Source organism: Bacillus sp. FSL H8-0545 (assembly GCF_038006105.1).
Classification (GTDB): Bacteria; Bacillota; Bacilli; order Bacillales; family Bacillaceae_G; genus Bacillus_A; species Bacillus_A cereus_U.
Map to the genome: position 1 here is coordinate 1,452,229 of NZ_JBBOUO010000001.1, position 230,686 is coordinate 1,682,914.

A 230,686-nucleotide genomic window follows, 5' to 3' on the forward strand; every position below is an offset into this window, starting at 1 on the left:
GTTACGAAACGTACAAATATAACACGCTATTAGACATGTATGAGCCGGGAATCACAGTAGAAGTGTTAGATCATGTATTTGGTCAACTACGTGAACGTATCGTTCCGCTTGTGAAAGAAATTTCTGAGTCTAAAAAAGAATTAAAAACAAATGCTTTATCCGAACATTTTTCAAAAGAAAAACAAAAGAATTTTACTTTAGAGTTATTAAAACAATTGAACTATAACTTTGAAGCGGGTCGTCTTGATGAAACGGTACATCCTTTTGAAATTACATTAAATAGAGGGGATGTTCGTATTACGACTCGTTACGATGAGAAAGACTTCCGTATGGCTGTTTTCGGCACGATTCATGAATGTGGTCATGCTGTATATGAGCAAAATGTTGCAGAGGAACTAGAAGGAACACCGCTTTGCAGTGGAACATCAATGGGAATTCACGAGTCACAATCGTTATTCTTTGAAAACTTCATTGGCCGTAATAAGTCGTTCTGGAAGAAAAACTATGATTTGTTAAAGCGATATAGTGACGGTCAATTTGACGGCGTATCAGTAGACGAGTTTTATGATGCAATTAATGAGTCAAAACCATCCTTTATCCGTATAGAAGCAGATGAACTTACATATCCGCTTCATGTTATGGTTCGCTATGAGCTGGAGAAAGAATTATTTGATGGCACACTGCAAGTAAAAGACTTACCAGCGGCATGGAATGATAAGATGGAAACTTATTTAGGTATTCGTCCAGAGAATGACGCACAAGGTGTATTACAAGACGTTCACTGGGCTGGCGGTTCGTTTGGATATTTCCCATCTTATGCGCTTGGTTATATGTATGCAGCGCAATTTAAACAAAGGATGCTAAAGGATATTCCAAACTTTGATGCATTATTAGAAGAAGGAAACGTGACGCCAATTCGTGAATGGTTAACAGAGAATATTCACCAATACGGCAAAACGAAAAAACCACTTGAAATTTTAAAAGATGTGACAGGTGAAGGTTTAAATGCAAACTACTTAGCTGATTATTTAGAAGCTAAATATAAAGAGATTTATGAGTTATAAAACAGGAGCTGCTTAATTGCAGCTCTTTTTTATGAGGGAGTGAGAGAAATGGGCTATATGTTTACAGTAATGTCGCAAGCGGAAGCAGAAGAAATTGCATACAACTGGCATTATGAAGGCGAGTATTCTTTTTATGATATAGGGGCAGATCAAGAAGATTTAGTGGAGTTTTTAAATGCTCATATGAGAGGGAGTACTACATTTGTCGTGAAAGAAAACGATAGTATAATTGGCTTCTTTAGTTTTTGTAAAATAAATAATCAAACGGTTGATATAGGCCTTGGAATGAGACCTGATATAACAGGCAATGGATTAGGTTTACAGTTCGTAAAAGCTGGATTAGATTTTAGTAAAGAAAAATATAACTGTGACTATATAACATTATCGGTAGCGGCATTTAATGAAAGGGCAATCAAAGTATATAAAAAAGCAGGGTTCGAAGCAGTTGGGACGTTTATTCAAAAAACGAATGGCAGTTGTTTTGAGTTTTTGAAAATGAACTATATATGTAAAAATGATTAAGAAACAGAAGGGGGCTTCTGTTTTTTTATTTTGATGCAGAAATAAATGATGTTTGTTTTTGTACTTGTTGTAATTAGAAGTTTTGAAATTTTGGAAGAGGATGTGTATGATTGAAGTTTAGTAGCAAATAGCAAGTTTAGTAAGGAGAGGTAAGGTAGTATGATTACAATTAAAACGAAAAATGAAATAGAGTTGATGCATGAATCGGGGAAGTTACTAGCTTCTTGTCATAGAGAAATCGCAAAAATGATGAAACCAGGTATCACTACACAAGAAATTGATACGTTTGTTGAAGCATATTTAGAAGAGCATGGTGCCAGATCCGAACAGAAAGGGTATAACGATTATCCATACGCAATATGTGCATCTGTAAACAATGAAATGTGTCATGGGTTTCCAACAGATGTTCCTTTAAGTGAAGGAGATATTGTGACGATTGACATGGTAGTAAACTTAAATGGTGCGCTTTCGGATTCTGCATGGACGTATATAGTTGGAGATATTTCTGATGAAGCAAAAAGGTTATTGTTAGTAGCAGAGAGTGCTTTATATAAAGGGATTGAGCAAGCGATAAGTGGTAACCATGTTGGAGATATTGGATACGCAATTGAAAGTTATGTAGCTTCTGAAGGGTTTTCTGTTGCAAGAGACTTTACGGGACACGGAATTGGTAAAGAAATTCATGAGGAACCAGCAATTTTTCATTTTGGTAAGCCAAGGCAAGGACCAGAATTACAAGAAGGAATGGTAATTACAATTGAACCTATTGTAAATGCCGGTATGCGATATTCTAAAGTAGATTTAAACGGATGGACTGCACGGACGATGGATGGGAAATTATCTGCACAATATGAGCATACAATTGCGATTACGAAGGATGGTCCTATCATATTAACGACGTTGTAATATGAAATGTGAAAGTTGGGAAAACTCGAACAAAAACGGTGTTTTCATAAAATTTGTACGTGTTTTTTTCGATAAATGCTTTTCAAAGTGAAAAAAGTGCGTTATAATCCTTCTATAAATAAATAAGTTAGCTACACTCATATAATCGCGGGGATATGGCCTGCAAGTTTCTACCGAAGTACCGTAAATACTTTGACTATGAGTGAGGACGAATATATTTGCTTGTTTAGCATTCTTTTTTGCGAAACTCCAAAAGCACGTCTCTCACTTGTAACGAGTGGTGGCGGCTTTTGGAGTTTTTTATTTGCATAAGAGGAGGAACTAACATGAAAGTATTACACGAAAAGATTTTGAACGAAGGAAAGGTTTTATCTGGTGATGTATTAAAGGTAGATGCATTTTTAAATCATCAAATTGATCCAGTACTTATGCAAGAAATCGGAAAAGAATTTGCTAAGCGTTTTAAAGAAGAGAACATTACAAAAATCGTGACGATTGAATCTTCAGGCATTGCACCAGCGGTTATGGCTGCTTTAGAGCTTGGTGTAAAAGTAGTTTTTGCAAGAAAGCGTAAATCGTTAACGTTACAAGATAATATGTATGTTGCGGAAGTATACTCATTTACAAAACAAGAAACGAACGAGATTTCATTATCTCGAAATCATATTGATGAAAATGATCATGTACTAATTATTGATGACTTCTTAGCAAATGGTCAGGCTGCTTTAGGTTTAATGAATTTAGTAGAGCAAGCCGGGGCTAGTATTGCGGGAATTGGCATTGTTATTGAAAAAGCATTTCAAGATGGAGGAAAGAAGCTGCGTGAACAGGGTGTTCGTGTTGAATCACTAGCAGAAATTGCATCACTTGATAACGGCACAGTTACATTTGTACAGCAAGAAACTTCGGAGGTGAACTAACGATGAAGCAGCACCCATTTAAAATTGCATCGCTTGGCATTCAGCACATGCTTGCCATGTACGCTGGCGCAATTATTGTTCCGCTTATTGTTGGCGGGGGACTTGGTTTAAACCAACAAGAATTAACGTATTTAGTATCGATCGACTTATTGATGTGCGGCGTAGCAACGATTTTACAAGCATTATCAAATCGCTTTTTCGGTATTGGGCTTCCGGTTGTACTTGGTTGTACATTCACAGCGGTTGGACCGATGATTGCAATTGGTAAACAATACGGCGTGTCCTCTATATATGGAGCAATTATTGCTGCGGGATTATTTGTTGTTATTTTCGCGAAATTATTTGGGAAACTTGTAAAACTGTTTCCTCCTGTTGTAACAGGATCTGTCGTTACAGTCATTGGGGTTACACTTGTTCCAGCAGCTATTAATGATATGGCTGGAGGAGTTGGAAGCAAAGATTTCGGAAGTCTAGAAAATTTAGCTTTAGCATTTGGTGTTTTATTATTTATCATTATTATGTATCGTTTCTTTGACGGATTTATCCGTTCAATCTCTATATTACTTGGTCTTTTGTTCGGTACAATCGTTGCAGCATTTATGGGGAAAGTAAGCTTGCAAGCGGTTGGAGAGGCAGATTGGTTCCACGGTATTCAGCCGTTTTACTTCGGTACCCCAACATTTGAATTAACGCCAATTATTACGATGATTCTCGTTGCTTGCGTAGGGATTGTGGAAGCAACAGGTGTATATTTTGCATTATCTGATATTTGCAATAAAAAGATCGGTGAAAAAGAATTAACAAAAGGTTATCGCGCAGAAGGATTAGCAATGGTTCTAGGTGGTATTTTTAACGCATTTCCATACACAACATATTCTCAAAACGTAGGCCTTGTTCAATTAACTGGAGTAAGAAATCGCGTTATTATCTATACTTGTGGTGGTATGTTAATTGCTCTTGGGTTTATTCCTAAAATCGCAGCCATTACAACAATTATTCCGAAATCAGTACTTGGCGGTGCGATGTTAGCAATGTTCGGCATGGTAATGGCGTATGGCATTAAAATGTTAAGCAGTGTTGATTTTGGAAAACAAGAGAATTTATTAATCGTTGCATGTTCTGTCGGAATCGGACTTGGTGTTACAGTCGTTCCAACTTTATTCTCACAGCTTCCTGAAAATATTCGTATTTTAACTGATAATGGAATTGTACTTGGAAGTGCATCAGCAGTACTTTTAAATATTGTATTTAATATGGTGCCGCAGCGTAAAGTGAAAGTAAAAGAAGAGCCAGTTCCGATGCAAAGTGCAGTAAGAGAAGCATAGAAAAGCAAGGTCTCATTATGAGACCTTGCTTTTCTTTTTAAGTGGCATCATCTTACCGTATGTACCAAGCCGCCAAATATATTCAAGTGGCCCGTATTGATAACGAGAAAGCCACCAGCGGCTAATGAAGATTTGTAGCGTGTAGAAACCGATGCAAAATAGTGGCCCGACCCATAATGGAGCGGGATAATAATTTTTGAAAAATAGGCCGAATACAAGTAACGTAACAATTGTATGCGTGATGTAATTTGTTAACGCCATTCGTCCGACATATTGGAATGGGCGTAATAATTTTTGCCATCTTTCTTTTTGTAATAAACGCATCAGTGTGAAAATGTAGAAGATGAATAATGTTTTTCCACTAAACATTGTAAAGGCGCTCATATAAATCGGATCATAAGGTTGTTTTGACAAGAAATAACGAACCATAAAGAACCACATTGGTAATGTTAAAACGAACATAATAATTTGCCATTTTTTTAGTTTTGGATCTAATTCTTTTGAGCGGCGGAAAATATCTTTTTTGCCAGCATATAAACCAAGCAAAAATAATCCAACTGTTTCTGGAAGCATGAATGCACTTAGCCCAATTGCTTCAGAATAAAACGCATGGAAACGATTTTGTATTTGTAACATCCAGTCTTCTAATGGCATGATTGGTAAGGAGAGTCCTAGCTCATCTCTTGGCATTAAGGCAATTCCAATGCTAGTAATTAGCATTAAAAATTGAAAAATGCTTAGTAAAACTAATGCCCAAATCAAAATAGTACGAGGTTCTCTCTTATAAAATAACAATAAGAAAAATCCAGCGATTGCATAACTATGTAAGATGTCCCCGTCCCATAAAAGAACGTAATGCAAGAACCCAAATAATAATAAAATGAGCAAGCGGCGAACAAATAAAGTTTTCGGACGATCTGTTTTCGCCTCAGCACGATTCATAAAGATATAAAAACCTAATCCGAATAAAAATGAAAAAATAGTATAAAACTTCGTTTGAATAAACATGTCATAAAATAAGCGAATATAGCTGTCTAATCCATCATAAACGCCGGAAATGTCTCGAGAATCAACACCAGCGATAACTGGCCAGTTAACAAGAAAAATACCGAGTACAGCTATTCCTCTAATAATATCAATTGAGTGTATCCTCTCGCCTTGGGAAAGATTTTGTGTCATTATTTTCCTCCTTGATAAGTAATTCCCTTTTATTATACAAAATGTAAGAGGAAGGTGATAGGGGAGATTTCCAATTTTTAAAACTGTTAAGATGTGTATTATGAGATATAATAAGAGTGCACAGCAAGTTTTAAACTTCTTTAAAACAGGCAGTAAAGCTCCTTTTCCCGAAGGAGCTTTCTTTTTTAGAAAATTGTTGATAATGATTCTCTTTAATGGTAAAATGTATTTAAAATTGATAATCATTATCAAAAAAGGTTGGTGTGTTAATATGGTGTATGCACTTGTTGCAGGAACGATTGCTATATATGTTGGTGTTACAAAGTATGTATTAAATGGAGTAGGAACAACAAAATGAATAATATTACATAAAATCCCTTTCATTTGTAAAAAGAATGAAAGGGATTTTTTATTTTTGATGTGAATATGCTGAAAATTTAGTATGATAATAAAGTGAAACTTTAATCAGCGGGGAGGTCTATCCCTCATTGATTATTATACCGCACGAAACGGGCTTTTACTGCCCACAAATAGCGGGATAAAGTATATACATCTTGGATAAAGGGGAACAAGGGGATGACAAACATAGTACAGACAAACGGTATGAAAAAACTTGTTTGTTTTTATGAAGAGTGGCAAAAAAACGGCGATGTAGAGAATAGTTTGAAGTTGTTTGAATTGATTCAAAAATATAAACAAGAGCAGCTTATGCTAGCTTTTTGTGGTCATTTTTCTGCGGGGAAATCGACAATGATGAATCACCTATATAAAGCGCAATTATTACCGACAAGTCCGATTCCAACGAGTGCTAACGTCGTTAAAATTGAAAGAGGATCTGATCGCGTTGTTGTAACGATTAAGTCTGGAGAACAGTATGAATATGACGGCGCATATTCAGCAGAAGAATTAAAACAAATATGTAAAGACGGTGATGAAGTAATTGGTGTTCATATTTATCGAAATGATGCGCCAATTCCTGATGGGGTTATGTTAGTTGATACGCCCGGAATTGATTCTACAGATGATGCCCACCAATTAGCGACAGAATCAACACTGCATCTAGCAGATGTTATTTTCTATATGATGGATTATAACCATGTCCAATCAGAGGTTAACTTACAATTTGTTAAAGAATTGAAACAACGTAATAAAACGGTTTATCTCGTTGTAAACCAAATAGATAAACATAAAGCAAATGAGTTATCGTTTGAAGAGTATAGAGATAGTGTAAAACAGTCTTTTTCTAACTGGGATATTGAAGTAGATGGTATTTTTTATACATCATTGCGAATGATGAATCATCCATACAATGAAATTCAAAGTTTAGAAGCATTAATTTTTTCTATCATGAAAGAAAAAGAGCAGTATGTAAGAAAGGGAATGGAGCGAGAAACAGAATATTTACTGCAAGAACATTGTTCGTTTATTCTTTCTGAAAATGAAAAACATCTCATGAAATATGAAGAAGAATTAGCATCACCACTGTCACTTTCAGAGATAGTTGAAAAAAAGGAAGAGTTAACTGAAAATAAAAATCGCGCGGCTAGTAAAGAATCTGATGTGAGAAATGAATTTATAAAAGGTTTACAAGCCATATTAGATAACGCGTATTTAATGCCATTTGAAATGAGAGAATTGGCAAATGAATATTTAGAAACGAAATTAACCAAGTTTAAAGTTGGTTTGCTATTTGCGAAAGGAAAGACGGAGCAAGAAAAACAGAGACGTGTAGATGCTTTTTATTCTGCTCTTCAAAAGACTGTTGAAACGCAACTTGATTTTCATGTGAAAGAATTTATTGTAGCCTTCTTAAAAGAAGAAGGGTTATTTACAGAAGAAATAGGGAAAGACATATATGCGTTAGAGATTGCTTTCGGACCGGAAGTGTTGGCTGAAACAATTAAACAAGGGGCTGGATTTACCGGTGATTACTTACTTCTTTATACTGCTGACGTTGCAAATGAGTTAAAGAAAAGATACTTTATGAAATCTCAGCAAATTTTCGGGAAAAGTACGGGTATATTGCAGAAGAAAGTGAAGATAGAGATTGCTCGTATTGAAGAAGAAATTGAAAAACACACGATGTTACAAACAGCAAAAGAAACGAAATTACAATACATTAAGAAGTATGAGGAATATGAGATCTATTTAGGAGATATTTGGAATGAACATGTTTCTATACCAGATGAATTACAAATAGACGAAATATTACAAAGTAAAAAACAAATTGTTAGTGAGAAGTTTACACTACAAGAGCAAGAAATTGTAAATGACAACGTAGCGGTTAGTGAAGAAGAGATTAAAGGAACGAAAGCTTTAAATATTCAGCGTATATTAGAAAAAGTGAAGAAAGCTGAAACGATATTAGATCCATTGCCTACAATGAAACATTTACAGCAAGAAGTAGTTGGAAAAAGACAGCGTGTAGAAACGAAGCAATTTACAGTAGCGTTATTTGGAGCTTTTAGTGCTGGGAAATCATCATTTGCTAACGCATTGCTTGGTGAAAAGGTACTTCCTGTATCGCCAAACCCAACGACAGCAACAATAAATCAAATTTTGCCAGTTACAGAAGATAAACAACATGGAACGGTAATTGTCCAGTTTAAATCAGAGCAAGCGCTGTTAGAAGATATGAAAGCTGTTTATAAAATGTTTCACTATGAAATTGCTACATTGGAAGAAGCGTTAACGCAAATTGATAAAATTATGAAATATCCTTCACCAAGCGGGAAGCAAAAAACAACATTTAGCTTTTTACGAGCGGTACAAAAAGGATATGAGGCAGTTGCTAATCATTTAGGGGAACAAGTACAAGTTACGTTAGAGGAGTTCTCTGATTATGTAGCTAATGAAGAAAAATCATGCTTTGTTGAGCATATGGAGCTTTATTATGATTGTGCTTTAACAAGGCAAGGAGTAGCGCTTGTAGATACACCAGGGGCGGATTCTATTAACGCTCGCCATACGGATGTTGCATTTCAATATATTAAAAACGCAGACGCTATTTTATTCGTAACATACTATAATCATGTTTTCTCTCGCGCAGATCGTGAGTTTTTAATTCAGCTCGGTCGTGTAAAGGATACATTTGCACTTGATAAAATGTTCTTCTTAATAAATGCTGCCGATTTAGCACAATCCGAAGAAGAACTTGAAATGGTAAAAGGTTATATTGCGGAGCAGCTCTTACAATACGGTATTAGAAATCCACGTTTATTTGCAATTTCAAGTTTATGTGCACTTGAAGAAAAGCAAGGGAAAAGTATTGATAAAGAAAAGTATGGTATTTTACAAAACTCTGGGATTGCTAAGTTTGAAGAATCATTTACGTCCTTTATGATGAGGGATTTAATGCTTGTATCTGTGCACGCTTTATATAGTGCATTGCAAGGAGCGAATCAGCTTCTTGTAAATATGATAAATGGCGCGAAGCAGGGAAATGATGAGAAAGAGAAGCAAACAAAAAAATATGAAGCAGAGCGTGATCAGCTACTTCATATTATTTCATCATATAGTGTACTTGCTGAAGAGCAAGCAATGCAAAATGAAGTGAAAGAATTGCTTTATTATGTACACCAACGTCTATTTTTACGCTATAACGATGTGTTTACTGAATTTATTAATCCGGCGTCGTTACGAACAGACGGGAATGTGAAAATGCAGTTGCAACAATGTGTAATGGAATTAGTTTCATTTATTCAACATGATTTATTACAAGAAATGCGTGCGACATCATTACGTCTTGAAAAATGGATAGATGAAGCGATGAAGCGTGCAAAGGATGAAATTGTTGTGAATTGCAAAGTGGAAAATGAATCGATTTCTATGGGTGGAACAGTGGATTATGAATATAAAGTTATTACACATAAAGAGCCGTTTCCTTCAATAGAAATAAAAGATTTTAAAAAGGCACTGGCACATTTTAAAAATGAGAAAAGCTTTTTTGAAAAAAATGATAAAGCTTTTATGCAAGAAGACGCTAAAGGAGTGTTAGAACCTTTCGTATCAAACTATGTAGCTGATGAAGAAGATTTATTCGTTCATCATTATAAGCAAGAGTGGGATGCAAAATGGAACCTATTCCAAAAAGTGATGCAGCAAGATGTTGAGAATTATTATGAAAGTATATTATTCGCTTTAGCTGAAACAATTGATGTATCACTATATGAACAAAGTAAAGAAGAGCTACAAAAGCAGTTAGTAGAAATTGAAAAAGAAATTTATATTAAATAGCCGTTATGAAAAAAAGATTCGTTCAATTTTCTTTTGTAGTACAGTATCTAAAGATTTTACAAACCCTGCAAACTCATCAGTAGAAATCATATGGGTAAGAACTAAGCGTCTGCCGTCTGGTGTTTCACCGCATAAGACGAATGAAGAAAACTCATACGTTTTGTTTTCTACTACTAATTTTGGATAGGAATATGTGTCGCTCTTCTTTTTCTTTCCATCAATAGAGATGACGTTGCATTTTTTCTCATTGTTGTCCATGGTGAATCCCTCCTTTCTATTATCTATGGTAGACAAGGGGGGTTTAGAACAATAGGGAAGGGGGAATTTTTATGTCTGTTGTAATAGAGCGTATTTCGAAAGAAGCTATACCGAAATCTTTATTGCTCCTTGCTGATCCAAGTGAACGCCAAATTGATGCATATGTACAGAGAGGGTTTACGTATATAGCTAAACAAGAAGAAAGCATTATCGGTGTATATGTGCTTTTGGAAACAAGACCAAAGACAATGGAAATTATGAATATTGCGGTTGTAGAACATATGCAAGGAAAAGGTATTGGTAAGGGGTTATTGTTGCATGCAATAGAAAAAGCTAAAGAATATAATATGTACAAACTTGAAGTTGGTACAGGTAATTCTAGCATTTCACAACTTGCGTTATATCAAAAATGTGGATTTCGTATTTTTTCTATTGATTTTGATTACTTTTCAAAGCATTATGAAGAAGAGATTATTGAAAATGGAATTGTATGTCGTGATATGATTCGGCTTGCAATGAAATTAAACAAATAAGTATAAATTATTAGGGGGAAGAGAAGATGGAAGTACATAAAGCAATTACAGCACATTCTCGTAAACAAAATGAGATTGTAAAAATATTTTTACAATTAGATGCGCAACGCGAAGCAGCAATTGAGGCTGCGATCGCACTTGCATCAAATGGAAAACATTTCTCAGTTGATGCAATTAATATGGTAACAAAGCAAATTAATGACCTTGCAAAACGCGGCGTTGCGCCGCAGCGTAAACTTGTTACAACAGATATGGTTATGGAGTATGTAGGTCGCGTGAACGAGAAAGAAGGGCGTTAAGGATGATTGTTACAGTCGAATGGTTGCGTGAGCATTTAGAAGATGAACATGTCCGTATAGTCGATTGTCGTTTTGATTTAGCGAATCCAAATTGGGGTAAAGAGAAGTATGAGGAAGAACATATTCCCCATGCGTTATATTTTGATTTAAATTTAGATTTATCAAGTTCTGTAATAGAGCATGGTGGTCGCCATCCATTACCAAATATAGAGCAGTTTGCAGACAAGCTTTCACAGGCTGGGATTGATGAACATACGACAGTAATTGCGTATGATAGTCAAGCTGGTGCAATGGCTTCTCGTTTATGGTGGTTATTAAACTATGTAGGACATGAGAAAGTGTATATATTAGACGGTGGATTTCCAGCTTGGAAAGAGAATGGATTACACACAACGCCGAATATCCCAGTTATTGCACGAAAACCTTTTATACCGGAAATACAAGAAAATATGCTTGTAACGATGGAAACGGTCAGAGAGAATATTCATGCAGGTATAGATATTACGTTAATTGATTCTAGAGAGCCGAAACGTTATGCAGGTGCGGAAGAGCTCGTTGATCCGAAGGCAGGGCATATTCCGACGGCAGTAAACTATTTTTGGAAAGATGGAATTTTAGAATCGGGACACTTTAAAAACGAAGAGGAACAGCAAGGGCGTTTCCAAAATCTTGATAAAGAGAAGGAAACAATCGTATATTGTGGTTCTGGTGTTACAGCGTGTCCGAACATAGTTGCATTAAAATTAGCTGGTTTTCAAAATGTTAAATTGTATACAGGTAGCTGGAGTGATTGGATTTCTTATCCAGAAAATCAAATTGCAAAAGAAGAAGATTAATCACTTGCATGCAAAAATAATTTGTATTAAAATAAGGTCACAAGCAAGAGATTGCTTCAAAAATATTATATTTTACACATTGGAAACAATGTGATAATATAACGACAAGTAAATAATACATCCTGCGGTGTGCGTAACTTATTTATGTCTAAAACCGATGTTAGTTTTACGGAAGCTCAATATTTAGTGACCATCATCAAGCCTTCCTTGTGGAGGAAGATGTACGGTAACTGTGAGGGCATCCACCTGCGAGTAGCGGGTTTTTGGACATTTACGAGGAACGGCACTTGCGGGGGTCTTATTTCAACTAACATTATATAAAATTCCTACGGTGTACGTAGCTTGTGTATGTCTTAAACCAATAAGTATAATATGGAAGTTCAATATTTAAATGTAGATAGCAGGCCATCTTTTTAAGAAGGAAGTTACAAACATTTGTGAGAACATCCACCTGTGAGAGCAGGTTTATGGACATCTATAGATAACGGCATATGTGGGACTATATAAAAAACCTTACGTTTTATACGTAAGGTTTTTTTGTTGAATAAATATGCTCATGTTATCTCGATTTACCTGTAAAGTTTCCATAATAAATATAGCACTTGCGGTCTTCATCAATTTCTCTTGAATCTAGGGTGAATTCCAAATGTATTCCATCCCGTTGAATATATATAATATCTGAATGGAGAGAGGGTAAGATGTCCTCGTAATTCCACACATCTTTACTTTCTATCATAATTGAGCTTGCTTCCTTTAGTTCTCGAATTTCAAAACCTATGTGCGAGTATGTAGGATCTGAAGGGTCGTTGAAAAAAACTTCTTTTTGTATATATAACACTGCTGTCCCGTCTGGATCTACTGAAGTTGCAGTAACGACATATGTATTTCCATCTTTTATAAAATATTCACAAGTCATGCGCGCGACAATTTCAGAATTAGAAATATTTGCGTAGTTCCATAAAGCCGGATACCCGTTAGTTTCATCATAGAGCCGATATTCCAATCGCATTTTATCCCTCTTCTTCCTTTTTCTTCTACTTTATCATGACATCTTATATAATAGAAATATAATTTAAAAAGGGGAGTGCAAAGGTGACAAAAACGAAATGGCTAGTAGGTGGTGTTCTGACATCTTTAATGACGGGCACTTTATTTGGCTGTGCGCAAGATATTCCCCCCGAACCGAATGATAATAGTTGTTCTGATTGGGATTGGGATGATGAGCTTGGTGTTTGGCAGTGTGATGATAGTAGTTCAGGTTATCGTGGACATTACTTTTATGGTGGTAAATACTATCAAAATAAATCCACCTTCAAAAATTCATCAGCGTTTAAAACTTATCAATCTTCGGCCGAATTTAAAGGTGGAATTGGAAGCGGTTCAAAAGGTGGATTTGGAGGTTAAAATATGTCGCAATACATAAAGAAACGAAAAGGATTTTATTCGAATTATCCGCATTTCTGGTCGGATTTATATGAATGTGAGTATAGTTTGTTTCATGTTTTTCCAATAACAGAGCAAACGATGAAACAATTACAATTAGCAACTGAACGAATGGGGAAAATATTTTTTAAGACTGCTAGACTTCTTCGGGATTTATCTAATGAACAGCTTCTTGAACTTGGTTTTCCAGATGCAAGCTTGCCTTTTATTAGACTGAAAGGAATGTATCCTGAATCTGTTATTTCACGATTTGATTTTGCTTTAACAGATGATAATCGTATTAAAATGCTTGAGTTTAATAGTGACACTCCAACTTTTATTGTGGAATGCTTTCAAATGAATGGAAAAGTTTGTGAAAAATTAGGCTATGATGATCCAAATGCAAATCAAGAGCGCTTACTTTCTTCCGGTATTACAAAAGCCGTAATGGAGTTTACAAAAGGAATGGAAGATCCAAATGTTGTTTTCACAGCTCATCATGAACATATAGAAGATTGGAATACGACTATGTATTTGAGTGGGCTATGTCATGTTGAAAATAAAGTGATGCCAATGACAGAACTTAGAATTACAGATGATGCTTTAGTAGATAGAGATGGTGTACCAATTGATGTTTTGTATCGCCAAACATATCCAATTGAAGACTTAATTGAAGATCAAGATCCCGAAACGGGGGATTTGGTGGGAGTAGAACTTTTGCAACTTGTAAAAGAAGGAAAGCTTTTTATTATAAATCCTTTGTCGGCCTTTTTAATTCAGCCGAAATCAATTCAATGTCTTATTTGGGGATTAGCAGAAGAAGGTGCTTTTTACACAAGTGAGGAACAAAAGTGGATTAAAGAATATATGCTTCCTACATATTTTGAGCCAGATTTATTTTTGGGGAAAAGTCCTTTCGTTCAAAAACCTTCGTTCGGTAGGGAAGGTGACACGATTACGATTCGTGATAAGGATACAAATATTATGATTCGAAATGCACATGAAACGTATAAATCGTCACTTCCTATATTTCAGAAATATACAGAGCTTCCAGTTGTATTTTTGGAAACTGAAAAAGGAATTGAGAAGCTGTCGTACGTGTTTGGGGCTTTTTTAATTGCTGGAAAAGCGAGCAGCATCGGTATACGTGCCGGAGAAAAAATTACGGGAAATGAATCGTATTATTTACCGGTAGGTATTAAGAAGGAGGAAAATAAATGATTAATTTTTTACTATATTTAGCAGTATCACTTGCACTTTTATGTATCGGTCTTTTTCTTATGGAAGTGACAACGAAAGTTAAGGAATTTAAGTTAATGGCTCAAGGGAATAAAGCGGTAAGCTATGTACTTGGAGGAAGATTACTTGGTCTTGCTATCGTTTTATATTCAACGGCTGCTAATTCTATTTCAATTCTTGATATGGTTTCATGGGGAGCTGTTGGGATATTAGCTCAAATTATTGTCTTTTATTTAGCAGAATGGCTTACACCACGTTTTAATATTAATAAAAGCCTTGAAGAAGATAATCAAGCAGTTGGTCTTTTCCTTATGTTTTTATCACTTTCCATCGGAATTGTAATTGCTGGTTGTGTAACATATTAAAACCCTTACATTTTAACGTAAGGGTTTTATTTTTCATGTGCTAATTTTTTGCAATATGTGCTTAATTAATTTATCCCGCTATTTGAGGGCAGTAAAACTTCCACCTCAAAATTCAGCTGGAGCAAAGAAGTTAGTTGGGAGATTAACTGCCCGTAAAAGCCCGATTGGTGAAGGCTAATAATCAGTGGGGGATGAACAAAACCCCCACTGATTAAAGTTTCACTTTATGTAGCCGAACGCTGAGAAGGATGCGTATTAGTGTACTAAACTCGAGGTAGTTGTTGTAATAAGGAAAAGTTTCCATACAAAGTGTTGACATCTATTTTAAATAGGAGTAACATTTTCTATATAATTAAAATAAGTCTCTGTTAGGTGAGGCTCCTGTATAGAGAAATGCTACTGCCCAAAAATGTCGAGAGACGCCAATGGGTCAACAGGAATGATCGAATTAAGGTTTTTCTTAACGTAGCTGGTAATGAACCTATGCTATACAGTGCTAAAACTCGGCGAGGGAGAGGTCCGTAGATTTCTAATTATATTATATTGGGAATCGCTTATTTGTGTATGCAATGACCTTTGCTCTCTTATGAGTAAGGGTCTTTTTTGTTACCAAGCTATGAGTAATTTCATAGTATAGATTATAACTAAAAAATTAAAGAGGAGGTGAGGAGCATGTCAAATTCTGACTCGGTTCCGTTACCCATATACTTCAAATCAAAAATATATGATGTAGGCAGGAAACGACTTGTTCCTCCCTTTATATTTATCATAATGTAGCGTTTATTCGAGTATTTAAGCGCTAGACACTTTCACGGTGAAGTGGATAAATTGAGAAACAAAGCGTTTCTTCCTATGTTGTAAAGGAGGAGACGATAATATGTTATATGTAAATAAAAGTGTGGGTAACACTCCGTATAAATTAAGTAAAAAAGCAATGAAAGAACAAACAATGCTTCAAAAAAATAAAGATTTATTAATTGAAATCGCAACAAGAGATGTAAAATCTGTATTTGCGTATTTTAAAACAACAAGAGACGGACTATCTATGAAAGAGGCACAAAAACGTATTCAAGTATACGGCCGAAATGAATTAACTTCAAAAAGGGCGCGTATTGCGGAAGTAATGATGAAGCTAAGTGGAATGATTCCAGGTCTTTCAAAACAAAATGTGCATGATGAATTAAAATGTGAAACAGTTACTGTTTCTAGAGTAGAAGCCTCTAGCGTAACAGGGCTAAACAATGAATTAAAAATGATGAAATTGCCAGTACAAGAGCTTGTACCTGGAGATATGATTTTTCTTGCAGAGGGCGATACAGTGCCAGCAGATGTACGTATTATTTATGCAAATGATTTATTAGTAAATGAATCTATGCTGACAGGAAACGATGCTAGTATTGAGAAATTTGAAAGTTGCTATCATCTTGAACGTAAACGATTTATTCCATTAAAACGGATGAAAGAATATAATCCACTTGAACTTGAAAATGTATGTTTCAAAGGTACGTATATTGTTGGCGGAAATGCAAAGGCTGTAGTTGTTTCGACAGGTAAAAATACGTATTCAGGAATACTTCATACTTGTTGCGGTAGAACGTCTTAATGTGTTAATGATGCTAAATATACAAAAACAATGTATAATAGACAAAGTTGAACAAAAACGTAGAATGGTAATCTATATATAACCTTACGTGATAACGTGAGGTTATTATTTTTTGTTAGTAGGAGAGGAATTATGAAAAAAGTATTATTAGTTGATGGTATGGCACTATTATTTCGTGCTTTTTACGCAACAAGTGTATATGGACAATTTATGAAACGACAAGATGGTACCCCAACGAATGGGATTCATGGTTATATGAAGCATTTATTAACAGCAACACAAGCAATCGAACCAACGCACATTGTAACGTGCTGGGATATGGGAAGTACGACATTTAGAACGGAATCTTTCTCGAATTATAAAGCAAACCGTGCAGCACCGCCGGAAGAATTAATTCCGCAATTTGATTTAGTACAAGAAATGACCGCGAAATTATCTATGCCTGTAATCGGTATGAAAGGTTATGAAGCGGATGATTGCATCGGTACGCTTGCAAAACAATATTGCAATGAAGCGGAAGTTTATATTTTGACAGGTGATACAGATTTACTTCAACTTGTTGATACGAATGTTACAGTTATGCTTCTTCGTAAAGGAATTGGAAATTACGAGTATTACACACCGGAAAAAATCATGGAAGAGAAAGGTGTAGAACCTTGGCAAATCGTGCATGCGAAAGCTTTCATGGGAGATACAAGTGATAATTATCCAGGTGTAAAAGGTATTGGTGAAAAAACAGCGTATAAGCTTATTCAAGAATACGGCACAGTATCGGTAGTACTAGAAAATATAGCATCATTAACGAAAGGGCAGCGCACAAAAATTGAAAGTGATTTAGAGAATTTAAATATCTCTTTACAATTAGCGCAAATTCATTGTGAAGTTCCAATTTCATGTTCGTTAGAAGAAGGGTTACACACAATGAATGAAGAAAAACTACGATTCGTTTGCGGCGAAATGAATTGGGGAAGACCTGAAATATTGATTAATATGCTTTAAAGGGTATGGAAAGGTAGATCAAACATAATTTTGATCTATCTTTCTTTTTTTGTTCACAAAGTTGTCAGAATATAAACTCAGTTTTCATATGAAGTTCAAATGGATTTCACAACAATCAATTATTATAAGTCTACACAGATAATTACTTATCTTTTAAATAAACCATCCTTTGATAAGTTATTTGTAATCGTTAAGGAGGAAACTGACAATGCGAAAAAAAGTGAGAAAATCTTTTAAACAATTATTAATAGAAAATAAACAATCACTATTAAGTAATAAAGAAAATATGAAAGAAATTGAAGAACGGATTGAGAAACGGCATGTGTCGTATAGTGGTGCTAATAATTAAATAAAGTAAAAAAATTTAACTTTATTTAAATTAAAAATTTTCAAATCGCAATATATTTGAAAACAGAATATGTAGATGATATTAATACACCTTGTTGGATTAATGCAAATGTATTTCAATCTATTTTTATTGATGGTTGCCAGTATGGAATAGAAGTCGATGGAAATAGCGATTTACCAAATGAAAGTTCAGGAAATACATTTCATGATATTCAAGTGCAATGTAGACAACAAACGAAAAAAGCGTAGCCTATGGCATGAAAAAGAGATTGTAGTTTGGTTTAAATCAAACTACAATCTCTTTTATTTATTTGAATTAATTCCACCAAATCCAAGGCCCGAAATATTTTCGTATGTTCCGAGGAGTAATTCGTATAAAGCGTTCACCGTCAAAGAAGCAACTTAAGTTTGGTAAAACACGCTCTATATTTGGTGGGAGGAAAGAGACGATGTTTTCGTTACTTACAATTGTTATTGTTATAGGTGGTTCGGCAGGAGATGTTTGAAGTTGTAAGGAAATATTAGCGGTGTTTATAAATTTATTGTTTACTGGCTGATCCATTACTTGTACTGTGAATGACACAATAATTACTTCATTTGGTTCAAAGTTAGTTGCAACTAGGAATCCGAAATTTGGATCAGCTAAAGGAAGTGATATGCCGTCAACTATAACGGATCTGCCAATAAATCGTAAACCTGCAGGAATGGTGTCTTGTAAAGAAATGTTTGTAATTGAAAATTCCGAGGTATTCGTAATATGCACCGTATAATCAAAATATTGGTTTAAATAAGCTGAGCTAACGGAAGCGTTTTTAAGCACAGTTGCAGTTATAAATTGAACTGGTATGCGAACAATGTTCGAATTAACGATGAAAGTAATAATCGGATCCTGTGGCGTCAGTTGGAAAGCAGCTGTAACTGTTGCAGAATTGATAATTGTACTGTTTGAAGGGATAGAAGTTACGAGAACTTTAAATGTTATAGTTGCTACTCCATCTGCAGGTAAAGCTCCGATATTAATACCAGTGTCTGGACGGATATTTGGGATTTGGGTACCGTTAATGGTTACACTATTTTCTATAAATGTTGTACCAGCTGGAATCATATCTAAAACGGAAGTATTTACTGTAGGAATTGGGGAATGATTAAATATCTCTAATGTGAATGTAATAATATCTCCTATAACGACAATAGATTTGTCAGCGTTTTTCTCAATGCGCACCATTGGATCGATGAGTGCTGTTGTAACGGTATTTGTTTGCTTTGTAATTGTAATAGGTGGTTCATTCGGATCAATGGTAACAGTATAGGAAACAGAAGCATCGTTATTGATTGCAGATTGAAGAGTCGAAGAAGATATTGTTATTTGGAACGTAATGATAACAGATTCATTAGGAGCAAGATTTCCTAATGTAATACCATTTTCGGGATTTGCATTAGGCTGATTGATTCCGTTAATTGTAACACTGTTAGTAACGAAGGTTGTATCTACTGGTACGGTGTCTATGGCAAGAAGATCTTCAATCGTCACATTACCGCTATTAGAAATTGTAATTGTATACGTTAAAGTTTGACTAGGTAATGCATTCGTGGCATTAACAGATTTTATGGCAACAACATTATCATTTTGGACAGTTGTTGTGACAGTATTTGTTGTAGTCGTATTTGTAACAGGTAAGTTATTTGGGTTGACTATATATTTAAAAGTAGTAATTGCTTGGTTGTTGAGTTCATTTGGTGTTGGAATAGAAGTCACAGTTACTTGGAATGAAGCGATAGCACTTTCGCCTACAATTATAGTACCAATTGGTATGCCACTTATTGGATTAACTCCCGGAAGAGTTTCTCCGTTTACAATGACGCTATTTTCTATAAACGTAGTACCTTGAGGAATAATATCTTGAATGATTACATCATTTGCTGAAACATTACCAGTTTGATTTAGTGTAATCGTATACGTTAACGTATCACCGACCGTTGCAAATGCAAGGTCAACAGCTTTGTTACTAGTCAAATTTGCGTGATTAATTTCTGTTACGGCAGCTGCTGAAATAATAGTTTCGGTAATAGGCGGTCGATTCGGTAACGTGTATTCATATTCAATTGTACTCGTGTTAGAGATTGGATTTATTTGCGGAATCGAAGTAACCCGTACTTGGAATAGAATAGTTGCTGTCGTATTAGGCGGAATGTTATCAATTTGTATACCGCTAAGTGGGTTGTCATTTGGACGAGCGTTGCCATTCACAATAACACTATTCTCTATAAAGCTCGTATTTGCTGGAATGATATCTGTAACAATAATGTTTTCCACTTGTATATTTCCGTTATTTATGATGGAAATTGTATAAGGGATGATAGTTTGTAGGTCAGCGTATTGGATTGGCGTTGTTTTTGTCGCAATTACATTAACAGAAATAACTTCAGTGAAGGTAATATTACTAGTTGATATTTTTTCTTCACCATTTATTGTATAACGAGAAGTTGATTGATTTTGAATGTGACCGCTAGCTGGAAGAGCTACCACGGTAACAGAAAATGTGACTGGGATAGAAATGTCAGGAGCAATCGTTCCTACAAGTATACCGGCACTTGGATTGGCGTTAAGCTGAGGAATATTATTTACTAAAACGCTACCGTCTATAAAGGTTGTTCCATCAGGAATATTGTCTGTAAATACAACAGCAGTAGCATCCGTATTCCCTGTATTTGTTAAAGTTGTTGTATAAGTTAAAATGTCACCAATTGTTACAGAAGTCAAATCAACAGTTTTAAGTGAAACGATATCAGCATCATTAATTTGAACGAAAGTAGTATTGGAAGTAGTAGATTTTTGAATTGGTGCAAAGTCAGGGTTGAAAATAAAGTCGTAGACGATGTTTGCAGTATTAGGTGTTGGATTTACAGCTGGCAAATTCGTAACGGAAACTTGGAATGTTATTGTTGTCGATTGACTTGACGCGATATTAGGAATGGAAAAGCCGATATTCGGATTTGCTGCAGGAAGTACCGTATTGTTAACTATTACGCTTCCTGGAATAAATACTGTTCCATCCGCTATAGTATCTGTAAAAAAGATGGAGTTAGTTGTAGTGGATCCGTTATTTTGAATGAATACTGTATATTCAATGGTTTCATCAATATTAGCTAATACTTTATTAGCGGATTTTGTAGCGATAAGAATAGCATCAATAAATTGTATATTTGTACTATTGGAAGAGGTCGTTTCTGAAATAGGTGGTAAGCTTGGGTCTGGTTTATATTCATAGTGAATGACGGCGATATTATTAATGTTATTTTGAGAAGGTATAGAGACTACATTTACTTGGAACGTAACAATAATCGTATTATTTGGAAGAATTATATCAAGGGCGATTCCGGTAATTGGATTTTCGTCAGGTCTTGGTATGCCATCCACAAGGATGCTATTTGGAACGAATGTGGTCCCAGCTGCAATTGCGTCAATTAGGAGAGTATTTGTAATAGGTACTGTACCAGAGTTTGTAACTGCGACTGTATATGTGATGATTTGACCGATGCGTGTAATGGATCTATTGGCGGATTTAATTGCACTAACATTTGCCGTCCGCACTTCAGTGTTTACTGCATTTGATAACGATCTACGCTGAATAATTGGAGAACTAGGGTCAATTTGGTATTCATACGAAGTGTCTGAAATATTAATGACTGTATTGCCCGAAGGTATACTTGTAAGTTGTACTTGGAATGAAATAGTGACTGTTTCATTTGGTTGTATCGTGCCGAGAGTTACTCCGTTTTCAGGATTCGCGCCAGGCTGAATCACATTATTTATTGATAAGCTATCTTCAATGAATATAGTACCTTCTGGAATGTTATCAATGAACACAGTATTATTAGCTGGAACGGTTCCTATATTTTGTAGTTATTTGTATAGGTAATATTTTGCCCGATTGATATGAAAGTTACATCAGCACTTTTAACAGAAATAATATTTGCGTTTTGAAGCGATGTTGTAACAACGTTAGAATTTGCAGAGCGATTCACTGGTGGGGCTGTAGGGATACTTACATATTGGTAATTTGCAGATGATTGATTTACAATTTCGGTTTCAGTAGGTGGATTATTTGTTTGCACTTGAAATAGTATCGTTTTGGAACTGTTTGATGGAATCGTTTCAATCGGTATTCCGTTTTCTGGATTTACACCTGGCTGAAGGACACCGTTAATTGTGACACTATCGGGAACGAATGTAGTCCCAGCTGGAATAGAATCTGTGAAAATAATATTTATTGCGTCAACATTGCCGATATTTTTCACTTCAGAAATATAAAGTATAGTTCCACCAATATCTACAGTTATTGGATTGGATGTTTTTGTAATTGTCAATTGTGCTTGCACGAAATTTGTAATGACGATATTACTTGTAGATGTTTCAATAATAGGCGGTTGCCCTGGGTCTGGTTGAATTGTATATGTTGTATTGGATTGATTTGTAATCGATTCTTGCGAGAATGGATCGTTAATAAGAATTTGGAACGAAATAAGGTGAGTAGCGTTTGCTGCTAGGTTAGGCAAAGTAACACCTACATTTGGATTGGCACCAGGTATAGCTGTGCCGTTAAGTGTAAAACTATTTTCTACGAATGTAGTACCATCTGGAGTAGAATCTAAAAATGAGAGATTAGTTGCTGAGATATTTCCGTTATTTTCTAATGTGATCGTGTAGGTCAAAATATCGCCCGTTGTTGCTTGTTGTACATTGACTGCTTTTAAAGAAAGGATAGTCGCATCTGAAATTTGTGTGAAAGCTGGATTAGACATAATTGTTCGAGAGATGATTGGAGTAGTTGGATCGGCGATAAAAGTATAGTCAATACGGGCTGTATTAGAAATTGGATTCACACTTGGAATGAATTGAACGATAACTTGGAATGTGACGGTGACGATTTCTGATGGCGCAATGGCGTTTAATGGTATTCCTACGTTTGGATCGGCGCCTGGAACGGAAACGGTATTAATGGTCACGCTATTAGGAATAAGTGCAGTTCCTTCTGGGACCAAATCTGTTAAAATAACTGTATTTGTAGTTGTATTTCCGTTATTTCGAACGACTACTGTGTAAGTGATTGTACCGTTTGTAGATTGTACGAGAGAATCTGTATTTTTAGTTGCGGATAACGATGCATCAACGACAGCTGTATTCACCGTATTAGATGAGGATGTTGCTGTAACTGGAGGTTGACTCGGATCTACAATATACGTGTAACTTGTAATGGCTTGATTTATAATCGCCCCTTGCGGTGGAATAGAACTAGTAAGAAATTGGAACGTAATAGTAGCAGAATCACCTGGTGCGATAATACCAACTGGAATACCGAGAGTTGGACTTGCATCTGGAAGCGGAATTCCATTTAACGTAACACTATTTGGAACGAATACTGCACCTACAGGAACTCCGTTAATGAGTAATACAGAATTTGCAGGGAAGTTTCCGGTATTCGTTAATGTTGCTGTATACGTAATTACATCTCCGATAGATACAATTGTTCGATTTGCTTCTAAAACAGTTGTAACAGTAGCGTTATTAATTTGTGTTGAAGCGCTATTAGAACTTATTGTGCCTGTAACAGGAGGAGCAGTCGGATCAACAATGAATGCGTATTGAATAGATGCAACGTTTGTAATTGGGTTTGAAGGTGGAGTAGATGTAACTATGACTTGGAAAGTAACAGTTAATGAACTGTCTGCGTTAACGGTTCCAATATTAACTCCGTTATTTGGATTTGCCCCTGGAATGGTACTTCCATTTACAGAAAAACTATTTTCAACAAAAGTCGTTCCAGCTGGAATAATGTCTGAGAAATTTAAATTCGTAGCGTTTGTATTTCCGTTATTTTGAATAAGCACAGTATAAGTGATTGTATCTCCGATGTTTGCAAAGGCTGTATTAGCAGTTTTTACAGCTGAAAGTATTGCTGAATTAATAGAAGTAACGAAGACGTTCGTTTCCACATTACCAGGTTGAGCCTGTAATGAATTGCCTACGTTATATTGGAAGTTAACAAATCCTAAGTTTTGGAGTTCAGGTGTGAAAGTTGTTGGATTGCTTACAATTTGAACTTGGAATACGATTGTTACGATTTGATTTGGAGTTATTGTATTTATGCCAACACCGTCAATAATAGAAGCGGATGGTAATGGAGTACCATCAACAATAACTGATCCTGCAACAAATTGTGTCCATGTCGGTAAAGGGTCTGAGAAAATAACGTTGTTAGCAGGAATATTTCCTGTGTTGGTTATAGTAGTTGTATACGTAATCGTATCACCAATAGTGGCAAAAGTTTTATCTCCTATTTTAATAGTAGTTAAAATAGCACTTTCAATTTTTGTTGTAACGTTGTTAGAAGTAATGTTTTTTGAAACTGGAGGATTTGCTGGATTAACGATATGTTGAAAGCTAACGCTAGCCTGATTGGTAATTGGATTTATAGGCGGAATTTCATTTGCATTAATATGAAATGCTACGATGACAGATTGGTTTGGCGCGATATCACCAATTGGAACGCCTGTAATTATGTTTGCATTTGGGATGCTAGTTCCGTTAAGTGTAAAACTATTCGGTTCAAAGGAAGTTCCGTCTGGAATAAGGTCGGTAAAAATAACATTAGTTGCACTAACATTTCCGCTATTTGTAATTGTAACGGTGTAGACAATATCCTGCCCGATATCTACCGTAGATACATTTGTGCTTTTTTGTGCTGTAAGAATAGCGGTATTAATTTGTGTTGTCGTTGTATTAGATTGATTGGAAGTTATAGTAGGTGGCTGGTTAGGATCAACGACATAATGATATGTGCTAGAAGCAGAATTGGTAATTGGATTAAGTGTTGGAAGTGTAGTAACAGTTGCTTGGAATGTGACAATTGCCGCATTACCACCATTAATTGAACCAATATTTACACCGGTAGATAAATCGGCATTTTGGATGGTTTGCCCGTTAACTGTGAAACTATTCGGAACGAAAGTTAAATTGCTATCAAGAATATCAATAATGGTTACATCAGTTGCAGTTGTATTCCCTGTATTAGGAAGGTTAAGTGTAAATGTTATTGTATCACCAACATCCGCAAAAGTAAGGTTTGCTGTTTTTGTGCTAATAATATTTGCGTTGTTTATTTGAAGAAGTGTAGTGTTGGAGCTAGCTGTATTCGATACCGGCGGGTTACCTGGATCAACAGTAAACTCATACGTCGTTGATGCTGTATTCGGTGCTGGATTTATAGGTGAAATACTGTTAACTATAACTTGAAAGACGATACTATATATTTCAGTTGGTGGAAGTGTTGCAAGTACTACCCCTGTATTTGGATTCGCATCAGGTTGTAAAATGCCATCGACAGTTAATGTGCTCGGGATAAATGTAAGCCCAGATGGTAATACATCTGTGAATACAATGTTAGTAGCATCGGTATTACCCAAATTCGCAATAGAAGTAGTGTAAAAAGCAGTTTGCCCGATATCTGCATAGGATACACTTTCATTTTTCGTCATAGATAATATTGCTTCTTTAATTTGAGTTGAAACAGGATTACTAATTGAAGTTTCCGCATCAGGTGGTGAGACTAATTGGTACGATGTCGATGAGAAGTTTACAATTGGGTTTTCAGTTGGTAATGAGGTTATGGTCACTTGAAATGAAACAGTTACTGTAGTCCCAGCTGTGATAAGTCCGATATCTACACCATTCGCAGGATTTGCTCCCATTTGAGGAACACCGTTAATAGAAAATGTGTTTGCAATAAATGTAGTTCCGCTCGGCATTGTATCTGTGAAAATAACATTTTGTGCGGATGAGTTTCCATTGTTTGTTAAAGCAACAGTATAGGTGAGTGTGTCTCCGATGCGGCTAAATGATTTATCGACTTGTTTTAATGAAAGAATGGTAGCTGTATTAATTGTAGTGAACACTGTGTTTGAAATAACAGTCCTTGAAACAATAGGGGCATTTGGGTCAGCGATAAATGTGTAAGAAGCACTAGCGGAATTGGCAATAGGATTTTGAACAGGTGTAGAAGTAGCGGTCACTTGAAATGCTATAGATATTGAGTTGTTAGGAGTAATTGCTCCAATCGTTATACCTGTATTAGGATTAAGACCAATTTGCGTGATGCCATCTATTGTAACGCTATCAGTAATAAACGTTGTACCATCTGGTATAAGATCAGTGAAAGTAATGTTAGTTGCATTTGTATTACCACTATTCGTTAAAACGGTCGTATAGGTAATGGTATCACCAAGTGTTACAAGTGTTTGATCGACTGATTTTACCATCGTTATCATAGCGTCAAGTACAGGGTTTGTAACGATATTAGTTGAAGTAGAAGTTGTAACAGGAGTTCCGTTTGGATCAACAGTATAAGAATATAAAATTGTGTCATTACCCATAATCGAATTTGAAGGAGGAACAGAAATAACATTTACTTGAAAAGTAACAGTTACTGTTTCGCCAGGTGCGATATTTGGTATATTTACTCCAAGTGCTGGTTGTGCGCCAGGTTGCTGGATACCATTTATTGTGACCGAATTGGGTATAAATGTAGTGCTAGCCGGAATAGCGCTTGTAAATGTTACATTTGTAGCTGGTGTATTTCCTGTATTCGTAATAGTAGTTGTATACGTAACTGTATCACCAACAGAAATAATAGATTTATCAACACTTTTTGTTGTAGTTAATATTGCGCTATTTATTGTCGTAGTAACGGTATTAGATGAAGCGGTTTGTGTTATAGCCGGTTGACTTGGATCGACAATATGCTGAAATTGTACAGAACTAAAATTAGAAATTGGATTTATACTTGGAATGTTTGTAGCAAGTACGTTTATCGTAATAGTAGCCGTACTACCGGGATTTATATTTCCAATCTGAATCCCGTTCGCTGGATTGCCTATTTGCTGTGTACCAGAATCATTTGTAAGAGTTCCGGATATAAATGTCGTTCCGTCAGGTAAAGTATCCGTGAAAATTATATTTTGTGAAGTGACATTTCCTGGATTACTTAATGTAATTGTATAGGAAAGTGTATCGCCGATCGTTGCAAAAGTTTTATCTACAGATTTAACCAGTGCAATTTCCCCAGAATTTATTTGTGTCGAAACAGAATTGGATGTTGTACTTCGTGAAACAAGTGGTAAATTAGGTCCGGTCATAAATTGATAATTAATAGAAGCACCGTTTACAACCGGTGAGTTTGGCCCACCGGGTCCGATTGTAAAAATTGGATTTGGAATACTAACTACTTGCACGCGGAATGTGACGTTTATAAAGTCCTCTGCGATAATATCCCCAATTGGTATCCCGTTCGCTGGATTTACCCCAGGTAATAAAACTCCTCCTACTCGAACACTATCTTCTATAAATACTGTATTATTTGGAATCGGATCTGTAAAAATGATATTAGTAGCAGTCGTGTTCCCTATATTGTCTAATAAAACTGTATACGTTAAAAATGAATTTCCAGGTGCTATGTCAGAAAATAGGCGATCCACACTTTTTGTTGCTTGAATAATTGCTTCGTTAATTTGAACTAAGACCGGATTACTAGTAGCCGTTTCTGTAACAGGCGGCTCGGTAGGGTCAACGATGATAGAGTATGTTGTGCTAGATTGGTTCATCGTAGGGTTTGAAGCTGGTATTGAACCGACAATAGCTTGGAAGGTAATGGTTATCGATCCTCCAACTGGAATTAGGTCTAAAGGAACCCCACTATCTGGCCTAAATCCAAGTTGTGGGATGGTATTAATTTGTACGCTATCAGGAACGAAGGAAAGTTCAGTAGGTAATATATCTATAAAAATAGGTGTATTTGCAGTTGTATTTCCGCTATTGGTAAGGGTGGTTGTATACGTAATTGTATCTCCAACAGCAGAAAATGCACTGCTCGCAGTTTTTGTTGCGATAACGGAAGCAGTATTTACTTGTGTAAAAGTTTTATTGGATTGAACTGTTCGTGAAACAGGTGGTTCATTTATATCTACAATAAAACTATATTGAAGCGATGATTTGTTAGGAATTGGATTAGGGTTTGGAATCGTTGTAATGTTTACTTGAAAACTGAGTGTAACCGATGCATTTGAATTCATGTTACCAATATTGATACCGTTTTGTGGATTTGCATTCGGGACGGTTACACCATTTATCTTAAAGCTATTTGGGACAAAGGCAGTACCATTTGGAATCGAATCTGTAAAAACAATGTTGTTAGCAGTTGTATTTCCAGTGTTTGTAACAGATGAGGTGAATGTAATCGTATCACCAATCGTAGCAAAAGTCGTACTAGCATTTTTATTAATAACTAAAGTAGCGTCAATAATCGGTGTAACTGTCGTATTGGTTACGGTGCTATCAAGAGCAGGTGACTGACTTGGATTAACTGTATACTCATAATTTACAAGGGCGTTATTCGTTAAAGTACCACTAGGGGGAATTGTGAGTATTTTTACTTGGAAAGTAATGAATATAGTATCTGCTGGTGAAATATCGTTTAACGGAATTCCTAGTGAAGGATCTAACCCAGGTTGTGAAACGTTATTTATCGTAACAGAATCCGGGATGAAGGATGCCCCTGGTCCAAGTCCATCTGTTAAAACGGTAGCGCTAGCAGGGATATTTCCTGTGTTTGTAACGGCAATAGTATAGGTAACGATATCTCCAATTGCAGCCGTCGGTATATTCACTGACTTAGTAGCGACAATAGTAGCATTGTTAATTTGCGTTGTTATTAAGTTACTTAACGCATTGGTGGATGCTGGAGGTAAGCTAGGATTCACGACATACTGGTACGTTGTATTACTTTGGTTCGGAATTGGATTTGGATTAGGGATGGAATTCACTTTTATTTGAAACGAAATTATAGTATTTGCATTCGGATTTATTGGATCAATTGCAATTCCGTTAGCAGGATTTGTATTCGGGAGTATATTCCCGTTTACTGTGACACTATTAGGAATAAACGATGTCCCGTTTGGAATTACATCTGTAAATATCACGTTTGATGCAAGTATGTTCCCATTATTCGTTAAGGTAGTCGTGTACGTAATAATATCATTTACGTTAGCAAACTGTTTATCTGCAGATTTTGTAGCGGCAACCGTAGCATTATTAATTGTTGTCTGTACAGTGTTAGAAGAAGTCATTTGCATTACGGCTGGTTTTGATGGATCGTACGTGTATTGGAATGTAGTACCTGATTGATTAGTAATGGGATTAATGGATGGAATAGCTGGTACATTCACTTGAAAGGAAACAGTACGTGAGGAGTTTGCTCCAATTGTACCGAGGGAGATGCCGTTTGCTGGATTAACATTAGCTACAGGCACATTATCAATTGCTACACTATCTGGAATGAAAAGTGTACCACTTGGAATAACATCCGTAAAAATAACATTAGTAGCCGGAATATTTCCGTTATTTGTTAGTACAGTTGCATACGTAATGCTATCACCGACATCAGCAAAGTTTGTACTTGTTAATTTATTCGCTACGATAGTAGCAGTATTAATTTGTGTAGTTACTATATTGCTAGTAGCGTTTCTAACAAGAGCAGGTAAACTTGGATCAGCGATAAAGCTATATTGAAGTGAAGCGCTATTTTGAATTGGATTTGGTGAAGGTATCCCATTTGCACTAATTTGGAAGACAATTGTTGTAATTCCGCCTGCTGGAATTGTACCAACTTGAAGACCGGCACTTGGATCTGCTCCTAGCTGTAAAGCACCACCTATAAAAATACTATTTGGTACGAGAGTAGTTCCAGGAGGCAGTATGTCGGTAACAACAACAGTATTTGCTGTAGTATTGCCAAGATTAGCTAAGGAAATTGTATATGTGATTGGTTGCCCGACATCGGCGATAGTTAAATCTACCTCTTTGACAATAACTACATTTGCTAAGTTAATTTGTGTACTTACAGTGTTACTTAAAGATGTTTCTATAGTTGGTGGATCGCCCGGATTTAGAATAAAGCTATACTGTGTACTAGATGAATTTATTGTTGGGTTTTGTGTTGGTAAAGAGGTGACAGTTACTTGATAAGAGACGGTAAGTGAGCCGTTAGCAGGAATGGAAGGCAACGGAACACCGATATTTGGATCTGCGTTATTTTGGAGTACACCATTAATAAGGAAAGTGTTTGGGATAAAGATAGTGCCATCGGGATTTGTATCTACGAAAGTTGGACTATCAGCAGAAACACTTCCTGCATTCGTTAAAATAACGGTATAAGTTAATATATCCCCAACGGTAGCGAACGCTCGATCCACTGTTTTTGCCGAAATGACATTTGCATCATTTACTTGAGTAAATGTAGTGGTTGAAGTTGTGTTTACACTTACAGGGGAAGCGCTTGGATCAACGATAAAGTTATAGGAAATGGAAGCGCTATTTGAAATAGGGTTAGGATTTGGAATACTAGTTATTAATACTTGGAATGAAGCTGTAATGGTAGTGCCAGCGTTGATACTGCCAATATTGATGCTTGCTGGTGTAACGCCCGGCTGAGTAACACCGTTAATCGTAACACTGTTTGGCACAAAGGAAGTACCGTTCGCAATGGAATCCGATAGTAATACATTGTTCGCTGCAACGTTTCCGTCGTTTGTAAGAGCAAATGTGTAAGTTAATACATCTCCAACTTCCGCAAACGTTTTATCTACAGATTTAATAGCATGAAGATTTGCTAGTCTAATTGTTGATGTAGCAGAATTAGAATTTGTTGTTTTTGAAGTTGGTGGCAGGCTTGGATTTACAGTGTAAATATAAGAGGCGAAAGCGTTATTAATGATAGGGTTTTGTGCAGTAATGTTAATGACTGTTACTTGGAAGGATAAGGTGAAAGTAGCTCCGCCAGGAATTGTGCCGATAGGTAAGGCAACGAGAGAATCTACATTTTGCAAAACGCCATTAAGAGTTACAGAACCTAGAGTCAATATCGTTCCGTTTGGAAGTGGATCTGTTAGTTGAACGTTATTAGCCGCCGTATTTCCGCTGTTTGTAATAAGGATTGTATAACTTATAGTTTCGCCAATTGTGGCAAATTGTTTGTTTGTAGATTTTATTAATGTTAAATTCGCATTGTTAATTTGAGTGGAAACGAGATTGGAAGAAATGTTTTTTGTAACGGGTGATTGGCTAGGGTTGACAGTGTATTGATAAGAAGCGCTTGATCCGTTAGATACGACATTTGACGCGGGTATTGTGTTAACTACTACTTGAAATGAAACGTTTTTCGTCGTGCCAGTTGGGATGGATCCTATGTTAACGCCATTAGCAGGATTTGCTCCAATTTGTGTCGTGCCATCTATTGTTAAACTGTTTAAGACAAAAGTAGTGCCAGTGGGAATGATATCCGTAAAAATAACATTGTTAGCAGTCGTATTACCTGTACCTACAAAGGAAACTGTATAGGTCAGTGTATCGCCAATATCAGCAAAGTTTTTATCCACTGCTTTCGCCATAGTTACAGTAGCATTATTGACTTGAGTAGATACGGTATTGGTCGTATCAGATCCATTTACTACTGGTTGGTTTGGGATAGGAACGTATTGGTAAGTTGTCGTACCACTATTTAATATTGGGTTTGTTTGAGGAATAGTCGGGACAGTTACTTGAAATGCAATAGTAGCGGTAGAATTTGCAGCGATGGTTCCAACTGATATGCCGTTTGCGGGATGCACTCCAGCTTGAGTAACGCCGTTAACAGTGACACTCCCTGGAATAAAAGTAGTCCCGCTTGGAATCGGATCCGTATATACAACGCTAGTTGCCGCAATATTCCCTATATTAACTAGGGCAATACTGTAAGTTAACGTTTCCCCAATATCGGTAAAAAGTTTGTTAACTGATTTTGTCCCATTAATATCTGCGAGATTAATTTGTGTTCCTGCAGAGTTGCTTGTTGCAAGACCGTTAAAAGTCGTTCCTCCGGCAATTGGTGTATATTGAAATGTAATATTAGCAGTGTTAGAGATAGGGTTTTGACTTGGAAGAGAAACGACAGTCGCTTGGAAAGTTACTGTACGAGAAGCGCTATTATTAATTGTTCCAAGAGATATACCAGCAGCCGGATTTGCGTTTGTTTGTGGTACGTTATCTATCGTTACGCTGCCAGGTATAAAGGAAGTGCCGTTAGGGAGAATGTCTGTAAAAGTAACGTTATTTGCAGGAAGAAGCCCGGTGTTAGGGATAGTAACTGTATAAGTGAGAATATCTCCAATTGTAGCGACACTTTTATTCACGCTTTTAGTTGCTTGTATGTTAGGTGAATTTATATTAATTTGTAAACCGACTGTATTTAACATATATGCATCGCCGTTAGTAGTTAAACGGATCGCGGCGGAAACTTGGGAATTTGTTAAATAAGGAGAGATATCAATAGAAGTAATGTCCCAGCCTTGCCTACCAGCGGAGATGTTTGTGCTTGTAGAAGCACTTTGGTTTCGTGTTCCAAATGTCCCAGTTGTATCTAAATTTCCGGCAGCGTTATTAATTTGAGAACCAAAGAAATTATTTATAGCATTGTTTGGTCCAGATAAAGCATTTAATGAACTGAAATTTGGTCCAAATAAAGCTTGATCCCCAGTTAAATCAGCATCTCCTTCAGTAGAACTTAAAAACAATCTCCCGCTTACAGGTCCTCCTGCAGGTGTTAAAAATCCTGAGACAGATACATCTGCACTACCAGTTTCTACAGATACACGGTTACCAGCTACGTAAATGGTTAAATTTCTTGCTGGTAAGGAACCGTTTTGATAAGCGACAATAAGCGTCCATCCAGCAGAATTAATAGCGCCATTAGAAGCATCTAAAGGATCAACCAGTCCAGGAACAGATCCGGTTGTATAAGAACCAGATCCAGCAGCTTGAACGAGTGACGTTACATCTGCTGAGCGTGTATAAAAGCCGAATGTGACAGATCCAGAAACAAAAGTTTGATTGGAAGCTGTAACAGCTGAAGGAGTAATCGAGTATGTTGAAACAGGCGTTGTGAAAGAAACGGGGTTTCCTAATACACTCGTAATGTTTTGATCACGAGATAAATAGTTTCCACCCCAAACGAGTTCTGCGTAAAGAATAGTACTACCAGCAGGGATGTTTAAAATAGCGGTAGAACTATTTTGTGTATAGTTTAATGTTGTACCAGCAGGAAAAGTAGTTACTTGTATAGCAGTATTCGTAGTTACGAATGCACCAATTGCCCCGATTGTACCAGCACGGTTTTGATTACTAATTTTACTTAAGCCGAGTGTGTTTCCTGTAATAGCGAGTGCTCCGTTAGTGGTGGTAGAAAATCGATTCGTAATGGGCATGTTGTCACCTCATTTACAATATAGTTTTGGTCAAAATAGGATATGTGTATGACAGATAAAGTGAAACATGTACAAGTTGATTCGGGAAGAATGATTCAAACGTCTAAATAATGAGGTGGAGAATGATTGAATTGGCGTTTAGAGTGGAGCGTCTTAGGGAAGAAAAAATAGGGGATATTGTAGCATTATCTTCTTATATTGGGTGGGATTATAACAGAGAAGAAATTGAGACGATTTTGAATACGGGTATAGTATATGGTGTGGTAAATGCGAAGGAAGAGCTTATTGCTAGCGCGGCAATTATATTATACGGGGAGGCATTAGCTTCTATCGGAATGGTAATTGTACATCCAGATTATAAAGGAAGAGGGATTGGAAAGATAATAACGGATTCATGCGTTAAAAGCGTATCAACTCAAATCCCAATTATGCTTATTGCTACGGATGAGGGGAAGCCTTTATATAAAAAACTAGGATTTAGAGCTGTTAGTTATGTTTCTAAATACATATGTAACTCGTACAATGCGAATTATCATTGTGTAGGAAATGAAGAGCATATTGTGAATTATGAAGAATGTGATTTAGAAGAAATAATATAAATAGACGAAGATGCATTTGGAACAAATAGAGAAGAGTTTTTAAAGTATCGAATTATACAAAGTGAACAATGTATCGTTATAAAGGATACAAAACAAAATGTATTAGGATATGGTATAAGTATACAAACGCCAGAAAATAAAATAATAGGACCAGTTGTTGGTAAAAATGATGCGATGGCAATGAGAATGGTACATTATTTAGCAAAAGGGCATAATGGTAAATTAAGAATGGATGTACCAGAGGGAAAGAAAGATTTCGTGAAAGAATTAGAGATTAATGGTTTTCAAAAGGTGAATAAACCACCAATTATGATAAAAAATAGTGATCAATTATTAAAAAGGAATAGTGAACTATATAGCATTGCAGCTCAAATTTTTGGATAAAAAAAGAATCCTTTTTAATAAAGGATTCTTTTTTGTGGTTAAACCTAATCACGATATTGGTCATGAGTTGGTTGAAAGAGATCTTCCTCGATATCTCTCACCATAGAAAAATGATCAACGTTATAATGACCATGTAAAGTTTTATTATGATGATTAATGATTTGCTCTGCAGACAATACGTTAGAATCAGTTGTTGAATGGCCATTTGTAATTAATGTAACATCAAAACCTTGTACAGTAGCTGTTCTAACAGCGGTGTCGATGCAATGTTCTGTTTTACATCCACCTATAACAAGATGTTTAACCTTCTCTTCTTTTAAAAGTTCGTGTAAAGAAGTGCCATAGAATGAATTTGTTGCGGCTTTATTAATAAGGATTGCAGATTGAGGGATGTTAATTTGCTTATGTACTTCAAATCCTTCTCCTTTACCAGAAGCAACATCAGTATCCCTTATGAAAATAATAAGAGCATTTGAATCTATTGCTTGCTGTACAGCGATATTTAGTGTAGCTAATAGCTCGGCTTTACTGAAAACTTCATTTTCTTGTTCATTTCCATCAATTAGTTCTTGTTGAGCATCAATAATTAATAGAGCTTGTTTCATTGTTTCTCCCCTTTAATACAGAATAATTTTCACTTTATATATTCCGTAATAGTGTATGAGAATCCTCTATCATTAGTGAAGTAGACGAGCGATTTACAAAGTTGTCAAAGAAATTTCATTCTCATAGAGTATAAAAACATGTATGATAGGAAGTGGAGAATTTTTGAGTAGGTGGGAATATCATGCAAACAGTAGAAGATTATCTTTCATTCTTACATACGAAAGGATTTAAATTATCAGAGGAAGCACACGGGTTTATTATGTTTGGACAAGGATATACTGGTGCATCTGATGGAATTGTGAACGTAGCAATAGAAGCGACGATTAAACATCAGTTACAGTTTGATGGCAGTTATTTTGTTGCGTTATTAGAACGATTGAAAGAAGAAGAAATTACAGATAAAAAAAGCGCTAAGGCTTTTATGCGGAAGTTACAAGCGTAACTTCACGCAGCCCGCGCTTCTTTTTTTGTTTTTGAAGGTAATTCAACAAAAATCATACCTAGGAAAATACATAGACACCCAATAACAGCAGAAATAGAAAGCTGTTCATTTGCTACTAGAACGCCTGTTAATGCTGCAAAAACAGGCTCCATTGCGAAAATAATGGCTACTCTCGTTGGAGAAGTGTGTTTTTGTGCAGATGTTTGAATGAAAAAGGCAATTGATGTCGCAAACAGAGAAGTTAGAAATAGAGCGAATAAAAAGGAATGATTTGTCCATAGTGATACTGAAAGTGATTTTTCCCAATCTTCAAACAAAAAAGCGCAAATAGAAGAAAATATACCGACAGCTAATACTTGAGAAGTGCTTAGTAATAAAGGTGATATTTTCTTAGAAAAGAAACCGTTAACAAGAATATGGGCAGCGAAAGCGACAGCACAACCGAGAACGAGTATATCTCCAATGTTTAATTGAAAAGAATCACCAGCCGTTAATAAATATAAACCTGTTGTTGCTACAGTAATACCAAGTGCAATGAAAATTGTAGCTCGCTGTTTTAAAAAAATAAAAGACAAGATTGGAACCATAATGATACTAAGCCCTGTTAAGAAACCAGCTTTTGAAGAGGTTGTATAAAGTAAGCCGAATGTTTGTAGTAAATAGCCAACACATAAAAAGAATCCAACAATCAATCCAGCGAGACTACTCTGTTTTATATCTTGTGTTGAAGTTTTTTGTGAGAAAATAATTTGAACGAATAATAAAATAATTCCAGCGAATAAAAAGCGAATAGCATTAAAAGTAAATGGTCCAACAAAAGACATAGCATTTTGAACGACAACAAACGTAGCTCCCCAAATAAAAGAGACGAATAATAATGCGAGAGGAGCAATCCACCCTTTTTTCACACTCATACCCCCGTTAATTTTGTGAAATAGCTTTTCTAGCTAATTCATCAGCGACTTTATTTTGACTACTTGGAATCCACTTAATAAAAAAGAGATCGAAATTTTTTATGTACTGCAGTGCTTCTTCTAGAAGCGGTGCAAACATTTTATTTTTTGCGTATTCTTTTTCAACAGCCCGTTCAACAAGTTGGGAATCTGTACGAAAAGATACAATGCTATAATTATGCGCTGCGCAATACTTTAATGCTGCAAGTAAAGCGTGGTATTCTGCTTCATGGTTGGACATTGTTCCAAGTGGTAATGACAATTGTACAGGTGGCTGTACCCCTTTAATAAAAACCCCGGCGCCAGAAGGTCCAGGATTTCCTTTTGATGCACCATCGATATATACTTCAATCAAAATGAGAACCTCCAGTTATAAGGTTATCCCCTACTTGAAAATTTTTTTAGAAGTAGGGGATAGAGTACTTATCCCGCTATTTGCCGGGCAGTAAGACTCCCACCTCAAAATTCGGCTAGAGCAAAGAAGTTAGGTGGGAGTCTTACTGCCCGTAAACGCCCGATTGGTGTGGGCTAATAATCAGTGGGGGATGAACACCCCCCACTGATTAAAGTTTCACTTTATCCAATTGTAATGCTATAACGACATGTAAATGTTTCATTCGCTTGTAACGATTGAATTCCTTTTTTTTCTTTAAAATCTTTTGCTTGCTTTACTTCATCAGCAATTCCGTACCAAGGTTCAATACATAAGAAAGGTGCGTTATCTCCTGGTGTCCATACGCCGACAAATGGGAACCCATCAAATGCTACTTTTACAAATTTATTATGTTTATGTGAGCGAATAGAAATTTCATTCGTATTCATATGTTCAAAAATAAGCGCGTCATTTTTGAACAAATCATATGTAAGTGGCAATTCTTTCGTATTTTCAGCGATTAGTTGCTTTTCATTTGAAAGAAAAGGACCTTCTAATATGCTAGTTTCTAAACGTTCAGATCCGTTAAATGATAGATGATAATCTGTAAATGATTCACCTTCTAATAAAGGACAGTTGAATCCAGGATGTGCTCCGATTGAAAAGAGCATCTCTTTTGAAGAGGGATTGTTTACTTCATATGTAACATGTATATTTTGTTCGTCTACTTCATAAGAAACGAGTAATTCAAATTCATATGGATATTTTTGTAACGTCTCTTCATTACTAGTAACGACATAAGTGATTTTTGTTTCACTTTGTTCTTTAACAGAGAACGAAAGATCACGGGCAAAACCATGCTGTGTTAATGAATAAGGTTTATCTTCTACGTAGTATGTATTCTCTACTAATCGACCGACGATTGGAAACAAGATTGGTGCACGACGTCCCCAATAAGTAGAATCACCTTGCCATAAATATTCTGTTTTGTCTTCTTTTAAGCGAACGCTTTGTAATTCTGCACCTTTGTCAGAGATGGAAACGATCACTTTTTCATTTTGAATTGTTGCTGTCATGAAGTGAAACCTCCTAAATCTTTCATATGTTTTATCCCGTATTAACTGTCCGTAAAAACCCGATTGGTACGGGCTAATAATCAGTGGGGGATGGACAAAACCCCCGCTGATTAAAGTTTTACTTTATTATACGTTGTCTAAAAGAAAAAAGGTAGTAAATGATAGGAATCTATTGACGAAAGAGTACCTATTGCGTAAAATATAATCTTGTTGCTTAAAAAAGAATAACGTGGTTCGAAACCATCCCACGTAAAAAAACTAAGGAGATTTTGTTATGAATATAAGAACATTAGTCGGTAATGGTATTTTAGCGGCATTATATATTGCTGTTTCTATGCTTATTCAGCCATTTGGCTTTACGAGTGTACAGTTTCGTATTTCAGAGATGTTTAATCATCTCGTTGTATTCAATAAGAAAGCAATTTACGGGATTGTATTAGGTGTATTTTTAACGAATCTCTTTTTCTCACCTATGATCGCTTATGATTTAGTATTTGGAGTAGGGCAATCAATTCTTGCATTACTTGCAACTATTATTTCTATGCGCTTCATTAAAGGTGTTTGGGCTCGTATGATTTTTAATACAGTTATTTTTACAGTCACAATGTTTATGATTGCAATTGAACTTCATCTTGCATTTGATCTGCCATTTTTATTGACATGGCTAACTTGTGCAGTTGGTGAATTTGTTGTAATGGCGATCGGTATGCCTGTAATGTACTGGATTAATAAGCGAGTGCAATTTGAAAGATTTATGCAATAGATGAAAGAGCTGTCCTTACTTAGGATGGCTCTTTTTGTATGTGATTAAATTGTATATAATACTGTGACTCTTGATAAAATATAATAAAATAAAGTGAGGCTTTAATTAGTCGGATAAATATAAGAAGTCTTATAAAAGGGGAATCTAGTATGAAATATAAAATACATTGGTTGTATAAAACGAAGCGTGGTTTACAAACTGAATTAACAACAGATTATATGAACATAGAAGAAGTGCTTCAATTTGCGGAGGATTTTGAGAAAACAGGTAGGGTGAAAGAACTTTTATTTTACGATGAAATGGACGCGGAATGGTCATTAAAAGAAATGAAAAAACTGAGTAAGCAAGTGGAGGAAGATCCGCAAGAAATTCAAGTTTATTTTGATGGTGGTTATGATGTACAGACGAAAGAAGCTGGGGTGGGTATATGTGTATACTATAAAAAAGGAAATACAAATTACCGAATTCGTCGCAATGCATACATAGAAGGCATATATGATAATAACGAAGCGGAGTATGCAGCATTATTATACGGGGTGAATACACTCGAAGAATTAGGAATTAAATATGAAGCGGTTACACTTCGTGGAGATTCTCAAGTTGTACTGCAGCAATTAGCTGGTGAATGGCCTTGCTATGATGAACATTTAAATCATTACTTAGACCAAATTGAACAAAAAGCGAAGCAAATGAAATTAAAGCTTGTTTGTGAACCGATATCTAGAAAACAAAATAAAGAGGCACATCAATTAGCAGCGCAAGCATTAGAAGGGACGGCAATTGACAGTCATAAAGAAATAACCGAATAGAGAGGTGCAAAGGTGAATAAAAAGCAACTCATTACAGAGGTAAATGACTTATTAGAGACGTATTGCGAAGGATGTTTCTTACAGGATCATAATCGGAAAAATCATAGTAAATACTATGCCCATTCTTTTTGTATAAGGCAATGTACGGTTGGAGAGAAGTTGAAAAAGTATGGGGAGCAATTGTCATAAAAAAACATCCAGAGAATTTTCTCTGGATGTTTTTTTAGTGCTTCGCTTCGTGTAATTGATGCTCGCATTTGCTTAATTTTTTTTCTTCATTCATTAGAAATGGCTCATCTAAATCCGTCGCAACGGATTTCATGATTTCAAGCTGAGAACGAGCCGATTCTACTGCAGTAGTGGCATGCTCTAATGTGTCTGGATCCATTGAAATTGTTGCAGAACCTACCATTTTTTGTGCAGTTTCTACACGGAATTTTACTTCTTCAAAATCATTTACATGTGACCCCATTGTTATTGCCTCCTTTGGATTTTGCGCATTTCACATAGTTTTTGCTCTGTAAAACGGAAATATACAAAGGAATAACAAAGGAGGTTACCAAGTAAGGTAACCTCCTGTCATATGTGGGATTAAAGTTTTGCTACGTTAGCAGCTTGAGGTCCACGGTTTCCTTCAGTAATGTCGAAAGATACTTCTTGACCTTCCTCTAAAGCTTTGTAGCCGTCGCTTTGAATAGCAGAGAAATGTACGAATACATCTTCAGAGCCTTCCATTTCGATAAATCCAAAACCTTTTTCATTGTTAAACCATTTTACTTTTCCTTGCATGTCACAATTCCTCCTAAAAACGATTCCTTTTTTCATTTAGTGAAATTCATTTTAAAAAATAATATAAATAAAAAATGCTATTTTCTCGAATATTCTGCTAAATGATTAATTTAAATATACACGAATTGGTAGAATTTAGTCAAGTAAGCGCTTTGAAATTTTTGTATTTTTAAATAATTTTTTCTCGAATTTTTAAAAAGGTATAGGACAAGCCGAGTATGTAATATTCTTAAGTGAATGCTGTACATAATGAGGTGAAAGAATGGATGAGTCTTATTTATTAGATAATGAAGGAATGAAAAATAGAGGCGACATACCGAATTGGGTTGCAAAAGAATTTCAAAATTTTTCGAGTGTCGTGTTAGAACCAACTTTTCCGTGTTATTTCGGTTTAACAGCTTTGAAAAAGAATGAACTTCGTTATTCATTTCTCTCTCATAATGATTGGGGGCATTTACCCAATACAATGTTATCTTTTTTAGAGTTAATGAGAGAGCGGCCGATTGTAAGAAGGGGCTTTTTTCTTTTTGTGGAACCGGAATGTGAAGAAAAATCAATCGAATATTATCGAGATTATTTTTGGAAAGTACTACAATATTTACATGAACAAGATAATCAATTATGGCCAAAGCAAATCCCGAAAAATCCAGAGCATTATTTATGGGAATTTTCATTTGGTGGTGAACCAATATTTGCATTTGGGAATGCGCCAGCTTATAAACAGCGAAAGACTAGGCATTTAGGAAATTCTCTCGTTATTGGATTCCAGCCACGAACTATTTTCGATGGCTTAGAAGGAGATCGTCCTAAAGGGTCGTATTCAAGACAAATGGTCCGTGAACGAGTTGAAAAGTGGGATCAGTTGCCGAAACACCCTAACATTAGTCACTACGGCGATCCTAATCATCGTGAATGGAAACAATATTTCATAGGGGATGATATTGAGCCGATTAAAGGTAAATGTCCTTTTCATCATAGAGTAGAGAAATAAGAGCCATCAACAGGATGGCTCTTTTGTATATTTTGGATAAAAAAGGGTACTGTATTAGTGAATAATTTTTATGAAAGCTAGTCTATTTTCTATATTTACATCATTACTTAATAGTAAAAGAAGTAGAAAGGATAGAGCGATGTTTGGAGCAATTATACAACAAATAGTATTAGGTATTTCATTAGCTGCGCCTGTAGGTCCGATTAATATTGAAATGTTAAAAAGGGGAATTGAACGTGGATTTTGGCATGCATGGATTGTTGGAATTGGAGGAATGACTGCTGATATTTTGTTTATGCTTCTTATTTATTTCGGTTTATCTTCTGTGTTTATGTATACATATGTACAAGCTTTTATGTATTGCACTGGGTTTTTCTTGTTGTTTTATTTAGGGTTTCAAAGTGTGAAACAAGGAATTTCTCACTCTAATATGGAATATAAACAAGAAGAGATAGGTGGACTTAAACAATCTTTTATGGCAGGATTTTTTATCGCGATATCCAATCCATTAAATCTCGTTTTTTGGTTTGGCATATACGGAAGTACACTTAGCTCTTTGCTTACAAAAGTAACGAAACAAGAAGCTTTTTTGTACAGTCTTTGTATTATTGTTGGTATTATTTTGTGGAACTTAAATATTGCTTTTTCTGTACATTTCGGAAGAACTTTATTAAAGCAAAAAGCACTTGGCTATATTACAGCCGGAGCAGGTATTATTTTAGTAGGATATTCTATCCATTTTGCATACAAAGCTTTACAGTTGTTCATATAAGATTGAAGGGGAGATTTTTATGTATCGAACCACTATTGACGGAAAAGAAATTATCATCACTTTAGCACCAAAAATCCGAAAAGAAATTACTGATAGGAATCCACTATATGAAGCGGTATTTAAAAATGCAGCAAGGTTGCTGCAAACGAAACAACCAACGTTTGCGGTAAACCATGAAGTATTTGGGCTTATTATTGGAGAAGTACAAAGGGGTGAAGTAACAGTGTTTGCAGTAGAACACATTATCCCAAAGCAAAATATATTTGGTCCGAACACTTTTTTCTCGACAATAGAACAGCAGGCAAATTTGTAAAGTGAATAGAATAAGAATAAAATAGAAAAGAAATAGTCGTAACGATATGTTGCGGCTGTTTTTGTGGAGAAGGGGGAAGAAAGATGAAGAGAGTGGTAAAGGAGTTCTTTTTGCAACATGATATTGTTATTATGTATAGTGTTCTATTAATTTTTATCCTTATTTTAAAAATGCAATTTTTTACATGGATCGGTATGTTAGCGTGTCTGTTTGGGATTGTTTTTTATACGCTTAACGAATATATGACACATCGTTTTTTATTCCATTTAAAGCCGCCTAAAAACGCACTTTTATTAAAAATGTTAAGAAGATTACATTATGATCATCACGTCTATCCAGATGATTTAAAACTTTTATTTTTGCCTGTATGGTTTAGTATACCTAGCTTTACTATCTATTTACTTATATCATATGGTATTACAAAAAGTGTTACTGTTACACTTTCATTTGGAGTCGGAATGATTATCATGCTCCTCGTTTATGAATGGAAACATTATATTGCACATAAGCCGATTCGTCCCTTCACTAAGTTTGGAAGATGGCTAAAAAAACAGCATATATTACACCATTATAAAAATGAAAAGTTTTGGTTTGGTGTTTCAAATCCAGTATTCGATTTTATATTTGGAACGCTTAAAGATGGAAAAGACGTTGAATTAAGCGAAACAGCTCGTAATTTAGAAAAGGAGACAAAGACAGAAGTAGTGCGATAAGCACTACTTTTTTTATCCCGCTATTTGCGAGCAGTAAGACTCCCACCTCAAAATTCGGCGAATACGAAGAAGTTAGGTGGGAGTCGTGTTGCCCGTAACCCCCCCACGCTGATTAAAGTTTCACTTTATTCTGTTTTAACGGGAATAAAAGTTTAATCGAATCAATCAAATTTTATGTTGAAAAAGTATATTGAAAATTTAGGAGAAAATGACGAAAAATGTCTATCGAAAAATCTTTGCAGGAATGTACGGATTGTCTAAAATGAAAATAAGTTTCTGAATATTTATAAAATTTAGTCTTTTGGTATGCAAGGAGAAATTGTATTTTAAGTTAAGAGAGGGGACCAGAGAATGAAACGAGATGATACGTCAGCACGTAAGTTACAAAATGAGGTGAATTATACAGAAGTTGTTCAGTCGGAAGAGTTTCAATTGTTATTAAATACGAAAAAGAAGTTTATTATTCCGATGAGTATTTTCTTTTTAAGTTTTTTTATTACATTACCTATTTTAACATCGTATTCAAAGGTGCTTAATACACCGGTATTTGGTGATGTTACATGGGCGTGGGTATTTGCTTTTGCGCAATTTATAATGACATGGGCATTATGTATGATTTATAGCAAAAAAGCAGAATCCTTTGATGAAATCTCGCGAAAAATTCTGCAAGATATGCAACAAGGGAGGGGCTGACTTTGAATACAACCGCCTTTGCGCTATTTTTAATTATCGTCCTTGGTACACTTGTTATAACTTATTTCGCATCGAAAAAAACGAAAAATGCGAGTGAATTTTATACGGCTGGAGGGGGATTAACTGGTTGGCAAAATGGCCTGGCGATTGCCGGGGATTACATGTCTGCTGCGTCATTTCTTGGCATCGCCGGAGCGATAGCTTTAACAGGATTTGATGGGTTCTTTTATAGTATAGGTTTCTTAGTTGCTTACTTAGTTGTATTATACCTAGTTGCAGAACCGCTTAGAAATTTAGGGAAGTATACGTTAGCGGATATGATTGCGGCGCGTTTTGATGCGAAAAAGGTTCGTGGTATTGCAGCACTTAATACGATGACGATTTCGATTTTTTATATGATTGCACAATTAGTTGGTGCGGGTGCACTTATTAAATTATTATTAGGAATTGAATATACGACATCTGTTTTAATCGTTGGTACACTAATGACAGTTTACGTTATTTTTGGAGGTATGACTGCTACAAGTTGGGTACAAATTGTAAAGGCTGTACTACTTATGGCAGGTACATTTATTATTTCTGTTATCGTTTTCTCCAAATTTAATTTCAGTGTGACAGAAATGTTCGCTCAAATGAAAACAGCTACTCCATTGAAGGAATCGTTTTTAAATCCAGGAGTAAAGTATAAAGATGGTCTGGATACACTTTCTTTAAATTTAGGACTAGTTCTTGGTACGGCAGGATTACCGCATATTCTTGTCCGCTTTTTCACAGTACGTGATGCAAAAACTGCACGTCAATCAGTTGTGTACGCTACGTGGTTAATTGGTGCATTTTATATTATGACGATTTTCTTAGGATTTGGTGCGGCGGCGTTTGTAGGGAATGAGGCAATTATTCAAGCAAATCCAGCCGGTAATATGGCAGCACCTTTATTAGCTAAAGCATTAGGTGGAGATTTCTTATTCGCATTCGTATCGGCGATTGCTTTTGCAACAATTTTAGCTGTAGTAGCAGGTCTTGTATTAACAGCGGCTTCCGCATTTGCTCATGATTTTTATAACGAGATTATTCGCAAAGGAAAATCAACGGAAAAAGAGCAAGTTTCAATGGCTCGTTATGCGTCTATTGGAGTAGCGATAGTATCTATTATACTTGCTTTATTTGCGCAAACATTAAACGTAGCATTTTTAGTATCACTAGCATTTGCAGTTGCAGCGAGTGCAAATTTACCAGTTATATTATTTACAATATATTGGAAGCGTTTTAATACAACGGGTGCAATTTGTGGTATGATTGTTGGTCTTGTATCAGCAATTGTTCTTGTTGGGTTAAGTCCAAACGTTTGGAATCCTGTGGTAGGGAAAGCTATATTTGTTGGAGAGGCGATATTCCCATATACGACACCTGGAATTGTTTCTATTCCGCTTGGATTCCTTGCAGCATATTTAGGAACTGTTTTCTCTAGTAAGAAAGAAGATGCAGCAAAGTTTGATGAAATTCTTGTGAAATCTAATACTGGTCATGGTATTAGTGATGCTTCTTCACATTAAAAAAAGAGGAGCTTTTCGAAATATAAGAAAAGCTTCTATTTCTTTTGGCATTTTCTTATAAAGTGAAACTTTAATCAGTGTGGGGGATTGTTCATCCCCCCACACTGATTATTAGCCTTCACCAATCGGGCGTTTATGGGCAGTTAATCTCCCACCTAACTTCTTTGCTCCAGCTGAATTTTTGGGTGGGAGTTTTACTGCCCGTTACTGCGGGATAAATATTACTTTATTTTTGGTAGGATTTGTCTTGTGTTTGTGGAATGAAAATAGGCAGGGAGAAATTTAACTCATCATGGCACCAGCACAGCTTTGTGAAAAATAAGTTGTTATGGAAGGTGGAAGAAATGATGAAGACAAAACAAACCGATGAATTATTAGCAAAAGATGAGCAATATGTTTGGCACGGAATGCGTCCTTTTAGCCCAAGTAGTACAATGGTAGGGGCAAAAGCAGAAGGGTGCTGGGTTGAAGATATACAAGGAAAAAGATACTTAGACGGTATGAGTGGTCTTTGGTGTGTGAATAGTGGATACGGAAGAAAAGAGCTCGCAGAGGCAGCTTATAAGCAATTGCAAACATTATCATACTTTCCGATGTCACAATCACATGAGCCAGCAATTAAGCTCGCTGAAAAGTTAAACGAGTGGCTTGGTGGAGAGTATGTTATATTCTTCTCTAATAGTGGATCAGAAGCGAATGAAACAGCTTTTAAAATAGCAAGACAATATTATGCTCAAAAGGGTGAACCGCATCGTTATAAATTTATGTCACGTTATCGTGGTTATCACGGAAACACAATGGCAACGATGGCAGCGACTGGACAAGCACAGCGTAGATACCAATATGAGCCATTTGCGTCAGGGTTTTTACATGTAACGCCTCCAGATTGTTACCGCATGCCAGAAATGGAATCGCAAAATATTTATGATGTAGAATGCGTAAAAGAAGTAGATCGTGTTATGACATGGGAATTAAGCGAAACAATAGCGGGATTTATTATGGAGCCAATTATTACAGGCGGAGGTATTTTAATGCCGCCACAAGACTATATGAAAGCTGTTCATGAAACGTGTCAAAAACACGGTTCGTTACTTATTAGCGATGAAGTTATTTGTGGTTTCGGGCGTACAGGAAAAGCATTTGGATTTATGAATTATGACGTTAAGCCTGATATCGTTACGATGGCAAAAGGTATTACGAGCGCATACTTACCATTATCAGCAACAGCTGTGAAAAAAGAAATTTATGAGGCATTTAAAGGAACAGGAGAATATGAATTCTTCCGTCATATTAATACATTTGGTGGAAATCCAGCGGCTTGTGCATTAGCGCTTAAAAACTTAGAGATTATGGAAAATGAAAATTTAATTGAGCGCTCTGCCCAAATGGGTTCACTTTTATTAAATCAATTAAAAGAAGAAATTGGGGAACATCCGCTTGTTGGTAATATTAGAGGGAAAGGGTTATTAGTTGGAATCGAACTAGTAAATGATAAAGCGACGAAAGAACCAATTGATAACGACAAAATTGCAAGTGTTGTAAATGCTTGTAAAGAAAAAGGACTTATTATTGGGCGTAACGGTATGACAACAGCGGGGTATAATAACGTTTTAACATTAGCACCGCCACTTGTTATTTCAAGTGAAGAAATTGCTTTTGTTGTTGGAACGTTGAAGACAGCGATGGAACGTATTTAATAAATAGAACGAGAGGAGCGAGCTGTAATATAAGGCTCGCTTTTGTTTACTAGGAGGAGCTTTTAATGGAGAAATATGATCCTAACAAACATTATCACATCGGATATTATGAAGACGGATATGATTTAGAAGTGACAGCGTACAAAAGAATAAATGAGCCAGTTTGGGATGCTTATATTCCAAAATATGAGGCAGACGATTTTTATAAAAAGGTGGAGGAAATGAAACTTGGGGAATATATAGATGACTATGGCATAAAAGTATATTCATTTCGTGATGATATCGATGATGAAGAAGCACGAACTATTTTTGAAAAATGGTTAAAGACGAATGAGAGTGTTTAAAGGTGAAACGAAAAAGGAGATTGCTATCTTATAAGATAGCAATCTCCTTTTATTATAGTAAACTTATTTACTTGCTTTCATTGCTTTATCTTTTGCACCAAAAGTGTATTTTAACATTGGTGGTGTAATCATCGTAGTTAAAATAACGACGATAACGATTGCTGTAAAGTAATCTTGTGCTAATAGGCCAGAAGAAAGTCCTGTTCCTGCGATGATAAGTGCAACTTCACCACGAGAAACCATACCAGCACCGATAATTGCAGAAGACTTTGCATCAAATCCAGTCATTCGTGCACCGAATCCACAACCGATTAGTTTTGTGAATACAGCGATTACTGTTAATGCTAAAATGAACCAAATTTGATCACCAATACCGTCAAATGTAATATTCATACCGATGCTAACGAAGAATACTGGTACGAACATAGCATAAGCGATTGGTTCTACTTTCTTTTCTACTTCATGTTTGTAGTTCGTTTGAGAAATAGCGATACCAGCTGCGAAAGCACCGATAATACCAGCAATTCCTAATAGTTCGCCGAAATATGCGAATGAGAAACAGATGATAAGTGCTGCGCTAACGATAGACTCAGATACGCGTAGTGGTGATAACCAACGCATAATCGCTGGAACACCTTTCCATCCGATTAAAATAATAGAAGCAAAGAATACTACTTTCTTCAAGATAACCATTGTTAAATTCACATCATCTGTACCTAAGAAGCTCATTGCGAATGCTAATAAAATAACAACAAGAATGTCATCAAATACAGCTGCTCCAAGCATTGTTGTACTTTCACGTGTTTTCATCTTACCTAAATCGCGAAGTGTTTGAACGGAAATACTAACACTTGTCGCACATAGAAGTAATCCTAAAAAGACAGCGTTCCCTTGTTCCATGCCCATAACAAGACCGGCAACGTAACCACCTACAAATGGAAGAACGATACCTCCAATTGCGACTGCTAAAGAAGAATTACGGTTTTCATTTAATTCTTTTAAGTCTGTTTCAAGTCCAGCCATAAACATTAAAAGAATAACCCCGACATTACTTAATTGCGTTAGAAGTTCTGAATTCTCAATCCAACCTAATAAAGCTGGACCGATAACGATACCGACAATTAATTTACCTAGTACAGAAGGTTGACCTAATCTAACACTAAGGTCACCAGCGAGCTTTGTACTTAATAAAATAAGTGCAATTTGAAAGAAAAATTCGAATTCCATCTGATCCTCTCCTCATCATTTTTAGTTTTATCATACGATTTCTCGGAATTTGCCTAATGAAAATATGTAAAAACCCATTAAACAAAGGGTCTTATTACGAGTTCTTTTGAACTTGTAATTTGAACCTGTAATTAATATATAATAAAATTTACTAAAAATCAATGAAAAAATAGCAGATTTTCATGATAGGATTCGATTTAGGTATGGAGGGAATCACTATATAATAAGAAGAAATAAGGCTACATTTTTAATGAATTGGAGAAGGGCATATGTTATTAAATAAACGGTTTACAATTGGGGAAATGGCAAAAATGCATAATATAGCGGAATCTACATTACGCTACTATGATGAAAAAGGAATTTTTCATCCGTCTATTGTGGACCCACAAACGAATTATCGCTATTACACAATTGATCAGTTTTCACTATTAGACACGATTAAATTTTTACGCCAATTGAATATCCCATTAAAGGAAATAAAGAAATATATTGATGAACGAAATCCGTCTTATGCGCTGAATTTACTTGAAAAACAACAAGAAATGATGCTGAAAAAGCAAAGAGAAATCGAGTATGCTTTGGCAAAAATGGAACATAAAATCCATTTAATGAAGAAAGCGACGGAATCAGAAGCGAATCAAATTATTTATAAAACGATATCGAAGCGAAAAATAACAGCAATTGCAGTTGCACCTAATACAACAGATGATATGTTTGAATATTATATCCATTCGCTACAAAAAAATATGAAGCAAATTGATAATAGTTTATTTTCAGGAGATATCGGTGTAACAGTTTCAAAAAAAGCATTACTTCAAAATGAGTTTCAAGCATATAACAGTGTGTTTATTTTATTGGATTACATGCCTTTTCAAGTGCATACTTCAGATGAAATAAAAGAAGGAATATTTGCTTGTTCTTATCATCATGGACCGTATGAAGAAACAGACGCAACGTATACGAAATTATTAAAGCACATTGATAACGAAGGATATGAAGTATGGGGAGATGCGCTTGAGCTTGCATTAATTGATTGGTCTGTAACAGAAAATCCGAGGGAGCAAGTAACGGAAATTCAAATACCTGTTGTTAAAAAATAGGCTTATATATTTTTCGATTCTCTATTGACCTTCAAGTAACTTGAAGGTTTAAACTGTGAACAGAGCATTGAAAAAGGAGCATTTATATGATGGAAACAACAGAAAAATTAAGAGAAAAACCTATTAAAAGTTTATTTATCACTTATTTAATACCAGCTGTTCTTGGGATGGTATTAATGTCGGTTAATATTGTGATTGATGCGGTCATGATTAGTAGAGGAGTTGGAGCGAACGGTTTGGCTGGAGTAAACGTAGCTATTCCAGCGTTTTCAATTTTCTTTTCTATTTCATTATGGATTGGAATGGGCGGAGCAACGTTATATTCCATTGCACTAGGGGAAAATAAACTGGAAAGAGCAAGGTCTATTTTTACTCAATCTATGACAGTGGCAGTTATTATCGTAGGTGTTTTAGCGGCTATTTGCTTATGGAGAATAGAAGATATAGCATATCTATTCGGTGCAAATGAAGTGATTTTGCCATATGCGTTAGACTATTTACAAGTGTTATTAACATTTGGAATGATATACGTTTTAGAAAATATTTTAAGCACATTTATACGTAACGATGGAAATCCTAATTTAGCAATGGCAGGCCTTGTCGTAACGGCTGTATTGAACATAGTGTTTGACTATATCTTTATTTTCATCTTTGGATGGGGCGTAACAGGTGCTGCCTCAGCAACTATTCTTTCGGCGGCAATTGGTTTCCTTGTGTTATTAACTCACTTCTTTAGAAAAAGTAGTGTATTAAAATGGACGAAATTCCATTTTGAATGGGATACGGTTAAACAAATTATGGTGATTGGTTTCCCAAGTTTTACAACTGAGATTACAGTAGCGATTGTAACGGTTGGTTTTAATATCGCTTTTGTTCAATATGCAGGAGAAGTAGGTGTCGCTTCTTATGCGATGGTCAATAGTATTCATGCAATGACATTACTATTATTCTTCGGTGTTGGTGCCGCATTACAACCTATTGCTAGTTTCCATTATGGTGCAAATTTACCAGAAAGACTGCGTGAAGGATTACGGTTAGCTGTAAAAACTGCAGTTGTACTCGGAGGCGTAGCAATTGTTGTCGGTTTATTCTTCGGGAAATATATAATTGGTTTGTTTGATGTTCAATCCCCAGAACTATTGGAGTTAACGTTAACAGGTATTAGTTTATTCTTTATCCAATATGTATTTTTAGGCTATAACATTGTGTATGGAGAGTATTTCCAATCAGTGCGACAAACGACAAAATCAGTTCTTATTATTTTGAGCCGTGGTTTACTATTTATTATTCCATTGTTATGGATTATGCCAAAAGTATTTGGTATAACCGGAATTTGGCTCGTTATGCCAGTAGCGGAAGTATTGACAGCAATTATCGTATTTACGATGAATCGTATGAACCATCCTGTTCCGTTAAACATGGCGAGAGAGAAAGAAGCAATATAGTGAAGAAAATCCCCTTGAACAAGTAAGGGGATTTTTTCATTCTTTTAAACTAATCGCAAAAGATCCATCTGTCTCCTGCACAGAAGCGAAAGCAACGTTTTTAATATTTGTAACGCCTTTCTCTTTTAACTCTGCATGTAACCACTTTTCGTTTTTATGGATTAACTTTAAGTTATCGTATTGAATTTGTGAATCAACGATAAGAGCAATTGGTAACCCTGCATACTTAACATCTATATTCATATCTTTTGGAGTCAATGGTACAAGTTCTCGCTTTGGTAAAATGCTAATGGCTCCATTCGCTTCTAAAATAGCGTATTCAATTTCATGAACACTTGGATATCCGGCGACGCGAAGATTAGAAAGCAATTCAGGGATCGGATATCTACTTTTTTGTAAGTTCTCAAAAATAATATCACCATGTTTAATTAAAATAATGGGGTGTCCGAGAATGAAACGATTTAGTTTATTTAATAAGCTTAGTTTTGTAAGAAGTAGATGTAAGCATGTAATCACGACCATACCGAGAAATGCTTGTAAAGCACCAGCGACTGGTATGGCTTGAAAAGCTAAATAAGATAAAAAAATAATAGCCCCAAAATCATGAGGGGTTAGTTGTGCTAATGCAGATTTACCAAGTAGCTTAAGTGATAGTAAAAATAAGATAAAAAAGAACGATACATTAAATAAAAAGAGAAGCAAGAGGGACACTCCTTCGTGTGAAGTTGTACTTACTATTCCCGAAAGTAATATAAATATTACCTTTTATAGGATGAATTAGGGTGAATTGGAATTTGGCTGTATACAAACAAATAAATGGATATTATGATGAAGGAAGTAAAGGGAATAGGAGTATATGGATATGAGAAAGAAGAAAATAATTAAGTACATTTTAGTTGTTATAATGATCTTCGCCGTGTATGCGGGGTTTTTACAATATAACATCTATAAGCATGGGCATATGAATGCAATTGACGATGCGGATTATATAATTGTACTAGGATCGAAAGTAAATGGAACAAAACCTTCTTATTCATTGCAATATCGTATTGATAAAGCAGCTGAGTATTTAAAATCACATGATAAAACAATTGCTATCGTATCTGGAGGCCAAGGAAAAGGTGAAGATATTACAGAAGCATTAGCGATGAAACAAGGATTAATGAAACAAAATATTGCAGAAGACCGCATTATAATGGAAGAACGTTCGACGAGCACAGATGAAAATATTAAATTTTCAAAACCTCTTATCCCTGAAAATATGAAAAAAGGGATGATTGTAACGAACGATTTTCATATGTTCCGAGCAAAAAAGATTGCAGAAAAACAAGGGTTGACATTAGAAGGTCTTCCGGCGAAAACACCGAAGCCAATTATTATTCAATCGAATGTACGAGAATATTTAGCGATTACGCAATATTGGTTTATGAATCGAATATAGTGAAAGTGATCCCGCCTGAAATTCCAGGCGGGATTTATTTTGAGGGAAATCTTACAAAGATGTCATGTTCATGAAAGGTAAAGCGATAGTTTCTAAAGTGGTTTCCTGACATAATGAAGGTAACAAAAAACTTTAGAGGTGAATCGGATGAAAGGAAATAATATTTTATCTTCGCTATGTTACTTTAGTATCTTTTTTGCACCGTTTTTACTGCCAATTATCGTGTACTTCGTTGCGGAAGATGAAGTAAAACATCATGCGAAAAAAGCATTTTGGTCACATGTTTTGCCATACGCAATTTTATTTGGAGGATTAGCATTATCAGGGGTATACGGTTTAAGTTTCAATCAGTCTGAGAGCGTTGGAATTGGAATGGTTATAACGTATGCAGTGTTTATTCTTGTAGGGATTTACTACTTCATTTGGAATATCGTAAAAGGTATTAAAGTATTGAAAGCAGCTTAACAAAATTGAATTACAGGAATTAACATTGCATTATTCTGTTGCTATTTGTCTACAGTCGATATAATTTCATATACCATATTAATATGTATTAAAAAAAGGGCAATTCGCAAAGAATTGCTCTTTTTGTGCTTATAAGTTGTGAATAATGAAAAAGATATGTTAATTTTTCATTATGAAGAGAAAGAAGGAGTGATTTTCATGAATGAGATGATACATAAAATGGAGCAACACGTTTCAGTTCGTAAATATAAAGAAGAACCAATTTCAAAAGAGATAGTAGAAAGAATGGTGCAAGCTGCTCAGCATGCGGCTTCCTCACATTTTGTACAGGCGTATTCTCTTATATATGTAACAGATCAAGAACTAAAGGCTAAACTAGCTGAATTATCCGGGAATCGTCATGTGAAAGACTGCGCAGCATTCTTTGTATGCTGTGCGGATTTAAAACGTCTAGAAACTGCATGTGAGAAACATGGAACAGAAATTAAACATGAGGGAGTAGAGGACTTTATTGTAGCAACAGTAGATGCCTCATTATTTGCACAAAACTTAGCACTTGCAGCTGAATCATTAGGATACGGCATTTGTTATATTGGCGGAATTCGTAATAACCCGAAAGAAGTGAGTGAATTGCTTCATTTACCGGATAAAGTATATCCGGTATTCGGAATGACAGTTGGCGTACCAGATGAAGATCATGGAGTTAAGCCACGTTTACCGGTAGCGGCCATTCTTCATGAAAATGGATACGATGAAAAGAAATATGATGAATTATTAAACGAATATGATGAAACGATGAGTGCGTATTACAAAGAAAGATCGTCAAATCAAAAAAACGTAACATGGACAGAATCAATGAGCACATTTATGTCAAAAGAGAAGAGAATGCATATGAAAGAGTTTTTGAGTGAGAAAGGATTAAATAAAAAATGAGTAAAAGACAAACCTGAGATGCGGGTTTGTCTTTTTTTGAGGAGAAATGTATTTTGTTTGCTATCATATATATAGAAATAAAAATTAATAAATTTTTACAAAAGTGATAGAAAATGAGAATGAAATGCCAATAGTAAGTAAAAGCAGCTGCTAAAGGGGAACTGAGGAAGGAAGATGTTTATGATTTTCGATTCTGAAGAGGATTTAATTATAGCTATGAAAAAACGTGATCAAGATGCTTTGAAAGAAGTCATTGATCAATATGGAAAATTAATTTTATATATTATTCATAAATCATTAAGTACCCCTATTGAGAAACAATATGTGGATGATTGTTATAACGATGTATTTACTGTCATTTGGTTTAATATCGACCAATTTGATATAGAAAAGGGAAACTTAAAATCTTGGATGATTGGTATTACTAAATTAAAGGCATTGGAATATAAAAAGAAAGTATATAGAGAGAACAAAATGGATAAAGACGTAGAAATAGATAAAGGTATCCATGATAGTTATGAAATAGAACAAGAAGAAGAGATTATGGAAATAGTGCAAGATTTAAATAAAAAGGATCGTTATATCTTTTTAAAGAGGTATATTGATGGATATTCCATTGACGATATTGCAAAAGAATTAAAAGTAACAGCGGATTATATATACAACCGAATTTCTCGGGGGAAGAAAAAACTTCAAAAACTGTGGAAGGGGAGTGTGTAATATGGATAAAAGACTATTATCGATGTTAAATGAGCTCCAATATTCAGAAGAAGAAATTACACGTTTAGAGAAAGAAGCGAATGATTCTATAAATATAGATAAGTATTATGTGAGAAATGGAGAGTTATTAAAAAAATTAACTTTACAAATGTTAGAAGAGTCAATTCGCAATGAATTACAAGCTGGTGAAGAAATTGAGAAGGAACTGTTAGTAGACGAAGGATATATGGCAAATAATAAAGTAATACCAAATATATATTACGTAGGAGCTACTTTTTATTATTATATCGTTTTAACAAATAAAAGAGTGATCATGAAAGGATTAGATTGTTATTTTAAAAAAACAAATGAACAAAGCATGCCAATAGAAGATATACAATCTATTTCGCAACATAAAAAAATGAAAAATGTCTTTGAGATTAAATATAATAACAGCTATATACAATTTGGAAGTATTGAGTATGCACAAGAAATTGCAATGATTATTATGGAGTTAAAAAAACGCGGAGTAAAAGTAGAAAAGTATACAGATTTTGAAAAAGGATTTTTCTTATTCTTTAATATATTCGTGATAGTAAGTTCAGGTCTTTTCTTTATAAAATATTTAATGTAAAAAGCGGCCTAATAGCCGCTTTTTATGGTTTAGTTAGTATTCTATTGATGAACTTGTAGCTTTAAAATATTCTTCTCATGAAAGAATCATCAGTGGGATTACTAATTGTAAACTGACAATAAAGTTATTTAATTTAAAAACTTAAAACACGTATAACCCCGTTCTGATTTTAAGACGGGGTTAAAAAAAATTTGTTTAATTTTTGATGTAAAATACTCCACTGCACTTAAAAATACACCAATAAATTCGTTTAGATCTATGTGTTATTGCACACTCTAAAGCACCTTCTAATTTGAAAAACTTATTTATAACAAATTCAAACTTTCAATAAGGAGATAAATACCTGTGCAACTCAAAAGGATATATGTAAATATTTTAAAAATCCGTTGATTAAGCCATTTAAAAATAATTTGGCCTATAAACAAACCTAGAAATATGATTGGAATTGCATAAAAACTTGATTCCCAAATTGTTCTGTTCGTTCCAGTAAAGAGTATTTGAGTTATGAGACTAATGAAATATATAAACAGATAAAAAGCCAAAGTAGTTGCTCTTAACTTCCCTTTTTCAGTATCAGTTCCTGTAAAGTATAGTAACAAGGGAGGTCCTGGCATGCCGATACTTGTCGTTAAAAGGCCTGATAAGCCACCAACTACGAAATCCCTAGATTGTGTTGATTTAATCTTAAAGTTACATATCAGCATCAATGTTAAGATTAAGAGCAGGATGCTAACTGCTAATTTAAAAACATTTATGTTGATGGAAATGAAAATTAAAATACCAAAAGGTACACCAACTATACTTCCAAAAGTTAATCTTTTCAGTAGAATAAAGTCAATGTCCATTCTTATTTTCCAAATGAGTGATATTGAAATAATTAATGATAAAATAATGTTTATTTGTATAGCTTCTTGTGGTAAGAATAACATTAGTAAGAAAGGTGTTGCCATTATGGAAAAGCCAAAACCTGTACTTGTTTGTAAAACAGAAGCTACTAATATAATACATATGAAAATTAATGTAGTCCCCAACATAGCCCCCCTATTTAATCAAATTTAATAAATATTTTTCCACTATGAAAATCGAATTTAACTGATTCGAGCCTATAGATTAAGTGTAATACTTCACAATTTCACTTTTATTTTAACATAAATATTTAGTTTCTTCTCAAATAGTATTACTTACATTTTTAAACAATTTTATTGTTACTCAGCACTAATGAATGGTATCAACTAAAAATTAGCGATGCTTGTACTTGTTTTTTCCATTCGCTTAAATACATTTTTTCTGCCTTGAGTAGTTCAACAGGTAATTTTGCAATAAATTCTAAACTGTTTCCATCAGGATCATTAAAATATATAGAGGCGTGTGCTAGCTCGGGAAAAACGATTGGCTCAATTGGCTCCATTCCAAAGTCTTTTCGCACTGGAATTCCTTTCTGTTTGAGCCAGTGTATCGCGTTTTCTAAATCGTGTAATCTTACTTGGAAAGCGATATGTCGTAAGGATGGATGATAATTAACTTTGTATTCTTTTCCTTCCCAAAGACCAATCCAACTTTCATTTTCTACAATCCAAAAGAAGGCGATATCTTTGTCTCTTTTATATAATTTGAGCCCCAGTGATTCATAAAAAGGTATCGAAATTTCTAAATTACAGACAGGTAAATGTGCTTCATAAAGACCTTTAATCATTATAATCCTCCTTAGTAAAAATGTTTCTTATTTTATATTAAACGATGCTTTGTTTATTGAAATCACTTAAAAGAAGGATATTAATTCATACGAAAGTATGAAAAAACAGCTCAAATATGAGCTGTTTTCGTATAGTTTTTAGTTAACATATTTTATTCATTTAGGGTTTAGCGAAAAGGATACGTATTATATTTAAAACCCTCCGCCGCCACCCCAACAGCTACATCCGATAATGATTAGAAGGATGAATAGCACGATGAGTAAAGCAAATCCACCGCCGAAACCAGCGCAACTACCACCAAAGCTCATGTTTTTTCCTCCTTTTTAGGAAATTAATCTATATAACTAATGGATTACTTTATAAGATATGTTTTTATTTGGAAAAGGAGCAAGTCTTACTTCTAATTAGACAAGAGCCTTTGATCTGATTTAAATATGATATTCACTTTGTTTCATAGCGCTTTTTTGAAAATGGTAAAACAATATGGAAGTGTATACTAGGTGAATGGATTGTAAATGGAAGGGGTATGTAACTTACAATTACATTAAAATTTCTTTTCATAAATATAAAATTTGTAAAAAAAACCATTTTTTTATTTTTTTATGAGTGAAAATGCACTATAATTTTACAAGTAATATTATGGGAAAAGGGAGTTTTAGTATAGAGATGGAGATGGGACAATTACACAATAAAATAGAACACAAAAAGAAAGAGTTAATTCAACTTGTTGTCCAACATGGATTAGATCATAATAAAGTTTTGTTATTTAGTCGAGATTTGGATATACTAATTAATAAGTTTATGAATATAAAAGACAAAGTATATAAGTGATTAATCTTTATTTTTTTATATTAGGATTATTTATTTGTAAAGGGGAGAACATTTATGGAACACTTACAAGAAGAGTTGTATAAACAAATAAAAGAAGAAAAAGGTGCAGTTACTACATTTTTAAAGAGCGGAGTAAGAATAGTAGGGGAAGTAGTTGGAGTAGATAGATTTACAGTCTTAATGTTAGTAGATGGAAAACAACAACTTATTTATAAGCAAGCAATATCAACAATTATGAAATAAGACACTCAAAATGAGTGTCTTATTTCATAATTAAATGGTTACTGTTTGCATGCTTCAACATCAATGCCAGCAGCGATTAATTTTTTTTCTCCGTCTTGTTCAATGATTTTTTGTAATTTAGACAAGAAAGAGTCAAAATCTGTATGTTTACCAACTTGGAAAGTCATTTTATGCTCAATTGGTAGCCAAGTATCAATATCAGCTTCGTTATGCTGAATTTTCACTTCAAGTTTATCAAGCGCGTTAGCAACTTTTGCTTCATACGTTTCTTTCGCTTCGAACTCCATCCATAAATCGTATAATTCTTCACCAAGAGAACCTTCTAGTGTATGTTTAATATTTAAAATAGCCTTTTGCTCATTTTTTTGTTTTTGTAATTGTAATTCATGGCTATTCATTGTATCAAAGGCAGGAATATCACCAGCTTCTGCTTCAACAAGATCGTGAATTATGACCATTTTAAGTAATTTTTCTATGTGTACTTTTTGATCCAAATAAGGCTCAACTAAGATAGCCATTAAGGACATACGCCACGTATGTTCAGCAACACTTTCTTGACGTCCGTTAGAAAGCCAACTATGTCGCATTTCATATTTTAGTTTTTCTGCTAATGCAATGACTTGCAAAATTTTATGTTCCATCGTGATCCTCCTCATATTTCCATACTATAATTCTAATATGGAAATGAAATGTGTCAATTTTATGAGTATATTGCGATAAATAGATGATAAGCGTATAATGAATGTTATATGTGAAAACGTATTATTAAAATAAAAAAATGTTTTATAAAAATGAAAAGGAAGGGCAGGAATATGGGAGATGAAAATCAAGTATTAGCTAGACCACAAAGAAAAAAAAGGAAGTTTGACATTTCTAGCCCAATTGGCATTATAGTAGGTTTTGCGATTGTAATAGCGGCAATCATGCTTGGCGGCGGTGGAATAAAAGGTTTTAAAAACTTCTTAGATGTTTCATCTATTTTAATCGTTATAGGAGGAACAACAGCGACAATCGTTGTGGCATATAGATTTGGAGAAATAAAAAAATATACGAAAAGTATTTTTACTGTTTTACATAGAAGAGAAGAAGATTTAGAACAGTTAACGGATTTGTTCGTTGATTTTTCGAAAAAGTCTAAAAAACACGGCTTACTTTCTTTAGAATTTGATGGAGAGCAAGTAGACAATCCTTTTATTCAAAAGGGAATTCGTTTAATGTTAAGCGGCTATGATGAAGTGGAATTAAAAGAAGTGTTAATGAAAGATGTTGAAACTGAAGTGTATGAGTTAAGAAAAGGAGCGACATTATTAGATAAAATTGGTGATTTCGCTCCAGCATGGGGCATGATAGGAACATTAATTGGTCTTATTATTATGTTGCAAAACTTACAAGATACCTCACAAATTGGTACAGGGATGGCAGTTGCGATGTTGACGACATTATATGGATCTTTGATTGCAAATATGATTGCAATACCGTTATCTGAAAAGGTGTATCGCGGTATTGAAGATTTGTATACAGAGAAGAAGTTTGTAATAGAAGCAATTTCAGAGCTGTACCGAGGACAAATTCCTTCCAAATTAAAGTTAAAACTTGATACATACGTATATGAAACGAAGATAAAAAAAGAAAAACGAGCAGCCTAGTAGTTTGAGGAGTGGTATGATGAGCAAGCGACCGCAAAGAGGATCGCCTCGTTGGATGACGACTTTTACTGATTTAACGATGTTATTGCTAACTTTCTTTGTATTACTAGTTGCGACTTCAAAGCAAGATACAGTAAAATTATCAAAGATGCTTGAAAAGTTCAGTGACGCGGAGCAAGTAAATGCAAAAGTAATGGAAAATACAATACCAGATATTTCACATGAAAAAAATGATGAAAAAGCAGTTTCAAAAAAGCGCATGGATGAATTGTATAAAAAGTTAAAAGCATATGTGGATAATAATGGTGTTAGTCAAGTGAATGTATATCGAGAAGATACAGGTGTTAGCATCGTTATAGTAGACAATTTAATATTCGATACAGGTGATGCGAATGTTAAGCCGGAAGCGAAAGAAATAATTAGTCAATTAGTAGGGTTCTTCCAATCAGTACCAAATCCAATTGTTGTAGAAGGACATACAGATAGCAGACCAATTCATAATGAGAAATTTCCTTCAAATTGGGAATTATCTTCAGCGCGTGCAGCTAATATGATTCATCATTTAATTGAAGTGTATAATGTGGATGATAAAAGGTTAGCAGCGGTAGGATATGCAGACACAAAACCAGTAGCACCAAATGATTCACCATAAAATTGGGAGAAGAACCGTCGCGTTGTAATATATATTAAGGAATAATATATTTCTATTTTAGTAATAAAATAATAAAAATACAGAAATTCTTTTAAAAAAATATTAAATTTTATCGTTTTATTTTGTATAATGAGTGAGAATGATAAGGTGAAATATTAAGATATTTTTATACATAGTAAGGAGAGAACCGAAAAGAATGGCACATAAAATTTTAGTTGTAGATGATGCGATGTTCATGCGAACAATGATTAAAAACTTGTTAAAAAGTAATTCTGAATTTGAAGTTATCGGTGAAGCAGAGAATGGGGTAGAAGCGATTCAAAAGTATAAAGAGCTTCAACCTGATATTGTAACACTAGATATTACGATGCCTGAAATGGACGGACTTGAAGCATTAAAAGAAATTATGAAAATTGATTCGAGTGCAAAGGTTGTCATTTGTTCCGCAATGGGACAACAAGGTATGGTGTTAGATGCAATTAAAGGCGGGGCAAAAGACTTTATTGTAAAGCCATTCCAAGCGGATCGTGTTATTGAAGCTTTAACAAAAGTAGCAAACAGCTAATATAAGGGGTGCCACAAGGAATCAAAACAATGATAGTAGATAGATATGTGGCCCCCTTTTTTCTTGTTTTAAAACACTAAATTGTTATACATAATCTGGATTGTGTTAGTAATATTTCGTGATAGCGCAAAATTTTTCGGTGAAATTACATTAGAAATACCATATAATATAATTAAACACATTTTATTGGTATAGCATCGTGTTAGATTTTTTTATTATTTTCTTAAAAAATCTTTTCTATTATTTACATACTTTTTTGTATGTTAATTATTTGACAGATAATTTCGAAATGTTATAATATGGATATGTGGAAATTTCTATTTTCTTAAAAGACATGGGAGTCAGATGAGAATTGTGAAAGGATGAGGGGGAGTGACACATATTATGTATCACCACACAGCAATCAATGTATTAAGTCTTTTACAAAACATGTCAAATAATAAAACGAACGATATGAAATTAGAGGCGGAATTTAAAAAAATAGAGAAACAATTCCGAATAAAGTATGAAGAGCTTATCGATTTATATAATAGAATGGTATTATTTCAAATAGATATAGAAAAAAATGGCGGTATGCGAGTATATGAAAAATCAGAGATTACATGGTTGAAGTCTGAACTAGAACTATTGTATGAAGTATATCAATTTTGTCAGCGTCAAGGCTTAAACATCGCAAACATTTCAAAATATGCTAGTAAAAATGAACTGAATTTATTTCTGAAAACAGAAAGTCAATTACAGAACACGTATTATAAATTAAAAAAACAAGAAATCCCGTTTGAAAATATCGAAAAACAAAAACCGGGGCGAAAACGTAAATATGCACCTGTAAAAGAGACAATTGCTGAGATAAAACAAGAAAGCAAGCAGGAAGTAAATGAAGACGTTCGAAATGAAGAAGATGAAAAAAGCCTCGTAACAGTTATATCTGGCATCGTGGATAACTTTGAAACAATTAGTCAATGTAGTGAAAAGAAAGAACACGAATTGCATCAGTTCATGGCGGGGATTTATAAGCTTTCTAGCATGGCTGCAGGGCGCTCGAAAGAAGAGAAGAACGCTCGGGGTCTTGAAGGTGAAGTGCATTCATTACGTGCTGAAAATGAAAGGTTAAAACGAGAGAAGGAAGACCTTGTACATGATATTAAAGAAATAACGCATCATTTAATTCATTTCATTACGAGCTCTGATATCGATCAAATTCGTACGTTGCCTTTCTTCGTAAAAGAGTGTAAACAAGATTTACATAAGCTGGGATTATATAACGCTCAAGACGGAAAAATGAAAATTCTGGTTGATAGTAGTGGTCAGGTTATGACTGTATCATAATAAAAATGGGTACAAAATAAAAGGGAAATACATATACACTATGTATTTCCCTTTTATTTTGTATGAAAATGTTCAAAAAAAGAAATATGTATTTTGTAAAAACATTGGTAGTGAAACTGAAATTAATAATGTGTGATTAACGATAAATCAAATGTCGACGTGGCTTGGAAAAAGAGGCCATGTCATTCGTTTACGGTTTTGATACGGATGAAAAGCACAATCTAAACCTGTTTTTTTTGTAGAAATTCTAAAAAATAGAGGACAGAAAATTGACTGTCTAAATGTTTTAGTCGTAAGTTTTAGCATTTAATTTGGCTTAATAGGAAATTCTATTGATAGCAAAGTCTTTACCTCATTTTTGTTTTAGAAAGGAGAGAAGTGGATGGATTCAATATGGCTAGAGTATGCTTGGGCATTATTAATTTTAATTGGATTAGAAGGATTGTTATCGGCGGACAATGCCCTTGTATTAGCAGTTATAGCCAAACATTTACCCGAAGAACAGAAGAAAAAAGCTATAAATTACGGAATCATTATGGCCTTTGTTTTTCGATTTGCAGCCCTGTTTGCGATTTCATTTATTGCAAATGTTTGGCAAATACAAGCAATAGGAGCAGCCTATCTTCTTTATTTAGGACTGAAACATGTCATTCAGGCGCAATTCGGAAAAGACAATCAAAATATTCATGAGGACGATGAAAAGGAAGCGGCAGGTAAAAGCTACTGGTTCACAGTAGGGAAAATTGCATTAGCTGACCTTGCTTTCGCGATTGATTCAATATTAGCGGCAGTTGCTCTTGCCCTGGGGCTTCCGGATTCACCGCTTGACGATTTTGGAGGTATGGATGGAGGACAGTTCATTGTTGTACTTCTTGGCGGAATTGCCGGACTTATTTTAATTAAATTTGCGGCAACTTGGTTTGTGGGGCTTCTTGAGAAACGGCCAGCATTGGAAACAACGGCATATGCGATTGTTGCTTGGGTTGGTGTCAAATTAGCTGTAATTACACTGGCTCATGAGGATATTGGTATTTTAGACCATGATTTTCCGCACAGTACAACTTGGACGTTGATCTTCTATGGAGTATTAGTTGCGATCGCACTAATTGGTTGGTTTGCACCGGGAAATAAGTCAGCCGAAAATAATCCCGAAAGGTAATAAAAGGGTCAGAGCATTATGTGCTTTGTCCTTTTTAATGATAATTATATTGTGTATTTTTCGATTTAACGCTATAATTACAGTGTTAAAGATGGAATCGTGATATGACCTGTTATGAATCTATCATTTTATTTATGAATAAATGGATTGGTATTTTAGCAAGATGTGCTAATAAACTACTCCACCATGATGATAACGTGCCAAAAATGTGGTGCGTATATTTTCGTGGTGGAGTTTTTTTTATTCTCAAAAAGGGGGAGTAACCATGAACGACAGCATGGTTCATATTACAATTGACGGCAAAGAGTATAATGCTGAGCCTGGTTCAACTATACTGGGCATTATTAATGAGAACGAAATTGAACATCCACAAATTTGTTACGTGCCGGAAGTGGATCCTATTCAAACGTGTGATACTTGTATTGTAGAAGTGAATGGAAAGCTAGTGCGATCGTGTTCTACAGTAGTGACGGACGGTATGAATATTGAGTTGTCCTCTATTAGTGCGAAGGCAGCACAACATGAGGCGATGGACCGTTTACTAGAAAATCATTTACTTTACTGTACGGTATGTGACAACAATAATGGGAATTGTAAATTGCATAATACGGCAGAATTAATGGAAATTGAGCATCAAAAATATCCTTACGAACCAAAAGTTGATACAGGCGAAGTTGATATGTCCCATCCATTTTACCGCTATGACCCGAATCAATGTATTGCGTGCGGTCAATGTGTAGAGGTGTGTCAAAACTTACAAGTAAATGAAACGTTATCTATTGATTGGGAGGCAGAGCGCCCGCGTGTTATTTGGGACGAAGGAGTAGATATTAACGATTCTTCATGTGTAAGCTGCGGTCAATGTGTAACAATTTGTCCTTGTAATGCATTAATGGAGAAATCGATGCTCGGTGAAGCTGGATTTATGACTGGGCTGAAGCCGGATATTCTTGAGCCTATGGTCGATCTTATTAAAGAGGTTGAACCTGGATATAGCGGTATTTTTGCTGTGTCAGAAGTAGAAGCTGCAATGCGCGACACTCGTACGAAGAAGACGAAAACGGTTTGTACGTTTTGTGGTGTAGGTTGTTCATTTGAAGTATGGACGAAAGGGCGCGAAATTTTAAAGGTACAACCAACTTCTGAGGCGCCAGTTAATGCAATTTCTACTTGTGTAAAAGGAAAATTTGGTTGGGATTTCGTTAATTCTGAAAAACGACTTACGAAACCTTTAATTCGTAAAAATGGAATGTTCGTGGAATCAACTTGGGAAGAAGCGCTTAATGTAGTAGCGAATAAATTGGGCTCTATTAAAGAAGAGTACGGTAAAGGCTCTATCGGCTTTATTTCATCTTCTAAAATCACGAATGAAGATAATTATGTTATTCAAAAATTAGCGCGTCAAGTGTTCGAAACGAATAACGTTGATAACTGCTCACGTTATTGTCAATCACCAGCGACAGATGGATTGTTCCGTACCATTGGTATGGGCGGAGATGCAGGGACGATTAAAGATATCGCACAATCGGGTCTTGTTATTATCGTCGGTTGTAATCCAACAGAAGGTCACCCAGTATTAGCGACTCGTGTGAAACGTGCGCATAAACTTCACGGTCAAAAACTAATTGTTGCAGATCTTCGTAAAACTGAAATGGCAGAGCGTTCAGATATCTTTATTAGTCCAAAGCAAGGAACAGACCAAGTATGGTTAATGGCTATTACGAAATATATGATTGATCAAGGCTGGCATGATCAGCAGTTCATCGACGAGAATGTAAACTTATTTAATGATTTCAAAGATAGTCTCGCGGAATATACGCTTGAATATGCAGAAGAGATTACAGGTATTTCAAAAGAAACGCTCGTTAAAATGGCAGAAATGATTCGTGATGCAGATGGTACGTGTATTCTTTGGGGAATGGGTGTAACGCAAAATACTGGTGGTTCAGATACTTCCGCTGCGATTTCAAACTTACTACTTGCAACAGGAAACTATCGCCGCCCAGGTGCGGGTGCATATCCGCTTCGAGGTCATAATAACGTACAAGGTGCTTGTGATATGGGAACACTTCCAGGCTGGCTTCCAGGATATCAGCACGTTACTGACGATGTAGAACGTGCGAAATTTGAAATAGCTTACGGAGTAAAAATCGATAACAAACCAGGTCTTAATAACATTGAAATGCTTCACGCAATTGATGAAGGGAAAATGAAAGCAATGTATCTTGTTGGAGAAGATATGGCTCTTGTAGACTCTAACGCAAATCACGTACATGAAGTGTTATCAAGTCTTGAGTTCTTTGTCGTTCAAGATGTGTTCCTTTCTAAAACAGCTCAATACGCTGATGTAGTATTACCAGCAGCGCCATCTCTTGAGAAAGAAGGTACTTTTACAAATACTGAGCGTCGTGTACAAAGGTTATATCAAGTACTTCCGACGCTAGAAGATGCGAAACCAGACTGGTGGATTGTACAGCAAGTTGCCAATAAACTAGGCGCAAACTGGAATTATAATCATCCAAGTGAAATCTTTGCTGAAATGGCAAGCTTATCACCACTATTCGCACACGCAAACTATGAAGTGCTTGAAGGATGGAACAGTTTCCATTGGGGAAGTTTTGATGGAACGAATACGCCGCTTCTTTTCCAAGATGGATTTAACTTCCCAGACAAAAAAGCTCGTTTTGCGATAGCTGATTGGGTACGTCCTGCTGAATTTCCAGCAGAATACGATCTTCACATTAATAACGGTCGTATGCTTGAACATTTCCATGAAGGGAACATGACAAATAAATCAACTGGTATTCAATCGAAAGTACCAGGTGTTTTCGTCGAAGTTTCTCCAGAGTTAGCAAGGGAACGCGGAGTGAAAACTGGTTCGTTAGTACGTCTTGTTTCTCCATTCGGAGCACTTAAATTACGCGCGCTTGTAACAGATCGTGTAAAAGCGAATGAGCTGTATTTACCGATGCACTCGACAGATAAAGAAACGGCGATTAATTTCTTAACTGGCCCGGCAGTCGATCAACGTACGAACACACCTGCGTATAAACAAACGAAAGTACGTATGGAAGTGTTACAAGTAGAAGGAGAGAATCCGATGCCAAAAACGAACCCACGTAATAAAAAGCGTCATCCTCAAAACGGTATTGAGGTAAATCGTAAGTGGGCTCGTCCAGGATACGTACACTTAACGGATAAAGTGAAACTTTAATCAGTGGGGGTTTTCTTTATCTCCCACTGATTATTAGCCCACACCAATCGGGCTTTTACGGGCAGCCCGACCCCCACCTAACTTCTTTGCTTTCGTTGAATTTTGAGGTAGGGGTCTTACTGCCCGTAAATAGCGAGATAACTAGGGAGGAGAAAAGAATATGGCAGCACCTATTCAAGCGATCCAGAAGCAGGAGCTAACTGAGGAAGAACTCAAACAACAAAAATTTGAAGATTTAAAAGAACTGCTAGCTAATAATGAAGAAGCTTTAAATCAAATGTTTAATATAGTAGGTGAACTAAATGACATCGGGATGCTAGAAGCTGCAAATTCTATGCTGAAAGCGAAAGAACCAATCACAAAAATTGTTCTAGGCCAAGTCACTCGTGAACCAGTTACAAATTTAATTAATAATATGATGGGCGCTGCAGGAGCTTTAACAGAACTTGATCCGGAACTTACGAAAAAGCTTATAGGTAGTGTATTAACAGGTATGGATGAAGGAAATCAGCATTTGCAAAGTAATAAAAAAGTAGGAATATTAGACCTTATGAAAGTACTGAAGGATCCAGATATTAATCGTGCTATCGGATTTGGTCTTCATTTTTTAAAAGGCATGGGTAAAGGTTTAAAAGAAGAATAAATAAGCAACGATAATAGTATTTCATATGTTGTTTGCGCACTTGAGATAAGTGTAAAAGATGATCCATTTCGTCTCATTAGTAAATAGTTTGGACGAAATGGTCATTTTGATAAAATGGTTATGATGGAATAATATTTGAAAAGTAAATATTGATTAGCTGGGAAGGAATGAGAGTATGTCAAAAATGGTACATGAATTTAATGATATGATCCGAAAGCTTCGAAAAGAGTTGTTCGGGAAAGGGCCGGAACGAATTCATACTGTATTTGCTGAAAACATGGCGATTGCTACACTTTATGGGAATTTGACACCTACAGAGAAATTTATTTCGGGAACTATGGATGGGGCGGAAATGGTTCATATGGCTCGAACGAAAATGATTCAAGAAGTATATGCGGCTAATCCTCATGAACATTTAGAAGAACTTGTTGGAGCGAAGCTAGTTCATCTGTTTTCTGATATGAAAGTAGATGAAGATATTGCAGTTTCAGTGTTTGTCTTTGATAAAAATATAACGTGAGAGAAGGATACTCATCGTGAAATCGATTCAGGTGGAACGGGGAATTTTTAAATATGAGCAAGGGGAATTTAAGCATATAGAGGATAGCATTGTAACAGAGTTTCCTGTTACGGTTAAAATTAACGACCAGGAATTTGTTACAATGGTTAGTACTCCAGAGTATATTGAAGACATGGTAATTGGCTTTTTAGCCTCTGAAGGCATTATCCGAAAGTATGAAGATATTGATGAAATATGGGTGCAAGAAAAAGAAGGCTATGTCCATGTAAAAACGACGAAAATCAATCCTTATTATCGTGACATGCAAAACAAACGTTATATTACTTCGTGCTGTGGAATGAGTAGGCAAGGGTTTGTTTTCGCAAACGATGCGCTGATGGCGAAAGAAATGAATGATATTCGCGTACAGATTTCTGCCGAGGATTGTTTTCGGTTAATGAATGATATGCAGCAATCTGCGTCTACGTTTCAACATACAGGCGGCGTCCATAATGCAGCTTTATGTGATGTGAGTGGAATTGTTTTAAGCTGCATGGATATAGGAAGACATAACGCTTTAGATAAAATTTATGGCTATTGTTTAAGAAATAACATTTCGATTGGTGATAAAATTATTGTGTTTAGTGGGCGTATCTCTTCTGAAATTCTATTAAAAGTTGCGAAAATTGGCTGTGAAATTATATTGTCAAAATCCGCTCCAACCGAGTTAGCCTTGCAGCTAGCGGAGCAGTTAGGGATTACTACAATAGGCTTCATTCGTAATAAATCTTTAAATGTATATACGCATCCAGAGCGGATTGTAAATATAAATAAGTAGAAACGAGGCAATAAATATGAAATCTGTTACATTAGACAAATTGGATCGTCCTTTAAAGGACTTGCGTATTTCTGTTACCGATCGCTGTAATTTTCGCTGTCGATATTGTATGCCGGAGGAAATATTTGGTCGTGATTATTCTTTTTTGTCTAATGATAAAATTTTATCTTTTGATGAAATTGAAAGGATTACACGTATTTTCGTTTCTTTAGGTGTAAGGAAGTTGCGTATTACAGGGGGAGAGCCGTTACTTCGGAGAAACCTTCCAGAACTCATACAGCGGCTAAACAAAATTGATGGCGTAGAGGATATCGGTTTAACGACAAATGGATCATTACTTAAAAAGTTTGCTCCTGATTTATATAAGGCGGGTTTATCTCGTGTGACAGTTAGTTTAGACTCGTTAAATGAAGAACGTTTCTCTTATTTAAATGGGAATAGAAGTAAAGTAAAAACGGTTCTTGCAGGAATACAGGCTGCAGCGGAAGCCGGAATGAAAATTAAAATGAACATGGTTGTCCAAAAAGGGAAAAATGAACAAGACATCGTTCAGATGGCAGAGTACTTTAAAGAGAATAAGCATATCCTTCGGTTCATTGAATATATGGATGTCGGAAATTTTAACGGCTGGGAATTAGGCGAAGTAGTTTCTAAGCAAGAAATATTAGAGACGATTCATAAAGTTATGCGGCTTGAACGTATTGAGGCGAACTATCCGGGTGAAGTTGCGACACGTTATCGCTATATCGGTAGTAATGAAGAAATAGGAATTATTTCATCTGTAACAGATTCGTTCTGTTCATCATGTACAAGAGCGCGTATTTCCGCAGAAGGAAAATTGTATACATGTTTGTTTGCGTCTAAAGGAAACGATCTTAAAGAATTACTTCGTTCTGGATATACGGATGAGGAGATTACTAATGTTATTCGTGACATTTGGAATAATCGTTCAGACCGTTATTCAGATGAACGATTAAGCAATACGAATAAAAAAACAATGCCGAAAATTGAAATGTCGCATATCGGCGGCTGAGAAACTACTATGAATGTAGATTCTCTTTGTTAACGTAAATAGTGGGAAATGTGCAAGTTTTGTACATTTTCTATGAGTATAGTAAAAATGATGATTGATATTTCTGTAAGAGATATGCAGAGAGATTAAGCAGCATTCAAAAGTCCTTACGATGTTAAGGGTTTTTGGTGCTGCTTTTTTTAGATGAGAAAAATGGAGGAATTGGTTATGGCATTTCATAAACCGGAACAAATTGCTGCGCTTGTGATTGAATCCGGTGTTCAAAAGGTAAGGCAACCGTTATCCGCGATGCTTATTCTTGGCTTTTTAGGAGGGGCATTCATTTCCTTAGGATTTTTACTTAATATTCGTGTTCTAGGTAATGTACCGGAGCAGTGGGGAAGCCTAGTCAATTTTATAGGAGGAGCAGTTTTTCCTATTGGACTTATGCTAGTTGTTTTAGCAGGAGGAGAATTAATTACGGGAAATATGATGTCAATGGCCATGGCACTGTATGCACGGAAAATTTCATTGAAACATGTGTTAAACAATTGGGCGTGGATCACTTTAACTAACTTCGCAGGTGCACTTTTTGTAGCGTATTGTTTCGGTCATCTTGGCGGGTTAACTGAAGGAGCCTATTTAAATAAAACGATAGCTATAGCTCAAGATAAGTTACATGAAACTTTTGGGAGAACGTTAATTTTAGCGATTGGCTGTAACTGGCTCGTTTGCCTTGCGATTTGGTTAGCGTACGGAACGAACGATTTAATTGGGAAAATTGTTGGAATTTGGATTCCGATTATGGCGTTTGTCGTAATTGGATTTCAGCAAGTAGTAGCAAATATGTTTGTCATTTCAGCAGTTATTTTTGCGGGGCACCTTACGTGGATGGATCTTGCTAAAAACTTTGTTCCTGTCTTTATCGGAAATGTAATTGGCGGAGCTGGATTTGTTGGATTCGCTTATTTTTCTTGTTACCAGAAACAAAGTGCTACCGAAGAAGATGTATTGAAAAAATAACAGTATATGAAGCTGATTTTTACATGAAAGGAAGGCTACCTCATGATAGAGCGGTATTCACGACAACAGTTGTTCACTCCTATTGGAAGTAAGGGGCAAGAGAAAATTAGAAATAAGCATGTGTTAATAATAGGGGCAGGTGCATTAGGAAGTGCCAGTGCAGAGTCATTTGTACGTGCAGGTATCGGAAAATTAACGATTATTGATCGTGATTACGTAGAATGGAGTAATTTACAGCGGCAACAACTTTATGCTGAACAAGATGCGATAGAAAAGTTACCAAAAGCAATCGCAGCACAGAATCGTTTAAAACAAATTAATTCAGACGTGCAAATTCAAGCTCTTGTAATGGATGCAAGAGTAGATAATATGGAAGCTTTATTAGGTGGTGTCGATGTCATTATTGATGCTACAGATAATTTCGATATTCGGTTCGTGATCAATGATATATCACAAAAACACAATATCCCTTGGATTTACGGTTCTTGTGTCGGAAGTTATGGCATGAGCTATACAATTATTCCGAAGAAAACACCGTGTTTACATTGCGTATTGAAAAGTGTTCCTGTTACAGGTGCTACGTGTGACACAGTTGGAATTATTAGTCCTGCTGTTCAAATCGTCGCAGCGTATCAAGTGGCAGAAGCATTCAAAATTTTAGTAGAAGATTACGCAGCAATTAGAAAAACTTTTTTAATGTTTGATATATGGAGTAATCAACATCATTCTATCAAACTAGGAAAAATCAAAACGGAAGATTGTCCTTCGTGCGGAACAAATAGAACTTATCCTTATTTATCATACGAAAATCAAACGAAGACAGCTGTGTTATGCGGAAGAAATACAGTTCAAATTAGACCGGCGCATAATAGTCATTACAACTTTGATGAGTTAGAAAAAGTATTAAAAAACCACGGGAAAGTAGAGCGGAATCCGTATTTGCTCTCTTGCCAATTAGAAGATTATCGCATCGTCATTTTTCAAGATGGGCGTGTATTTATTCATGGAACGAATGAAATTCAAAAAGCGAAACAACTATACTATCGGTTATTAGGCTAATAGAAAGGGATTGGTAATGATGGAAAGAAGAGTGCCGATTACAGTTGAGGAGGCTGTTCGTAAAGTAATGGGATTTGCTAATTGTGGTGTAAAAGAACTAGTACCACTTGAATTAGCATACGGGCGTACGTTAGCAGACGATTTAGTAGCGGATCACTATGTCCCATCTTTCGATCGCTCGCCATATGATGGATTTGCTATTAGGGCAGAAGATACTTCGAGGGCAAGTCGTGAGAATCCAATTGTATTTGAAGTAATCGGTGAAATTGGAGCAGGCTCTGTATTCCATAAAGAAGTAGAAGCGTTTCAAGCAGTTCGAATTATGACAGGGGCACAAATTCCGAAAGGATGTAACGCGGTCGTCATGCTAGAACTGACTCGTCATCGTCAATATGAGAATATCGGAAAAAGCTATATGGAAGTGAGGCGCTCATTTAAAGAAGGGGACAATATTTCCTTTCAAGGTGAAGATGCGCGTAAAGGAACTGTTCTCGCAAAAAGGGGTTGTTACATTAATCCAGGTATTTCAGCTCTTCTTGCTACATTCGGTTATAGCGAAGTGCCAGTAGCGAAAAAGCCTATCATTGGACTATTAGCGACTGGGAGTGAGCTTCTCGATGTAAATGAAGAACTACAACCTGGGAAAATTCGAAATAGTAATACGTATATGATATCGTCTCAAATTCGAAGAGCTGGTGGAAGAGTAAAATACTTTGGGAAGTTTAGTGACGATTTTAATACGTGCTACGAAGCAGTGAAGAAAGCGTTAAGTGAAGTGGATATGTTAATTACAACTGGTGGTGTTTCGGTAGGGGATTACGATTATTTGCCAGCGATATACGAAAAATTAGGCGCGTCAGTTCTTTTTAATAAAGTAGCCATGCGGCCGGGAAGTGTCACGACAGTAGCGCAATTAAATGGAAAATTACTATTCGGATTATCAGGAAATCCATCTGCTTGTTACGTAGGCTTTGAATTATTCGTAAAACCTAGCATTCGTACGTATATGTTTAGCGAAAAACCACATGTAAAACGAGAAAAAGCAATGCTCGGAGAAGATTTTCTAAAACCGAACCCATTTACAAGATTTGTACGAGGTAAGCTGAAGTATAACGAAGGACAACTAATCGCTTATCCATCAGGATTTGATAAATCTAGTTCCGTTTCTTCATTAGCTGAATCAAACATTTTTATCGTACTACCAGGCGGAACGAGAGGATATAAGAAAGGGATGTTTGTAGACGTTCTTTTATTAGAAGATAAGGAAGGTAGTGAATGGCCTTGGACATTCCGAAAAGTGGGGAGAGGTTTTGATGGGACAAGCTCGATTTGAAATTGTAGATACTCCGATTGTAGTCGAAGAAGTAACGAATAAAGTAGCAAGACGAGAAGCGGGAGCCATTACAACTTTTATTGGAACGGTTAGGGAATTAACGAAAGGAAAACGAACGTTACATCTTGAGTATGAAGCATATAAACCGATGGCAGTAAAAAAGCTTACTGAAATTGGAGAAGAAATTAAGAAACAGTGGCCGGATGCAAAAATAGCAATCACGCACCGAGTAGGACGATTAGAAATAATGGATATCGCAGTTGTCATTGCAGTATCGTCACCACATCGTAAAGTAGCGTACGAAGCGAATGAATACGCAATTGAACGTATAAAGAGAATCATCCCAATTTGGAAAAAAGAATTTTGGGAAGATGGAACGGAGTGGATTGGAGATCAACTCGAAAGTACTCCATATCCAGAAGGAAAACCAAAGAAAGAAGAATGAGAGAATGATTACAATTTTACTGTTCGCAAATTTACGAGAAGAAGTCGGTTCAGAGAGATTAGCAATAATAGAAAAACGAGAGATGAATGTTCATCAATTGAAAAAATGGCTGAAAGATAACTATCAATTACAGACGCTAGATAAAGTTATGGTGGCAATTAATGAAGAATTTGTAACGGACGAAAATACTGTAAAAGCCGGAGATACCGTTGCGTTTATCCCGCCTGTAAGTGGAGGTTAATTTTTTCTATTTGAGTATCAAAATTTTCATACGTTAAGGAGAATCATTATGAGTGAATTTTCGCACTGGAATGAAGAGGGAAGAGCTAAAATGGTTGATATCTCTCAAAAGGATAGTTCAACACGCACAGCTATTGCGCAAAGTACAATTTCTTTATCAAATGAACTATTTGAAGCAATTCAAAACGGAGGATTGAAAAAAGGAGACCCGCTTCAAGTAGCACAAGTGGCTGGCATAATCGGTGCTAAAAAAACAGCGGATATTATTCCGATGTGTCACCCGATATTAATCCAAGGAACAGACTTTACGTTTCATTATGAAAAGACAAGTGATGGGTATGAGTTAACGATACGAGCAACTGTAAAATGCAGCGGAAAAACAGGAGTAGAAATGGAAGCATTAACTGCCGTATCGATTGCCGCCCTTACTTTTTACGATATGTGTAAAGCAGTTGATAAAACGATGGTCATGAAAGAAACATATTTAGTTCAAAAAACGGGTGGGAAAAGCGGAGACTTTTTTCATCAAGTAAAATAATTACAATGGAAGGAATGTGTATGATGATTACTCACGAACAAATTATGAACGCTTTAAGCCATGTAGAAGATCCAGAGTTACACAAAAGTATTGTGGAATTAAACATGGTTAGAAATATAAATATTGATGGTACGGAGATTCAACTAAAAGTAGTTTTAACGATACAAGGTTGTCCGTTAAAAGCAAAAATTCAACAAGATATTGAAGAATCTCTTCGAAACATTGGGGCATCAAAAGTTTCTTTAACATTCGGATCGATGACACCGGGAGAAAGAGCAGCATTAACAGCGTCTTTAAAGAAAGAAGCTAGAACAGAAACAGGAATGCCTAGTATGCTTCGACCTGATTCAGGGGTACATTTTATTACTATAACGAGCGGAAAAGGCGGAGTCGGAAAATCAACTGTGACGATTAACCTTGCTACTGCTTTAGCACGTATGGGGAAAAAGGTTGGAATTTTAGATGCAGATATATACGGATTTAGTATCCCAGCTATGATGGAAACGAATGAAAAACCAACAATGATCGATCAAACAGCAATTCCAGTCGTAAGTCATGGTGTTAAAATTATGTCGATGGGATTTTTTACAGAAGGCAATAACCCAGTCATGTGGCGCGGACCGATGTTAAACAAATGGATTCAAAACTTCCTTGCGAACACGCACTGGGGAGAACTAGACTATCTTCTTCTAGATTTACCACCTGGAACAGGAGACGTTGCCATTGATGTCGCTGCAATGATTCCACAAGCGAAGGAAATAATCGTTACAACTCCTCATAACGTAGCTTCATTTGTCGCGTCTAGAGTAGGAGTAATGGCAAAACATACGAAACACGATATTTTAGGTATCGTTGAAAACATGGCATATTACGAAGAACAAGACGGCTCAAGAAACTATCTTTTTGGAAAAGGTGGCGGCGAAATGTTAGCAGAACAACTGCAAACAGAAGTAATCGCCCAAATACCATTTGCAAAACGTGAAGAGAATAATGGCTCATGTGTATATGATGAAGATTCATTTGTTGGGGAGATGTTTATTTCTTTAGCGGAGGATATTATTTATATAGGATAGGTTTGCTTTGCTTAAAGATAGAGAGGTTAGGATGTATTTAATATACATCCTAACCTCTCTATCTGTTTATTTTGTTGTTTGTATACTATTAATTAGTGGAGATAGATAAAACCTCGACTAATTAAAGTTTCACTGACCTTTTTATTTTTATGGAATTATTCAAATATGAAGGTCTGTTTAAGATTTTAGTAACTTAGAAACTATTTGAGGAATTTGATTAGCTGGTGAAACCGTATTAAGTGCAACTAAATGCTCCATCGCAATATTCATCTCGTACGAAGACTGCCTAGCATGCATACTTAAAACACTCGTACCAATATGCATAATAGATACTCCTTATAAATTGATATAGTCATTGCTCTAAAGCTAATAAACGGCTATGAAAAGAGGACTTATGCTTACTTTATCTTTGTGTTTTAATACACGGGACGAGGGGGAAATAAGCCTTGACCGCTTCTAAACAAGGCTGGAGCTTCTCTCCAGGCTAAAAAGAAAGTTTTTAATCTATTTATATAGAAAAAACAAACCTCTCCGCAAGCAGAGCTTGCTCAGTATTTGATATCTATCATTCATGTATGTAGTTGTAGGATATATGGATTGAGAAAATATAAAAAGAAAATGTCGGAGGATGAAGAGCTATGAAAAAAGCATATCTAATAGAGATTAAACCGACAAGTGAACAAATAACCAAGATTAATCAAACGATTGGAGTGTGCAGGTATGTTTACAATCTATATCTATCTAAAAACAAAGAGATATATGAATCTGAGGGGAAATTTCTTAGTGGCTATGACTTTTCTAAATGGCTAAACAACATTTATACAACAGAGTGCGATCAGTGGATTAAAGAAGTGTCGAGTAAAGCTGTAAAACAAGCGATTATGAACGGGGATAAAGCTTTTAAGCGGTTTTTTAAGGGTTTATCTAAGTTTCCACGCTACAAGAAAAAGAAAAATGAAGATGTAAAATGTTATTTCCCTAAGAACCATAAAACAGATTGGACAGTTGAAAGGCATAGAGTAAAAATCCCTACGATTGGATGGATGAAATTAAAAGAATATGGATATATCCCAAAGGATGCGCTTGTAAAAAGCGGAACGATATCTAAAAGAGCAGGAAGATATTTTGTATCTGTGCTTTGCGAATTGGAAGAAACAGCAACGAAGCCAACACTCAATTCAACAGGTTTAGGGATCGATTTAGGAGTGAAGGATTTCGCTGTACGTAGCGATGGAAAAACTCACAAAAATATTAATAAAACAGTAAAAGTAAAAAAGATAGAAAAACGGTTAAAACGTGAACAACGTTCTTTATCGCGTAAATTTGAAAATATAAAAAAGAGAGGTGAACAATCTGTTACTAACAAAAGAGCGAATATAGATAAAAATATTCTTAGAGTGCAAAAACTACATGCCAGGCTAACAAATATTCGATTAGCGTATGTAAAGTCTATTGTAAATGATGTGGTGAAAACCAAGCCAACATTTATTACAGTAGAAGATTTGAATGTGAAAGGTATGATGAAGAACAAACATCTATCTAAAGCAGTTGCGAAGCAATGCTTTTATAAATTTCAAACATGGTTATTGGCGAAATGTGAGGAATATGGAATTGAACTACGTCAAGTAGACAGGTTCTATCCCGCGTCGAAGTTATGCTCATGTTGTGGTCAAAAGAAAGCAGACTTAAAGCTATCCGACCGAGTATATGAATGTGACTGTGGTAATGTAATGGATAGAGATTTGAACGCGTCAATCAACCTTTTACAAGCAAAAATATATACAATACTAACGTAAATAGATTGTATATATGTACGGTGGGCTACATCGGAATTTACGCCTGTGGAGTGTCACAGCAAACTGTAGTAGCGAGTTAGTGGCGAGACAGGACACGCAGAAGCAGGAATACTCTAAGAATGTACATTTGTCTATATTTTTAGTAGCAGTTGGCTAGATTTGAAATTACAAGATGATATTCCGTTAACAATTTATTTTGAAATCGGAAATACGAAAAAGAAAATTGAAGATCTGCTTCATATTACGAAAGGTACATTGTATCGTCTTGAAAATTCAACGAAAAATACGGTGCTTATTATGCTCGAGAATGAAGAGATTGGAACCGGAAAGATTTTGACGAAGAATGGGAAAATGTACGTTGAAATTGTTGAATTGAAAAGGTAGGGAAGGGGATTTTCATGAGTGGCGATAAATTGAGCCAAGAGCAAATTGATGCCCTGCTAAAGGCGGTAAATGAAGGCGAGGAAATGCCAGCTTTCGCATAAGAAGCAGGGAAGCAAGATAAATTTCAAGAGTATGATTTTAATAGACCAGAGAAGTTCGGTGTTGAGCATTTACGTAGTTTGCCAGCGATTGCGTCGACCTTTGGAAAACAAACGTCACAGGCGTTGTCAGCACGTATGCGTATTCCGATTGAACTAGAGCCTTCGACCGTTGAGCAAGTTCCGTTTACGAGTGAGTATGTGGAGAAAATGCCGAAAGATTACTATTTATATTGCGTTATTGATCTCGGCCTTCCAGAGCTTGGAGAAATTGTAATTGAAATTGATTTAGCGTTCGTTATTTATATTCATGAATGCTGGCTTGGCGGAGATAGTAAGCGTAACTTTCTAATGCGTAGACCGCTAACAGCGTTTGAGTTTTTAACGCTTGATAATATATTTGCTCTTCTTTGTAAAAATTTACAACAATCATTTGACAGCGTTGTTGCGATTGAACCGAAATTTGTAACGACGGAGACAGATCCGAATGCGCTGAAGATTACGACAGCGAGCGATATTATTTCATTACTGAACGTAAATATGAAAATAGATTTTTGGAATACGACAGTTCGTATCGGGATTCCGTTCTTATCTGTTGAAGAAATTATGGATAAGTTAACGTCTGAAAATATTGTCGAACATTCTTCGGATAAGCGTAAAAAGTATACGTCTGAAGTAGAAGTGAAAGTAAATCAAGTGTACAAGCCTGTTCACGTTGCGATTGGTGAGCAAAAAATGACAATGGGCGAGATTGAGCAAATTGAAGAAGGCGATATTATTCCGCTTCATACGAAAGTAACAGACCAACTACGTGGTTATGTAGATGGAAAACATAAATTTAATTGTTTTATCGGAAAAGATGGAACGCGTAAGGCGCTTCTATTTAAAAGTTTTATAGAGTAGGAGGATCTATATGAAGCATGAAGTATCTCCTGTGTCATTAATGGGATTAGAAGAATTTGCAGGAAAGCGAAATGAAGCGGGGAAGGCACATATTGATACCGTTTCAGATATTTCGATTGAACTTGGAGTAAAGCTTGGGAAGTCATCTATTACGCTTGGTGATGTGAAGCAGTTAAAAGTTGGTGATGTTCTTGAAGTAGAGAAAAATTTAGGACATAAAGTAGATGTATATTTAAGTGATATGAAAGTCGGTAATGGTGAAGCGATCGTAATGGATGAGAAGTTCGGCATTATTATTTCTGAAATTGAAGCTGATAAGAAACATGCCGCGCTTATGAAGGCGCAAAATCAAATGCAGGATAAAGAGTAGAGGAGGAGTCATATGTCGTATATGACGACCTTATTTCAAGTCGTTTTACTGTTTGGTGCGCTCGGCTATGGTGCATATTATATGACGAAAAAGACGCGCAAACAGCAGTTTTTTAAGCAAGGTGAAAACGGACACATTCAAGTGAAAGACGGCGTGTATTTAAATCATCAAACGAGCGCCTTTTTGTTTGAAGTGGACGGAAAGCAAGTGTTCACTGTTATTAGTAATAACGGTGTACAATCTGTGCAGTTAACAGGGACAGGAAATCAGTTTCAACAAGCGCTAGAAGACGCGGTGAAGAGTGAAACGAAAAAAGTAGAGGATCCATCATGAGAATAAAGAAACAGTTATCGTTATTTGCCGTTATTTTCGCATTTTCTATTATTTTTTCATTTGTTTTTGTAAATCCAGCGTATGCAGCCCCGAACGGCTTTATTAATTTCGAAAATGGAAAAGAGTTTACGAGTAATTCAAGTGTACAACTATTCGCGCTCGTTACCCTTCTATCATTATCTTCTTCTATCGTTCTTTTATTTACGCATTTTACTTATTTTATGATTGTTCTTGGGATTACTCGTCAAGGGCTTGGGGTTATGAATTTACCACCGAACCAAGTGCTTGTTGGACTCGCATTATTTTTATCGCTGTTTACAATGCAGCCAGTGCTTGGTCAATTAAAGAGTGATGTGTGGGACCCGATGACGAAAGAAAAAATAACAGTAAGTCAAGCTGCGGAGACGACAGCTCCGATTATGAAAGATTATATGTCGAAGCATACGTATAAGCATGATTTGAAAATGATGCTGAAAGTGCGCGGAGAAGAGTTGCCGAAAGATTTAAAGGATCTTTCACTGTTTACGCTTGTGCCATCCTTTACGTTAACGCAAATTCAAAAAGGTTTACTTACAGGGATGTTCATTTATTTAGCGTTTGTCTTTATTGATTTAATTATTAGTACACTTTTAATGTACCTTGGGATGATGATGGTACCGCCGATGATTTTAAGTTTACCATTTAAAATACTCGTTTTCGTATATTTAGGTGGATATACAAAAATCGTCGATATTATGTTTAAGACAGTCGCCTGAAGCGTTTGATGCTATGTGATAGGAGTCATATAAATGAATACGTCACCAATTATAGATATTTTCCAAACCTTTTTTTATAAAGGGGTTATGATTTTAATGCCGATTGCCGTTGTAAGTATGATTGTTGTTATTATTATCGCGGTTATTATGGCGATGATGCAAATTCAAGAGCAAACGCTGACGTTTTTACCGAAAATGGCGAGTATTGTGCTCGTTATTATCATTTTAGGTCCGTGGATGTTTCAAGAGTTAACGATGCTTATTTTAGATTTATTTGATAAAATCCCATCGCTATTGCGTTCGTACTAAGATAGGTGAACTGAAATGAATATGGAATTATGGGCGGCGACGTTTTTTGCGTTTTGTCGCATTACTTCATTTTTATATTTTCTACCGTTTTTCTCAGGCCGATCAATTCCGGCGATGGCAAAGGTTACATTTGGACTCGCTCTTTCGATTACAGTGGCAGATCAAGTGGATGTCTCTCACATAAAGACAGTTTGGGATGTAGCAGCTTATGCAGGAACGCAAATTGTAATTGGGTTATCACTTTCAAAAATTGTAGAGATGCTGTGGAACATTCCGAAAATGGCAGGGCATATTTTAGACTTTGATATCGGTTTATCACAGGCGAGTTTATTTGATGTAAATGCAGGGTCACAGTCCACTTTGCTATCAACAATTTTTGATATATTTTTTCTTATTATTTTTATTTCACTGGGCGGCATTAACTATTTCGTTGCCACGATTTTAAAGTCGTTTCAATATACAGAGGCGATTTCAAAATTGTTGACGACTAGTTTTTTAGATAGTCTACTTGCAACGTTATTATTTGCAATTACATCAGCGGTTGAAATTGCTTTGCCACTTATGGGCAGTCTATTCATTATTAATTTCGTCCTTATTTTAATCGCAAAAAATGCACCGCAATTAAACGTTTTTATGAATGCGTACGTAATTAAAATAACGTGTGGTATTTTGTTTATTGCGATGAGTGTACCGATGCTCGGTTATGTGTTTAAAAATATGACAGACGTATTACTGGAAGAGTATACGAAACTATTTAACTTTTTCTTAACGAAGTAGGGGGACGCGCATGGCAAAGGATAATAAAACAGAAAAGGCCACCCCGCAGAAGCGTAAAAAATCGCGTGAAGAAGGGAATATCGCCCGGAGTAAAGATTTAAATAATTTATTTTCCATTCTTGTATTAGCAGTTGTCGTTTACTTTTTCGGAGATTGGCTCGGTTATGAGATCGCGAATTCCGTAGCGGTACTGTTTGATCAAATTGGAAAAAATACAGATTCGACCGAGTATTTTTATTTAATGGGCATATTACTTCTGAAAGTATCGGCTCCTATATTAATACTTGTATATGCTTTTCATTTGTTCAATTATATGATTCAAGTTGGTTTCTTATTTTCTTCTAAAGTACTTAAGCCGAAAGCATCACGTATTAATCCGAAAAACTATTTTACGAGATTGTTTAGTCGTAAAAGTTTAGTAGATATTTTGAAATCACTGTTTTATATGGGATTAATCGGTTACGTTTCGTACGTTCTCTTTAAAAAGAATTTAGAGAAGATTGTTAGTATGATTGGATTTAACTGGACAGCGTCACTTACTGAAATTATTAGCCAAATTAAATTTATCTTTTTAGCCATTTTAATTATTTTAATCATTCTTTCTATTATTGATTTCATTTATCAAAAATGGGAGTACGAACAAGATATTAAGATGAAAAAAGAAGAAGTGAAACAAGAGCATAAAGATAATGAAGGGGACCCGCAAGTAAAGGGGAAACGAAAAAACTTTATGCATGCTATCTTGCAAGGGACAATTGCGAAGAAGATGGATGGTGCAACGTTTATTGTGAACAACCCGACGCACATTTCGGTTGTGCTTCGTTACAATAAACAAGTTGATGCAGCGCCTATTGTCGTTGCAAAAGGGGAAGATGAGCTCGCATTATATATACGAACGCTTGCCCGTGAACAAGAAATACCAATGGTGGAAAACCGTCCGCTCGCTCGTTCTTTATATTATCAAGTCGAGGAAGATGAGACGATTCCAGAGGATTTATATGTAGCTGTAATTGAAGTTATGCGCTATTTAATTCAAACGAACGAACTTGAAGTATAATAGCGCGTTTGGAGGGGATCTCTTTGTTTAAGATGGATTCTGCAAGAACCTATTTTTCTATCTTTTTAGCAGCGTCATTCGTTGTGGCGCTCTTAATTCCACTTCCACCATTTATACTTGATATCGTTATCGTTTTTCTACTAAGTATGTCAGTGCTTATTTATATGCGAGCTACAAGTATTAACGAGTGGGATGAATTAAAGTCATTTCCGACGATGTTGTTATTAATCGGGATTTTCCGCGTATCGATTAACGTTTCGACAACGCGAGCGATTTTAACAGACGGAAATGCGGGTCATGTTATTGAAGAGTTTGGCCAGTTCGTAATTGGCGGGAACTTATTAATTGATATCGTTATTTTTATAGTTTTAATCATATTCCAGTTTATCGTTGCAAACGGTGCGTCTCGTACTGCTGAAGTTGCAGCTCGTTTTACACTTGATTCTTTACCAGGGAAACAAATGTCTATCGATGCTGACTTGAATCAGCGTCTTATTACAGAAAAAGATGCACAGGCAAAACGAAAAAAATTAAATATGGAAACAGAGTTTTACGGAGCGATGGATGGTGCTGGAAAGTTCATTAAAGGGGACGTTATTTTCGGGATTGTCATTTTATTTGTAAACATTATTTTCGGTTTAATTGTTGGTATGATGCAGCAAGGAATGAGCTTTGCAGATGCGGCTATTCACTATACACAGTTAACTGTCGGTGACGGAATTGTAAACCAAATCGGTTCGTTAATGCTTGCGATTTCAACAGGGATTATCGTAACGCGAGTATTTGACGGTTCATCTGATACAGTAACTGAAGGAATCTTTAAAGAGTTATTAGCGCATGAAGTTGTTGTATATGCGCTGGGTGGTTTATTTATCGCAATGGGTGTTTTTACACCGTTACCATTTCTACCATTTGCTCTCGTTGGAGGCACGATTGTTTTCTTAGGAGTTCGTAATAAAAAGCGAATAAAGAAAGAAAAAGAAGACGAGCTTCAAAAAGAATTAGAGATGATTCAAGGCGATGAAGAGCAACTGCAACAAGTGGAAGATTCATTCGGAGTCTTTACGGATAAATATCCAATTATTGTAGAGCTCGGATTAGATTTAGCGGCACTTGTAAAGCAGAAGATTAACGGGGAAACAGCTCGAGATAAAGTTGTTCTTATGAGGAAGTCAATTATTACCGACCTTGGTATTAACGTTCCTGGAATTAACTTTAAAGATAATACGAGCTTTAGACCACGTGGACGTTACATTATTCGTATTAAAGGTGCAAAGGCGGCTGAAGGTGTTTTAAAATCAGGTTATTTATTAGCACTGAAAACACCGAACGTAATGGCTGATTTAGATGCAGAACCAGCGAAAGATCCAATTTTCGGCGAAGATGGATATTGGATTTTGGAGCATATGGTACAAGATGCACAAATGAAAGGCTATCAAGTGTTAGAGCCACTCAGCATATTAATTACGCATTTAGATGTTGTCGTTAGACGTAACCTTCATGAGTTAATTCAGCGTCAACATGTGAAAGACTTGATTCACTCGCTTGAAACTGATAATGGCGTTTTATTAGAAGAAATTAAGAAGAAAGAAATCGATTTATCACTTGTTCAAAATGTTATTAAACAATTGCTGAAAGAAGGAATTTCAATTCGTGATTTACCGACAATTATTGAAGGTATTATTGATGGGAAAGAAATTTATCAAAACCATGTTGATGGTGTAACGGCGTTTGTTCGTGAATGTATTTCAAAAGTTATTTGTGAGAGTGCGAAAAATCTTGATGGGAAAATTTATGCAGCACTTTTCGCTGATTCAATCGAGTTAGATGCAGATGTTGTTAATAATTCATACCAAGGTTATTTATTAAACTGGGATTTAGATTTAGAAACGCGTGTAGTAGAACAAGTACAGCGCGTTTTCAAACAAGCTCGTTTAATGGGAAGAGAGCCAGTATTATTAACGCGTAGAAAAGATTTCAGATTTGCGATTGTGAGACTTCTTGAACGTTATCAAATAGAAGCTAAAGTATTATGTATTAGTGAATTGGCACCAGAAATTGTTGTAGATCAAATTGCTTATATTGAATAGTAGGGGTGAAGTAATGGAAAGTACAGAAAAAAAAGAAGCGTTAATGCGAATAAAAGCAGCTTCGAAAAATGAATTGTATCGAAAATTATTTGACCAATATGGTACAGATTATTACTACGTTGTCGATGAAAGTGTAAAACGAAATATCCCGTTTTTTTGGAAAAAGAATTATGAAATGTTAGTCGCTTTTCCTGAGGATAAACAGGAAGAAAGTAATGAAGGCATAGCTCAGTTTCATGACCAATTAATGGATGTTGTAAATGAACCTTCAGAAGAAATTGTGAAGGCAAATGGAATTCAATCGGTACTGCACAATTTAGAAAACGTAACGACTTCTATGCCGTACGCAGCGATGCAAACAGGAAATAGTGAAGAATGGGCAAGAAAAAAAGAGAAACTATTACAACTGTTTGAAAAAGGGATTGTCGTTGTGAAACATACGGAGGCGACGAAAGTAACGAAAAAACAGCCTACTGTGAAACAAGCTATTCCTGTAAAGAAAGAAGAAGTAGTTGTTAAAAAAGAAAAGCAGGAATCTGTGCCATTTATTATTCAAAAAGTAATTCGAATGTTAGAACAAAACGATGTGGAACAATATTTCATTCATGCATATGCTGAAAAATTAAAAGTGAAGTTTGAGAATGCAACGATGATTACAGAAGAGGAAGTCATCGGATACATATTGGAAGATATGAGATCTCATTTCAATACTGAAAACGTATTTGAAAAAGAAGTACAAACGATTGCATTAATCGGTCCAACTGGCGTTGGAAAAACGACGACACTTGCGAAAATGGCGTGGCAGTTTCACGGTAAGAAAAAAACGGTTGGTTTTATTACAACAGACCACTCTCGCATTGGAACAGTGCAGCAACTGCAAGATTACGTAAAAACAATTGGAGCAGAAGTCATTGCTGTGCGAGATGAAGCAGCAATGACACGGGCGCTTACTTATTTTAAAGAAGAAGCGCGCGTCGATTATATTTTAATAGATACAGCCGGAAAAAATTATCGTACGTCAGAAACGGTTGAAGAAATGATTGAGACGATGGGGCAAGTAGAGCCAGATTATATTTGTTTAACGTTATCAGCTTCTATGAAAAGTAAAGACATGATTGAAATCATTACGAACTTTAAAGATATTCATATTGATGGTATCGTGTTTACGAAATTTGATGAAACAGCAAGTAGTGGCGAATTGTTGAAAATTCCAGCAGTATCATCAGCTCCAATTGTATTAATGACAGACGGACAAGACGTGAAGCAACATATACATATCGCTACAGCTGAACATTTAGCAAAACAAATGTTACAAACATCGTAAGAAAAGAGGTGAAGAATAAGGCGCTTGCCTTATTCAAACGAGTATGAATGGTCTTTATATAGGTTCTATGGGTATGATGAATTACATGCAGCGTTTAAATGTACACTCTAATAATGTCGCAAATGCCCAAACGGCAGGATTTAAAGCAGAAAACATGACTTCTAAAGTATTTGATGTGCAAGACACATATCGCCGCGGAGACGGATCGGCGACAAATATCGGTTCGGCCGATTACGCTGTCGTACCAGCTGCGACACATGTAAATTTAGCGCAAGGAAATGTACAAATTACAAATAGCCCTACAGATTTCTTTTTAGATGACGGTGCAGCTGGTACATCATCATTTTTCGTTACTTCTAAAAATGATGAAACACTTTTAACGAGAGATGGTAGTTTTACAGCAAATAGTGATCGTTATTTACAAACATCTGCAGGTGCTTATGTTATGGATGTAAATAATGAACGTATTCGTATTCCTGAAAATGTTGATTTCTTCGTATCTAATAATGGAGAAATTTATAGAGAAATTAATGAGGGTACTGAATTTAAACCAGATATTAAGAGGATAGTAATTGCACAGTTGCAAACAAAAACAGTAGATGCAGAAACGAATGCTCGTCTCGTGCAACGTGAAAACAAAAGCTTTACACTAGCAGAAGGTAACATCGCTGATTTACCGAATGGAACAGGGATTGTGAAAAATCATATGCTAGAAAATTCAAATGTTGATATGACGAAAGAGATGGCAGATTTAATGACGAATCAAAAAATGATTCAAGCATCGCAGCGCATCATGACTTCGTTTGATAAAATTTATGAAAAAGAAGCGAATGAAATATTGAGATAAAGGACTTCCCATTAGTGGGAGTCTTTTTTTTATTGCATTTATTTCAGTAACATCATAAAATGATATTGATAATCATTATCATTTTATGGTATTTAATAAGAATGGAAGCTGTGATGGTCGTATCACTTGCTTAACTAGGTGAATTAAAAACTAAGGGGAAGGTGTATTTATGTCTACTAAAAAGCAACTTTGCATTGGATTATGTTTAATTGCTAGAAAGAAAGAACAAGAGAGTATGTTTAATTCAGGGATAGATGAACAAGTAGAGTTGGCACTACAGGCAGAAGAGGCTAAGTTAGATTTTGTTTTTAAAGCAGATTATTTAGTAGCGCACCCGGATTTAATCGCTCGTAATAAGGGGAATGTAATTTTAGATCCGACATTATTATTTACTGCTATTGCGTATGCAACAAAAAAAATTGGAGTGGTTACGACTGCCTCCACATCGTTTTATCCACCATACATACTTGCGAGGCAATTACAATCTTTAAACTGGATTAGTAATGGCCGAATAGGTTGGAATATTGTCACATCCATTGATGGTGCAGAAAACTTTGGTGAGACAGGGATGCCGCCATCTGAGGAACGATATGCGAAAGCTGCAGAATGTACAGAGTTAGTAAGAAAACTTTGGAGAAGCCATCCTTATGAAGTTTTAAAAGAAGACAACGCAGATGTAATTAGAGAAATGGTACAGCCAATTGAGCATAGTGGTGAACATTTTGAGGTGAAAGGTCCACTTAATATCCCTCAGCGTATTTCTGGGGAAATGCCTTTATTTCAAGCGGGTGCGTCAGAGTCTGGCCGGAATTTCGCTGCTTCTGTTGCGGATGCAATTTTCGCCGCGATGCCAGATGTAGAATCAGGAATCGAACTTCGTCAAGATTTAAGAAGAAGAGCAGAAAAGCATGGCCGAAAGCAAGATGATATACGTGTATTGCCTGGTTTATATTTCTTTATTGGTGATTCATATGAAGAAGCACTAGAAATGCACAGGCAAGCTCATCAACACCTTACAAAAGAGAAGAGGTACGCTTTACTCGAAATGGTTCTCGGGTTAGACGTTAGAGGGCTTCCATTAGAAAGTAAGGTTACTGAACATATGCTACCAAGTAGGAATCAAACTGTACGTAGTAAAACACATGCCGAATTATTACGAAATTTCATCATTAAAAATGAACCAACTGTTGAGCAAATACTAGAACGACCAGAAGTTGTTGGATCTGCTCATTGGGTCGCTATTGGAACACCACAAGACATTTTTAAACAAATTATGGAAAGATTTGAAGCCGGAGCACTAGATGGATTCATTACAATTCCAGGTGGACCTCCTAAATCATTGGATTTATTCTTTAGTGAAGTGATTCCTTTATTCGTGAGAGCAGGTGTATTTAGAGAAGAGTATACAGGTTCAACTTTACGTGAGCATTTGGAGGATAATATATCAAATTCTTTGCAGTTAAAATAATAGGAACATTAAGTACAAAAAGCCTTTTAAAAGGAGGCTTTTTTATTTGTGTTTTAAAATTCAGAATAATCAGTTGACTATAAGGGACTTCTTTTCTATATTAGTAGTTATAACAATAACTACTATCAGAAAATGGAATTAGAGCTATATAGATTGTGATGGATGAAATAATAAAGGAATTGGGTTTTCCCAGTATGAATGTAAAGCTTATATAGGTGTATTAAAACATTACCTAGCAACTGGTTATGAAGTAAGTAAACAAACAGGCGTACCTCGTTCCATGATTTACGAGGTGCTCGGCAAGTTGATGGATAAAGGCGCAGTGCATTTGTTTCCTTCTGAACCAGTGAAATATGTACCTGTAGCAGCAACTGAGCTAATGGATCGAATGCGAAAAGCTTTTGAAAGATCCTTTGAATTGTTAGACCGAAAATTAAATTGTTTAGAACAGGAGCGATAAATGGATGTAATTATAGATTTAGTTCATGTCGTAACAGGAAAACGTAGTATGGAAGAAATGGAGGGAGAGAAAGGTGAATAAAGCTCAGGCACATATGACATTGCAGAGTGATGATACATTTCAACAAGGTGTAAAGGATTGTTTACCAACTGTATTTGGATATTTGAGCATTGGTATAGCGGCTGGTGTAATTGCGAAAACAGCTGGTTTCTCCATCATTGAAATTGCTTTTATGTCCACTTTAATTTACGCAGGTTCTGCTCAATTTATATTAGCAGGTATGTATGCTGCCGGTGCTCCTGCTTCGGCAATCATTTTTACCGTATTTTTTGTTAATCTACGGCACCTTTTAATGAGCGCTGCGCTTGCGCCCTACTTCACGAAAATTCCTCTATTTAAAAACTTAATAATCGGTTCGCAAATTACAGATGAAACTTTCGGCGTTGCAGTGCAGCAAGCAGCACAAAAAGGTTATTTAGGTGAAAAGTGGATGCTAGGATTAAACGTAACAGCATATTTAAATTGGATTATCGCTACAATTATTGGTGGACTCTTTGGTGAATGGATACCAGATCCTCATACGTACGGGATGGATTATGCCTTACCAGCAATGTTTATTGGATTATTTGTTCTCCAGCTTATAAGTAGTAAACCGAAACTAGCAATTCATCTTACGGTTGCGATTGTAGCTATTGTTATTGCATACGTTTCACACTTGTTTATACCAGATAGCATAGCAGTTATTATCGCAACGCTGTTAGCTGCGACGATTGGAGTGGTGATTGAGAAATGGAAATGAGATTAGACGTATTATTACTTTTACTAGCAGCAGGAGCAGTTACACTTGTGCCTCGTATATTACCTCTTCTCGTATTTAGCAAATTGCAAATTCCAGATTGGGGCTTAAGATGGTTAAATTACATACCGATTGCGATATTAGCAGCACTTTTAGCGCAAGTATTATTTATGCACGAGACAGTGCAGTGGGATTATATCATTGCGGCAATTCCGACATTTTTCGTAGCGATATATACTCGTAGTTTATTAGGAACAGTATTAACAGGAGTCATTGTAATTATTTTGTTACGTTTATTTTTCTAAAAAGGATTCAGCTCATATAATAGCGAAAGGTGTAATAACATGAAATATATAGGGGTGGTGTTATGATACTTTTAACGATAGGCGCTATTTTATTAACGGTATTCATTTTCTTTATTATCGGTTTTATTACGTTTATGATGGTTGTTGATAAGGCGACACCTCAAATTTACTATACACCTTGTGAATCAGTAACAGTGAAATCTAAAGGTAAACATAGAAGGAAGAAAAGTTGAGTGTTGGCTTTTCTTCCTTCTGTTTTTATATTCCCGAAAGAACTAACAACAATAATCCAAATAGAAAACTAATAAAGTGAAACTTTAATCAGTGGGGGGGGTGTTCATCCCCCACTGATTATTAGTTGAACCAATCGGGCGTTTACGGGCAGTTAATCTCTCACCTAACATCTTTGCTTCAGCCGAATTTTGAGGTGGGAGTCTTACTGCCCGTTAATGCGGGATAAAAGAAAGAAAACCGATAGAGATGGAAAAAATACGATTGTTCTTCCATTCGCGTGCGAAAACGATAAAGCCTAAAACGCAAAGGAAAAACCAAATAGGTAGAAACATAAATCGACTAACTTTCTCAGGTAGTAATGAATAAAAATTTGTTAAATATAATATCCAATTCGCAAAAAATAGAGCACATACGATGAATGATTGTAAGTAGGGTCGTGTTAAAAAAGTTCCTTTTTTAATTGTCATAAAAATGAGAGCTAATGCTGAAATGAAGGGAATTATTATGAATATGAGCAATAGTAATGTTAGTGACATGTCAAACTCCTTTATAATATTGTTTGCGTAAGAAACGAATCTATTAGGTTGTATGCTTGCTTTGTAGAGTGCTCGTTATATTTTTCAGTGTACGGATTTAAAAATCCATGTTCACCGTGTAGTTGATTTATTTCTAATAAAGGATTATTTTGTTGCTGCAATGTTTGGATTAAAGAGGATACTGAAAAACTAGCTTCTTGTTCAGGAAAAATAAGTAAGGTAGCACATGTAGGTTTAATATGAATATAGTCACGTATACGGGAACCGTAACACCCAATGATAAAATCTATTTTTGAATTGTTACTACAGAGCCAAGCAATTGTCGCTCCAACGCTAAAACCGATAAGTCCAATATGTGTGTAACTACAGGAAAGGTTAGTAATGAGTTCTTCAATTTGCTCTTTTCCATCATCAAATCCAATGTGATTCATAAAATGCTGATATGCTTTTTCTTAATCACTATAATGAAATGCATGTTGTGATTGTAGAAGGTTAGGACAAAATACATCTATATGAGATGAAGTGAAGCGGTCTATAACGTGCTGCATATGATCATTTACACCGTATATTTCATGAACAACAACGAGAGCTGATTTTTTCTTCATAGTTACAATGTACCTCTATGAAACTTATATTCTTTCTCAACAAGGCAGATGCGCAGGTGGAAGTTTTCATACCATTGCTCACGGCCTCTTTTTTTCGCTTCTTTATGTAAGGTGTTCTTTTTCCAATTTTCAATTGCTTCAAGTGACTCCCAATAAGAAATTGTAATGCCGAGTCCAGAATTACCACGTGCGCTTTCGACACCTAAAAATCCAGGTTGTTGTTTCGCAAGGTCCTCCATTTTTTCAGCAACGGTACTATAGTCTGTTGTATCATTTGATAGGTTAGAAGTGAATATAACTGCATAATAGGGCTTGTTTTTTTCTAAATCATATTTCATTATTTTTCCCCCTTAATGTATAGTGCGAATAATTAATTCATAGTTTGTATTTTAGCAGGTTAAAAAAAGAAAAGAAGTAGAAGATTCTTATTTTTTTTAGGTGTTGTAAAACAGAGGATAGAAGTGATTTATATTAAGTAATCTAAAGTAAGAAAAATGCCACTTCAAAAAAAAGAAGTGGCATTTTTTATATTTCCTCTAAGCTATTAACTGGAACTGTTAATTCGCGTCCTGGATTTTTCACTTCATATATGCGGGCGGTTTCGTTGCTTTCGTCGACGTGTTGAATCGTAACAGGCATGCCTTGAAAATTGACATTAGCAAGTTCTGATGACACAGAAAGCTCTTTTGCGCGTTGTATATTCATTTATATTCCTCCCATCATTATTATCTTTGCTAAAAAAGAGGAATAATATACCATTTCGAGACATTCTTAAAGCTTTTGTATTATTTGTAATGTTTCTTTAATAAATGAAGAGAAGGTGGAATCAGGATAGGACTGTATGATTTCATGTGCTTCTGTTATTTCCGCCAGAGCCCTTTTTTTATCGTTAAGTTTTACATAACAAAGGGCACGATATGCACCAGCTGTTGTAAGCCACGCTTGATCAAGTGGATGGTTCATATAATCCGGCATGATACCACGTTGCAATGTTTGTAAAGCCTCCTCATAACGTTTTAAGCCGTATAAAGCTTTTCCTTTTTCAAGATAATACAATCCATCGTCTTGAAAAATTGGTTCATCTTTAAGTTTTTCTCGAAATTGTTCTAGGTGTTCTAATGCAATTGTATATTCATTAGTAATTGTGTTGTAGTAGTAAGCTTTTAAAAGATCAATAATAGCAATGGATAAAGTATCTTCTGTAAAAATGGCGAATTGCTCCGATTTTTTTATGTAATATAAATATTTTTCTTTATCAGCTGTAATGACTTTTTGGTAAGATAAAATACGGTAAAATTCGTCTGTTTTATAATACACTTGATGTTTTTTTGAAAATGCGAGTGCTTCTAATATGTTTTTTTCACATGTTTCATAATCGCCACATGCTAGTAAAATGATGGCTTCATATAAACATAACTCGATATGTATAATGAGATCCATTTCTAAATGTTTCTCTTCGTAGTCATTTCGGATACTAGCTATAAGTTGTAAACATTCAGCGTACTTTTTACGTGTGAATATCGTAAAGGATAATTTTAATTTTGTTTCCGTACTGTCGCGGTATAACGTATATTTTTCAAAAATAGAAGTAGCCTTTTCAACGTAATATTCAATGTTATAATCTTTCATAATCGCCGCAGCTGTTACAAATTGTTTATATAAACGAGCGGTATTTAAAGTAGAAGGTAGCTTTTTTTGAACGATAGGTAGTAAAGTCTCATATACTTCATCACATTTATTTGCCTTTATTAATGGCTCCATTTTTTGAATGAGTTCTACAATTTCTACATCATCTTCTTCTAGTAAAAAACTCGTTTCGCATCCAAGTTTTTTAGCGATGTATTGTAATGTTTTCATGGAAGGTGTAGCTTTTCCATTTTCAATTTGACTTAGCATACTTTTTGTCAGTTCTGAACCTGCTAGCTCAGTTTGAGTAAACTTTTTTTCTTTTCGTAACGTTTTAATTTTTTCGCCTAGAGTAGCCATCATATGCTCCTTTATAATTAAAAAGTTAAATACAATTAAACTTTTTGTTGTAAAAATTGGAAAGTTGATTATATAATAAGTTTAACATAATTTAACTTTTAAGGGGAGAGTGTCATAATGGGGGATGTAAGTATAGGTCAAAATGATTCAAAAATGAAGATTGCAACGAGAAATATTATGCTAATGATGATTGGGAAAATGACATCTTTATTAGGTGCAGGTATTTATACGTTTGCAATGGGATTATACGTATTAAAGACAACGGGTTCAGGAATGGGATTTGCAACTACGCTAATTTGCGGATCAATACCAAGAATGATCTGTGGACCAATTGCAGGTGCTATAGCTGACCGTGTGAACCGAAGATGGCTTGTCATTGGTACTGATTTATTAAGTAGCTTAACGATGCTTATTATGTTTATTCTGGCTACTATGTTTGGACCATCACTTCTGTTTATTTATGTTTCAGCAGCATTATTATCAATTTGTGCAAGTTTTTATTCTGTTGCAGTAACTTCGTCTATTCCTAATTTAGTAGATGAGGAGCGTATTCAAAAAGCGAGTGCTTTGAACCAGACGGCAGCATCTTTATCAAATATTTTAGCGCCAATTATTGGCGGAGTTGTATTTGGTTTCTTTTCGATTAAATCGTTTTTCCTGCTAAATAGCATTACATTCTTTTTAGCGGTTATTGTGCAATTATTTATCGTATTTGATTTATATAAAAAAGAAATGGCTGAAAGTAAAGAGCATTTTTTGACGAGTATAAAAGAAGGTTTTTCATATGTAAAACGACAGCATGAAATATATGGTTTAATGAAAATTGCAGTAGGGGTAAACTTTTTTGCGAGTGCACTTTTCGTTTCACTTCCGTATATTATTGTTCAAAATTTGCATTTATCCTCGAAGCAACTCGGTGTTGTAGAGGGAATGTTAGCAGTCGGGATGCTAATTGGTGCAATTGTTTTATCAGTACGTAAAGAAGTGAATAACCCGTTTCGCTCTGTTTATATTGGGCTGTTTTTATTTGCGGGCTTGAGTTTATGTACAGTCTTTCCATTGTTAGTTACCATTCCGAAAGTAGTAAGTTTTATTTACTATATCGCTTTTATGATTTTAACTGGTATATCAATGATGGTTGTAAATATACCGATGCAAGTACATATGCAAAAGACGACAGATCCAAACTATTTAGGACGTGTATTCGGTTTACTTGAAACAATTTCTACCGCAATCGCACCGCTCGGTATGATTGTATATGGATTATTATTAGATATGTTGCCGACTAGCATTGTTATGATGACATTAGGCGGAGGATTATTGTTAGTTGTATTAGTGGGAGTAAGAAAGCATGTGGCGAAAAAGCAAGTGGATGTGTCGGCCTGAAAAATAAGAAAGTAATAAAAAATTGACTGGAAACAATAAAAATGACCATATTAGTATTTTAGTTTTTGAAACTCTTTTTCATGTATGTTACAGTAAAGTGAGCAGGCAAAGAAAAGGAGAAAACATCATGAAAAAATTAAGTTTTGTAATGCTTTTTCTGTTAGTCGTAATGACTGGATGTAGTAATTATGACACGTATATTGAAACAGGTATGCAATCATTGAAAAATGAAAAATATAGTGATGCGATTATGTGGTTTGAAAAAGCGGAAAAAGAAAAATCAGGAAATGAAGCGAAGGCATATAAAGAAGTCGCTCAGTTACTAGATCACGGTGCGACAGCATTAAAAGACGGTAAGTATTCAGAAACGAAAGATATTGCAAATGAAGTATTACAAAAGAAAAAAGATGATGCACTTGAAAAAGCTGTAACATCAAATGCAGAGAATATGCTTCAAAAAGCAAAAGATGTGGAAGAGAAAGTAAATGAAAGGGTGGCAAAGCGGAGAAAGATAGAAGAAGAGGGAATCGATAAATTAATTAAAGCTGTCGATAGTATAGATGATGTAAAAGAAAAAGAGAAGAAAGTCTCAGAAACATTAGATAAGGTTGAAGAGGCGCAAGCAAAAATTGAGGAAAAGAAAAATAAATAGAGATATAGTTTAAAAGGCTGTCGTGTATAACGACAGCCTTTTAATTTTTTGCTGTAAAAGAAGTAATGCTATGTAGTAAAAAAGAGATGATTTTAGAATTCCACCTGTCCTCATGATGAATGGTATAAATATTACGCTGAAATTCAAATCCAGGGATTGGTATATAGCATAGCTCATTTCGTTGTACTTCTTGTTCAATAGCAAGTTTAGAAATAAAGGCAACCCCATTACCATATTTTAAAATTTGTTTCATCGTTTCTAATGAATCTAGTTCAATTTCAGATTGGAATGTAATGTTATGTGCTAACGTCCATTGTGTAAGTAAATCTCTCGTTGTAGACGGGTTTCGATGCAATAATATACGTTCTTTTTCGATATCTTGTAAGGATACACTTTCTTTTTTTGAAAAATGATGTTCTTTGGAAAAAGCAAGAACAAGTGTATCAGGTATTATTTTTGTTTGTTTTAAAAGTGGTTCATCAAACGGCGCCGCAGAAATTACCCCGAGATCAATTTCATGATTTTGTAGCATCGTTCGAATTTCAGGCGCAGTTTTTACCAGGAGTGTTATTTTTATATTAGGAAATTCGCATTGAAATTGATGAACAACTTCTGGTAAAAGATAAGTCGCTGGTACATAACTAGCACCAATTGTTATAGCACCTTTATTAAAATCTTTAAACTCCTGTGTGACCCGCCTAGCTTCTTTCATAAGTGCATCTATTTTACAAGCATAATGATGCAACGCCTCACCAGCCTCTGTTAAGAAATACCTTCCAGAACGTAATTCGAATAAAGACACACCGAGTTCCTCTTCTAAGCTTTTTATATGAAATGTAATAGTAGGTTGTTTAACGCCAAGTTTTTCTGCAACAATCGTAAGCTTTTTGTATTTCTTAATAAGCACTACAATTTCTAATTTTAAGAGATTCATTATGAGTTAACCGCCTTTTTTATTTTAACTATAGAAAAAATCTATAGAAATAAATAGTTTATTAGAAGTTTTTTAATTTAATCTTTACAGTACATTAACATTCAGTATAAATCTTCCATATAGAATGAAAGCAGGTTAAGAATGAGGGGAGAGAGGTGAAACGATGGATATTAAAATTCATGGATTAGAAAAGACATTTGGAGAAATACAGGCGTTAAAACCGTTACAAATTGTAATGAGAAAAGGAGAGTTCACCACACTTTTAGGACCTTCGGGATGCGGGAAAACGACTTTGCTTAGAATGATTGCAGGACTTGAAGAACCGGATAAAGGAGAAATATATTTTGGAGATAAGTGCATGTATTCGTCTACAAAAAAGGTAAAAACATCTCCTCATGAACGGAATATCGGTATGGTATTTCAAGATTTTGCTTTATGGCCGCATATGACTGTTTTTGAAAATGTTGCATTTGGTTTAAGGGCTACAAAGCAAACGAATCATTTACGCGAAAAGGTAGAAGATGCGATAAAGCGAGTTCGCCTGCAAGGTATGGAGAAAAGATATCCACACGAACTTTCTGGCGGACAGCAGCAACGTGTCGCATTTGCTAGAGCAATCGTAACAAAGCCTCATTTTATTTTATTTGATGAACCGTTAAGTGCACTCGATGCAATTTTACGAGAAGAAATGCGCTTAGAGCTTATGGATATCGTTCATTCCATTGGTTTAACAGCATTGTATGTAACACACGATCAAACAGAAGCTATGTCAATGTCAGACCAAATTATTGTAATGAAACAAGGGGAGGTATTACAAAAAGGAACACCAGAAAATATTTATGTGAAACCGTCTCATGAATTTGTTGCAAAGTTTGTTGGTAAGGCAAATTGGCTTGTAGAGAATAAACAAATGATTCGTCCAGAGCACGTGAGCTGGACAAAAAATGAAGTGTGCGATACGTATACAGGTGAAATTCAGTACGTTACATATGTAGGAGAACGTTATGAAGTGAAAGTAAACATGGGGACACTCGGTGTATGGACAGCTTATCACAATAGTAAGCTAAGCATCGGTAAACCGGTATCGTTATATGTACCCAAAAAATGTATTCATCATATAGGGGGAGAATCGTATGAAGAAATTCAGTTCGCTTAAGTCTTTATTTGTATGTACTTTACTATTTTCTGCAGTAGTAACAGGTTGTAGCTCAAAGACAGGCAGTGCAGATGCAAAAAATAAAAACGCTAATGAAAAGAAAATTGTTGTATATAGTGCAGGACCAAAAGGATTAGCAGAAAAAATTCAAAAGGACTTTGAAAAGAAAACCGGTATAAAAGTGGAAATGTTTCAAGGAACAACAGGTAAGATTTTAGCGAGAATGGAAGCTGAAAAGAAAAATCCAGTCGTTGACGTTGTCGTACTCGCTTCATTACCAGCGATGGAAGGATTAAAGAACGATGGTAAAACATTAGCTTATAAAGAAGCAAAACAAGCTGATAAGCTTCGTTCTGAATGGTCGGATGATAAAGGACATTATTTTGGATATAGCGCTTCAGCATTAGGAATTGTGTACAACACAAAAAATGTGAAGACAGCACCTGAAGATTGGAGCGATATAACAAAAGGAGAATGGAAAGGGAAAGTGACCCTTCCAGATCCAGCACTTTCAGGGTCAGCTTTAGACTTTGTAACAGGATACGTGAAAAAGAATGGACAAGATGGATGGAATTTATTTGAACAGCTTAAGAAAAATGAAGTTACAGTAGCGGGAGCAAACCAAGAAGCTTTAGATCCAGTAGTAACAGGTGCGAAAGATATGGTACTTGCAGGCGTTGATTATATGACGTACAGTGCAAAAGCAAAGGGCGAGCCGGTTGATATTGTATATCCAAAAAGCGGAACGGTTATTAGTCCGCGTGCAGCAGGTATTATGAAGGATAGTAAAAATGTAGAAGGTGCAAAACAGTTTATTGATTATTTATTATCAGATGATGTGCAAAAACAAGTTTCTAAAGCGTACTTATTGCCAGGTAGAAAAGATATAAAAGCTGAAAATAGACCGAATGTAGAAGAGATTCCGGTACTAAACGTTGATTGGAAAACAGTTGGGAAAGAACAGGATGAAATAGCAAAACAATTTAAGAAAGTATTTCAATAAGATGGTGATTACATGGTAAATCGATTCGTATCAGTAAGACAAATTGGAATGACAGTAGCATTGTTACTTGTGGTGATGTTAATCGTCATTCCGCTTTTTCTCATTTTATTTTCTAGTGTATATGAAAATAGCAGTTGGAATTTTTTAAAGCCTTTTGAAGTCATGAAGAGTGGTGGATTAGCTGGGATTTTTCTGAATTCGATGCTTCTAGGTGTACTCGTTGTAATAGGAGCTACAATATTTGCATTTCCATTGGCGTTCATTATGAGCAAAACAGATGTAGGAAAGTATAGTAAGTTAGATATTATTTTTATGATTCCATTTATGACCCCGCCGTATATCGGATCGATGGGATGGATTTTGTTCATGCAACCTAACGGTTATTTCGAACAATTTTTTCCGGCTTTAAAGCCGATTTCATCATCATTTTTTAGTTTAGGCGGTATGGTTTTAATTATGAGTCTGCATTTATTCCCATTCCTTTACTTCATGTTGAAAAACACGTTACTTCAAATTGGGAGTAGTAAAGAAGAAGCTGCAGCAGTTCATGGTGGAAGCTTTTTCTATCGTTTAAGAAAAATAATATTGCCGTTATTGTTATCAAGTTATGTAATGGGTGCTTTACTCATTTTCGTAAAGACGATTGCCGAATTTGGAACACCGGCTACATTCGGACGTAGAATAGGATTTCATGTGTTAACATCAGAGATTCATAAATTTATCTCAAGTTGGCCGATTGATTTTAGTAGTGCCACAGTATTATCTTCTTTATTACTTAGTGCGTGTATGCTCATTTGGTATATGCAAAATGTATTGAACCGAAAGTACTCATATGCAATGGTTAGTGGAAAAGGTGTGAAATCTAAAAGGTATACTTTGTCTATATTTACACGTTTTATAGCATGGGTTTATGTAATTGGTTTACTAATAGTAGCAATTGGTATCCCATACTTTTCTATACTCATAGCTTCTTTATCCAAGTTAAGAGGCAGGGGCTTACATTTTAATAACTTTACAACAAGCCATTATGAAGCATTATTTACAATTGGTTCTCCGGGATTAGAAGCTTTATGGAACAGTTTTCTTTTTTCACTCGTAACGGCGATTGTTGCTGTAATTATTGGAGTCTTTTTGGCACTTATGATTCGAAAGGGGAAAAAGTCCTCTGAAAAATGGCTTGATATGTGCGGTATGTTACCGAATATGGTACCAGGAATAGTGATGGTTGTAGGGCTTATTTTATTTTGGAATTCACCATATATGCCTATATCAATTTACAATACGCCTGTCATGGTTATCGTAACGTATGTTGTTCTTTTTTTACCTTATACGGTGCAGTATGTAAAAGCATCGCTCGGACAAATTGATGATTCTCTTGTACAGGCAGGGAGTATTTTTTCTGGAAATTATATTTATATTTTTAGAAAAATAATATTGCCTCTTATTATCCCAGGCATTCTGGCTGGATGGGCGATGACATTTACGATTTCGATAAGAGAGTTAGTAGCATCGCTTCTCGTACTACCTCCATCAGTAGAAACGTCAGCAACGTTTATTTTTGCTCAATTTGAACAAGGGGAAGTATCTATAGGAATGGCGATGGCCGTTGTTTCTGTTGGGCTTACAACAATGTGCTTATTACTTCTGCAACATATGGAGCAAAAACGAAAAGGGGTAGCATGATGAGGATGGAAGTATGGGGAGGAGCGGGAGAATACGGTCGTTCCTGCTATTTTGTAAAAAATAAAGAGCTGAAAATAGTATTTGATTGTGGTATTAATCGATCCTATGAGGAGAGTTATCCAAAAATAGAAAGAGAAGTAGTTACATTTTTGGATGCGGTATTTTTATCACATATTCATGAAGATCATACGATGGGATTACCTTTATTGACGAAATATGGATATAAGAAAAAAATTTGGACGACTCGTTATACGAAGGAGCAACTGCCAGCTTATTTTGAAAAATGGAGAAACTACAATCTTTCAAAAGGGTGGAATTTACCTTATAACGATCAAAATATTAAAGATTTAAATTATGTATGTATTGATGAGATTAGTAATCCAAATGAGTGGATACAAATTACTCCTGCACTGCGATTTCAATGGGGGTATAGTGGGCATGTATTAGGAGCTGTTTGGTTTTTAGTGGATATGTGTAATACATACGTATTTTATTCTGGCGATTATTCAGCAGAGTCTAATATACTACGAGCTAATTTACCTGAAAAGTTGCGTGGCGATATAAAAATTGCAATCGTAGATGCCGCATATCACACTGATGATATTTCGCAAAACGAACGAGTAAACGAACTATGTGCAGAAATTGAACGAGTTGCTCAAAATAAAGGAATAGCATTACTACCGTTACCTCCACTTGGTAGGGCGCAAGATATAGTATTGTATTTATATGAACGATATAAAGAATTGCCGCTTATAGTAGATAAAGAAATTTTGGTTGGTTTTGAAGAAATGTTCATATATAAAGATTGGCTAAAAAATAATGAAAAACTTGAACGGGTTCTGGAGAGTTTAAAAAGAAACATAATAGTTATGGATAATGACATTTGTATGCAAAATAGTTACGGAATATTTGTAATGAGTGATGCGAATATGCAAACGAAACGAGCGCAGTTATATTATGAACAACTTCGGCATGAAGAACGAAATTCCATTATCTTTACTGGACATATTGCGAAAGGAAGTTTCGCAGAAAAGGTGATGAAAGAATGTGTAAGTAGAGAATGTAGGGTAGAGCGAGTTCCATATAAGGTTCATCAAAGTATAAGTGACGTTAAGGCGATGTTAAATATATTATTACCAGAACATACGGTGTTAGTACATGCTCTTAAAGAGGACACGGATCGATTACAGCAAAACCTTAGTACAGCAGGATATGAAAATATATATTCACTTGCAATGGAACGTATAGAAGTGATTTAAAATGTAAAGGAGATTGATATATGAAAAAGGTATTTGTATTCGTAAGCATTTTCTTTTGTTGTTTCCTTTATAACGTGAAGGAAGGGTTTGCTGCTAGTCCGATGAAACCTAGTTTTGAAGTGAAGTTATTATTAAAGCCAGAACAAGTATTAAGTTATAACAAAGAGATAAAGCAAGAGGTACTAGAACATTTCCAGGCTGGTACAAATTATGAAAGAATACAAGTGCAATTTTTAGATACGGCAAATAAAAGTTTAAGTAACGAAGGTTGGTTTGCTAGAATTCGAAAGAAAGAATTTAGTAAAGATTTTGAGCTAACATATAAAAAGAGATACCCGATTCAAAATGGTATAATTCAAGATGCATTAGAAGTAGCTAAGAAGGATGGATTTGATAGTAAAACTGATAACTATGAGGCAGAAATAGATTGGGGATTTGAGAAGAAAACATTAAGTATTTCAAATAAGAAAAGTTACAGTGCTAAAGGATATGGGATACTTGATTTACCAAATGAACGGGATGCTCAAAACATGTTAATAGAGAAATTACCAGGGAAAATGAACAAATGGCTGTATACGAATTGGGGAGAAGAAATGCTCAACGATTCTCATATTTACGGTCCTGTATTAATGAAGCGATATACAGGTGAATTTGAAAATATAAAAGCGAATATTGAAATTTGGCAACTAAGTGATACAGGGAAAATAGAAGACGACTTCGTAATAGAAGTGTCATTTAAAACAAATGAAGAAAGTATTGCGACAAAACAAAGAGAATTATTAATGGCGAGTATAGAGAAAAAAGGTTGGTTGTTACCGAAAGATAGTTTGAAGACAGAGCTTATTTTTCGGTGAGTATGACAAAAGGAATCCATATGTCTATGGATTCCTTTTTCTAATATATGAGCATTAAGCTAAATCAGCTGACACGAACATATCACTATTTTGAAGGTTTTTAGAGCGCAAACTATAAGCGATCACTTTCTTTTTATGTTGTTTTACAACATCAACATGCTCTTCATGACTATAAATATAAAATGTAAAATCTTTTTTGCCACGTTTTGCATTTATAATTAAAGGAGTACCTTCATTTTGTGGTGGTGCATAATAACGATCTAAAAATAAACCTTCATTAAAATCAGTAATAATTTGAGATTTCTTATCGCCTTCTAAGCTATTTCCATTGATCGTTACAGTAACATTCTCTTCATCAAGTTGCGGATGTGTTTCATATCGGCTAATAATTGATTCAATAACGGAGTTTGGAAGACTAGAAACGATAATTTTAAATGCCCCAAATACAACTAACAGTACAATAAACCAAGTCGTCATATTGTATCATCCCCTTTACACTATTAAATAATATAACCCATATGGTAATAGTACATATGGTGAAGTTTTGTATATTTTGTGAAAAATTTTCCTTTTTCGAACGTTTTTTAACAAATGGAGATGTTTAAAGAATATAAGGTGATATTTGGTAGGATAAAAATATAAAGTTTTTTTATTTATTTGTTAGAAAAATCAATTTTGTTACAAAAAGTTGAAATCGAAGTATTTTAAAAGAAAAAGGTTTATAATAAAAACATAACTAATTACAAGGAAGTGTAACTATGAGTACTGTAGCTATCGTGTATGGTATTATTCTTTCCACAATTATTATTTTATTTTTCGTTGGAGTTTCACGTTATATTCATAAATGGAAAGAAGGCGTTGCGAAATTAAATCACATTGAAGAAGAACTCAGTGATTTAATGTTACATCATGGTAAGTAAAAAGTTTATTTTTTAACTAAACAATGTGAAGAATATCACAAAACATGCTCTCTTTAGGAAAGCATGTTTTTTTATTATGTGCTGAATAGGCACATATCATCTATTTTTCCCATACGATACATCGTTAAGTACAGAATGTTAGGAGCGGGAAAGAGGGATAAAATGAGTAATTCAGGTTATGTTACAGATAATAAAAATTTAAAGAAAAGCTCAGGAACTCCAAATCTTTTCTTTGATTCAAGAAAAAATGTCTTTTTTAAAAGAGACGAGAAAAATGTTGCGTATGAAGTAACGTCAACACAGTTACCGGCGATGATTGGGGGAGCATTTGTTGATTTGTTTATGACGAAGGGGCATATGCGAGAACCACATTGGCATCCGAATGCTTGGGAATTAGATGTTGTTGTCTCAGGGGAAGCCGTTACTTCTATATTAAATCCTGAAACGAATCAATTGCAAAATTATCATTTAAAAGCGGGGCAAACTGTCTTTATTCCAATGGGATGGTGGCATTGCATCACAGCCATAACAGAAGAAGTACAATTACATTTATTCTTCAATAACGATCAGTTTGAAACAGCCGAAGGATCGGATATATTAAGGTTGACGCCGCCAGAAGTATTTCAAGCTGCTTACGGTGTAAGTGCAGAGAAATTAGCGAAAGACCTTTCGCCAATTAAAGAGTCGGTTGTAATTGGACCGCCCACAGTAACCCGCTCTAAAGGCGATATACAGGCTGACGATTCAAATATAGTAGTTACGTTAAATGGACAAATAACTTCATGTGAAATAGAATAACTCTTTCTATTATTAGGAAGAGTTATTCTATTTTGTATAAAATTGTAATTTAGTTCGGTATAATTAATATATAGTAGGCAATTTGTTAGAGGAGGCACATTGTGAATATATTAAAGATGATAGGGATAATTGTGGGAGTTATTATAGTAGTTGTTATAGCTTTCTTTGCAGTTATGAAATATTATTTGTCAAAAGAAGATCTTGATTACGTATTAAACTACATAAAAGAACATAAAGGTGATGAAACATGTTCATTACTTATTAGAAAAAACGGTGAAGTAGTAACATCTGTAAATGAAAATAAAAAATTACCATTAGCGAGTATGGCTAAAATCGTAATAGCAGTTGAATTTGCTAAACAAGTGTCAGAAGGAAAAATTCGCCGCGATGAACAAATTTCATTGAAAGAACTAGAAAAATACTACGTTAAAGATACTGATGGTGGAGCGCATCCTGCATGGTTAGAAGATGCCAAAGCTAGAGAGTTAGTGAAAAATGAACAAATCACTTTAGAAGAAGTTGCCAAAGGGATGATTCATTATAGTTCTAATGCAAATACAACATATTTATTAGAGAAACTTGGGATAGATAGAGTAAATGAAAGTATAAAAGAATTAGAGCTTACTAGTCATGATAAGTTCTCTTCTTATACTGCTTCACTATATATGAGAGGATATGTAGAAAAAGAGCTTCATGTACAAGAGGATCAATCGTTAGAAATGATACGTAACATGTCTAATGATGAGTATAATAAACATGTGTTACAAATACATGAATGGATGAAAGATGAAAGCGAATGGAAGAAACGTGATATACCATTAAAAGTAGATATGGAATTCCAGCGTATTTGGTCAGATCGATTAGTGAGTGCAAATGCTAAAGATTATATGAGTTTAATGGAGAAGATAAATAGTAGGGAATATTCCCCAAAGTCAATGCAAGATGAAATTGATAATGTTTTTAAAGGAACAGTTGAAAATAATAAGTTGGAATATGCTGGGCAAAAAGGTGGTTCTACCGCATTCGTATTGACAAAAATTTTGTATACTACAGATAAAAAGGGAAATAAGGTTGAGGTTGTAATAATGTTTAATGATATAGATAATCAAATTACGCACCAAAAGCTTAGAAATAATATAGATTACTTCATTCGAGATGTTATAACAGATGAAGAATTCAGAAGAAAGTTATAATGAAATAATTTTATTATGTAAACAAAGGGCGCTTATTAGAAAGCGTCCTTTTCTTTTCATGATACAGGATTTCCTATTTACTCCATTGAATATAGATTGAAACTAAGAAAGGAAGAGGAACAAATGACTACAATATATTTCGTTCGCCACGCTCACTCTACATATACAAAGGAAGAAAGGGAACGTCCCTTATCTGAGAAGGGTTGGTTAGATGCACAAAACATAACAAGCTTGTTAAAAGATGAGAAGATTGATGTTGTTATTTCTAGTCCATACGAAAGAGCGATTCAGACCGTTGAAGGAATTGCGAATGCAAATAAACTATCAATACAATTGGAAGAAGATTTACGGGAAAGGTTATTAAGTAAAGAACCAGTACAGGATTTTAATGATGCTATTCAGAAGGTGTGGGAAGACTGGACTTTTGCATACGAAGGCGGGGAATCAAATGATGTAGCGCAAAGGCGTGCTGTATTATGTATGCAAAATATATTGGGAAAATATAAAGGGAAGAATATTGTAATAGGCACTCATGGGAATATTATGGTTTTACTTATGAATTATTTTGATTCGAAATATGATTTTCAGTTTTGGAAAACACTTCACATGCCCGATGTGTACAAATTAACTTTTAATAGTAATCGTTTCATTTCTGCTGAAAGAATAGAGAGAATAGGTCATCGGATAAACATTTTGTAAAAGTTTATCAAAAAAAGAGGAAAGAGAGAAGGTATTGTAGAAGTATGACTTTGTAACATAAAAAATATTTGTTAAAGGAGGCTGTTTACATGTTTGAGAAAGAGAAAGAAGGGCTTATTGAAGTTCACAACGTATATGAAATCGCACCAGCAGATGGAGCAATTATAGGTATGGCAACGGAAGAAGAAATGGAGATTGCTGCTGAACTAGAGTTACAGTACTATGCCCATTCTCGTTTATTAGAAGCAAATATTCAGTTAGACGGTTCCTCCTATAAAGAGTTACTTCAGGAGTTCCAGGAGTACGAAAGAAAATCAATGAATTTTTGGAGAGCAATACATAAACGTTTAGCTGTGCCATGGGCATGGGTACTACGTATTGATGTTGCGAATGGTCCTATATATGTAAGCAATGGGAGTTCGTATTATGAAGAAGTTGATGATGACGAAGAAGACTATGAATAGATAAGTAAGGAAGCAGCTTTAGTTGCTTCCTTTTTTTATGTAAAGTTTTGTGAAAGCTTTTCTATAATAGGAAGCCAATCATAAAATGAGCATCCCATTCCTGTTTGAATGACTACAGTTTGTTTACTGCTACCTCTCATATATACTTCTACATTTTGTCCAAATATCTCTACTGATCTATTAATAGTAATTCCCCCTAAGCTTGAAATACTTTTTGGCAAGTAAAGACGATACACCAGGCACATATGCCGAAGAGTATAGATGTACTAAGTGAAAAGGAGTTTTTTAAACCGATATAAACAATAAATAATAGTAATGCTGATGCAGGAAATCCATATAATACGCCCATAGCGAATTGACTTAACTCCTGTTTACTCCCACCTTCGAAAGAAATCCAAAATAAACTAAGTAAACTAACAAGAGGAAGGGCAGCAATAAAGCCGCCTATCGTACTATAATGTTTAGCGACTTCAGTAATCACGCCGATAATAAGTGCCGAAACGATAACTTTAACGAGGAAATGCATATTTTGCCTCCTTCGCTAATAAAGAAAAGGCTTTTTCGATTAATTGTTGCTCTTCTTTTGATAACTGTGATTCTAATATTTGTATCTTTTCTTTATCTAGCAAAGTATGCTTTTCTAATGCTTCAATTCCTTCTGCCGTTAATGTAAGGTTCACAACTCTTTCATCTTGTTTATTTCTTTCTTTCATGATAAATCCTTTTTGAATAAGGCGTTTTACATGTTCGGACGCTGTGTTATGAGATAAACCAAGTTCAGAAGCAACTTTTCCAATTGTTATATCTTTCTCCCGAGAAGTGATTTGTAAAATACGAATTGCTTGATGAGAAAGATTGTCTTCATATTCATATCGTAAGTGGTAGTAAATTGTCTCCCAATGTGGATTAATGTCTTTCATATTATAATTCCCCCTAATTTTTATATCGTATTATAAGATATATTCGCTTGATAAGAATTAAAATCCTGTTATTTTCATAATAAATGTTGAAAAAGTTTATTTTTATTGAAATATAAGGTAATCTATGTGTAAAGGTATACATTTAGCAAGAGAGAGGATGATAGCTGTGAATACATTTAAATGGATTAGTCATGAAAAGATGTATGTAGATCAAATACATGTTGAAAAATGTGGTCCTCTTTCAGTCGGCGTATATGGAGGGAATCAAGAGAGTGATGCATATGAAAGAGGAGATGCAGTGCTAGCTTGGTGGGATCCGAAATTAGAATTTGAATTTGTTATGATTTTTGATACACATCACAAAACGAAAAATATACATCATATAATAGAAGCAATTTCAGAAAGAAAAGAGAAGTTAAAAGAGTTATTTTCATATCCAATCCATTTAGCTTTTCATCATACCCATATGTATTTATTAGCGTTATTTACAGATGAGCTATTTATCGAGAAATGTGACCAAGATGATGAGGAACTTGCATGTTTAATTTGTTTACGAAAAGGCGAGTTCTTATATTGGCTATCAGTTGGTGATTGCTTCGCGTATTTATTCCATTCAGAGCAAACGGAAAATGGAAAAGGTAGGCTAAATAAGCGTAAGAACTATGAATATATAGGAAGAAAAAATGTTTTTGCAGCGAATACCCCTTGTTTTACATCAGGGATAAAGGGATTAGAAAAAGGTCAGAATCACATTGTAATGGCAACAGATGGTATTTTAGAATGTGATAAACGAAAGTTTGATGATGATCAATCTTTAGTAGAAATATTACACGACGGAACTTGTTTACAGATTGAGCCTGTATTAACAAATGTACTTCAGTGGAAAGGTAGAGATTGTGCCACTATTATTGGATGGTCCATCGATACTGAAGATAGACAATGTGCCAATTAATAAATGAAAGGGAGTTCAAGGGTTTTTGTCCTTGAACTCTTTTTTGTTAAGCGATATGAATATGATACGTTTTTAACCATTCATTTACTTGTAGCATATACTCCATAGCACTTCTTGCTTCAAAATTGTTAACCACTTTATTACTTTGATCAGCAATTGCAAGTAATATGGAATGGTTAATAAGTGAGAAAACAGGATTGTTTTTATTGCTGCACATATCAAGTGTTAAATTACGGATTGTTTGTAAATAATGTGGATCTTGTGAAGTAGGATAAGCGCTTTTTCTTCTATTTCGCACATCATCAGGTAAAGCAGGTTTCAGTGCTCTACGTAAAATACCTTTTTCAATATTATCAATACTTTTTATGTTGAAAGGAACGTTCCATAAATATTCAACTAATCTAAAATCGCAAAATGGTACACGAACTTCAAACCCTACAGCCATACTCATACGGTCTTTACGGTCAAGTAAGAACGGGAGAAATCTCGTTAAAAATAAATAAAACATTTGGCGTTGTTTCGCTTCTTTTTTACTTTCTCCTTCAAGAGTAGGTACTACAAGAACAGCTTCATGGAATCGTTTATTAATATAATGCTCAGGATTACATTGAGTTGTTACGTCGCTTAATAATAGAGAAGATGTATTTTTCCAGTTTGTTAACCACGGAAACTTATCTACATATAATAGTTCTTCTTGATGAAACCAAGGATATCCCCCGAATACTTCATCAGCAGATTCTCCAGATAAAGCTACGGTTGCATCTTTTTTCATTTCGCAAAATAGTAAATATAGTGAAGTTTCCATTTCGCCAGCACTTGGTAAATCTTTTGCACGGAGGGGAACGAATAAGTGATTTGCTAATTCTTCAGCATTCACAATAATATCATGATGCGATGTCCCTACATGTTCAGAAACACGTTTTACCCAAGGAGCGTCTAAACCAGTGCGAGCAAATGTCAGCTCGAAATCTTTTGCGCTATTTACAAAGTCAACGGAATACGTATGAAGTGTTTTATTTTCCGCTGCAAATTCTTTCCCCGCTAGTGCAGTAATACCGCTAGAATCTAATCCGCCTGATAACATACAAACAAGAGGAACATCGGCAATTAATTGTCTTTTTACTGTATCTTGTAAGATAGATAAAATATGTGAAGATGTGTCTTCGATAGATTCTTTATGGACCTTACTTTCTAAATTCCAATACTTCTTAACTACCTTTTTATCACGTGTAAAAGATATAAAATGTCCAGCACGAACTTCTTGAATATGTTTAAAGACGCCACATCCTGGAGTTCGAAATAAGCCTAATCCAAATATTTCATTTATTCCATCCGCATCAATTTCAGCAGGAACAGATGGGTGCGCTAATAGGGCTTTTATTTCAGAACCGAAAATAATGCTGTTATTTCTTTCTGTATAAAAGAGTGGTTTTACCCCTAAATGATCGCGTGCTAAAAACAATTGTTGCTTCTGATCATCCCATATAGCAAAAGCGAAAATTCCATTTAAATGTTGTACGCAATCTCCTTTCCATTCTAAATAAGCATGTAGTAAAACTTCTGTATCTGAATGAGTTTCAAATGCATGCCCACATTTTTGAAGTTGCTTTCTCAGTTCACGGAAATTATAAATTTCTCCATTATAAGTAAGAGCATACGTGTAATCTCCGGCACGAAATGTTTTTGGCTGCGTTCCGCCTTCTGGGTCAATAACAATTAAACGTCGGTGTGCAAAGGCCGCACGAGGAGAAAACCAAAATCCTTCAGCATCAGGACCACGATGCTGAATACTATTTGCCATCTTTTCTAAAATAACATGTTGATTTGAAAGATCCTTCTTCCAATCTATCCAGCCTGTAATTCCACACATACAAATCTCATCTCCTAATTTTAAATAGTAGGTTAACGAAATAAAATGTACACTAAGTTAAAGAATGGTTATGTAAATAGTGTACTACATTAATTAAATTGTAGACTTGAGAAAATTTTCTTCAAATTCAAAGTTATATGAGACAATAGGTAAGGAAAAGTATTCCATTACATACAAAAAATAATAAAAAAGATGAGAGAAAACTTTTTTCTGGACGTTATATAGAGTGTAAAAGCTTTTACAAAAAAATAAGGGGAATCGCTACATGAAATCAAATGAGAAAAATTTTATAAAAAGATTACAGCGACAAAAAGAAGATGCGCTAGAATTTGTTGTCGATACATACTTACCACTCATAAAGGGGATTACGCATAAAGTTCTTCTTCCAGTTCAAAATGATGGACTCATAGAGGAATGTGTAAATGATATATTTCTTTCCATTTGGAATAACGCAAATAAGTTTCATGGAGAGCCGAGTGATTTTAAAAAATGGATTGCAGCGATTGCAAAGTTTAAAGCAATTGATTATTACCGGAAAGCAACTAAAAAAGTAGAAATCATTTCAGATGAGTTTCATATAAGTACGGAAAAATCGGCAGAAGACGAATTAATCGTTATGGAAGATAGGGAAGAATTATTGAAGCTTATTAATCAATTAGAACCGTTAGATCAAAAAGTGTTCATTATGAAATATCTACTCGGTATGAAGACAGAAGAAATAGGTGACAAGTTAGGATTAACTCGAGCGGCGATAGATAATCGTGTGTATCGCGGGAAAAAGAAGCTACAACAAAATGCTACGAATATTAGTTTTGGAGGTAGTGTAATATGAAAGATATTTATGAACTATTAAATGATATTGATATAGATGAAAAAGAACTTGAGGAAATTGAGGCTTCTGAAATTGAAAAAGAAAAAGTGAAGCGTAATTTAAAACAATCTATACGTACGAAGAAAAAGGTGAAAACTTGGAAAAAAGGTGTCGCTGCTGCATCTATTTTAGTTGGATTATCAGTTGCGACACTGGGTATCGGATTTCCTACATATGCTGGGGGATTGCCAATTGTAGGTGACATATTCCGATTTTTAGATAATGGTAGAACAGGGTTATATGAAAATTATAAAGAGTTTTCGACTGAATTGAATATGACGAGAGAGAGTAATGGGGTTAAAGTTACAATTAATGATGCTGTGTTTGATGGTAGAACAATCACGATCACATATTCTATTGAGAGTGATAAAGATTTAGGAGAGAAACCTTTCCTATTTGGAAGTCCGCAAGTTATGGGCTTTAATGGCGGGGGAGGTAGTTCGAAAGTTACAAAAGTTGGAGAGAGAAAATATGTAGGTATGACCACTATGAGTGGTATTGATAATGAAAGGCTAGATGTTGCAAATGTTTGGTGGGATATAGAAGCAATTGAGTTGGATTATGAAGGTAATGCAATAAAGGGGAACTGGAATTTCGCACTTAGTTTAAAAGCAATGGATAGTAAGGAAGCAAAGGTTAATGGGGTTTCTGAAAATGAATTAATAAAAGTAAATATAGACAAAATGGAAGTAACCCCGATGTCATTTATTGTTTATTACAAGCAGGAAGAATCTAAGGCATTAAGAAGTATATGGGATAGCGCTGATGTGGAATTAGAAATAAAAGATGATTTAGGAAATCGATATGCAGGTAAAGGAAATGGTGGAAGTAGTACAGTAGCGGAGCCATATAAAAGTAGTTGGAGTGCCACATTCCAAAAATTGAACGAAAATGCAACAAAGCTTATCGTTACACCTCATGTGAATTTGCGAGTGCATACACCTGAAAATCATGGTGGAGTGGAGTATGTTAATGGGAAAGAGAAGAAAATTGAAGTGCCGAAAAATGAAGCGAAGAGTAAAGATATAGTGTTAGATGATATTGTCATTGATTTAAAGAAATAAAAGAGAGACTGCCTGAAACCATTAGGCAGTCTCTCTTTTCGTTAAAAGCTAGTAACAAGCAATGCATGTGGATGCTGCGTTTTATATTCATCTTTCCACGGAATGTTTAGTTGTTCCCACGTTTCACCGCTATCATTGGATTGAAACACGCCGTTGTTATTTAAAGTGTAAAACGTATGTGGTTCTACTGGATTTGTAGCAAACATCGAAATGACTGTACCAATTGCAGATGGTAGACCTTGCTGTACTTGCTCGAAAGGAGTATCTTTCGTTTTTCGATAAATATAAGATTCATAAGGAATACGGTGATGAGCGAGATCAGCACTCGGTGCAGCAGACACGAGAATTGTATCGCAATCAGCTGGGTTGATAGCCATGCTGTATAAATAATGATGTTCAAGTCCTTCACTACATGAGATCCAGCTGTTTCCACTGTTATAACTTTCAAGATAGGCACGATCAGGTCCGCCCATAAACCCATCACCACATGATGCATAAAGGCGATTTGGGGCTTCAGGGTGCATGAGTAATTGATGAGCATCGATAGGGGCACCGAATTTTTTATCAATCCATGTATGCCCTTTATCGTTACTTTGAATAACAGCACCAGCTTCGATTGAAACGTGGATTGTATTTGGATTGTTTGGATCAATTGTAATCCAGCGTACGTGATGGGTAAAAGGTCTAGGCGGGAAAGCCCACGTATAAGAAGATAATAATGATTTCATATTTTTAAGTTCAGTCCACGTTACACCGCCATTTTCTGAACGAAATAAAGCACTAGGTTCTGTACCTACATAAACGACTCCATATCCGTTAACTTGTTCATTAGGGCTTATCGTAATGGAAGTGATTGAAGAATGTAAAATACCGTCTTCTTTCGGAAAGTCAAAGTAACGATAAGAATCTCCAATTGGTCTCCATGAATCCCCACCATCATCGCTTAACCATAGACCTCGTCCAAATGTTCCACAATATACACGATTCTTTTGAAATGGATCAACTGCAATACAAGTAGGCTGCATATTTTGTAAGTGGTAAGTCGTTTCGTAGTTACCATCTTGTTCTTTTATTACAACAAGTTCACGCTCCATACAGAGAAATAAACGTTTCATTTAAGTAACCTCCTTAAAAATTCTTTCATTAGTAAACAATATGAAAATAAAAAAGAAGTAGTCTTGTTTTTATTTGAGAAAAAGGACTTGTTTGAAAAGTAGCGAAGTGTGTATACAGAAGGAATCGGGATAAAGTGAAACTTTAATCAGTGGGGGTTTTGTTCATCCCCACTGATTATTAGCCTTCACCAATCGGACGTTAATGCGGGATAAAGGGAGTGAGTTTGTTTCATACTAACATACAGATATTGCACTTAAAGGAGCATTTGTATGGGAAACTCACATGATCACGGTCATTCAAAAAATAAAAAGGCGTTACTAATTGCCTTCCTATTAACGACCAGCTTTATGATTGCTGAAGTTATTGGAGGGTTTGTAACAAATAGCTTAGCACTATTATCTGACGCGGGGCATATGTTAAGTGATGCAGTATCCTTAGCGTTAAGTTTACTTGCGCTCAAGCTTGGAGAAAAAACAGCAACGGCTGCAAAAACATACGGGTATAAGCGTGTCGAAATGTTAGCGGCATTATGTAACGGTGTCGTTCTTATTGTTATTTCGATATATATTTTTATTGAAGCAATTCGTCGGTTTAAAGAGCCAGTGGAGATTGCTAGTAATGGGATGCTCATTATTGCTGTACTTGGTTTGCTTATTAATATTGTATCAGCTTGGATATTAATGAGAGGCGGAGATGTGAAAGGGAATTTGAATTTAAGAAGTGCTTTCTTACACGTACTAGGCGATTTATTAGGTTCAGTCGGAGCAATTATTGCTGCGTTGCTTATTAAATTTTTTGATTGGAATGCCGCAGATGCGGTTGCTAGTATTCTTGTGTCTATTTTAGTCATTATAAGTGGATGGCGTGTAACACGTGATACAGTTCATATACTAATGGAAGGTGCACCGCAGCATATAGATGCTGAAGAGGTGAAAAATACATTATTAAATATTACTATTGTAAAAGAAGTTCATGATTTACATATATGGTCTGTAACATCAGATTTTCTAGTATTAACTTGCCATCTTATTATTAAAGGTAATGAAACGCAAAGTGTATTGAAAGAAGCAACGGATGTATTAAAGGAAAAATTTCATGTAGAACATGTCACCATTCAAGTAGAAATTGAGGGTGAATTTAACCATAATGAGACAACTTGCAAAGTATGAAAGAAAAAGGGTATGAAAAAGTGTCATAACATTTTTCGCGTGGCATACATATATATAATGTGGCCACAAATACTTTGTAATGTAAATATTTCATAAGATTACTTTACTTATTAAGAATCATCTTTTATAATCAAAAGTGGTAATTGATAAAGATTATCATTTTCAATGATCGTAGAAAGGAGTTTTTTAAAAGATGAGTAGTCAACTCCGTTTTGCTGTTGAAAATCGTAAGAGGCATTTAATTGATGAGTTAATTGGAGCAGGTGTGTTTAAGATTCGCGAACGACAATTATACGAGCTGTCTTTAGAGGAATTGGAAAAAGAGTACGAGCATATTGAAGAATTTGCAGACATTCAGGCATAGCCATATAGAGTAGTAAAGAAAGAGCATGTTACATAAAAGTGTAACATGCTCTTTTTTGATTATGGAAAAATATTGTAGATCGGTTGGTGTTAAAATGCTAGCAAGATTTTTGATTTGATTTTTTTCAGCTGTAGGTAATGCCGCAATCCATCCACCAGCCCCTTGTATTGTAATAAATGATGTGTGTTCTTTTGGGGAAGGGGAAATATAGTAGTACATATGAACTGAGAACAGCAGTGGAAATCTTTGTTGTGGCAAATATTAAAAAAGTTATTATTAGATAGTTTTTTCGAAAGAAATAAAAATACAACATTTTTTATATTTTTCATTGCGAAAAGCGCAATCTACTTTTACAATAGAAAGGGTTGTGAATATATTATACTGAAAAAATAAATCGAAATAATATGAAAATTTTGTTTTGTCTTCGCTAATTGTATACTACATACACGTAAGACGACATACATCATGTTATCGACTTGTAAGGAGAGAAAAAAATGAAAAGTGTAAGATTACCCTCGATGCTAGAAATCATCATTCTTTTATTCCTATTTCTTGCTGTCGTCTTTTCCTTCCAAACGATTTTTGATCTCCCAATTCAATTAGCGCTATTTATTTCATGGTTTTTAGTTATTGCGCTTGGATTAAGGTTAGGATTTCGTTATCAAGAATTGCAAGATGCAATTACGAAAGGGATTTCTAATGGATTAGAAGCAATTCTTATTTTAGTTGCAGTTGGAGCTTTAATTGGAACATGGATTGCTGGTGGGGTTGTACCTACATTAATTTATTATGGATTAGAATTCATTCACCCTAGCATATTCTTATTGGCAACTTTAATTATTTGTTCAATAACTTCTATCGCGACAGGAACATCATGGGGAACAGTTGGAACAGCTGGTATTGCTATGATGGCGATTGGGGAAGGGCTTGGATTACCACTTCCGCTTGTTGCGGGTGCAGTTCTTTCAGGAGCTTATTTTGGAGACAAATTATCACCACTTTCTGATAGCACAGTTCTTGCAGCTTCTATGGCAAAAGTAGATGTTATTGCTCACGTTCGAGCTATGCTCGTATTAGACGTTCCAGCTTTTATTATTACCAGCATTATGTTTACTGTTGCTGGATGGATGTATGGCGGGGATAATGTAGATTTAAATAGAGTAGAGTTTTTAAAAGAAGCTTTATTAAAGCAATTTGATATTAAAATATGGATGCTTGTTCCGGCTGTAATCGTTATTGTGCTATTGGCGCTGAAGAAACCTTCTATGCCAACAATTGCTATGGGAGCTTTAATTGGTGCAATTTGGGCAACTCTTTTCCAAGGGATGCACTTTGGAGAGGCAATTGGAACAGCATATAACGGATTCTCAATTCAATCTGGTGTCGAGTTTGTCGATAAGTTATTAAACCGTGGTGGAATTAACGGTATGCTTAGTTCAGTAGCCGTTATTATTTTCGGCTTAGGTTTTGGTGGACTACTTGAAAAGCTAGGTGTTCTAAAAGTAATCGTATCAAAATTTGAGAAGAAATTAAATTCTGCAGGTAATGTAACATTGTCTACATTAATCGTGGCATTCTTAGCTAATATATTTGGTTGTGCGATGTATGTATCACTTATTTTAACACCGAAAATTATGGAAGATAGCTATGATAAATTAAAAATAGATCGCCGTGTATTAGCACGTAACTCAGAAGTAGGTGGAACGTTAACTTCTGGTATGGTTCCGTGGTCGGATAATGGTATTTTTATGGCTGGTATTTTAGGTGTAGCAACGTTCTCATACGTTCCGTTTATGTGGTTAAGCTTCGTTTCATTAATTTTGGCAGTTATTTACGGATATACAGGGAAATTCATTTGGTATGTAGATGACGTTGAAAAAGGGAAGCAAGCATCATAAAAAAATACCTTCTGCCACCGCAGAAGGTATTTTTTTTATATATACGAGTGAGAATTCTTATCATTTGTATGGAAGTCTGTTAAAATGAGAAATGTAGGTATTTTATTTTCAAGGGGATGAAAAAATGGAGTACAGAATTGAAAGTGATACATTAGGAGAAATGAAAGTTCCAGCTGATAAATTATGGGCAGCACAAACACAGCGTAGTAAGGAAAATTTTCCGATTGGAACAGAGCATATGCCGCTTGAAATTGTAAAAGCATTTGCGATTTTAAAGAAGAGTGCAGCGATTAGCAATCAAAAATTAGGGAAGTTATCAGAAGAAAAAGCACAAGCAATTGCGGAAGCTGCTGATGAAGTTATCGCAGAAAAATGGAATGAACATTTTCCACTTGTCGTATGGCAAACAGGTAGTGGTACACAATCGAATATGAATGTAAATGAAGTAATTGCAAACCGCGGTAATCAAATTTTGAAAGAAAAGGGATCTGACGTACATATTCATCCGAATGATGACGTGAACATGTCTCAAAGTTCAAATGATACGTTCCCAACAGCACTTCATGTAGCGTGTGTGATTGCGGTAGAAAATCATGTATTACCAGCTATTACGAAATTAAAAGAAACATTAGCAGAAAAAGTAACTGCATTTGAACATATTATTAAAATCGGTCGTACGCATTTACAAGATGCAACACCGTTAACGTTAGGACAAGAAATTAGCGGATGGCACCGTATGCTTGAAAAAACAGAGCGTATGATTGCAGATAGCAATACATATATGAAAGAATTAGCAATTGGTGGTACTGCGGTTGGAACTGGAATTAATGCGCACCCTAAATTTGGTGAGATGGTAGCAGAAGAAATTAGTCTGTTTACAGGTAAACAATTTGTTTCTGCACCAAATAAATTCCATGCGTTAACGAGCCATGATGAAGTTGTATTTGCACACGGAGCATTAAAAGCATTAGCTGCTGATTTAATGAAGATTGCTAACGATGTGCGTTGGCTTGCAAGTGGTCCGCGTAGTGGTCTTGGGGAAATTATTATTCCTGCAAATGAACCAGGAAGCTCTATTATGCCAGGTAAAGTAAATCCAACGCAAAGCGAAGCGCTAACAATGGTTGTAGCACAAGTTATGGGAAATGACACAACAATCGGATTTGCTGCGAGCCAAGGTAATTTTGAGCTAAACGTATTCAAACCAGTTATCGCTTACAACTTCCTGCAATCTGCTCACTTATTAGCTGATGCAACCGTTTCATTTAATGATAAATGTGCAGTTGGTATTGAAGCAGATGAAGAAGTAATTAATGAAAATGTAAATCGTTCATTAATGCTTGTAACCGCACTAAACCCACATATCGGGTATGAAAATGCCGCGAAAATTGCAAAGCATGCTCATAAAGATGGATTAACTTTAAAAGAAGCAGCACTGCAATCAGGATTACTAACAGAAGAGCAATTTGATGAAATTGTAGACCCGAAAAAAATGATTGCGCCGAAAGAATAATAGAAGAGGCCAAGGTTCTTAATTTAGAATCTTGGCTTTTTTATCGCCCAAATAATCGCATTACTAACATCCCATTTCGTAAAACAATAAATGATAGCTAAAGGAAACTTTTGAATAGCTCGATTCCATTCTTGTCTAGCTTCTTCATACTCACAATCATATCTTGTAATAATTTCACCTGTTAATCCTTCATAACTTAACTCATACATAATAAGCACCTTTCATTCATTTTGTGTAGAAGTTTACTTTTTTAGAAATAGTGTATGTTCGTATCGTTTGTTTGTGATGGAGGGGTAGTATCTTTATGTAATAAAAAATAGACTAACTATTGGGTAGTTAGCCTGAGGGGAGAATAAATATGTAAACGGCGGTTTTGCTTGGGGAGGATATTCAATTCTTATATAGTTATCCTAATAGCATAGAACTGTCTCAAACAAAACTATTCATTTGAGGTGCTATTGATTATTTTCACATTTGGCCAGTTTTCTTTTAAGAGTGAAATGAATTTCTCCTCTTCTTGTGGTACGAAAGATGTTACTGAGTCGAATAAATTATAATGAATTTCTATTTGCTGTCTTGTACAATTTTCTGAACGAAGCTTTTTACCAGAGTATTTAATGTGGCGTATATCTTCAAATGGAATTTCAGTACGGAGTATGAAACCATGTTTAAAAACAAGGGCAGATTCCGTTATTTTGTAATGAAAAAAATAGAAAGAAGAGAGATTCACGATATTTAAGAGCATCATGAGAGTGAAAAAAATAGAATTCTCATTTTGAAAGAATAGGGAAATGAAAAAAACAACTAAAAACAATGAGATTAAAATGATATGAAATGGATTTTTTTTCGCTTTAAATTTCAAGTGAATCACCTCGGTATACCAGTTATTAAAATAATTAAATCACAATATTGTAATGAAACGTAAAAATATGCAACATTACATATTTTTACGTTTCATTATTCGTGTAAACTTTTTTTGATGGGGTAAATTTAAATGAAGTTTTACAAAAGTGGAGTTGCATAAAATGATTTGCAGAAAAAGCATTAAAGTAATAGTCATAATTTGTTGTATGATGATGATTAGTGGTTGTTCAAATAGATTCGTTGAGGATGGAAATCGAAAACATGTATTTGTACAAGCAAGTAAAGTTTTAGTAGAGGTTGTTTATAAAATATATAAAAGGTAAAAGGTGTTTCCATATACGGAAACACCTTTTTTGTAGTTAAAATTGAATGCTGGAAGGGTCTTGAATAGTAGTCATGTTTTGTTTCACATCCCATAATAATTAGTTTGTTACAATACATTCGTTTTTCGGTGTGATAAGTCCTATTTATCATGGTTAGATAAATATTTTTATAAAAGTTTGTAAAATAGGTAAACGAAACATTGAAACGTTTACTTTTTATATGTTAAGATGATGAAGTGATAATAAACGTTATTGTAATTTGTTTGTTTTTAAATAAACATTTTGAAGGAGTGTTTAGTATGAGTGATATATCAGAGAAGTTTTGGGATGCGTCGGTAGAGGAATTGAAGAAAGGGTATGTATTTGACGAGGTAGCAGAGGAGTATATTTGTTTAGCTTGTGGAGAAACGTTTATTAAAGGGGTTATTTATCAAGAAAATCAAGTTTTGTATGAAGCAGAGAAGTTTGTACAGTTGCATATTCAAAATGAGCATACGTCTATGTTTGAATATTTATTAAATCTTGATAAGAAGTTTACAGGTTTAACTGATTTGCAAAAGAAAATGGTTCAGTTTTTCCATATGGGACTTAACGATAAAGAGATTGTAAAAGAAATGGACGGCGGGAGCACGTCGACGATTCGCAATCATCGATTTACATTGCGAGAGAAAATGAAGCAAGCGAAAGTATTTTTAGCGTTAATGGAATTGTCAGAAGAAAAATCAAAAGTTCAAACTAAATTTGTACCGATTCATAGAACAGCTACGATGGTGGATGATCGATACAATATTACAGAGGAAGAAAATGCTGAAGTTTTAACAACGCATTTTACAGAAGGTTTGGATGGACCGCTTTCTAAATTTCCGAAAAAGCAAAAGCGTAAATTAATTATATTACGTCATTTAGTGAAGAAATTCGATAGTAATAAAAAGTATACTGAAAAAGAAGTAAATACAGTTTTAGAAAATATATATCCGGATTTTGTAACTTTGAGAAGATATTTAATTGAATATGGTTTTTTAGATAGAACAGCTGATGGAAGCCAATATTGGGTGAAGTTATAAGAATGAAGAGAAGAAAATGAATAGAAGCACATCATAAAAACAACTATACAAAGAGATAGAGGATTACAGATACGAAAAATATGTTAAAGTTCTATGATGAATTTGAAAATAGTGAGTGGAAGAAGAATTTACTTTAACGAGCAAACAGTATAGAAATGGTTGGAGTAATTACAACTATTTGAGCACGGATTTAACCGTGCAGATTTTAAATAAAAGGAGAAATGAAATTTGAAACCACCTACAGATAACAATAAAGAAGGTGTAGAGTCACAGAAGTCAGAAACGGAACATAAGCCGATATGGAAATCGATGTCCATGTTTTTAGTACCGTTACTTTTAAGTAATGTATTACAGTCAGTTGGACAGTTATTTGGAATGGTAGTAGTAGGAAGATGGCTTGGCGTAAATGATCTAGCAGCTATATCGGCGTTCTTCCCGTTATTTTTCCTGCTCGTTTCATTTGTAATTGGAATTGGTTCTGGTAGTTCAATTTTAATTGGTCAGGCATTTGGTGCTAAAAATGAAGAGCGCTTAAAAGCTATCGTTGGTACGACACTTACGTTTACTTTTATTATCGGAGTCGTGTTGGCGATAATAGGTAGTATTTTTGCGATGGATATTATGCGCCTTATGGGAACACCAGAAAATATTATTGAAATAAGTGTGCATTACGCAAGAATTTTATTTATATCTATGCCAGTATTATTTTTATATTTTGCATACACAACATTTATGAGAGGTACAGGAGATTCTAAAACGCCATTTTACTTTTTAATCGTTAGTACAGCGCTAAATATGATCTTATTACCAATTCTTATTTTTGGCTGGTTAGGAGCTCCGAAATTAGATGTTTACGGAGCAGCCTATGCTTCAGTTATATCTACAGTTATTACGTTTATTGTCATGCTATTGTATTTAAAGAAGAAAAATCATCCACTGCAATTAGACGCTACAGTAAGAAAATATCTTCGTATGGACTGGGAGTTATTAAAGTTATTATTACGACTTGGTATTCCAGCGAGTATTAATATGATATTAGTTTCATTATCAGAAATTGCGGTAATCGCATTTGTGAATCGCTATGGATCAGATGCAACAGCGGCGTATGGTGTTGTGAACCAAGTTGCAAGTTATGTACAAATGCCAGCAGTTAGCCTTGGCATTACAGTATCAATTTTTGCAGCGCAATCAATTGGTGCAAACCAATTTAATCGATTACAGAAAGTTGTTAAGGCCGGAATTATTATGAATTATATCATTGGTGGTGTATTAATATCGCTTATTTATTTATTCTCAAGAGATATTTTAGCACTATTTTTGACAAGTCAAACTACAATTGAAATTGCTCATAGTTTAGTTATGATTACATTATGGAGTTACTTAATTTTCGGTCATGCACAAATTATTAGTGCGACAATGCGAGCAAGTGGTACAGTACTTTGGCCAACTGTGATTAGTGTTGTATCAATCTGGCTTGTTGAAGTACCTGTAGCGTATTATCTTTCTTACCATACGAGTCTTGGTATAGAAGGAATTTGGATTGGATATCCAGCGGCATTCATCGTCAGCTTAATATTACAGTATGCATACTATAAGCTTTCATGGCAGAAGAAACGAATTACACGATTAGTGAGTTAAAAGATGAAAATGTCCCTAAGTCATTATACTTAGGGACATTTTTTTGATGAATGCTTATAAATAACTTTTTAAAGTTATGTCAAAATGTTGTCTAATGAGTTTTCCATTATCCATATAAAACTCCCAAGCTGTATCTGGCTCACCGATAATTTCAAATGAACCTTCTGTAATATATAAAGCGCAATTATCTTCTAATGCAATGCCCTCTATATTACCTTGGTGAGTTTGTAAAAACGTATGGAAGGCATTCATTCTATTTAATTGATTGTAATGGGGGCAAAATCTTTTGTTAACAATACTCCAGCCACTACTTTCTATATAACCAGAACCTTCATAATCTGAACGAATGCTAGATGTGAACCAGCACATCGCACCGGCACTATATCCTGCAATAAGTGTTCCACGTTTTAAAGCAAATAGTAACTTTTCATCTAATTTATGTTCTTTCCATTGTTCAAGCATATGAACGTAATTCCCACCGCCAAGATAAATTAAATCGGCAGAATGAATCATCTCATCTATTTCATATTTAGTAGGTGTTTCGGTTGTAAAGCGTAAAATTTGAACCTCACAATGTAATTGCTTTTCAAACGTTTCTAAAAATAACTCTATATATCCTTCATCATCACGACTAGCTGTTGGAATGAATAATACTTTTGGGTATTGTTTATTTGTTAATTCTATAAGTCGTTCATTAATATGCAAGTGATTTGGATCTTGTAAATCACCGCCACCAACGACAGCTAATTTCATAGTAAAGCACCACCTAATAATATTTGTTATGTAAAAATTCGATAGCGGGGAGTTACATTCCTTCTGTGATTTAATGAATAAGGGGAAATAAAGTGAACAATATATTGAAATAGCATAAGGAGTCGATAGCTGTGGATAGAAAGGAATTAGAAGCAGTTTATCCCGCTATTTGAGGGCAGTAAGACTCCCACCTCAAAATTCGGCTGGAGCAAAGAAGTTAGGTGGGAGTCGGGCTGCCCGTAAACGCCCGATTGGTGAGGGCTAATAATCAGTGGGGGATGAACAAAACCCCCACTGATTAAAGTTTCACTTTATTGATATATAATACTGGATAATATTGTTTCAAAGTATGGAAACAATATGTTTAAATGAATATAACGGCGTACTAATTAATATTGAAAGAGTGTTTATATTTAAAAAGTGCGGGGAATACCAGAGGTTTTACAAAAGTGGTTTTTACTTTTTATTGGAAGTTATTTTATAATATGGTAAAATTATATCAATATATTTATTAAAGTAGAATGAAAAGAGGGAGCGTGAAAGAGTGGATTTTCGATTTGAGTTTGCAGCGAAGGTGAAAGAATATTTAGATGATGAAAAAGATGAAAAAATAATAAAAGATGGACACAGAGATATAATTTTTAAATATTTATATCCGTTAGAGAGTGAAATTGGCATTTTTAAAAACCCTAACTTTACTTTTTTTGCATCAGGAAGACGTTCACATATAGTATTAGAAAATATTGAATTTAAAACAGAAGTAAACGTAGAAAGTAATATAATTGAAATTACAAAAATAGTGGATAATGTGGTAATTCCATTAGATACTATCGTAGCAAAAAATCGGGAATTATTTGCACTCGGGCGTAATGAGAAATTTAGTGCGCAAATATTAGAATATTATCTCTATGCTACATTTGGAGAGAAGTTAGGCTTACAATGAATCGAACGCGGTACAGATAACTAATTAGTGGAGATGAGGATCCATTTAAGTATCAGTTAATATCATTCATGTTTGACCTTCTATATATTTTATACTACAATCTGTAGTGTGAAAGGGGCCATACGATGTTTACTCAAAACTACAAGTTAAATGAGCAAGGGTTAAATCACTTTTTCGGACCGCTTGAAGCGAAAATAATGGAAATTATTTGGGCTACTGAGGGTATTACCATTAAAGATGTGCAACAGAAATTAAGTGAAGAATCCCTGGTGAATTTTAATACTGTAATGACAGTTATGAACAGATTAGTAGAGAAAGCACATTTAGAAAAGCATATCGTGAAAAGAAGTGGTATGTATCGTACTACACAAACGAAAGAAGCATTTTTATCTAATCAAACGAAGAAAATGACACAGGAATTAATGGGTGAATTTGGAGATCTTGTTGTGAACCATATGATAGATGAGTTAGAACAAGCTGATCCATCTTTAATAAAAAAATTAGAAGAGAAATTAAGTCAGCTAAAAAAAGAGGACAGATAAAATGAAGTGGCAAATGCGTAAAATCATTTTGTTAGCAGTGACTATTAGTGTTCTTTTTTTTAGTATGTTAGTATACTACGTCACATACCCATTTCTTTTTCAAAATAAAGCATTTTTTCTTTCACAGTTTTGTTTATTTGAATTGCAAAAACATATGAGGGAATTATCAATACTCCGCATTATGATAGCCGGATTACTGTTATTTACTGTAATCATTATAAGTAAAAGAATTTGGAAGCAGTTTTTTTATAGTAAAAAATTGAAAAGAGATCTCGTGTCTATTACTAGAAAAGGAAAGCAAGTGTACGTATTATCAACGTTACAGATTACGGCATTTACAATTGGATTATTTCGACCGAAAATTGTCATTTCAGAAGGAATATTTCAGGCGTTTTCAGAGGGAGAAATTGATGCGATTGTATTACATGAGGAATATCATCAAAAAAATCGAGATCCATTAAAGTTATTTTTCTTTACATTGTTAGCTGAAGGAATGATGTACATTCCTATATTAAAAGGAATGCTGCAGCGTTATCATGTGTATCAGGAGCTATCAGCTGATAAATATGCGATGCAAAAAATGAAATCTTCATTTGATCTAGGTAGTGCATTATTAAAGTTAATTAAAATAAAGACGATGGAAAATCAATGTATTACAGCTTCGTTTGCGAAAACTGCAATTAATTTACGAATTGAGCAAGTGTTGAATGAGAAAGTTATTAAGTTGAATATACCATTACATACGAATTCAGTATATGTAACGTTAGGGCTATTTTGTATGTCGATTGTACTTATTGTTGGAGAGTGCATATAGCCTCTTTTTTTTAATAGTTAACACTACGATTTGTAGTGTGTTTAGGAGGAATAAAATGAATGCGGCGGATTTAACAATTTGGCTAGTAGTAGGGGCTGGGATACTTTCATTTATATCACCATGTTCTTTACCGCTATATCCATCTTATTTATCATATATTACAGGTGTTTCTATTCAAGATTTAAAAGAAAATCGTGGAATTATGCAAAAGTCAGCGATTATACATACATTATTTTTTATGATCGGTTTCTCGGTTATTTTTTATGCGTTAGGTTTATCGGTAAGCTGGATTGGGATCACTTTTTCATCTAATCAAAGGCTGATTCAGCAAATTGGTGGGATTTTTATTGTTTTAATGGGGTTATTTATGACTGGATTGTTTCAGCCTAAGTGGCTTATGGCAGAGAAAAAGGTACAGTATAGAAGTAAATCGACTGGATATATTCGTTCAATTTTGGTCGGCATGACATATGCAGCAGGATGGACACCATGTGTTGGACCGATATTTTCTGCAGTGCTTATGCTCGGTGCGACCAATCCTGAAAGTGCGCTTCTGTATATTACAGCGTACACCCTTGGATTTGCAGTTCCGTTTTTCGTGATGGCATTTTTTATTGGAAAGATAAAATGGATTGTTACATATGCCAATGTCATGATGAAAATTGGCGGTGGAATGATGATACTAACAGGGGTTTTATTATATACAAACCAAATGACGAAAATTACAGCATTCTTTATTCGTATATTTGGTGGATTTACAGGATTTTAGAAATGAGGAGGAAGAAAAGTGAAGAAACTAATTGCTATTATACTGGCCGGGGCACTAATTTGGGCAGGGGTTAATTTTTATAATACAAAGAAAGAAGAAAAAGAAAGAAAAGCGAAACAAGCGGAGTTACAAGAGAAAGAAGTATTGCCACAAGTGGGATTTAAAGCACCAAACATAACATTAAAAGGATTGGACGGGAAGCTGTATTCGTTAAATGATGCAAAGGGAAAACCATATGTTATTAATTTTTGGGCATCATGGTGTGGCCCATGTGAAATGGAGGCTCCTGACCTAGTTCGTTTGTATGATAAATATAAAAAGGATGTTGAAATCTTTGCGGTAAATGCAACAATCGGGGATCCAGTACAAGAAGCGAGCGCATTCGCAGATCGCCATGGATTTAAATTTCCTGTTCTATTAGATATGGACGGAGTAGCTGGAATAGATTATAAAGTATTTTCTTTACCAACGACATTTTTTGTTAATAAAGATGGAATTATTGTAGATCAGGCACGAGGTGTATTACCTCCAGATCAATTAGAAGAGAAGTTTAAGAAAATAATTGAGAATTAAGAGGGGATTTCATAGTGATGGAGTGGATGGTGAGGTTACAACCCGTTTCTCTTATAATAGGAAGTCTATTTGGATTTACTCTGATGAAACTAAGGATGAAAAAGCAAAATATTCAATATGAAAAAATGATGGATGCAGTAACGAATGGTCTTCTCATCATTGTATTAGTATGGAAATTCGCACCGGAAATTTTAAATCCAGTATGGGCCATTGGGGCGCCGGTGCAAGCATTATTAGCTGTAGGAAGTATTCAACATATTATAGTAGGTTTTATTATGGCTAGTATATACATTGTTTGGAAAAGTAAAAAAGAGCAATTTTCTCTTCGAATTTTACTTGATACATTGCCCTTTGGATTGTGTGTGAGTATTATCTTTTATTTTCTATTCCATCAAGAAGTAGGTATACAAACGACACTCCCATGGGGGATGAAAATATATGAATCAAAATTTTTGTATCATCCTATTTTCATGTATGAGATTATACTCGCACTCGGTATAATTGGCTCGTTATGGATTAAAAATGAAAGAGTAGGGAATGGAAAGAATATAAGTGTTTTTCTAATTTGCGAGGGAATTGCTCATATCATTATTTCGCTTATTAGTGAACAAAATTCAGTTCTATTTGGTCTTTCAATACAGCAAATACTCAGTTTTTGTGTTATTAGTTTAGGGATTTTATTAGTACCAAAAAAATAAAAATAGCCATGTACGGAGAGCATCCATGCATGGCTATTTTTTTATCATCACATGAATTAAAAAATCGGCGGAGTAACAGAGAATAAAACAATCGCATTTTTCTCGAATTGATTTACCCATTTATGTTTTAAATAAGCTGGTATTTTTACGCTATCACCAGTTTCTAATGTGTATTCTTCTTCATTTAAGTGCAATGTGATTTTCCCGTCTAATACAAATGCTAATTCTTCTCCTTTATGTTCTAGAACATTTTCTGATGAAGCAGTATTCGGTGGGATAGTCATAATTGCTGTTGCTAAATTTCCTGTGAAATCAGGTGATAACAATTCATATGATAAATTATCGATAATCATTTTTTTTCTTTTATTAGAACGTACGATTAAATCGTCTGTATTAGTTTCTTCAAGTAAAAAACTAAATGTTGGAACGTCAAGAGCTTTTGCGAGTACCTTTAATGTTTGAATGGAAGGGTTAGCAGAACCATGTTCAATTTGACTAAGCATTGATGGTGTGATTTCGGCCATCTTTGCTAGTTCTTTACTAGTTAATCCTTTTTCTTTTCTTTGTTTTTCAATTTTTTTACCGATATCTATATTTTCCATAATAAATGCTCCTTAATGATTATTAAATTATATTTAAGTAAATTAAATTAAAATTAACTGAAACTGAATTTTATGTTAAACTATATTAAAATTAATTTAATTATAATTTATTATATGGCTAGCTACAAGAATATGAGGAGGAAGAGAAATGAAGGGGATAGAGGCATTAAAAGAGCGATACCCACTATTAAACAACCTTATTGCAACGGAAGAAGTATTTTGGATGAATCCGAATACAGAAAAGTATGAAACGGCAATAAAAGGTTCGCCGCTTAATGAAGAAAATGTAAAAGATGCGGAAGAGAGATTAAAGCGCTTCGCACCATATATTGCGAAAGTTTTTCCGGAAACGAAAGAAACGAGCGGAATTATAGAATCTCCTTTAGTAAAAATACCTTCTATGAAACAATCTTTAGAGAAAAATTACGAGCAACCTATATGGGGAGAATTATTATTAAAGTGTGATAGTCATCTTCCGATATCAGGATCAATAAAGGCAAGAGGCGGAATATACGAAGTGTTGAAACATGCAGAGCAATTAGCATGGCAGCATGGAATGTTAACAGAGAAAGATGATTATTCAATTTTAGATAGTGATAGATTTAGAGTTTTTTTCGCGAAGTATTCAATTGCAGTAGGTTCGACAGGAAACTTAGGACTGAGCATTGGGATTATGAGTGCAAAACTAGGATTTAATGTAACTGTTCATATGTCAGCAGATGCGAAACAATGGAAAAAAGATTTATTAAGAAGTAAAGGTGTAAATGTTATTGAATATGAAGCGGATTATAGTAAAGCAGTAGAAGAAGGAAGACTGCAAGCAGATGCAGATCCTAGCTGTTATTTTGTTGATGATGAAAACTCACATGATTTATTTTTAGGATACGCAGTAGCGGCATCACGTTTGCAAAAACAATTAGAAGAGTTAGAGATTGTAGTAGATGAAGAACACCCTTTATTCGTTTATCTTCCGTGCGGAGTCGGTGGCGGACCTGGCGGAGTAGCATTCGGCTTAAAGTTATTGTATAAAGACAATGTGCATTGTTTCTTTGCTGAGCCTACGCACTCTCCGTGTATGTTACTCGGTTTAATGACGGGGCTTCACGATAAAATTGCCGTCCAAGATATCGGGATTGATAATGTAACTGATGCGGATGGACTTGCGGTAGGAAGACCATCTGGATTTGTCGGTAAAACGATGGAACCATTTTTGAGTGGAAATTACACAGTAAGTGATGAAGAGTTGTATAGATTATTAAAAGACCTGGCGGATACTGAAAATATTTATTTAGAGCCTTCTGCGTTAGCGGGTATGATAGGGCCGTTGAATGTATGTAAAGCTGAAAATGAATATTTACAAAAATATAAGCTAACAGAAAAGGTGAAGAATGGTACTCATATTGTGTGGGGAACTGGTGGAAGTATGGTTCCAGAAGACGTGATGAGTGGTTATTATAAAAAAGGTTCGGAATTAACGAAAGCAGAGTAAGGAAGAATGAGGCGATTTAAAGCCTCATTTTTTCATGTACATAAAAATCTTTGTTATTTTCACATTAGTTCTTTATAGTATAGTTATAAAGGATTATTCATATCGATTAAATATAATAAAAAAGCGTTATTTTACATAATAAGAGGATGTGTGTATACGATGTCATTACAGACAAAATATATAGCGGGTATTTCGCTTGGGGTTATGGGCGTAGGTTTTGCGGCTTCGATCCCTTTTCAAGGAACGGTAGCTGGGGAGATTATTCAAGGGGGATTTGAAGCGGGGTTAGTTGGTGGACTTGCGGATTGGTTTGCGGTTACAGCTTTATTCCGTCATCCGTTGGGAATCCCAATTCCGCATACAGCATTATTACCTAAAAATCGTAAGCGGGTAACAAATGGGCTCGTTTCTACGTTAGAAAATGAATGGCTGACGAAAGAAAGTATTACAAGTAAAGTAAAAGAAATGCAGCTAGCACAAATGGTACTGGAAATTGCTGAGAAAGAGTTACAGTCTGACGCTGTGAAAAAAGGAATTGTAACAATTGCTGAGAAAGCGATTCTTCAAATAGATACGGAAAAATTAGCAGTTATAATTGAAAAAGAATTAAAAACGTATTTGCATACAATTAACACAAGTAACATATTACAAGTTCTCGTTGATCAATTAGTAGTGCAAGAATATGATGAAAAAACACTTGATTACATATTAGTAAAAGTGAAAGATTGGACAGCTCAAGATGAAGCACGTTATCAGCTCGGAAGCTTAGGCATGAAGGCGATGGAAAACATAAAAGTAGATGGATTCCTGCAGTTTACATTGAAATCATTTATGAATATTGTAGATGAAGATAAAATTGGAGGCATTTTGCAGAAGTTTATTATTAGCAATATTAACAGTTTGCAAGATGCTGATAATAGCACAAGACAACTTATATTAGCGAAGATTCGTCAAGAAATTATAAATGTAAAAGAAAATGAATCTTTATTACAGGAATTAGAGAATTGGAAAGAAAAATGGATTGCCAACTGGAATGCTACTGACAAAATAAAGGAAATGCTAGAGCAAGTACAGAGTAGGGCAGTTACCTTTGTGAAAAATGAAGAATTTGCCGATAAATATGTTGTTCCATTCTTACAAACACAAATGAATAAAATAAAAGAAGACGAACTGACTGTTCAAAAAATAGAAGATTGGTTACAAAAACAAGTTGTTAATGTTGTTGAAAAAAATCATTCAAAAATTGGAAAGCTTGTGCAAGAAAACCTTGATAAGTTAGATGATGAAACATTAATCGAAATGATTGAAAATAATGTTGGTAAAGATTTGCAGTGGATTCGTGTGAATGGGGCTGTTTGTGGTTTTATGATTGGATTAGTTTTAGAAGGAATAAAAGCGATTATATGAGAAAAACCTTCCACAATTGTGGAAGGTTTCTTATTTTTCGATAACACTCATATTTATATTATAAGCTTTCTCAATATTTAACTTGTACGTCCCATTTCCTGTTTTTATCGAGTTTTTATACCAATGTTCTTGCTCGTTTAATTCTGGATTTTCTTCTGAAGAATTATTTTCTTTTTTCGTTAAATCTTCTACTTGTTCCCAAGGTGTGTTTCCGTGAGTTTCTTTTTTGTTTGTTATGGCGATTAAAGATACATCACTTTCTTTTGCTAAATGAACAGATACATTTGAACTTTCTTGTACAAACCAATTATTTTGTAATTGACCTGGATAAAGAGATAGTTCGTTATTTGAAGCGCGAATCTCTACATTTTTATTTTGCGGAAGAACGAGTGTTTGTTTCACCTGTGGTGCTGAGTTAAATAACGTATGCTGAACCGGTAATGATTTTAAAGTTATATACATCGTTTCTCCAGCTGTTTGAACTGAAAGGAAATCCTCTCGTTTTAAATTGAGTTTTTCATTTGCTTTCGTCGTCATTTCATATGTTCCAAGAAGATGAACTTGATTTGTGTTGTTTCCCTCTATTGTTAGAGGGTGATGCCCCGCATCCACTACGATTTTTTTGATAGATTCAGGTATATCAAGTTGTCCGTCTGGAATATTACTCGTTTGCCTAGTTGTGTTAATAGAATGACGAACTTCTTCTAGTAATCCAGTTGATAATAAACAGTAAAAAGCAATTCCAACACTTCCTAAAACTCCGATAAAGAAAATACTAAAAATATCATATTTAATAAATGATTGTTCCTTCTTAGAAAATAGAAGGTATAGTAAAATTTCAGCGCCAAGTATGATAAGTAAAACAGGCCACCATGCTGTCAATGTATCTAATGCTTGAACTCCTTTTACGACTGAAAATAGTAAAAAGCAACCTAATAAAATAATGGAAATCCCCATTGAGATGGTTCCAACACGCCAAGTCCTCATTCGTTTGTCCCACCTTTGTTTTCTTTATTTCCAAGTAATAATTTAAAGCCGCCACCAATTAAGAGGAGCGCAACGACAGATGTTTGGAAATAGCGATAATACAGTTCGCTAAGATGAATGTTAAATATAGTTGCAAAATAATCGTCCAAAATAGGAAGGAGCGTTTGATCTAATAAATAATAACCACCTAATGCAATTAACCCAATGCTGATCCATCTTTGATGATTTATAAAATAATCGATGATAGGTTCGTCATTTACGCGTTCTTTTCCGTATTTTGCTGTTTGCTGTAACGTGTCAAAAAAGCTATAAAACCAAATGATTGGTACTAAAAATAAAAACGCAGAAAGTCTTAATAGATCAAGTAAATAAATAGATAGTAAAAAGGCTGCCATAAGCTGAAGGCCACGACGTTGTAAGCCTAAATACATATGTCCTGCTCCAGGAAACATTGCTAAAATAGAAGCAAATGTTTTACTTTTCTTTCCTTGTTCACGGTGCTCTTCAAATTCTTCGAAAATAGTACGATCAACTAATTGCTCGCCGCGTTCTTTTTTCTGTAGTTGTTGAACAACGTCGAAGAAATTATAAATCCATAAAACAGGTAGTATAACGAGAAAGATAAGGAAACTTCCTTGAGATGTTAAGAGTGCAACGAATATAATCATACTTCCTATCCCTGTACAAGCTACTAAAAATGTAAGACCACGTTGCATAAGTCCTAATTGAAAATGGCCAAGTCCAGGGATGATGGATAAGAGAATGATATAAAATCGTTCGCTCTCTTTAGAGGACTCTGTAAATTGTCCGGATGCTTGTTTTTTCGATTGATTTATTATAGTGATAACTAAATCTAGTAAGTTGATCACCCATAACACTGTTAGTAAAAATAGAGAAAGAAAAGCAATATTGCGCTCTCCTAATGCTATTGTACAAAATGCTGCAAAGATAAATAGAAATAAAGCCCCTCCGCTATATAGAACAAAACGTCCAATCTTCTTTAAATATAAATGTCCAAGCCCAGGAATTAGCCCTAATACAAGTGCTAAAAAGGGATTTTTATTCATGCTTTAAACCTCCGTCCTTTTTTGATGTGTCCACTGCTTTGTTTACTATTTGTTGTGAGATGGAAGTCTCATTGTGTTTTGAAGATTTCTCGAAATTAGATGTCGCTGTGAAAATATAATTGAATAAACCACTTACCATAAAAATGATTGTAGCCGCAGTCGCAATTATGTAATGAATGATCGTGCGCTTTAGCTGGTTTGATTTCATAGTTTCATTAGATTGTAACGTTTCAAAATTCAATTGCGTCATAACTTCGTTTGTAAATGAATCATCATTTATCATTGGAAGGTTTTCATTTTGTTCATCAATACTTTCCATATAAATTGCTAAACAATGATCACATTCATAAAGATGCTCTTCCATAGATTCACGTTCATTACCTGATATAATGTCTAATGTATAATTGCACCAATCTTCTTTTGAGTAATGCATCATAAAAACTCTTCCTCCTTCCAATGTTTTTTAATCCATTTTCTTGCGCGATACAGTTTCATTTCGACTGTCTTCACTTCGATATTTTCCTGCAAAGCAATTTCTTGATAGCTTTTTTCTTCTAAGTAATGTGCGAGAACGACGTCACGGTAATTTTCGGGTAGTTCTCTTAGCTTTTGAGCAATGAGTAATTTTTGCTCTTTCGTCAATAATAAAGCCTCAATATTATGAGAGGATTTTATATTTTCTTCAGTTTTTTTACATAAGGAGAGTTCTTCGTTTTCTCTAGCTTTTTTCCTCTTATAATCAATAGCGTGATTGGTAGCAATACGTGCCATCCACGTTTTTAATCCGCGAAATTGATAATTAGGGAGAGAGGTGTGAATTTTTACGAATACTTCTTGTGTAACATCTTTAGCATCTTCTTCATGTCTTAAAATAGAAAAGATAACTTGGAAAATATAATGACGATATGTTTGTACAAGGATACGAAAAGCATGTTCACTTCCTTGTTGTGCTTTTTCAATTAATTGTTTTTCCTCAATCGCTTTCTCCCTCCTTTTTGACGCATTCTATTATATAGACGTAAGAAACGATAAGTCACCCTACACATGTTGTAAAAAAAGAATAATATATTTTTCGCAGGAGGGCTATATGAAAAAGGTGTGAAAAAATGGTAAAGAGAAGTATATAATGAGCAAGAAGGAAATGTTACACAGAGAAAGGATGTGAATGTTAGTAGGGGAAGGGCCATACTAACAAACATGAAAATTAAAATATTAATAGCCGATGATAATTCTTTTATTAGAGAAGGCATGAAAATTATTTTAAATACATACGAAGAATTCGAAGTGTTAGATACTGTAAATGATGGAAAAGAGGCTGTAGCGTATTGTAAAAAGCATGAAGTTGATATTGCCCTTTTAGATGTTCGTATGCCAAACATGAACGGGGTAGAGGCGACGAAGTTAATTTGTGAAGAGACGAAAACGAAACCGCTTATTTTAACGACATTTGATGATGATGAATATATTTTGGACGCAGTAAAAAACGGAGCGAAAGGTTATTTATTAAAAAATAATGATCCGGAGCGTATTCGTGATGCGATAAAAGGAGTTTATAACGGTCAAACTGTTATGCAAGATGTAGTGCTTGATAAAATTAAGTCTAATTTAATGGAAAGTAAAGAGGAAGAATCTAAAATTGATAAGAGTCTTTTTACAGAAAGAGAGCTTAGTATTATCGCATTAATTGCGAAAGGTTTCTCAAATAAAGAAATTTCGAAGCAGCTTTTCATATCTGAAGGAACGATTGCAAATTATATTACATCAGTTTTAGGGAAAACTGGACTAGAACATCGCACGCAAATTGCGATTTATTACTTAACAGGGAAAGTAGATTAATGTTATGGAATTTTGGTTAACTGTAAGTAAATTAATTGTATTTATATATATTGTGTTTAGTTACATTCACTCAAATGTTGCAAACTTACCATGGGTTATATTTACGCTACTTATATATCTTTCTGTAAACGTAATGATCTCTATATTAAAAAACGATACGTATAAAAGGGTTTTAATTTGCGTGTCAATTGGTGTAGTAATTTTATTTACATGGAAGGTGCATCCATTTTTTATTTTGTTTTTACCTTTGAACTTATACGAAATTACATCAAATTATATCGAGAGGAAATGGCAGCTCTTTTTCATTATGATGCTTCCTATTACTTTTACAAATGAAAGTATTCAAATGACATATGGATTAATTGTTACATTTTCTTTTCTCGTTTTAACTATGGCAGATCGCTACATCGCTCGTGTATTAAAGCTTGAATCACAAAATGATAAGATGCGAAAAGATATGCAACGACTTACAAAAAGCTTACATGAAAATAAAGAGTACATAAGGCAATCGGAGTACACATTTAAGTTAGAAGAGAGAAATCGGTTATCACAAGAAATTCATGATAAAATTGGTCACTCGATGACGGGTGCGCTTATTCAAATGGAAGCAGCGAAGAGATTGATGGAAATAGATAAAGTAAAATCCACGGAGTTATTACAAAATGCAATTCATATTTCGAAAGATGGAATTGAAAGCATTCGGATTACATTAAAAAATATGAAGCCACCAACAGAGCAAATTGGCATTCACCGTATGAAATTATTCATAGAGGAATTTGCCGGTAAGCATGATGTAAACATTCCTTTCATATATAAAGGTAACTTAGATATGATCTCTCCAATTCAGTGGAAGATTATCGGTGAAAATGTTACAGAGGCGTTAACAAATACGATGAAATACGCTGATGCGACAGTCATTTCAATAGATATTCATGTACTTAATAAGATGATCAAAGTGCAAGTGAAGGATAATGGAAAAGGTGCAGCTCTTGTTAAAAAAGGCCTCGGCATTATGGGGATGGAGGAGAGAACAGCGTCTGTAAATGGGAAAATTATTGTAGATGGAATAAGTGGTTTTTCAGTAACAATGTTGTTGCCAATTTAGTAAGTCGTGATGAGGATGAATTATCTCATATGAAAAAAGTGAATAATCTCATGTGAAAAGAATGAACTTCTGCACTGAGCAGGTTCATTCTTTTTGTTTATAATAAAGTGAAACTTCAATCAGTGGGGGTTTTGTTTTTCCACGCTGATTGTTAGTTGAACCAATCGGGCATTTTTACGGGCAGTTGATCTCCCACCTAACTTCTTTGCACCAGCTGAATTTTGAGGTGGGAGTCTTACTGACCGTTAATGCGGGATAACAGCAGAGAAACCGAAATAGGGGTGAAATGATGAACACATTAGAAATTAAAAATTTAACGAAAAAATTTGGTGATTTCATCGCGGTAGATAATATGTCTTTATCTATTAAAGAAGGAGAAATATTTGGATTTTTAGGATCGAACGGTGCTGGTAAGAGTACAACGATAAATATGATTGCTGGATTGTTAAGAAGTAATGAAGGTGAAATCAGCATACTAGGAAAAAATATAAAGAAACATAATCGATTTGCGAAGATGAACATCGGTATTGTTCCGCAGGATATAGCAATATATGAAGAGCTAACCGCCTATGAAAATGTGAAATTCTTTGCCGGATTGTACGGACTAAGAGGAGCTGAACTAAAAGCGAGAGTAGAGGAAGCACTTCAATTTGTAGGGCTTAGTGATAAACATAAAAGCTACCCGAAAAACTTTTCTGGCGGGATGAAAAGAAGGCTGAATATCGCTTGTGCAATCGCTCATAGACCGAAGTTAATTATTATGGATGAACCGACAGTTGGAATTGATCCGCAGTCAAGAAACTATATTCTCCAGTCTGTCCGAAAATTAAATGAAATGGGAAGTACGATTATTTATACAAGTCACTACATGGAAGAAGTAGAAGAGATTTGTACGAAAATAGCAATTGTAGATCACGGTAAAGTAATTGCAGAAGGCACGAAAGAACAATTAAAAGCGATTATTACTGATACGAAAGACATTTGGATTGAAGTGAAGTCAGTAGAAAATCTAGACGTTGAAAAATTAAAAGAGATAAACGGTGTGAAAGCTGTTCAAATTGAAGAGAACGTAATTAAAGTAAATTCTGATGCAGGATTAAATAATTTAAATAAAATTATTCAACACTTTATTAATCATGACATTGAAATTCGCTCGTTAGAGGAGCAGGCTCCGAATTTAGAAACAGTATTCCTTACATTGACCGGAAGAAACTTACGAGATAAATAAAAGGTAAATGAAGAAAAAGTAAAGGGAGGTTCATCAATTGAACATCTTTAATATTGCAGTGATGCACATTAAAAGAGATTTCAGGGACGTAAGAACTTTAGTTTTTATGTTAGCATTTCCGATTGTGCTTATGCTTGTATTAGGAACAGCGTTAAGTAACGCATTTAATAGCGATAGTCATTCGATTAAAGATATACAAGTGCTATACAAAGATGAAGCGGGAAGCACGTTTTCTCAATCATTTGAAGCATTTACGAAAGAGGTCGATAAATCGGGTATCCATTTTAAAAAAGCTTCCGAAGGTATAGATGGGAAAGAAGAAGTGAAGCAAAATAAATATGCTGCATATGTAGAATTGAATAAAGATGGTGCGAAATTTTATGGAAGCGACAGAAGTAGTATTGAAGGAAGTATTGTTGAAGGAATGCTTACGACATTTGTTGATAAGTACAATGTAGCGGCAGAAGTTGCAAAAGTAGATCCAAGTAAGGTTAGCACAGTTATTTCAAATGGAAATCATAATGATTATATTAAAGAAACATCTTTACAAGCTGCTAAAAAACCAGGTTCTATGGATTACTATGCGGTTGTAATGACGACAATGATTGCACTGTATGCTGCAATGGGGGCGAGTTTTTTAATTCGAGGAGAACGAATACGTAAAACAGGAGATCGTTTAATTGCAGCACCTATAAGTAAGGCTGAAATTTTCATTGGGAAAGTGCTCGGTAGTCTTGTAGCAAATGCACTTTGTCTATTACTCGTCGTTTTATTTAGTAAATTTGTTTTTCAAGCGAATTGGGGCGACCATCTTGGAATCATATTTATTATTTTACTAACAGAAGTCTTTCTAGCAATTAGCTTCGGTTTAGGAATCGGATATATTACAAAAACAGGTGAGGCATCTAGAGCAATTATTATGGTTGTTGTGCAATTAGCTTCTATTTTTGGCGGTGCTTATTTCGTGGTGGAAGAAAATGTCGTTACGAATTTATCGCCATTAACGTGGGCCAATACAGCCATTATGAAAATTATTTATGCAAATGACATAGGAGCAGCACTGCCGGTTATTTCTTTAAATCTTGGAATTTCAGCAATCTTTTTATTAATTGCGATTATCGCATTACGTAGACGGGAGGGGCTGTAATATGAAGGATATTTTATGGCTCATACGAAAAACATTAGCTGCGCTTTTAAAAAATAAAAAAGGATTATTACTTATTGTAAGTTTGCCGATAATAGGAACACTCATTTCTTTTTCAATATATGGGAATGTAGGGCAAGGAACGTTAAATATTGGGGTTGTAAATAAAGAAAATCAGCCTATCGCAAATGATACAGTGAAATTTTTAGAAGGACTCAATCATGTAAATGTTAGTAAAATTAAGGAATCTGAAGTGGAAGATAAACTCACTTCAAAAAAACTTGATGGTGTTGTTACATTACAGTCTGGTTTTTCCGAAAGTGTTCGAGCAGGGAAACCGAGTCATATTGAAGTTTCATCGATTAAAGGTGATCAAGTAACAGTATTTATAAAATCATATTTATATAACTATGTTGATAATATCACTGCGATTAGTAAAGTGGCAGGGGCGGATCAAAGTACGTTTGATAGTATGTACGCTGGTTATCAAAAAGGTTCATTTAAAGTAAAAGCAGAGACACTTGAAGATACTTCGAAAAATAAGGATATGACAAATCAAACGATTGGTTATCTTATCATGTTTATGCTATTTTCGGCAGCGAATTTATCTGGAATTATTTTAAAAGAAAAAGAGAACAGAACGTATTTTAGATTATTATCGACACCGATAGATGGAAAGAAATTTATATTATCTAATGTCGCGGTGAATATGATTATACTAACAGTGCAAATTGTAATTGCCGTATTATTTATGAAGTATGTTTTTCATACAAATATAAATATGCCTTTCACAGTGATGATTGGTGTACTCATGATATTTGCTTTAATCGCAATTGGTTTGTCTTTAGTAATTGTGTCTTTTGCGAAAAATTCAACTGCTTCAAATGCGATGCAAAATGTCGTCATTGTACCGACATGTTTATTAGCGGGATGCTATTTCCCATATGATATCATGCCGAAAACGGTACAAAAAATAGCTAATTTTTTACCGCAACGCTGGCTAATGGACACGATTACGAAATTACAGCAAGGAATTCCGTTTTCAGATTTGTATTTAAATATTTTAATCTTATTCGCCTTTGCGATAGCATTCTTCTTAATTGCTATTTATAAGTTTGGAAGAAATAATGATGCGAGGAATTTTGTTTAATGAAAAAAGGTGTGGCGTAATGCCACACCTTTTTTTGTACTCGCAATTTAAAGTATCCTTTGTAATATAGGTAAACTTTTGTATAAAACCTCATTATGTGAACCACACACAACATATTTATTGCCAACTAAAAGAAAAACGCTATGTAGAACAGCGTTACCGTCACCATGTTTTGTAAGTATGTCACCGACGACTTTTCCGTCTGACCATTCCAGTTTTGAATGTGAAGGGACGATTTGTAAATATTGAATTGTTTCCACTCCATCTCCTGCAATGAGTGTAGTTTCAATATTTCTTTTCTCTATAACAAATCTATTTTCATTTAATGTATCGAGGAAGGGGTTTTTCGTTTGCATCTTACTATAAGGAAGAAATGTAATAGAAGAGCCGGATCTTATAAATAAATAATTTCCGTAATCTTTACAAGGAATAACATCTTGTAATCCTGGAAAGTAAAGGTGGATCGCTTCGACTGGATTCATTTTATACAAGGTACTTAAGTAGTGTACGTACTGTTCCATATAGGAATGAACGAGATTTATTTTAGAAGAGGCATGGACAGGGAGACTACCTCCAGTCCAATAACTATAATTGGGAGGAGATCCAGCGCTTGGTGTACAGAGTATAATAAGCTGCTCCACATCATTTTCATATTCTTCACTTTGAACGTAAGAACGTGCAAGAAGTCCGCCCAAACTATGACAAACTAAATTTAGTTTATCGCAACCTGTAAATTCTTTAACATAAGCAATCGTTTTTAATAAGTATTTTTGAGTAGAAAAAACAATACGCTGACGCCAGTCATAAAAACAGATAAACAAGTTTTGATTTCGTTTATATCCGATACTTTCTAACATCATGATGAATGGCTCATAAACAAACGCAGAAAGCCCAAAGTTCCAATTACCGGTACCAGGAATAATAATATTACTCATTGAACCGAAAAGACCTGGGATAAAAATAATAGGAGTTTTTCCTCTTTTCATATGCTTCTCTCCTTTAACTTTTTAACAGCCCATAAAAAGTAAGAAAGACATTTCGTATGAAAAAAAAAATTAATGAAACACTACGAAATAGTAAGTAATATGAGCGGAAGGAAATCAAAATGATTAAAAAGATATTGCGAGTTACTTCTATTATTATTGCTATTTTAGTTTTTATGTTAATTTGGATGCATATTGATGTTACTCTTGGAAGGAAGATGGAAGCTGGGAAAAACATGCCGACAGAGTATGCGTCTCATTATAGTGATTTTCAATTATATGTAGAAGGGAAGTCGTTTTATAAACAGTTGTTTACTGATATAAAGGAAGCAAAACAATTCATTTATATTTATTTTTATATTCTTTCGGATAACAAAAGTAGTCATACATTTTTAAACTTATTAAAAAAGAAAGCGAAAGAAGGAGTAAACGTATATTTATCGGTTGATTTAATTAATGATTTGTCTTTTGAAAGAAAGATGAAAAATGAATTGCGGAAAAGTGGTGTACATTTTACATATAGTAGAAAACCTGAATTGCCATTCGGATTTTATTCTCTTCATCATCGGAATCATCGCCGGATTACAACAATCGATGGGGAAATTGGTTATACGGGTGGATTTAATATGGGAGATGAATATTTAGGGAAAGATAAGCGTTTTGGATATTGGCGTGATTATCATGTGCGAATAAAAGGAGAAGGAGCGAAAGATTTAGAAGAGCAGTTTGCTTTAGATTGGAAACGAGATACGAAAGAAGATATAAAAAGGAGTACGAATAAGGCTAGCAAAGGAAATACGCTACATACTATGACAAGTTATAACGGGCATTATGTTGCTCAAAAATATATAGCGTTAATAAAACAAGCGAAGCATTCGGTTGTCATTACAACGCCTTATTTTATAGCGAAAAATAAAGCATTAATGAATGCTTTAATTGGAGCGCAAAAGCGTGGTGTTACAGTAAAAATACTTTGGTCATATAAACCGGATATTCCTCTTATTAAAGAGGCGGCATATCCTTATATACGTCAAGCTGTTAAAAACGGGATTACTGTGTATGGCTATAAAAAAGGGATGTTTCATGGAAAGTTAATGCTGATTGATAATGAATTAACTGTTATCGGTACAACAAACTTTACTGCACGTAGCTTCTATATAAATGATGAGATGAATTTGTATATTCACGGTGGACCTATCATAGCGCAAGTGAATGAGGCGTTAACGCAAGACATTGATGATTCGAAAGAGATGACAGAAACATTTTTTGACAACTTATCTTTCTGGGAGCGTTGTAAGGAGAAAGTAGTTGGGTGGGTTGATTTTTATTTATGATGATTAATGAGGAAAGGGTGTCTACAAAAGACACCCTTTTGTTGATGGGAAAAATTATTATTCATGCACAAGCATCGAAGCATCATCATTAATCAATGTCCCTACATGTTCTCCTAAACATATTTTCTTCATTACTCCAGGCTCATCAAAGTTAAATACATGTGCCGGCAAATTGTAGTCCCGAGCAAGTAATAAAGCCGCTTGATCCATTACTTGTATGTTTTGCCTAACAACATCGTTATAGTTCAGTTTTTTATACATTTTCGCTGATTTATCATATTTTGGATCACTGGTAAAGACACCATCTACCCCTTGTTTTGCGACTAAAATGGCGTCACTATTCATTTCAATGGCTCTTTGTACACTTGGATAATCTGTTGTAACGAATGGTTGCCCGTTACCACCACCGAAAATGACGACATAACCGTTATCTAAATGATGTACTGCTCTGAGGCGAATATAAGGTTCGGCTACAGCATTAAACGGGATGGATGTCATAACGCGTACTTCTTTATTTGTTTTACTTGTTAAAACGCCGCGTAGCATTAAGCTGTTAATTATTGTACCTAAAGTACCAATATTATCAGCTTCTACACGGTCAATTCCCCATTCCTCAGCTAGATGGCCTCTAAAAATGTTACCGCCGCCAATGACGATGGAGACCTCGATACCTAAATCAACAATCGATAAAATTTCATTTGCAATATGTTCTAATCGTTTGGAGTTAAAGCTATTTCCCGATTGATCGGCAAGTGCTCCGCCGCTTAATTTAATTAAGACACGTTTATATGGCTTCATAACAATTCCCCCTATATAGATTGCAATAAAAAAGGAACAAAGGCGAATGCCTTTGTTCCTTCGTAAGAAAATGAAATAGAAAAGAAATAGATATGATGAACTTTTTCACGTGATTTTTCATAACATCCACTCCTTTTCATCTCCATTTATTTTGAATACGTATATCTTTTAGATTATACGAAATAATCTGATGTTTTATCAAGGTTATTTTATTTCTTTTTTATAAAAAGTGTCAATGAATATTATAAGAAAAAAATTCGAATTTTTTGTGACAAACTTGTAGGTTTTTGTATGATTTTGTAGGTTCGCCTATATGATGTGTGAGTAAGCTTTTATAAATACGAAATGAAAGCGTTCGCATAAAGGGGATGAACATAAATGAAAAAATTCGGATTGGCAACACAAATTTTTGTCGCACTTGTTTTAGGGATTGTAGTAGGGGCAATCTTTTATGGCAATAAAACGGCGATTTCTTATATCACACCAGTTGGGGATATATTTATTCACTTAATTAAGATGATTGTAGTACCTATTGTTATTTCAGCATTAATTGTTGCGGTAGCTGGTGTAGGAGATATGAAAAAGCTTGGGAAACTGGGCGGTAAGACAATTCTTTATTTCGAGATCATTACGACGATTGCTATTTTAATGGGATTACTTGCAGCGAATATATTCCAACCAGGTACTGGCGTTGATATGAATAATTTACAGCAAAGTGATATTTCTTCTTATAAACAAACAGCAGATGCTACAGAGAAGAAAGGTTTTGCTGAAACGATTGTTCATATTGTACCGAAAAATATATTTGAGTCTATTACACAAGGTGACTTATTACCGATTATATTCTTCTCAGTACTATTCGGTTTAGGAGTTGCGGCAATTGGAGAAAAAGGAAAGCCTGTTTTTAACTTTTTTGAAGGTGTACTCGAAGCGATGTTTTGGGTTACAAATCAAGTTATGAAATTTGCACCATTTGGTGTATTCGCATTAATTGCTGTTACGGTTGCAAAATTTGGTGTGTCCACACTACTTCCTTTAGGAAAACTAGTGCTAGCTGTATACGTAACTGTTATACTATTCGTTGTGATTGTATTAGGTATTAATGCACGAATGGTAGGAGTAAACATTTTTACATTAATGAAAATTTTAAAAGAAGAACTTATTCTTTCATTTACGACAGCAAGTTCAGAAGCTGTTTTACCTAATATAATGAGAAAGATGGAAGAGTTCGGTTGTCCAAAGGCAGTTGCCTCTTTCGTAATTCCGACAGGTTATACATTTAACTTGACTGGGTCAGCTATTTATCAAGCGTTAGCGGCATTGTTTGTTGCACAAATGTACGGTATACACATGTCACTGACAGAGCAAATAACGTTATTATTCGTTCTCATGTTAACATCCAAAGGTATGGCGGGAGTTCCGGGGGCATCATTCGTTGTTGTATTAGCAACGTTAGGATCAATGGGATTACCGCTAGAAGGCATCGCATTAATTGCGGGAATTGACCGTATTTTAGATATGATTCGCTCAGCTGTCAATGTATTAGGAAATGCATTAGCTGCCATTGTTATGTCGAAGTGGGAAGGCGAATTCGATGATGAGAAAGCAAAACAATATGTAGAAACAGTCAAACAAACAAAAGCAGCATAAGAAATCGTTAAGGAGTGAAGAATCATGGCAACATTAACTGAAGCTAAAAATGGAGTACGAATTGAAAAAGATTTTTTAGGTGAAAAAGAAGTGCCAAATTATGCGTACTACGGTGTACAAACAATGCGTGCAGTAGAGAATTTCCCAATTACAGGATACAAAGTCCATGAAGGTTTAATTAAAGCGTTAGCAATTGTAAAAAAGGCGGCAGCACTTGCTAATGCAGATGTAGGAAGATTGGAATTGAAAAAGGGTGGTGCTATCGCAGAAGCATCACAAGAAATCCTTGAGGGGAAATGGCATGATCATTTCATCGTTGATCCAATTCAAGGTGGTGCAGGAACTTCAATGAATATGAACGCAAATGAAGTCATTGCCAATCGTGCCCTTGAATTATTAGGAATGGAAAAGGGAGACTATGATTATATTAGTCCAAACAGTCATGTAAATATGGCGCAATCAACAAACGATGCATTCCCAACAGCGATTCATATTGCAACATTAAATGCATTAGAAGGCTTATTACAAACGATGGGTTATATGCATGATGTATTTGAATTAAAAGCAGAACAGTTCGATCATGTTATTAAAATGGGTCGTACACATTTACAAGATGCTGTGCCAATTCGTCTTGGACAAGAATTTAAAGCGTATTCTCGCGTACTTGAACGTGATATGAAACGTATCAAGCAATCACGTCAACATCTATATGAAGTAAACATGGGAGCAACTGCAGTTGGTACAGGCTTAAATGCAGATCCAGAATATATTGAAGCAGTTGTAAAACATTTAGCTACAATTAGTGAACTACCACTTGTTGGTGCAGAAGATTTAGTAGATGCAACCCAAAATACGGATGCGTACACTGAAGTATCTGCAGCACTTAAAGTATGTATGATGAATATGTCTAAAATTGCGAACGACCTTCGACTAATGGCATCAGGTCCACGCGTTGGATTAGCGGAAATTATGCTACCAGCTCGTCAACCAGGTTCATCTATTATGCCAGGGAAAGTAAACCCTGTTATGCCAGAAGTAATTAATCAAATTGCGTTCCAAGTAATTGGTAACGACCATACAATTTGCCTTGCTTCAGAAGCAGGACAATTAGAATTAAATGTTATGGAACCAGTACTTGTTTTCAACTTACTTCAATCTATTAGCATTATGAATAACGGTTTCCGTGCCTTTACAGATAATTGCTTAAAAGGAATTGAAGCGAATGAAGATCGCTTAAAAGAGTACGTTGAGAAGAGTGTAGGAATTATTACAGCCGTGAACCCTCATATCGGTTATGAAGCAGCAGCTCGCGTTGCGAAAGAAGCAATTGCGACAGGGCAATCCGTTCGAGAACTATGTGTAAAAAATGGTGTATTGTCACAAGCAGAATTAGAGTTAATTCTAGATCCATTCGAAATGACACACCCAGGGATTGCAGGAGCAACTCTTTTAAAGAAAAATTAAAAGAAGAGGGGGACAATCCCCTCTTTTTTGTTTACAATATAGAAATGTTATATATGAATAGAGGTAGGGATGTTATGAGTAAGTTTACAGTGGCTTCTAATGGTTCGTTAGAAACGACATTAAGAGGAGTAGAAGTATTATCAACACCACTTTTAAATAAAGGGGTAGCTTTCACGCAAGAAGAAAGAGAAGAATTAGGTTTAAAAGGGTTATTACCACCAGCAGTTTTAACGCTAGATGAACAAGCGCGTAGAGCGTATGAGCAATTTTGTTCTCAGCCGGATGATTTATTAAAGAATGTATACTTAACAGCGTTACATGATCGAAATGAAGTATTATTTTATCGTATTTTAACAGAGCATTTACGTGAAATGTTACCAATCGTATATACACCTACTGTTGGTGTAGCAATTCAAAGATATAGCCATGAATATCGTAAACCACGCGGTGTTTATTTATCAGTTAACGATCCTTCGGGTATTGAAGAAGCGTTCTCAAATATCGGTGCAACAGCTGAAAATATTGACTTAGTCGTTGTAACAGATGGAGAAGGCATATTAGGAATTGGTGACTGGGGTGTTGGTGGTATTAACATTGCGATTGGAAAGCTAGCTGTTTATACGGCCGCAGTTGGAATCGATCCTAGTCGCGTGTTACCTGTAATTTTAGATGTAGGTACAAACCGTGAGGATCTATTAAACAATCCGTTTTATATTGGAAATCGCCATCCACGTGTAACTGGTGAAGCTTATGATGAATTTATTGATACATTTGTACAAGCTGTAGGCAATAAGTTCCCGAAAGCACTTTTACATTGGGAGGATTTCAGTTCTCGTAATGCACGAAAAATTTTAGACAAATACCGTCATGATGTATGTACGTTTAATGATGACATTCAAGGTACAGGTGCAGTTTCACTTGCTGCAGTATTATCGGCAGTGAAAGCTTCTGGTGTACCTTTAAATGAACACCGAGTAGTTGTGTTTGGTGCGGGTACAGCTGGAATCGGTATCGCAGATCAAGTGAGAGATGCGCTGGTTCGCGTAGGATTATCAGAGCAAGAAGCACATGAGCGTTTCTGGTGTATTGACCGTAACGGGTTAATTACAGATAATATGGAAGATCTTCTTGATTTCCAAGTTCCATATGCAAGAAAAGAAGCTGAAGTGAAGGATTGGAAACAAAGTGATGCTATCGGACTTGCTGAAGTTGTGAAACATGTAAAACCGACAATTTTAATCGGTACATCAACTGTTGCTGGTGCATTCAAAGAAGAGATTATTAAAGAAATGGCTTCTCATGTAGAAAGACCAATTATTTTACCAATGTCGAATCCAACGCCACTTGCTGAAGCGAAACCAGTAGATTTAATCGAGTGGACAGAAGGAAGAGCGTTAGTTGCAACAGGAAGTCCGTTTGATCCAGTTACATACAATGGTGTAACGTATGTTATCGGGCAATCAAATAACGCACTTATTTTCCCAGGGCTAGGTCTTGGTACAATTGTTGTGCGTGCAAGCGTAATGACAGACGGTATGTTTGCGGCGGCAGCAGAAGCGGTTGCAAGTATGGTAGATACAAGTCAGCCAGGTGCACCTATCTTACCAGAAGTGGAAGAGTTACGTAATATCTCTGAAATGGTTGCAATTGAAGTAGCGAAAGTTGCAGTTGCAGAAGGTGTTGCTAGAGAGAACTTAAGTGATAACGATATCAAAATTGCAGTGAAAGAATCAATATGGAAGCCTGAGTATCGTCAAATAAAAGCGGTAGAAAAGGTTAGAATATAGAAAAAAAGCCCGTTTATTATAATAAGCGGGCTTTCCGTTTACATTTTTGAAAAAATACATAGGAAGTGGCATCTTTGAATTGGAATCAATTATGGAAGAAAGATATATCTCTTTTAATTATTTTAATGATTGTTGTCCCAATTGCTGGAGAGCTAAATTTTCATCCTTTCAACGATACGTTTCGCGTTAGCTTTGGGACACCGCTTTTCTTCTTTTTATTACTATTTTTAAGAAGAATACCAGCGGCGGTTGCAGGTATTCTTGTTGGTATATCTGTAGTCTTATTCCGTGTATGTCTTGACTGGGTGTTGCAAGGGTCTTTTTATATGACAGAATCATTTTATTTGCGCTATCCTGTGTTCTTTTATTATTTTATTTATGGAAGTCTTTTTTCGCTTTGTAGGGTGAATAAGTTCCATCAGAAGCCAATTATAATTGGCTACCTTGGGATTACAATTGAAATTATTGCAAGTATGTCAGAACTTGCAATTTATCATATGGTAGTACTTGGTACAACGATAACAATTTCTGAAGTGAATAAGCTAATCATTATTGCTATTTTCCGTAGTTTCTTTGCGCTTGGTTTTTTAAATATGATGAATTTGTATGAAACGAAATTAAAAGAATCACAAGTTCGAAAAGAAAATGAAAATATGTTGATGCATCTTTCTAACTTATATGTGGAATCTGTTCATTTGAAAAAAACGTTACAAAATGCGGAGTTAATTACACAAGAAGCGTATCAATTATATCGGAATTTACAAGCGAACGATGATTCAAGTAGTAAAACAGCATTGAAAATAGCGGGAGAAGTGCACGAAATAAAAAAGGATAATCAAAGGATTTTTGCGGGATTATCTAAACTGTTATTAGATAAAAATGTAGCTGAGTATGTAGAAGGACATGAGCTTGCGGAAATGATTGTGAGAATAAATGAGAAGTACGCTGAAATGTTGGAAAAAGAAATACGTTTTTCTAAACATATTGAAGGTGAGCATGCAGAATATCATGTGTATACGGTCTTATCAATTTTTAATAATTTAGTTGCAAATGCGGTTGAAGCAATTGAGGGTAGTGGTGCTATCATTATTAAGTTATATAAACTTGATAAACGTATATTTTTTGAAGTAATTGACGATGGGCCTGGTATTGCGCAAAAATATAAAAAACTAGTATTTAAGCCAGGATTTACTTCAAAGTATGATCAAACGGGAACACCATCAACAGGAATTGGACTTTCTTACATAAACGAAATGGTAACAGAGCTCGGAGGAGAAGTAAGATTGGAAGACCTGGAAACTGGTGAAGGGTGTAAGTTTGTCGTTTGTTTACCGGAGTGCAGTTTAAAGCAGGAAGGGGAATAAAGTTGTTTTATTATATCGTAGATGATGATGAAGTTTTCCGATCCATGCTTTCACAAATCATTGAAGATGGCGATCTTGGGGAAGTAATTGGAGAATCGGAAGACGGAGCTTTTATTGAAGCAGATCAACTAAATTTTAAAAAAGTAGATATTTTATTTATTGATTTATTAATGCCCATGCGAGATGGGATTGAAACAGTTCGCCATATTGCATCCTCTTTTTCAGGGAAAATCATTATGATCTCTCAAGTGGAATCGAAACAGCTTATTGGTGAGGCGTATACACTTGGTGTTGAATATTATATTACAAAACCATTGAATAAAATTGAGGTTATATCTGTTGTACGTAAAGTAATGGAACGTATTCGTTTAGAGCGCTCTATACATGATATTCAAAAATCATTGAATAACGTTTTTAAGTGGGAACAGCCGCAAGTTCGAAATGAGCCAATGCAAGAAGGAAAAAGAATAGCAGATTCAGGACGCTATTTATTATCAGAACTCGGTATTGCGGGAGAGAATGGAAGTAAAGATTTACTTAGTATGCTGGAATATTTATATGGACAAGAAAAAGCACAAACATTTGAATTTGGATTTCCTGCGTTAAAAGATATTTTTCACCATATAACTATAAGGAAATTAGAGAATATAGCTTCAGATACACATATAGATAAGGAGAGAAAAGCATCTGAACAAAGAGTACGTAGAGCGATTTATCAATCGTTAAATCACTTAGCTTCCCTTGGATTAACAGACTTTTCAAATCCGAAATTTGAAAGCTATGCTCCGAAATTTTTTGATTTCACTGTAGTTAGAAAACGAATGACAGAAATGACAAAGGAAGAAGTAGCGGCTTCTGGGCATATACGAATTAATACGAAGAAATTTATTCAAGTGTTGTATTTTGAAGCGAAACGGTTGATGGAGATAGAGTGAAAAATGCTTATAAGTAAGTATTTTAGACTGTAGACAAAGTCTTGTTCATGTGTCAATACACTTGAACAGCATGACGCTTAGTTTCTCGATGTTTAAACGTCTTTTGACTCTCTTTTTTCACATATAGTTCAATTCCTAATATAATTATTTTTATATTGTTGGAATAGAAACAAAAAATAAATATAATATTGTTAATGCACCAACGGAGAGGAGGACAGGCCATGAACAAAGAAGAACAAGTCATAGTGGGTTTCAGGGATTTATATAACAAAATAGTTTGGCTTAATAAGGATAAGATGGAAGAGAGTCTTAAGAGTTATAATTCTTCTGAAGTACATTGCATCGAATACATTGAAAAAAATGTAGATTCCAACGTGACAAAACTTGCGGAGTCCTTTTATATGACTCGCGGTGCAATAAGTAGAATAACTAAGAAGCTCATAAAAAAAGGCCTTATCGAAAGCTATCAGAAGTCGGATAACAAGAAAGAAATCTATTTTAGGCTTACTGAACAAGGAAAAGTAATTTATAAAATCCATGAGGACCTGCACAACGAGTTTCAAGAGCGGGATAAGGCCGTGTTTGAGCAGATGAATGAGGAAGAATTTGATAGTATACTTAGCTTCGTGGAAAAGTATAGTAGGCATTTGGATGCAGAAATAAAGAAACAAGGTGTACATATTAAGTCGTAATAAATTTGAATAATGAAAATGAAACTAAAGGCAGTCCAATAATGGACTGCCTTTTTACTGTTATAATTTTGTTGACAAGGAAACAAAAAACTTTTAGGGAGAGAATTTAAATGTCCAAATTCAGATCACATAATGAACATAATACGGAACAACCCATAGATAAACACGCTTTAATATTCGGACTCATCTCTGTGTTTCTTTGCGGAATAGGCTTCAGTATTATAATACCTGTCGTCCCATTTTTAGTGCAGCAGTATACAAGTAATTCGGGAGAACAAGCTATAGTTGTTACGCTGTTAACCTCTGTTTATGCAGTCTGCGTGTTTTTTGCCGCCCCTGCACTTGGAGCTTTAAGCGATAAATATGGGCGTCGTCCATTACTTTTAGTATGCCTTTTCGGTTCCGCAATCGGGTACTTAGTTTTTGGAATAGGAGGAGCTCTATGGGTCCTTTTTGCTGGGCGCATAATAGAAGGCATAACAGGCGGGAGCATAAGCACTATTTTTGCATATTTTGCAGACATCATTCCTCCAGAACAGAGAACAAAATACTTCGGATGGGTGAGTGCGGTTGTAGGTGTAGGCACTGTCATTGGCCCAACTATAGGTGGATTCCTTGCTAAGTTTGGTTATTCTGTACCTATGTATTTTGGAGCAATAATAACTTTATTAAATGTTGTTTATGGAATCTTATATATGCCTGAGAGCCTTGAAAAGAGTAATAGACTGAAAGAGATTACCTTTGTAAGATTGAATCCATTTACGCAGCTTGCAAACATACTTTCCATGAAAAATTTAAAATGGTTACTTGTCTCAGCGTTCTTACTTTGGATACCAAACGGATCTTTACAGGCAATTTTTTCACAATTTACAATGGATACTTTTAGTTGGAAGCCTGCGTTAATCGGACTTATGTTTTCAATTATGGGCTTCCAAGATATCATTTCACAAGGTTTCGTAATGCCGAAACTTTTGACAAAACTTACTGATAAACAGATAGCAATTCTCGGAATGGTTTCGGAGATTATAGGTTACAGTCTTATTGCAGCATCGGCTGTGTTCTCATTTTATCCGTTTCTTATCGCTGGAATGTTTATATTTGGTTTTGGTGATTCGATCTTTGGGCCTTCATTCAATGGGATGCTCTCAAAGTCTGTCGATTCTAGTGAACAAGGAAGGATTCAAGGAGGTAGCCAATCTATTCAAGCTTTAGCAAGAATGATTGGGCCGATCATTGGAGGTCAAATTTATGTATCACTTGGTCATGCCGCACCTGCTTTTATGGGGATAATCCTTATAGCAGCCGCAATAGCAGTTTTGTATAAAGGTACCAATGTAAATATATAAACTACCTACTTTATCTCGCTATTTATGGACAGTAAGACTCCCACCTCAAAATTTGGCACACACATCTCCACGCTGAAACCCTATTTGTCTACAGTCTGAGATGCTTATAAGTAATCATCTTATTTGTTAAATCTACATTTTATATTTTTGCCTATAGCATGTAAAATGTTAAGTAAGAGAAAATGGTTTTACATTAAGGAAGTGTCAAAATAATGAGTTTTACATTAAATAAATCGATTATTAAAGAAGTATGCGGAGAGACCTCATATAAAAGAGGCGAAGCTTATTATAAATCAAATAAAGTAATAATAAATCATTATGATGAAAATAAAGAAATTTGCGAGGCGACGGTAAAAGGGAACGAAGATTTTCATGTTACAGTAGAAAAAGCTAAAAAAGGTGATGTTGTTGCGAAATGTAGTTGTCCTTCATTAGCGTCTTTTCAAACGTACTGTCAACATGTTGCGGCAGTATTGATACAAATAAATTATAATCAGCAAACCGGTGGAATGCTGCCTATTAGTAGCGGAAACATGAGCGGAAATGAACAATTAACAAGCGGGATGTTTCAGTTGTTTGCAGAACAACCACTGAGGCCAAAAAGTAAACAACACCGTTTTGATACACGTGAAATACTTGATATTGAGTTTAATTGTACACCAGTAGTTACGAAAAATGGTGGGGCACTTCTTGGGGTTCAGTTGAAGATCGCCAAAACGTATTTCGTAAATCATATTAGAGAATTTCTTTCTAAAGTGGAGAAAAGAGAGGCTTTTAATTGTTCCAATGAATTTACATACACACCAGATGTACATAGCTTCAAGCAAGAAACGGATGCGATTATTCAGCAACTTATTAAAATGTATCATAATGAAAAAATGTATGAAGATACACTAGAAGTACACGCAAAACAAGATGATAGCATGATTTTAATACCGCCAGCTTCGTGGATGGATATGCTTTCTTTACTTTCTAAAACTGAGTGTGTGAGACTTAATCAAGATGGACAATCTTTTCACGGTTTACAAATTTCAAAAGGACTACTGCCTTTACATTTTGAGTTTAATAAAGGGAGTAACGGTGGGTTTACACTTTATATTGACGGCTTACAACAAGTAGAAGTAATGGATACGTATAGTTATGCTCTATTTGGAGGGAAACTGCATCAGTTGAATGCTGAGGATTGTAAGCGGCTTATCGAATTACAAAAAATGATGAATCGTTCTAGTAGTAACCAGTTGTATATTCCAGCAGATAAGATGGAACACTTTGTAGCAAAAGTTGTACCAGGGTTAATGAAGCTAGGAACTGTGCGAATAGATGAGGTAGTATCAGATCGTGTTGAAACACCCGCATTAAAAGCGAAATTATATTTAGATCGAGTGAAAAATCGCTTATTAGCAGGTCTCGAATTTCATTATGGAAACGTCGTGATTAATCCGTTAGAAGAGGATGGGCAGCCATCTGTTTTTAATCGTGATGAAAAAAAGGAAAAAGAGATTTTAGACATTATGAGTGAAGGTGCCTTTGCAAAGACAGAAGGCGGTTATTTTATGCATAATGAAGAAGCTGAGTATAACTTTTTATATCACGCTGTTCCAACGTTAAAAGGTTTAGTTGATATTTATGCGACGACAGCAATCAAATTACGAATTCATAAAGGAGATACAGCTCCTCTTATAAGAGTTAGAAGGAAAGAGAGAATTGATTGGTTATCATTTCGCTTTGATATAAAGGGTATTCCGGAGGCAGAAATTAAAGGGGTATTAGTCGCTCTTGAGGAGAAACGAAAATATTATCGTTTAGCAAGTGGTGCTCTACTATCACTTGAGAGTAAAGAGTTTAATGATATTAATCAGTTTATAAAAGAATCTAGTATTCGAAAAGAATTTTTAAAGGGCGAAGAAATAGATGTCCCTCTTATTCGTAGTGTGAAATGGATGAATTCACTGCAAGAAGGAAACGTATTAAGTTTAGATGAGTCTGTTCAAGAATTGGTAGAGAACATTCAAAACCCTAAAAAGCTGAAGTTTGCGGTGCCAAGTGGCTTAGATGCGATAATGAGAGAGTATCAAACATACGGATTCCAGTGGATGAAAACACTTGCCTATTATCGTTTTGGCGGTATTTTAGCTGATGATATGGGACTAGGGAAAACGTTGCAAAGTATTGCTTTTATAGACTCTGTTTTGCCGGAAATTCGAGAGAAGAAACTGCCTATATTAGTTGTTTCTCCGTCTTCCCTTGTTTACAACTGGCTTAGCGAGTTAAAAAAATTCGCTCCACATATTAGAGCTGTTATTGCAGATGGAAATCAAGAAGAGCGCCGAAAAGTTTTAAAAGATGTAACGAAATTTGATGTAGTCATTACGTCCTATCCTTTACTAAGAAGAGATATAAGATTATATGCAATGCCATTTCATACGCTATTTCTTGATGAAGCACAAGCATTTAAAAATCATACGACGCAAACTGCAAGAGCAGTAAAAACAGTTCAGGCGGAGTACCGTTTTGGACTAACAGGAACGCCTGTAGAAAATTCATTAGAAGAGCTATGGTCTATCTTCCACGTCGTCTTCCCAGAATTATTACCAGGAAGAAAAGAGTTCGGTGATTTAAGACGTGAAGATATTGCGAAGCGAGTAAAACCTTTCGTGTTAAGAAGGTTAAAGGAAGATGTATTACAGGAGCTACCAGAAAAAATTGAGCACTTACAATCATCAGAACTTTTACCAGATCAAAAGAGGCTTTACGCAGCTTATTTAGCAAAGTTAAGAGAAGAAACGTTAAAACATTTGGATAAAGATACGTTACGTAAAAATAAAATTCGGGTTTTAGCTGGTTTAACGAGACTACGGCAAATTTGTTGTCATCCAGCTTTGTTTGTTGATGACTATAAAGGTAGTTCAGCTAAATTTGATCAGCTGCTAGAAATTTTGGAGGAATGCAGAAGTACAGGGAAGAGAATTCTTATATTTTCTCAATTTACGAAGATGCTTTCAATAATCGGACGAGAATTAAACCGTCAAGCCATTCCATACTTTTATTTAGATGGGAGTACACCAGCGCAAGAACGTGTAGAGCTATGCAATCGTTTTAACGAAGGAGAAGGGGATTTATTTCTTATCTCGTTAAAAGCTGGTGGCACAGGACTAAATTTAACGGGTGCAGATACAGTTATATTGTACGATTTATGGTGGAATCCAGCTGTTGAACAACAAGCAGCGGATAGAGCGTATCGAATGGGACAAAAAAATACAGTGCAAGTGATTAAGTTAGTAGCACATGGAACAATTGAAGAAAAAATGCACGAGTTACAAGAGAGTAAGAAAAATTTAATTGCTGAAATTATTGAGCCGGGGGAAGAAAAACTGTCTTCAATAACGGAGGAAGAAATTCGAGATATCCTTATGATTTAATATGGAAAAAAGCTATGCTTTCAAATTTATGAGAGCATAGCTTTTTTGTTGTAATAATTATATTTTGTTTTGAACAAAGTAAAGAAATAAAGCGAAATTTATTTTACTTCTTTGTACCTTTACTTTTGTATGGTTTTGCAGCTTTCTTTTTCGCACTTGATTGCCAACGGTTCCATCCTTTACTTCCTGTACCTTGTCCTACACCTTTTTTCGGTTTTGCTTTCGTTTTACTCATATGATCACTCCGTTATATAAAAAATCTGATTTGATAATAGCCAATGTTTTAGAAAAATACTATCGATAAATGACTATGCTTGCTTTAAGTAAAAACAAACTGCTTGAATGCTATAGTATATCATGAAATTGCGAGTAAACTGAAAGGAATTACAAATAAAATGAAAATAATAAGAAATACTGCGGATTCTATTTTTCGAACGATCACATTACTGGTTGTGTATATGTTAGTTTCAATTAGTGAAATGTTTTTTGGATTGAAGAGACAAAGGAAATAAAAATGTTATATTAAGAACAGTCGGTAAAGGCATAAAATAAAGAATTGAAAAATATTTTAAAACTTTTTGTTGACTTTATCTATTTTTTGTATAGAATAATCATTAATAAAATGTTTCAGAGATGTGACAACAAAACGACTATGAAAGGACGAGTAGTAGTAGGATGTAGTTTAAGCGAGTCAGGGACGGTGTGAGCCTGATACGAAGCCTATTATGAAGAACCTCCTGGAGTCGCTAACCGAAATCCTTTATAGGAAAGTAGACTTAGCCGGGAACTTCGCCGTTACAAGAAGAACAGTATCGAGATTTTTTCATCTCCGTACTGTATAAGTGAGCAACCTCTGTTGCTAATTTGGGTGGTACCGCGGAACCAAAGTCTTTCGTCCCAGTTTTTTGGGAAAGAAGGGCTTTTTTTGTTGGCTTTTTTCCACAACATCCAAACATTTTAGGAGGAAACCACCATGTATCAATCATTAATGACAGTAAGAGAGACTCAAATCGCAATTAAGGAAGTTAAAACATTTTTCGAGGATCAATTAGCAAAACGCCTTGAACTATTCCGCGTATCTGCACCATTATTCGTAACGAAAAAATCAGGATTAAACGATCACTTAAACGGTGTAGAACGTCCAATTGAGTTTGATATGTTACATTCAGGAGAAGAATTAGAAATTGTGCATTCACTAGCGAAGTGGAAAAGATTCGCATTACATGAATACGGATATGAAGCTGGTGAAGGTTTATATACAAACATGAACGCGATTCGTCGTGATGAAGAACTTGATGCAACACATTCCATTTATGTTGACCAATGGGATTGGGAAAAAATCGTTCAAAAAGAATGGCGTACTGTCGATTACTTACAAAAAACAGTACAAACAATTTATGGAATATTCAAAGAATTAGAAGATCACTTATTTGAAAAATATCCGTTCCTCGGAAAGTATTTACCAGAAGAAATTGTTTTCATTACTTCTCAAGAACTGGAAGATAAATATCCAGAATTAACACCGAAAGATCGTGAACATGCAATTGCGAAAGAACACGGTGCAGTCTTTATTATTGGAATTGGTGATGCACTCCGTTCAGGTGAAAAGCACGATGGACGCGCATCCGATTATGATGATTGGAAATTAAACGGTGACATTTTATTCTGGCACCCAGTACTACAAGCTTCATTCGAATTATCATCAATGGGAATTCGTGTTGATAGTAAAGCACTTGATGAGCAATTAACGAAAACTGGTGAAGACTTCAAACGTGAGTATGATTTCCATAAAGGTATTTTAGAAGACGTACTACCATTAACAATTGGTGGTGGTATCGGCCAATCAAGAATGTGTATGTACTTCTTACGTAAAGCACATATCGGTGAAGTTCAATCTTCTGTATGGCCTGACGATTTACGTGAAGCTTGCAAAAAAGAAAACATTCATTTGTTTTAATATAAGTGAGAGGGAGAGTAGCTGTGGAATAAGAGCTACTCTCCCTTTTTTACTTTGACGTGAAAAAAGTTATTTTGAATGAATATAGATCGTTTTTTCAAGGGAAAGAGCGAAAGGGTATATGTAATAAGAAATAAGAAGAGTCATTTATATTTCCTAGGAAAGGGTATAAAGAATAATCTAATTGTTTTATAATGATCTTCGGATATCGATAACAAGATAAAAAGCTGTCTGCATAGATTTTTAAAATTCTATGTGGACAGCTTTCTATTTATATAGGAAGGAAATAGATTAATATAATTTGTTGTAAGTTTTACTGGCGGAAATTAAATCATTTGCACTAAAGGCTCAATTTTCGCCATAAATGATTGATGGAGTGCTTCAACGCCATCTACTAAGTGAATACGGTCAATGACAACTGATACTTTAATTTCAGATGTACTTACCATTTTAATATGAATACCGCCTTCTTTTAAAGTAGTGAACATATTCGCAGCAACTCCCGGGTTAGATACCATACCAGATCCTACAATTGATACTTTCGCTAAATGATTTTCATGTTCTACAGATTCATAGTGAAGTGCCTCTTGATTTTGTTCTAACACTTCTAATGTTTCTCTTAAATCATTAGAATGAATCGAGAAGGAGAGGTGAACAGTTCCTTCATTTGTAATACTTTGAATAATAATATCTACATTAATATGTGCCACTGCTAATGTAGAGAAAACTGTTGAAAGTGCACCTTGTTCTAATCCTTTAATTGTGACGCGTGTAATATTATCCTCAAATGCGATACCTTTAACGATTGATTGTTGTTCCATGTTACATTCTCCCCTTACAATTGTTCCGTTTTCTTGTTCCATGCTTGATCGTACTTCTAAAACTACATTATGATTTTTAGCAAATTCAACAGCGCGTGGGTGTAATACGCCAGCACCGAGATTTGCAAGCTCTAACATTTCGTCATAAGAAATTTCATCTAATTTATAAGCATCTTGTACAACTCGTGGATCAGTCGTATATACGCCTGACACATCCGTATAAATATCACATTTTTTTGCTTTTAGTGCCGCAGCTAATGCGACAGCAGTCGTATCGGAGCCACCGCGGCCAAGTGTGGTAATTTCATGTTCTTCACTTACTCCTTGGAAACCAGCTACTATAACAATCGTGCCATCAGCAAGATAGGATTGAATACGACCAGTATTAATGTCAGTAATCCGTGCACTACTATGTACAGATTCTGTCGTAATACCAGCCTGCCATCCTGTTAATGAAATTGCATTATAACCTTTTGTTTGTAGTGCCATTGTTAATAATGAAATAGTTACTTGTTCTCCTGTAGATAGGAGCATATCCATTTCACGTTTACTTGGATTTTCAGTAATAGCGTTAGCAAGTGCTACAAGTTTATCCGTACTTTTTCCCATTGCTGAAACGACAGAGACAATACTATGTCCTCGTTCATATTCTTCAATAATTAAATTTGCTACATGTTGAATGCGTTCGACGCTTCCGACAGAAGTACCGCCAAATTTTTGTACAATCGTTTCCATTACGAATTCCTTCTTTCGTCCATTTTTAAGAATAGGTTAGGACTTATACAAATCCCAATATTCCTGTAGTTACCAGAGAGAAAAACAAAAAACACCATCTCAAATAAGTGAGGATGGTGCTGTTACAGGAAAAGGGAAACAGAAAACGGAGCTAATAAAAAAAACCGCCAAAAAAGGAATATCATAAAAATGATATCTCTTTTTTGTAGATAGCTCTTCATACGTACACGTCTGTACATATGACAGTTCTGTTTCTATTCGAAAACAGCCCCAATTGATAAATGCAGAGAAATTTATCAATTTCGGCAACACTTCCTTTCCTCTAAGATCATAGACATCTCTGTGTCTCCTTTAGAATACTTATAAGCGTTGCAACCTCTATCTCACGTTTTAGGCGAGAGTGTATGATTTATGAAGTTGTTGGTAACATTTGTTTTATAATAATTTAAATTTTTCAGGGAATCAAGTGTTTTTTGTATTTTTTTGAAATTCTATCTTTTTATTAAATTAGTTTGTGAAAAATGTAGCAAAATAAATTCGTTGCATGTACATTAAAAATATAGAGCATGGGAGGTGGAAGGATGGGCAAGAAAAAGCCTATTTATGTAGCAACAGAAATGAACACAAAAATGAAGAAATTATGGGAATATACGCAAGAGCCGGACCTACATACAAAGTGGGATGCCCGTTTTACGGAAATCTCGTATTTGGAGAAAAAAGAGGGGGAGCCGCAGAAGTTTTTATATAAAACGAAGATTGGTTTCGGGCTTGAAATAGCCGGAGAAGGGGAATCGATAGGTGAAATAAGAAAAGAAACTGGAGAGCGCATTTCCTCTTTGAAATTTTGGACAGACAATAAGCTATCACTTATACAAATAGGACGAGGTTATTGGAAGTATACCCCGAATGGAGAACATATTCATTTTGAAACGCAATATGATTATGATACAAGGTTTGGTCGTATAGGGAATGTGATAGATTCATATATTTTTCGTCCGCTATTAGGTTGGGCAACTGCATGGAGTTTTGATGCTTTAAAATTATGGTTAGAAAAGGGACTTCATCCTAAGTTGCTAATTAGAAGAACGATGACGTATTGGCTCGTTTGCTTTTTAGTTGCTTTCGTATGGTTATATCAAGGGATTGTACCGAAATTGATGTTTACTCATTCAGAAGAAGTAAAGATGCTTTCTGCGCTAATCGGATCGAATGATAGTAGTATTTTTATACTTAAAATAGTTGGATTTTTAGAAATAATATGGGGTGTTATGTGGCTATTGCCATTTCAAAAACGAAAGTTGTTTATATTGCATATTGTTATGTTAATAGGCTTAACTATAGTGGCAGGAGTTACGAATATCACAAGTTTTACGCAACCGTTTAATCCGATTACATTAAATTTTCTTCTAATAGGGTTATCGATTGTCGGTTATATGAATAGCACTAATTTGCCGAGTGCAAAAAATTGTAAGAGGACGAGAAAGGGATAAGTATATGGTTAATATTTATGAAAGATTATTAGGGGATTCTTATAAAAGGCTTCATCCAAAATTGCAGGAACGATATGCGATAACAAAGGGAAATAGCTTTATTGGGGAAGGGGAAATGGATGAAATTTATGGAGGATCTTTTTTCGTTAAATTAATATTAAAAATTACATCGAAGTTCCGTATGTTTTTCTCTGAGCGAGGGCAAAAAGTTCCGTTTGTGATACATAATACCGCTGAGCGAGATGGACAGGGGAAAGAATTTGTACGGTGGAATCGTACTTTTTATTTTCATAATAAGAAAAGATATTTTAACGCTGTTATGAAGTTGGATGAAGTGAATAATGAAATTGTAGATTATTTTGGCGAACCGCATATACTCGTTTCTACGTTGAATTTTTATATTGATGAAAAAGGCGGGATGCATATTTCTTCAAAGAAACAATGGTTTTTTATGTTTGGAAGAAAAATACCGTTACCTAGATTTTTATACGGAGAGGCAAAAATTGTAGAAAGTTATGATGAAACACTACAATGTTTTCGAATTCATGTACAAGTACGAAATCCGTTAATTGGTTCGTTATTTTCATATAAGGGAACATTTGTGGAAAGGGAATAAACGATATGAAAAATATACTATTTGGGCTTGTTTGTTATATTATATTTCTAATATACGAGTGGTCGAATGTAAATCCTGTTGAAGCAATTATATTGTTATCTATCTTATTATTTATACCGATGTCATTTTGTATTATTGACAAAGAAACAAGAAATGGAACGTATTTATTATTTTATAAATTTGTATCGTTTTTATATCCAATTGCAGCAATCAGTGCAATGCTAGCTTTCGTAACAAATCACTATTTCTTTGCGCTACTTTGGTTTGCATATACAGGAATCGTTGCATTATTTGGTATAAGTAGATTGCTAGAAAGAGGATGGAAGCCGTTAGAGGAAGCAGCTATAGATAGTGCTTTTATTTATTTGTTTTTAGGTGGTTTTTGGTTTTTTGCTTCTGTAGCAAAATTCCCCATTATGCATTTTAGTTCTGACATAGTTTTACTCACAGCTGCACACTTTCATTACTCGGCATTTCTATTGCCGTTATCAGCTGGTTTACTTGGAAGGAAAAGAGAACGGGGAAGTAAGTTATATGACGCTATTATGTTTATCATCGTCATTTCTCCAATGACAGTTGCGATAGGAATTACGTATTCGAGGGTGTTTGAATTTTTTGCAGTGTTCGTATATTTATTTGCCATTTACGGATATGGAGTTTACGTGTGGAGAACGAAATTTAATGCTATAAGTACAAAGATTCTCCTTACTCTTTCATCCAGTACACTTATGGTAACGATAATGTTTTCACTCATATATTCATACGGGAATTTCAAACAAGTAATGACGATTACAATTGCACAAATGGTTTGGATCCACGGTGTTGTCAATGGAATTGGAGTAGCGTTACCAGCATTTGTCGGCTGGATGATTGAAAAGAGTGCTCCGAATTATAAATATTACGGGAAACCAATGAGCAGGTTAAGAGGAAATGCGACAGTTGGTGAAGCATTTTTACATAACAGAAATTTAATAGATAACAAGGAATACAAAGGTTTAGTTGATAAAATGAATGATTTTTATAGTGAGGCATTTGACGCGACGAAGATTCCTTTAAGTATTATTCGTTTTTATGAAAATACAAAAGAGTATGAGTTACAATCGCATATTAAATGGACTCGTTGGTTTCGCCCGCTTGCATTTTGTTATGAGAAAATGAGTAAGCGTGTAGGACAAATACATTTAGGAATGGGCGGCAAGTGGGAAACTATGCATGGCTCTATCATTGGGGTAATAGATGAGAAGGATGGAAGAGAGAATGTAAGGGCTTGGCTAAGAAAAAATGAAGCAGGAGAATCTATTTTTGTAGCTCTTTACTCAAAACATACCCATGAGGATGAGAAATACATGAATATCGGATTACCTTTACCATATTCGAATATGACGGGGATTTTGAAATTATGTAATAAGAATAAAGATTTAATCATTACTAGTAAGTTGAGAAGAAATGGTAAGGGAGATGAGGGGATTTATTTACATACTCGTTTCTTTACAATACGTTTACCATTAGCAGAGACTTTTATTATTAAAGAGAGCACGGATCAAATATTAGAAGCTAATCATAGAATGTGGATATTTGGAGTTAAGTTTTTAGAAATTGATTATGAGATTAAGAAAATAGAGGAGAAGTAAGAAAAGCTTGGAGAGATTCCAAGCTTTTTTACGTATGCGTAATTGTCATCGCAACTTGTTTATCCAAGTCTCGGTCCCAAACACGTTGAATTTCAAACGTACCTTTTTCAAAAAATAATGGGAATCTCTCTTTAAACCAATCTTGCATAGGAAGATTTAGTGCTTCATCAATTGGTACCCATAATAATTCGCCTTCAGGAGGATTCAAAAGGAGTTCACCTTCAAATGAATCTGTCCAATAGTTAAATACCATATATCGAACATTTTCCTTAGGATTTACATATTCGTCTAACCCCTTGAAAATTAAATTAGAAACGTGGAGTCCGGTCTCCTCTTTCGATTCTCGTATAGCAGCTTGTAATATGCTTTCTGGGAAATCTACTTTTCCACCAGGAGCTATGTAGCCAGGAAAACCTCGATGGTCGGGGCGTTTTATAAGTAAAGCGTCATTATTTCGCTGGATCATACACATTGTATAGATGCGGTGCTCGATGTTATGAGAATTTTGAGGCATAATAATGTATTCTCCTTTATCTTTTCTTGATAATTTTACCATAACATAATAGTTTCTTATATAATTGAAAATAGAATATTATTAATTTTCGGTTATTAATTATAAAGTCTATAATCATTTGAAAAGAGGAGAGAGATATGCAAGGAGAAATACCAACAGAGAAAAATTTAAGTTATGTCGGTAAATTGTTATTGCCAGTTAAAGCGTCACCACATTTTAAATTTTTATGGATTGGGCAACTACTTTCAACTTTAGGTAGTTCGATCACGATGGTCATTCTCCCAGTCGTTGTGTATTCATTAACTGGTTCAACAGTTGTAATGGGAATGACTATGGCAATGTACATGCTTCCTAATATTCTTGCGTTACCGTTTGCTGGATTGGTCGTGGATCGAATTAACCGGGTGAAATTGATGTTATTTACAGATATAATCCGCTGCATATTAATGCTATTACTTGCAACACTTATATTTATGGACGTTTTAACGATTCCACTTTTATATGTACTTGTTGCATTATATGGACTTATGGAAGGTATATTTCAGCCGGCATATTCAGCTGTAAGAGCGAAAGTATTTGTACCGGAAATTCGAAATGCAGCTAACGCATTAACGCAAATGAGTAATCAGGGTATACGATTAATTGGACCGGCTCTTGGAGGGTTGATTGTTTCAGTTACATCCGCCGGAATTGGGTTTGGATTGGATGCAGTAACGTACTTGCTATCATTTGTATGTTTATTATTTTTAAAAGAAATAAAGTTTAATAAAGTACAGAAATTTGAAAGAAATAAAGTCAATTACAAACAAGATTTTATGGAAGGGATTCTTGTTCTAAAATGCCATCCGTGGTTGTGGATTACTATTCTAGTCTTTTCTTTCGTTAATATTTGTTATGCAGGCATTATCGTTGTATTAATTCCATGGTTGTTTAATGTTCATCATCATTTTGAAGCTTACGTATATGGATTGGGTATGGCTGCTTCTGGTGCTGGAGCTGTAATTGCAGCGCTAATTTTTGGTGGGAGGCAGCAGTGGCATAAGAGAGGATTACTTGCGTATGGCGGTGTGTTAATAAGTGGAATGGCACTATTAATTATGCCTTTCGTTTCTTGGGCACCTGCCTTAATTGGATTAATGGTAATTGAAGGATTCGGTATTATGATATTTGGGCTCATTTGGGAAACAAGTTTACAAGAGCTTGTACCAGAAGAAGCATTTGGAAGAGTGGCAAGCCTTGATATGTTAGGTTCATTTGCTTTATTGCCATTAGGATATGTGGTTGTAGGCTGGTTAGCTACTGTAATAGGTGGAAAGATAACAATTATAACGCTAGCTATTTTAGTACTCATAACAATTGGAATGGCATTGTCTGTACCAAGTATTCGGCGGTTCGATTGATCATGTAGGCTAAAAGGGGGATATGGTATATGACTATAGAAAACCTAAACGATTTAGTAGTAGCAGAGTTGGGATGTAAATACGTTTTGGAAGAAAAGGTATTTGAAGCAAAGAATTTTACGGTGTATATTGCGACTTCTATAGAAAATAAAATGACATATAATCGATTCATCTTAATTAAGCATGTATCTAATGAAGTGCCTTCCGTACATGTTTGGGACAAAAAAATTTGTGTAGACGATACAAAAATAGATATTGCAACAGAAGTGACAGAAGCAATTCAATCTGGTTTTGTAAATAAAGAGTAAGCCCTAATCAAATTAGGACTTACTCTTCATTAAACACAAATGTTTGTTTCATTTTTTTACTCTCATGTACTGGATGGCCGTTGTAAGAGAAATTCTTTTCTTCCCAAGTAATGACGACTTTAAAATTATGGCTATTAAAGTCTAATGGGAATACCATGTAGTCAAAGCTTGTATGACTTTTTGAAACGTTGTTATTTAATGTAGTAGGATTAAAGGTAGTTTTAGATGTAGGTGTGTTATCAAGTATTTCTACGGATACATTTGATACATCATTACCAATATTTTTTAAGAGTAAACTATACGTATCATATACACCTTGTTTTGGCTGCACCGCTTGCTTGTTTGAGTTATGAGATTTGTCAATTTCGATATACCACTGTTTAGACTTTGACGCAATTGGTAGTGATTGAAATGTGTATGCGCTAGCTTGTATTGGTAGTGCTAAGCAGATAAGGGAAAAAAGAGATATTATTTTTCGTTTCATTTTGAAAAACCCCCATTCTTTAACAAATTTATTTGTTATTATTCGCTCTGTTCGAGAAAATATACCATATAATGTAAGGGGATAGGGGTATGAGTCTCGGCTTAGGAATCATTATAGTATTCGCTACGGTTATACTTGGCACGTCTGCTTAATAGCTGGTATATACGCGATCCATATGCTGGCTGATACACATCAAATTCAGTCAGAGTGAATTGTAAGGGAGAACATTATATTGAAAGTACTAGTAAGCACGGGGAGTAGTATTTTTCTACAATTATTATTTTTGTATATATTTATTTCGGGTGTTTTATTTGAAGTTAATCCTTGGTATGCAGTAGTTGTGTATATAAGTGTAGCAATATTAAGTCTTTTCTTTGGGGTATATTCGATTGTTCGTTCTGTAAGAAAAGGTTCGAATGCTATTTTTCTAACAATATCGGTTGGAGTTGTAACGTCGTTATTTGCAATATTAATTATCGGCTTTACAGTGTTTGCTTATTTTTTACCGGAAGCAGGTATTTCGCTGGTAATTAGTTTGTAGTATTGGTGGATCGATAAAGCTAATCTTTCTTAATTTATTTGAAAGATTAGCTTTTTTGTTAAAAAAATAATATTTCAAAAGGAAAATGAACTTTTTTAAAAGTAGAAGGTAATAAATATATGATAAGTAGAGAGAGGTGAAAATGTGGACGAAAAATTGCTAATTCATGAAATCAAGGAGGGAAATAAAGAGGCATTTAATACATTAGTACAACCATATATGCAAAAAGCGTATAGAGCATCATACCTTATATTACATGATAGAAGTTTGGCTGAGGACGCTGTACAAGAATCGCTTATACAAGCTTATAAATCAATGCATCGTTTTGATGAAAAAATCGCATCATTTAAAACATGGTTTCACCAAATATTGATTCATATGACTCTAAAACAAAAAAGAAAAAAGAGATTAGCTTTTTTACAAATAGAAACGTGGTTTCAAATGAAAGAGGTGAAAACACCAGAAAGCGATTTTCTTATAAAAGAAGAAACGAGAATGGTTATGCAAGCTGTAAAATATTTACCGATAAAACAACAAGTTGTTATAGTTCTCTTTTATTATCAGGATTTATCCATTTTAGAAATTGCACAAGTTTTACATATAAAAGAAGGAACAGTGAAATCGAGATTATACAAAGCGAGAGAGAATTTAAGAGGTTATTTATCTTACTGTATTATGGAGGATCATGAAAAGGAGATGAATGCATGGATCGAATAATAAAGGAAGCTTTTCATGATCAAGCCAGTAAGGTCAACTTTCCAGAAAATCTAAATATAGAGGAACTTATACGTGAAAAGAAGAAGAGAAGATTCAAATTACAGTGGACATTAGTTCCGCTTCTAGTTATTATTTGTTTTTTTTGCAGTTGGAAGATAACAGATACTATCGCTGGGCTATTTGAAACAGAGCAGGTAGAGCATTTATATCATAAATACTTAATTTACGATAACTATTATTATGTACTTACTGAAGATGTAGTGGAGAAAAAAGATGTAGGAAATGAGTTAGGGGAAGTGAAACGCTCTGGAGAATGGGCTTATTTAGAAGAGGGGGATTCAGATATATTTATACCAGGAATAAAATATTATGAAATAAAAGGAGAAAAAAATAAGATTGTTGCTCAAATAAAAAAAGATAATAGAGGACCTCTAGAATATCAGGTTTTAAAGAAAGAAAAACCGATTGAAGAAGTGGATGAGAAAAACATATATGGAGCAAAAAATGATCTAAAGGGAGTTCAAAAATCAATTGAGAATGTTCGTCAAGTAGTACCTTTTTTATATGAGATCACGGACGAAGAATTGAAAATTGACTTTGTAAAATTAGATAATGATAAAAAACATTACTATGTGAAATTAATGTATGGGCCGTATACAAATAACCCTAAACATCCGAAAATTATTTTCGTGAGGCAATATGAAAAGAATTATGTTAATCAATATGCTTCGGATATGTCGTTAGATGGAGATTTTTGGTTTGATAAAAAAGATAGAGTAAATCAATTCAATATAAACAATATGGAGTGGATAGAATACCGATCTAAGAGAGAGAAAGAATACGTATCAGTATTTCATGCAGAACAAAATAACGTTATATATGAAGTATCTGCACAGTTATACATGGCAGAAGAGGTTGAAAAGTTTTTAGAAACTTTTCAACAAAGAAATGTTAAATAGTAAAGTGGACGTGTCAAAGGGTAATTGCTATTAAAGTGAGTAGTATATTAAGGGGAATTAGATAAGGAAGCTGTGTAGAGATTTTTCTACACAGCATTTTTTGTGTCTAGCGTTCAATTACATATGTTTGTTGGTATGTATATATCGCCTTTGTATCAATTTATTAAACTGAAGATGGAGAGTCCCACGTATGAATCAAAAGAATATTAATATGAAAAAATTACCAATAAATATGTTAAAATAACATTGTCATATAACAAGGGGGATTCGTTTGATGGAAAAAGAGCATCTTGCTAAAGTAGATTTAACGAAAAGAATTGAATCAAAATCTAAGTACAATAAGAAACTCGAAAAATATCAAATGCGCTTATTAGCACTACAGCAAATTTTAAAAGAAGAGAAAATAGCTGTTATGCTCGTTATGGAGGGTTGGGATGCAGCAGGTAAAGGCGGAGCAATTAAGCGAGTGACTGAACATCTTGATCCGCGTGGATTCCAAGTAAATCCAATTGGCGCGCCTGCTCCTCATGAAAAACGGTATCATTATTTGCAACGTTTTTGGCGGAAACTTCCTCAATATGGGCAAATTACTATTTTTGATCGTTCATGGTACGGCCGTGTATTAGTTGAACGTGTTGAAGGCTTTGCTACAAACGAAGAGTGGACGAGAGCGTATGGTGAAATTAATGATTTTGAGAAGTTATTAACAGATGATCATTACATAATAGGAAAGTTTTTCTATCACATTAGTAAAGACGAACAGTTGAAGAGATTTAAAGAAAGAGAGACTAATCCTCTTAAAAGATGGAAAATTACAGATGAAGACTGGCGTAATCGTGAAAAATGGGATGAGTATGTTGAAGCAACGGAAGACATGTTTGAAAACACAGATAAACCGAATGCTAAATGGCATATTATCGCGAGTAATGATAAATTATATGCTCGTTTGAAAACATTGAAAGAGATTATTTCATTAATTGAGAATTATTTCTTAGAACATAATATAGAATTACCTTCTTATTACTATGAAATAAAGGAAGGTAAGAAAAAGGAAATTGAATCTGTGCAAGAAGTAAAGGTTAAAAAGTAAAGTTTGTATAGGGACTACCTGGTAATTTGTGTTAATCAAATTACCAGGTAGTTTTTATTTAGAAACATTTTACAATTTTTGAGAAAAGGTATATAATCAACAATCATATTAACATTGTTAATATGATTGTTGATTATATACTATACGGGGGTCTTAATTTGAAGGGAAGAGATGTTGTTTTAGGCTTATTAATGCAAAAAGAATTATCTGGTTATGATATTAAAATCGTTTTTGAAGACGTATTTACTCATTTTTTTGATGGAAGCTTTGGAATGATTTACCCAACGTTACGTCAGTTGGAAAAAGAGGGGAAAATAAAAAAAGAGGTTATCATGCAAGAAGGGAAACCAAATAAGAAAATGTACTTTATTACAGATGAAGGGCGTGAAGAGTTTTATCAATACATGCAAACGGATGTAGAGAAAGATGTTTTACGTTCAGATTTTTTAATGAGGATGTATTTTGGTAATTATAGTGATGGTGAGACAATAAAAAAATGGATTGAAGACGAAATTGAAAGGAAAGAAGCGTACATTGTGGACCTTCGCTTGAAATATGAAAAATGGAGAGAAGGTATTACGTTTGTTGAAGAAATTTCGCTTGATGTAGGTATTGCAACATATAGTGCACAAGTAGAAACGCTGAAGAGAAAGTTAGAGCAGTTAGAAGCGAAAGAAAATAATAAAACAGAAGAATGAAAAATGTGTTCAAAATAAATAAAGGGGTAGATGAACATGGAGCAACCAAGGGGACTGAAAATCGTCTTTTTAATGTGCTTAGGTATTTTTCTTTGTATGATTGATACGACAATTATGAATATAGCTTTACCGGCAATACAATCAAGTGTAAATACTTCGTTAGAAAAGATGTCTTGGGTATTAAATGTATATACAATGACTATTGCAGTACTCGCAATTCCGCTAGGACGGATAGCTGATATTTTTGGAAAAGCAAAGATGTATATTCTTGGTTTGGTAATTTTCGGTGGTGGGTCAGTACTTTGTGCTTTTGCTAATACAGGTGACTTCCTTATTTTTTCTCGTTTTATACAAAGTGTTGGAGCAGCAATTTTATTTCCGACAAGTATGGTAATTGGTGTATCAGCTATGCCGTTAGCAAAGAGGCATGTTGCACTTGCTATTTTAGGAGTAACGCAAGGATTGTCAGCTGCACTTGGTCCGGTAATAGGCGGAATTATTACGCAAAATGTAGGATGGAGATGGGTGTTCTTCGTCAATGTTCCGATTTGTATTCTGGGAATCATTTTATGCTGTATTATGTTACAAGTAAAAAATGAAGAACGTATTATTTCAAAAATTGATTGGATTGGACTTATATTAAGTAGTTTAGCGATTTTTTCTTTTACTCTCGTATTAGTGAAAGGCAATACGTGGGGATGGCAAAGTAATATCGCTTGGTCTTGTTATGCCATTAGCACTATTTCTCTTATTCTATTTGTTTTAGTGGAACGAAAGATTCATAATCCGATGGTGAATTTAAAATTATTTAAAGATCGAATGTTTGTAGGAGCGTCTATCGTTGTTGTATTAAGTAATTTATTTTTAATCGGAGTAACTGTGTTGCTTCCAACATTCTTGACAAAAATACAATACCGAACGGAAATTGAAGCTGCTTTTTTAGTGACACCTATTTCAGCGATGATATTTTTTGTCTCACCGGTTGCAGCAACTTTAATTAAAAAATTTGGAAAAGTAACTATTATTTTGTCAGGGTTTCTTGTTATGGGTCTATCCTACTATTGGTTGCAAATGATTGGCGTCAATTCAACAAATATAGAAATTATTACTCCGTGTATGATATTAGGTGTTGGATATGGTTTAGTAGTGGGACCAATTACAGTTTTAAGTGCATCTTCGTTTGAAGGGGAATTATTAACTGCTTCTCAAAGTGTTGTCTCGATGTTACGACAAGTTGGAATTGTATTAGCGGTTGCAATATTTGTATCTAATTTAACTCACAATTTAACAGTAAATAAAGAGAATGTCTATCATTATGCGGAAGAAAAAGTACGTAATATTCATGGGGATAGTATTCAGCAAACTGAGATATTACAAGTAACAAAAGAAAAAATAGAGAAACAAAGTATAGAAGCAAATGTAGAAAAGAAACAAAATGAAATATTGGTGGGATTAAGTAAAGAGAAAAAAGATGAATTAATTCATCAAAAAGTGGATGAGGTATTAAGTGGAGTTCCAGTAGAATATAGAGATGTGAAAAGAGAAGAAGTTACGAATCGAGTAACAAAAGAAGTTGAAAAACAAGAAGAGAACATAAAAAAAGAAATACTCGTATTTTCAAATGATGTGAATCATTATGCTCAGAATCAGATGGCGATGAGTTTTACTGATTTATATAAAGCGAGTGTTCCGATTATTTTAGTTTGTGCTTTAGTAAGTTTGTTGTTTTGGGAAGGGAAAGCTTTAAGTAAAAAAAGAGGAGAAAGAATAGCAGGGGAAGTGTAAAGAAAACTAGGTTAAAATTAGCCTGGTTTTCTTTACACTAGTATGGAAAATCTGGGTTTAGTTCATTAAACTTCTGACTATAATGCCTCTTATTATTAAAACCAACAAAATCAATTCCGATGCAAGGATCTAAATTATCGTCTACAATATTAGAATCCACGAAGCTTAAATGTTTTAACTTTGGTAGCTCTTTAATGAATTGTAGATTTTGTATGTTACCACAACTTGATAAGATGAGAGTTTCTAACTCTGTTAAATAACGTAAATAGTCGTGATTTTTAATTTTACTGCAATGATCGAATTCGACATATTTTAAAGTTGAAGCATTGTTTTCAATTTCGTCAATATGTTCTAAATTTCTTATATAATTGATTTCTAAATGTTTTAATTTAGGAAATGCTCTACATCCTTTTAATGAGTTAATGTTACCTTGTGTAATTCTTAGTTTTTCAAGGTTTTGTAAAGACATTAATTCTTCAAGGTTTTTTTGTTTCGGTTTGTATTTCCAAATGTATAGTTCTTTTAAGTTAGAACAAGATGCGAACCCTGTAATGTTTTTATTCCACTGTATGTAAAGTTCCTCTATATTTTTAAAGCTTTCTAGTGCTGTTAAGTTTAGAGGGACTTGTGGTTCTTCTAGTGATAAAGATTTTAAGTTTTTTAATTTATATAAAGCTGAATAATCGGTAATACATGTACTATTAATTTGTAACGCTTCTATTTGGGGACAGCGTTCTAGAAAATCAATATGGTCCATACTATACTTAAGGTCATTAATGTAAACATTAGTAAAGTTGTTTGTATTAATGAAGTCTACGTATTCATCCAGTCTATTTTCATGAATTTGTACTACGCCATCCGTAACTAAAAAATCTTGCGGTTTCTTGTTAAATAAGGTAAGACGATTGTGACATTGACTACATAAATTATAAGGTTGATTTGTTTTGTCGGATTCTGCTGTATTATTTACTGGATTATGTTTGCAAGCTTCGCATAATTCTAGTGTGTTATTCAGTATGTACTCCTTTGTATACAATGATTAGTAATGCTATTAATATAGCATGTGATATGTTTATTGCGAGAAAAATATGAGTAAGATAAGAAAATGAATATGTTTGCTAATAAAAATGGTTGTTTATATTAGATGAGTCAATGATAAAGTAATGAATACAATTATCATTAATTATGAAAATATAGTACATTAATAAGAGTAATGAATTTTATTAAGTAGGTGAGAAAATGCTAGGTAAGGCGGATACTTCAATAAATAACCATATGTATACAGAAGAAGAGCAACAAAAATTATACAAAAGAACGTTAATAATCGTAAGTATTTCACAAATGTTTGGCGGGGCGGGATTAGCTGCTGGAATTACAGTAGGTGCACTTCTTGCACAGCAAATGCTTGGAACAGATGCATATGCAGGATTACCGGCTGCTATGTTTACATTGGGATCTGCGGTAGCAGCTTTCATAGTAGGAAAGCTTTCACAACGATATGGACGCCGGGTAGGACTTGCAACAGGTTTTATGGTAGGGGGACTTGGGGCTATTGGTGTTGTAATGGCAGCTTTAACAAATAGTATTATTCTCTTACTTGTTTCTTTACTCATTTATGGTGCGGGTACAGCTACGAATCTACAAGCTCGTTATGCGGGTACAGATTTAGCGAATAAGAAGCAACGAGCAACTGCTGTTAGTATTACGATGGTTATGACGACTTTCGGTGCAGTAGCGGGGCCAAATTTAGTAGGTGTAATGGGGGATTTTGCTCATTCGATTGGAATTCCTGAACTAGCTGGTCCGTTCATATTATCGGCAGCGGCATTTATACTTGCGGGTCTTGTCCTTTTCGTTATGCTTCGTCCGGATCCGTTAATTATTGCTAACATAATAGAAAGATATAAACAGGAACATACATATAAAGGACAATCGGTAACTAATGAAACGTTAGAAAATAAAAGGGGCATTACCGTCGGAGCAATCGTTATGATACTTACTCAAATAGTGATGGTTGCGATTATGACTATGACTCCAGTACATATGGGACACCATGGTCATGGACTAAGTGAAGTAGGGCTAGTCATTGGATTCCACGTAGGGGCAATGTACCTTCCATCACTTGTTACAGGAATTCTTATTGATAAAGTTGGTAGAACAGCGATGAGTATTGCTGGTGGGGTGATTTTACTCGCAGCTGGTGTCATAGCTGCGATAGCACCGAGTGATTCTTTAATACTATTAATCGTTGCTCTTTCTTTACTTGGATTAGGATGGAATCTCGGATTAATAAGTGGTACTGCTCAAATTGTTGATTCAACGGAGCCTTCCACACGTGCAAAAACACAAGGGAAAATAGATGTGTTTATTGCACTAGCTGGAGCTTCTGGTGGAGCGATGTCAGGAATGATAGTAGCGAATTCAAGTTATGCAGCATTATCATTAGCGGGAGGGGCTGTAGCCTTATTGCTAATTCCTGTTGTGATATGGTCTCGGACAGGTAAATAAAATTAAGATAAAAGAAGCTGCATTCAAAGGGAGGTAACCAATCTTTGAATGCAGCTTTTTTTTACAATTAACTAATAGTCTAACTGGAATCGTTGATATACTTTGAGTTGTGATAGATAAATTCAGAAAATCGTTGATATAATTTCATTTATCGTAATGTTAGTTGTATAAAAGAAAATTTCAGTTTAAATCCCACTCCACGATAAGCCCTAAATGCGTAAGTCCACCGCCAAAACCGTACAGTAAAAGTATATCTCCGTTAATTAATTTCCTATCTTTTCTAAATCGTTATTAGACAATATTTGATCTGGAACATAAGTACCAATTGCGGTAATACGAGATTTAGAATTCATAGGAACATCTCCTAACTTATTTTTATAACCTGATACTAATATCAGGTTATAAAAATGTCAATAAAGACTTTTATTGTATGGAAACGATAATGTTTAATTTACTCTGGAGGAATTTGGCGAGTAGCGTAAAAATAATATACGAGAAGCTTTTGAAATTGATAATGAAGGGAGTGGGGCTCCTTGAAAAGAATTTTGCGCATGTTGCCTGTTGTCATTATTTGTAGCTTTATTCTTATTGTTTTTCCAGATAAATCTTATGCTTGTGACTGTATTAAAAAATCTCCAGAGGATGCATTTCAAAAAAATGATGTGGTGTTTGAGGGGAAAGTAATTGAGGTTGGAAGGAAAGAAGGGATTGGAACTGAAGTTTTATTTGAAGTGAAGAATATTTGGAAAGGGACAAGTTCTTCGCAAATTATTGTATATACAAATGGTGGTGATTGTGTGTTTCACTTTGTAGAGGGAGGAGAGTACTTAGTATATTCTTCTCAAAGAGGATCAGAAAAACAATTACACACACATAGTTGTAGTAGAACGAAGAGATTAGATGAGGCAGGGGCGGACAAAGTGGCTTTAAGTCAATTTGCAAAAGAGTCTGTTCCAACGAAGAAAGTGAATTTAAAAGGGGATATGGTTAACGGTTTTAGATGGGGACAGCTTGTTATCATTTCTATAGGTGTGTTATTAATAATTGTTGTTATTTTCATTGTGAGAAGAAATCGCAAAAAATGACGATTAAAGTAAAAATATAAAGATTTTCTTTCTGTTTCTATAGGTGGTTTAATCTTGTGAAAGCGAATTACTTATGCTACACTTTATGTAACTTAAAATGAACGGAGGGGCTTCCTTTGATCTTAATCAGATTACGTCTCAATACTTTGTGCCGATAATTGAATAGCGCTCAAAGGCTCTGTCTGTGTACAGAGTGAACGGGATTGGTCTGCCTATTTTAAAGGAACCCTTTATTAAGCTTATATGTGAAAAAGAGGGAGGGACGAATACGCCCTCTTTTTGTTTTGCCTTTATAAATAGAATGGGATAGTATAGGTGAACACTTGTTGGATACGTATACTATCTTGGGACTTTTTGACCATGTATAGGACGAAAGCACTGCTTTCTTCTATTTCTTTGGTGAACCCTTATCCGTTTACGAAAACACAGGCAGTGACCTGTGTTTTTTATTTTGCGTAATCGAAATGGAGGAATAAATATATGGAAGAATTATTACAAAGAGCAATATTAGTTGGAGTGAATTTAGGTAAGGAAGCTGATTTTGCATATTCGATGGAAGAGTTAGCAAATCTTACGGAAGCTTGTGATGTGGAAGTAATCGGTCAAGTGACGCAAAATTTACAACGAGTAAATCCGTCGCATTATATTGGAAAAGGGAAGATTGAAGAAGTAGCAGCGTATGTGAAAGAAGCAGATGCAAATATGGTCATCTTTAATGACGAATTATCTCCTTCACAAATTCGGAATTTAGAAGAAGATTTAGATTGTAAAGTAATTGATCGTACCATTTTAATTTTAGATATTTTTGCGCAACGTGCGAAAACGAAAGAAGCACAGTTGCAAGTAGAGGTGGCCCATCTTCAGTACATGATGCCTCGTTTAATCGGTCTTCGTGAATCTTTAGGAAGACAAAGCGGGGGAGTTGGCACGAAAAATAAAGGTGTCGGTGAGAAGAAGTTGGAATTAGATCGTCGTAAAATTGAAGAACAAATTGCGGCTCTAAATAAAGAATTAGAAGCACTTGTTGCGCAGCGCCAAACGCAGCGTAAACAACGTAAGAAAAATGAAATTCCAGTTGTGTCATTAGTAGGATATACGAATGCAGGTAAATCAACGATAATGAATACGATGCTTGAAATTTTTAATGGTACTGTAGAGAAACAAGTATTTGAAAAAGATATGTTATTTGCGACGTTAGAGACATCTGTACGAAATATTGATTTGCCAGATAATAAATCATTTTTATTAACGGATACAGTTGGATTTGTAAGTAAATTACCGCATCATCTTGTGAAAGCATTCCGTTCAACGCTAGAGGAAGTGGCGGAAGCAGATTTACTCATTCACGTCGTAGATTACTCAAATCCCAATTATGAGCAATTAATTGATATTACAAATGAAACGTTAAAGAAAATTGGCGTGGAAAATATCCCGACGATTTATGCATATAACAAATCAGATTTGGTAGATGTTGAAATTCCGAAAGTGCAAGAAGATCGCGTTTATCTATCTGCGAAGAAACATGTTGGAATTGAAGAGCTTGTAGAAGTGGTTCGTTCACACATTTATAAAGAGTATACGAAGTGTGAAATGTTAATTCCATATGATCAAGGACAGGTAGTTTCGTATTTCAACAATCATGCACACGTTTTATCTACGAGTTATGAAAACGAAGGTACGAAAATGGCACTAGAATGTAAGACGAGTGATTATGAGAAGTATAAGCGTTTTTCTATTTAATAAAAAAGGCGATCCTAATATGCTTTAGGGTCGTCTATTTTTTCATAGTTGCAAGCCTTCCTTTCGTCCTGCCTTAGTATAAAAGAAAATACAGAGAGTTCATATAAATAAATCCGACAAAGCATATAGAAAAAATATATTTTTTTACAAGTTGAATTTCTGGAAATAGAAACGAAACCAGTATAGAATAGAAATGTTTCAAAACTCAGAATTTATTGCACTTACTGTAATAAATATATATTTTGTACAGGAAGGAGAGATTCGTATATGCAGGCAGTTTCACAAAAAAGTGCAGTGGAAACACCGACGATATATCGAATATTATTTGCGATTAGTTTCGGACATTTTTTAAATGATTCGATGCAAGCAGTTGTGCCAGCGTTGTTTCCTATTTTGGAAAAAACGATGAATTTATCCTACATGCAAGTAGGGTGGATAGCGTTCGCGTTAAATATGACGTCATCGATTATGCAGCCGGTTTTTGGTATGTATTCAGATAAGAAGCCGTCACCATTTTTATTACCACTGGGTATGTTTTCGAGCATGCTTGGGATGATTGGGCTCGCGTTTGCCCCGAATTTTATTATTGTTATTATTTCTGTTTTATTTATTGGATTAGGTTCCGCAGTCTTTCATCCAGAAGGTGCCCGGGTTGCTTATATGGCAGCAGGTGCCAAACGTGGTTTAGCACAAGCGATTTATCAAGTGGGAGGAAATACAGGGAATTCGCTAGCACCTATTTTTACAGCGCTCATTTTCGTTCCACTAGGTCAAATTGGTTCTCTAGGTTTTACTGCTTTCGCAGCGGTAGGGATTGTATTGTTACTTTTTGTTTCAAATTGGTATAAAAATGAATTAGCGACTGGTGCTGTAAGAAGGAAAAAGAGGGCTGCACTTGAGGCTGAAAATGCGATTGTAAGTACGCACATTAAATTTGTTATTATACTTCTTGTTTTTCTAACATTCGTACGTTCTTGGTACGGTGCTGGTATCGGGAATTTCTATCAATTTTATTTAATAGAGCATTACGGTTTATCGATAAAAAATGCACAGTATTTCGTCTTTGCTTTTATGATTGCTGGTGTATTAGGTACTTTCTTTGGTGGTCCGCTAGCGGATCGATTCGGTAAGAAAAAGATCATTGTCTTTTCGATGCTCGGTTCAGCACCGCTTGCACTATTGTTACCGCACGTTTCTCTTATGTGGGTTGTACCGTTGTTTTTATGCATCGGATTTATTAGTTCTAGTAGTTTTAGTGTAATCGTTGTATATGCACAAGAACTTGTTCCAGGTAAAGTTGGAATGGTATCTGGATTAATTGTCGGCCTTGCGTTTGGCCTTGGAGCATTAGGTGCTGTAGTTCTTGGGAAATTGGCTGATATGTATAGTCTTCAGTTTATTATGCTATTATGTAGTTGTTTACCATTAATTGGACTAACTTCATGGTTACTGCCAAATGATAAGAAAACGATAGAATAGGAGATGCGCTATGAAAGTATGTGAAAACGTTACAGAATTAATAGGAGATACACCTGTCGTTCGATTATCTAAATTTATTCCAGAAGACGCGGCGGATGTGTATGTAAAACTGGAAATGTTTAATCCGTCACGCAGTGTGAAAGATCGTGCTGCTTTTAATTTAATTCATATTGCGGAGGAACACGGTCTCATTAAGCCGGGTGATACAATTATTGAACCGACAAGTGGAAATACAGGAATTGGTTTAGCGATGAATGCAGCAGCCAAAGGATATAAAGCAATTTTAATTATGCCAGACAATATGTCCAAAGAGCGTGTTAATTTATTGAAGGCATACGGCGCAGAAGTAGTTTTAACACCAGCGGAACAAAGAATGCCAGGAGCAATTGCGAAGGCGGTAGAGTTACAAAAAGAAATTCCAAATAGTTTTATTCCGCAGCAATTTGAAAACCCAGCAAATCCGGATGTTCATCGTTATACGACTGCACTTGAAATTTATGAACAAATGGATGGAGAGCTTGATGCATTTGTAGCAACCGCAGGAACAGGTGGAACAATTACAGGGACCGGTGAAACGTTAAAAGAGAAACTACCAAACTTATATATTGCAGTAGTAGAACCGAAAGGATCACCAGTGTTATCTGGTGGTGTTCCAGGCCCTCATAAACTAGTCGGAACAAGTCCTGGTTTTATTCCCAAAAACTTAAATACAGAAGTGTATAACGAAATTATGCAAATTGCAGATGAAGAGGCATTAACTACAATGAGGAACTTAGCAAGACAAGAAGGTTTATTAGTAGGGCCGTCTTCAGGGGCTTCTGTGTACGCAGCGATTATGATAGCGAAGCGCCTAGGTATTGGTAAAAAAGTTTTATGTATTGCACCTGATACAGGGGAACGTTATTTGAGTATGGGGCTATTTGAATAAAAGTGATAGAAGCACCTTAATAGTAAGGATGAAAATCCGCTATTAAGGTGCTTCTTTTAGAAAAATAAAGAAATAGATGGCTTATAATGTAGAGCGTATGGCGAATACGTTAATAGGGAGTCCAGAGTATAGCGTACAAGAGTTAGAAGTATTAATCGGGGAAGTATTACATTTAGTAGAACAATATGCTCCGGAGTTAAATATCGCTGAACAACAAAAGCATATTCAATATGCGAAGTGATAAAACAAAAGATGTAACAACGCGTTACATCTCTTGTTTTTTATTTTACTAACTTTCCTAATACAGGCAAACGTTGAATACGATCACCGAGAATATGCGAAGCAAGTCCACTTGTTAATACGAATAAAAGATAAACAAGTCCTCCTACTGATGCGCATATAAACACAATAATCAGTGATTCTATATAAGATTGGCCAGGAATAATCCAGCTTATAAATGCTCTTAATGCGATTACAACAGCAGACATTGCCGCGGAGTAAATCGTAATAAGAAATACTGTTTTTGCTGTTTCGCCAATTTTAAATTTAGCAAACTTAACGATGCAGTACAACATAATAATATTTGAAACGAGATATCCAAGAATTGTTCCAAGTACAGCACCATGTCCACCGAATAAGTGTAAAAGTGGTGTGTTCAGCACAATTTTAACGAGAATACCGACTGAAAATGCAATCATTGTTTTTCTTTGATAATCAATTCCTTGTAATATAGCTGCTGAAACTGTGAAAATCGCACTTAATATAGCAGACGGTGCAAATGAAATTAAATATTGTGATCCACCAAGTGCAATTTCAGGATTTACATAAACCATGCGGAATGCATCGTAAGCGATACTTGCTAGACCGAATGCGGCTGGGATAGTGAAGAATAACAATACTTGAAATATCTTTGCAATTTGTCCTTGTAATTCATCTAGCTTCCCGCTTGTATAAGATTTCGTAATAGCTGGAATTATCGTTAATGAGAATCCAGTTGCAAGTGAAGCTGGAATCATAATTAACTTTTGTGCATAGTTCGTTATATAAGCGAAAACTGCATTCGCGGTTTCTAAAGGCTCTCCCATCGCTCTAAGGACATCAGCTACGGTATATTGATCTACTAACGTATAGAGTGGAATTGCAATACCAACAAATACAATTGGGATTGCATATCGAAGTAATTCCATATAAATATTTTTTAATGGAATATCGGATGCCCTTGACTTTAATTCACCTTCAGGAGGCTTTAATCCGTTATACTTTTTCCAGTACATCATTAAAATAGAGACGCTGGCAAGTGCCCCGATAACAGCGCCAAACGTAGCAACTGCAACAGAAGAAGCTACTGAGCCTCCTAATAGTTTTGAGACGATAAAACTACCAACTAAAATGAAAACAACGCGCGCGATTTGTTCCACAACTTGAGATACAGCACTTGGTTTCATATGTTGAAAACCTTGGAAATAACCACGTGTAACACTCATAGCTGGTACGATAATAAGCGCGAAGCTTAATGCTCGCATTGTAAGTGTTACGTCGGCGATAAATTGTGGATCTGGCGTTTTCGAGCGAATGATAAATTGTGATATGTACGGTGCTCCAATAAATAAAGTTAAAAATCCTAAAAAGCCCATAAACAACATCAATTTTACGCTCGAGTTATACAATTTTTTACTTGTACTATAATCACCAAGCGCATTATGTTTTGCAACAAATTTTGAGACGGCAATTGGAATACCAGCTGTTGAAAAGCTTAATAAAATACCGTACCAAGAGTATGCATATCCGTATAAAGCGACCCCTTGCGTTCCAACTAATAATTGGAAGGGGAAAAAGTATATAAAACCTAAAATTCGTGAAATCATTGTTGCACCACTTAATAAAGCAGTACCTTTTAAAACTTTTGAAGTAGACAAAATTCTTTCCTCCTACTCGTGCTGCCTTGCATTTATCGTATACTACTATAAACCTGTTAGAGAAGTTAATACAGTATAAACCATAAATGTTCTAATACTATTCATTTGAAAGTCATATTTTGAATTTTTAAATAGAATGTAATGCATAAAATTTCAAAATATAAGTTGACACTATTTTTAATGTATGATAAAAATGATAGTAATCAATTAGGAAAATAATATTTGAGCAATGAAAGGGTATAGTAGTGAAAATCTCCCTATTTCAGAGAGCTGATGGTTGGTGTGAATCAGTATATAGATTATTCATGAAGTTCGTCCTGGAGCATCTTTCATAAATCTCACATTGTGAGGAAATGAAAGACGGTAGTGCATACCGTTATCAAATAAAGTGGTGAAGATTTTTTTCACAACTAGGGTGGTACCGCGATATATATCGTCCCTACGTATTTACGTAGGGACGTTTTTTATTTAGGTCTTAACTTTGTTGTGTCTTCATAACTAGGGTGGTACCGCGATATTTTATCGTCCCTACGTATTTGCGTAGGGGCGTTTTTATTTAGGTCTTACTTTTGTTGTATCTTCATAACTAGGGTGGTACCGCGATATTTTTGTCGTCCCTACGTATTTACGTAGGGGCGTTTTTTATTTGAGAGGAAGTGGTTGGATTAGAACGGGCTAGTAATAGAACAATATGAACATAGAGCGAATTATAATGAAAAGAAATAGAAAAAGAGAGGAGATAAAAAGATGAATTCACAGCAATGGACATCGAAATTAGGTTTCGTATTAGCTGCAGCAGGTTCAGCAATTGGTCTTGGGGCGATTTGGAAATTCCCATATATGGCCGGTATTGGAGGAGGCGGGGCGTTCTTCCTTATTTTCATCGGTTTCACATTATTAATTGGTTTACCGCTATTATTAGCTGAATTCGTTATTGGAAGAAGTACACAAAAAGAGGCTGTTGATGCGTATAGAGAGATTGCTCCTAAAACGTTATGGCCGTGGTTAGGTAAATTAGGGATTGTAACATGTTTCATATTACTTTCTTTCTACAGTGTTGTAGGAGGTTGGATCTTATTATATTTATGGAATGCAATTACAGGTAGACTATGGGAAGGAAATGGTGCGTACGAAGCTACGTTCGGTGAAATCATTTCCAATCCGTATTTAGCAGTTGGATCACAGCTATTATTCATCCTTATTACTATTTTTATCGTAAGTAAAGGTGTACAAAATGGTGTTGAAAAAGTAAATAAATATTTCATGCCAGCACTATTCGTTTTATTCTTTGTATTAATTGTTCGTGCACTTACGTTAGACGGTGCCGGAGAAGGAGTTCGATTCTTCTTACAACCTGATTTCTCAAACGTAACATCAGAAATTATTTTATATGCAATGGGGCAATCGTTCTTCTCGTTATCCGTCGGTGTAGCCGTTATGGTAACGTATAGCTCATACTTACCGAAAGAAGAAAGTTTACCGCGTTCAGCATTTTCTATCGTAGCTTTAACACTTGTTATTACATTACTTGCAGGACTTGCAATTTTCCCAGTTGTGTTCGCATTTGGAATGGAACCATCTCAAGGACCAGGACTATTATTTATCGTATTGCCAGCTATTTTCAGTAAAATGGCGTTCGGAAAATTATTCTTCATCGTTTTCTTATTACTATTCTTCTTTGCTACTATTACATCAGCAATTTCGATGTTAGAAATTAGCGTTGCATCTTTAACAACAAAAGGTAAAAGCAAAGGGAAACGTGAAAAAATGGCTTTAATTGTTGGGTTGTTAATCTTTGTTGTTGGGGTACCATCAGCATTATCATTCGGTTTGTTAAGTGATGTGAAACCATTTGGGAAAACAATTTTTGATTTAGCAGACTATGCGGTTAGTAACATACTAATGCCACTTGGTGTTTTATTAGTTTCCATCTTTGTTCCGTTGAAAATGAAGAAAGATGTATTAATGAAAGAGCTTGGTGTAAGTAAAAATAAAGGCTATAAACTAGTCGTATTATGGTTATTCTTACTTCGCTATATTGCACCAATTGCGATTATTATCGTATTCCTAAATGTACTTGGAATTATATAAAAAGAAAGGTAGCGTATCTTGGTATGATACGCTACCTTTTTATTTTTCTCTTTTTTGCAGTTCATTTACTGTTACGAATTGATACCCCTTTTTAGATAAAGAGTCTAAAATACCTTCAATGGTTTGCAGATTTTCATTAGATTTATCGTACATAGAGTGCAATAAAATGATAGAACCAGGTTTTATATTCTTATTGACGTAGTCAATTTTGTCAGTTGCAGATTTATAAAAAGTATCAGGTTCAAGATTCCATGTGATAGTTTCAATATTATTTTTGTTTAAATAGTATGGTAGTCCTATTAGTTTCTTACCGTTGGGTGGCCTAAAATCAATTTCGTCGGTAAATCCTGTTTGGCGAATTAATGAATTTGTGTTTTCTATTTCTTCTTTAATAAAAGAAGGTGATTTAAAAACCATTCTGTTATGAGAATATGTATGATTTCCAAGTTGGTGTCCAGATTGAACAATCGCTTTACCTAATGGTAAATTGTTTTCTAATTCGTTTCCGATAACAAAGAAAGTAGCTTTAGCATTGTACTTATCTAGCAGTGGTAGTATTTGTTTTACATTGTTAGTAGGGCCATCATCAAAAGTTAAAGCAATCACTTTTTCATTCGTTTTAATGCGATTTGTTAAGTCTCCAAATAATTGAAAGCTTCTTGCGTTCATTAATTTGTATGTTCCGAATAAAGCTGTAGTAATAATGAATATTGTAACTATTGTAATGATTATTCTCTTCTTCATAACGCAACCTCACTATACTTTTTGATTCGATTAAAAAGTATTATATCAAACTGTGTAACTTGTTGCTTCAAAAATTGTGAAGATGCAAGGAGAGGGAATTTATCATATAATAAAATGCAAAAGGTATATTAGGAGGTGTTTATGTGGCGATTACAATTCAATTGCCAGACACTGCAGCGTCTCATGCAAAGCCAAGTATGGAAATGGCGATACTTTGCGTGAGGTAGACAAGTAATATACAATCAATCGCCAAAATGAGCTCGTATCATTTTTTATATTTGGCTTTGCACCTTATTGAAATGAACCATAAAAAATAAGGGGCGAGCAGAAATGAAATACGTAAAAGCTGCGACTGTTTTACCAGAAAGTTTAATTGCTGAAATTCAAAAGTATATACAAGGTGAAACAATTTACATTCCAAAACAAGAAACAAAACATTATAAATGGGGTACACGATCTGGCGGAAGAAAACAACTGGATGAAAGAAATAAAGCAATTAAAGACGCTTTTAAAAGTGGAATTGCAATTCATCAATTAGCAGAAGAATATTTTCTTTCCGGAGAAACGATTAAAAAGATTGTGTATTCTAAATAAACAAAAGTAAAAGAGTCTGATTCGAATATTATTTTGAATCAGACTCTTTTTACTTTGTATGTATTGAATATGGATGGGCATGATAATATCAAAAATGCAACGTCTATGTATTAAACAGAATACATAGAGTGCGGGTTAAAGCAGAAAGGTGAATAACTATGAATCATCTTGGACAAATAACGATAGAGCTTTTAGTTGGTTTTTTTGTTCTATTAATTGCTACAAAAATATTAGGGAAAACACAAATATCTCAGCTAACGCCTTTTGATTTTATTTCTGCTATCGTTCTTGGTGAGCTTGTTGGAAATTCAATATATGATCCTAAAATTAAAGTGTGGTCTATTTTATATTCAGTATTTGTTTGGGTCATATTAATTTACACAATAGAAGTGATAACGCAAAAAATAAGAGGAACAAGAAGGTTTTTTGAAGGATACCCTTCTATTATCATTCGTAATGGGCATATTGACCGAGAGCAATTAAGTGCAAATCATTTGGACATCAACCAATTACAGCAAATGCTAAGACAACAAAAAGATATTTTTTCAATCCGAGAAGTTGAATATATGATATTGGAACCTAACGGAAACATAAGCGTTCTGAAAAAAAGTAAATATGAAACTCCCAATATAAATGATTTAAGTTTAAAACATAAGCCAGTATACTTATCCATTTCATTAATTAGTGACGGAAAAGTAGTTAAGGATAATTTGAGGGAAGCAGGTTTTGATGAGGGATGGCTTTATAAGCAAATTAAGCAAAAAGGGATTACTAAATTTGAGGATGTATTATATGCGGAATGGAAAACAGATGATGGATTTTTTTGTCAGGAGATGAAAAGATTAAAATAGTAATAAAAAAACAATTCCTAGAGGCATGTCTATGCAATGTTCATTTCTAAATTATCTTTTACATATCAAAAAACTGAAGCATTGTATACAATAAAACTAGATCAACAATTTGTATGGAGTGATAAAGATGGAAGTTTTTATTAGAAGTGATCAATATAATTTTATAAAGTCACAAGCTTATATTTTAGCAAATGGACATGCGACGGCAAATGATAGAGGAGTAATTCAAGCGTTGAAATCACTTGCAATTGAAAAGATAATACATGTATTTGAGAATTTAACGGATGAACAGAAAGAGTTAATTGATACGGTATTAACAGTTGAAAATAGAGAAGATGCAGAATCGTTTTTACTGAAAATAAATCCGTATGTAATACCATTTCAGGAAGTTACAGCACAAACGTTAAAAAAATTATTTCCTAAGGCGAAAAAATTAAAACTTCCTGATATGGAAGAAATTAATATGAAAGAAACGTCTTATTTAAGCTGGATTGATAAAGGAACAAGCAGGAAATTTATAATTGCAAAAAACAATAATAAGTTCGTTGGTCTACAAGGAACGTTCCAAAGCATAAATAAAAAAAGTATTTGTTCATTATGTCATGGGCATGAAGAAGTAGGGATGTTTTTAGTTGAAATAAAAGGAAAAATCCCAGGAACGTTTGTTAAAAAGGGCAATTATATTTGCAAAGATGGTGTTGCTTGTAACCATAACATGAAATCGCTTGATAAATTACAGGATTTTATTGAGAGATTGAAGAAATAAATAGAAGACCTCTAGTACTAAAACTGGAGGTTTTTATTTTTTGAAGAAGTAGTAATAGATTTCCTTTGTAGATGTGGATTAAAAATAAAGTTTGATAAAAATATCTATTTCAATACAGTTGCTTATTTTGAAGGAGGTAAAACATGGATTACATTTCACCGAAAGATGAGGTGTTAAAGGTGAAACGGTGGCCTAAAGATACGATAGCGGCCGGTCGTGGTCATACCGTTGGTCTTAAATCGGATGGCACGGCGGTAGCAGTGGGGCGAAATAAAGAAGGTGAATGCAATGTAAGCGGCTGGCGTGATATTGAAGCGGTCGTGGTGGGGAATGTTCATATGGCGACGAACACAGGTAATGCTCATACAATCGGTCTTACAACTGACAGTACTGTGGTAGCTGTGGGTTGGAATAAGCATAACCAATGCGATGTAAACGACTGGAATAATATTGTAACAGTGGCGGCGGGTTGGCGGCGTACCATTGGTCTTAAATCGGATGGTACGGTGGTAGCAGTGGGGCGAAATAAAGAAGGTGAATGCAATGTAAGCGGCTGGCGTGATATTGTGGCGGTCGCAGCAGGCGACTGGCATACTATCGGCCTTAAATTGGACGGTACGGTGACGGCTGTGGGTAATAATCGGTATGACCAATGCAATGTCAGTGGCTGGAGGGATATTGTGGCGATAGCGGCAGGCTATCTTCATACAGTTGGTCTTAAATCAGACGGTATGGTGACGGCTGTGGGTAATAATAAACATGGTCAACGTGATGTAAGTGATTGGCGCGATATTGTGGCGATAGCGGCAGGGAGTAATCATACAATTGGTCTTACATCTGACGGCATAGTGACAGCTGTGGGTAATAATAAACATGGTCAATGTGATGTAAGTGATTGGCGCGATATTGTAGCGATAGCGGCGGGTTGTGCCCATACAGTCGGTCTTAAATCAGACGGCACGGTGGTAGCAGTGGGTGATAACGAATATGGCCAATGCGATGTAGACAGCTGGCACGGTATCCGACTGCCCGATCCAAACATTTTGTCAATCTAAATATGTGTTGATGGGAATAAGAATGTTTAATTTCTAATAAATCGCGGGTAATATTATTTTATTTCAGGAGTAATTATGGAATAAGGTATGTAGAAAATAATTAAACTTAAATCTACTGAATAAGAAACCTTTTACAAAAAGGGGTTCTTATTCTTTTCCATAAAATGAGAGTTTACATGGCATTTTTGAACAGATGTTATTAATCGCGATTGGCCTTTTAATTGTATGGTACTTTTCTCAAAGATAAAAACGCATCGTACTTTTAAAAGAAAGCACGATGCGTTTTTATTATTTTTTTTGCCAATTTTCTTTTATGAAATCTTCACGACCAGATTCTTTTTGCTCGGTAGCATATTTCTCTGGATTCTTTTTATAGAAATGTTGGTGGTATTCCTCTGCTTCATAAAAAGGTACAGCTGAGCGAATTTCAGTCACAATAGGATTTTTAAACATACCGCTTTCTGCAAGAGTTTGCTTCGATTTTCCTGCAAGCTCTTTTTGCGCTTCAGTATGATAAAAAATAGCAGTGCGATAAGATGGGCCACGGTCAAAAAATTGTCCGTCATCATCAGTTGGATCGATTTGTGGCCAATATAAATCTAGTAATTTTTGATATGGGAAAATAGAAGGATCGAATGTAATTTGAACGACTTCTAAATGTCCAGATGTTCCAGCCTTTACTTGTTCATATGTTGGATTTTCTACATGACCACCTGCATAGCCGGAAAGTACTTTATGAATACCAGGAAGTTCATCAAATGGCTTTACCATGCACCAAAAACAACCACCTGCGAAGGTTGCGAGTTCGTATGTTTTCTCTGACATTGCTGTAATCCTCCTAAATGTATATGTTTTATACAGTATTATATAAATTGTTTTATTGCGCAATAAAAAAGATTTGAAAATATATGTTTTTTATAAACAAGATCCTCCGCTCACATCGATCAATTGTCCAGTAACCCAGCGGCTATCAGGAGAAGCGAGAAATGCAGCGGTATCGGCAATGTCTTCTACTTCACCTAATCGATTGAAAGCTGAAATGTTAGTAGCGTACTGTTTCATCATTGGATCGCTCAAGAGTTCCGCATTCATATCTGTTTTAATGAAGCCTGGAAGTATTGCATTTACAGTAATACCTCGTGCGCCAAGTTGTTTTGCTAGAGTGAAAGTCATTGTGTTAATTGCACCTTTCGTCATACTATATGCAACGAAATCAGGTAAAGAAATGCGAGTTGCGGCTGATGAGATATTAACAATCCGGCTATTGTCACGTAAACGCGGTAGAGCTTGTTGGATGATGAAGAATGGTGCTTTTGCATTTACTGAAACGATTCTATCAAAAAAATGTTCAGTCGTTTCTTCAATAAAAGCACCAGGTCCAATTCCAGCGTTGTTTATTAAAATATCAAATTCCGTTCCACCAGTTCGCTTTTGCAATTCAGTATCTAAAGAATTATATAGGTTTTCTACACCGTGTAAAGATTCAAGATTTGCACCGATAGAAAAAGCTGATCCGCCATTTGATTGAATTTCATGAACAGTTTCTTCAGCATCTTCTTTTCGGTTACCATAATGAACAGCAACTAATGCACCATCGTTTGCTAAACGTTTTGCGATAGCACGTCCAATTCCTCGGCTTGCGCCAGTAACTAATGCTATTTTACCTTTTAACATAGTTCTCTCATCTCCTCATAAATTTTTTATATGTTTTTAAGTTGTTTTTCTTTATGTAGAAAAGCAAACATACTTAAGTAATATATGAGTACGTGTAAGAAGTTCATTCCAATTTTGTTTTGAGAAAAAATAAATAACTTTTTAGTATATGAATTGAGATTGAAAAATAAATTTTCAAAAAATATATTGACAATGAAAAGAAGAAAGTCCTATAATACGTTTAATAAATAAAAGTTAATTGAGAATTTTCAGACTTTACATTATGTATATGCAAAGAAGAGGAAAGTAGATGATTATGATCGTTTCAGAGAGCTACTCCAAGGCTGTGAGAGTAGTAACAATCGAATCATTGAATATCACCTCGGAGCATCGCTTGCGAAAGGGAAACTGAGTAGAGGGCGGCGGCATCGTCTCCGGTAAAAGGACGGGGGTCTGGTTGGACCTACAAAGCTTATATTTCGTGAGAAGTGTAAGGAAGCTGAGTGGTAACGCGAAACTCTCGCCTCAGCAATCAAAGCTACTATTAAGTAGTAGTTGATTGCTGAGGTGAGAGTTTTTATTTTTAAAAATAGATTAAGTAAGAGAAAAAATGTGTAAGAAGGGATTTGACAAGATGAGAAGTGACATGATTAAAAAAGGTTTTGATAAAGCTCCGCATCGTAGTTTATTAAAAGCAACTGGTTTAAAAGATGAAGATTTTGATAAACCATTTATAGCAATTTGTAATTCTTTTATTGAAATTATTCCAGGTCATAAGCACTTAAATGAGTTTGGGAAACTTGTTAAAGAAGCAGTACGTGCAGCAGGCATGGTTCCATTTGAATTTAATACAATTGGAGTAGATGACGGTATTGCGATGGGCCATATCGGTATGCGTTATTCGCTTCCGAGTCGTGAAATTATTGCGGATTCAGTAGAAACTGTTGTAAATGCACACTGGTTTGACGGAATGATTTGTATTCCAAACTGTGACAAAATTACACCAGGTATGATGATGGCTGCACTTCGCATAAACATTCCAACTGTTTTTGTTTCAGGTGGACCGATGGCAGCTGGGAAAACATCTAAAGGGGAAGTTGTCGATTTAAGTTCTGTTTTTGAAGGAGTAGGAGCCTACCAATCTGGGAAAATTTCAGAAGAAGAATTAAAGGATATTGAAGATCATGGCTGTCCATCTTGTGGTTCTTGTTCCGGTATGTTTACAGCGAACTCTATGAACTGTTTATGTGAAGTGTTAGGCTTAGCTCTTCCTGGTAACGGGAGTATTTTAGCAATTGATCCAAGACGTGAGGAGTTAATTAAACAAGCAGCAGAAAAATTAAAAATTTTAATTGAAAGAGATATTAAACCACGCGACATTGTAACAGAAGAAGCAATTGATGATGCGTTTGCACTTGATATGGCGATGGGTGGATCAACGAATACAGTATTACACACGTTAGCACTCGCACAAGAGGCGGGGTTAGATTACGATATGAACCGCATTGATGCAGTTTCAAGGCGTGTACCGCATTTATGTAAAGTAAGTCCAGCTTCTAATTGGCATATGGAAGATATCGATCGAGCAGGTGGGATTAGTGCAATTTTGAAAGAGATGAGCCGAAAAGAAGGGGTACTTCACCTTGATCGCATAACTGCTACTGGGCAAACGTTACGAGAAAATATTGCTCATGCAGAGATTCAAGATAAGGAAGTGATTCATTCTCTCGAAAATCCTCATAGTGAAGAAGGGGGATTACGTATATTAAAAGGAAACCTTGCGAAAGACGGAGCGGTTATTAAAAGCGGAGCAACCGAAGTAAAACGATTTGAAGGACCTTGCGTTATTTTTAATTCACAAGATGAGGCGCTTGCCGGCATTATGCTTGGGAAAGTTAAGAAAGGGGATGTAGTTGTTATTCGCTATGAAGGACCAAGAGGCGGACCTGGTATGCCGGAAATGTTAGCACCAACATCAGCAATTGCTGGTATGGGATTAGGAGCAGATGTTGCACTTTTAACTGATGGTCGCTTTTCTGGTGCTTCACGTGGTATTTCAGTAGGGCACATTTCACCAGAAGCAGCTGCTGGCGGAACGATTGCACTTCTTGAACAAGGAGATATTGTATGTATTGATGTTGAGGAACGCTTGTTAGAAGTGAGAGTTAGTGATGAGGAATTAGAGAAGCGTAAAAAAGGATGGAAACGACCGGAACCAAAAGTGAAAACTGGCTGGCTTGGACGTTATGCGCAGATGGTAACATCGGCGAATACAGGTGCAGTTCTAAAAATCCCAAATTTTGATTGAGCCAATTTAAAAGAGATAAGGATGATACGGAATGGTGCAAAAGGTAAAGGAGAGAGTGAAAATTGAAGATATCTTAATGGCTCATAAGTGCATGAAAGATATCGTTATTAAAACACCGTTACAACGAGATTCAGTTTTATCTGAGAAATATGAATGTGACGTATACGTTAAGCGAGAAGATTTACAAGTTATTCGTTCTTTCAAAATTCGTGGTGCGTATAATTTAATTCAAAGTTTACCGAAAGAAAAGTTACAAAATGGTGTTGTTTGTGCAAGTGCTGGTAATCATGCACAAGGTGTTGCTTATACTTGTAATTTATTGAAGATTCCGTCAAAAATTTTCATGCCGACAACGACACCTAAGCAAAAAGTATCACAAGTTGAATTTTTCGGTGGTGATTTCGCAGAAATTGTATTAGTTGGTGATACATTTGATAGTGCTTTCCAAGAGGCGCAGCGCTATTGTGTGGAAAATAGGATGACATTTGTACATCCGTTTGATGATCCGTATGTCATTGCTGGTCAAGGAACAGTCGCTGTTGAAATTATGCATGATATGGAGAAACCAGTTGATTATATATTTACAGCAATTGGCGGTGGTGGATTAGCATCTGGTATTGGTACATATGTAAAGGGGGTTAGTCCTACTACAAAGGTTATTGGTGTAGAACCGAGGGGAGCTGCATCTATGAAAGAAGCTTTTCTTCAAAATGAAAATGTTGCATTAGATAAGATCGATAGTTTTGTTGATGGAGCAGCAGTTAAGAAAGTAGGAAAGTTAACTTTTGAAACTTGTAAAGATGTAATTGATGACATTGTTTTAGTACCGGAGGGAAAGGTTTGTACAACGATTTTAGAACTGTATAAGAAAAATGCGATTGTAGCAGAGCCGGCTGGAGCGCTTTCTATTGCGGCACTTGATCTATACAGAGATGAAATAAAGGGGAAAACAGTTGTATGTACGTTAAGTGGTGGGAATAATGATATTGATAGAATGCAAGAAATGAAAGAACGATCCCTTATTCATGAAGGATTAAAGCACTATTTCATCATTGAATTTCCGCAACGTTCAGGAGCACTACGAGAGTTTCTGGATAAAGGATTAGGACCGGAAGATGATATTACTCGCTTTGAGTATATTAAGAAACATAATAAAGAAAATGGTCCAGCTTTAGTGGGGGTAGAATTAAAACATAGGGAAGACTATGAAGCTTTAATTACTCGCTTTCAAGAAAATAACATTCAATTTGTGGAGCTTAATAAAAATCCTGTGCTGTTTGATTTACTTATTTAATAAAAGAAAAGAGTTAACATACAATTCTACTTGAAATAAAAAAGATAGATACAAGCGGCGGGAAATATTGCTTGTTCTATCTTTTTTATTCTTTGAAAGTTAAACGAAATACGCTCCATATTTAAGAAGGATAAAGCTAGTTAACCAAAAAAGTATTGCAATACGAATGATTATGTACATTGTAAATTCAAAGGGAGAAAGTTTTCTCTCTCGCTTTATTTTTCTTAGAAGTCTAACCGAAAAAACGGAACATAAAAGCAGGATCGCTATAGATAGTTCATACACTTTTTCTAGCAGACTTATATTTTCTAACAAGTTTTTCAGCATATTCATCACCTTTTTGTAATGTATATCACAGAGAAATGGATCTCATGCTGTTTAGTTGCGTTTGTTTATTATTTTCCCAGTATCATCAATTTCTACATCAGTTGAAACCGTTTGTAAATATTGTAGAGCTTTTTTCTTTTCTTCTTCATTTACAGGGGAAACTTGGTTGTTGCGAATGATGTAAGGATTGAATGACATTTGGACATCCTTTCCTTTAAAGGTTAAAGTTAATACGCCAGTTTCGGCGCTTTTTCCATTCACATAACTTGGGAATAAAAAGTTTCCTAATGAGTAAGCGATAGGCACTTTATTATAATACTCAAACCCTTGTAACCAATGCGGGTGACTTCCAACAATCGCATCAGCACCCGCCTCTACCATTTTCGGAACATATTGTTTCTGGTATTCTATCGGGCGATTTGATTTTTCGACGCCCCAATGCATATAGACGATTACATAATCAGCATCTTTCTTTTGCTCTTGAATTGTTTTTGTTACAAGATCTAGATCATATCCGTTTGCAACGCCGGGTTTATTGTCACCAGCTACCCAATTAAAGTTAGGCATAAAGCGTACAAAGGAAAGAAATTTAAACTTTTTTCCTTTTACAGTTAGTTCACGAGCAGTATAAGCATCTTCAGTATTTTTTCCGGCTCCAGTGTAAGGTAGTTTTAATTTTTCGACGTGAAAAATGGTGTCTAGTAGTCCATCTTGTCCATAATCAAGCGTATGGTTATTGCCAATATTGACAATATCGTATCCAGTATTTTTAATTGCTTGTAGTGTGGATGGATCACTTTTAATCCAAAATTGTTGCCCAGGTACTTTTTTTTCTCTCGTTGTAAATGCTGACTCTAAATTAACAAAAGAAATATCAGCTTTTGTTATTTCTTCTTTTACATGTTGAAACGGATAATCAGCCCCATTTTTTTCGATTACAGGACGTAATTGCCAATCGAACATTGTATCACCAGAGAAGGTGAGTGTAATTTCAGGGTCTTCGTTTTTCTTTTCGGTCGTTGAATTTGCTTTGGTTGATACGTTTTGTACATCTGGTTTATTTTTTGCTTTTGAAATGTAAGTGTAATTGATTAATAAAACAATTGGTGTAATGAAAAAGGCTATTAAAATAAGTCGTTTTAATAAAGTTTTCATAGCTACCGTCCCTTTTGGTTTTGTCCCGCTTTGTTCAACTGATAAAAATCTATCACTGACTAAAGGTTCCCTGTATACCGTAATCGTGAACTTCCACAATGAATGTAGTGAAAATAACGTATAGATAGATTCATAGATGCTAAAAAAGCGGGTTTTTAGTAATGGAAATCACTTGTTGATATTCTCAATATTAAGTTAACATATAGGTAACCTTTAAAGCAATGTGTAATCCAGAATATAGTAATAAAGAATTCAGAGGATGGAGAATGTAATATGGTTATATTAGGAGCAGTTGTAAATGGGGTCTGCATTATAATTGGAACTTTGTTTGGTAAATTATTTAGTAATATTCCAGAAAGTATGAAAGGAACGATTATGCATGCAATTGGTTTAACGGTTGCTGTATTGGGGCTTCAAATGGCATTGAAGAGTGAAAGTTTTCTCGTTGTGATTTTAAGTTTAGTTATTGGTGCGGTAATTGGAGAATGGCTACAATTAGAAGAAAGATTAACACATTTAGGAGAATGGCTAGAAAATAAAGTTGGATCGAAAGGTAAAGGAAGTATATCAGAAGGTTTTGTAACAGCTACTCTAATTTTTGCAATTGGAGCGATGGGGATACTTGGCGCATTAGACAGTGGTATTAGAGGAAATCACGATGTTTTATTCACAAAAGCGATTATTGATGGATTCATTTCTATTATATTGACGACAACTCTTGGAATTGGAGTGGTATTTTCAGCAATTCCCGTTATTTTATATGAAGGTGCCATTGCAATTTTTGCAACACAAATTAATAGTTTTGTACCAGAGAAATTAATGAATCAATTTATAGTTGAAATGACAGCAACTGGTGGTATTATGATTTTTGCAATTGGATTAAACTTACTTGGATTCATTAAAATTAAAGTAGCAAATTTACTTCCAGGGATATTGGTAGTTGGAATAATTGTTTCTATTATATATGGTTACGGTTTGATATTTAGTTTTTAGGGGGAAGGGATGTAGATGGAGGAATTCCAATTTACAAAACGTGCATATAAAATATTGGAGATTGCAGCAGGAGAGGCTGAGTGTAATAAAGGAATTATTCATCCAGTTCATCTATTTATAGGAGCTTGTAAGGAAGGTAATGGAGTTTGTGCGGAGTTACATATGTATTTATTTCACACGGTGGGTATGGATTTTTTAGCAAAAATATCGTTGCTCCAACAATATTATACAAATGAAATAGAATACATAAATGTTGGGGAGTTTAAAGTTTCAAATAAGACGATAGAAGTTTTAAAAGTAGCAAAGAAACGGATGGACCGTTTTCAGCAAGTATTAATAAATGAAGGGCATGTTTTATATGCACTGTTTCAAGTTGATACAGTTATTGAAAAGGTTATAAGTAAAAACGTGCAAAAAGAGGTATTGCAAATTACATCTGAGCCAAGAGACTTAACGGTCGCATTAAAAAGATTTAATCCTATTTATAATAATTTAAACTGTAATATTAGAAGAGCTGTCTCTTCTGATTTTAAAAAATTGGCACGTTTTGTTAAGGGTGAATTTGGTGAGCGTTGGTTAAAATCTTTAGATTATGGATTTCGGACACATAAAGAAGAGTTACCTATTTTTATTGCGGAGGAAGGAGGAGAAATTATTGGTTTCGCTTGTTACGATGTTGTGAGAGGAAAGAAAGGATTGTTTGGCCCGATGGGTACAGCGAAACATAATCGTGTGAACGGTGTTGGGAAGGAATTGTTACATCATTGTTTATATAGTATGAAGCAAGATAGATATGAATATGCAATTATTGGACAAGCAGGTCCGATTGAGTTTTACGAGAGAAGTTGTAATGCGAGTTTAATACAGATAGAGAATAATTAACCAACTTCATATAGGGGAGTTGGTTTTATTATGAAAGCGTTGTAGGAATGTAGTGATTCTTACTAGAAAATAACGGATTTTGTAGTAAATCTTACATGTAAAGCAAATTACTAAACTTTTTCTAGAAAACGGTGTAGAATGGGTATCGAATGAAAGAAGGTGTGAAAATGGCCAGCTGGAAACGAAATTTAATGATTTGTTGGCTAGGTTGTTTTACCACTGCAGCCGGGATGAGTTTAGTAATTCCTTTTTTATCTTTTTATATTGAGGAATTAGGAGTGACTGGCACTTCTAGTATTGCACAGTGGTCGGGACTTGCATTTGGTGTAACATTTTTAATGGGGGCGATCGTATCACCGATATGGGGAAAGCTCGGTGATATACATGGACGGAAATTGATGCTTATACGTGCTAGCCTTGGTATGGCGATAATTATGACGCTTATGGGGTTTGTGACGGACGTGTATCAACTAGTCGCACTTCGGTTTTTAATGGGAGCGGTATCTGGTTTCCTTTCTACAGCGATGACATTTATTGCTGCAGAAACTCCGCAAGAACATTCAGGTTGGGCAATTTCTACAATCTCAACTGGAGGCGTGAGCGGTTCATTACTTGGGCCGATACTCGGAGGTTATTTGTCAGAGTTAATCGGAATGCGCCATGTTTTTCTAGTTACAGGAGCTTTCTTATTCCTTTCCTTTCTTATCGTCTTTTTCTTCTTACATGAAGAGAAAAATTCTGCTAAAGCAAAAAAGGCACAGCCGAAAAAAGTATGGACGATGGTCCCTGCAAAACATTTAATAATAAGTTTATTTGTAGCAACGTTTATTATTCAGCTTGCAAATATGTCGATTCAACCTATTATTACGTTGTACGTAAAGCATTTGGCAGGACCAGGAACAGATCATATTGAAATGATTGCAGGTGCAGTCATGTCTGCGACAGGATTAGCAGTTATTTTAGCAGCTCCTAAGCTAGGAAGATTATCAGATCATATTGGACCTCAAAAAACGTTAGTTGTAGCGTTGTTTGCTGCAGGAATTATTTTTATCCCGCAAGCATTTGTAACCTCAGCTTGGCAACTATTAATTCTTCGCTTTTTATTAGGTATTGCACAAGCAGGACTATTACCTTCCGTACAAACTCTACTAAAACAACATACGCCAACCCATGTAACGGGACGAATATTTGGATATAATCAATCGTTTCAGTTTTTAGGAAATATGATTGGACCAGTACTTGGCGGACAAATTGCAGCTCATGCGGGATTCCAATATGTTTTCTTCTCTACATCATCATTATTATTTATTGCATGTATTTGGGTTTATTTTCATAGTAAGAACGCAGAGGTATCAGAGAAACAACATTTGGAAGTTAGTTAATTAGGTGAATAAACAGTAAAAAGGATGAAGCAATATAAAATGTACCCTATAGAATAGACACTGAAAAAAAGTCTATTCTATAGGGTATTTCTTGTATAATGAGAGAAACTTGGGATCGGAGAAAGTTCAAAATGACAAAAAAGCTATTTACAGAAAGAGACATTCAAATTCTATCAAATAACCCCTACATAAAATCTGTAAGTCAGAAAGGTATCACTTATACAGATGAATTTAAGCGTATTTTTATTGAGGAAAATGAGAAAGGAAAACTACCTCGAAATATTTTTGAAGAATGTGGTTTTGATATAGATATGATTGGAATGAAACGAATTATGTCATCAGGAAGTAGGTGGCGTGCTGCTTACAGAAAAAATGGTGTATTTGGTTTGCGAGATACACGCACCCAAAACGCGGGAAGAACTCTTGAGAGAGAGCTTACGTTAGAAGAGAAGTATGCTCGTTTAGAAGCCGAACGGAACTTACTAAAGGCAGAAAATGAATTGTTAAAAAAGATCAAACTTATGGAAGGGAGGATGAGAAGGAAATAACGTTATCACCTAGTCAGAAATATATCCTGATTCGTTCTGTCATCATAAAATATAACTTAAGAAATATGGTGAGTTATTTGTGTAAAGTAGCTGGTGTATCCCGTTCGGGATACTATAATTATTTTTCCATTTCATCTCAAGAACAACGGAAACAAAAGAACAATCAAGATGAAATCGTGAAAGAAATCATATTAAAAGCACTTCGATTTAGAAATCGAAAGAAAGGGGCTCGTCAAATAAAAATGACATTGGTGGGTCATTTTCAAGTTGTCTACAATTTAAAGCGTATCCGTAGAATCATGAAAAAATATGAGATTGTCTGTCCGATTCGGAAAGCAAATCCTTATAAAAGAATGCTGAAAGCTTCAAAAGAACATCGAGTAGTGCCGAATCAATTAAATCGAGAATTTAAACAAAACACCCCAGGAAAAACGCTTCTTACAGATATCACTTATTTAGTTTACGGTAAGAATAAAAGAGCTTATTTATCTACAATTTTAGATGGCTCAACCAATGAAATTTTAGCTTACCATGTTTCAGAACAGATGACATTAGACCTCGTAACAACAACTCTTCATAAACTAAAACGGAATAAGAAGATTCGATTGACTGAAGGTGCATATATTCATTCAGATCAAGGAGCCCACTACACAAGCCCTACCTACCAAAAATTAGTCAAAAAGCTAAAGCTCGGACAATCTATGTCAAGAAGAGGGAACTGTTGGGATAACGCTCCACAAGAATCATTTTTTGGTCATCTGAAAGATGAAGCACATATAAAACCTTGCGAGTCTTTTACTGAGTTGAAACAAGAGATTAAGAAATATATGACGTACTATAATCACTATAGATATCAATGGAATTTAAAAAAGATGACTCCTGTTGGATGGTCTTACCCCTGTCAAGTAGACAGTAATAGATTAGGTGCCTTTTCATTAAGCAGCCTTAGTTCCAAATTCAATAGGACTAAGGTTGTTTAATCTTTTTTGAAATCTTTTGTTATTGTAATAGCTTATATATCTTTTAGTGGCCTTAAAAACTTCTGCCTTTTCATAAAAGGTATGTCTATAAAAGCATTCTGCCTTAAAATGACTAAAAAAGCTCTCTATACATGCATTATCGTAACAATTTCCCTTCCTAGACATACTCACAGTTATTTTGTGCTTTTTAAGTAATTGGTTATATTTTTTTGACGTATACTGATAACCTCGGTCGCTATGTAATACTGTTTCGCAGGCTTTTCTTTTTCTTAAGGCTTTATTGACTGTATCTGTAACTAATTTTAAATTGTTGTATTCGCTCATTTGGTAGGCCACAACTTCGTTATTGTAAAGATCTAGTATCACTGAAAGATATATGCGCTTATTATTAAAGGTAAGATAAGTTATATCTGTAACCCATTTTTCATTTGGTCTTGTAGTTGAAAACTCTCTGTTTAACAGATTTTCCGACACGACGCATTGTTCTTTTAAACCAAAATGCCGCCACTTTTTCTTTCGAATCTTAGCTTGTAGCCCCATTCTCCTCATTAAACGATATACTCTTTTGTGATTTACCTGTAAACCATAATACTTTTTGAGCCATATACAAATTCTTCGGTAACCATAGCTGCCATTTATATCTGGATCTCGTTCGCATTCTCCTATTTTAGACATGATAAATTGGTCCTCTTTCATCTTTTCAGAGGGATTGTTGATTCTTTTTTTCCACTTATAATATCCACTTCTTGAAACACCTGCAATTTCACAAAGCAATACAATTGAAAAATTTTGTTTTAAGGTATGAATGACCTCATATTCTACTGATTTACTTTTTTTGATCTCATCCCCCTTTTCGTATCTAATAGCTTTTTTAAGTATGCATTTTCCGCTTCTAATCGTTGTATTCTAGCATCTTGACTTATTTCATTTGTTTGTTTAGATCTTCCACGTTTTTCTTGTAGGCCCAGAATACCCTCATTTTTATATTTTTTAATCCATCTATCTACAACTGAATATGTAACTCCTAATTCCTTTCCAATTAGCTTACTTCCAATTCCTCTATGTAAGTACAATTCAATAGCTTTCATTTTAAAATCAATTGAAAAAGTTCTTCTAATTTTCCCCATAAAAAATCCCCTCCATAATAAACAGTAAAGTAACTTTCTTTCAACTGTCTACTATAAGGGGATCATATCAGGATACAGAAATCATCTTCTTGATGTTGCCTAACTTTTTTAAAAATGTCCTTTACAAAGGGTACAGATTAATATTTGCTCCATCCTTTTTCATTAAAACTGAAGACAAAGATAACTTAGCGTACCAAGCTCGTAGCTACGGTGAATGACTTTCCCTGTCTGTTCACCACTACCCATTGCGATAAATAAAGGAACAAAATGCTCTGCTCTTGGTACTGCTAATTGTGCATGAGGCGCATTTTTCTCCCAATTAAACAATGCATTTTTATCATTATTATGCATATGGTTAATAATCCAATCATCAAATTCAATTGCCCATTTTTCAGGTGTGGTTTGATTCCATTTCAATACCCGTAAATTATGAACAGTAACACCGCTACCGATTACTAAAATATCTTCTTGTCCAAGTCCTTTTAGTGCTTCTCCAATTTCAAATTGTTCTTTTGCGGGAAGGAATGGATTTACTGATATTTGTACGACAGGAATATTTGCTTCTGGATACATGCGATGCAGGAGTGTCCATGAACCATGATCTAAACCTCTCGTCATATTATGATGGACTGGAATGCCTTTGTTTTTAAATTTTGTTTCTAGCATAGACGCAATGCTAGAAGAGCCTTTCGCACGATATTTAATTTCGTATAACTCAGGAGGAAAACCTCCAAAGTCATAAATTGTTTCATATTCTTCATCTGAAGAGGAAATCGTTAATACTTCACTTTCCCAGTGAGCGGTAAAAATAACAATAGCTTTCGGTTTATATGTTTCCCCAAGTGTCTTTAAAAAGCGTGTATAGTCTGTATCTTGAATAGCAAGCATAGGTGATCCGTGTGCTAAAAATAATGATGGAATCATAATTGAAACCTCCTAAAAATATTGTAATTACTTTATGTAAGTAACTATATAATTTTATTTGTTGTTCGTCAACATAATAGTTTGAGAGCTAATCGGAAAAGTGCGGCATTTGTCATAATGAAAGCAATTGCATATAATACATAATAAGAATAATGAATGCATATTCATTATTTTAGAGATACATAATAGATTTGGAGGCTGTCGGAATGAGCATACAGGAAAATTTCGTTACGGCATTGGATAAATCGGAAATTTATTTGCGTAAATGGTTACCAGAAGGAAATCCGCGGGGGATTGTTCAAATTGCACATGGTATGACAGAACATGCAGGTGTTTATACAGAATTTATTGATGCTTTATTAGAAGCAGGGTATGGTGTTTATGCTCATGATCATAAAGGGCATGGGAAAACAGTAAAAAGAGAAGAGGACTATGGTCATTTCGAGCCGGATATAGGATGGAATCAGGCTGTGTCTGATGTTATCTTTGTTTCGGAAATGATAAAAGAAGAGCAGGCAGGTCCATTATTTTTACTTGGGCATAGTATGGGCTCTTTTTTATCAAGACGGGCTGTACAAATTAGAGGCGAATTATATGATGGATTTCTCATTTCAGGAACTGGTGGAAATCCAGGGCTTTTAGGAAGTATTGGTCATAAAGTAGCGACAATTGAGATGAAACTTCGCGGAAAGAAAACGAAAAGTCCGATGCTGAACTTCTTATCTTTCGGAAACTTCAACTCGCACTTTAAGCCAAATCGTACGAAATTTGATTGGTTATCTTCAGATATTAATCAAGTTGATAAATATATTGCGGATCCGTTATGTGGATTCATTTGTACGACGAGTTTTTATCGAGAATTATTTCATGGAGTTCTAGAAGTAAATAAATTAGAAGAATATAAGAAGACACCAAAAAATCTTCCAATACATATATTCTCTGGTGATCGAGACCCTGTTGGGGATATGGGGAAAGGTGTAAATGAAGTATATGAAAACTATAAAAAATGTGGTGTGAAAGATGTAACACTGCGTTTATATGAAAATGGTAGACATGAAATGTTCCATGAAGTGAATAGAGAAGATGTATTTCAAGATTTGATTTCATGGTTAGATGAGCATATTGTATAAGAAAAACCCTCACTTCATGCTGAAGTGAGGGTTTTTGAAAAATTGGAGGATTGATTATGAGTGAATTTGTAAATAAAGAATATGTAGAAATAGATTTTCAAGATGTTTGGATAAAAGAAGAGGAATTGAAAAATTGTACCTTCATAAAATGCCGTTTTAGAGGGATAGATGCATCAGAAGTTTTTACTAAAAACTGTAATTTCATAGAATGTGATTTTACTGGTGCTCTTTTTAATGCTTCTATCCATCAAGGAACTACATTTGCTAATTGTAAGTTTTTTGGTGCGAATTTATTTGTATCCAAATTTGAAGAATGTAAAATGACTGGTTCTGATTTTGAAGAGGCGAATTTAGACGGAATAACAATTATTTCCGGCGATTGGTCATATACGAATCTAAGGTTTGCGAATTTAAGTAAACAAATGTTAAAGGGGATTCGTTTAATTGAAGCTGACTTATATGAATGTAATTTAGAAAAAGCAGATTTACGTGAAGCAGATTTAACAGGTGCACAATTAGGTAAGGCAAAACTTAGCGGTGCAGATTTAAAAGGAGCTGTAGTTGATAGAATCGACTTTAAAAGTTTTGATTTGAAAAATGTGAAATTGGATATAGCGCAGGCGGTTGCAGTTGCGAGATGTTATGGTGCGAAGGTGAATTAAATCAGTTGTAACACGGTTCAATATATTGAACCGTGTTACAACTATTAATAATTTTAATAGTTATTCTCTATATAAGAAGCTATGTCATTAGCAAGAGTCGATGTTAATAGTGTAGATACATTACTTAAAATGATGATTGTAGCCTCTTTGTCAATTAACCGTAAATAAGAGGATGTAAAGCCGTTAATGCCGCCGTGATGGAATACAAGTTTACTATTTTCGCCTGCCATAGCGATGTTCCAGCCGTAACCATTTCCATAAGATCCTGCAGTAAACATGCGAGACGTCATACTATTTGAAAGCAAACGATTTTCTTTTATCGCTTGATCAAATATATATAAATCTTCGGCTGTAGAAAATAATCCACCAGCTGAATACGAGTTTGACATATGAATAAATGATGTGTTCTGTAAATCATGAATTGGATGTAACTCATACCCAGTTGCTTTATGTTTTTGAATGGTGTGATTCAGATCAACATCTGTGTTCATCATAGAGAGTGGATATAAAATCTTCTTTTTAAGAAATTCTTCATAAGAAATCCCACTTATAACTTCAATGATGTGTCCTAATATAATATAACCTGAATTCGAATAATTGAATTTTTCACCAGGGCTAGATTCAAAGGGACATGTAATAATCCATTGTATTAATTCATCCGGTGTTCGAGGCTGGTAAGACTGTATTAAAAAGTTGTGTTGAGCAGTAATATTCCCAACACCAGCAGTATGACTTAATAGATGCTCAATCATAATTTGATTTCCTTTTGGGAAAGTTGGAATGAATTGATCCAATGTATCATGTAGCTGTAATTTTTTCTCTTCCACAAGCATTAAAATAGCAACTGCAGTGAAGATTTTAGTTATTGATCCGATACGAAACTTCGTTGTAGCTGTATTAGGTATGTCCCAATCGTAATTAGCTTTTCCAAATGACTGTTTATAAAGAGTTTGTTCTTTATGGGCTACTAAAATTGTACCATTGAATTTTTCGATATTTTTATATAAGAATGAATTGATATATGAGTTTAGCAAATTTCAGGCACTCCTTCAAATTTTGGAATATTAGTTACCTGAAATGTAATCCAACGGCATAAGCAATTCCCCCTAAATGAAATATTTTTTAGAATACTTTTCTATATTATAATGCAAGTTATAAAAGAAGCAAGTGGATTTCTAATCTATGAAAATTAAAGATTTTTTGAATTACTTTCCGAATCACTTTAGTAGTTTACATATCGAAGGTAAGAGAAGCAGTAGTAAGTGAAGCGAATGAACTAAGTCAACTGGCACTACATTCAAAAGCTACTTGGGGTTATAGTGAAGAATTTATTTTAGCTTGTAAGGAAGAATTAACGATCTCAGAGGATTACATAAAAAATAACTTTTGTATATGTTTTAGAAAATGATGATGCGAAGATTGGATTTTTCTCATTTTTACATAATGAAAATGCTCTCGATTTCCTATACATTTATCCTAGTTATAAAGGAAAAGGATACGGGAAAATACTTTGGAGGTTTGTAGTAGAGCAAGCAAATGAACTAGGATTGAAAAGTTTTACGATTGATAGTGATCCAAATGCGAAAGGATTTTACGTGAAAATGGGGGCAAAACTAATCGGTGAGACACCATCAACGGTTTTTAAAAATCGCCTTTTACCTCTTTTACAATATCGTGTGTAAAACTACCAATGTCAGGGGAAGCTGAGAATGGATAATAAAAAGACAAAACCAATATATGAAGCGTTAATAAAATCTTGGTCAATAGAAACGAGTTCTAAGTGGACGAGCGAAAACCCGGCAAAGGGACAATGTGGTGTAACGGCCCTTATTATTCAAGAATTATGCGGGGGAGAGATAAAAAAGACGAAAGTAGGAGAAGTGTGGCATTTTTACAATACAGTGGATGGGAAAAGGCATGATTTTACTTGGACTCAATTTCATGAAAAATTAAACTATATGGACGTGAAGTCGAGCCGTGAAGAAGCATTTGCAGATACAAATGACAAACAATATGACATTTTGAAGGAAAAGATAATGAAAGAATTAAAATTATCTTTTGACTCTTAATCTTTAATAAGTTACTATAATGGTGGTAACTTATTAAAGGGAACTTCATAGAGTTGAAAGGGGAAATACTTTTGAAAACAACTTATGTAAACGCTACAATTGTAACGATGAATGAACAAAATGAAGTGATAGAAAATGGATATATCATTGTAGAAAATGATCAAATTATAGATGTAAATAGCGGAGAATTCGCTAACGATTTTGAAGTGGATGAAGTAATTGACATGAAAGGAAAGTGGCTTTTACCTGGGCTTGTAAATACACATACACATGTTGTAATGAGTCTTTTGAGAGGTATTGGCGATGATATGTTATTACAGCCGTGGCTTGAGACGAGAATTTGGCCACTTGAAAGCCAGTTTACTCCAGAGCTTGCGGTTGCTAGTACGGAATTAGGATTACTTGAAATGGTGAAAAGTGGTACAACATCATTCTCTGATATGTTTAATCCAATTGGAGTAGATCAAGATGCAATTATGGAAACGGTGTCAAAAAGTGGAATGCGAGCTGCTGTTTCAAGAACTTTATTTAGCTTCGGAACGAAAGAAGATGAAAAGAAAGCAATTGAAGAAGCGGAGAAATATGTAAAGCGATATTATAAGGAAAGTGGTATGTTAACTACGATGATTGCACCGCATAGTCCATATACATGTTCCACAGAACTGTTAGAAGAGTGTGCACGTATTGCAGTAGAAAATCAAACTATGGTTCATATCCACCTTTCTGAAACAGATCGTGAAGTACGTGATATTGAAGCACAGTACGGAAAACGTCCAGTAGAATATGCGGCAAGTTGCGGATTGTTTAAACGTCCAACAGTTATTGCGCATGGAGTAGTATTAAATGAAAATGAGCGTGCATTTTTAGCAGAACATGATGTTCGAGTAGCTCATAATCCGAATAGTAATTTAAAATTAGGTTCTGGTATAGCGAATGTAAAAGCGATGCTAGAAGCAGGGGTTAAAGTAGGGATTGCTACAGATAGTGTTGCGTCTAACAATAATTTAGATATGTTTGAAGAAATGCGTATTGCGACTTTATTACAAAAAGGTATTCATCAAGATGCAACAGCATTGCCAGTTGAAACAGCTCTTTCTCTTGCGACGAAAGGAGCAGCAGAAGTAATTGGGATGAAACAAACGGGATCACTTGAGGTTGGAAAGTGTGCTGATTTTATTACGATTGATCCATCTAATAAGCCGCATTTACAACCAGCAGATGAAGTGTTATCGCATCTTGTATATGCAGCTAGTGGAAAAGATATAAGTGATGTAATTATTAACGGTAAACGTGTTGTTTGGAATGGTGAATGTAAAACATTAGATGAAGAGCGTATTATATTCGAAGCAAGTCGTTTTAAACGAGGTTTACAAAGATAGGTATTATATGTCGGTTGAAAAAGCTATCCTTTTTAAAAAAGGGTAGCTTTTTTCTTGAACGAATAAATATTCAATAGAATGTCGCATCTTTCTATTGGTATTTCTGCTATAATATATAACGTTTTATAATATTTTATATTTAAGGAGCGCAATTCATGAAGCGAAAAAAGAGCCGTTTAATGGTAATCGCACTTGTTACATCTTTATTTTTAACAGCTTGTAATAATAAAGCTAATAAAAGTGATGCAGAAGCTAAAAAACAAGTGTTAAATGTAACAGTATCAGAAGAAATTCCTTCTCTTGATACTACAAAAACGATGGATGGTACATCAGCACACGTAATGCAAAACATATTTGAAGGGTTGTATGTGCTAGATGATCAAGATAATCCAACTCCTGCTATAGCAAAATCGTTTAAAAGAAGTGAAGATGGTAAAAAATATACATTTGATTTGCGTAAAGATGCAAAATGGTCAAATGGAGACTCAGTAACAGCAAATGATTTTATGTTTGCGTGGAGACGAGCGGTAAGTCATGAAACAGCGTCTCAATATGCATACATGCTGTTTTATATAAAAAATGCGAAAGAAATAAACAAGGGAACAATTCCTCTCAATGAACTTGGCGTAAAAGTAATAGATGATTATACGCTAGAAGTTGAACTAGAGCAGCCAATTCCGTATTTTTTACAGTTGCTAGCGCTACCTATATACTTACCACAGCATGAATCATTTTTAAAAGAACAAGGAAAGAATTATGGATTGGAACCTAGTAATCTCATATATAACGGCCCATTTGTATTAGAAAAATGGAAGCATGAACAAGAATTTCAATTAAAGAAAAATGATACATATTGGGATGAAAAGAAAGTGAAATTAGAAGAAATAAACTTTCAAATTGTGAAGGATACAATGACAGCAGTAAATTTATATGAAGCTGGCGATTTGGATCGAGTACCAATTAATTCTCAATTTGTAGACAAGTATAAAGGAAATAAGCAATTACACATGTCGAGCGATCCTGGAATTGCGATGCTCCGTTTTAATGAAAAAAATAATGCGTTAGCAAATAAGAAAGTACGTCAATCTATCTCATTGGCATTAAATAAAGATGATTTCGTCGCTCACTTTATAAATAACGGGGCAAAACCTGCAAGTGGACTTGTACCAGCTGGTCATATAACTGAAGAGACTGGCAAAGATTTTAGAAAAGAAAACGGAGATCTTTCTCCATATGATTTACAAAATGCGAAAAAGGTTTGGGAAGAAGCGAAAAAAGAACTTGGGGTAGAACAGGTAACATTGGAGTTCTTAACGTTTGAACAAGATAACGCAAAACGTATGGCGGAATATATAAAAGGTGACTTAGAGAAGAATTTGCATGGATTAACGATACAAATTAAACAACAGCCATTTAAGCAAAAATTACAATTAGAACAAACAGGTGATTACGATATATCTATGGTAAATTGGGGACCGGATTATAAAGATCCAATTAGTTATTTAGAGCTATTTACGACAAATAATCCAAATAATAAAATGAATTATTCTAATCCTCATTACGATGAACTAATAAAAAAAGCTAAAAATGATCTTGTGCTAGATCAAAAGAAAAGACGGGAAGCGTTGCGAGAGGCTGAGCGTATTCTATTAGAGGACGCTGCGGTAGCACCGCTTTACCATATTGGTTCAGCTTATGTACAAAAGGATTATGTAAAAGGAATTGAAAAGCATCAATTTGGTGGCGTTTATACTTATAAGAATGCTTATATTGATAATAAGTAAAATTATTTATATAAAAAAAGAAACCTTACTTTTAAGTGAACTGTACCCCGAATCATGGACACTTAAAAAAAGCCCCATGATTCGGGGTTTTTGTGTATTTTTATCAAAAAACCTCGTTATAATGGAACCAACGATAGAAATGAGGTACGGAGAATGAGTAAAATTATTTTTAACGAAATTCAAATGAAACAGCTAGAAAAAAATAAAAATGTATTAAAAGCGTCGGACCGTTCGATTAGCTATTGTTCAGATTTCAAAGTAAGAGCGGTAAAAGAAAATCAACAAGGAAAAGGTCCTAGCCAAATCTTTTTAGAGAATGGGTTTGACTTAGCTGTGATCGGTGAGAAGAAACCAAAACAATGCTTGAAACGTTGGCGAAGAACCTTTGAACAATTTGGTGAGGAAGGCTTTTATACAGAACGCCGTGGGAAAGGAAGCACGGGACGCCCTTCGGAAAAACCCCTCTCTTCTGATGAAAAATTAAAGAAAGCGGAAGCACGTATTGCGTTTTTAGAAGCGGAATTGACATTCCTAAAAAAGTTAGACGAACTCGAAAGGCAGGCGTTACAGAAGAAGCGTTAACACCACGAGAAACATACACACTGATTGAACAAACCATACGTCGATTCCAATTCCCACGTATGGTGCGTTACCTTTGCACACTGACTGGGGTAAGTCGGAGTGGATACTATGCGTGGCTTCATCAGACAGATAAACAGCTGGAAAAAGAACGCAATGATGAAACAGATTATGAATGGATCCAAGAAATTTTTAATCGAAAAGGGAAAACATGTGGTGGTCGTTCTATCAAAATGGTGTTGGAAAAGACAAAAGGAATTTGTATGAATCTCAAGCGTATTTACCGTATTATGCGTAAATATAACCTTGTGACAAAGATTCGCCGAGCGAATCCTTATAAACACATCGCAAAAGCGACACAAGAACATAAAACATGTCCGAACCTTTTAAAACGCCAATTCAATCAAGAAGAGCCTGAAAAAAGTATGTTAACGGATATTACCTATTTATTTTATGGAAAAGGAAAGAAGGCTTATTTATCATGTGTAAAAGACAGCGCAACACGAGAGATTTTAGCCTATCATGTCTCTTCCTCTTTACGAATGGATATCGTCTATCAAACATTAGATAACTTGAAAGAGAGATTAGGAGAAGTCATTCATCCTGAAGCGCTTCTACATTCAGACCAAGGTATTCATTATACACACCCTGAATTTCAGAAACGTGTAAGAGAAATGGGGATCAGACAATCTATGTCCCGTAGGGGCAATTGTTTAGACAATGCACCAATGGAATCCTTTTTTGGTCATATGAAAGATGAATTAGATTATAAAGATTGTCAAACCTTTGAATCCCTTGAGCTCAACATAAAGGATTATATGGAGGAGTATAATTATAATCGTTATCAGTGGACATTAAAAAAGATGGCTCCGATCGAATATCGGAATCACCTTTTAAGTGCTTGATTTTTCAGGGCTTTTTTATTAAACTGTCCATTTTATAGGGTACAGTTCAAAGAGTGAGGTTTCTTTTTTATATAATTTCTATTAAACCGATTTTAATAAAGAATAAAAATTCGTATCATATGGAATATCATCTTGATACATATAATTTTTCAGAACACCTTCTTTTTCAAATCCTAATTTTAAAAGCACTTTATTTGACGCTTCGTTTTCAAGAAAGACAATTGCACCGATTCGTTTTAAATGTAGCGTGTGGAAACCATATGATATAACTTCAGAAACCGCTTCAGTGGCATATCCATTTCCCCAGTGTTCAGGGAGAAAGGCATAACTTATATTTGCTCGTTTATGCTCAGAAGACCAATCGTGAAAACCAATTGTTCCAATGAGCCCTTTCTTGTCTTTTAATTCGATGCCCCATTTAATACCGCTTCTTGCGTTGTAACTCAACTTAAAATTATTAAGGATTTGTTTTACTTGATCCAAATTTTGTAATGGCTTTTGGCCATAATGGCGCAGGACATCGGTATTCGAAAAGCAATGTAATATACCCGGTGCATCTTCTTCAGTAAGTTCTCGTAAAATAAGTCGCTCAGTTTTTAATATAGGAAACATGCCTTCACTCCTGTTCATATGAAACTAGAATGTATTTGTTATTATATAATTTAATCTGAAAATAAAGATTTTTCAAGGTGTAAGGATGATTTTCAGTCAATGGCCGGGAATCATATTTATTTACGGTTAGATGAAACAGGAACATTTTTATTTCTCGCCCACTTAAAGAAAGGGTCAATTAAAGTTAAAGAAGGACAACACGTAAATGAAGGGGAGGTTCTTGCTCAAGTCGGTAACTCAGGAAGTTCAAGTGAACCACATTTACATATTCATCATCAGAGGCAGGATCCATCTAATACGAGTATGTTTCTTACGGAAGGATTACCGCTATACTTTCGAACTGAAAAAGGAGCGATGATGCCGGAAAGACGTACATACATAAGTGGTAATTAGAAGAAATTTATTTCGCTGAAAAAGGGTATTCCAAATTAAAATTGGAATACCCTTTTTCATTAACCAACAAATATTTGATACAGTAAGAAAATATTTAAAACGATAACGAGTGCAGCGATTAACCATGCGATGAATGTTGTTATACGGTGGTTAACGAGTGCGCCCATAATCTTTTTATTACTTGTAAACATAATAAGTGGTACTAATGCAAACGCAATACCGAATGATAATACAACTTGGCTCATTACAAGAGCGTAAGTTGGGTTTACGCCTAAAGCGATAATAACGAGAGGCGGAATCATCGTTATAAATCGGCGTAAATATAACGGAATATGCATGCGAATGAATCCTTGCATAATAATATCACCGGACATTGTACCGACAGAAGAGCTAGATAATCCAGCTGATAAGAGTCCAATTCCAAATAAAGCAGCGGATACAGGACCGACTAAATTACTAAATTGATTGAAAGCAACATCAAGATCTTCAACATGTAGACCATTTTTAAAGAATAGTGCAGCAGCAACAATTAGCATACTTGCGTTAATAGCTCCAGCGATAACCATCGCAATAATAATGTCAATGAATTCGAAGCGGAAAATCTTTTTCTTTTGTTCATCATTTGTTCCGACTACGCGGCGCTGCGTTAAGGCCGAATGTAAATAAATTGCGTGCGGCATTACTGTCGCGCCTAAAATTCCAGCTGCTAATAAGATGCTATCCACACCTTGGAATTTTGGAGTAAATAGTCCTGAAAGAAGAGGGCTTAATTCCGGTTTTGCGTAAAAGACTTGGATACCAAAAGCGATAACAACGATAAAAATCATCCCTGTAATAATAGCTTCTAATGGACGAAAGCCTCTGCGTTGAAATTCAAGAATAATAAATGATCCAACCGCTGTAATTAAAGCAGCTGGTAACATCGGAATTCCAAATAGTAAGTATAAGCCGAGTGCTGCCCCGATAAATTCAGCTAAATCTGTAGCCATAATAACGAGTTCCCCTTGTATCCATAAACCGATGGAAACTGGTTTGGGGAAGTTTTCGCGAGCTACTTCAGGAAGGTTTCTTCCAGTAGCGATTCCTAATTTAGCTGATAAAGTTTGGATTAATACAGCCATTAAATTAGAAGCGAGTATTACCCAAAGTAATAAATACCCATATTGGGATCCAGCAGCCATATTCGTTGCAAAATTCCCAGGATCAATATAAGCAACTGATGCGATAAAAGCAGGGCCTAAGAATGGTAACAGTCTTTTAAATCCTTTTGTTTGTCCACTTAACGCTAAATGAGCGGATTGAACTGTTGTACTTTGAGAAGGGACTTGTTCATCTTTTGATATATTTTTATTCATAGTAGTGTTCACCTTATTCTTACTCATTATTTCAATACATTTAGATATGTTATGTGATGATTTCATTTGAACATAAAAGTTTCCTTAATGCAAATTATATGACTGTGTACAATGAATGGTGTGACGATGAGAAAATGTTTTGGGAGTTTATGGTTGTTGAATAAGGGAGAAGATAATAAATTATAGGGTTGTTTTTGAAATTTATGTGAACATACAGCCTATATTACAGCATATTAATTGATGGAAATGGAATTGTATGATATATAATATATTGGGATTACAACCTAACCGTAGTGTTTTGTTCTGTAATCTTGTTTTTATTTCTGTTAACTTATAGAAAAAATTGTAAATAGAAGAAAATAGGCTAAGTACAATTTTGTATATATTTTCTTATTATATATGTTTTGATATGAACGTTAACTTATACATGATTTTAAAATTTAGATAGGTGGTAGAACTACATTGGCAACTACAAAACCATATAGAGTATTACTATATTACATGTACACAACAATTGAAAATCCAGAAGAATTTGCTGAACAGCATTTAGAATTTTGTAATTCACTTGAGTTAAAAGGAAGAATTCTTGTAGCAACAGAAGGAATTAATGGAACTGCTTCAGGTACTGTTGAGCAAACAGAGAAATACATGGAAGTAATGAACAATGATCCACGTTTTGCTGGAATCGTTTTTAAAATTGATGAGGCGGATGAGCATGCATTTAAGAAAATGCACGTACGTCCTCGCCCAGAGTTAGTTACACTTCGCTTGGAAGACGACATTAACCCAAAAGAAATGACTGGGAAATATTTAGAACCAACAGAATTTTATGAGGCAATGAAACAAGAAAATACAGTTATCATTGATGCACGAAATGATTATGAGTTTGATTTAGGACACTTTAAAGGTGCGATCAAACCAGATATTGAATCATTCCGTGAATTACCAGATTGGATTAGAGAAAACAAAGAAACACTTGAAGGTAAAAAGATTTTAACGTACTGTACAGGTGGAATTCGCTGTGAGAAATTCTCTGGTTGGTTAGTTCGAGAAGGCCATGAAGATGTAAGTCAGCTTCACGGCGGAATTGTAACGTACGGAAAAGACCCAGAGGTACAGGGTGAACTTTGGGATGGTCAATGTTACGTATTTGATGAGCGTATCGCTGTACCAGTAAACCAAAAAGAACATGTTATCGTTGGTAAAGATCATTTTACAGGTGAACCTTGTGAGCGCTATGTAAACTGTGCAAATCCAGAATGTAACAAGAAAATTTTATGTTCTGAAGAAAGTGAAGCAAAACATTTACGTGCATGTTCTCATGAATGTCGTGTACACCCACGTAATCGTTATATCGTGCAACACGAATTAACAGAAGAGCAAGTAGCTGCTACATTAGAAAAAATCGAAGCAGGGAAGTAAGCATAATAGAAAACAGATGGTAGCATCGTGCTGCCATCTGTTTTTTATTTACTTTGTACTATCCTTCTCTTTCACAGCAGAAAGTACAGTTTGTTTTACCCATGCTTTTCTTCGTTTATGTTGTACACCCCATTGGTATAAACTTTGTGTACCTAAAATAAGTGAAATGACTATGCCACTAATCGCTATTAATAGAGCGAAAAATTCAAAAGGCGATGATATTTTGTTTGAATCGGTGTTTCTTAAAAGATCAATCATAGTAAACCCTAACATTTGGCCTACAACAGAGTAGAGCGTTAAAATTAATAATAAGAGGCTATCTTTTTTAGAGGCGACATTCTCTTGATATTTAAACAAACTATCAAGATTTTGCTTGGCATTCGTATATAGTATTTCAATGTTAAAAAGTTTTCTTAAGCGGAAGAAAATATCTTCACTTTGTGATTGAGATACTAATTCTAAAGAAAAATAGTTAGCTGTAAACGAATTGATAGAGTAAATTAACTTCTCTATCTCATTTGTATCTTGTTCAATATTTAGTTCAGCATAAGCGTTTGCCATTTTTAATAAAACAATTTTATGAAATAGGTTTAATAATAAAGCGTAATAAAACTCCCCATACATTTGACTAGCAAGTTTAGTTATTTTACTCTCATCTTCGTTTGTTACACATGTGAAAATATGTTCTTCCATTATGAAATAACGATTAGGAGCCCACCTTTGATAAGAATGTTTTGTTAAATAATCGTGAATATAAGGAACATTATTTGCGCTAATATACGGCTTACCATCGTCTGTTAATCCGGAAAGACTAGAAGCTCGATATACATCAACTACATGAAGGTCTGACTCTTTGTTTATGGATAATAAAGTTTGTACATACATTCGTTGATCTTCAAAGAATGGAAATGTTTGAAAGTAAGAACTCCGCAATCTCTTTTTCTCAAAGAAGTCTGTTAAGCCATGAAATAAATCGCCGAATATAAGTTTTTCTACTTGTGAATATTTTTTTTCATCACATTCAATACAAATAGTCTCAGTTGTATCATTTCTAGTTTCAAGTACACGGAATCGAGAAGCGAATTCGATTGCTTCTGATAATGTCATGTTTGGAGCGGTTTTGACTTCTGTTCGAATTGTTAAGAAGCCAAGCTCATAAGGACAAAGTGTTACATCAATAGAATGTATCTTGAATGGAACGGAAATAAGATTTGTTGTTAAATGTCCATTTAAATTAAGGTCTTTAGAATAGCGCTGTAATCCTTTTTGATGCTCTGAAGGAGGAAAGAGAATTTTATTCGTAAATGAAAGATAGTATGCTTCCATGTTTTGATGTGAAACTTTAAACTCCCCGTAATATGTATTTTCATCTTCGAGATGATCGAGTCGAAAAGGCCGGAAATCATTTTTTTGTAAGAAAGGGAACATATTTTGTTCATATCCAGTTTTAAACGAAAACGGGAATATAAATTGAAATATAGCTGTTGTTACATCTTTTTCTTCGATTGTTTGTATTGCCTCCATCTACATTGTTTCCTTTCCATATAAGCTATAGAAACAACATGCCCAATTTTCCTATTAAATAACCTTTCGTTTTCACTAGTTTAAGAATGAAAATTCAGCTTATTTAATAGGAGACATGTATAATATTATGTATACTAAAACTAGTGTGATTGTTTTATGAAAAGGGGGATGTAGTATGCGCATTTTAGTATTAGGAGCTGGTGGCGTCGGCGGATTTTTTGGTGGCCGATTAGTAGAAAAGGGAGAAGATGTTACATTTCTCGTTCGCAGCAAAAGAAAACAGCAATTAGAGGAAAAAGGACTTGTTATTCGTAGTGTTAATGGAGATTTTTCCTTTCAACCGAAACTGATAACGAAAGAAGATAGAACTTCTCCATTTGATGTGATTTTATTTTCAACAAAGGCGTATCATTTAAACGACGCGACCATAGATTTAAAGCCGTTTGTAGGTGAAAATACAGTCATAATTCCATTGTTAAATGGTATCGCTCATTTATCACTATTACAAAAGGAATTCGGTGAAGAAAAAGTGATTGGTGGTTTATGCTTTATCGAGACGACGTTAAACGATCAAGGAGAAATTGTACAAACTAGTGCTGCAAACAGACTTGTATTTGGGGAAATTAAGCCTCAAGATTCAGAGAGAATAAAGCCTATTTCTAAAGCATTTGCAGGTACAAAAGCTAGTTTTGTTTTAAGTGAAAATATTACGCAAGATATGTGGCATAAATATTTATTTATCACTGTAATGTCAGGTGTGACAACATTAATGCGTGCACCAATAGGACCGATTCGTGAGAGTGAAGGTGGACATGATTTTATCCGAAACTTATTTGAGGAATCTGTGCAAATTATGAGGGCATTGGGGGCTCCGGTTAAAGATAATATTATTGAGGACCATATGAAAACGATTGATAAAATTTCTTATGATATGAAGTCATCTATGCAGCGTGATATGGAAAAAGGCTCGCTCATCGAAGGGGAACATTTACAAGGATACTTACTGGATGTAGCAGAACAATTTTCTATAGAAGCACCTTCATTAGGTGCTGTATATCAAAATTTGAAAGTGTATGAGGAAACGACCTTTAATAAATCCATAATATAATTAGATGTATGAAATAATAAAAAAGATAGCAATATATAAGTGTATTGCTATCTTTTTTATTTGAGTATGACAAATTATTTGTTTCTTTTAATTCTTTCTGTCAAATTTATTTCCTGTTCGCGTTTACCATATAACTGATTAATTTCATTTGCTACTGCATCTAAATATGAGTCAGAAAAAAGCGGTTTCTTCTTTTTAGACATACGGGTCTCCTTTAAGGGTTTTTTAGTATTCATTATGTATATTTATCGGCGGATTATGCGCAATCATTTAAAATTTTTTATTTTTAAAAATTTTTGTTTACATTTTAAAAATAAAGGAGTATTATAATCCACAGTTTCAATTTTCTAAATCGCTTAAACCGCATGGTGCGGGGGACCCGTTTTAATGAATTAGTGCATAATTCAATGGGGTGAATCCTTGAAAAAGGTAGGGCTACTCAAAGGCCCGAATCCGACAGCTAACCTCGTAAGCGTTATATTGAGAAGGAAGGTGGAGCTTGTGCGACAAAAAATATAATGTCTACAAGGCTATTTCTTGACGGCTTGTAGACATTTTTTGTTTTCTAAAAAAGTTTATGGGCTGAAACAAGCAGAAAAGTTCGTACAAAATTATTGGAGAGTGGACAGCAGTGGTTTCATCTATTAAAAGATTTTTAATTGGAAGACCGTTAAAATCAACTGAGTTAGGGGAGCAAAAGCTCAATAAAACGAAGGCGCTAGCAATTTTGTCTTCTGACGCATTGTCATCGGTTGCATATGGTCCAGAACAAATATTAATTGCTTTAGCAGGACTTGGAGCAATAGCTTATTGGTATTCCATTCCGATAGCTGTTGGGGTATTAGTATTATTGACAGCTCTTATTTTATCTTATCGTCAAATTATTTTTGCTTATCCTCATGGCGGGGGAGCTTATGTTGTATCAAAAGAAAATTTAGGGATGAATCCAGGATTAATAGCTGGAGGCTCTTTATTAGTAGACTATATTTTAACTGTTGCAGTAAGTGTATCTGCGGGTACAGATGCGCTCACATCTGCTTTTCCTAGCTTACATGCACATAATGTAATCATTGCGATTATATTTGTCATATTGATTACCATCTTAAATTTAAGAGGCGTAACGGAATCAGCTTCCGTTTTAGCATATCCGGTTTATCTATTTGTTCTAGCTTTATTTATATTAATTGGTGTAGGGGTATACAATATTTTAACTGGTCAAGTTTCACCCACGCTGCATTCGCCAATTGGAACACCAGTCGCGGGAATTAGTTTATTTCTACTGTTAAGAGCATTCGCATCAGGTAGTTCTGCATTAACAGGTGTTGAAGCAATTTCTAATGCAATTCCAAACTTTAAGGATCCTGCACCTAATAATGCAGCAAAAACATTGCTTGCAATGGGTGCATTACTTGCGGTTTTATTCACAGGAATTGTCTTTTTAGCTTATTATTACGGAGTTACACCGAGTAAGGAAGTAACAGTCGTATCTCAAATAGCTGAACAAACATTTGGGCGTAATTTCATGTACTATTTCATACAAGGTACAACAGCTTTAATATTAATTCTTGCTGCTAACACAGGTTATTCTGCATTTCCGTTATTAGCAGTTAATCTTGCAAAAGATAAGTTTATACCGAGAATGTTTACAATTAGAGGAGACCGCCTAGGTTATTCAAACGGTATTATTATACTTGGGATTTCTTCGATTATTTTAATTGTAGCTTTTCAGGGGAAAACAGAACACTTGATTCCGCTATATGCAGTAGGGGTATTTATTCCGTTTACACTTTCTCAAACTGGAATGGTACTAAAATGGCTTCGTGAAAAGCCTGAAGGATGGATTTTACGTTTAACGATTAATTTAATTGGTGCAGTTATTAGTTTTATCGTAATGAGTATGTTCTTTTTAACTAAGTTCGCACAAGTTTGGTCAATCCTTATTTTCTTACCTTTCATTATCTTCTTGTTCCATCGAATTAAGAAGCATTATGATGCAGTGGGCGATCAATTAAGTTTAAAAACTTGTGAACGGATTGTTCCGATTGAGGGGAATGTAATTGTCGTTCCTGTAGCTGGTATGACTCATGTAGTAGAAAATTCACTGAACTATGCTAAAGCTCTTTCTGCAGATCAAGTTATCGCTGTGTATGTTGCTTTTGACAGAGAAGAGGAAAAGAAATTTGAAGAGAAATGGGAGAAGTGGCAACCTGAAGTAAGGCTTGTTACATTACATTCTCATTATAGAAGTATTATTCAGCCGCTAACAAAATTTATTGATACAGTACAATATAAGGCGAGTGAATCAAATTACCGAGTTACGGTCGTTATACCACAGTTTATTCCGAAAAAAGGTTGGCATAACATTCTTCATAATCAGTCTAGTTTACTCATTCGTGCGTATTTACTCTATAAAAGAAATGTTGTTATTACGACAGTACCGTATCATTTGAAAAAGTAAGGAAATTTTTTAAGGATAACTTCACGAAAGTGAAGTTATCCTTTTTTGTGCATATACTATGCATAATTGCATACGGGTTCAAAAGATATATCAATATAATATTATCAGTTATGAGTAAGCAGTGTTTTTTGTTGTGATATATGGATATTTTAATTGAGAAAGTTAATCGGATTTTATTTTGGAATAAAGACATGAGTTCTTGAAAATAAAGGGAATGAAAATACTTCTTTACGATGGATTAATAGCTGTGTTTAAATGACCTTACAGTACAAAACTTACATGAAAACAAAACGAAATTTCATACTTTCGTACGTTAATTAGTTTAAAATGAATAATATTTTTATGTAATATATTCACTGTATGAATGTGGAAATTGCGATAAAATAGAACACTTATACAATATTATTCATACTAAGCACATATGAAAAGTTATGGAATGTTTTATAACAATAAGTAAGTACTGTAGCAATAAAATTTGAGAGAGGTGGTTAGTACATGAATCACGGTGAGAACGTTCTCGGTTTTTAACCATCTCAAATAATGTGCAAGAAAATAGAATAATAAAATGCGATAGTAATAGTTGCTAATACATAGGAGGAGTTAAAGTGAAAAAGACTTTAATTACAGGGTTATTGGTTACAGCAGTATCTACGAGTTGTTTTGTTCCTGTAAGCGCTTACGCTAAGGAGGGGCAAACAGAAGTGAAAACAGTATATGCGCAAAATGTAATTGCTCCAAATACATTATCAAATTCAATTAGAATGTTAGGGTCACAGTCACCACTTATACAAGCATACGGATTAGTTATTTTGCAACAACCAGACATTAAGGTAAACGCTATGAGTAGTTTGACGAATCATCAAAAGTTTGCAAAGGCGAATGTACGAGAGTGGATTGATGAATATAATCCGAAGTTAATCGACCTAAATCAAGAGATGATGAGATATAGCACTAGATTTAATAGCTATTATAGTAAGCTATATGAACTAGCAGGAAAAGTAAATGAAGATGAACAAGCAAAAGCAGATTTCACAAGCGCATATGGAAAATTGCAAGTGCAAGTACAAAGCATCCAAGAGAGTATGGAGCAAGATTTATTAGAGTTAAATCGATTTAAATCGGTATTAGACAAAGATAGTAACAACTTATCAATTAAAGCTGATGAGGCAATAAAAACACTTCAAGGATCAAGTGGAGATATTGTGAAATTAAGAGAAGATATTAAAAGAATTCAAGGGGAAATTCAAGCTGAACTAACTATTATTTTGAATAGACCTCAAGAAATTATTAAAGGTTCTATTAATATCGGTAAACAAGTATTTACAATCACAAATCAAACTGCACAAACGAAAACAATCGATTTTGTTTCTATTGGTACTTTAAGTAATGAAATTGTAAATGCTGCAGATAGTCAAACGAGGGAAGCAGCTCTTCGTATTCAGCAAAAGCAAAAAGAGCTATTACCACTTATTCAAAAGTTATCACAAACTGAATCAGAGGCGACTCAAATTACATTCGTTGAAGATCAAGTAAGTAGCTTTACAGAACTAATTGATCGCCAAATCGCAACTTTAGAAACGTTATTAACAGATTGGAAAGTTTTAAATAATAATATGATCCAAATTCAAATAAATATTGAATCTGGCACGTATACAGACAGTAGTTTACTTCAAAAACATTTCAATCAACTAAAAAAAATTAGTGATGAAATGAATAAGCAAACGAATCAATTTGAAGATTACGTTACAAACGTTGAAGTACATTAAAAAGAAAATCATTAATAATTCATGATATAGGGAGAGAAGAAAAATGACAAAAAAACCTTATAAAGTAATGGCTCTATCAGCACTTATGGCAGTATTTGCAGCAGGGAATATTATGCCGGCCCATACTTATGCAGCTGAAAGTACAGTAAAACAAGCTCCAGTTCATGCGGTAGCAAAAGCTTATAATGACTATGAAGAATATTCATTAGGACCAGAAGGCCTGAAAGATGCAATGGAAAGAACAGGTTCAAACGCTTTAGTAATGGATCTGTACGCTTTAACAATTATTAAACAAGGTAATGTTAACTTTGGTAATGTATCGTCTGTTGATGCAGCTTTAAAAGGAAAAGTGATTCAGCATCAGGATACAGCTAGAGGAAATGCGAAGCAATGGTTAGATGTATTAAAACCACAGCTTATTTCAACGAATCAAAATATTATTAATTACAATACGAAATTCCAAAACTATTATGATACTTTAGTTGCTGCGGTAGATGCAAAGGATAAAGCAACTCTTACGAAAGGTCTAACTAGATTATCAAGTAGTATTACTGAAAATAAAGCGCAAGTAGATCAGTTAGTAGAAGATTTGAAGAAATTCCGAAATAAAATGACGTCGGATACTCAAAACTTCAAGGGAGATGCAAATCAAATTACATCTATCTTAGCTAGTCAAGATGCTGGAATTCCGCTTCTGCAAAATCAAATCACGACGTATAATGAAGCAATTAGTAAATATAATGCAATTATTATCGGTTCATCTGTTGCGACAGCATTAGGACCAATTGCAATTATAGGTGGTGCGGTTGTTATTGCTACGGGAGCAGGAACTCCTCTAGGAATCGCATTAATTGCAGGCGGTGCAGCAGCTGTAGGTGGTGGTACTGCAGGAATCGTATTAGCGAAGAAAGAGCTTGATAATGCACAGGCAGAAATTCAAAATATAACAGGACAAGTTACAACTGCCCAATTAGAAGTGGCAGGATTAACAAACATTAAAACACAAACAGAATATTTAACAAATACGATTGACACTGCAATTACAGCGTTGCAAAACATTTCAAATCAATGGTATACAATGGGATCAAAATATAATTCTTTACTTCAAAATGTAGATTCAATTAGTCCAAACGACCTTGTTTTCATTAAAGAAGATTTAAACATTGCGAAAGATAGCTGGAAGAACATTAAAGACTATGCAGAAAAAATTTATGCTGAAGATATTAAAGTAGTAGATACGAAAAAAGCATAATAGTAACTAAACTGCTATAACATTATGTACAGATTAAGGATTTTCATATAATAGTGAGCTCCTGTTCAGTAGTGAGCAGGAGCTTTTTTTACCTCTAACGTTTCATATCCTCATAAAAAGAATAGGTGATAAGTATGCGTAATAATTTCTATAAAAAATGCCTTTTAACGATAATGATTGCTGGAGTCGCAACGAGTAATGCGTTTCCTTTACATCCTCTTGCAGCAGAACAAAACGTAAAAACATTACAAGAAAATGCAAAAAATTATTCTCTCGGACCAGCAGGGTTCCAAGATGTAATGGCGCAAACGACATCGAGCATATTCGCAATGGATTCATATGCAAAATTAATTCAAAATCAGCAAGAGACTGATTTGAGTAAAATAAGTTCAATTAATGGTGAGTTTAAAGGGAATATGGTTCAGCATCAAAGAGATGCAAAAATTAACGCGGCTTATTGGTTAAATAATATGAAACCTCAAATTATGAAAACGGATCAAAATATTATTGATTATAATAATACTTTTCAAACGTACTATAATGACATGCTATTAGCTATCGATCAAAAAGATAGTGGTAAATTAAAAGCGGATTTAGAAAAGTTGTATGCGGACATTTTAAAGAATCAAAATGAGGTAGATGTATTATTAGGAGATTTAAAAGCTTTTCGCGATAGAATGGCGAAAGATACAAATAGTTTTAAAGAGGATACAAATCAATTAACCTCGATTTTGGCGAGTACGAATGCTGGTATTCCAGCTCTAGAGCAACAAATAAATACATATAATGATTCGATCAAAAAGAGTAATGATATGGTCATTGCTGGTGGTGTACTTTGCGTAGCGCTAATAACTTGTCTTGCTGGCGGACCAATGATTGCGATTGCGAAAAAAGACATTGCAAATGCAGAAAGAGAAATAGCTAATTTAAAGGATAGAATTTCAGGAGCGCAAGCAGAAGTGGCAATTTTGACAGATGTGAAAAATAAAACAACAAATATGACAGAAACAATTGATGCAGCAATTACGGCACTGCAAAATATATCAAATCAATGGTATACGGTAGGTGCAAAATATAATAATTTACTACAAAACGTAAAAGGAATTAGCACTGAAGAGTTTACCTTTATAAAAGAAGATTTAAATACGGCGCAAGATAGCTGGAAGGATGTAAAGGATTATACAGAAAAATTACATGAAGGCGTGACGAAATAAACAGCGGACTAGTGCCGCTGTTTATTTTTTATCCCGTTTTTTGTGAGAGCCGAGCTTGTAATTTTACCCATAAGTTTGCCGTGTGTTTTATCAATGTAGCTTTGGGATAATGTTTGGTCAAATTGATACTAATAACCTCGATAAACTCCTGATCACGCTTTTTATATTTAATGTTTTAAGGGAAAAAGCTATACTATAAGCAAAACTAAAAATTGGAAAGGAAATACTAAAACATGGAAAATTATTTATTATTTATCCTTACAGCAATCCTAATCATAATAATGCCTGGTCCCGGTTTTGCCTTAGTTACAAAAAACACTATCTCGCATGGTAGAAATGGTGGGATAAGGACCGTCTTAGGAACGGTATCTGGAATGATGATTCATACAATAATGGCTACACTAGGACTCTCTGCTATCCTAATGAAATTTGCTATGCTATTTACATTAATAAAATATGCTGGGGCTTTTTATTTAATTTACTTAGCTGTAAAGTCAATTAAAAGTGCCTTTTCTAAAAAAGAAGATATGTCAGGTTCAGTGGAAATGAACTCTAAGGATATTGGTACGATTAAAAGTTTTAGACAAGGATTTACCACGGCAATCTTAAATCCGAAAACGGCTGTATTTTTCCTAAGTTTTCTACCCCAATTTATTGTGAGCAATCAAAGTCATCTCTTCCAATTTCTGTTGTTAGGACTCACATTTACGACTTTGACAGCAATATGGTATTTACTTTATATCTCACTAATACGTCAATTAAGAACTTTTTTACGAAAAGAAAAAGTGAACCGTACAATAGAGGGTATTACTGGTACAGTATTATTAGCATTTGGAGTTAGGTTATTTTTCCAAAAATAAATATGTATATGAAAAGAGAAATAATCAATGGTGGTTATTTCTCTTATTCACTTATTCTAAAACTACCATTATAGATTTCTAGAGGTGAGATGATTTTTTGTTGGGTATTTATGTTACTATCACTGTAAAAATTGTGAAGAAATGTACTTAAACTAACGGGGCAGGATAGTTGAATAAGAATAAAAATATTTTTATAATTTAAATTTATTGAATATCATAAAATATTTATAATTAAACTTTTTTCTAAATCAACACTCGATGGCGATGTGGTGTTACCTCAAATATAATTATTTTATTTGAAGGTCTCATTTTAATTTTTTCAAATCTTTTCATAGGTTGATATACAAAGACGTGTAGTGATAAGCCTATAACTGCAGTAATGTTTAAAATAATACTTATAATCATTAAAGACCATTCTATAACTGGAGAAAAGTATCCGTCCGTACTTAATGTAGAAGAACTTACAGCCATTCCGAACGAGAAAGCCCATCGCCTTTAGGCATGGGATGAAAGTGAGGTTGGATACGGAGTGCCAATAAAAATCGCAAGGTTCGTGGTACTTTAAGTATCCAAAATATAAGTAGTTTCTTCAAGTCTTTTTGTTGTAATTTTTCGAAATTAAATGATACATTGTAACTAGAATCAATGATGATAGAAGAATGTTTCAAAGTGTTTGAGAGGAAAACCTCCTCGTTTCATGCAGTTGTAAAGTTTATAAACACGTTCTGATTTTGTTATTATTGCTAGAAATGTATCAAATGAACACGATGTTGAAAATCAAAAAACAAGGGGATGAAACGTATGTCACAGACCCTAACAGTGAAAGTGAAATTGATTCCAACAAAAGGACAAATCCGTTTATTAGAACAAAGCAGTCAAGAATATAGCAAAGTTATAAATACACTTGTATCGGAAATGGTGGAAGCAAAGAAAAGTACGAAAAAAAGCACAAAAGATATTGAAGCAAATATCCCAAGTGCAGTGAAAAATCAAGCGATTAACGACGTGAAAAGTTTGTTTGCTACAAAAGTAAAGAAAAGCCATTATAAAATCATTCCGATTCTAAAGAGACCTGTTTGTGTATGGAACAATCAGAATTATTCATTTGACGCTACTCATATTTCAATCCCGTTTAAGGTAAATGGAAAATCGGCTCGTGTAAAAATCCGAGCTTTATTGAGAGATAAAACCAATCACAATCTGAATCTGTTAAAACATAAATTAGGTACACTTCGCATCACAAAGAAATCGAATAAGTGGATGGCTCAAATATCTGTCACGCTTCCTACAAATGAAAGGGCCGGAACGAAAATTTTAGGGGTAGACTTAGGTCTCAAGGTCCCCGCTGTAGCAATCACAGATGATGATAAGATTCGTTTCTTTGGGAGTGGTAGGCACCATAAATATAAGAAGCGTAAGTTTTGTAGTGTTCGTAAGAAGTTAGGAAAAGACAAAAAAGTGAATGCCATTCGGCGAATGGATGATAAAGAACAAAGATGGATGCAAGATAAAGATCACAAAATAAGTCGTGCAATTATTGATTTTGCGATTGTAAATCATATTTCTGTCATTCGATTAGAACAACTAACGAATATAAGACAGACGGCAAGAACAAGCCGTAAAAACGAAAAAAACCTACACACTTGGTCATTCTATCGTTTGTCACAATTTATTTCTTATAAAGCAATGCTAGCTGGTATTCAGGTTGAATATGTGAATCCGGCTTATACAAGTCAAAGTTGTCCGAAATGTGCTGAAAAGAACAAGGCTCGAGATAGAAAATACAAGTGTTCATGTGGGTTTAAGACACATCGTGATATCGTTGGAGCGATGAATATTCGCTACGCAACTGTGATTGATGGTAACAGTCAATCAGCCTAAGCACCTTTATGGTCTGGTTTAGGAGGGGCAATGAGATGTCCTCATCTTGAAGGCTGTTCAAAACAGAAATGGACTGCGAACGTTTAGTCATTCAAGAATCCCACCCGTAATTCCGTAAGAATTCGGGCTTGCGACTTTAGTCGTGGGAGTCTCAAATCTAGTATTAAAATAACTATTAGTATAAAGGTAAGTTTTTAACCAATTTGAATCCCCCCCTTTTAAGGGTAACATCTTTATATTATTATATTAAAAAAATAAATTATATAATTAATTATAAGATAGTTATCTATGAGAATTTAACTTGTTTTTTCGTTTTGGGGTGTTAAAAAATTCTTAAGTTGATGGGCATGGGATAGCACACCATGCCTATGAACTTAAGAACAGAAACTTACGCTTGAACATAATATCAAATTTAGATGAGCAAAGCTATTTCAAGTGAATAGAATCCACTCTTTAAGAATACATAAAATATATACATACAAGCTTAGTCTGATCACTACATCATTAGTGAAAGTAGGATTCTATAGATTTTGGAGGAAGAGATATGAAAAAAAAGGTTCTCCTGTTTACAGATTTGGGGATTGATGATGCGTTTGCTATACTGTACACCTTTTTTCGTAAAGACATTCAACTTGTAGGAATTGTAGCCGATTATGGAAATGTATCCAGAGAAAATGCAATAAGAAATATTAACTATTTGAAGTACATTGCGGGAAGAGAAGAGATACCCGTATTCCTTGGTGCTTCTGTACCGTTGACAGGTATATTGATTCAGTATTTCCCTGAGGTACATGGAAAAGTCGGATTAGGACCTATCATTCCCCCTGAAATTTCATATCCAGTTTATCCTTTAAATGATATTTATCAAATTATAGAATCAAATTTAGAAGATCTTACAATTATCAATTTAGGAAGACTTTCTTCGCTAGCTACGACTTTTGTGTTGAATTTAGAAACAATGCGAAACGTAAGAGAATGCATTTGCATGGGGGGAGCTTTTTTCTATCCAGGTAACGTAACTGCTGTGGCTGAAGCTAACTTTTACTCAGACCCTTATGCAGCAAACTTAATTCTGCAGCATGCAAAGAACTTGACAATTATTCCTTTAAATGTGACTCAACATGCGATTGTTACACCCGAAATGGTCCAGCAAATTGATGCATTTCATCGGAATACACAGGACCTTGCAGGACTCATCATCAAACCTATGTTAGACTATTATTATAAATTCTACTCCAAGTCTAATCCTGGTATAAGTGGAAGCCCTATGCATGATTTTGTAACAGTGTGGTATTTGCTGAATCAAGAGGCTGTTGGCCTTTCAAGAGTACCCATTAAAGTAATTCCTGATCAAGGAGAAGGATTTGGTCAAAGTATTGCAGACTTTCGTTTTGCTACTAATCCAGGCTATAAAGCGCATAATGTAGCTTTTCAGCTTGATTATGAAAGATTCAAGAAGGATATTATGGAAACGTTTTTAAAGAAGAGAGTGTAACAGACTTTATTAACTTCAGATAATAGGGATTATTTGAATGAAATGCCACTTCACTTAACGTACAGGAATTCGACTTTTTTAGGTTGAAATTCGCTTAGCATATAAAACTTCCAAAATGTTGGCTGTATCCCATCACTATCAAGCTAACAAAACAAAATCCCCCTAAAATGAAAAAATCCGCTGACTTCTCAAAGTAATTAACTGTAGTGAAAGAAAATTTTTATTTTGGGGTACATTAAAACTTTAGCTTGATGGCCATGGGGTCTCGCCATCAAAACGTGAATTTCGTACGCTAAGGAATTTCTATGTTAAAAAACTTGGTTTTACCGTACGTTAAGGAAGTTCCATAAATAATATTCAATGTTTGTTATTGAAGGGTTTTGTTATCGTTACTACAGAAAGAACAAAAAGAATGAATTGAATATGAATCGATTTATCCCGCTATTTGCGTGCAGTAAGACTCCCACCTCAAAATTCGGGGAATGCGGGGGATTTAGGTGGGAGATCAACTGCCCGTAAAAGCCCGATTGGTGAGGGCTAATAATCAGTGGGGGATGGACAAACCCCCCACTGATTAAAGTTTCACTTTATCTGCTTCAAGATCATCTGTATTGAGTTTATGAAGCTACACAATAAAGTTTCATTGTATATACTAAGTGGAATAGAAGTTTAGGTGGATAAAATTCGGTAGTCGAAATTTCTTGCATAAAGCTGTATAATGCTTGTAACGAAAGGGAAATACAGGAAAGGGTTTGTAATAAGTTACTATGGAAAAAGATAAACAACAGTTAAGCGTTGAAGTTGCAAGATTATATTATCAATCAGATTATAGTCAGCAAGAAATTGCTAACAAATTAAATATTTCAAGACCGACGATCTCTAGATTATTAAAGTACGCAAAAGAAAAAGGATTTGTTCAAATTAGCATAGCCGATCCGTTTGCTGATTTAGATAACGTTGGGAATTTACTTAAAGAAAAGTACAACCTGTTAGAAGCGCATGTCGTATTTTCTCCAGTACCAGAATATGCAACGATTACGGAGTATATTAGTAAGTATGCTGCTGAGTATATGGAAAAGACCGTGAAAACTGGTGATATCGTTGGTGTAAGCTGGGGAATGACGATGTATGAAATCGCTAGAAAAATCGTGCCGCAACATGTGAAAGGTGTAGAGGTTGTCCAATTAAAAGGTGGCATTAGTCACTCAAGTGTAAATACATATGCGAATGAGACGATTGCTTTATTTGCAGATGCTTTTCAAACGACGCCAAGAAATCTACCCCTTCCAGTTATATTTGATAATGCAGTGACAAAAGAATTAGTGGAGCAAGATAGACATATTCATCACATTATCGAAATGGGAAAACAAGCGAATATTGCAGTTTTCACTGTTGGAACAGTGCGAGACGAAGCGCTATTATTCCGATTAGGATATTTCGATAAGGATGAAACGAACATTTTGAAAAAACAATCGGTCGGTGACATTTGTTCACGTTTCTTTGATGGAGACGGAAATATTAGTAGCGAAGAAATTAATAAGCGTACAATTGGAATTGAGTTAGAGGAACTTAAATTAAAGAAACGTTCTATTTTAGTTGCAGGTGGTAATAGAAAAGTAAAAGCAATTGATGGTGCGTTACGTGGCGGGTATGCAAATGTATTAATTATCGATCAGCATACGGCGAAGGAATTGTTACATTATCAAAAAGGTTAGAAATAAAAGGCTTTCTCAAAATATTAATTTTGAGAAAGCCTTTTATTTTGTTATGTATAAATGATAGGAGTCCTTCTTGGAACACAAACTTCCTTTTTAAAAATAATTATGGATATTGAGATACATACTACCAGTGTTAACATAAAAGTTTTGATTTCAACTTGTGATGTATATGAATTGTTTCTCAGCTAGAATGCACCGTATCTACTACAAGAAATTCCCTTTTGTAAAAGAGTGAACAAAATTTCAAAAGTGTATTTACATTTGTTCAACTAAGAGTTAGAATGAAGTTGTTAAAAGATATGAGGAGTGAAGATAATGAACATTGCAAAGTTAATTGACCATACAATTTTAAAACCAAATTCTACTAAAGAAGATGTTATGAAAGTAATCGAAGAAGCAAAGCAATACAAATTTGCTTCAGTTTGTATTAATCCTACATGGGTAAAGCTAGCTGCTGAAGAATTAGCTGGACATGATGTAGACGTTTGTACTGTAATCGGTTTCCCATTAGGAGCAAGCACTACTGAAACAAAAGCATTCGAAACAAAAGATGCTATCGCAAAAGGTGCAACTGAAGTTGATATGGTAATCAACGTAGGTGCTTTAAAAGATGGCGACAATGAGTTCGTTGAGAAAGACATTTATGAAGTAGTACAAGCAGCAAAAGGAAAAGCTCTTGTAAAAGTAATCATTGAAACTTGCCTTCTAACAGATGAAGAAAAAGTTCGTGCTTGTGAATTATCAGTAAAAGCTGGTGCTGATTTCGTAAAAACTTCAACTGGATTCTCAACTGGCGGAGCAACTGCAGAAGATATCGCATTAATGCGTAAAACAGTTGGACCAAACGTTGGTGTAAAAGCATCTGGCGGCGTTCGTACACGTGAAGATGCAGACAAAATGGTAGAGGCTGGAGCTTCTCGCGTTGGAGCAAGTGCTAGTGTTGCAATCGTATTAAATGATGCAAAAGGTGCTACAGATAACTACTAATCAATAATGAAGTAAAGGGCAATAGATACACATTTAAAGTAAAGTGTATCTATTGCTTTAACAATTGAAAAAGATGTAAGCGGATACGAATGGGAGGAGACGGCTTATGAAATACTTAATCGGTGTTTTAGGCCTCGTATTGATTTTAGGTATCGCTTGGCTTGCTAGTAATGATAGAAAGAAAGTCAAATATCGCCCAATCATAACGATGGTTATATTACAATTCATTTTGGGGTTTTTATTATTAAATACAAGTGTAGGGAATATATTAATTAGCGGAATAGCAGATGGTTTTGGAGAATTATTAAAATATGCCGCTGATGGTGTGAATTTCGTATTTGGTGGATTAGTAAATCAAAAAGAGTTTTCATTCTTTTTAAGTGTATTAATGCCAATCGTATTTATATCAGCTTTAATAGGTATTTTACAACACATTAAAGTATTACCTATTATTGTGAAATCTATAGGTCTAGTATTAAGTAAAGTAAATGGAATGGGGAAATTAGAATCATATAACGCTGTTGCTTCTGCGATTTTAGGGCAATCTGAAGTGTTTATTTCAGTTAAGAAACAACTAGGATTATTGCCAGAAAAGAGAATGTATACATTATGTGCATCTGCAATGTCTACCGTTTCTATGTCTATCGTTGGATCGTACATGGTGTTATTAAAACCACAATATGTTGTAACCGCTTTAGTACTTAACTTATTTGGTGGTTTTATTATCGCTTCTATTATTAATCCGTATGAGGTTACTGAAGAAGAAGATATGTTAGAAGTACAAGAAGAAGAGAAAAAGACCTTTTTTGAAGTATTAGGGGAATATATTATAGATGGATTTAAAGTTGCGATTACAGTAGCAGCTATGTTAATCGGTTTCGTTGCTCTTATCGCCTTTATTAATGCAGTATTTAAAGGTGTAATCGGTATCTCATTCCAAGAAATTCTTGGTTATGTATTTGCACCATTTGCATTTATTATGGGTGTACCTTGGCATGAAGCAGTTAATGCCGGAAATATTATGGCAACAAAATTAGTATCGAATGAATTTGTCGCTATGACAGATTTAGCACAAGGAAACTTTAATTTCTCAGCTAGAACGACAGCGATTATATCTGTATTCTTAGTATCGTTTGCAAACTTCTCTTCAATTGGGATTATTGCAGGGGCAGTTAAGAGCTTAAATGAAAAACAAGGGAATGTAGTCGCAAGATTTGGTTTGAAATTACTTTTTGGTGCAACATTAGTAAGTTTCTTATCAGCAACAATCGTTGGCTTATTATTTTAACAGATTCATATAATATAAAAAGGAATGGTGATTGTAATGAGAATGGTAGATATTATTGCGAAAAAACGTGATGGAAAAGAATTAACGACTGAAGAAATTAATTTCTTTATTAATGGATATACAGATGGAAGTATTCCTGATTATCAAGCGAGTGCACTTGCAATGGCAATCTTCTTCCAAGATATGACGGATCGTGAACGCGCAGACTTAACAATGGCAATGGTTGAATCTGGAGAAACAATCGACTTATCAGCAATTGAAGGCATTAAAGTAGATAAGCATTCAACTGGCGGTGTTGGTGATACAACAACATTAGTATTAGGACCATTAGTTGCTGCTTTAGATGTACCAGTAGCAAAAATGTCTGGTCGTGGTTTAGGACATACGGGCGGGACAATTGATAAATTAGAAGCAGTGGAAGGATTCCACGTTGAAATTACGAAAGAGCAATTCATTGATATTGTAAACCGTGATAAAGTGGCTGTTATCGGACAAACAGGAAACTTAACACCTGCTGATAAAAAAATCTATGCACTTCGTGATGTAACAGGAACAGTAAACTCGATTCCTCTAATCGCAAGTTCAATTATGAGTAAAAAAATTGCAGCTGGTGCTGATGCGATCGTACTTGATGTGAAAACAGGTGCTGGTGCATTTATGAAAACAGAAGAAGATGCAAAAGAATTAGCTCATGCAATGGTACGTATCGGAAATAATGTTGGACGTCAAACGATGGCAGTAATTTCAGATATGTCACAGCCTCTTGGTTTTGCGATTGGTAACGCTCTAGAAGTGAAGGAAGCAATTGATACTTTAAAAGGTGAAGGTCCAGAAGATTTAACAGAATTAGTACTTGTATTAGGTAGCCAAATGGTTGTACTTGCGAAAAAAGCAAATACATTAGAAGAAGCTCGTGAAATGCTAATTGAAGTTATGAAAAACGGAAAAGCAACTGAGAAATTTAAAGAGTTCTTAAGCAATCAAGGCGGAGACAGCTCGATTGTAGACAATCCAGAAAAAATGCCACAAGCGAAGTATGTAATTGATGTACCAGCTAAAACTTCAGGTGTTATTTCTAACATTGTTGCAGATGAAATCGGTATCGCAGCTATGTTACTTGGTGCAGGTCGTGCAACGAAGGAAGATGAAATTGATTTAGCTGTAGGTTTAATGTTACGTAAAAAAGTTGGCGACGCAGTAAAAGAAGGTGAGCCATTCGTAACGATTTACGCAAATCGTGAAAATGTAGAAGATGTAAAAGCAAAAATTTATGAAAATATTTCTATCTCTGAAACAGCAGTGGCTCCTAAATTGGTTCATACAGTTATTACTGACTAATCATAATTACATTTACTTTGAGGAGGAAATAATATGGATAAGAAAAAATATATTGAAGAAGCAAATAAGATGTTATCAAAAGCGTATATTCCGTATTCAAAATTTCCTGTTGGTGCAGCGTTAGTTACAAAAGAAGGTAAAATCTATACTGGTTGTAATATAGAAAATGCTTCTTACGGTTTATGTAACTGTGCAGAAAGAACGGCAATCTTTAAAGCAGTATCAGAAGGTGAGCGCGAC

Annotated in this window: 214 protein-coding genes, 2 other RNA genes, 18 pseudogenes, 5 riboswitches and 2 other annotated features (2 of these 241 running past the window's edge); of the genes and pseudogenes, 174 read left to right on the forward strand and 60 right to left on the reverse strand. The window is 34.9% G+C overall.

All coding sequences use genetic code 11. The features are described 5' to 3' along the window. From ypwA to pbuX, 5 genes are all read left to right on the forward strand, one after another. Window positions 1-1,064: the 3' portion of a carboxypeptidase gene (gene ypwA, locus MHI07_RS07710; RefSeq protein WP_016104345.1), read on the forward strand. The gene continues 454 nt to the left of window position 1, outside the view; 1,064 of the gene's 1,518 nt are visible here — the last part of the coding sequence; the start codon falls outside the window, past its left edge; it ends in the stop codon at window positions 1,062-1,064. Window positions 1,065-1,112: 48 nt separating this feature from the next. Next, window positions 1,113-1,586, forward strand: a complete 474-nt coding sequence (locus MHI07_RS07715) for a GNAT family N-acetyltransferase (protein ID WP_078173006.1) — start codon at window positions 1,113-1,115, stop codon at window positions 1,584-1,586. A gap of 159 nt (window positions 1,587-1,745) precedes the next feature. Then, window positions 1,746-2,492, forward strand: a complete 747-nt coding sequence (locus MHI07_RS07720; protein WP_078181036.1) for a type I methionyl aminopeptidase — start codon at window positions 1,746-1,748, stop codon at window positions 2,490-2,492. A gap of 117 nt (window positions 2,493-2,609) precedes the next feature. Then, window positions 2,610-2,711, forward strand: a riboswitch (purine riboswitch). Between the two features lie 107 nt (window positions 2,712-2,818). Next, window positions 2,819-3,412 carry a xanthine phosphoribosyltransferase gene (locus MHI07_RS07725; RefSeq protein WP_340822890.1) on the forward strand — a complete coding sequence of 198 codons (594 nt, stop codon included), beginning with the start codon at window positions 2,819-2,821 and terminating at the stop codon, window positions 3,410-3,412. Window positions 3,413-3,414: 2 nt separating this feature from the next. After that, window positions 3,415-4,737 carry a xanthine permease PbuX gene (pbuX, locus tag MHI07_RS07730; protein WP_002135328.1) on the forward strand — a complete coding sequence of 441 codons (1,323 nt, stop codon included), beginning with the start codon at window positions 3,415-3,417 and terminating at the stop codon, window positions 4,735-4,737. Window positions 4,738-4,752: 15 nt separating this feature from the next. Here pbuX and MHI07_RS07735 read toward each other — a convergent pair whose 3' ends face one another. Further along, complete coding sequence (locus tag MHI07_RS07735) at window positions 4,753-5,916, reverse strand: DUF418 domain-containing protein (protein ID WP_340822892.1); 1,164 nt, start codon at window positions 5,914-5,916, stop codon at window positions 4,753-4,755. Window positions 5,917-6,016: 100 nt separating this feature from the next. On the opposite strand from MHI07_RS07735, the gene MHI07_RS07740 reads away from it, so the two are divergent. Then, window positions 6,017-6,274 (forward strand): hypothetical protein, encoded by a 258-nt coding sequence (locus tag MHI07_RS07740; protein WP_002158543.1) that lies wholly within the window; start codon window positions 6,017-6,019, stop codon window positions 6,272-6,274. A 218-nt stretch (window positions 6,275-6,492) separates the two neighbouring features. Further along, complete coding sequence (locus MHI07_RS07745; RefSeq protein WP_340822894.1) at window positions 6,493-10,152, forward strand: dynamin family protein; 3,660 nt, start codon at window positions 6,493-6,495, stop codon at window positions 10,150-10,152. 3 nt (window positions 10,153-10,155) lie between these two features. Here the strand turns inward: MHI07_RS07745 and MHI07_RS07750 are convergent, their stop codons facing one another. Further along, window positions 10,156-10,410, reverse strand: coding sequence for a DUF3931 domain-containing protein (locus tag MHI07_RS07750; protein WP_000369740.1), 255 nt, complete (start codon window positions 10,408-10,410; stop codon window positions 10,156-10,158). Window positions 10,411-10,481: 71 nt separating this feature from the next. Between MHI07_RS07750 and MHI07_RS07755 the strand changes: the two genes are divergently transcribed. The 5 genes from MHI07_RS07755 (at window position 10,482) to ssrS (MHI07_RS07775) (ending at window position 12,582) form a co-directional block, all read left to right on the forward strand. Then, complete coding sequence (locus MHI07_RS07755) at window positions 10,482-10,943, forward strand: GNAT family N-acetyltransferase (protein ID WP_002158541.1); 462 nt, start codon at window positions 10,482-10,484, stop codon at window positions 10,941-10,943. Between the two features lie 26 nt (window positions 10,944-10,969). Next, a complete protein-coding gene (locus MHI07_RS07760; RefSeq protein WP_002149260.1) occupies window positions 10,970-11,242 on the forward strand; it encodes a DUF2533 family protein in 273 nt (90 codons plus the stop codon). Between the two features lie 2 nt (window positions 11,243-11,244). Further along, a complete protein-coding gene (locus tag MHI07_RS07765; RefSeq protein WP_002201106.1) occupies window positions 11,245-12,078 on the forward strand; it encodes a sulfurtransferase in 834 nt (277 codons plus the stop codon). 116 nt (window positions 12,079-12,194) lie between these two features. Further along, window positions 12,195-12,377, forward strand: a non-coding RNA gene (gene ssrS / locus MHI07_RS07770) — 6S RNA. Between the two features lie 21 nt (window positions 12,378-12,398). Next, window positions 12,399-12,582, forward strand: a non-coding RNA gene (ssrS, locus tag MHI07_RS07775) — 6S RNA. Between the two features lie 55 nt (window positions 12,583-12,637). On the opposite strand, the gene MHI07_RS07780 is transcribed toward ssrS (MHI07_RS07775), so the two are convergent. Beyond that, on the reverse strand, window positions 12,638-13,087 hold the full coding sequence (locus MHI07_RS07780) for a hypothetical protein (protein WP_078181034.1): 450 nt from the start codon (window positions 13,085-13,087) through the stop codon (window positions 12,638-12,640). An 83-nt stretch (window positions 13,088-13,170) separates the two neighbouring features. Here MHI07_RS07780 and MHI07_RS07785 point away from each other — a divergent pair, with 83 nt between their 5' ends. From MHI07_RS07785 to MHI07_RS07815, 7 genes and pseudogenes are all read left to right on the forward strand, one after another. Beyond that, complete coding sequence (locus tag MHI07_RS07785; RefSeq protein ID WP_002158538.1) at window positions 13,171-13,482, forward strand: hypothetical protein; 312 nt, start codon at window positions 13,171-13,173, stop codon at window positions 13,480-13,482. A 3-nt stretch (window positions 13,483-13,485) separates the two neighbouring features. Then, entirely contained in the window at window positions 13,486-14,721 is a 1,236-nt protein-coding gene (locus tag MHI07_RS07790; RefSeq protein WP_002201104.1) for a glutathionylspermidine synthase family protein, read from the forward strand. Further along, entirely contained in the window at window positions 14,718-15,104 is a 387-nt protein-coding gene (locus MHI07_RS07795) for a DUF350 domain-containing protein (protein WP_002117799.1), read from the forward strand. Before MHI07_RS07790 ends, MHI07_RS07795 begins: the two co-directional genes overlap by 4 nt. Window positions 15,105-15,461: 357 nt before the next feature. Beyond that, window positions 15,462-15,627: riboswitch (M-box (ykoK) riboswitch) on the forward strand. 354 nt (window positions 15,628-15,981) lie between these two features. Beyond that, complete coding sequence (locus tag MHI07_RS07800; protein WP_088078195.1) at window positions 15,982-16,707, forward strand: P-type ATPase; 726 nt, start codon at window positions 15,982-15,984, stop codon at window positions 16,705-16,707. A gap of 132 nt (window positions 16,708-16,839) precedes the next feature. Next, a complete protein-coding gene (locus MHI07_RS07805; RefSeq protein ID WP_088078196.1) occupies window positions 16,840-17,706 on the forward strand; it encodes a 5'-3' exonuclease in 867 nt (288 codons plus the stop codon). Window positions 17,707-17,914: 208 nt separating this feature from the next. Beyond that, window positions 17,915-18,055: an FbpB family small basic protein gene (locus MHI07_RS07810; RefSeq protein ID WP_002158534.1), complete on the forward strand. Its 141-nt coding sequence runs from the start codon at window positions 17,915-17,917 to the stop codon at window positions 18,053-18,055. 29 nt (window positions 18,056-18,084) lie between these two features. Further along, window positions 18,085-18,300: pseudogene (locus MHI07_RS07815) on the forward strand (hypothetical protein); the annotation flags it as partial. Between the two features lie 70 nt (window positions 18,301-18,370). Here MHI07_RS07815 and MHI07_RS07820 read toward each other — a convergent pair. After that, window positions 18,371-33,402 (reverse strand): annotated as a pseudogene (locus MHI07_RS07820) (DUF7507 domain-containing protein). A gap of 122 nt (window positions 33,403-33,524) precedes the next feature. Here MHI07_RS07820 and MHI07_RS07825 point away from each other — a divergent pair. Further along, window positions 33,525-34,385 (forward strand): annotated as a pseudogene (locus MHI07_RS07825) (GNAT family N-acetyltransferase). A 44-nt stretch (window positions 34,386-34,429) separates the two neighbouring features. Here MHI07_RS07825 and MHI07_RS07830 read toward each other — a convergent pair. After that, window positions 34,430-34,990 carry an isochorismatase family protein gene (locus MHI07_RS07830; protein ID WP_340822903.1) on the reverse strand — a complete coding sequence of 187 codons (561 nt, stop codon included), beginning with the start codon at window positions 34,988-34,990 and terminating at the stop codon, window positions 34,430-34,432. A gap of 182 nt (window positions 34,991-35,172) precedes the next feature. On the opposite strand from MHI07_RS07830, the gene MHI07_RS07835 reads away from it, so the two are divergent. After that, complete coding sequence (locus MHI07_RS07835) at window positions 35,173-35,433, forward strand: DUF6123 family protein (RefSeq protein WP_002158528.1); 261 nt, start codon at window positions 35,173-35,175, stop codon at window positions 35,431-35,433. Window positions 35,434-35,435: 2 nt separating this feature from the next. Here the strand turns inward: MHI07_RS07835 and MHI07_RS07840 are convergent, their stop codons facing one another. The 3 genes from MHI07_RS07840 to MHI07_RS07850 all read right to left on the reverse strand — a co-directional run bounded on the left by MHI07_RS07840 (window position 35,436) and on the right by MHI07_RS07850 (window position 37,835). Then, the gene (locus tag MHI07_RS07840) at window positions 35,436-36,341 is read right to left on the reverse strand and encodes a DMT family transporter (RefSeq protein ID WP_340822906.1); all 906 of its coding nucleotides are present in this window, start codon (window positions 36,339-36,341) and stop codon (window positions 35,436-35,438) included. 13 nt (window positions 36,342-36,354) lie between these two features. Beyond that, window positions 36,355-36,741 (reverse strand): reverse transcriptase-like protein, encoded by a 387-nt coding sequence (locus MHI07_RS07845; protein WP_002149250.1) that lies wholly within the window; start codon window positions 36,739-36,741, stop codon window positions 36,355-36,357. Window positions 36,742-36,962: 221 nt separating this feature from the next. Next, window positions 36,963-37,835, reverse strand: a complete 873-nt coding sequence (locus tag MHI07_RS07850) for an aldose 1-epimerase family protein (RefSeq protein ID WP_340822909.1) — start codon at window positions 37,833-37,835, stop codon at window positions 36,963-36,965. A 223-nt stretch (window positions 37,836-38,058) separates the two neighbouring features. Continuing rightward, window positions 38,059-38,103: riboswitch (PreQ1 riboswitch) on the forward strand. A gap of 6 nt (window positions 38,104-38,109) precedes the next feature. On the opposite strand from MHI07_RS07850, the gene MHI07_RS07855 reads away from it, so the two are divergent. The 3 genes from MHI07_RS07855 to MHI07_RS07865 all read left to right on the forward strand — a co-directional run bounded on the left by MHI07_RS07855 (window position 38,110) and on the right by MHI07_RS07865 (window position 39,596). Further along, a complete protein-coding gene (locus tag MHI07_RS07855; RefSeq protein WP_002011909.1) occupies window positions 38,110-38,598 on the forward strand; it encodes a QueT transporter family protein in 489 nt (162 codons plus the stop codon). Window positions 38,599-38,747: 149 nt separating this feature from the next. Then, window positions 38,748-39,407 (forward strand): ribonuclease H family protein, encoded by a 660-nt coding sequence (locus MHI07_RS07860; RefSeq protein ID WP_340822911.1) that lies wholly within the window; start codon window positions 38,748-38,750, stop codon window positions 39,405-39,407. A 12-nt stretch (window positions 39,408-39,419) separates the two neighbouring features. Further along, window positions 39,420-39,596, forward strand: coding sequence for a zinc-finger domain-containing protein (locus tag MHI07_RS07865; RefSeq protein WP_033714188.1), 177 nt, complete (start codon window positions 39,420-39,422; stop codon window positions 39,594-39,596). Between the two features lie 34 nt (window positions 39,597-39,630). On the opposite strand, the gene MHI07_RS07870 is transcribed toward MHI07_RS07865, so the two are convergent. Further along, window positions 39,631-39,879: a DUF2564 family protein gene (locus tag MHI07_RS07870; RefSeq protein WP_002011905.1), complete on the reverse strand. Its 249-nt coding sequence runs from the start codon at window positions 39,877-39,879 to the stop codon at window positions 39,631-39,633. A gap of 119 nt (window positions 39,880-39,998) precedes the next feature. Further along, window positions 39,999-40,196, reverse strand: a complete 198-nt coding sequence (cspB, locus tag MHI07_RS07875; protein WP_002011904.1) for a cold shock-like protein CspB — start codon at window positions 40,194-40,196, stop codon at window positions 39,999-40,001. Window positions 40,197-40,458: 262 nt separating this feature from the next. Here cspB and MHI07_RS07880 point away from each other — a divergent pair, with 262 nt between their 5' ends. The 8 genes from MHI07_RS07880 to MHI07_RS07915 all read left to right on the forward strand — a co-directional run bounded on the left by MHI07_RS07880 (window position 40,459) and on the right by MHI07_RS07915 (window position 47,272). Further along, window positions 40,459-41,187: a YqcI/YcgG family protein gene (locus MHI07_RS07880; protein ID WP_002158520.1), complete on the forward strand. Its 729-nt coding sequence runs from the start codon at window positions 40,459-40,461 to the stop codon at window positions 41,185-41,187. 139 nt (window positions 41,188-41,326) lie between these two features. Continuing rightward, window positions 41,327-41,959 carry a LysE family transporter gene (locus MHI07_RS07885; RefSeq protein ID WP_016104364.1) on the forward strand — a complete coding sequence of 211 codons (633 nt, stop codon included), beginning with the start codon at window positions 41,327-41,329 and terminating at the stop codon, window positions 41,957-41,959. 19 nt (window positions 41,960-41,978) lie between these two features. Beyond that, on the forward strand, window positions 41,979-42,272 hold the full coding sequence (locus MHI07_RS07890) for a hypothetical protein (RefSeq protein ID WP_002011898.1): 294 nt from the start codon (window positions 41,979-41,981) through the stop codon (window positions 42,270-42,272). A gap of 83 nt (window positions 42,273-42,355) precedes the next feature. Continuing rightward, window positions 42,356-42,985, forward strand: a complete 630-nt coding sequence (locus tag MHI07_RS07895; protein ID WP_016104365.1) for a sterol desaturase family protein — start codon at window positions 42,356-42,358, stop codon at window positions 42,983-42,985. Between the two features lie 351 nt (window positions 42,986-43,336). Then, window positions 43,337-43,678 carry a DUF485 domain-containing protein gene (locus MHI07_RS07900; RefSeq protein WP_002158517.1) on the forward strand — a complete coding sequence of 114 codons (342 nt, stop codon included), beginning with the start codon at window positions 43,337-43,339 and terminating at the stop codon, window positions 43,676-43,678. Between the two features lie 2 nt (window positions 43,679-43,680). Continuing rightward, a complete protein-coding gene (locus MHI07_RS07905; protein WP_002201091.1) occupies window positions 43,681-45,231 on the forward strand; it encodes a solute symporter family protein in 1,551 nt (516 codons plus the stop codon). A 347-nt stretch (window positions 45,232-45,578) separates the two neighbouring features. Then, entirely contained in the window at window positions 45,579-46,928 is a 1,350-nt protein-coding gene (locus MHI07_RS07910; protein WP_002158515.1) for an aspartate aminotransferase family protein, read from the forward strand. 65 nt (window positions 46,929-46,993) lie between these two features. Then, complete coding sequence (locus tag MHI07_RS07915) at window positions 46,994-47,272, forward strand: DUF3986 family protein (RefSeq protein WP_340822918.1); 279 nt, start codon at window positions 46,994-46,996, stop codon at window positions 47,270-47,272. Window positions 47,273-47,335: 63 nt separating this feature from the next. On the opposite strand, the gene MHI07_RS07920 is transcribed toward MHI07_RS07915, so the two are convergent. Further along, on the reverse strand, window positions 47,336-48,499 hold the full coding sequence (locus MHI07_RS07920) for a cation:proton antiporter (protein ID WP_002201089.1): 1,164 nt from the start codon (window positions 48,497-48,499) through the stop codon (window positions 47,336-47,338). A 269-nt stretch (window positions 48,500-48,768) separates the two neighbouring features. Between MHI07_RS07920 and MHI07_RS07925 the strand changes: the two genes are divergently transcribed. After that, window positions 48,769-49,599 (forward strand): MerR family transcriptional regulator, encoded by an 831-nt coding sequence (locus tag MHI07_RS07925; protein WP_340822919.1) that lies wholly within the window; start codon window positions 48,769-48,771, stop codon window positions 49,597-49,599. A gap of 86 nt (window positions 49,600-49,685) precedes the next feature. Beyond that, entirely contained in the window at window positions 49,686-51,044 is a 1,359-nt protein-coding gene (locus MHI07_RS07930; RefSeq protein WP_340822921.1) for an MATE family efflux transporter, read from the forward strand. Window positions 51,045-51,080: 36 nt separating this feature from the next. Here the strand turns inward: MHI07_RS07930 and MHI07_RS07935 are convergent, their stop codons facing one another. Beyond that, window positions 51,081-51,746 (reverse strand): DUF421 domain-containing protein, encoded by a 666-nt coding sequence (locus MHI07_RS07935; protein WP_002201086.1) that lies wholly within the window; start codon window positions 51,744-51,746, stop codon window positions 51,081-51,083. 160 nt (window positions 51,747-51,906) lie between these two features. On the opposite strand from MHI07_RS07935, the gene MHI07_RS07940 reads away from it, so the two are divergent. The 5 genes from MHI07_RS07940 (at window position 51,907) to MHI07_RS07960 (ending at window position 55,216) form a co-directional block, all read left to right on the forward strand. Next, window positions 51,907-52,485 carry a YdcF family protein gene (locus MHI07_RS07940; protein ID WP_002202567.1) on the forward strand — a complete coding sequence of 193 codons (579 nt, stop codon included), beginning with the start codon at window positions 51,907-51,909 and terminating at the stop codon, window positions 52,483-52,485. Between the two features lie 147 nt (window positions 52,486-52,632). Further along, window positions 52,633-52,950, forward strand: coding sequence for a DUF4870 domain-containing protein (locus MHI07_RS07945; RefSeq protein ID WP_340822927.1), 318 nt, complete (start codon window positions 52,633-52,635; stop codon window positions 52,948-52,950). Between the two features lie 198 nt (window positions 52,951-53,148). Next, window positions 53,149-53,883 (forward strand): oxygen-insensitive NADPH nitroreductase, encoded by a 735-nt coding sequence (gene nfsA, locus MHI07_RS07950; RefSeq protein ID WP_215581202.1) that lies wholly within the window; start codon window positions 53,149-53,151, stop codon window positions 53,881-53,883. A 174-nt stretch (window positions 53,884-54,057) separates the two neighbouring features. Next, window positions 54,058-54,603 carry a sigma-70 family RNA polymerase sigma factor gene (locus MHI07_RS07955; RefSeq protein WP_012260654.1) on the forward strand — a complete coding sequence of 182 codons (546 nt, stop codon included), beginning with the start codon at window positions 54,058-54,060 and terminating at the stop codon, window positions 54,601-54,603. A 1-nt stretch (window position 54,604) separates the two neighbouring features. Then, the gene (locus MHI07_RS07960; protein ID WP_340822931.1) at window positions 54,605-55,216 is read left to right on the forward strand and encodes a PH domain-containing protein; all 612 of its coding nucleotides are present in this window, start codon (window positions 54,605-54,607) and stop codon (window positions 55,214-55,216) included. Between the two features lie 305 nt (window positions 55,217-55,521). Here the strand turns inward: MHI07_RS07960 and MHI07_RS07965 are convergent, their stop codons facing one another. The 3 genes from MHI07_RS07965 to MHI07_RS07975 all read right to left on the reverse strand — a co-directional run bounded on the left by MHI07_RS07965 (window position 55,522) and on the right by MHI07_RS07975 (window position 57,218). Next, window positions 55,522-56,247: a sulfite exporter TauE/SafE family protein gene (locus MHI07_RS07965; protein WP_340822933.1), complete on the reverse strand. Its 726-nt coding sequence runs from the start codon at window positions 56,245-56,247 to the stop codon at window positions 55,522-55,524. 197 nt (window positions 56,248-56,444) lie between these two features. Continuing rightward, window positions 56,445-56,909 (reverse strand): VOC family protein, encoded by a 465-nt coding sequence (locus MHI07_RS07970; RefSeq protein WP_002202560.1) that lies wholly within the window; start codon window positions 56,907-56,909, stop codon window positions 56,445-56,447. 192 nt (window positions 56,910-57,101) lie between these two features. Continuing rightward, entirely contained in the window at window positions 57,102-57,218 is a 117-nt protein-coding gene (locus MHI07_RS07975; RefSeq protein ID WP_000007805.1) for a YjcZ family sporulation protein, read from the reverse strand. A 304-nt stretch (window positions 57,219-57,522) separates the two neighbouring features. Here MHI07_RS07975 and MHI07_RS07980 point away from each other — a divergent pair, with 304 nt between their 5' ends. After that, entirely contained in the window at window positions 57,523-57,741 is a 219-nt protein-coding gene (locus tag MHI07_RS07980; protein ID WP_078180499.1) for an aspartyl-phosphate phosphatase Spo0E family protein, read from the forward strand. A gap of 54 nt (window positions 57,742-57,795) precedes the next feature. Continuing rightward, on the forward strand, window positions 57,796-57,984 hold the full coding sequence (gene hfq, locus MHI07_RS07985) for an RNA chaperone Hfq (protein WP_078180501.1): 189 nt from the start codon (window positions 57,796-57,798) through the stop codon (window positions 57,982-57,984). 38 nt (window positions 57,985-58,022) lie between these two features. Here hfq and MHI07_RS07990 read toward each other — a convergent pair whose 3' ends face one another. Next, on the reverse strand, window positions 58,023-58,625 hold the full coding sequence (locus MHI07_RS07990; RefSeq protein WP_016104377.1) for an HD domain-containing protein: 603 nt from the start codon (window positions 58,623-58,625) through the stop codon (window positions 58,023-58,025). Window positions 58,626-58,796: 171 nt separating this feature from the next. Here MHI07_RS07990 and MHI07_RS07995 point away from each other — a divergent pair, with 171 nt between their 5' ends. The 18 genes and pseudogenes from MHI07_RS07995 (at window position 58,797) to MHI07_RS08080 (ending at window position 75,252) form a co-directional block, all read left to right on the forward strand. Next, the gene (locus MHI07_RS07995) at window positions 58,797-59,630 is read left to right on the forward strand and encodes a flagellar motor protein MotP (RefSeq protein WP_340822938.1); all 834 of its coding nucleotides are present in this window, start codon (window positions 58,797-58,799) and stop codon (window positions 59,628-59,630) included. Between the two features lie 19 nt (window positions 59,631-59,649). Then, complete coding sequence (locus tag MHI07_RS08000) at window positions 59,650-60,282, forward strand: OmpA family protein (RefSeq protein WP_340822940.1); 633 nt, start codon at window positions 59,650-59,652, stop codon at window positions 60,280-60,282. Window positions 60,283-60,478: 196 nt separating this feature from the next. Further along, window positions 60,479-60,847: a response regulator gene (locus MHI07_RS08005; RefSeq protein ID WP_000940577.1), complete on the forward strand. Its 369-nt coding sequence runs from the start codon at window positions 60,479-60,481 to the stop codon at window positions 60,845-60,847. Window positions 60,848-61,231: 384 nt separating this feature from the next. Beyond that, entirely contained in the window at window positions 61,232-62,176 is a 945-nt protein-coding gene (locus tag MHI07_RS08010; protein ID WP_340826884.1) for a DNA-binding domain-containing protein, read from the forward strand. A 382-nt stretch (window positions 62,177-62,558) separates the two neighbouring features. Further along, complete coding sequence (locus tag MHI07_RS08015; RefSeq protein WP_002202537.1) at window positions 62,559-63,335, forward strand: TerC family protein; 777 nt, start codon at window positions 62,559-62,561, stop codon at window positions 63,333-63,335. A 104-nt stretch (window positions 63,336-63,439) separates the two neighbouring features. Then, window positions 63,440-63,632: pseudogene (locus MHI07_RS08020) on the forward strand (hypothetical protein). After that, window positions 63,601-66,549: a formate dehydrogenase subunit alpha gene (gene fdhF, locus MHI07_RS08025; RefSeq protein WP_340822942.1), complete on the forward strand. Its 2,949-nt coding sequence runs from the start codon at window positions 63,601-63,603 to the stop codon at window positions 66,547-66,549. The pseudogene MHI07_RS08020 and the gene fdhF overlap by 32 nt, the downstream one beginning before the upstream one ends. A gap of 160 nt (window positions 66,550-66,709) precedes the next feature. Further along, the gene (locus MHI07_RS08030) at window positions 66,710-67,192 is read left to right on the forward strand and encodes a DUF1641 domain-containing protein (protein WP_340822944.1); all 483 of its coding nucleotides are present in this window, start codon (window positions 66,710-66,712) and stop codon (window positions 67,190-67,192) included. Window positions 67,193-67,367: 175 nt separating this feature from the next. Continuing rightward, window positions 67,368-67,712, forward strand: coding sequence for a DUF2294 domain-containing protein (locus MHI07_RS08035; protein ID WP_340822947.1), 345 nt, complete (start codon window positions 67,368-67,370; stop codon window positions 67,710-67,712). A gap of 16 nt (window positions 67,713-67,728) precedes the next feature. Next, window positions 67,729-68,529 carry a formate dehydrogenase accessory sulfurtransferase FdhD gene (gene fdhD / locus MHI07_RS08040; protein ID WP_340822949.1) on the forward strand — a complete coding sequence of 267 codons (801 nt, stop codon included), beginning with the start codon at window positions 67,729-67,731 and terminating at the stop codon, window positions 68,527-68,529. 16 nt (window positions 68,530-68,545) lie between these two features. Beyond that, window positions 68,546-69,562, forward strand: coding sequence for a GTP 3',8-cyclase MoaA (gene moaA, locus MHI07_RS08045; RefSeq protein ID WP_340822951.1), 1,017 nt, complete (start codon window positions 68,546-68,548; stop codon window positions 69,560-69,562). A 207-nt stretch (window positions 69,563-69,769) separates the two neighbouring features. Beyond that, the gene (locus MHI07_RS08050) at window positions 69,770-70,564 is read left to right on the forward strand and encodes a formate/nitrite transporter family protein (protein WP_340822953.1); all 795 of its coding nucleotides are present in this window, start codon (window positions 69,770-69,772) and stop codon (window positions 70,562-70,564) included. A 42-nt stretch (window positions 70,565-70,606) separates the two neighbouring features. After that, window positions 70,607-71,623, forward strand: a complete 1,017-nt coding sequence (locus MHI07_RS08055) for a molybdopterin-synthase adenylyltransferase MoeB (RefSeq protein WP_340822956.1) — start codon at window positions 70,607-70,609, stop codon at window positions 71,621-71,623. 19 nt (window positions 71,624-71,642) lie between these two features. Further along, window positions 71,643-72,956, forward strand: coding sequence for a molybdopterin molybdotransferase MoeA (locus tag MHI07_RS08060; RefSeq protein ID WP_340826885.1), 1,314 nt, complete (start codon window positions 71,643-71,645; stop codon window positions 72,954-72,956). Then, the gene (locus tag MHI07_RS08065) at window positions 72,937-73,401 is read left to right on the forward strand and encodes a molybdenum cofactor biosynthesis protein MoaE (RefSeq protein ID WP_340822958.1); all 465 of its coding nucleotides are present in this window, start codon (window positions 72,937-72,939) and stop codon (window positions 73,399-73,401) included. The genes MHI07_RS08060 and MHI07_RS08065 overlap by 20 nt, the downstream gene beginning before the upstream one ends. 4 nt (window positions 73,402-73,405) lie before the next feature. Then, entirely contained in the window at window positions 73,406-73,642 is a 237-nt protein-coding gene (gene moaD / locus MHI07_RS08070) for a molybdopterin converting factor subunit 1 (protein ID WP_340822960.1), read from the forward strand. A gap of 48 nt (window positions 73,643-73,690) precedes the next feature. Further along, on the forward strand, window positions 73,691-74,179 hold the full coding sequence (moaC, locus tag MHI07_RS08075; protein WP_340822962.1) for a cyclic pyranopterin monophosphate synthase MoaC: 489 nt from the start codon (window positions 73,691-73,693) through the stop codon (window positions 74,177-74,179). A gap of 20 nt (window positions 74,180-74,199) precedes the next feature. Continuing rightward, window positions 74,200-75,252 (forward strand): P-loop NTPase, encoded by a 1,053-nt coding sequence (locus tag MHI07_RS08080; RefSeq protein ID WP_340822963.1) that lies wholly within the window; start codon window positions 74,200-74,202, stop codon window positions 75,250-75,252. A gap of 177 nt (window positions 75,253-75,429) precedes the next feature. On the opposite strand, the gene MHI07_RS08085 is transcribed toward MHI07_RS08080, so the two are convergent. After that, window positions 75,430-75,576, reverse strand: coding sequence for a hypothetical protein (locus MHI07_RS08085; RefSeq protein WP_340822965.1), 147 nt, complete (start codon window positions 75,574-75,576; stop codon window positions 75,430-75,432). Window positions 75,577-75,780: 204 nt separating this feature from the next. On the opposite strand from MHI07_RS08085, the pseudogene MHI07_RS08090 reads away from it, so the two are divergent. From MHI07_RS08090 to MHI07_RS08175, 18 genes and pseudogenes are all read left to right on the forward strand, one after another. Next, a pseudogene (locus MHI07_RS08090) lies at window positions 75,781-75,894 on the forward strand (IS607 family transposase); the annotation flags it as partial. Next, window positions 75,891-77,048: an RNA-guided endonuclease InsQ/TnpB family protein gene (locus MHI07_RS08095; RefSeq protein WP_445661747.1), complete on the forward strand. Its 1,158-nt coding sequence runs from the start codon at window positions 75,891-75,893 to the stop codon at window positions 77,046-77,048. The pseudogene MHI07_RS08090 and the gene MHI07_RS08095, both read left to right, overlap by 4 nt. A gap of 159 nt (window positions 77,049-77,207) precedes the next feature. Continuing rightward, window positions 77,208-77,432 carry a flagellar motor switch protein FliN gene (locus MHI07_RS08100; RefSeq protein WP_002189074.1) on the forward strand — a complete coding sequence of 75 codons (225 nt, stop codon included), beginning with the start codon at window positions 77,208-77,210 and terminating at the stop codon, window positions 77,430-77,432. A gap of 14 nt (window positions 77,433-77,446) precedes the next feature. Then, a pseudogene (gene fliM / locus MHI07_RS08105) lies at window positions 77,447-78,433 on the forward strand (flagellar motor switch protein FliM). A gap of 10 nt (window positions 78,434-78,443) precedes the next feature. Then, window positions 78,444-78,803: a flagellar motor switch protein FliN gene (gene fliN, locus MHI07_RS08110; protein ID WP_340822968.1), complete on the forward strand. Its 360-nt coding sequence runs from the start codon at window positions 78,444-78,446 to the stop codon at window positions 78,801-78,803. 12 nt (window positions 78,804-78,815) lie between these two features. Continuing rightward, entirely contained in the window at window positions 78,816-79,136 is a 321-nt protein-coding gene (locus MHI07_RS08115) for a hypothetical protein (RefSeq protein ID WP_000121176.1), read from the forward strand. Next, window positions 79,133-79,891, forward strand: coding sequence for a flagellar type III secretion system pore protein FliP (locus tag MHI07_RS08120; protein ID WP_002126633.1), 759 nt, complete (start codon window positions 79,133-79,135; stop codon window positions 79,889-79,891). Before MHI07_RS08115 ends, MHI07_RS08120 begins: the two co-directional genes overlap by 4 nt. 33 nt (window positions 79,892-79,924) lie before the next feature. After that, entirely contained in the window at window positions 79,925-80,200 is a 276-nt protein-coding gene (locus MHI07_RS08125) for a flagellar biosynthetic protein FliQ (RefSeq protein WP_002011993.1), read from the forward strand. A gap of 15 nt (window positions 80,201-80,215) precedes the next feature. Next, on the forward strand, window positions 80,216-80,977 hold the full coding sequence (locus MHI07_RS08130; protein ID WP_001055697.1) for a flagellar biosynthetic protein FliR: 762 nt from the start codon (window positions 80,216-80,218) through the stop codon (window positions 80,975-80,977). Window positions 80,978-80,987: 10 nt separating this feature from the next. Further along, window positions 80,988-82,034, forward strand: a complete 1,047-nt coding sequence (flhB, locus tag MHI07_RS08135) for a flagellar type III secretion system protein FlhB (RefSeq protein ID WP_078180560.1) — start codon at window positions 80,988-80,990, stop codon at window positions 82,032-82,034. 23 nt (window positions 82,035-82,057) lie between these two features. After that, entirely contained in the window at window positions 82,058-84,124 is a 2,067-nt protein-coding gene (gene flhA / locus MHI07_RS08140; RefSeq protein ID WP_340822973.1) for a flagellar biosynthesis protein FlhA, read from the forward strand. A 13-nt stretch (window positions 84,125-84,137) separates the two neighbouring features. Further along, on the forward strand, window positions 84,138-85,448 hold the full coding sequence (flhF, locus tag MHI07_RS08145; protein WP_340822975.1) for a flagellar biosynthesis protein FlhF: 1,311 nt from the start codon (window positions 84,138-84,140) through the stop codon (window positions 85,446-85,448). A gap of 43 nt (window positions 85,449-85,491) precedes the next feature. Continuing rightward, a complete protein-coding gene (locus tag MHI07_RS08150; RefSeq protein WP_340822978.1) occupies window positions 85,492-86,295 on the forward strand; it encodes a flagellar basal-body rod protein FlgG in 804 nt (267 codons plus the stop codon). Between the two features lie 169 nt (window positions 86,296-86,464). Further along, a complete protein-coding gene (locus MHI07_RS08155; protein ID WP_340822980.1) occupies window positions 86,465-87,763 on the forward strand; it encodes an NtaA/DmoA family FMN-dependent monooxygenase in 1,299 nt (432 codons plus the stop codon). 178 nt (window positions 87,764-87,941) lie between these two features. Continuing rightward, window positions 87,942-88,220, forward strand: a pseudogene (locus tag MHI07_RS08160) (TrmB family transcriptional regulator); the annotation flags it as partial. A gap of 97 nt (window positions 88,221-88,317) precedes the next feature. After that, window positions 88,318-89,022 (forward strand): AzlC family ABC transporter permease, encoded by a 705-nt coding sequence (locus MHI07_RS08165; RefSeq protein ID WP_445661756.1) that lies wholly within the window; start codon window positions 88,318-88,320, stop codon window positions 89,020-89,022. Next, window positions 89,013-89,324, forward strand: coding sequence for an AzlD domain-containing protein (locus MHI07_RS08170; protein WP_033710413.1), 312 nt, complete (start codon window positions 89,013-89,015; stop codon window positions 89,322-89,324). Before MHI07_RS08165 ends, MHI07_RS08170 begins: the two co-directional genes overlap by 10 nt. Window positions 89,325-89,386: 62 nt before the next feature. After that, the gene (locus tag MHI07_RS08175; protein ID WP_002158467.1) at window positions 89,387-89,557 is read left to right on the forward strand and encodes a DUF3951 domain-containing protein; all 171 of its coding nucleotides are present in this window, start codon (window positions 89,387-89,389) and stop codon (window positions 89,555-89,557) included. A gap of 213 nt (window positions 89,558-89,770) precedes the next feature. Here MHI07_RS08175 and MHI07_RS08180 read toward each other — a convergent pair whose 3' ends face one another. From MHI07_RS08180 to MHI07_RS08200, 5 genes and pseudogenes are all read right to left on the reverse strand, one after another. Continuing rightward, window positions 89,771-90,094 carry a hypothetical protein gene (locus tag MHI07_RS08180; protein ID WP_215570152.1) on the reverse strand — a complete coding sequence of 108 codons (324 nt, stop codon included), beginning with the start codon at window positions 90,092-90,094 and terminating at the stop codon, window positions 89,771-89,773. 11 nt (window positions 90,095-90,105) lie between these two features. Further along, window positions 90,106-90,699, reverse strand: a pseudogene (locus MHI07_RS08185) (dienelactone hydrolase family protein). Between the two features lie 2 nt (window positions 90,700-90,701). Continuing rightward, on the reverse strand, window positions 90,702-91,037 hold the full coding sequence (locus MHI07_RS08190; protein WP_340822982.1) for an antibiotic biosynthesis monooxygenase family protein: 336 nt from the start codon (window positions 91,035-91,037) through the stop codon (window positions 90,702-90,704). A 187-nt stretch (window positions 91,038-91,224) separates the two neighbouring features. After that, window positions 91,225-91,404 (reverse strand): H-type small acid-soluble spore protein, encoded by a 180-nt coding sequence (locus MHI07_RS08195; protein WP_002158456.1) that lies wholly within the window; start codon window positions 91,402-91,404, stop codon window positions 91,225-91,227. Between the two features lie 66 nt (window positions 91,405-91,470). After that, window positions 91,471-92,685 (reverse strand): helix-turn-helix transcriptional regulator, encoded by a 1,215-nt coding sequence (locus tag MHI07_RS08200; RefSeq protein WP_340822983.1) that lies wholly within the window; start codon window positions 92,683-92,685, stop codon window positions 91,471-91,473. 117 nt (window positions 92,686-92,802) lie between these two features. On the opposite strand from MHI07_RS08200, the gene MHI07_RS08205 reads away from it, so the two are divergent. Then, the gene (locus MHI07_RS08205) at window positions 92,803-94,071 is read left to right on the forward strand and encodes an MFS transporter (RefSeq protein WP_340822984.1); all 1,269 of its coding nucleotides are present in this window, start codon (window positions 92,803-92,805) and stop codon (window positions 94,069-94,071) included. A 127-nt stretch (window positions 94,072-94,198) separates the two neighbouring features. Beyond that, entirely contained in the window at window positions 94,199-94,723 is a 525-nt protein-coding gene (locus MHI07_RS08210; protein ID WP_070169975.1) for a DUF4398 domain-containing protein, read from the forward strand. Window positions 94,724-94,763: 40 nt separating this feature from the next. Here the strand turns inward: MHI07_RS08210 and MHI07_RS08215 are convergent, their stop codons facing one another. Continuing rightward, a complete protein-coding gene (locus MHI07_RS08215; RefSeq protein ID WP_340822985.1) occupies window positions 94,764-95,657 on the reverse strand; it encodes a LysR family transcriptional regulator in 894 nt (297 codons plus the stop codon). Between the two features lie 163 nt (window positions 95,658-95,820). Between MHI07_RS08215 and MHI07_RS08220 the strand changes: the two genes are divergently transcribed. The 5 genes from MHI07_RS08220 to MHI07_RS08240 are packed head-to-tail and all read left to right on the forward strand — an operon-like array spanning window position 95,821 to window position 101,612. After that, window positions 95,821-96,813 (forward strand): ABC transporter ATP-binding protein, encoded by a 993-nt coding sequence (locus MHI07_RS08220; RefSeq protein ID WP_340822987.1) that lies wholly within the window; start codon window positions 95,821-95,823, stop codon window positions 96,811-96,813. Continuing rightward, window positions 96,791-97,816: an ABC transporter substrate-binding protein gene (locus tag MHI07_RS08225; protein WP_215572646.1), complete on the forward strand. Its 1,026-nt coding sequence runs from the start codon at window positions 96,791-96,793 to the stop codon at window positions 97,814-97,816. Before MHI07_RS08220 ends, MHI07_RS08225 begins: the two co-directional genes overlap by 23 nt. A 12-nt stretch (window positions 97,817-97,828) precedes the next feature. Further along, window positions 97,829-99,499 (forward strand): ABC transporter permease, encoded by a 1,671-nt coding sequence (locus MHI07_RS08230; protein WP_340822995.1) that lies wholly within the window; start codon window positions 97,829-97,831, stop codon window positions 99,497-99,499. Next, window positions 99,496-100,758, forward strand: coding sequence for an MBL fold metallo-hydrolase (locus MHI07_RS08235; RefSeq protein WP_340822996.1), 1,263 nt, complete (start codon window positions 99,496-99,498; stop codon window positions 100,756-100,758). Before MHI07_RS08230 ends, MHI07_RS08235 begins: the two co-directional genes overlap by 4 nt. Before the next feature lie 20 nt (window positions 100,759-100,778). Next, window positions 100,779-101,612, forward strand: a complete 834-nt coding sequence (locus MHI07_RS08240; RefSeq protein ID WP_340822998.1) for a hypothetical protein — start codon at window positions 100,779-100,781, stop codon at window positions 101,610-101,612. Between the two features lie 54 nt (window positions 101,613-101,666). Here MHI07_RS08240 and MHI07_RS08245 read toward each other — a convergent pair whose 3' ends face one another. Then, the gene (locus tag MHI07_RS08245; protein ID WP_340823000.1) at window positions 101,667-102,089 is read right to left on the reverse strand and encodes a YfmQ family protein; all 423 of its coding nucleotides are present in this window, start codon (window positions 102,087-102,089) and stop codon (window positions 101,667-101,669) included. Between the two features lie 41 nt (window positions 102,090-102,130). Between MHI07_RS08245 and MHI07_RS29355 the strand changes: the two are divergent. The 6 genes and pseudogenes from MHI07_RS29355 to MHI07_RS08270 all read left to right on the forward strand — a co-directional run bounded on the left by MHI07_RS29355 (window position 102,131) and on the right by MHI07_RS08270 (window position 105,686). Next, window positions 102,131-102,320, forward strand: a pseudogene (locus tag MHI07_RS29355) (hypothetical protein). A gap of 50 nt (window positions 102,321-102,370) precedes the next feature. Continuing rightward, a complete protein-coding gene (locus tag MHI07_RS08250) occupies window positions 102,371-102,532 on the forward strand; it encodes a hypothetical protein (RefSeq protein ID WP_002158451.1) in 162 nt (53 codons plus the stop codon). A gap of 162 nt (window positions 102,533-102,694) precedes the next feature. Further along, on the forward strand, window positions 102,695-103,330 hold the full coding sequence (locus MHI07_RS08255) for a cupin domain-containing protein (RefSeq protein ID WP_340823002.1): 636 nt from the start codon (window positions 102,695-102,697) through the stop codon (window positions 103,328-103,330). 101 nt (window positions 103,331-103,431) lie between these two features. Continuing rightward, window positions 103,432-104,523 carry a serine hydrolase gene (locus MHI07_RS08260; RefSeq protein WP_340823004.1) on the forward strand — a complete coding sequence of 364 codons (1,092 nt, stop codon included), beginning with the start codon at window positions 103,432-103,434 and terminating at the stop codon, window positions 104,521-104,523. Between the two features lie 123 nt (window positions 104,524-104,646). Then, window positions 104,647-105,222, forward strand: coding sequence for a histidine phosphatase family protein (locus MHI07_RS08265; RefSeq protein WP_070139074.1), 576 nt, complete (start codon window positions 104,647-104,649; stop codon window positions 105,220-105,222). A gap of 89 nt (window positions 105,223-105,311) precedes the next feature. Next, window positions 105,312-105,686: a hypothetical protein gene (locus MHI07_RS08270; protein WP_000461761.1), complete on the forward strand. Its 375-nt coding sequence runs from the start codon at window positions 105,312-105,314 to the stop codon at window positions 105,684-105,686. A 38-nt stretch (window positions 105,687-105,724) separates the two neighbouring features. Here MHI07_RS08270 and MHI07_RS08275 read toward each other — a convergent pair. The 3 genes and pseudogenes from MHI07_RS08275 to MHI07_RS08285 all read right to left on the reverse strand — a co-directional run. Beyond that, a pseudogene (locus MHI07_RS08275) lies at window positions 105,725-105,931 on the reverse strand (alpha/beta hydrolase); the annotation flags it as partial. Then, on the reverse strand, window positions 105,883-106,212 hold the full coding sequence (locus tag MHI07_RS08280; RefSeq protein ID WP_193646016.1) for a DUF3147 family protein: 330 nt from the start codon (window positions 106,210-106,212) through the stop codon (window positions 105,883-105,885). The gene MHI07_RS08280 and the pseudogene MHI07_RS08275, both read right to left, overlap by 49 nt. Next, window positions 106,196-106,606, reverse strand: coding sequence for a MarR family winged helix-turn-helix transcriptional regulator (locus tag MHI07_RS08285; protein ID WP_340823010.1), 411 nt, complete (start codon window positions 106,604-106,606; stop codon window positions 106,196-106,198). Before MHI07_RS08285 ends, MHI07_RS08280 begins: the two co-directional genes overlap by 17 nt. 124 nt (window positions 106,607-106,730) lie before the next feature. Here MHI07_RS08285 and MHI07_RS08290 point away from each other — a divergent pair, with 124 nt between their 5' ends. Next, window positions 106,731-107,558, forward strand: a complete 828-nt coding sequence (locus MHI07_RS08290; RefSeq protein ID WP_340823012.1) for a protein phosphatase 2C domain-containing protein — start codon at window positions 106,731-106,733, stop codon at window positions 107,556-107,558. A gap of 46 nt (window positions 107,559-107,604) precedes the next feature. Here MHI07_RS08290 and asnB read toward each other — a convergent pair whose 3' ends face one another. Next, window positions 107,605-109,428: an asparagine synthase (glutamine-hydrolyzing) gene (gene asnB / locus MHI07_RS08295; RefSeq protein WP_340823015.1), complete on the reverse strand. Its 1,824-nt coding sequence runs from the start codon at window positions 109,426-109,428 to the stop codon at window positions 107,605-107,607. A gap of 265 nt (window positions 109,429-109,693) precedes the next feature. Here asnB and MHI07_RS08300 point away from each other — a divergent pair, with 265 nt between their 5' ends. Together MHI07_RS08300 and MHI07_RS08305 are read left to right on the forward strand one after the other, a co-directional pair. Further along, a complete protein-coding gene (locus MHI07_RS08300; RefSeq protein WP_002200990.1) occupies window positions 109,694-110,260 on the forward strand; it encodes a sigma-70 family RNA polymerase sigma factor in 567 nt (188 codons plus the stop codon). Continuing rightward, complete coding sequence (locus tag MHI07_RS08305; RefSeq protein ID WP_340823017.1) at window positions 110,257-111,363, forward strand: DUF4179 domain-containing protein; 1,107 nt, start codon at window positions 110,257-110,259, stop codon at window positions 111,361-111,363. Before MHI07_RS08300 ends, MHI07_RS08305 begins: the two co-directional genes overlap by 4 nt. Window positions 111,364-111,404: 41 nt before the next feature. Here the strand turns inward: MHI07_RS08305 and MHI07_RS08310 are convergent, their stop codons facing one another. Then, on the reverse strand, window positions 111,405-112,478 hold the full coding sequence (locus tag MHI07_RS08310) for a WD40/YVTN/BNR-like repeat-containing protein (protein ID WP_340823019.1): 1,074 nt from the start codon (window positions 112,476-112,478) through the stop codon (window positions 111,405-111,407). A 270-nt stretch (window positions 112,479-112,748) separates the two neighbouring features. Between MHI07_RS08310 and MHI07_RS08315 the strand changes: the two genes are divergently transcribed. The 4 genes from MHI07_RS08315 (at window position 112,749) to fumC (ending at window position 117,423) form a co-directional block, all read left to right on the forward strand. Continuing rightward, the gene (locus MHI07_RS08315) at window positions 112,749-113,648 is read left to right on the forward strand and encodes a cation diffusion facilitator family transporter (protein ID WP_340823021.1); all 900 of its coding nucleotides are present in this window, start codon (window positions 112,749-112,751) and stop codon (window positions 113,646-113,648) included. Window positions 113,649-113,841: 193 nt separating this feature from the next. Next, window positions 113,842-114,012, forward strand: coding sequence for a Fur-regulated basic protein FbpA (gene fbpA / locus MHI07_RS08320; protein WP_002158436.1), 171 nt, complete (start codon window positions 113,842-113,844; stop codon window positions 114,010-114,012). 494 nt (window positions 114,013-114,506) lie between these two features. After that, window positions 114,507-115,910 carry a Na+/H+ antiporter NhaC gene (nhaC, locus tag MHI07_RS08325; protein WP_002158435.1) on the forward strand — a complete coding sequence of 468 codons (1,404 nt, stop codon included), beginning with the start codon at window positions 114,507-114,509 and terminating at the stop codon, window positions 115,908-115,910. A 124-nt stretch (window positions 115,911-116,034) separates the two neighbouring features. Next, a complete protein-coding gene (fumC, locus tag MHI07_RS08330) occupies window positions 116,035-117,423 on the forward strand; it encodes a class II fumarate hydratase (RefSeq protein WP_340823025.1) in 1,389 nt (462 codons plus the stop codon). Window positions 117,424-117,461: 38 nt separating this feature from the next. On the opposite strand, the pseudogene MHI07_RS08335 reads toward fumC, so the two are convergent. Together MHI07_RS08335 and MHI07_RS08340 are read right to left on the reverse strand one after the other, a co-directional pair. Beyond that, window positions 117,462-117,632, reverse strand: a pseudogene (locus MHI07_RS08335) (FAD-linked oxidase); the annotation flags it as partial. A gap of 230 nt (window positions 117,633-117,862) precedes the next feature. Next, window positions 117,863-118,285, reverse strand: coding sequence for a PH domain-containing protein (locus MHI07_RS08340; RefSeq protein ID WP_340823027.1), 423 nt, complete (start codon window positions 118,283-118,285; stop codon window positions 117,863-117,865). 163 nt (window positions 118,286-118,448) lie between these two features. On the opposite strand from MHI07_RS08340, the gene MHI07_RS08345 reads away from it, so the two are divergent. The 3 genes from MHI07_RS08345 (at window position 118,449) to MHI07_RS08355 (ending at window position 121,312) form a co-directional block, all read left to right on the forward strand. After that, a complete protein-coding gene (locus MHI07_RS08345) occupies window positions 118,449-118,610 on the forward strand; it encodes a hypothetical protein (RefSeq protein WP_002158431.1) in 162 nt (53 codons plus the stop codon). Window positions 118,611-118,909: 299 nt separating this feature from the next. Continuing rightward, window positions 118,910-119,674, forward strand: coding sequence for a DUF2087 domain-containing protein (locus MHI07_RS08350; RefSeq protein ID WP_002158430.1), 765 nt, complete (start codon window positions 118,910-118,912; stop codon window positions 119,672-119,674). Between the two features lie 228 nt (window positions 119,675-119,902). Next, a complete protein-coding gene (locus tag MHI07_RS08355; protein WP_078180900.1) occupies window positions 119,903-121,312 on the forward strand; it encodes an MATE family efflux transporter in 1,410 nt (469 codons plus the stop codon). Between the two features lie 54 nt (window positions 121,313-121,366). Here the strand turns inward: MHI07_RS08355 and MHI07_RS08360 are convergent, their stop codons facing one another. Then, complete coding sequence (locus MHI07_RS08360) at window positions 121,367-122,065, reverse strand: peptidase E (RefSeq protein ID WP_078180901.1); 699 nt, start codon at window positions 122,063-122,065, stop codon at window positions 121,367-121,369. Window positions 122,066-122,609: 544 nt separating this feature from the next. Here MHI07_RS08360 and MHI07_RS08365 point away from each other — a divergent pair. From MHI07_RS08365 to MHI07_RS08390, 6 genes are all read left to right on the forward strand, one after another. Continuing rightward, entirely contained in the window at window positions 122,610-123,008 is a 399-nt protein-coding gene (locus tag MHI07_RS08365) for a DUF3942 family protein (RefSeq protein WP_340823032.1), read from the forward strand. 125 nt (window positions 123,009-123,133) lie between these two features. After that, window positions 123,134-123,550: a BlaI/MecI/CopY family transcriptional regulator gene (locus tag MHI07_RS08370; protein WP_002158426.1), complete on the forward strand. Its 417-nt coding sequence runs from the start codon at window positions 123,134-123,136 to the stop codon at window positions 123,548-123,550. Window position 123,551: 1 nt separating this feature from the next. Then, on the forward strand, window positions 123,552-124,364 hold the full coding sequence (locus MHI07_RS08375; RefSeq protein WP_340823035.1) for a M56 family metallopeptidase: 813 nt from the start codon (window positions 123,552-123,554) through the stop codon (window positions 124,362-124,364). A 55-nt stretch (window positions 124,365-124,419) separates the two neighbouring features. Beyond that, entirely contained in the window at window positions 124,420-125,133 is a 714-nt protein-coding gene (gene ccdA, locus MHI07_RS08380) for a cytochrome c-type biogenesis protein CcdA (RefSeq protein ID WP_088078265.1), read from the forward strand. Between the two features lie 18 nt (window positions 125,134-125,151). Further along, window positions 125,152-125,706, forward strand: coding sequence for a TlpA family protein disulfide reductase (locus MHI07_RS08385; protein WP_088078266.1), 555 nt, complete (start codon window positions 125,152-125,154; stop codon window positions 125,704-125,706). A 17-nt stretch (window positions 125,707-125,723) separates the two neighbouring features. Continuing rightward, window positions 125,724-126,404 (forward strand): prolipoprotein diacylglyceryl transferase family protein, encoded by a 681-nt coding sequence (locus MHI07_RS08390; protein ID WP_340823039.1) that lies wholly within the window; start codon window positions 125,724-125,726, stop codon window positions 126,402-126,404. 56 nt (window positions 126,405-126,460) lie between these two features. Here the strand turns inward: MHI07_RS08390 and MHI07_RS08395 are convergent, their stop codons facing one another. Then, entirely contained in the window at window positions 126,461-127,006 is a 546-nt protein-coding gene (locus tag MHI07_RS08395; RefSeq protein ID WP_002158420.1) for a helix-turn-helix domain-containing protein, read from the reverse strand. 148 nt (window positions 127,007-127,154) lie between these two features. Here MHI07_RS08395 and MHI07_RS08400 point away from each other — a divergent pair, with 148 nt between their 5' ends. Together MHI07_RS08400 and MHI07_RS08405 are read left to right on the forward strand one after the other, a co-directional pair. Continuing rightward, a complete protein-coding gene (locus MHI07_RS08400; protein WP_340823043.1) occupies window positions 127,155-128,495 on the forward strand; it encodes a D-serine ammonia-lyase in 1,341 nt (446 codons plus the stop codon). Between the two features lie 159 nt (window positions 128,496-128,654). After that, the gene (locus MHI07_RS08405) at window positions 128,655-129,902 is read left to right on the forward strand and encodes a DUF445 domain-containing protein (protein WP_340823046.1); all 1,248 of its coding nucleotides are present in this window, start codon (window positions 128,655-128,657) and stop codon (window positions 129,900-129,902) included. A 30-nt stretch (window positions 129,903-129,932) separates the two neighbouring features. On the opposite strand, the gene exsE is transcribed toward MHI07_RS08405, so the two are convergent. The 4 genes from exsE to MHI07_RS08425 are packed head-to-tail and all read right to left on the reverse strand — an operon-like array spanning window position 129,933 to window position 132,934. Next, window positions 129,933-130,889: an exosporium protein ExsE gene (gene exsE, locus MHI07_RS08410; protein ID WP_340823048.1), complete on the reverse strand. Its 957-nt coding sequence runs from the start codon at window positions 130,887-130,889 to the stop codon at window positions 129,933-129,935. Then, the gene (locus MHI07_RS08415) at window positions 130,886-131,956 is read right to left on the reverse strand and encodes a hypothetical protein (RefSeq protein ID WP_340823051.1); all 1,071 of its coding nucleotides are present in this window, start codon (window positions 131,954-131,956) and stop codon (window positions 130,886-130,888) included. Before MHI07_RS08415 ends, exsE begins: the two co-directional genes overlap by 4 nt. After that, window positions 131,949-132,392, reverse strand: coding sequence for a hypothetical protein (locus MHI07_RS08420; protein ID WP_283750027.1), 444 nt, complete (start codon window positions 132,390-132,392; stop codon window positions 131,949-131,951). Before MHI07_RS08420 ends, MHI07_RS08415 begins: the two co-directional genes overlap by 8 nt. Next, window positions 132,389-132,934: an RNA polymerase sigma factor gene (locus tag MHI07_RS08425; RefSeq protein ID WP_340826888.1), complete on the reverse strand. Its 546-nt coding sequence runs from the start codon at window positions 132,932-132,934 to the stop codon at window positions 132,389-132,391. Before MHI07_RS08425 ends, MHI07_RS08420 begins: the two co-directional genes overlap by 4 nt. Window positions 132,935-133,153: 219 nt before the next feature. On the opposite strand from MHI07_RS08425, the gene MHI07_RS08430 reads away from it, so the two are divergent. From MHI07_RS08430 to MHI07_RS08450, 5 genes are all read left to right on the forward strand, one after another. Next, the gene (locus tag MHI07_RS08430; protein WP_002064723.1) at window positions 133,154-133,792 is read left to right on the forward strand and encodes a response regulator transcription factor; all 639 of its coding nucleotides are present in this window, start codon (window positions 133,154-133,156) and stop codon (window positions 133,790-133,792) included. Between the two features lie 4 nt (window positions 133,793-133,796). Further along, on the forward strand, window positions 133,797-134,897 hold the full coding sequence (locus MHI07_RS08435; protein WP_340823057.1) for a sensor histidine kinase: 1,101 nt from the start codon (window positions 133,797-133,799) through the stop codon (window positions 134,895-134,897). Between the two features lie 289 nt (window positions 134,898-135,186). Continuing rightward, window positions 135,187-136,125, forward strand: coding sequence for an ABC transporter ATP-binding protein (locus tag MHI07_RS08440; RefSeq protein ID WP_002148977.1), 939 nt, complete (start codon window positions 135,187-135,189; stop codon window positions 136,123-136,125). A 37-nt stretch (window positions 136,126-136,162) separates the two neighbouring features. Beyond that, window positions 136,163-137,272, forward strand: coding sequence for an ABC transporter permease (locus tag MHI07_RS08445; protein WP_340823059.1), 1,110 nt, complete (start codon window positions 136,163-136,165; stop codon window positions 137,270-137,272). 1 nt (window position 137,273) lies between these two features. Beyond that, window positions 137,274-138,419, forward strand: a complete 1,146-nt coding sequence (locus MHI07_RS08450) for an ABC transporter permease (RefSeq protein ID WP_340823060.1) — start codon at window positions 137,274-137,276, stop codon at window positions 138,417-138,419. A gap of 47 nt (window positions 138,420-138,466) precedes the next feature. On the opposite strand, the gene MHI07_RS08455 is transcribed toward MHI07_RS08450, so the two are convergent. Continuing rightward, window positions 138,467-139,405, reverse strand: coding sequence for an esterase/lipase family protein (locus MHI07_RS08455; protein WP_340823062.1), 939 nt, complete (start codon window positions 139,403-139,405; stop codon window positions 138,467-138,469). Between the two features lie 119 nt (window positions 139,406-139,524). Between MHI07_RS08455 and cls the strand changes: the two genes are divergently transcribed. After that, window positions 139,525-140,736: a cardiolipin synthase gene (gene cls / locus MHI07_RS08460; protein WP_340823064.1), complete on the forward strand. Its 1,212-nt coding sequence runs from the start codon at window positions 139,525-139,527 to the stop codon at window positions 140,734-140,736. A 57-nt stretch (window positions 140,737-140,793) separates the two neighbouring features. On the opposite strand, the gene pyrH is transcribed toward cls, so the two are convergent. Beyond that, entirely contained in the window at window positions 140,794-141,534 is a 741-nt protein-coding gene (pyrH, locus tag MHI07_RS08465; RefSeq protein WP_016104472.1) for a UMP kinase, read from the reverse strand. A gap of 378 nt (window positions 141,535-141,912) precedes the next feature. On the opposite strand from pyrH, the gene MHI07_RS08470 reads away from it, so the two are divergent. The 8 genes from MHI07_RS08470 to MHI07_RS08505 all read left to right on the forward strand — a co-directional run bounded on the left by MHI07_RS08470 (window position 141,913) and on the right by MHI07_RS08505 (window position 154,191). Beyond that, window positions 141,913-143,184, forward strand: a complete 1,272-nt coding sequence (locus tag MHI07_RS08470) for a cation:dicarboxylate symporter family transporter (RefSeq protein WP_002158405.1) — start codon at window positions 141,913-141,915, stop codon at window positions 143,182-143,184. Between the two features lie 24 nt (window positions 143,185-143,208). After that, window positions 143,209-144,648 (forward strand): aspartate ammonia-lyase, encoded by a 1,440-nt coding sequence (gene aspA, locus MHI07_RS08475; RefSeq protein ID WP_078180912.1) that lies wholly within the window; start codon window positions 143,209-143,211, stop codon window positions 144,646-144,648. 74 nt (window positions 144,649-144,722) lie between these two features. Then, a complete protein-coding gene (malS, locus tag MHI07_RS08480; protein ID WP_002158403.1) occupies window positions 144,723-146,435 on the forward strand; it encodes an oxaloacetate-decarboxylating malate dehydrogenase in 1,713 nt (570 codons plus the stop codon). Between the two features lie 65 nt (window positions 146,436-146,500). Next, a complete protein-coding gene (locus MHI07_RS08485) occupies window positions 146,501-147,799 on the forward strand; it encodes a sensor histidine kinase (RefSeq protein WP_078173115.1) in 1,299 nt (432 codons plus the stop codon). Between the two features lie 2 nt (window positions 147,800-147,801). Then, window positions 147,802-148,734, forward strand: coding sequence for a response regulator (locus MHI07_RS08490; RefSeq protein WP_078180913.1), 933 nt, complete (start codon window positions 147,802-147,804; stop codon window positions 148,732-148,734). A gap of 221 nt (window positions 148,735-148,955) precedes the next feature. Then, complete coding sequence (locus MHI07_RS08495) at window positions 148,956-149,426, forward strand: MarR family transcriptional regulator (protein WP_215581262.1); 471 nt, start codon at window positions 148,956-148,958, stop codon at window positions 149,424-149,426. Between the two features lie 110 nt (window positions 149,427-149,536). Further along, window positions 149,537-150,772: an MFS transporter gene (locus MHI07_RS08500; protein ID WP_340823069.1), complete on the forward strand. Its 1,236-nt coding sequence runs from the start codon at window positions 149,537-149,539 to the stop codon at window positions 150,770-150,772. A 212-nt stretch (window positions 150,773-150,984) separates the two neighbouring features. Further along, window positions 150,985-154,191 (forward strand): SNF2 helicase associated domain-containing protein, encoded by a 3,207-nt coding sequence (locus tag MHI07_RS08505; RefSeq protein ID WP_340823071.1) that lies wholly within the window; start codon window positions 150,985-150,987, stop codon window positions 154,189-154,191. 103 nt (window positions 154,192-154,294) lie between these two features. Here MHI07_RS08505 and MHI07_RS08510 read toward each other — a convergent pair whose 3' ends face one another. Then, on the reverse strand, window positions 154,295-154,426 hold the full coding sequence (locus tag MHI07_RS08510; RefSeq protein ID WP_000047589.1) for a DUF3934 family protein: 132 nt from the start codon (window positions 154,424-154,426) through the stop codon (window positions 154,295-154,297). Window positions 154,427-154,834: 408 nt separating this feature from the next. Further along, window positions 154,835-155,094: a binding site (T-box leader), on the forward strand. A 70-nt stretch (window positions 155,095-155,164) separates the two neighbouring features. Here MHI07_RS08510 and asnA point away from each other — a divergent pair. Further along, window positions 155,165-156,148: an aspartate--ammonia ligase gene (gene asnA, locus MHI07_RS08515; RefSeq protein ID WP_016104478.1), complete on the forward strand. Its 984-nt coding sequence runs from the start codon at window positions 155,165-155,167 to the stop codon at window positions 156,146-156,148. Window positions 156,149-156,195: 47 nt separating this feature from the next. Next, window positions 156,196-156,285, forward strand: a pseudogene (locus MHI07_RS08520) (helix-turn-helix domain-containing protein); the annotation flags it as partial. Between the two features lie 189 nt (window positions 156,286-156,474). Here the strand turns inward: MHI07_RS08520 and MHI07_RS08525 are convergent. Beyond that, the gene (locus tag MHI07_RS08525) at window positions 156,475-157,704 is read right to left on the reverse strand and encodes an aspartate kinase (protein WP_340823074.1); all 1,230 of its coding nucleotides are present in this window, start codon (window positions 157,702-157,704) and stop codon (window positions 156,475-156,477) included. 202 nt (window positions 157,705-157,906) lie between these two features. Continuing rightward, window positions 157,907-158,093, reverse strand: a riboswitch (Lysine riboswitch). Window positions 158,094-158,285: 192 nt separating this feature from the next. Between MHI07_RS08525 and MHI07_RS08530 the strand changes: the two genes are divergently transcribed. Genes MHI07_RS08530 through MHI07_RS08540 form a run of 3 tightly spaced genes read left to right on the forward strand, consistent with a single transcriptional unit; the run spans window position 158,286 to window position 161,441 of the window. Continuing rightward, complete coding sequence (locus MHI07_RS08530; protein WP_340823075.1) at window positions 158,286-159,194, forward strand: DoxX-like family protein; 909 nt, start codon at window positions 158,286-158,288, stop codon at window positions 159,192-159,194. Between the two features lie 4 nt (window positions 159,195-159,198). Continuing rightward, window positions 159,199-159,810: a DUF4166 domain-containing protein gene (locus tag MHI07_RS08535; protein WP_088078282.1), complete on the forward strand. Its 612-nt coding sequence runs from the start codon at window positions 159,199-159,201 to the stop codon at window positions 159,808-159,810. A gap of 5 nt (window positions 159,811-159,815) precedes the next feature. Then, a complete protein-coding gene (locus tag MHI07_RS08540; RefSeq protein WP_340823077.1) occupies window positions 159,816-161,441 on the forward strand; it encodes a YndJ family protein in 1,626 nt (541 codons plus the stop codon). 28 nt (window positions 161,442-161,469) lie between these two features. Here the strand turns inward: MHI07_RS08540 and MHI07_RS08545 are convergent, their stop codons facing one another. Further along, entirely contained in the window at window positions 161,470-161,955 is a 486-nt protein-coding gene (locus MHI07_RS08545) for an 8-oxo-dGTP diphosphatase (protein WP_002148930.1), read from the reverse strand. A gap of 137 nt (window positions 161,956-162,092) precedes the next feature. On the opposite strand from MHI07_RS08545, the gene MHI07_RS08550 reads away from it, so the two are divergent. Then, complete coding sequence (locus tag MHI07_RS08550) at window positions 162,093-163,355, forward strand: MFS transporter (protein ID WP_215581273.1); 1,263 nt, start codon at window positions 162,093-162,095, stop codon at window positions 163,353-163,355. Between the two features lie 29 nt (window positions 163,356-163,384). Further along, window positions 163,385-163,663: a hypothetical protein gene (locus MHI07_RS08555; protein WP_215581275.1), complete on the forward strand. Its 279-nt coding sequence runs from the start codon at window positions 163,385-163,387 to the stop codon at window positions 163,661-163,663. A gap of 19 nt (window positions 163,664-163,682) precedes the next feature. On the opposite strand, the gene MHI07_RS08560 is transcribed toward MHI07_RS08555, so the two are convergent. Further along, complete coding sequence (locus MHI07_RS08560) at window positions 163,683-164,147, reverse strand: hypothetical protein (protein WP_340823082.1); 465 nt, start codon at window positions 164,145-164,147, stop codon at window positions 163,683-163,685. A 232-nt stretch (window positions 164,148-164,379) separates the two neighbouring features. On the opposite strand from MHI07_RS08560, the gene MHI07_RS08565 reads away from it, so the two are divergent. The 6 genes from MHI07_RS08565 (at window position 164,380) to MHI07_RS08590 (ending at window position 169,937) form a co-directional block, all read left to right on the forward strand. Beyond that, window positions 164,380-164,688, forward strand: a complete 309-nt coding sequence (locus MHI07_RS08565; RefSeq protein WP_340823085.1) for an alpha/beta hydrolase — start codon at window positions 164,380-164,382, stop codon at window positions 164,686-164,688. A gap of 144 nt (window positions 164,689-164,832) precedes the next feature. Then, window positions 164,833-165,405: an RNA polymerase sigma factor gene (locus MHI07_RS08570; protein ID WP_002158388.1), complete on the forward strand. Its 573-nt coding sequence runs from the start codon at window positions 164,833-164,835 to the stop codon at window positions 165,403-165,405. Then, entirely contained in the window at window positions 165,393-166,364 is a 972-nt protein-coding gene (locus MHI07_RS08575; protein WP_016104487.1) for a hypothetical protein, read from the forward strand. Before MHI07_RS08570 ends, MHI07_RS08575 begins: the two co-directional genes overlap by 13 nt. Before the next feature lie 274 nt (window positions 166,365-166,638). Further along, window positions 166,639-167,454 (forward strand): polyphosphate kinase 2 family protein, encoded by an 816-nt coding sequence (locus MHI07_RS08580; RefSeq protein WP_215581281.1) that lies wholly within the window; start codon window positions 166,639-166,641, stop codon window positions 167,452-167,454. A 158-nt stretch (window positions 167,455-167,612) separates the two neighbouring features. Continuing rightward, the gene (locus MHI07_RS08585) at window positions 167,613-168,152 is read left to right on the forward strand and encodes a PadR family transcriptional regulator (RefSeq protein WP_078173125.1); all 540 of its coding nucleotides are present in this window, start codon (window positions 167,613-167,615) and stop codon (window positions 168,150-168,152) included. Between the two features lie 36 nt (window positions 168,153-168,188). Next, window positions 168,189-169,937, forward strand: a complete 1,749-nt coding sequence (locus tag MHI07_RS08590) for an MFS transporter (RefSeq protein WP_340823090.1) — start codon at window positions 168,189-168,191, stop codon at window positions 169,935-169,937. A 37-nt stretch (window positions 169,938-169,974) separates the two neighbouring features. Here the strand turns inward: MHI07_RS08590 and MHI07_RS08595 are convergent. Then, window positions 169,975-170,823: pseudogene (locus tag MHI07_RS08595) on the reverse strand (hypothetical protein); the annotation flags it as partial. A gap of 353 nt (window positions 170,824-171,176) precedes the next feature. Between MHI07_RS08595 and MHI07_RS08600 the strand changes: the two are divergent. Further along, on the forward strand, window positions 171,177-172,445 hold the full coding sequence (locus MHI07_RS08600) for an MFS transporter (protein ID WP_340823092.1): 1,269 nt from the start codon (window positions 171,177-171,179) through the stop codon (window positions 172,443-172,445). A gap of 272 nt (window positions 172,446-172,717) precedes the next feature. On the opposite strand, the pseudogene MHI07_RS29360 reads toward MHI07_RS08600, so the two are convergent. Continuing rightward, a pseudogene (locus tag MHI07_RS29360) lies at window positions 172,718-172,798 on the reverse strand (3-oxoacyl-ACP synthase); the annotation flags it as partial. A 180-nt stretch (window positions 172,799-172,978) separates the two neighbouring features. On the opposite strand from MHI07_RS29360, the gene MHI07_RS08610 reads away from it, so the two are divergent. The 5 genes and pseudogenes from MHI07_RS08610 to MHI07_RS08630 all read left to right on the forward strand — a co-directional run. Next, window positions 172,979-173,530, forward strand: coding sequence for a hypothetical protein (locus tag MHI07_RS08610; RefSeq protein ID WP_002158383.1), 552 nt, complete (start codon window positions 172,979-172,981; stop codon window positions 173,528-173,530). Window positions 173,531-174,010: 480 nt separating this feature from the next. Then, window positions 174,011-175,270 carry a GTPase HflX gene (hflX, locus tag MHI07_RS08615; RefSeq protein WP_002012171.1) on the forward strand — a complete coding sequence of 420 codons (1,260 nt, stop codon included), beginning with the start codon at window positions 174,011-174,013 and terminating at the stop codon, window positions 175,268-175,270. 267 nt (window positions 175,271-175,537) lie between these two features. Next, entirely contained in the window at window positions 175,538-176,749 is a 1,212-nt protein-coding gene (locus MHI07_RS08620; protein ID WP_002200936.1) for an MFS transporter, read from the forward strand. 10 nt (window positions 176,750-176,759) lie between these two features. Next, entirely contained in the window at window positions 176,760-177,677 is a 918-nt protein-coding gene (gene cysK, locus MHI07_RS08625) for a cysteine synthase A (RefSeq protein ID WP_340823096.1), read from the forward strand. A gap of 91 nt (window positions 177,678-177,768) precedes the next feature. Next, window positions 177,769-177,918 (forward strand): annotated as a pseudogene (locus MHI07_RS08630) (DUF4037 domain-containing protein); the annotation flags it as partial. Window positions 177,919-177,958: 40 nt separating this feature from the next. On the opposite strand, the gene MHI07_RS08635 reads toward MHI07_RS08630, so the two are convergent. Further along, window positions 177,959-179,593 carry a putative polysaccharide biosynthesis protein gene (locus MHI07_RS08635; RefSeq protein WP_215581295.1) on the reverse strand — a complete coding sequence of 545 codons (1,635 nt, stop codon included), beginning with the start codon at window positions 179,591-179,593 and terminating at the stop codon, window positions 177,959-177,961. Window positions 179,594-179,813: 220 nt separating this feature from the next. Then, window positions 179,814-180,037: a binding site (T-box leader), on the forward strand. Between the two features lie 303 nt (window positions 180,038-180,340). Between MHI07_RS08635 and MHI07_RS08640 the strand changes: the two genes are divergently transcribed. Then, window positions 180,341-181,684 (forward strand): sodium-dependent transporter, encoded by a 1,344-nt coding sequence (locus MHI07_RS08640; RefSeq protein ID WP_340823098.1) that lies wholly within the window; start codon window positions 180,341-180,343, stop codon window positions 181,682-181,684. Window positions 181,685-181,723: 39 nt separating this feature from the next. Here MHI07_RS08640 and MHI07_RS08645 read toward each other — a convergent pair whose 3' ends face one another. Next, window positions 181,724-182,428, reverse strand: coding sequence for a polysaccharide deacetylase family protein (locus MHI07_RS08645; RefSeq protein WP_088098934.1), 705 nt, complete (start codon window positions 182,426-182,428; stop codon window positions 181,724-181,726). A 330-nt stretch (window positions 182,429-182,758) separates the two neighbouring features. On the opposite strand from MHI07_RS08645, the gene MHI07_RS08650 reads away from it, so the two are divergent. The 4 genes from MHI07_RS08650 (at window position 182,759) to MHI07_RS08665 (ending at window position 185,694) form a co-directional block, all read left to right on the forward strand. After that, complete coding sequence (locus MHI07_RS08650) at window positions 182,759-183,022, forward strand: CD3324 family protein (protein WP_002202437.1); 264 nt, start codon at window positions 182,759-182,761, stop codon at window positions 183,020-183,022. Between the two features lie 158 nt (window positions 183,023-183,180). Continuing rightward, on the forward strand, window positions 183,181-183,873 hold the full coding sequence (locus MHI07_RS08655; RefSeq protein WP_088078299.1) for a DUF421 domain-containing protein: 693 nt from the start codon (window positions 183,181-183,183) through the stop codon (window positions 183,871-183,873). 127 nt (window positions 183,874-184,000) lie between these two features. After that, window positions 184,001-184,639: a FusB/FusC family EF-G-binding protein gene (locus MHI07_RS08660; RefSeq protein WP_340823101.1), complete on the forward strand. Its 639-nt coding sequence runs from the start codon at window positions 184,001-184,003 to the stop codon at window positions 184,637-184,639. A gap of 143 nt (window positions 184,640-184,782) precedes the next feature. After that, a complete protein-coding gene (locus MHI07_RS08665) occupies window positions 184,783-185,694 on the forward strand; it encodes an RCC1 domain-containing protein (protein WP_088078300.1) in 912 nt (303 codons plus the stop codon). A 288-nt stretch (window positions 185,695-185,982) separates the two neighbouring features. Here MHI07_RS08665 and msrA read toward each other — a convergent pair whose 3' ends face one another. Continuing rightward, window positions 185,983-186,519 carry a peptide-methionine (S)-S-oxide reductase MsrA gene (gene msrA, locus MHI07_RS08670; RefSeq protein WP_078181017.1) on the reverse strand — a complete coding sequence of 179 codons (537 nt, stop codon included), beginning with the start codon at window positions 186,517-186,519 and terminating at the stop codon, window positions 185,983-185,985. A gap of 90 nt (window positions 186,520-186,609) precedes the next feature. After that, a complete protein-coding gene (locus MHI07_RS08675) occupies window positions 186,610-187,368 on the reverse strand; it encodes an SDR family oxidoreductase (RefSeq protein ID WP_340823106.1) in 759 nt (252 codons plus the stop codon). Between the two features lie 613 nt (window positions 187,369-187,981). On the opposite strand from MHI07_RS08675, the gene ilvD reads away from it, so the two are divergent. Continuing rightward, window positions 187,982-189,655: a dihydroxy-acid dehydratase gene (ilvD, locus tag MHI07_RS08680; protein WP_002012150.1), complete on the forward strand. Its 1,674-nt coding sequence runs from the start codon at window positions 187,982-187,984 to the stop codon at window positions 189,653-189,655. A 31-nt stretch (window positions 189,656-189,686) separates the two neighbouring features. Then, window positions 189,687-190,949, forward strand: coding sequence for a threonine ammonia-lyase IlvA (gene ilvA / locus MHI07_RS08685; protein WP_340823108.1), 1,263 nt, complete (start codon window positions 189,687-189,689; stop codon window positions 190,947-190,949). A 99-nt stretch (window positions 190,950-191,048) separates the two neighbouring features. Here the strand turns inward: ilvA and MHI07_RS08690 are convergent, their stop codons facing one another. Beyond that, on the reverse strand, window positions 191,049-191,276 hold the full coding sequence (locus MHI07_RS08690; protein ID WP_340823110.1) for a hypothetical protein: 228 nt from the start codon (window positions 191,274-191,276) through the stop codon (window positions 191,049-191,051). Window positions 191,277-191,327: 51 nt separating this feature from the next. Further along, the gene (locus MHI07_RS08695) at window positions 191,328-192,431 is read right to left on the reverse strand and encodes a CapA family protein (protein ID WP_340823112.1); all 1,104 of its coding nucleotides are present in this window, start codon (window positions 192,429-192,431) and stop codon (window positions 191,328-191,330) included. 273 nt (window positions 192,432-192,704) lie between these two features. Here MHI07_RS08695 and MHI07_RS08700 point away from each other — a divergent pair, with 273 nt between their 5' ends. From MHI07_RS08700 to MHI07_RS08715, 4 genes and pseudogenes are all read left to right on the forward strand, one after another. Continuing rightward, window positions 192,705-193,424: a DUF554 domain-containing protein gene (locus MHI07_RS08700; protein ID WP_088078304.1), complete on the forward strand. Its 720-nt coding sequence runs from the start codon at window positions 192,705-192,707 to the stop codon at window positions 193,422-193,424. A gap of 15 nt (window positions 193,425-193,439) precedes the next feature. Continuing rightward, entirely contained in the window at window positions 193,440-194,306 is an 867-nt protein-coding gene (locus MHI07_RS08705) for a GNAT family N-acetyltransferase (RefSeq protein ID WP_131231578.1), read from the forward strand. A 167-nt stretch (window positions 194,307-194,473) separates the two neighbouring features. Next, complete coding sequence (locus MHI07_RS08710) at window positions 194,474-195,688, forward strand: multidrug efflux MFS transporter (RefSeq protein ID WP_088078306.1); 1,215 nt, start codon at window positions 194,474-194,476, stop codon at window positions 195,686-195,688. Between the two features lie 131 nt (window positions 195,689-195,819). Then, window positions 195,820-197,126 (forward strand): annotated as a pseudogene (locus MHI07_RS08715) (IS3 family transposase); the annotation flags it as partial. 45 nt (window positions 197,127-197,171) lie between these two features. Here the strand turns inward: MHI07_RS08715 and MHI07_RS08720 are convergent. From MHI07_RS08720 to MHI07_RS08730, 3 genes are all read right to left on the reverse strand, one after another. Next, window positions 197,172-198,113, reverse strand: coding sequence for an IS3 family transposase (locus tag MHI07_RS08720; protein WP_139358357.1), 942 nt, complete (start codon window positions 198,111-198,113; stop codon window positions 197,172-197,174). After that, window positions 198,035-198,343: a helix-turn-helix domain-containing protein gene (locus tag MHI07_RS08725; protein WP_078175295.1), complete on the reverse strand. Its 309-nt coding sequence runs from the start codon at window positions 198,341-198,343 to the stop codon at window positions 198,035-198,037. The genes MHI07_RS08720 and MHI07_RS08725 overlap by 79 nt, the downstream gene beginning before the upstream one ends. Before the next feature lie 162 nt (window positions 198,344-198,505). Continuing rightward, window positions 198,506-199,267, reverse strand: coding sequence for a DODA-type extradiol aromatic ring-opening family dioxygenase (locus MHI07_RS08730; RefSeq protein WP_215581307.1), 762 nt, complete (start codon window positions 199,265-199,267; stop codon window positions 198,506-198,508). 206 nt (window positions 199,268-199,473) lie between these two features. On the opposite strand from MHI07_RS08730, the gene MHI07_RS08735 reads away from it, so the two are divergent. Continuing rightward, window positions 199,474-200,397, forward strand: coding sequence for an alpha/beta hydrolase (locus MHI07_RS08735; RefSeq protein WP_340823120.1), 924 nt, complete (start codon window positions 199,474-199,476; stop codon window positions 200,395-200,397). Window positions 200,398-200,453: 56 nt separating this feature from the next. Further along, complete coding sequence (locus tag MHI07_RS08740) at window positions 200,454-201,059, forward strand: pentapeptide repeat-containing protein (protein WP_215581311.1); 606 nt, start codon at window positions 200,454-200,456, stop codon at window positions 201,057-201,059. A gap of 53 nt (window positions 201,060-201,112) precedes the next feature. Here MHI07_RS08740 and MHI07_RS08745 read toward each other — a convergent pair whose 3' ends face one another. Continuing rightward, window positions 201,113-202,093 carry a serine hydrolase domain-containing protein gene (locus MHI07_RS08745; RefSeq protein ID WP_215581313.1) on the reverse strand — a complete coding sequence of 327 codons (981 nt, stop codon included), beginning with the start codon at window positions 202,091-202,093 and terminating at the stop codon, window positions 201,113-201,115. A gap of 200 nt (window positions 202,094-202,293) precedes the next feature. Between MHI07_RS08745 and MHI07_RS08750 the strand changes: the two are divergent. The 5 genes and pseudogenes from MHI07_RS08750 to MHI07_RS08770 all read left to right on the forward strand — a co-directional run bounded on the left by MHI07_RS08750 (window position 202,294) and on the right by MHI07_RS08770 (window position 207,775). Further along, window positions 202,294-202,741: pseudogene (locus tag MHI07_RS08750) on the forward strand (GNAT family N-acetyltransferase). Window positions 202,742-202,768: 27 nt separating this feature from the next. Beyond that, complete coding sequence (locus tag MHI07_RS08755; RefSeq protein ID WP_002158353.1) at window positions 202,769-203,128, forward strand: YunG family protein; 360 nt, start codon at window positions 202,769-202,771, stop codon at window positions 203,126-203,128. Between the two features lie 53 nt (window positions 203,129-203,181). Beyond that, complete coding sequence (locus tag MHI07_RS08760; RefSeq protein WP_340823125.1) at window positions 203,182-204,507, forward strand: bifunctional S-methyl-5'-thioadenosine deaminase/S-adenosylhomocysteine deaminase; 1,326 nt, start codon at window positions 203,182-203,184, stop codon at window positions 204,505-204,507. A gap of 155 nt (window positions 204,508-204,662) precedes the next feature. Beyond that, window positions 204,663-206,291: a peptide ABC transporter substrate-binding protein gene (locus MHI07_RS08765; RefSeq protein WP_215581317.1), complete on the forward strand. Its 1,629-nt coding sequence runs from the start codon at window positions 204,663-204,665 to the stop codon at window positions 206,289-206,291. A 153-nt stretch (window positions 206,292-206,444) separates the two neighbouring features. Continuing rightward, window positions 206,445-207,775, forward strand: a protein-coding gene (locus tag MHI07_RS08770; protein ID WP_340822743.1) for an IS3 family transposase whose coding sequence is annotated in 2 segments (ribosomal slippage) — window positions 206,445-206,832 and window positions 206,832-207,775 — 1,332 coding nt in all. Because the reading frame shifts where the segments join, the coding sequence is not laid out codon by codon here. Between the two features lie 81 nt (window positions 207,776-207,856). On the opposite strand, the gene MHI07_RS08775 is transcribed toward MHI07_RS08770, so the two are convergent. After that, window positions 207,857-208,387, reverse strand: coding sequence for a GNAT family N-acetyltransferase (locus MHI07_RS08775; protein WP_002202421.1), 531 nt, complete (start codon window positions 208,385-208,387; stop codon window positions 207,857-207,859). A gap of 81 nt (window positions 208,388-208,468) precedes the next feature. On the opposite strand from MHI07_RS08775, the pseudogene MHI07_RS08780 reads away from it, so the two are divergent. Then, window positions 208,469-208,780: pseudogene (locus tag MHI07_RS08780) on the forward strand (M23 family metallopeptidase); the annotation flags it as partial. Between the two features lie 59 nt (window positions 208,781-208,839). On the opposite strand, the gene MHI07_RS08785 reads toward MHI07_RS08780, so the two are convergent. Next, window positions 208,840-210,135 carry an Nramp family divalent metal transporter gene (locus MHI07_RS08785; RefSeq protein WP_215581319.1) on the reverse strand — a complete coding sequence of 432 codons (1,296 nt, stop codon included), beginning with the start codon at window positions 210,133-210,135 and terminating at the stop codon, window positions 208,840-208,842. A gap of 462 nt (window positions 210,136-210,597) precedes the next feature. Between MHI07_RS08785 and trhO the strand changes: the two genes are divergently transcribed. Then, window positions 210,598-211,557, forward strand: coding sequence for an oxygen-dependent tRNA uridine(34) hydroxylase TrhO (gene trhO, locus MHI07_RS08790; RefSeq protein WP_340823131.1), 960 nt, complete (start codon window positions 210,598-210,600; stop codon window positions 211,555-211,557). A gap of 48 nt (window positions 211,558-211,605) precedes the next feature. Here trhO and MHI07_RS08795 read toward each other — a convergent pair whose 3' ends face one another. After that, window positions 211,606-213,081 carry a hypothetical protein gene (locus MHI07_RS08795; protein ID WP_340823133.1) on the reverse strand — a complete coding sequence of 492 codons (1,476 nt, stop codon included), beginning with the start codon at window positions 213,079-213,081 and terminating at the stop codon, window positions 211,606-211,608. A gap of 175 nt (window positions 213,082-213,256) precedes the next feature. On the opposite strand from MHI07_RS08795, the gene panE reads away from it, so the two are divergent. Next, window positions 213,257-214,189, forward strand: coding sequence for a 2-dehydropantoate 2-reductase (panE, locus tag MHI07_RS08800; protein WP_340823135.1), 933 nt, complete (start codon window positions 213,257-213,259; stop codon window positions 214,187-214,189). A 74-nt stretch (window positions 214,190-214,263) separates the two neighbouring features. On the opposite strand, the gene MHI07_RS08805 is transcribed toward panE, so the two are convergent. Beyond that, a complete protein-coding gene (locus tag MHI07_RS08805) occupies window positions 214,264-214,392 on the reverse strand; it encodes a hypothetical protein (RefSeq protein ID WP_000038255.1) in 129 nt (42 codons plus the stop codon). 140 nt (window positions 214,393-214,532) lie between these two features. Next, window positions 214,533-214,679, forward strand: a riboswitch (cyclic di-AMP (ydaO/yuaA leader). Window positions 214,680-214,820: 141 nt separating this feature from the next. Here MHI07_RS08805 and MHI07_RS08810 point away from each other — a divergent pair. The 5 genes from MHI07_RS08810 (at window position 214,821) to MHI07_RS08830 (ending at window position 221,739) form a co-directional block, all read left to right on the forward strand. Then, window positions 214,821-216,647, forward strand: a complete 1,827-nt coding sequence (locus tag MHI07_RS08810) for an APC family permease (protein ID WP_002158334.1) — start codon at window positions 214,821-214,823, stop codon at window positions 216,645-216,647. A 605-nt stretch (window positions 216,648-217,252) separates the two neighbouring features. Continuing rightward, window positions 217,253-218,413: a non-hemolytic enterotoxin NHE subunit A gene (gene nheA, locus MHI07_RS08815; RefSeq protein ID WP_078173150.1), complete on the forward strand. Its 1,161-nt coding sequence runs from the start codon at window positions 217,253-217,255 to the stop codon at window positions 218,411-218,413. 43 nt (window positions 218,414-218,456) lie between these two features. Then, window positions 218,457-219,665 carry a non-hemolytic enterotoxin NHE subunit B gene (nheB, locus tag MHI07_RS08820; RefSeq protein WP_340823138.1) on the forward strand — a complete coding sequence of 403 codons (1,209 nt, stop codon included), beginning with the start codon at window positions 218,457-218,459 and terminating at the stop codon, window positions 219,663-219,665. Between the two features lie 134 nt (window positions 219,666-219,799). Continuing rightward, on the forward strand, window positions 219,800-220,879 hold the full coding sequence (nheC, locus tag MHI07_RS08825; RefSeq protein WP_340823140.1) for a non-hemolytic enterotoxin subunit C: 1,080 nt from the start codon (window positions 219,800-219,802) through the stop codon (window positions 220,877-220,879). 233 nt (window positions 220,880-221,112) lie between these two features. Then, a complete protein-coding gene (locus MHI07_RS08830) occupies window positions 221,113-221,739 on the forward strand; it encodes a LysE family translocator (RefSeq protein ID WP_002202409.1) in 627 nt (208 codons plus the stop codon). 243 nt (window positions 221,740-221,982) lie between these two features. Here the strand turns inward: MHI07_RS08830 and MHI07_RS08835 are convergent, their stop codons facing one another. Next, window positions 221,983-222,210, reverse strand: coding sequence for a hypothetical protein (locus MHI07_RS08835; RefSeq protein WP_078182159.1), 228 nt, complete (start codon window positions 222,208-222,210; stop codon window positions 221,983-221,985). Between the two features lie 330 nt (window positions 222,211-222,540). Here MHI07_RS08835 and MHI07_RS08840 point away from each other — a divergent pair, with 330 nt between their 5' ends. From MHI07_RS08840 to MHI07_RS08870, 7 genes are all read left to right on the forward strand, one after another. Beyond that, window positions 222,541-223,620: an RNA-guided endonuclease InsQ/TnpB family protein gene (locus tag MHI07_RS08840; RefSeq protein WP_340823143.1), complete on the forward strand. Its 1,080-nt coding sequence runs from the start codon at window positions 222,541-222,543 to the stop codon at window positions 223,618-223,620. A gap of 544 nt (window positions 223,621-224,164) precedes the next feature. Then, complete coding sequence (locus MHI07_RS08845) at window positions 224,165-225,115, forward strand: nucleoside hydrolase (protein WP_002158329.1); 951 nt, start codon at window positions 224,165-224,167, stop codon at window positions 225,113-225,115. A 767-nt stretch (window positions 225,116-225,882) separates the two neighbouring features. Beyond that, the gene (locus MHI07_RS08850; protein WP_002202408.1) at window positions 225,883-226,830 is read left to right on the forward strand and encodes a sugar-binding transcriptional regulator; all 948 of its coding nucleotides are present in this window, start codon (window positions 225,883-225,885) and stop codon (window positions 226,828-226,830) included. A 318-nt stretch (window positions 226,831-227,148) separates the two neighbouring features. After that, on the forward strand, window positions 227,149-227,820 hold the full coding sequence (gene deoC, locus MHI07_RS08855) for a deoxyribose-phosphate aldolase (RefSeq protein WP_002012110.1): 672 nt from the start codon (window positions 227,149-227,151) through the stop codon (window positions 227,818-227,820). A 106-nt stretch (window positions 227,821-227,926) separates the two neighbouring features. Further along, a complete protein-coding gene (locus MHI07_RS08860) occupies window positions 227,927-229,108 on the forward strand; it encodes a NupC/NupG family nucleoside CNT transporter (protein WP_002158326.1) in 1,182 nt (393 codons plus the stop codon). A gap of 36 nt (window positions 229,109-229,144) precedes the next feature. After that, window positions 229,145-230,446: a pyrimidine-nucleoside phosphorylase gene (locus MHI07_RS08865; RefSeq protein ID WP_002158325.1), complete on the forward strand. Its 1,302-nt coding sequence runs from the start codon at window positions 229,145-229,147 to the stop codon at window positions 230,444-230,446. 33 nt (window positions 230,447-230,479) lie between these two features. Further along, window positions 230,480-230,686 carry the 5' portion of a cytidine deaminase gene (locus tag MHI07_RS08870; protein ID WP_002158324.1) on the forward strand. Its footprint extends 189 nt past the window's final position, so 207 of the gene's 396 nt are visible here — the first part of the coding sequence; its start codon is at window positions 230,480-230,482; the stop codon falls past the right edge of the window.

Coding starts and splice junctions, on each gene's coding strand:
- MHI07_RS07715 (WP_078173006.1), top strand. CDS start 1,113: ATGGGCTATATGTTTACAGTAATGTCGCAAGCGGAAGCAGAAGAAATT.
- MHI07_RS07720 (WP_078181036.1), top strand. CDS start 1,746: ATGATTACAATTAAAACGAAAAATGAAATAGAGTTGATGCATGAATCG.
- MHI07_RS07725 (WP_340822890.1), top strand. CDS start 2,819: ATGAAAGTATTACACGAAAAGATTTTGAACGAAGGAAAGGTTTTATCT.
- pbuX (WP_002135328.1), top strand. CDS start 3,415: ATGAAGCAGCACCCATTTAAAATTGCATCGCTTGGCATTCAGCACATG.
- MHI07_RS07735 (WP_340822892.1), bottom strand. CDS start 5,916: ATGACACAAAATCTTTCCCAAGGCGAGAGGATACACTCAATTGATATT.
- MHI07_RS07740 (WP_002158543.1), top strand. CDS start 6,017: ATGAGATATAATAAGAGTGCACAGCAAGTTTTAAACTTCTTTAAAACA.
- MHI07_RS07745 (WP_340822894.1), top strand. CDS start 6,493: ATGACAAACATAGTACAGACAAACGGTATGAAAAAACTTGTTTGTTTT.
- MHI07_RS07750 (WP_000369740.1), bottom strand. CDS start 10,410: ATGGACAACAATGAGAAAAAATGCAACGTCATCTCTATTGATGGAAAG.
- MHI07_RS07755 (WP_002158541.1), top strand. CDS start 10,482: ATGTCTGTTGTAATAGAGCGTATTTCGAAAGAAGCTATACCGAAATCT.
- MHI07_RS07760 (WP_002149260.1), top strand. CDS start 10,970: ATGGAAGTACATAAAGCAATTACAGCACATTCTCGTAAACAAAATGAG.
- MHI07_RS07765 (WP_002201106.1), top strand. CDS start 11,245: ATGATTGTTACAGTCGAATGGTTGCGTGAGCATTTAGAAGATGAACAT.
- MHI07_RS07780 (WP_078181034.1), bottom strand. CDS start 13,087: ATGCGATTGGAATATCGGCTCTATGATGAAACTAACGGGTATCCGGCT.
- MHI07_RS07790 (WP_002201104.1), top strand. CDS start 13,486: ATGTCGCAATACATAAAGAAACGAAAAGGATTTTATTCGAATTATCCG.
- MHI07_RS07795 (WP_002117799.1), top strand. CDS start 14,718: ATGATTAATTTTTTACTATATTTAGCAGTATCACTTGCACTTTTATGT.
- MHI07_RS07800 (WP_088078195.1), top strand. CDS start 15,982: ATGTTATATGTAAATAAAAGTGTGGGTAACACTCCGTATAAATTAAGT.
- MHI07_RS07805 (WP_088078196.1), top strand. CDS start 16,840: ATGAAAAAAGTATTATTAGTTGATGGTATGGCACTATTATTTCGTGCT.
- MHI07_RS07810 (WP_002158534.1), top strand. CDS start 17,915: ATGCGAAAAAAAGTGAGAAAATCTTTTAAACAATTATTAATAGAAAAT.
- MHI07_RS07830 (WP_340822903.1), bottom strand. CDS start 34,990: ATGAAACAAGCTCTATTAATTATTGATGCTCAACAAGAACTAATTGAT.
- MHI07_RS07835 (WP_002158528.1), top strand. CDS start 35,173: ATGCAAACAGTAGAAGATTATCTTTCATTCTTACATACGAAAGGATTT.
- MHI07_RS07850 (WP_340822909.1), bottom strand. CDS start 37,835: ATGACAGCAACAATTCAAAATGAAAAAGTGATCGTTTCCATCTCTGAC.
- MHI07_RS07855 (WP_002011909.1), top strand. CDS start 38,110: ATGAATATAAGAACATTAGTCGGTAATGGTATTTTAGCGGCATTATAT.
- MHI07_RS07860 (WP_340822911.1), top strand. CDS start 38,748: ATGAAATATAAAATACATTGGTTGTATAAAACGAAGCGTGGTTTACAA.
- MHI07_RS07870 (WP_002011905.1), bottom strand. CDS start 39,879: ATGGGGTCACATGTAAATGATTTTGAAGAAGTAAAATTCCGTGTAGAA.
- cspB (WP_002011904.1), bottom strand. CDS start 40,196: ATGCAAGGAAAAGTAAAATGGTTTAACAATGAAAAAGGTTTTGGATTT.
- MHI07_RS07880 (WP_002158520.1), top strand. CDS start 40,459: ATGGATGAGTCTTATTTATTAGATAATGAAGGAATGAAAAATAGAGGC.
- MHI07_RS07885 (WP_016104364.1), top strand. CDS start 41,327: ATGTTTGGAGCAATTATACAACAAATAGTATTAGGTATTTCATTAGCT.
- MHI07_RS07890 (WP_002011898.1), top strand. CDS start 41,979: ATGTATCGAACCACTATTGACGGAAAAGAAATTATCATCACTTTAGCA.
- MHI07_RS07895 (WP_016104365.1), top strand. CDS start 42,356: ATGAAGAGAGTGGTAAAGGAGTTCTTTTTGCAACATGATATTGTTATT.
- MHI07_RS07900 (WP_002158517.1), top strand. CDS start 43,337: ATGAAACGAGATGATACGTCAGCACGTAAGTTACAAAATGAGGTGAAT.
- MHI07_RS07910 (WP_002158515.1), top strand. CDS start 45,579: ATGAAGACAAAACAAACCGATGAATTATTAGCAAAAGATGAGCAATAT.
- MHI07_RS07915 (WP_340822918.1), top strand. CDS start 46,994: ATGGAGAAATATGATCCTAACAAACATTATCACATCGGATATTATGAA.
- MHI07_RS07920 (WP_002201089.1), bottom strand. CDS start 48,499: ATGGAATTCGAATTTTTCTTTCAAATTGCACTTATTTTATTAAGTACA.
- MHI07_RS07925 (WP_340822919.1), top strand. CDS start 48,769: ATGTTATTAAATAAACGGTTTACAATTGGGGAAATGGCAAAAATGCAT.
- MHI07_RS07930 (WP_340822921.1), top strand. CDS start 49,686: ATGATGGAAACAACAGAAAAATTAAGAGAAAAACCTATTAAAAGTTTA.
- MHI07_RS07940 (WP_002202567.1), top strand. CDS start 51,907: ATGAGAAAGAAGAAAATAATTAAGTACATTTTAGTTGTTATAATGATC.
- MHI07_RS07945 (WP_340822927.1), top strand. CDS start 52,633: ATGAAAGGAAATAATATTTTATCTTCGCTATGTTACTTTAGTATCTTT.
- nfsA (WP_215581202.1), top strand. CDS start 53,149: ATGAATGAGATGATACATAAAATGGAGCAACACGTTTCAGTTCGTAAA.
- MHI07_RS07955 (WP_012260654.1), top strand. CDS start 54,058: ATGTTTATGATTTTCGATTCTGAAGAGGATTTAATTATAGCTATGAAA.
- MHI07_RS07960 (WP_340822931.1), top strand. CDS start 54,605: ATGGATAAAAGACTATTATCGATGTTAAATGAGCTCCAATATTCAGAA.
- MHI07_RS07970 (WP_002202560.1), bottom strand. CDS start 56,909: ATGATTAAAGGTCTTTATGAAGCACATTTACCTGTCTGTAATTTAGAA.
- MHI07_RS07975 (WP_000007805.1), bottom strand. CDS start 57,218: ATGAGCTTTGGTGGTAGTTGCGCTGGTTTCGGCGGTGGATTTGCTTTA.
- MHI07_RS07980 (WP_078180499.1), top strand. CDS start 57,523: ATGCACTATAATTTTACAAGTAATATTATGGGAAAAGGGAGTTTTAGT.
- hfq (WP_078180501.1), top strand. CDS start 57,796: ATGGAACACTTACAAGAAGAGTTGTATAAACAAATAAAAGAAGAAAAA.
- MHI07_RS07990 (WP_016104377.1), bottom strand. CDS start 58,625: ATGGAACATAAAATTTTGCAAGTCATTGCATTAGCAGAAAAACTAAAA.
- MHI07_RS07995 (WP_340822938.1), top strand. CDS start 58,797: ATGGGAGATGAAAATCAAGTATTAGCTAGACCACAAAGAAAAAAAAGG.
- MHI07_RS08000 (WP_340822940.1), top strand. CDS start 59,650: ATGAGCAAGCGACCGCAAAGAGGATCGCCTCGTTGGATGACGACTTTT.
- MHI07_RS08005 (WP_000940577.1), top strand. CDS start 60,479: ATGGCACATAAAATTTTAGTTGTAGATGATGCGATGTTCATGCGAACA.
- MHI07_RS08010 (WP_340826884.1), top strand. CDS start 61,232: ATGTATCACCACACAGCAATCAATGTATTAAGTCTTTTACAAAACATG.
- MHI07_RS08015 (WP_002202537.1), top strand. CDS start 62,559: ATGGATTCAATATGGCTAGAGTATGCTTGGGCATTATTAATTTTAATT.
- fdhF (WP_340822942.1), top strand. CDS start 63,601: ATGAACGACAGCATGGTTCATATTACAATTGACGGCAAAGAGTATAAT.
- MHI07_RS08030 (WP_340822944.1), top strand. CDS start 66,710: ATGGCAGCACCTATTCAAGCGATCCAGAAGCAGGAGCTAACTGAGGAA.
- MHI07_RS08035 (WP_340822947.1), top strand. CDS start 67,368: ATGTCAAAAATGGTACATGAATTTAATGATATGATCCGAAAGCTTCGA.
- moaA (WP_340822951.1), top strand. CDS start 68,546: ATGAAATCTGTTACATTAGACAAATTGGATCGTCCTTTAAAGGACTTG.
- MHI07_RS08050 (WP_340822953.1), top strand. CDS start 69,770: ATGGCATTTCATAAACCGGAACAAATTGCTGCGCTTGTGATTGAATCC.
- MHI07_RS08055 (WP_340822956.1), top strand. CDS start 70,607: ATGATAGAGCGGTATTCACGACAACAGTTGTTCACTCCTATTGGAAGT.
- MHI07_RS08060 (WP_340826885.1), top strand. CDS start 71,643: ATGGAAAGAAGAGTGCCGATTACAGTTGAGGAGGCTGTTCGTAAAGTA.
- MHI07_RS08065 (WP_340822958.1), top strand. CDS start 72,937: ATGGGACAAGCTCGATTTGAAATTGTAGATACTCCGATTGTAGTCGAA.
- moaD (WP_340822960.1), top strand. CDS start 73,406: ATGATTACAATTTTACTGTTCGCAAATTTACGAGAAGAAGTCGGTTCA.
- moaC (WP_340822962.1), top strand. CDS start 73,691: ATGAGTGAATTTTCGCACTGGAATGAAGAGGGAAGAGCTAAAATGGTT.
- MHI07_RS08080 (WP_340822963.1), top strand. CDS start 74,200: ATGATGATTACTCACGAACAAATTATGAACGCTTTAAGCCATGTAGAA.
- MHI07_RS08085 (WP_340822965.1), bottom strand. CDS start 75,576: ATGCATATTGGTACGAGTGTTTTAAGTATGCATGCTAGGCAGTCTTCG.
- MHI07_RS08095 (WP_445661747.1), top strand. CDS start 75,891: ATGAAAAAAGCATATCTAATAGAGATTAAACCGACAAGTGAACAAATA.
- fliN (WP_340822968.1), top strand. CDS start 78,444: ATGAAGCATGAAGTATCTCCTGTGTCATTAATGGGATTAGAAGAATTT.
- MHI07_RS08115 (WP_000121176.1), top strand. CDS start 78,816: ATGTCGTATATGACGACCTTATTTCAAGTCGTTTTACTGTTTGGTGCG.
- MHI07_RS08120 (WP_002126633.1), top strand. CDS start 79,133: ATGAGAATAAAGAAACAGTTATCGTTATTTGCCGTTATTTTCGCATTT.
- MHI07_RS08125 (WP_002011993.1), top strand. CDS start 79,925: ATGAATACGTCACCAATTATAGATATTTTCCAAACCTTTTTTTATAAA.
- MHI07_RS08130 (WP_001055697.1), top strand. CDS start 80,216: ATGAATATGGAATTATGGGCGGCGACGTTTTTTGCGTTTTGTCGCATT.
- flhB (WP_078180560.1), top strand. CDS start 80,988: ATGGCAAAGGATAATAAAACAGAAAAGGCCACCCCGCAGAAGCGTAAA.
- flhF (WP_340822975.1), top strand. CDS start 84,138: ATGGAAAGTACAGAAAAAAAAGAAGCGTTAATGCGAATAAAAGCAGCT.
- MHI07_RS08150 (WP_340822978.1), top strand. CDS start 85,492: ATGAATGGTCTTTATATAGGTTCTATGGGTATGATGAATTACATGCAG.
- MHI07_RS08155 (WP_340822980.1), top strand. CDS start 86,465: ATGTCTACTAAAAAGCAACTTTGCATTGGATTATGTTTAATTGCTAGA.
- MHI07_RS08165 (WP_445661756.1), top strand. CDS start 88,318: ATGACATTGCAGAGTGATGATACATTTCAACAAGGTGTAAAGGATTGT.
- MHI07_RS08170 (WP_033710413.1), top strand. CDS start 89,013: ATGGAAATGAGATTAGACGTATTATTACTTTTACTAGCAGCAGGAGCA.
- MHI07_RS08175 (WP_002158467.1), top strand. CDS start 89,387: ATGATACTTTTAACGATAGGCGCTATTTTATTAACGGTATTCATTTTC.
- MHI07_RS08180 (WP_215570152.1), bottom strand. CDS start 90,094: ATGTCACTAACATTACTATTGCTCATATTCATAATAATTCCCTTCATT.
- MHI07_RS08190 (WP_340822982.1), bottom strand. CDS start 91,037: ATGAAATATGATTTAGAAAAAAACAAGCCCTATTATGCAGTTATATTC.
- MHI07_RS08195 (WP_002158456.1), bottom strand. CDS start 91,404: ATGAATATACAACGCGCAAAAGAGCTTTCTGTGTCATCAGAACTTGCT.
- MHI07_RS08200 (WP_340822983.1), bottom strand. CDS start 92,685: ATGGCTACTCTAGGCGAAAAAATTAAAACGTTACGAAAAGAAAAAAAG.
- MHI07_RS08205 (WP_340822984.1), top strand. CDS start 92,803: ATGGGGGATGTAAGTATAGGTCAAAATGATTCAAAAATGAAGATTGCA.
- MHI07_RS08210 (WP_070169975.1), top strand. CDS start 94,199: ATGAAAAAATTAAGTTTTGTAATGCTTTTTCTGTTAGTCGTAATGACT.
- MHI07_RS08215 (WP_340822985.1), bottom strand. CDS start 95,657: ATGAATCTCTTAAAATTAGAAATTGTAGTGCTTATTAAGAAATACAAA.
- MHI07_RS08220 (WP_340822987.1), top strand. CDS start 95,821: ATGGATATTAAAATTCATGGATTAGAAAAGACATTTGGAGAAATACAG.
- MHI07_RS08225 (WP_215572646.1), top strand. CDS start 96,791: ATGAAGAAATTCAGTTCGCTTAAGTCTTTATTTGTATGTACTTTACTA.
- MHI07_RS08230 (WP_340822995.1), top strand. CDS start 97,829: ATGGTAAATCGATTCGTATCAGTAAGACAAATTGGAATGACAGTAGCA.
- MHI07_RS08235 (WP_340822996.1), top strand. CDS start 99,496: ATGATGAGGATGGAAGTATGGGGAGGAGCGGGAGAATACGGTCGTTCC.
- MHI07_RS08240 (WP_340822998.1), top strand. CDS start 100,779: ATGAAAAAGGTATTTGTATTCGTAAGCATTTTCTTTTGTTGTTTCCTT.
- MHI07_RS08245 (WP_340823000.1), bottom strand. CDS start 102,089: ATGACGACTTGGTTTATTGTACTGTTAGTTGTATTTGGGGCATTTAAA.
- MHI07_RS08250 (WP_002158451.1), top strand. CDS start 102,371: ATGAGTACTGTAGCTATCGTGTATGGTATTATTCTTTCCACAATTATT.
- MHI07_RS08255 (WP_340823002.1), top strand. CDS start 102,695: ATGAGTAATTCAGGTTATGTTACAGATAATAAAAATTTAAAGAAAAGC.
- MHI07_RS08265 (WP_070139074.1), top strand. CDS start 104,647: ATGACTACAATATATTTCGTTCGCCACGCTCACTCTACATATACAAAG.
- MHI07_RS08270 (WP_000461761.1), top strand. CDS start 105,312: ATGTTTGAGAAAGAGAAAGAAGGGCTTATTGAAGTTCACAACGTATAT.
- MHI07_RS08280 (WP_193646016.1), bottom strand. CDS start 106,212: ATGCATTTCCTCGTTAAAGTTATCGTTTCGGCACTTATTATCGGCGTG.
- MHI07_RS08285 (WP_340823010.1), bottom strand. CDS start 106,606: ATGAAAGACATTAATCCACATTGGGAGACAATTTACTACCACTTACGA.
- MHI07_RS08290 (WP_340823012.1), top strand. CDS start 106,731: ATGTGTAAAGGTATACATTTAGCAAGAGAGAGGATGATAGCTGTGAAT.
- asnB (WP_340823015.1), bottom strand. CDS start 109,428: ATGTGTGGAATTACAGGCTGGATAGATTGGAAGAAGGATCTTTCAAAT.
- MHI07_RS08300 (WP_002200990.1), top strand. CDS start 109,694: ATGAAATCAAATGAGAAAAATTTTATAAAAAGATTACAGCGACAAAAA.
- MHI07_RS08305 (WP_340823017.1), top strand. CDS start 110,257: ATGAAAGATATTTATGAACTATTAAATGATATTGATATAGATGAAAAA.
- MHI07_RS08310 (WP_340823019.1), bottom strand. CDS start 112,478: ATGAAACGTTTATTTCTCTGTATGGAGCGTGAACTTGTTGTAATAAAA.
- MHI07_RS08315 (WP_340823021.1), top strand. CDS start 112,749: ATGGGAAACTCACATGATCACGGTCATTCAAAAAATAAAAAGGCGTTA.
- fbpA (WP_002158436.1), top strand. CDS start 113,842: ATGAGTAGTCAACTCCGTTTTGCTGTTGAAAATCGTAAGAGGCATTTA.
- nhaC (WP_002158435.1), top strand. CDS start 114,507: ATGAAAAGTGTAAGATTACCCTCGATGCTAGAAATCATCATTCTTTTA.
- fumC (WP_340823025.1), top strand. CDS start 116,035: ATGGAGTACAGAATTGAAAGTGATACATTAGGAGAAATGAAAGTTCCA.
- MHI07_RS08345 (WP_002158431.1), top strand. CDS start 118,449: ATGATTTGCAGAAAAAGCATTAAAGTAATAGTCATAATTTGTTGTATG.
- MHI07_RS08350 (WP_002158430.1), top strand. CDS start 118,910: ATGAGTGATATATCAGAGAAGTTTTGGGATGCGTCGGTAGAGGAATTG.
- MHI07_RS08360 (WP_078180901.1), bottom strand. CDS start 122,065: ATGAAATTAGCTGTCGTTGGTGGCGGTGATTTACAAGATCCAAATCAC.
- MHI07_RS08370 (WP_002158426.1), top strand. CDS start 123,134: ATGTTTACTCAAAACTACAAGTTAAATGAGCAAGGGTTAAATCACTTT.
- MHI07_RS08375 (WP_340823035.1), top strand. CDS start 123,552: ATGAAGTGGCAAATGCGTAAAATCATTTTGTTAGCAGTGACTATTAGT.
- ccdA (WP_088078265.1), top strand. CDS start 124,420: ATGAATGCGGCGGATTTAACAATTTGGCTAGTAGTAGGGGCTGGGATA.
- MHI07_RS08390 (WP_340823039.1), top strand. CDS start 125,724: ATGGAGTGGATGGTGAGGTTACAACCCGTTTCTCTTATAATAGGAAGT.
- MHI07_RS08395 (WP_002158420.1), bottom strand. CDS start 127,006: ATGGAAAATATAGATATCGGTAAAAAAATTGAAAAACAAAGAAAAGAA.
- MHI07_RS08400 (WP_340823043.1), top strand. CDS start 127,155: ATGAAGGGGATAGAGGCATTAAAAGAGCGATACCCACTATTAAACAAC.
- MHI07_RS08405 (WP_340823046.1), top strand. CDS start 128,655: ATGTCATTACAGACAAAATATATAGCGGGTATTTCGCTTGGGGTTATG.
- exsE (WP_340823048.1), bottom strand. CDS start 130,889: ATGAGGACTTGGCGTGTTGGAACCATCTCAATGGGGATTTCCATTATT.
- MHI07_RS08415 (WP_340823051.1), bottom strand. CDS start 131,956: ATGAATAAAAATCCCTTTTTAGCACTTGTATTAGGGCTAATTCCTGGG.
- MHI07_RS08420 (WP_283750027.1), bottom strand. CDS start 132,392: ATGATGCATTACTCAAAAGAAGATTGGTGCAATTATACATTAGACATT.
- MHI07_RS08430 (WP_002064723.1), top strand. CDS start 133,154: ATGAAAATTAAAATATTAATAGCCGATGATAATTCTTTTATTAGAGAA.
- MHI07_RS08435 (WP_340823057.1), top strand. CDS start 133,797: ATGGAATTTTGGTTAACTGTAAGTAAATTAATTGTATTTATATATATT.
- MHI07_RS08440 (WP_002148977.1), top strand. CDS start 135,187: ATGAACACATTAGAAATTAAAAATTTAACGAAAAAATTTGGTGATTTC.
- MHI07_RS08450 (WP_340823060.1), top strand. CDS start 137,274: ATGAAGGATATTTTATGGCTCATACGAAAAACATTAGCTGCGCTTTTA.
- MHI07_RS08455 (WP_340823062.1), bottom strand. CDS start 139,405: ATGAAAAGAGGAAAAACTCCTATTATTTTTATCCCAGGTCTTTTCGGT.
- cls (WP_340823064.1), top strand. CDS start 139,525: ATGATTAAAAAGATATTGCGAGTTACTTCTATTATTATTGCTATTTTA.
- pyrH (WP_016104472.1), bottom strand. CDS start 141,534: ATGAAGCCATATAAACGTGTCTTAATTAAATTAAGCGGCGGAGCACTT.
- MHI07_RS08470 (WP_002158405.1), top strand. CDS start 141,913: ATGAAAAAATTCGGATTGGCAACACAAATTTTTGTCGCACTTGTTTTA.
- aspA (WP_078180912.1), top strand. CDS start 143,209: ATGGCAACATTAACTGAAGCTAAAAATGGAGTACGAATTGAAAAAGAT.
- malS (WP_002158403.1), top strand. CDS start 144,723: ATGAGTAAGTTTACAGTGGCTTCTAATGGTTCGTTAGAAACGACATTA.
- MHI07_RS08495 (WP_215581262.1), top strand. CDS start 148,956: ATGAACAAAGAAGAACAAGTCATAGTGGGTTTCAGGGATTTATATAAC.
- MHI07_RS08500 (WP_340823069.1), top strand. CDS start 149,537: ATGTCCAAATTCAGATCACATAATGAACATAATACGGAACAACCCATA.
- MHI07_RS08505 (WP_340823071.1), top strand. CDS start 150,985: ATGAGTTTTACATTAAATAAATCGATTATTAAAGAAGTATGCGGAGAG.
- MHI07_RS08510 (WP_000047589.1), bottom strand. CDS start 154,426: ATGAGTAAAACGAAAGCAAAACCGAAAAAAGGTGTAGGACAAGGTACA.
- asnA (WP_016104478.1), top strand. CDS start 155,165: ATGTATCAATCATTAATGACAGTAAGAGAGACTCAAATCGCAATTAAG.
- MHI07_RS08525 (WP_340823074.1), bottom strand. CDS start 157,704: ATGGAAACGATTGTACAAAAATTTGGCGGTACTTCTGTCGGAAGCGTC.
- MHI07_RS08530 (WP_340823075.1), top strand. CDS start 158,286: ATGGGCAAGAAAAAGCCTATTTATGTAGCAACAGAAATGAACACAAAA.
- MHI07_RS08535 (WP_088078282.1), top strand. CDS start 159,199: ATGGTTAATATTTATGAAAGATTATTAGGGGATTCTTATAAAAGGCTT.
- MHI07_RS08540 (WP_340823077.1), top strand. CDS start 159,816: ATGAAAAATATACTATTTGGGCTTGTTTGTTATATTATATTTCTAATA.
- MHI07_RS08545 (WP_002148930.1), bottom strand. CDS start 161,955: ATGCCTCAAAATTCTCATAACATCGAGCACCGCATCTATACAATGTGT.
- MHI07_RS08550 (WP_215581273.1), top strand. CDS start 162,093: ATGCAAGGAGAAATACCAACAGAGAAAAATTTAAGTTATGTCGGTAAA.
- MHI07_RS08555 (WP_215581275.1), top strand. CDS start 163,385: ATGACTATAGAAAACCTAAACGATTTAGTAGTAGCAGAGTTGGGATGT.
- MHI07_RS08560 (WP_340823082.1), bottom strand. CDS start 164,147: ATGAAACGAAAAATAATATCTCTTTTTTCCCTTATCTGCTTAGCACTA.
- MHI07_RS08575 (WP_016104487.1), top strand. CDS start 165,393: ATGGATCGAATAATAAAGGAAGCTTTTCATGATCAAGCCAGTAAGGTC.
- MHI07_RS08580 (WP_215581281.1), top strand. CDS start 166,639: ATGGAAAAAGAGCATCTTGCTAAAGTAGATTTAACGAAAAGAATTGAA.
- MHI07_RS08590 (WP_340823090.1), top strand. CDS start 168,189: ATGGAGCAACCAAGGGGACTGAAAATCGTCTTTTTAATGTGCTTAGGT.
- MHI07_RS08600 (WP_340823092.1), top strand. CDS start 171,177: ATGCTAGGTAAGGCGGATACTTCAATAAATAACCATATGTATACAGAA.
- hflX (WP_002012171.1), top strand. CDS start 174,011: ATGGAAGAATTATTACAAAGAGCAATATTAGTTGGAGTGAATTTAGGT.
- MHI07_RS08620 (WP_002200936.1), top strand. CDS start 175,538: ATGCAGGCAGTTTCACAAAAAAGTGCAGTGGAAACACCGACGATATAT.
- cysK (WP_340823096.1), top strand. CDS start 176,760: ATGAAAGTATGTGAAAACGTTACAGAATTAATAGGAGATACACCTGTC.
- MHI07_RS08640 (WP_340823098.1), top strand. CDS start 180,341: ATGAATTCACAGCAATGGACATCGAAATTAGGTTTCGTATTAGCTGCA.
- MHI07_RS08645 (WP_088098934.1), bottom strand. CDS start 182,428: ATGAAGAAGAGAATAATCATTACAATAGTTACAATATTCATTATTACT.
- MHI07_RS08650 (WP_002202437.1), top strand. CDS start 182,759: ATGAAATACGTAAAAGCTGCGACTGTTTTACCAGAAAGTTTAATTGCT.
- MHI07_RS08655 (WP_088078299.1), top strand. CDS start 183,181: ATGAATCATCTTGGACAAATAACGATAGAGCTTTTAGTTGGTTTTTTT.
- MHI07_RS08660 (WP_340823101.1), top strand. CDS start 184,001: ATGGAAGTTTTTATTAGAAGTGATCAATATAATTTTATAAAGTCACAA.
- MHI07_RS08665 (WP_088078300.1), top strand. CDS start 184,783: ATGGATTACATTTCACCGAAAGATGAGGTGTTAAAGGTGAAACGGTGG.
- msrA (WP_078181017.1), bottom strand. CDS start 186,519: ATGTCAGAGAAAACATACGAACTCGCAACCTTCGCAGGTGGTTGTTTT.
- MHI07_RS08675 (WP_340823106.1), bottom strand. CDS start 187,368: ATGTTAAAAGGTAAAATAGCATTAGTTACTGGCGCAAGCCGAGGAATT.
- ilvD (WP_002012150.1), top strand. CDS start 187,982: ATGAGAAGTGACATGATTAAAAAAGGTTTTGATAAAGCTCCGCATCGT.
- ilvA (WP_340823108.1), top strand. CDS start 189,687: ATGGTGCAAAAGGTAAAGGAGAGAGTGAAAATTGAAGATATCTTAATG.
- MHI07_RS08690 (WP_340823110.1), bottom strand. CDS start 191,276: ATGCTGAAAAACTTGTTAGAAAATATAAGTCTGCTAGAAAAAGTGTAT.
- MHI07_RS08695 (WP_340823112.1), bottom strand. CDS start 192,431: ATGAAAACTTTATTAAAACGACTTATTTTAATAGCCTTTTTCATTACA.
- MHI07_RS08700 (WP_088078304.1), top strand. CDS start 192,705: ATGGTTATATTAGGAGCAGTTGTAAATGGGGTCTGCATTATAATTGGA.
- MHI07_RS08705 (WP_131231578.1), top strand. CDS start 193,440: ATGGAGGAATTCCAATTTACAAAACGTGCATATAAAATATTGGAGATT.
- MHI07_RS08710 (WP_088078306.1), top strand. CDS start 194,474: ATGGCCAGCTGGAAACGAAATTTAATGATTTGTTGGCTAGGTTGTTTT.
- MHI07_RS08725 (WP_078175295.1), bottom strand. CDS start 198,343: ATGGGGAAAATTAGAAGAACTTTTTCAATTGATTTTAAAATGAAAGCT.
- MHI07_RS08730 (WP_215581307.1), bottom strand. CDS start 199,267: ATGATTCCATCATTATTTTTAGCACACGGATCACCTATGCTTGCTATT.
- MHI07_RS08735 (WP_340823120.1), top strand. CDS start 199,474: ATGAGCATACAGGAAAATTTCGTTACGGCATTGGATAAATCGGAAATT.
- MHI07_RS08740 (WP_215581311.1), top strand. CDS start 200,454: ATGAGTGAATTTGTAAATAAAGAATATGTAGAAATAGATTTTCAAGAT.
- MHI07_RS08755 (WP_002158353.1), top strand. CDS start 202,769: ATGGATAATAAAAAGACAAAACCAATATATGAAGCGTTAATAAAATCT.
- MHI07_RS08765 (WP_215581317.1), top strand. CDS start 204,663: ATGAAGCGAAAAAAGAGCCGTTTAATGGTAATCGCACTTGTTACATCT.
- MHI07_RS08775 (WP_002202421.1), bottom strand. CDS start 208,387: ATGTTTCCTATATTAAAAACTGAGCGACTTATTTTACGAGAACTTACT.
- MHI07_RS08785 (WP_215581319.1), bottom strand. CDS start 210,135: ATGAATAAAAATATATCAAAAGATGAACAAGTCCCTTCTCAAAGTACA.
- MHI07_RS08795 (WP_340823133.1), bottom strand. CDS start 213,081: ATGGAGGCAATACAAACAATCGAAGAAAAAGATGTAACAACAGCTATA.
- panE (WP_340823135.1), top strand. CDS start 213,257: ATGCGCATTTTAGTATTAGGAGCTGGTGGCGTCGGCGGATTTTTTGGT.
- MHI07_RS08805 (WP_000038255.1), bottom strand. CDS start 214,392: ATGTCTAAAAAGAAGAAACCGCTTTTTTCTGACTCATATTTAGATGCA.
- nheB (WP_340823138.1), top strand. CDS start 218,457: ATGACAAAAAAACCTTATAAAGTAATGGCTCTATCAGCACTTATGGCA.
- nheC (WP_340823140.1), top strand. CDS start 219,800: ATGCGTAATAATTTCTATAAAAAATGCCTTTTAACGATAATGATTGCT.
- MHI07_RS08830 (WP_002202409.1), top strand. CDS start 221,113: ATGGAAAATTATTTATTATTTATCCTTACAGCAATCCTAATCATAATA.
- MHI07_RS08835 (WP_078182159.1), bottom strand. CDS start 222,210: ATGGCTGTAAGTTCTTCTACATTAAGTACGGACGGATACTTTTCTCCA.
- MHI07_RS08840 (WP_340823143.1), top strand. CDS start 222,541: ATGTCACAGACCCTAACAGTGAAAGTGAAATTGATTCCAACAAAAGGA.
- MHI07_RS08845 (WP_002158329.1), top strand. CDS start 224,165: ATGAAAAAAAAGGTTCTCCTGTTTACAGATTTGGGGATTGATGATGCG.
- MHI07_RS08850 (WP_002202408.1), top strand. CDS start 225,883: ATGGAAAAAGATAAACAACAGTTAAGCGTTGAAGTTGCAAGATTATAT.
- deoC (WP_002012110.1), top strand. CDS start 227,149: ATGAACATTGCAAAGTTAATTGACCATACAATTTTAAAACCAAATTCT.
- MHI07_RS08860 (WP_002158326.1), top strand. CDS start 227,927: ATGAAATACTTAATCGGTGTTTTAGGCCTCGTATTGATTTTAGGTATC.
- MHI07_RS08865 (WP_002158325.1), top strand. CDS start 229,145: ATGAGAATGGTAGATATTATTGCGAAAAAACGTGATGGAAAAGAATTA.